Source organism: Nostoc sp. DedSLP03 (assembly GCF_034530815.1).
GTDB lineage: Bacteria > Cyanobacteriota > Cyanobacteriia > Cyanobacteriales > Nostocaceae > Nostoc.
The window spans coordinates 1-170797 of sequence record NZ_JAVRCK010000005.1; the positions used below are offsets into that span (position 1 = coordinate 1).

115 protein-coding genes, 1 tRNA gene, 1 other RNA gene and 7 pseudogenes are annotated in these 170797 nt (G+C 40.8%); 58 read left to right on the forward strand and 66 right to left on the reverse strand.

Annotated features, from left to right (window positions below; genetic code table 11):
• Positions 1-188: 188 nt before the first annotated feature.
• Both RM368_RS03635 and RM368_RS03640 read left to right on the forward strand, forming a co-directional pair.
• Positions 189-992, forward strand: a complete 804-nt coding sequence (locus RM368_RS03635) for a prohibitin family protein (RefSeq protein ID WP_322692788.1) — start codon at positions 189-191, stop codon at positions 990-992.
• A 251-nt stretch (positions 993-1243) separates the two neighbouring features.
• Positions 1244-2034: pseudogene (locus RM368_RS03640) on the forward strand (IS5 family transposase).
• A 32-nt stretch (positions 2035-2066) separates the two neighbouring features.
• Here the strand turns inward: RM368_RS03640 and RM368_RS38685 are convergent.
• The 4 genes from RM368_RS38685 to RM368_RS03655 all read right to left on the reverse strand — a co-directional run bounded on the left by RM368_RS38685 (position 2067) and on the right by RM368_RS03655 (position 3362).
• Positions 2067-2246, reverse strand: coding sequence for a hypothetical protein (locus tag RM368_RS38685; RefSeq protein ID WP_416212209.1), 180 nt, complete (start codon positions 2244-2246; stop codon positions 2067-2069).
• Positions 2247-2260: 14 nt separating this feature from the next.
• On the reverse strand, positions 2261-2566 hold the full coding sequence (locus tag RM368_RS03645; RefSeq protein WP_322692789.1) for a helix-turn-helix domain-containing protein: 306 nt from the start codon (positions 2564-2566) through the stop codon (positions 2261-2263).
• Positions 2563-2709: a hypothetical protein gene (locus tag RM368_RS03650; RefSeq protein WP_322692790.1), complete on the reverse strand. Its 147-nt coding sequence runs from the start codon at positions 2707-2709 to the stop codon at positions 2563-2565. Before RM368_RS03650 ends, RM368_RS03645 begins: the two co-directional genes overlap by 4 nt.
• Positions 2710-2900: 191 nt before the next feature.
• Positions 2901-3362: a hypothetical protein gene (locus tag RM368_RS03655; protein ID WP_322692791.1), complete on the reverse strand. Its 462-nt coding sequence runs from the start codon at positions 3360-3362 to the stop codon at positions 2901-2903.
• A gap of 498 nt (positions 3363-3860) precedes the next feature.
• Here RM368_RS03655 and RM368_RS03660 point away from each other — a divergent pair, with 498 nt between their 5' ends.
• A complete protein-coding gene (locus RM368_RS03660) occupies positions 3861-4100 on the forward strand; it encodes a hypothetical protein (RefSeq protein WP_322692792.1) in 240 nt (79 codons plus the stop codon).
• A 75-nt stretch (positions 4101-4175) separates the two neighbouring features.
• Here RM368_RS03660 and RM368_RS03665 read toward each other — a convergent pair.
• Together RM368_RS03665 and RM368_RS03670 are read right to left on the reverse strand one after the other, a co-directional pair.
• Positions 4176-4580: pseudogene (locus tag RM368_RS03665) on the reverse strand (ISL3 family transposase); the annotation flags it as partial.
• A 370-nt stretch (positions 4581-4950) separates the two neighbouring features.
• On the reverse strand, positions 4951-5172 hold the full coding sequence (locus RM368_RS03670) for a DUF4327 family protein (protein WP_322692794.1): 222 nt from the start codon (positions 5170-5172) through the stop codon (positions 4951-4953).
• Between the two features lie 655 nt (positions 5173-5827).
• Here RM368_RS03670 and RM368_RS03675 point away from each other — a divergent pair.
• Positions 5828-7060, forward strand: coding sequence for a cysteine desulfurase-like protein (locus RM368_RS03675; protein WP_322692795.1), 1233 nt, complete (start codon positions 5828-5830; stop codon positions 7058-7060).
• A 234-nt stretch (positions 7061-7294) separates the two neighbouring features.
• Here RM368_RS03675 and glp read toward each other — a convergent pair whose 3' ends face one another.
• Positions 7295-8578 carry a gephyrin-like molybdotransferase Glp gene (glp, locus tag RM368_RS03680; protein ID WP_322692796.1) on the reverse strand — a complete coding sequence of 428 codons (1284 nt, stop codon included), beginning with the start codon at positions 8576-8578 and terminating at the stop codon, positions 7295-7297.
• Between the two features lie 21 nt (positions 8579-8599).
• Positions 8600-9223 (reverse strand): PEP-CTERM sorting domain-containing protein, encoded by a 624-nt coding sequence (locus RM368_RS03685; RefSeq protein ID WP_322692797.1) that lies wholly within the window; start codon positions 9221-9223, stop codon positions 8600-8602.
• A gap of 293 nt (positions 9224-9516) precedes the next feature.
• Between RM368_RS03685 and RM368_RS03690 the strand changes: the two genes are divergently transcribed.
• The 5 genes from RM368_RS03690 to RM368_RS03710 all read left to right on the forward strand — a co-directional run bounded on the left by RM368_RS03690 (position 9517) and on the right by RM368_RS03710 (position 13910).
• Positions 9517-10074, forward strand: a complete 558-nt coding sequence (locus RM368_RS03690) for an RDD family protein (RefSeq protein ID WP_322692798.1) — start codon at positions 9517-9519, stop codon at positions 10072-10074.
• A gap of 43 nt (positions 10075-10117) precedes the next feature.
• Positions 10118-10312, forward strand: a complete 195-nt coding sequence (gene rpmG, locus RM368_RS03695; protein WP_229453431.1) for a 50S ribosomal protein L33 — start codon at positions 10118-10120, stop codon at positions 10310-10312.
• A gap of 5 nt (positions 10313-10317) precedes the next feature.
• The gene (gene rpsR, locus RM368_RS03700) at positions 10318-10533 is read left to right on the forward strand and encodes a 30S ribosomal protein S18 (RefSeq protein WP_012411240.1); all 216 of its coding nucleotides are present in this window, start codon (positions 10318-10320) and stop codon (positions 10531-10533) included.
• Between the two features lie 152 nt (positions 10534-10685).
• On the forward strand, positions 10686-12746 hold the full coding sequence (locus RM368_RS03705; RefSeq protein ID WP_322692799.1) for a ribonuclease R family protein: 2061 nt from the start codon (positions 10686-10688) through the stop codon (positions 12744-12746).
• Between the two features lie 321 nt (positions 12747-13067).
• On the forward strand, positions 13068-13910 hold the full coding sequence (locus tag RM368_RS03710) for a 2-isopropylmalate synthase (RefSeq protein WP_322692800.1): 843 nt from the start codon (positions 13068-13070) through the stop codon (positions 13908-13910).
• 214 nt (positions 13911-14124) lie between these two features.
• Here the strand turns inward: RM368_RS03710 and RM368_RS03715 are convergent, their stop codons facing one another.
• Positions 14125-15723 carry a B12-binding domain-containing radical SAM protein gene (locus tag RM368_RS03715; protein WP_322692801.1) on the reverse strand — a complete coding sequence of 533 codons (1599 nt, stop codon included), beginning with the start codon at positions 15721-15723 and terminating at the stop codon, positions 14125-14127.
• 328 nt (positions 15724-16051) lie between these two features.
• Here RM368_RS03715 and RM368_RS03720 point away from each other — a divergent pair, with 328 nt between their 5' ends.
• The gene (locus tag RM368_RS03720) at positions 16052-16768 is read left to right on the forward strand and encodes a hypothetical protein (protein ID WP_322692802.1); all 717 of its coding nucleotides are present in this window, start codon (positions 16052-16054) and stop codon (positions 16766-16768) included.
• Positions 16769-16776: 8 nt separating this feature from the next.
• On the opposite strand, the gene RM368_RS03725 is transcribed toward RM368_RS03720, so the two are convergent.
• The 3 genes from RM368_RS03725 to RM368_RS03735 all read right to left on the reverse strand — a co-directional run bounded on the left by RM368_RS03725 (position 16777) and on the right by RM368_RS03735 (position 20040).
• Positions 16777-17730 carry an NAD(P)-dependent oxidoreductase gene (locus tag RM368_RS03725; RefSeq protein ID WP_322692803.1) on the reverse strand — a complete coding sequence of 318 codons (954 nt, stop codon included), beginning with the start codon at positions 17728-17730 and terminating at the stop codon, positions 16777-16779.
• Between the two features lie 193 nt (positions 17731-17923).
• A complete protein-coding gene (gene hemE / locus RM368_RS03730; RefSeq protein ID WP_322692804.1) occupies positions 17924-18985 on the reverse strand; it encodes a uroporphyrinogen decarboxylase in 1062 nt (353 codons plus the stop codon).
• A gap of 371 nt (positions 18986-19356) precedes the next feature.
• Positions 19357-20040: a PEP-CTERM sorting domain-containing protein gene (locus RM368_RS03735; RefSeq protein WP_322692805.1), complete on the reverse strand. Its 684-nt coding sequence runs from the start codon at positions 20038-20040 to the stop codon at positions 19357-19359.
• A gap of 655 nt (positions 20041-20695) precedes the next feature.
• Here RM368_RS03735 and RM368_RS03740 point away from each other — a divergent pair.
• Together RM368_RS03740 and RM368_RS03745 are read left to right on the forward strand one after the other, a co-directional pair.
• The gene (locus tag RM368_RS03740; protein WP_322692806.1) at positions 20696-21433 is read left to right on the forward strand and encodes a hypothetical protein; all 738 of its coding nucleotides are present in this window, start codon (positions 20696-20698) and stop codon (positions 21431-21433) included.
• A 33-nt stretch (positions 21434-21466) separates the two neighbouring features.
• Entirely contained in the window at positions 21467-22090 is a 624-nt protein-coding gene (locus RM368_RS03745; RefSeq protein ID WP_322692807.1) for a hypothetical protein, read from the forward strand.
• 28 nt (positions 22091-22118) lie between these two features.
• On the opposite strand, the gene RM368_RS03750 is transcribed toward RM368_RS03745, so the two are convergent.
• From RM368_RS03750 to dacB, 5 genes are all read right to left on the reverse strand, one after another.
• Positions 22119-23438, reverse strand: a complete 1320-nt coding sequence (locus tag RM368_RS03750; protein ID WP_322692808.1) for an ABC transporter substrate-binding protein — start codon at positions 23436-23438, stop codon at positions 22119-22121.
• Positions 23439-23491: 53 nt separating this feature from the next.
• Positions 23492-24655: a glycosyltransferase gene (locus RM368_RS03755; RefSeq protein ID WP_322692809.1), complete on the reverse strand. Its 1164-nt coding sequence runs from the start codon at positions 24653-24655 to the stop codon at positions 23492-23494.
• 122 nt (positions 24656-24777) lie between these two features.
• On the reverse strand, positions 24778-25431 hold the full coding sequence (locus RM368_RS03760; RefSeq protein WP_322692810.1) for a glycosyltransferase family A protein: 654 nt from the start codon (positions 25429-25431) through the stop codon (positions 24778-24780).
• Between the two features lie 107 nt (positions 25432-25538).
• Positions 25539-26441, reverse strand: a complete 903-nt coding sequence (locus RM368_RS03765; protein ID WP_322692811.1) for an LD-carboxypeptidase — start codon at positions 26439-26441, stop codon at positions 25539-25541.
• Between the two features lie 29 nt (positions 26442-26470).
• Complete coding sequence (gene dacB, locus RM368_RS03770) at positions 26471-27943, reverse strand: D-alanyl-D-alanine carboxypeptidase/D-alanyl-D-alanine-endopeptidase (RefSeq protein WP_322692812.1); 1473 nt, start codon at positions 27941-27943, stop codon at positions 26471-26473.
• Positions 27944-28156: 213 nt separating this feature from the next.
• Between dacB and RM368_RS03775 the strand changes: the two genes are divergently transcribed.
• Both RM368_RS03775 and RM368_RS03780 read left to right on the forward strand, forming a co-directional pair.
• The gene (locus RM368_RS03775; protein ID WP_322692891.1) at positions 28157-28768 is read left to right on the forward strand and encodes a hypothetical protein; all 612 of its coding nucleotides are present in this window, start codon (positions 28157-28159) and stop codon (positions 28766-28768) included.
• A gap of 1031 nt (positions 28769-29799) precedes the next feature.
• Positions 29800-31149 (forward strand): ATP-binding protein, encoded by a 1350-nt coding sequence (locus RM368_RS03780; RefSeq protein ID WP_322692813.1) that lies wholly within the window; start codon positions 29800-29802, stop codon positions 31147-31149.
• A 54-nt stretch (positions 31150-31203) separates the two neighbouring features.
• Here RM368_RS03780 and RM368_RS03785 read toward each other — a convergent pair whose 3' ends face one another.
• From RM368_RS03785 to RM368_RS03800, 4 genes are all read right to left on the reverse strand, one after another.
• Positions 31204-31728: a hypothetical protein gene (locus RM368_RS03785; RefSeq protein WP_322692814.1), complete on the reverse strand. Its 525-nt coding sequence runs from the start codon at positions 31726-31728 to the stop codon at positions 31204-31206.
• An 8-nt stretch (positions 31729-31736) separates the two neighbouring features.
• A complete protein-coding gene (locus RM368_RS03790; RefSeq protein WP_322692815.1) occupies positions 31737-33116 on the reverse strand; it encodes an ATP-binding protein in 1380 nt (459 codons plus the stop codon).
• 84 nt (positions 33117-33200) lie between these two features.
• Positions 33201-33446, reverse strand: coding sequence for a type II toxin-antitoxin system HicB family antitoxin (locus tag RM368_RS03795; protein WP_322692816.1), 246 nt, complete (start codon positions 33444-33446; stop codon positions 33201-33203).
• A 190-nt stretch (positions 33447-33636) separates the two neighbouring features.
• Positions 33637-35238 carry an alkaline phosphatase gene (locus RM368_RS03800; RefSeq protein ID WP_322692817.1) on the reverse strand — a complete coding sequence of 534 codons (1602 nt, stop codon included), beginning with the start codon at positions 35236-35238 and terminating at the stop codon, positions 33637-33639.
• 266 nt (positions 35239-35504) lie between these two features.
• Between RM368_RS03800 and RM368_RS03805 the strand changes: the two genes are divergently transcribed.
• Positions 35505-36404, forward strand: coding sequence for an ABC transporter ATP-binding protein (locus RM368_RS03805; RefSeq protein ID WP_322692818.1), 900 nt, complete (start codon positions 35505-35507; stop codon positions 36402-36404).
• 2 nt (positions 36405-36406) lie between these two features.
• Here RM368_RS03805 and RM368_RS03810 read toward each other — a convergent pair whose 3' ends face one another.
• Entirely contained in the window at positions 36407-37087 is a 681-nt protein-coding gene (locus RM368_RS03810; protein WP_322692819.1) for a tetratricopeptide repeat protein, read from the reverse strand.
• Positions 37088-37736: 649 nt separating this feature from the next.
• On the opposite strand from RM368_RS03810, the gene RM368_RS03815 reads away from it, so the two are divergent.
• The gene (locus tag RM368_RS03815; protein ID WP_196528493.1) at positions 37737-38063 is read left to right on the forward strand and encodes a YbjQ family protein; all 327 of its coding nucleotides are present in this window, start codon (positions 37737-37739) and stop codon (positions 38061-38063) included.
• Between the two features lie 336 nt (positions 38064-38399).
• Positions 38400-39032 (forward strand): hypothetical protein, encoded by a 633-nt coding sequence (locus tag RM368_RS03820; RefSeq protein ID WP_322692820.1) that lies wholly within the window; start codon positions 38400-38402, stop codon positions 39030-39032.
• Positions 39033-39379: 347 nt separating this feature from the next.
• On the opposite strand, the gene RM368_RS03825 is transcribed toward RM368_RS03820, so the two are convergent.
• Together RM368_RS03825 and sufR are read right to left on the reverse strand one after the other, a co-directional pair.
• Entirely contained in the window at positions 39380-39640 is a 261-nt protein-coding gene (locus tag RM368_RS03825) for a hypothetical protein (protein ID WP_322672636.1), read from the reverse strand.
• A 118-nt stretch (positions 39641-39758) separates the two neighbouring features.
• Positions 39759-40442: an iron-sulfur cluster biosynthesis transcriptional regulator SufR gene (sufR, locus tag RM368_RS03830; protein ID WP_322692821.1), complete on the reverse strand. Its 684-nt coding sequence runs from the start codon at positions 40440-40442 to the stop codon at positions 39759-39761.
• A 437-nt stretch (positions 40443-40879) separates the two neighbouring features.
• Here sufR and sufB point away from each other — a divergent pair, with 437 nt between their 5' ends.
• The 7 genes from sufB (at position 40880) to RM368_RS03865 (ending at position 47688) form a co-directional block, all read left to right on the forward strand.
• A complete protein-coding gene (gene sufB / locus RM368_RS03835; RefSeq protein ID WP_322652385.1) occupies positions 40880-42319 on the forward strand; it encodes a Fe-S cluster assembly protein SufB in 1440 nt (479 codons plus the stop codon).
• Between the two features lie 114 nt (positions 42320-42433).
• On the forward strand, positions 42434-43225 hold the full coding sequence (gene sufC, locus RM368_RS03840; RefSeq protein WP_322692822.1) for a Fe-S cluster assembly ATPase SufC: 792 nt from the start codon (positions 42434-42436) through the stop codon (positions 43223-43225).
• The gene (gene sufD, locus RM368_RS03845) at positions 43225-44595 is read left to right on the forward strand and encodes a Fe-S cluster assembly protein SufD (protein ID WP_322692823.1); all 1371 of its coding nucleotides are present in this window, start codon (positions 43225-43227) and stop codon (positions 44593-44595) included. Before sufC ends, sufD begins: the two co-directional genes overlap by 1 nt.
• 35 nt (positions 44596-44630) lie before the next feature.
• The gene (locus tag RM368_RS03850; protein WP_322692824.1) at positions 44631-45893 is read left to right on the forward strand and encodes a cysteine desulfurase; all 1263 of its coding nucleotides are present in this window, start codon (positions 44631-44633) and stop codon (positions 45891-45893) included.
• Between the two features lie 103 nt (positions 45894-45996).
• Positions 45997-46605: a hypothetical protein gene (locus RM368_RS03855; RefSeq protein WP_322692825.1), complete on the forward strand. Its 609-nt coding sequence runs from the start codon at positions 45997-45999 to the stop codon at positions 46603-46605.
• Position 46606: 1 nt separating this feature from the next.
• Positions 46607-47239 (forward strand): Uma2 family endonuclease, encoded by a 633-nt coding sequence (locus tag RM368_RS03860; protein WP_322692826.1) that lies wholly within the window; start codon positions 46607-46609, stop codon positions 47237-47239.
• A 155-nt stretch (positions 47240-47394) separates the two neighbouring features.
• Positions 47395-47688, forward strand: a complete 294-nt coding sequence (locus tag RM368_RS03865; protein ID WP_322692827.1) for a hypothetical protein — start codon at positions 47395-47397, stop codon at positions 47686-47688.
• A 70-nt stretch (positions 47689-47758) separates the two neighbouring features.
• Here the strand turns inward: RM368_RS03865 and RM368_RS03870 are convergent.
• A pseudogene (locus RM368_RS03870) lies at positions 47759-48044 on the reverse strand (hypothetical protein); the annotation flags it as partial.
• A gap of 619 nt (positions 48045-48663) precedes the next feature.
• The gene (locus RM368_RS03875) at positions 48664-49146 is read right to left on the reverse strand and encodes a tetratricopeptide repeat protein (RefSeq protein ID WP_322692828.1); all 483 of its coding nucleotides are present in this window, start codon (positions 49144-49146) and stop codon (positions 48664-48666) included.
• A gap of 241 nt (positions 49147-49387) precedes the next feature.
• Here RM368_RS03875 and RM368_RS03880 point away from each other — a divergent pair, with 241 nt between their 5' ends.
• Entirely contained in the window at positions 49388-49543 is a 156-nt protein-coding gene (locus RM368_RS03880; protein ID WP_416212210.1) for a hypothetical protein, read from the forward strand.
• Positions 49544-50076: 533 nt separating this feature from the next.
• Positions 50077-50481, forward strand: coding sequence for a DUF2294 domain-containing protein (locus RM368_RS03885; RefSeq protein ID WP_322692829.1), 405 nt, complete (start codon positions 50077-50079; stop codon positions 50479-50481).
• Here RM368_RS03885 and RM368_RS03890 read toward each other — a convergent pair.
• Complete coding sequence (locus tag RM368_RS03890; protein WP_322692830.1) at positions 50462-50845, reverse strand: response regulator; 384 nt, start codon at positions 50843-50845, stop codon at positions 50462-50464. The genes RM368_RS03885 and RM368_RS03890 overlap by 20 nt on opposite strands.
• A gap of 500 nt (positions 50846-51345) precedes the next feature.
• Entirely contained in the window at positions 51346-52650 is a 1305-nt protein-coding gene (locus RM368_RS03895) for a CCA tRNA nucleotidyltransferase (RefSeq protein ID WP_322692831.1), read from the reverse strand.
• 86 nt (positions 52651-52736) lie between these two features.
• Between RM368_RS03895 and RM368_RS03900 the strand changes: the two genes are divergently transcribed.
• From RM368_RS03900 to tsaB, 3 genes are all read left to right on the forward strand, one after another.
• Complete coding sequence (locus tag RM368_RS03900; RefSeq protein WP_118167283.1) at positions 52737-52985, forward strand: Ycf34 family protein; 249 nt, start codon at positions 52737-52739, stop codon at positions 52983-52985.
• A 213-nt stretch (positions 52986-53198) separates the two neighbouring features.
• Complete coding sequence (locus RM368_RS03905) at positions 53199-53816, forward strand: 6-aminohexanoate hydrolase (RefSeq protein ID WP_322692832.1); 618 nt, start codon at positions 53199-53201, stop codon at positions 53814-53816.
• Between the two features lie 160 nt (positions 53817-53976).
• Positions 53977-54633 (forward strand): tRNA (adenosine(37)-N6)-threonylcarbamoyltransferase complex dimerization subunit type 1 TsaB, encoded by a 657-nt coding sequence (tsaB, locus tag RM368_RS03910; protein ID WP_322692833.1) that lies wholly within the window; start codon positions 53977-53979, stop codon positions 54631-54633.
• A gap of 174 nt (positions 54634-54807) precedes the next feature.
• Here tsaB and RM368_RS03915 read toward each other — a convergent pair whose 3' ends face one another.
• Positions 54808-55725 carry an AEC family transporter gene (locus tag RM368_RS03915; protein ID WP_322692892.1) on the reverse strand — a complete coding sequence of 306 codons (918 nt, stop codon included), beginning with the start codon at positions 55723-55725 and terminating at the stop codon, positions 54808-54810.
• Positions 55726-55827: 102 nt separating this feature from the next.
• Here RM368_RS03915 and RM368_RS03920 point away from each other — a divergent pair, with 102 nt between their 5' ends.
• The gene (locus RM368_RS03920) at positions 55828-56631 is read left to right on the forward strand and encodes a M15 family metallopeptidase (protein WP_322692834.1); all 804 of its coding nucleotides are present in this window, start codon (positions 55828-55830) and stop codon (positions 56629-56631) included.
• 73 nt (positions 56632-56704) lie between these two features.
• On the opposite strand, the gene RM368_RS03925 is transcribed toward RM368_RS03920, so the two are convergent.
• From RM368_RS03925 to mrdA (RM368_RS03935), 3 genes are all read right to left on the reverse strand, one after another.
• Positions 56705-57760 carry a serine hydrolase domain-containing protein gene (locus RM368_RS03925; protein ID WP_322692835.1) on the reverse strand — a complete coding sequence of 352 codons (1056 nt, stop codon included), beginning with the start codon at positions 57758-57760 and terminating at the stop codon, positions 56705-56707.
• Positions 57761-57920: 160 nt separating this feature from the next.
• Positions 57921-59759 carry a penicillin-binding protein 2 gene (mrdA, locus tag RM368_RS03930; protein ID WP_322692836.1) on the reverse strand — a complete coding sequence of 613 codons (1839 nt, stop codon included), beginning with the start codon at positions 59757-59759 and terminating at the stop codon, positions 57921-57923.
• Positions 59760-60093: 334 nt separating this feature from the next.
• Positions 60094-61941 carry a penicillin-binding protein 2 gene (mrdA, locus tag RM368_RS03935; RefSeq protein WP_322692837.1) on the reverse strand — a complete coding sequence of 616 codons (1848 nt, stop codon included), beginning with the start codon at positions 61939-61941 and terminating at the stop codon, positions 60094-60096.
• A gap of 356 nt (positions 61942-62297) precedes the next feature.
• On the opposite strand from mrdA (RM368_RS03935), the gene RM368_RS03940 reads away from it, so the two are divergent.
• Positions 62298-63425, forward strand: coding sequence for an ABC transporter ATP-binding protein (locus RM368_RS03940; RefSeq protein ID WP_322692838.1), 1128 nt, complete (start codon positions 62298-62300; stop codon positions 63423-63425).
• 100 nt (positions 63426-63525) lie between these two features.
• On the opposite strand, the gene RM368_RS03945 is transcribed toward RM368_RS03940, so the two are convergent.
• The 7 genes and pseudogenes from RM368_RS03945 to RM368_RS38690 form a co-directional block, all read right to left on the reverse strand.
• The gene (locus RM368_RS03945; protein ID WP_322692839.1) at positions 63526-65424 is read right to left on the reverse strand and encodes a PAS domain S-box protein; all 1899 of its coding nucleotides are present in this window, start codon (positions 65422-65424) and stop codon (positions 63526-63528) included.
• 365 nt (positions 65425-65789) lie between these two features.
• Positions 65790-66695 (reverse strand): annotated as a pseudogene (locus tag RM368_RS03950) (serine/threonine protein kinase); the annotation flags it as partial.
• A gap of 73 nt (positions 66696-66768) precedes the next feature.
• Positions 66769-72783, reverse strand: coding sequence for an AAA family ATPase (locus tag RM368_RS03955; RefSeq protein WP_322692840.1), 6015 nt, complete (start codon positions 72781-72783; stop codon positions 66769-66771).
• Between the two features lie 158 nt (positions 72784-72941).
• Positions 72942-78890, reverse strand: coding sequence for an AAA family ATPase (locus RM368_RS03960; RefSeq protein WP_322692841.1), 5949 nt, complete (start codon positions 78888-78890; stop codon positions 72942-72944).
• A gap of 73 nt (positions 78891-78963) precedes the next feature.
• On the reverse strand, positions 78964-84795 hold the full coding sequence (locus tag RM368_RS03965; protein WP_322692842.1) for an AAA family ATPase: 5832 nt from the start codon (positions 84793-84795) through the stop codon (positions 78964-78966).
• Positions 84796-84870: 75 nt separating this feature from the next.
• A complete protein-coding gene (locus tag RM368_RS03970; protein WP_322692843.1) occupies positions 84871-90741 on the reverse strand; it encodes an AAA family ATPase in 5871 nt (1956 codons plus the stop codon).
• Between the two features lie 78 nt (positions 90742-90819).
• Positions 90820-91008: pseudogene (locus RM368_RS38690) on the reverse strand (ATP-binding protein); the annotation flags it as partial.
• A gap of 496 nt (positions 91009-91504) precedes the next feature.
• Here RM368_RS38690 and RM368_RS03980 point away from each other — a divergent pair.
• The 3 genes from RM368_RS03980 to RM368_RS03990 are packed head-to-tail and all read left to right on the forward strand — an operon-like array spanning position 91505 to position 94306.
• The gene (locus tag RM368_RS03980) at positions 91505-92590 is read left to right on the forward strand and encodes a spermidine/putrescine ABC transporter substrate-binding protein (RefSeq protein ID WP_322692844.1); all 1086 of its coding nucleotides are present in this window, start codon (positions 91505-91507) and stop codon (positions 92588-92590) included.
• A gap of 60 nt (positions 92591-92650) precedes the next feature.
• Positions 92651-93544 carry an ABC transporter permease gene (locus RM368_RS03985; RefSeq protein WP_322692893.1) on the forward strand — a complete coding sequence of 298 codons (894 nt, stop codon included), beginning with the start codon at positions 92651-92653 and terminating at the stop codon, positions 93542-93544.
• Between the two features lie 54 nt (positions 93545-93598).
• The gene (locus RM368_RS03990; RefSeq protein WP_322692845.1) at positions 93599-94306 is read left to right on the forward strand and encodes a Uma2 family endonuclease; all 708 of its coding nucleotides are present in this window, start codon (positions 93599-93601) and stop codon (positions 94304-94306) included.
• A 56-nt stretch (positions 94307-94362) separates the two neighbouring features.
• Here the strand turns inward: RM368_RS03990 and RM368_RS03995 are convergent, their stop codons facing one another.
• The 8 genes and pseudogenes from RM368_RS03995 to RM368_RS04030 all read right to left on the reverse strand — a co-directional run bounded on the left by RM368_RS03995 (position 94363) and on the right by RM368_RS04030 (position 106699).
• On the reverse strand, positions 94363-97983 hold the full coding sequence (locus RM368_RS03995) for a response regulator (protein ID WP_322692846.1): 3621 nt from the start codon (positions 97981-97983) through the stop codon (positions 94363-94365).
• Between the two features lie 101 nt (positions 97984-98084).
• Positions 98085-98450 (reverse strand): annotated as a pseudogene (locus tag RM368_RS04000) (four helix bundle protein).
• A gap of 136 nt (positions 98451-98586) precedes the next feature.
• Positions 98587-101895: a GAF domain-containing protein gene (locus tag RM368_RS04005; protein WP_322692847.1), complete on the reverse strand. Its 3309-nt coding sequence runs from the start codon at positions 101893-101895 to the stop codon at positions 98587-98589.
• Positions 101896-102010: 115 nt separating this feature from the next.
• Positions 102011-102484: a chemotaxis protein CheW gene (locus RM368_RS04010; RefSeq protein ID WP_322692848.1), complete on the reverse strand. Its 474-nt coding sequence runs from the start codon at positions 102482-102484 to the stop codon at positions 102011-102013.
• A 124-nt stretch (positions 102485-102608) separates the two neighbouring features.
• Positions 102609-102971 carry a response regulator transcription factor gene (locus RM368_RS04015; protein ID WP_322692849.1) on the reverse strand — a complete coding sequence of 121 codons (363 nt, stop codon included), beginning with the start codon at positions 102969-102971 and terminating at the stop codon, positions 102609-102611.
• Between the two features lie 457 nt (positions 102972-103428).
• Positions 103429-104628: a response regulator gene (locus RM368_RS04020; protein ID WP_322692850.1), complete on the reverse strand. Its 1200-nt coding sequence runs from the start codon at positions 104626-104628 to the stop codon at positions 103429-103431.
• Between the two features lie 599 nt (positions 104629-105227).
• Entirely contained in the window at positions 105228-106154 is a 927-nt protein-coding gene (murQ, locus tag RM368_RS04025; protein WP_322692851.1) for an N-acetylmuramic acid 6-phosphate etherase, read from the reverse strand.
• Between the two features lie 116 nt (positions 106155-106270).
• Positions 106271-106699, reverse strand: coding sequence for a DUF3110 domain-containing protein (locus RM368_RS04030; protein ID WP_322692852.1), 429 nt, complete (start codon positions 106697-106699; stop codon positions 106271-106273).
• A gap of 260 nt (positions 106700-106959) precedes the next feature.
• Between RM368_RS04030 and RM368_RS04035 the strand changes: the two genes are divergently transcribed.
• Positions 106960-113013, forward strand: a complete 6054-nt coding sequence (locus RM368_RS04035; RefSeq protein ID WP_322692853.1) for a translocation/assembly module TamB domain-containing protein — start codon at positions 106960-106962, stop codon at positions 113011-113013.
• Positions 113014-113027: 14 nt separating this feature from the next.
• Here the strand turns inward: RM368_RS04035 and RM368_RS04040 are convergent, their stop codons facing one another.
• A complete protein-coding gene (locus RM368_RS04040) occupies positions 113028-113855 on the reverse strand; it encodes an Rpn family recombination-promoting nuclease/putative transposase (protein ID WP_322692854.1) in 828 nt (275 codons plus the stop codon).
• Between the two features lie 66 nt (positions 113856-113921).
• Positions 113922-114848, reverse strand: coding sequence for a sugar ABC transporter permease (locus RM368_RS04045; protein ID WP_322692855.1), 927 nt, complete (start codon positions 114846-114848; stop codon positions 113922-113924).
• Between the two features lie 171 nt (positions 114849-115019).
• Between RM368_RS04045 and RM368_RS04050 the strand changes: the two genes are divergently transcribed.
• From RM368_RS04050 to RM368_RS04095, 10 genes are all read left to right on the forward strand, one after another.
• On the forward strand, positions 115020-115682 hold the full coding sequence (locus RM368_RS04050; RefSeq protein WP_322692856.1) for a GIY-YIG nuclease family protein: 663 nt from the start codon (positions 115020-115022) through the stop codon (positions 115680-115682).
• A gap of 113 nt (positions 115683-115795) precedes the next feature.
• The gene (locus RM368_RS04055) at positions 115796-117142 is read left to right on the forward strand and encodes an FAD-binding oxidoreductase (RefSeq protein ID WP_322692857.1); all 1347 of its coding nucleotides are present in this window, start codon (positions 115796-115798) and stop codon (positions 117140-117142) included.
• 430 nt (positions 117143-117572) lie between these two features.
• Positions 117573-118619 carry an RNA 3'-terminal phosphate cyclase gene (rtcA, locus tag RM368_RS04060; RefSeq protein ID WP_322692858.1) on the forward strand — a complete coding sequence of 349 codons (1047 nt, stop codon included), beginning with the start codon at positions 117573-117575 and terminating at the stop codon, positions 118617-118619.
• Positions 118620-118786: 167 nt separating this feature from the next.
• On the forward strand, positions 118787-119176 hold the full coding sequence (locus tag RM368_RS04065; protein WP_322692859.1) for a toll/interleukin-1 receptor domain-containing protein: 390 nt from the start codon (positions 118787-118789) through the stop codon (positions 119174-119176).
• Positions 119177-119238: 62 nt separating this feature from the next.
• On the forward strand, positions 119239-119697 hold the full coding sequence (locus tag RM368_RS04070) for a hypothetical protein (protein ID WP_322692860.1): 459 nt from the start codon (positions 119239-119241) through the stop codon (positions 119695-119697).
• Positions 119698-120342: 645 nt separating this feature from the next.
• The gene (locus RM368_RS04075) at positions 120343-120588 is read left to right on the forward strand and encodes a hypothetical protein (RefSeq protein WP_322692861.1); all 246 of its coding nucleotides are present in this window, start codon (positions 120343-120345) and stop codon (positions 120586-120588) included.
• Positions 120589-120670: 82 nt separating this feature from the next.
• Positions 120671-123007, forward strand: a complete 2337-nt coding sequence (locus tag RM368_RS04080) for an EF-hand domain-containing protein (protein WP_322692862.1) — start codon at positions 120671-120673, stop codon at positions 123005-123007.
• 545 nt (positions 123008-123552) lie between these two features.
• Positions 123553-127845, forward strand: coding sequence for an ATP-binding protein (locus RM368_RS04085; protein WP_322692863.1), 4293 nt, complete (start codon positions 123553-123555; stop codon positions 127843-127845).
• A 476-nt stretch (positions 127846-128321) separates the two neighbouring features.
• On the forward strand, positions 128322-130544 hold the full coding sequence (locus RM368_RS04090; RefSeq protein ID WP_322692864.1) for an EAL domain-containing protein: 2223 nt from the start codon (positions 128322-128324) through the stop codon (positions 130542-130544).
• Positions 130545-131103: 559 nt separating this feature from the next.
• Positions 131104-132687: a mechanosensitive ion channel family protein gene (locus RM368_RS04095; RefSeq protein WP_322692865.1), complete on the forward strand. Its 1584-nt coding sequence runs from the start codon at positions 131104-131106 to the stop codon at positions 132685-132687.
• A gap of 788 nt (positions 132688-133475) precedes the next feature.
• On the opposite strand, the gene RM368_RS04100 is transcribed toward RM368_RS04095, so the two are convergent.
• On the reverse strand, positions 133476-134417 hold the full coding sequence (locus tag RM368_RS04100; RefSeq protein ID WP_322692866.1) for an N-acetylmuramoyl-L-alanine amidase: 942 nt from the start codon (positions 134415-134417) through the stop codon (positions 133476-133478).
• 583 nt (positions 134418-135000) lie between these two features.
• On the opposite strand from RM368_RS04100, the gene RM368_RS04105 reads away from it, so the two are divergent.
• From RM368_RS04105 to RM368_RS04120, 4 genes are all read left to right on the forward strand, one after another.
• Positions 135001-136155 (forward strand): L-histidine N(alpha)-methyltransferase, encoded by a 1155-nt coding sequence (locus RM368_RS04105; protein ID WP_322692867.1) that lies wholly within the window; start codon positions 135001-135003, stop codon positions 136153-136155.
• A 14-nt stretch (positions 136156-136169) separates the two neighbouring features.
• Positions 136170-136775, forward strand: coding sequence for a hypothetical protein (locus tag RM368_RS04110; protein ID WP_322692868.1), 606 nt, complete (start codon positions 136170-136172; stop codon positions 136773-136775).
• An 84-nt stretch (positions 136776-136859) separates the two neighbouring features.
• Complete coding sequence (gene bchH / locus RM368_RS04115) at positions 136860-140531, forward strand: magnesium chelatase subunit H (protein WP_322692869.1); 3672 nt, start codon at positions 136860-136862, stop codon at positions 140529-140531.
• A 536-nt stretch (positions 140532-141067) separates the two neighbouring features.
• The gene (locus tag RM368_RS04120) at positions 141068-141490 is read left to right on the forward strand and encodes a hypothetical protein (RefSeq protein WP_322692870.1); all 423 of its coding nucleotides are present in this window, start codon (positions 141068-141070) and stop codon (positions 141488-141490) included.
• 164 nt (positions 141491-141654) lie between these two features.
• On the opposite strand, the gene RM368_RS04125 is transcribed toward RM368_RS04120, so the two are convergent.
• The gene (locus RM368_RS04125) at positions 141655-142338 is read right to left on the reverse strand and encodes a Uma2 family endonuclease (RefSeq protein WP_322692871.1); all 684 of its coding nucleotides are present in this window, start codon (positions 142336-142338) and stop codon (positions 141655-141657) included.
• A 422-nt stretch (positions 142339-142760) separates the two neighbouring features.
• Between RM368_RS04125 and RM368_RS04130 the strand changes: the two genes are divergently transcribed.
• From RM368_RS04130 to pstS, 4 genes are all read left to right on the forward strand, one after another.
• Positions 142761-149426, forward strand: coding sequence for a HAMP domain-containing protein (locus RM368_RS04130; RefSeq protein WP_322692872.1), 6666 nt, complete (start codon positions 142761-142763; stop codon positions 149424-149426).
• Positions 149427-149483: 57 nt separating this feature from the next.
• Entirely contained in the window at positions 149484-150224 is a 741-nt protein-coding gene (locus RM368_RS04135) for a cytochrome c biogenesis protein CcdA (protein ID WP_322692873.1), read from the forward strand.
• 31 nt (positions 150225-150255) lie between these two features.
• Entirely contained in the window at positions 150256-151656 is a 1401-nt protein-coding gene (locus RM368_RS04140) for a cytochrome c biogenesis protein (RefSeq protein ID WP_322692874.1), read from the forward strand.
• A 159-nt stretch (positions 151657-151815) separates the two neighbouring features.
• Positions 151816-152913 (forward strand): phosphate ABC transporter substrate-binding protein PstS, encoded by a 1098-nt coding sequence (gene pstS, locus RM368_RS04145; RefSeq protein ID WP_322692875.1) that lies wholly within the window; start codon positions 151816-151818, stop codon positions 152911-152913.
• 37 nt (positions 152914-152950) lie between these two features.
• Here the strand turns inward: pstS and queF are convergent, their stop codons facing one another.
• The 5 genes from queF to RM368_RS04170 all read right to left on the reverse strand — a co-directional run bounded on the left by queF (position 152951) and on the right by RM368_RS04170 (position 154820).
• Positions 152951-153331: a preQ(1) synthase gene (queF, locus tag RM368_RS04150; RefSeq protein WP_322692876.1), complete on the reverse strand. Its 381-nt coding sequence runs from the start codon at positions 153329-153331 to the stop codon at positions 152951-152953.
• Positions 153332-153445: 114 nt separating this feature from the next.
• A complete protein-coding gene (locus RM368_RS04155; protein WP_322692877.1) occupies positions 153446-153847 on the reverse strand; it encodes a hypothetical protein in 402 nt (133 codons plus the stop codon).
• A gap of 160 nt (positions 153848-154007) precedes the next feature.
• Positions 154008-154394, reverse strand: a complete 387-nt coding sequence (locus RM368_RS04160; protein ID WP_322692878.1) for a phasin family protein — start codon at positions 154392-154394, stop codon at positions 154008-154010.
• A gap of 25 nt (positions 154395-154419) precedes the next feature.
• Positions 154420-154516: signal recognition particle sRNA small type (gene ffs / locus RM368_RS04165), an RNA gene on the reverse strand.
• Between the two features lie 37 nt (positions 154517-154553).
• Positions 154554-154820 (reverse strand): YciI family protein, encoded by a 267-nt coding sequence (locus RM368_RS04170; protein WP_322692879.1) that lies wholly within the window; start codon positions 154818-154820, stop codon positions 154554-154556.
• A gap of 210 nt (positions 154821-155030) precedes the next feature.
• Between RM368_RS04170 and RM368_RS04175 the strand changes: the two genes are divergently transcribed.
• Entirely contained in the window at positions 155031-155582 is a 552-nt protein-coding gene (locus tag RM368_RS04175) for a 2'-5' RNA ligase family protein (protein WP_322692880.1), read from the forward strand.
• An 18-nt stretch (positions 155583-155600) separates the two neighbouring features.
• On the opposite strand, the gene RM368_RS04180 is transcribed toward RM368_RS04175, so the two are convergent.
• Together RM368_RS04180 and RM368_RS04185 are read right to left on the reverse strand one after the other, a co-directional pair.
• Positions 155601-156902, reverse strand: a complete 1302-nt coding sequence (locus RM368_RS04180; protein WP_322692881.1) for a response regulator — start codon at positions 156900-156902, stop codon at positions 155601-155603.
• 110 nt (positions 156903-157012) lie between these two features.
• Positions 157013-159397 (reverse strand): ATP-binding protein, encoded by a 2385-nt coding sequence (locus RM368_RS04185; RefSeq protein WP_322692882.1) that lies wholly within the window; start codon positions 159395-159397, stop codon positions 157013-157015.
• Between the two features lie 677 nt (positions 159398-160074).
• On the opposite strand from RM368_RS04185, the gene RM368_RS04190 reads away from it, so the two are divergent.
• A complete protein-coding gene (locus RM368_RS04190) occupies positions 160075-161388 on the forward strand; it encodes a lipid-A-disaccharide synthase (protein WP_322692883.1) in 1314 nt (437 codons plus the stop codon).
• Between the two features lie 150 nt (positions 161389-161538).
• Here the strand turns inward: RM368_RS04190 and RM368_RS04195 are convergent, their stop codons facing one another.
• The 6 genes and pseudogenes from RM368_RS04195 to RM368_RS04220 all read right to left on the reverse strand — a co-directional run bounded on the left by RM368_RS04195 (position 161539) and on the right by RM368_RS04220 (position 165846).
• Complete coding sequence (locus tag RM368_RS04195; RefSeq protein WP_322692884.1) at positions 161539-161925, reverse strand: hypothetical protein; 387 nt, start codon at positions 161923-161925, stop codon at positions 161539-161541.
• A gap of 141 nt (positions 161926-162066) precedes the next feature.
• A pseudogene (locus tag RM368_RS04200) lies at positions 162067-162756 on the reverse strand (Uma2 family endonuclease).
• Positions 162757-162924: 168 nt separating this feature from the next.
• Positions 162925-162997: transfer RNA gene (locus tag RM368_RS04205), tRNA-Phe, on the reverse strand.
• 74 nt (positions 162998-163071) lie between these two features.
• A complete protein-coding gene (locus RM368_RS04210; protein WP_322692885.1) occupies positions 163072-163953 on the reverse strand; it encodes a metal ABC transporter permease in 882 nt (293 codons plus the stop codon).
• A 26-nt stretch (positions 163954-163979) separates the two neighbouring features.
• Entirely contained in the window at positions 163980-164756 is a 777-nt protein-coding gene (locus RM368_RS04215; RefSeq protein ID WP_322692886.1) for a metal ABC transporter ATP-binding protein, read from the reverse strand.
• 148 nt (positions 164757-164904) lie between these two features.
• Entirely contained in the window at positions 164905-165846 is a 942-nt protein-coding gene (locus tag RM368_RS04220; RefSeq protein ID WP_322692894.1) for a metal ABC transporter substrate-binding protein, read from the reverse strand.
• Between the two features lie 388 nt (positions 165847-166234).
• Here RM368_RS04220 and RM368_RS04225 point away from each other — a divergent pair, with 388 nt between their 5' ends.
• Entirely contained in the window at positions 166235-167839 is a 1605-nt protein-coding gene (locus RM368_RS04225; RefSeq protein WP_322692887.1) for an iron uptake porin, read from the forward strand.
• A 159-nt stretch (positions 167840-167998) separates the two neighbouring features.
• On the opposite strand, the gene RM368_RS04230 is transcribed toward RM368_RS04225, so the two are convergent.
• Together RM368_RS04230 and RM368_RS04235 are read right to left on the reverse strand one after the other, a co-directional pair.
• Positions 167999-168622: a TenA family protein gene (locus tag RM368_RS04230; RefSeq protein WP_322692888.1), complete on the reverse strand. Its 624-nt coding sequence runs from the start codon at positions 168620-168622 to the stop codon at positions 167999-168001.
• Between the two features lie 115 nt (positions 168623-168737).
• Entirely contained in the window at positions 168738-169508 is a 771-nt protein-coding gene (locus tag RM368_RS04235; protein WP_322692889.1) for a pentapeptide repeat-containing protein, read from the reverse strand.
• A gap of 524 nt (positions 169509-170032) precedes the next feature.
• On the opposite strand from RM368_RS04235, the gene RM368_RS04240 reads away from it, so the two are divergent.
• Entirely contained in the window at positions 170033-170299 is a 267-nt protein-coding gene (locus tag RM368_RS04240; protein ID WP_322692890.1) for a type II toxin-antitoxin system HicA family toxin, read from the forward strand.
• Positions 170283-170495, forward strand: a complete 213-nt coding sequence (locus tag RM368_RS04245; RefSeq protein WP_099103575.1) for a type II toxin-antitoxin system HicB family antitoxin — start codon at positions 170283-170285, stop codon at positions 170493-170495. The genes RM368_RS04240 and RM368_RS04245 overlap by 17 nt, the downstream gene beginning before the upstream one ends.
• Positions 170496-170797: the final 302 nt, after the last annotated feature.

Genomic DNA, 170797 nt, shown 5'->3' on the forward strand with positions numbered 1-170797 from the left:
GCCAGGTTTTATAATTCTAACTTTAAGCCCCAAGCTCATCCCGCCTGGGGCTTTTATGATAGATACACTCATATTGTCTGGAATATGTTAATTTTTTTGCATAAAGTCGAGCTAAAATCATGACGGAAAGAAGCCTATAGCTCCTAAAATATGTGTCTCTATACAAGATGCATACATGGTTCACACAGATGATAAAATTTACAAATTTCAACAGTGCAGGTAAACTGACCGCTCTTTTGTTCCTGATAACTCTGTTCCTGACACCTTGTGTGATTGTAAATGCAGGAGAACGTGGTGTATTAATGAAATTTGGTGAAGTACAAAACCAGATATTAGGAGAAGGACTTCACTTAATTATTCCTATAGTCAATACTGTGACAAAGTTGAGTATTAGAGTCCAAAAACAGGAAATTTCCACTGAGGCTTCTTCCAAAGATTTACAAAATGTTTTCGCTGATATAGCTCTCAATTGGCATATTATTCCCCAGGAAGCAAATGCCATTTTTCAAGAAATTGGAGATGAGCAAAATGTAGTTATTCGGATTATTAACCCAGCTGTTGAAGAAGTGCTAAAAGCAGTAATAGCAAAATATACTGCCGAAGAAATTATTACTAAACGAGGAGAAATAAAAAGTGGAGTAGATAATGCATTGGCTACACGACTGGGTAGCTATCACGTTGCAGTTGATGATATTTCTCTAGTTCATGTCCATTTTTCTGAACGGTTTGGTGAGGCAGTAGAGGCAAAGCAGATTGCTGAACAAGAAGCAAAACGAGCAGAGTTCATAGCACTGAAAGCAACAAAAGAGGCTGAAGCAAAAGTTAATTTAGCCAAAGGAGAAGCTGAGATGCACAGATTATTACGTAATGGTTTAACTCCAGAAATTCTGCAAAGGCAAGCAATAGAAAAATGGAATGGGAAGCTGCCATTAATTGTAAGTAAGGAGGCTCCAAAATTGTTGAATTTAAGTGATTTTTTAAAATTTGATTGAAAATTGCTCTTTTTGTTTGCTGATTTCTCTCCATCCTGAGACTCAAAAACATCAAATGCCTGACTTACCTTTTTGATTCAATCAGTATTAATCTTCGTAAATCAAAAATATTAAATTTGGAGATAGGGAAATTATCTAATAGTAAGATCTAATACCAATTCTCTAAGAGGATGTTTTAAAAGTAGGGGGTATTGTAAGAAAGCTCACAAGGCGTATGCTGAAATTTGTAGAAAACAGCACCTTATGAGCGAATGACTAAAGCATACCGTAGCAATCTGACATGGGAACAATGGGAATTAATTGCGAATCTCTTCCCAGAAGCAAAACCAGGGGGTCGTCCCCGAAAATTAGCATTATTTGCGATAGTAAATGCAATTCTCTATGTTTTGTGTGAAGGGTGTACATGGCGAGGGTTGCCGGGGATTTTCCCGTATGGTCAACGGTTTATGGTTATTTTTGGAGATGGAGCAAAGATGGCACATGGTTGAAGGTTCACGACCAACTCTATCAATGGGTGAGAGTAGATGCAGGGCGTGACAAAAGTCCATCAGAAGCAGCAGTTGATAGTCAATCAGTAGAAACAGCAACGATGATTTCCATAGATGTAGGTTATGACGCAGGTAAAAAGATACATAGGCGCAAACGACATCTAAGTGTGGATTTGCTAGGGCTAGTTTTGCGGGTCTTGGTAACGTCTGCAAGTGTTCCAGAACGTGAAGGTGCGAAAAAAGTCCTCAAGCGAGTCCATGATACAGGCACTCACGTCAAACGGTTAAATATCATTTGGATGGACGGAGGATACCGAGGCGAAGAATTTATGCGGTGGGTGATGGATATGTTTCGGTGGATTGTAGAAATTGTTCTTCGACCATTGGAGAAAAAAGGTTTTGTACATTTACCAAAGCGCTGGGTTGTTGAGCGCACTTAAGGCTTGCTTAATTGGTGTCGCCGTTTAAGTAAGGATTATGAAAGATTAACCGAAACTTCAGAGACATTCATCTATATTGCCATGATTCGTATTATGGTCAGACGACTGGCATGATTTTTAACTGATTTTGACTTTTAAAACATCCTCTAAGAAGCTGCATAGAATAAAGCTTCATGAAATAGAGCTTCGAGGATGAAATCATAACTAGTCAAAGACGAGATCAATTCAGAAGACATTTGAGCCAATTCCAATTGAACCCAGTAACGCAGCTGCTGCAAACAAGAGAAATTTTCACCCTTCCATTGACGTTTAATATGCTGCCACAATCGTTCAATAGGATTCAGTTGAGGGCTATGAGCAGGCTGAAATATTGGGATAAGAGTTTATAGCGTACCCAACGGTAAACCGTTTTATATTTGACTTGCATATTAAATTCCTTCTCTAGCCATTCAACGATCTGCCTATAGCTGCTAAATCCCTGCGGACATTGCAGTTTCTCCTTGAGCTGAGACAAGACCTCTGCTTGAATCTTTGGCATTGCTCCAGGTGCGACGTTGACCTCCAGTAACTTTGCCAATCCCCCTTGTCGATACTTTTGCAACCATCGTGTGACGGTTGAGCCATCTCTACCCAATATGCGGCTCAAAACATATGCTGTGTAACTTGTCCTGTTTTTAGCCACCAAATCATTTGTAAGCGTTCTTTCTCGATCGCAGTGCCAGCATTTTTCAGGCTTTTGGACAAATACTCTGTACTCTCGCTTATTTCTAGATTTAAGGGGCGTGCCATCGTTTACCTCTAGTCTTGATTCTTTCCTGCTCTCTATTTTACGGTTCTATGCAGCTTCACATAGAATTGGTATAAGAGACCAACAACAAGTTGTCAAATAAATTCAGAAAGTAAATCGAATTGCTATAGATATAGTATGGACGTATAGAAGTGCGCCCATACTATCAATTGTATAAAGGTGATAAACTAAATTAACTGTTGGAGAATAAAATTGGAAAATCAAGAATTTTCAACTGGAGCAATAGTATAATCAACAGGGTATAAAGTGTTGAAGAAATTAAACCTGTGAGCAATTCTTTTTTGAGGTTATGTTCTTGAGGTTCTTTTTGAAAAATGTCCTTAGCACCGAATTGCATCAAGAGAATTCCCACAATGTTAGAGAGCCAGTATCCGATAATTGAACAAGGTAGAAGCAATTTTGAAGAAAGAAAACTACATACATACCCAAAAGCATAAGCTATTGGCAGATTGAATAGTAGGTCATTCCACCAACATAATGGTGATAGTAAATATCCTACTACTATAAAAAATCCACCTCTAAGTTTTTTGAAAATGTCTTTTTTGAACTCTGCTGGAGTAGACTTTTGTAATTGCTCTAGTGCTGTGTCTCTTGTTCCATCCATCTTTTGACTAACGCTTTGAACGCTTTCCATAAAAAACCACTATTCCTATCGTCTTAAAGTAGTTTAATATATAAACTAAATCAACGTCTAGTACAGGAGTTATGATATTTTGGTTTTTTGATGCTGAAAGTTTTACACTGCATAGTTTCAGCAAAATCGTCAAGAGCAAAATTGAGTTTAAATAAACTGCCACTTCACGATATCTGAATTTCTGCTAGAGACACATCAGTTAGTTCGCTTCTTGCAGAATCTAGGTTTTTCCTTGAATATCTGAGTAAGATAGAAAAATTGATACACAATTGAGACAATCAACTCTATTTATTGCTCAATAAGTTTTTAAATCAAAATATATATCTTTATGGATTATAGCACACTATAAGTTACAATACTAATACTGCAATAGCCAGAGGCTTATTAAGTTGGTGTGAATGTTAAGTTGCAAAATTTTTATGTTTTTGCATATAGCAGAAGCAGAACTTTTGACTAATAATAGCTACAATAAAAGTGTTGAGATATTTTAATCTAAAAATGACAGATTTCACTCCAAACAGCACTTTTTTAATAGTAGGAATTGTTTTTATAACGATTGCTGTAATAGGTGAATCTAAATTAGCTTTTATTGAAATAAATCCTGGTTGTTTTGGGAGAATATTAGCTTTATTTATTGGTATTTCAAGCCTATTATATTCTTGTGGGCTACTCAATTTTTCAGCAGTAAATTTGGATTTATTAAGAACTTATATGACAGACTTAATAAACAGAGTATAAGTTCAATTAATGACATTTTACAACAAGGTTCGTAATAGTTCAGAAAAATGGTTCTTCAGTAATAAATATGCTAAGTTAATAGTTAAAATGCCAGTTAAGCAAACTTCTAATTTTGAAATTATCAAAATTACTAAAGCCAAAAGCAGACCTTTTAATCAACTTCAATTTATTATTAATACCTTCTACCATCCCATTGGTCGTCCTGTGGTCAAAATAGGCAATTATCTCATCAAACCACCGCAACATCGTGTTCTGACTTTCGGGATAATATTGCCTAGCTGAAACCAACCAATTGGCCAGTTCAAATAAAGCTGCTAGCCAATCAATGGATGATTGAAAAATCATTCTTAACTCTTCTTTTAGCTGATGCATCTTTCCAAGAGTGGGAGAGACTTGTTTAACTTGCTCTAATTTATCTTTTTGTTCTTCAGTCAAGTTATCTTCATTGTTGAGTAATGCATATTTACTCTTCTTTAAGCCCGATAACATCTGCTGTTTATCTGATTGACAATTAGTTTTTTCTGCCTACTCTCAAAAACTTGCGTGTACACCTTAGCTCGATGTAAATAATTATTGTTGAGATAAAGAAGGTAGAAAAAAGGTTTTAACCTTGTTTATTTTTCTTCACACAGCTTGTTTTTATTGTGCCAACATATTTAACAGAGAATTATTACGCTAGCAATGGTTCTCTTATCTTTTCAAACCAAAGCTATTTATCAAGATTTATTGCTTACTTTAATAATCTCTTGCTTATAGCCCCCGATTAATTCGAGAGTTTTTAATGTTGAAAAATGAATTTGTAATTTTGATTTTATGGGATGCAGCTAATAGGGTTTAGCCTTATGCAGCCTCAATCATCTTCCCAAGATTCGTGATTCAGTAAATCGATAATTCTATCTCTGAGTAGAAATTCATTTTTTTCTAACTCTAGTTCAAAATTAATCCAGTCACGAACAGGAATATATTTACAAAGGGTATAAATTGGCTGTTGACGGTTAATAAGTCTCTTTTTAACAAGTTGAAGTGCTTCTCCTTTGATAACTTGAATGTCATATTTTACCATAGTATTCATACGTCGTTCCTTTATTTTCAATCAAGGAATTAAGTAAGTCAGTAAGAATAAATCAAACTAGATTAAGTAATGTAAAAAATCTGGAAATTAGTTTTTAGTGAGGACTTTAGTCCTTTTTTGAGGGCTGAAGCCCTCTCTGCGAGACACTTTGCGAACACTACAAACCTTGAATTATTCACGCCGCTCTACTTAAGACTCAAAACAATAGTTGCTTTGACTCTCCCTTAAACTTATCAAATAAAATTGGCGAGAATTGTGAAGAATCAAGACATTAATAGTTGCTGGAAGTTAAATACAGAAGATTTCAACTTCTCGCGCGATCGCGAACAGTGTGTTGGAGGCAGAGGCTACGCTAACATGAGATACACAAAGACCCAACCACTCTCCCATTTATTAAGGGTTGTTACTACGTTGGTCGTCCCGACTGACTTGTTCGCTCTTAACCTTCCTGTTATGAAAGCAAGTGGAGTCTCTTGCAAAAATCTCTAACACCTCACCCCCAACTTCTTCTCAAAGCATAGGGGAGCGTTTGCTTTACTCAAATGCGGGGTGGGGTTCTTTATTTTTGATTTATGCAAGAAGTCTGTAGGTGTTCTCTGGGCGACTTGTCAGAAGGTAGGCTAGGGTAAAGAACATTCTCTAGAAAACTTATATTATGCTCCTGAATCTTGATAAAGTTCGTCAATATTTTCCGGCTCTAGCTGGTGAATGGACTTTTTTTGATAATGCTGGTGGGTCACAAACCTTGAAAAAAGTAGTAGATAGAATTAGCGAATTTCTCCTAAGTTCTGATGTCCAGTTGGGAGCTTCTTATGGAATCTCTCAACTGGCTGGAGAACGATTGGCTTTAGCAACTAGGGAAATGGCTACTTTCATTAATGCCAATTCTTATAAAGAAGTAGTCATGGGGCCATCGACTACAATGATGTTGAAAATTCTTTCAATTTGTCTGGGTAAAACCTTCACGCCTGGTGATGAAGTTATTGTTACTAATTGTGACCATGAGGCTAATATTGGTGCTTGGGTCGCTCTTGAAAAACAAGGAATAAAGGTTAAAGTGTGGAAAGTTCGCCCAGATACTTTAGAACTTCATTTAGCAGATTTAGAACCATTGATGAGTCATAGCACCAAACTGGTGGCCTTGACTCATGCTTCTAATGTTTTGGGAACCATCAACCCGATCAAAGAAATTGCTGCATTCGTACACGATCGCAACGCTATGATTTGTGTAGATGGTGTAGCTTATGCACCTCACAGATTAGTTGATGTCCAAGATTTAGATGTTGATTTTTATACTTTGAGTTTTTATAAAGTCTATGGACCGCACCATGCCTTACTTTATGGTAAAGAAGAACATTTATTAAGATTGCCTGGTCTGAACCATTATTTTATTGACCAGACAGATATACCTTATAAATTTCAATTAGGGAATGTCAATTTTGAATTAAGTTATGGAATGTTAGGTTTATGTGATTATTTAAGTGAATTAGCACAACTGCACTATGGGAATGAAACTGCACCTGATTTGAGAAATCAAATGGTGCAAGCATTTGATTTAATTACCATACATGAAGAACATATTAGCGATCGCCTCTTAAATTACCTCAACAGTAAGCCGAATGTGCGAGTGATTGGTCAATCAAAGGCTGACCGAAAATTCCGTGTACCAACTATATCTTTTGTCGTCGATGGAATAAATAGCTCAACCATTCCCGCAAAAGTTGACCAACATTATATTGGGATTCGCTATGGCGACTTTTATGCTAAACGGCTGATTGAATACTTGGGGTTAGCGTCTCAAGGTGGAATAGTCCGGGTAAGTATGGTGCATTACAACACCCTTGAGGAAGTTAACAGCTTGATTGAGGCTTTTGAGCAGATATTTTAACTAATTCGTAATTCGTAATTCGTAATTCGTAATTATTGGGTTTAATTCAAGATGCTTGGGTTAAACCTTTTTTTCATCTCCTGCTCTCCCTACTTGTCTTAAAGCCAAGCAATTGAAGTTGAATTCTGCCTCTCTTACAAAGATGCTACGCACTTGTCTATACGTGGTTTTCTTTCACATAGTGTTTAAATCCCTTTATGCAACTGTTTTTAATTACGAATTACGAATTACGAATTACGAATTACTAAGCTGCAAAACTTGCACTTCTTCTTGTGGCGAAATTAATGTTTGACCTACTGGGAGAACAGCTAAGGCATTGGTTTGAGCTAAATTAATTAAATTGCCGGAACTGTGACTACCACCAGCTTTGTGAAATTCATAAACTCCATCAATTAAATGCAATTTACCCCAAAGGTAAGTTTCACGTTTGCCATTCGATCGCAATTCATCATGCGATCGCACTTTCAAAAATGCTGGTTCCCAACCTTCAGTAATTCCCGAAAGTTTCTTGATTGCTGGTAGCACAAATCGCCAAAATGTCACCAACACAGCAGCAGGGTTTCCTGGTAAACCAAAGTATAGTGCTGAGTTTGTAGAGACGCGATTAATCGCGTCTGTAGGATTAATCGCGTCTCTACTGGGGAAAGTTGCGACAGTCAGGGGTTTTCCTGGACTTATCTGTACAGCCCGAATGTGGATTTTTGCTTTTAGTGACTCTAGAATTTTGTCGATATAGTCATAATCTCCCACAGATACGCCACCAGAAGAGAGAACTATATCAGCGATCGCAATGGCATGGGTAATAACTTTCTCCAGAGCAACTGGATCGTCCTTAACAATGCCTAATATTAACGGTTCTGCGCCACTTTGTCTCACCAAAGCTGCCAGTGCATACTGATTAGAATCCACAATTTGCCCCGATTGCAACGGTTTATCAGCTGTCACCAACTCATCACCAGTGGAAAAAATTGCCACACGGGGACGGCGGTAAACACTTAATTGCGGACACTGTGCTGCTGCCAATACGGCAATTTCTGAGGCATTTAACTTAATTCCTGCTGGTAATAGTTGTGTTCCAGCTTGATAAAAAGATGCTTTGTGTCTGACAAATTCTTGCGGTTTTGATGCAGCTAGAATAAATACGCGGTTTTCCTCGCGGCGTGTTTTCTCTTGCATAACTACAGTATCCGCACCTGTTGGGATTACCGCACCTGTAAAAATTCGTGCGGCTTGCCCTGGTTGAATCGTAGATTTGGGCTGATACCCAGCCGGAATTTCCTCAACAATTTCTAAAACGGTTGGTTGTTCGGTGCTGGAGTGCTGTACATCTTCGTAGCGAACTGCGTAGCCATCCATTGCCGAATTATCCCAATGGGGAAAATCTAACGGACTGGTGACAGGAGTTGCCAAAATGCGACTATCTGCTGTCAATAAATCTACAACTTCTGTATCCCGTTGACGATCCAACGGCTGCACCAAATTTAAAATAATTGCTTGTGCATCGCTGACTGATAACATAGCGATCGCCTCCGACTTTTTTTATTCTTGGGTAGCTTTGTCTAGATTTCTATAAGCGGTAAATCCCAAGCTACACACTGCTAGTAAACCGATAATTATGCTTCCTTCGGGAACTTTGGATACCTGAACCGAATTGTTGCTTAAATCTAGGATTTGCTTTGTGCCTGCTGCATCTCTATTGTTAAAACCAAATTGTTTCACTAGAACCTCATCACTAAAACCTTCATCTATGAGTGCGAGATTATTATTAAGCCATGTGTCGCCAGGAAACTCATCATCCTTGCCAACATCAAAGGGGCCAAATATTTGCTCGGTAGTGCTATCAAAGTTGAATCTCAAATAGCCGTAGTAAGATATCCCACTAAGTACTGGAGTGAAACTATTTATCAGATTACTCAAGGGATCGAAGAAGGAAATTGAGAGAGATTGCAAGTTCTTCGTAGCTCCCAAACCAGCTTCAGAAATGACGCTGGGAGCAGTTGATGTATCGTAGTTAAATGAACCTTTCGCTGAATAACCTGTGTCTCCTTTCCAATTAAAGTTGAACTCAGCAGCATGAGCCTGGTTGTTGGTGGTTATAGCGATCGCTAACGCTAAAGTAGTCGTCATCAGACTAATAGCTGTTTTAGTAAACAGATATGTCATAGATATAACTTCCAAATTAATTAAAATGAAGTTTCTACAACAATACAATATAGATGTACAACCCTACTGTATGTTGCATCCATGACGTGTAGCGGCTACTCTATGAGATGTTAACCAAGTAGACATAAGTATCAAAAATTACCTAAGTATTCGCTCTTATTTTTGAGTCGTGCAGTTGGTAGTGTGCAAATTTTTGTTCCTTTACAGCGCAGCAACTAGCCAAGTCATCATCTTAATATTAAAAGCAGGAGCGATCGCTATTTCCCAACCCCTAAATAAAATACTTATTTTGTATGACTATCGAACGACTTCCCCAAAAACACTATCCCAAAGCTGAGATTGGGCGGCGAGGTATGGCATTGGGACTTGATTTTCTTGGTGTCTGGTTAGTCAGTTCCCTACTGGGAGGCAGCGATATCGGGATTCAATTTCTTGAAATCTTAGTTTTTGTAATACTTTGGCTGGTTTTGCGGGTAGTGGTGGTATACAACAATCAAGGGCAAAGTTTAGGGCGTTGGGCGTTCGATTTAAAAGTGTTGGAAGTCGAAGATGGGGAAGTAGTGGGCAGAATTCCCGATTTGCTCTCACTAGTAAAGCGAGAGGCGATTATCGGTTTGGGTGCTTTGTTAGTGTCAATTGCCCTGAGCAATATTAGAGCCAATCCCACTGCTATACTGCTAGTAATTCCCCTAGCAATTGATTGTGGGACTGCTTTCTCTGATACCCAGATGCGGCAGGCTTTACACGATCGCTATTGTGGAACTTTCATCGTTTCGTCGCGTCGTGGCTACTCGCTCGATATAAAAATTAAAAGATTAGTTGAAAATATACGGCGGAATGTGAGAAGATAGTCATTTGTGTTAATTCTCTTCAGGCTTCACTGTTTGTAAGATTATGGCTAAGAGTAAAGGTGTCCGGATTATTATCACACTAGAGTGTACTGAGTGTCGGACAAATCTAGATAAGCGTTCTGCTGGTGTTTCACGTTATACCAGTACCAAGAATCGCCGCAATACCACTAACAGGCTAGAACTGAAAAAGTTCTGCACACACTGCAACAAACATACCGTTCACAAGGAAATTAAGTAAAAAAGATGAGTTATTTCCGTCGTCGCCTTTCTCCGATCAAGCCAGGAGAACCAATCGATTATAAAGATGTTGATTTATTGCGTAAGTTTGTCACCGAGCGGGGAAAGATACTGCCACGTCGGATTACTGGGCTGACATCTCAGCAACAGCGAGAGTTGACATTAGCAATTAAACGTTCGCGGATTGTGGCTTTGTTGCCATTTATCAATGCGGAAGGCTAAAAAGAGTGATGAGTCAGAAGTTATGAGTTATGAGTTATGAGTTATGAGTTATGAGTTATCAATTAACTTTTCACTCCTTACTCCTCACTGCTCACTCTTAACTGCTCACTCCTAACTATTTAAACTGTTCACCAAATTAGAGTGCGAGAGTTGTGGAGAAGGGGACGCTAGTTGAATTTAGGGTTCAAGGCGATCGCCGTCTGGGCATCGTAGAACGTCCAGACGGTAAAACCCGCTGGTTTGTGGTAGACGAACGCGGTCAATCCCACAGCCTCGCGCCTAGACAAATAACCTATACAGTTACCAAAGAGACTTACAAGGCTTCTGAAATTGCCAGCTTTTTGGAGCAGATCGAGCCTTATTTAGACCCATCTAGTTTAGAAGTGGCTTGGGAATTACTGGTTGAAGATGGCGAAACAGTTACCCCTGACCAAATGGCGAATCTGCTATTTTCAGAATCAGCCGCGCCTGCTTGTTACGCCGCCTATTGCTTGTTATCAGATGACAAACTTTATTTCAAGCAAAAAGGAGACGCTTACGAGCCAAGAACTGCTGCTCAAGTGGCAGAACGCAAGCACCAACTGGAAGTAGAGGCACTAAAAGCTAAAGGACAGCAGGAATTTTTAGCTCGTGTTGAGCAGGCACTCAAAGGTGAAGCAGTAGAGTGGCAGCGCCACGATCGCCAGCGCTTAGAAGGACTAGAAAAATACGCGGCGCTAATAGCTGACACGGTGCGGACGGGGGTTAACTATGACTCCTTGGCTCGCGCTTATCCGCCCAGCGCTCCAGTATTAGAAACTATGACCATGCTGGGACGACCCACAACACCCCAAGGAGCCTTTCAACTATTGGTAGATTTGGGTTGCTGGAGTCCTAATGAAAACTTGTTCCTGCGGCGTTCTTCAATTCCGATCCAATTTCCTCATAAGGTATTAGAAGTGGCGCAACAGCGTTTGGATTTCCCGCCGATTGACTCAGATACAAACCGCCTTGATCTGACTCACCTGAAGGTTTACACCATTGATGATGAAACTACCACAGAGATCGACGATGGTCTAAGTTGGGAAGTACTACCCGATGGACAAGAACGCTTGTGGGTGCATATTGCCGATCCTACTAGATGGTTAGTGCCGGAAGATGAATTAGATTTGGAAGCCAGAAAGCGCGGTAGTACAGTCTATTTACCTACGGGAATGATTCCCATGTTCCCGGAAGTTTTGGCAACTGGGCCAATGAGTCTGATCCAGGGAAAGGTTTGTTGCGCCCTCAGTTTCGGGATTATTTTAGGGACAAGTGGAGTAGTAGAAGATTACAGCATTCATACCAGCTTGATTAAGCCGACTTATCGCCTCACCTACGAAGATGTAGATGAAATGTTGCAATTGCGGGTGCAAGCAGAACCGGAAATTGCTGCGATCGCCACTTGGGCACAGCGGCGCAAAGCTTGGCGTTACGCTCAAGGGGCAATTAGCATCACCATGCCCGAAGCGGCGATCAAAGTCAAAGGCGAGGAAATCCACATTGATATTTTGGACGATTCCCCATCGCGGCAACTGGTAGCAGAAATGATGATTGTTGCCGGTGAAGTTGCGGCTCGTTATGGTAAAACTCATAACATACCTTTGCCCTTTCGCGGTCAACCGCAACCAGAATTACCTCCAGATGAGGAATTACTGCTACTTCCAGCCGGATTCGTTCGCGCTTGCGCCATGCGTCGCTGTATGCCCAAGAGTGAAATGAGCATTACGCCTTTGCGCCATGCTGGTTTGGGCTTGGATACTTACACCCAAGCAACCTCTCCCATCCGCCGCTACAGTGACTTACTTACCCACTTTCAAATTAAAGCTCATTTGCGGGGTGAAGTTCTGCCATTTTCCGCAGATCAACTTAAAGAAGTGATGATGACTGTCACCAGCATCACCCAAGAGGTGACGATGGTGGAACGACAAACTAATAGATATTATGCTCTAGAGTATTTACGCCGTCATCCAGAGGAAACTTGGGATGTGACAGTGTTGATGTGGTTGCGAGAAGACAGCAACTTAGCCTTAATTTTGTTAGAAGATTTGGGCTTGCAATTGCCAATGGCTTTCAAACGTTCTGTGAAGTTGGGCGAACAAATAGTAGTGAAAGTTAGCCATGCCGATCCCCAAAAAGATATGATCCAGTTTCAAGAAATAATTTATCAGGAAGCCCAAACAGCGGCGAATTAACTAATTTGTCATTTGTCATTGGTCATTTGTCATTAGTAATAATCGCCTAGTATTATCAATTACGAATTCTTTTAGCCTTGCTCCAATTGTTTTCGGTTACTATATAGAGTAAATGGAATGAGGTAATAATTGTGAATGTATCTTTGACCCCAGAACTGGAGCAGTTGGTTAAGGATAAATTTAATATTTTATCGCCCTATTGATGGCGGTGTGGAAGTTGTACGTATTGTCAGTGGTTATCGCGATTTAGAGACAGTTTTCTTAAGTGAGGATATTCCTTAAGATTGTATTTGATGTAGGCGATCGCTATCTCTAGCCAATATGTCAGAAAATAATCACAAAGTAATTATTTTTGATACCACCATGCGTGATGGAGAATTGACGCCTGGTGTAAAGATGAATTTACAACAAAAAATTACTATCTCCCAATTGCTCGAAGAAATGGGAGTCGATATTATTGAAGTTGGTTATCCAGGAAGTTATCAAAAAGATTTTGATGAAGTCTTTCATATTTCTCAAATAATTAAAAATTCTACTATTTGTGGGCTAGCTAGTTCCAATTCAAATGAAATAATCACTCTTGCTGAAGCAATTAAACCAGCAATCAGAGGTAGAATTCACACTTATACTCCGGTCAATCTGAAAAATCAATCTAAATTAAGTCAAGAAGAAGTATTAGCAATAATTAAAGAGAGTGTTTCTCTAGCACGCAATTACTGTGATGATGTAGAATGGAGCGCTTTTGATGCTCCTAGAAGTGAGCCAGATTTTTTGTGTAAATCTATTGAAACTGCAATCGAGAGTGGTGCTACTACTATTAGCATTCCTGATAGTTTAGGTTTGGCATCGCCAGAAGAGTTTTCACAACTTCTGCAAATGATTTTTAATCGAGTACCCAATATTAACGAAGTTGTAGTTTCAGTACACTGTCATGATGATTTAGGCATGGCGGTAGATAATTCACTGATTGCTTTAAGTTGCGGCGTGAGGCAAATTGAATGTGCAATTAATGGTTTGGGTGCGAGGAAAGGTAACGCAGATTTCAGTCAAGTTGTGATAGAGGTTTTAAAAGAAGGGAATTATCAACTTGATATTGACACTTCGCTAATGAGTAAAGCGACAGAGTTGATTTTTCAAATAACTGGGATTGGAAAAGCAAAATAGTTTTTATACGGTATGTTACGCCAAAGGCTAATGCACCACTTGACTGAATTAAGAATTATTGATGTTTGTCTTTACTACGATCGCGGCTTTTCTGGCATAGCATGAGATGATGGTTGGACAACTTCATTACCTGGGTCTACTGCCTCTGCTCTACTGGTTTTGGTAACGGCTAATAAGTAATTTTTTCACTTTTACCTATTAACCGTTACTACATTTAACTAACTGCGGCTTCAGTTTTTTCCTCTGCTTTTTCCTTAACTAGCACATAGGGTTTTTCTACACCCTGCGCCAGATATTCTGCTAGCTGGCTTTCAATTTGATCGCGGACAATTTGGCGATACTCTAGAAAATGTTCGTTATGGGCGCAAGCAGCGAGGTAATGCTCAAAAACTCCAGGGTTACGCTTGAGAATGCTGAACAAATGATGCCAGAATTTCCAGCGGGTTTCCCGTTTGATTCCTTGTCGCCAAATCACAAGTAACAAGGCTTTCACAACTACCCACTCTGGCATTTTCGCGGGTGCTTTCCAACTCGGCAAACCCATCATCAAGAAACAGCGATAGGTGCGATCTAAGTACTGTATCGGGTCGTACAAACTACAGAATGCCTCAATATATTCTCTGGCGAGTTCTTCTAGAGGACGGGTGGGGAGGAAGTTCATCAATGTTGTTTGATTGATGTTTCCATCTTGATTTTCCCGTAATCTTCCTTCCTTTTTCAGGCGATGCCAAAGCGCGGTGTTAGGTAACGCTTGTAACATGGCAAAAGTAGTTGAGGGAATTGCTGCTTGTTCTGCAAAGCGGACAATGCGATCGCCTGCACCTGCTTTTTCGCCATCAAACCCGATAATAAACCCAGCCATTGGGCGCAATCCTGCTTTAATAATGGTTTGCACCGCCTCAGTTAGAGAACTGCGAGTATTTTGAAACTTCTTAGTCAGTTGCAAACTATCCTCATCCGGCGTTTCGATTCCCAAAAACACCGCCGAGAAACCACACTCAACCATCAACTCCAACATTTCTTGGTCTTGTGCCAAGTCAACTGAAGCTTCCGTGTCAAATCGGAAGGGATACTTATGTTCTGCCATCCAGACTTTTAACTCTTTCAGCAACAATTTGACATTTCGTTTGTTGCCAATAAAGTTGTCATCCACCATGAACACACCCCGCCGCCAACCCAATTCATAGAGGTAATCTAACTCTGCTAACAATTGCGCTGGGGTTTTGGTACGCGGTTTGCGCCCGTAGAGAACAATAATGTCGCAAAATTCGCATTGGAAAGGACACCCGCGCGAAAACTGCACCGACATCATGTCATAAGCGTTAAATTCTAATAAATCAAAGCGGGGTATTGGTGTGCTGGTGACATCAGGTTTTTCTGTGGCGCGGAAAGTGCCAGATGTGTCTCCCCGTTGAATTGCCTCAATAAACATAGGGAGAGTGATTTCCCCTTCATCCAAAATCAGAAAATCCGCGCCAACATTTTCAACTTCGTGAGGTACAGAAGTGGGGTAAGGGCCGCCAACTGCGACTAACTTGCCACGTTTTTTTGCTTCCTGAATTTGCTCAAGTAAATCTTGTTTCTGGACAATCATCGCAGAGAAAATTACTACATCTGCCCATGCCCATTCTGCTTCTGTTGCAGGGCGGATGTTGCGATCGACCAGCTTGAATTCCCATTCTTGGGGGAGAATCGCCGCCACTGTTACTAAACCTAGAGGTGGTAATAAAACCTTGCGATCGACTAACTCCAAGATTTTTTCATAAGACCAAAAGGTTTTGGGAAATATTGGATACACTAACAAGATTCGCATGTAGTATCAATCCTCACACTTTGATTGTTATCCCACTCTAACGAAAATAAAGAGTTATTGACTTTTTATTAAAGTTGTTTTATTTTACCATTCATATTTTTAACTCAAATGGGCGACTAGTACAGCACGGCATAAATCCAACTACCATCTCAATTAACCAGACAAGTTGCTGTGAGCAACTGGTTAAAGGTAGGTAAACTTTCGCCACAGTTTACTAGGATTTCCTTAAAAAGACTCCCACATATATAAGAATTATTGTCATTTAGCTGTATCGTGAAAACAGAAGCAAATTAGAAAACAAGTGTAGGCTTCCGAATAAATCAATCAGATGATCGCACAATGGCTCTCAAAAGCTTTTGCACAAAGTTTCAGGATTCTCCTTGCCGTTACATTTGTCAGTACTACATTTCCTGTGGTTGCATCCGAAGATAAGTCTAGTTCTAGTAATCAACGTAACCTCCTTCAAACTGAGATTACACAGCAGGATCTCAAAATTATCGATCGATTAGTAGCTATTGCTGAACGTAACTCAGCCCAAGTGCTGGAAACAAAAGCTGCAATGGGATTGAATGCTTTTAGAGATGTCTTAGCTATCGAATTATCTCCGGCTCTAAGTACGATCTCAACATCACCGGATTCCCCATCTGAGCGCTCAAACAGTTTTTCCTTAACCGTCACAGTTGACCCGATTAAATTCATTAGTACTTTTGGGCAGCTTCCTGTTTTGCAAGCTCGTTGGAAGGAAGCTAGACAGCAAAAAAGATTAGCTATCGTGCAATATTATGTTGCCTATCTCCAAGCCCGTCAAGCAGCTTTAATTGCGACTTATCAAATACAAAAATTTACTGGAAGCTCCGACATTGCCAGCCTTTATTCCCAAGCAAATTTCCCTAAAAATGTCAATCATCTTGCTAATCCTGATTACGTTGCAGCTGCAACATCTTTGTTAGAAGCAAACACACGCGAACGATTGACACTGGAAGAACTGGCAGCTTGTGTCGGCTTATCTTCGCAAGAAATGACCGCTATCATTAGCAAACAATAGATATTTTTTCATACACGTTTAACACCGCTAATTTTCAAAACATCACTCATGGTTGCACAATAATTTGGCAAGTCGAAACTATCAGGATTGATGAATTTTTCATAAGTAAAATGCCGATAGTTCATGCAAAACCGATCCCAAGCGGCCATGCGAATGCGGAATAGAACAATAATCAAATTAGCCAATGCTATAGATATAGGAATACGAAAGTAAATCTTTTTGCCCAGATAAGCACAAACTTGTTTCACTGCTTGATTAGCAGTTAACGGTGCTTGACCTAAAATCAGCCAACGTGACTGATTATCTTTAGCAGGACGATCGATCAAATATTGCACGACAGTGGCAATATCTTGTGCGTGGATAAAGTGAAAACTGCCATCTGCTTCTAAAAAGCGAATCAAATTAATATATTTCGTCACTTCTGTAATACCAGATGTGACAGCAGAATAGGGTTTATTCGCATCACCGCCCAATACTACAGTCGGAAATACTGTGGTAATTTTGGGTGCGATCGCTAATTTTTCTTTTTTCTCTAAGCACTCATATTTAGAACGGATATAATCTGTCCCAATTTCCCCGGCTTCTTTTAATGGTTGATTGTAGCGATCCAAAACGCTAGCTGTCGAAAAATAAATTACCTGCTGGCAACGTTGTGGATCTAGCAGTTCGAGTAACTCTATTGTCTTGACGACATTAATATCAAATGTTTGCTTGCCACCCCAAGCTGTGGCTGTGAGTACGGCTGTATCAATTGTGGATAGCAAATCGGCAAATTGGCGAATATTTTGCATATCACCTTGCAAAACGTTGATGCCTGAACGAGCATTAGTATCAACTTGCAGTTTGCTAGGGTTCCTAACTAATAGATACAGTTCGTGATTTGTTTCTTTAATTAAGGTTTCTGTTAAATAATGACCTACACAACCACTTGCACCAGTCACTAAAATCCGTTTCTGGCTCATAGAGAATTTATAAAACGTTAGGAGTTAAAACTAAAGAATTAAGAATAAAGTTAAAAGTTCCGAATCGCAACTGAATAACTCTGAAAATTTTAGATTTTGAATTTTGGATTTTAGATTGCAGGAAAAAGCGTTCGACTGAGCGTTCGCGCCGAAGTCTAAAATCTAAAATCTAAAATCTAAAATTGTATGACTCCTAACCCTTAACTCCTGCAAGATTCAATTCCTTCGCAGTTTCAAAAAAGAAAGCGACATTTTCTTCGGGAGTTTCTGGTAAGACACCGTGACCGAGATTGAGAATATGACCCCAATTGCCGGCTTTGCGAACGGTATCGAGAATGCGATCGCGGATAAACTGTTTAGAGCCGAATAGCACGCCTGGGTCAAGATTTCCTTGAACTTTCATTTGTTTACCCAATCTGGCTCTTGCGTCTGCCATATCTACTGCCCAGTCTACAGTAACAATATCAGCACCAGATTGTCCCATTCTTTCCAACACACCCGCACTACCGCTAACTAGCAAAATCAAAGGTGTATCGGGATGGGTTTGCTTAACTTGCTGGAAAACTCGCTGCTGATAGGGGAGAGCAAAGGTATCATAATCTTGAGGACTCAATTGACCCGCCCAAGAATCGAACATTTGCACAACTTGAGCGCCAGAGTCAATTTGGTAGCGAGCATAGATGGCGATCGCATCAGCTAATTTAGCTAATAATTGATGCAATATCGCCGGATCTGAAAATGCCATATTTTTGATGATGGAGTAGGTTTTAGAACCTTTTCCTTCAACTGCATAAGCTGCTAACGTCCACGGCGCACCCACAAAGCCTAACACCGTTGATTTATCGCCTACTTCCGAACGTAGCGCTTGCAATATTGTTTTGATAAATGGGAGAGCTGCTTCTGGTTCTAAAGGATGCAAATTATCAATTTGTTCTGGAGTGCGCAGAGGTGAGTGAATGATTGGCCCTTTACCTTCGGCAATATCCATGTCAATCCCCAAACCAGGTAATGGGGTGACAATATCAGAAAATAAAATTACTCCGTCTGGTTGGAAAGCTCTCCAGGGTTGCAAAGAAACTTCAATTGCTACTTCTGGAATTTCGGAGCGATCGCGAAACGAAGGATACTTCTCTCTTAAGTCTCGATATGCTTTCATATACCGTCCCGCTTGTCGCATCATCCATACAGGGGGACGATCTACTACTTCACCACGAGCAGCCCGTAAGAGATGAGGAGTCGTTGAATAAACACCCATTTATTACTTCATCCTATTTATGCCACTGTTTAGCTTATCATTCTGGGATTACGCTTTTCCAGCAGGTTTTCAGGAAAAGGTGAATAGCAGGGCATAATAGTAATATTTTATAATATTTTGATTATTTGGATATAAGGGCTCGGTTTGCTTGACTACAGTATTAATGCCAGCAAGCGCTACAATTTATTGTTTTTTTTGGCTTATCCCATGAAATTATTGCTTTGAGTCCTAAATAGAAATACATTTTTCACTTCTGGATCGAGGCAACGGATGAGGAAAACTGCATAACAAATAAAAATGTGTCTTTATGCTATATATAGATATAGATAGAGACACATCCTTAAGGTTTTTCAACAGGAATCTGGATAAATTTATCCTTTCAGTGCCACTTTCTTTTGTGAGCGTTTGAAGACCGACATCATACCACAAGCACCTATTGCTAACACACCTAATATTGCATTAGGTTCAGGAACGCTAGCTAGTCTATAGGCGTGGTTATCTGTTTCAAAGGCAATACCATTTGAGCGCATCACAACTCGGTCAAATGTTTCTCCTGTGTCAGCTACAAGATTGACAAACATATTAGCTTGAGTGCTAGTCCAACTACCATTAGCTATAGCAGTTGGCACATCTGCACCACTAAAAGTCTTTAACAACTGATTACCTTTGTAAATGTCAACAAAGTTATAATCATCTAATGAACCTGCATAAAAACCGAAGTAGTTAACAGCTTCTTTGAAGTTAATATTGACAAAACCACTGTCGCCTGCAACATTACTACCTACTGGAGCAATTGTTAGAAATTTGGTGTTATCTCCATAAGGTGAGGCGTATTGACTAGATACGCTACCTTGAACAATGTTACTAGTAATATTAGAGTAAGTAACAAATCCATTAGGATCGTTTGCTGTGCCATCGTCAAAGGTGACAGTTTTGGCATCAGCGTAGCTAGAGAACGGGCCACTATTGACTTGCAGAGTTACCGCACTAGCTGGATTCGCACTCATGACTACAGCAGTTATTCCGAGTAAACCCAAAAAGATTTTTTGCAGCATTTTACTAATAAACCTTGAAGAACACAAAGATAATTAAGACTGAACTTTTCTTGAAACCTAGCTATGAAAAACTGGTTTCATTACTCCAACAAATTAGAAGAAAACCACAAAGATTATTAGGTCTTTATATATGATTATTGTTGGGTAAAACAAGCTCAAAGATGTAATTTTTTCTTGATGCTTTGTAATCCTATTTTGATTTTTATAACTCGCAAAAGATACGGTGTATATACTAAAATATCTTTAAAGATTAAATGAAGGCTCTTGTGCAATTGTAGTGGGCAGGACAAGCCCATCTAAATTACTTTTGATCGCAACCAAGGTTAAGAACCAACAAAAAATCATCATTTATTGTTTGGTTTAGTTTCCCAGACTCAAAGAGATGCCTACGATGGGCTACTCCTAAATCTTTAGCAAGAAGAATAGGTTAATGAAATTCTATTGAGAATAGACTGTTATTATTGACATAATATTTTTGCCTTGAGGAAGTGGCGAGTGGCGAGTGGGGAATGGAAAATAGGGACTGGTGATTGAGAAATAGAGTAAAACAAGAATCAATATTTAATTGAGAATTGGGCAAACAGGGCATTAGTTAATTCTCACCCTGCTCCTCTATCTCCGCGATCTCCCTATTCCCTCACTCCCTTAACTTCTTATGCAAACTGACTCTAACAGTCCCGACCATGTTGCATCTGCTAATAACGAGCCTAATCCAGGAAAGTATTTGATTCCGCGATCGCAGCGACAGAGGTTCTTTATTCAGTTTACCTTAATGACCCTCATCGGATGGGTTGTTGGTGGCGTTGCCAGTATCGCTTTAGAGAAAATTATTCTCCAAAGTCTTTCATCTAACGTTGCTAATCAACCACAAACATGGAGCATTTTGGTTAGAAGCCTTAGTAACGTTGTATTTGCCGTGATTTTCGCTGCCGATCAAGCTCTTGTGCTTTACCGATATTTACCGGGTTGGCAGTGGCTATTTGCTACTAGTGTCGGTTGGCTGATTGCCAACGGCGTTTCTACAGCCTGGATTAACTACATTTCAACCATTGCCTCATCAGCTTCCGAAGATACTTTGATTTTTGGATTTTTGTCTGCGATCGCATATATAATTTCTGGAATTTGGCTGGGGATTTGCCAATGGCTGGTGTTGAGGCGATATACAGCAGGTATTTGGTGGTGGAATTTTGTACCCTCAATCTCTTTTTTCTGGATCGCTGTTTTGGTTTGGTTGCTTTTTATTGTGCAAAATTTGATTCCAGAAACTTACCGTACTCCCATACTATATTGGAGTGGACAAGGACTGACAGCAGCGATTTTAGGAGCTATACCAGCAATTGGTTTGTGTAGGTTAAAAAGAAATTTACATCCCAAAACTGGAGTTTCTTCCTAACTTTTATCGATATATTTCATCACCTTAATATTTATGACTCGCCCGCCCATTCTCCAACCCGGTCAAAGTTATACATTTAGTAAGTATTTTGAATTACCATATACCCCAGCAGATATCTTGGCGGAACTGGGATGTAGTTACGAACGCGCATCGTTACAACTACCACAATATTCAGGCGTAATTGACTATTTAGAATTTTTACAGCGTTACTTACGGCGCAATATCATGCGCGTAAATCCTATCAGTGAAGCTGCAAAACGTGAAGTTTTAATTGCTCCTATTTTGTTAGAAATTTGCGACCAAACGCAAACTCAACTAAACATTGAGTACCCGATTAATGTTAGCGAACAACTCAAAGGGAGTTTTGATTACTATATTTCATCCTTCAATTCATTGTTAGTAGTTGAAGCCAAGCAATCTGATTTAAGCCGGGGATTTACTCAACTTGCAATTGAATTGATAGCACTCGACCAATGGACAGATTCACAAACACCAACTTTGTACGGTGCTGTAACAAATGGAGAAGATTGGCGATTTGGAATATTTTATCGGCAAGATAAACGGGTCATGCAAGATATCAAACTTTATCGCGTTCCAGAAGGTTTGGAAGAATTAGTGCGAGTGCTTGTAGGAATTCTTACCAATGCTGGTAGTTAATTACAATAGTTTTCTTTACTAGTTCTATTTATTTGTCATCCCAAATCAAATCTAAACGCTCTTGTGCTGTCTTGAGGGCTTTTTCAGCAGACTCTCCTAGTACTGTCGCTTCTATAGCTCGACCAAGACTCTCAGAAAGACGACTATATCCAGCAATTATTGGTTGAGAACGTGCCACAGGTAACTGGTCAAAAAACACTTTTAATACTGGTTTTTCATTAATAAATTGCTGATAAGCTTTGCTTTGAGCCGATGTCAGGGTAACTGGCAAAAAACCCGTCCCTATACTCCATTCGGTTTGGAATTCCTCACTCAAAACATACTCTAAAAATTTGAATGCTGCTTGCTCTCTTACTGGTGTGGTCTTCATCACAAAAAAATCTCCAGTACCTGTGACTGTAGCAGCTTTGACACTTGCTGGTATGGGTAATACCTGATGATCGACCTCAGATTTCATAATTAAAGTCCAAGGGCCTGTTATCTGCATCGCAACACGACCTGTAAGAAAAGCTTCTTCTTCATAACCTCGCTCTGGGGCAGAAAGCATTACTGAACCATCTTTTATCAGGTCTTGCCAGAATTGTAAGGCCGCGATCGCACCCGGATTCGTTAAATTTGGGCGATTATTGATTACAATTTCGCCATCAGCACTATATAAAAACGGCAACCAACTAACCACAGTCCATCCACCTTTTCCTAAAGGCAGTAACATCCCATACTGTTCGGGGCGACCATCCCCATTGCGGTCTACGGTTAATTTTTTGGCAACTTGTCTCAACTCCTCCCAAGTTTTGGGTATTTCTGTTATTCCCGCAGCTTCAAAAAGTTTAGGACGATAAAAAATCCCAATATTACTGGTGTGCATTGGCACTGACCAAATGTGACCATCTAACTGCATTTCTGACAATAAGTTAGGTCTAATGTCTGACTTGAGGGGCGATTTATCCAACCAATCTTCTAAAGGTCGAAGTGCTCCTAATTCCACAAATTGACCTGTATATTCGGGGTGAAATGACAGGATATCTGGGGGCACATTAGCAACAACTGATGTTAAGATTTTCGGTAAATTAGGTTCTGGCTCGAATATAGAATCCACTTGAATATCAGGATGAGTTTGATTAAATTTATCTACTAATTTTTCAAAAATCTCTCGATGTGAAGGTGGATTAATAGCTTGCCAAAGTGTCAGATGAATTACCCCGTCCTCCTTTTGTCTAATTCCCTGACAACTAGCTAAAAATAGCAGAGATAAACTTAGAATAATTCCTAAAATTGAAAGCCGAGCGGCGATTTTTATCAATAAATACCAAAAATATCTAATTTTGGAAGTTATAAAATTAATATTCATACAAAGTTTTTAGATATATAGGTCATTTAGCAGATTATTCCTGGTTACACTTATCAATAAACAACTTGCTGAATTAAACTTTCTAACTGGTTAGCACAGCTAGTTTCACTAAAAAATTGTGCAATTTGCTCAGAGCGATCGATCTTCTGCTGAGGATTTTTTACATGGTCTATTATAGCTTCTGCTAATGCATCAATATCACTTTCTGGTACTATAGTTCCACAATTGAGTACTTCAGAAATCTCACGCGGTCCAACTGGACAATCACTAGCAATAAACGTTACCCCATTAGCTACAGCTTCGACAAGAACCATGCCAAAGCCTTCAGAATGGGAAGCAAGTATAACTGCTCGACACAGTGAAAAGTAAGCTTTAGGATTGGGGACAGATCCTGCAAAAAGTACGATGTCACGAATACCTAAAGAATTTGCCAAACCTTGCATCTCTACTTCTAAATCACCGTCACCTAGCAAAACTAGTCGGATATTTGAGTAAGTTTCGCTAGCTTTAGCGAATGCTTTAATTAAAGTTTGATGGTCTTTTGGATAATGAAATCTAGCAGCAGATACAAAGGTAATTAACTTAGAGTCGTTTAACCAAGACTCGGCTGTAGAATTGAGAGGTGGATTTTTTAAATCAGGTGTTACTGGATTATAGGATATTGCTATTCGATGATGATTTAAGCCAAGGTTTAAAAATTTCTCATGAAGAGTCTTGCAAACAAAAACTATTCCACTAGCTTGTTTAATAGCACGTAGATGTATCCAATTATCAATCCTGACATTTAAATCTTGGATAAATGCAGTGATGGGATTGATTTTGCGTTCAATCTTTGATTCTGAAAGATAATCGCTATGAATATAACTAATATATGGAATAGATAAACTTCCAGGGATAAACTTAGATAAATAAAAAAGCTTAGTGAGAAATGCACTATGACAAATAATAATATCTGGTTTCTGTTCAGTAACAATCTTATTTAATTGTATCGCTACCCATATTTGATGTATTGCCCCGCCAATGTAATATAAAGTTCCAGCAATTTTCATCACAATGATTATATAAGCTGATTTAAAAGATAATATCCAGTGTGGATCTAAATCAGTCAGGATTACAGTAGAGACTTTATAGCCAGCTTTTACCTGAGAAGAAATTAGCGAATCAGCAACTTTTGGCGCTCCACCAATGTTATTCAAAACTATATGACAAATATGCATACTTGTAGTTAAATTTTACTCCCTTTAGCAAAATAAACAAACTCAAATTTATTCGTGAATGCAGCACTAATTATACAGTCAGCAGGGGAGCAAAGCAACAATTTCTGACTTATTGTCTGGTTTTATGAATGTTGTTCTAAAACACTTTTAGTAACACTGGTTTCTGCTCTTGTATAAAGATATGTTTCTGGGACAGTGATTTTTTGCGTTTTAAAAGTTTTTTCTGCCCGATGCCAAAAGTCTGTATCCTCTCCATAGTGGATGTTTTCAAAGCCTCCTAACTCAAAAAATACTTTTCTCTTGCCGAAAAATGTCGGGCCTAAAACACATTCTCGCAAATTAATTGTTTTACCTGGCTGAAAATAATCTGCCACAAAAATCTCTTCATCACTGGCAAATCCCCCTTCAATTAAATCAATTTCTGGATGATTTTTCATGTATTCTAATCGTGATTCCAGATGATTGGGTTTGTAAGCATCATCACTATCGAGAAGTGTAATATATTTGCCAAAGGATGCCTGAATGCCAGCATTTTTAGCGTAAGCTTGTTTTTTATTTTGATGTTTGAGATATCGGATATTAGAGAATTTTTGAACATAATAATTGACAATTTCAAAGGTATTGTCTTGGCTACCATCATCAACTACAATCAGTTCCCAATCTTTAAATGTTTGAGAGATCACACTATTAATGCCATTATCTAAATATTTGGCGCGATTGTAAGTACAGATGACAACCGATATTTCTGGAACTGAATCAAATTTTATTGGACTCATAATAGATTGACACTAAAATTAAGTATTAGTACATTTACCACAGTATTTAGCAGATTATTCTGTGACTGGATTATGACTGTTTAACCTTAAGCGGATCTGATTTTAACTTAATGTGGATGCGCGATCGCTAATATTCCCGCATCCCCATCTAAAGTTACCTCTACACCCACTGGTAAGGCTGCATTGGGATTATCATGTCCAAAAGGCAAATCGGAGACAATGGGAATCCCCAAATCGCCCAAGCGATCGCGCAATACTTCTTCTACACTAAAACTAGATATAGTTGGTGGCGCTTCACAACGAGTAAAACCGCCCAACGCAATACCGCAGACTTGAGACAAAGCACCGCTCAAACGCCACTGCGTCAGCATCCTATCGATGCGATAAGGTGCTTCGGTAACATCCTCCAACGCCAGAATTACACCATCCAGATGTGGCAAGATTGGTGTACCTAAAAGGTGAGTAGCCACCGTCAGATTACCTGGTAACAAAGTACCATTCACTACACCACCACCCCAACCGCAACCTTTGAGAGGGGTAAAAGAACCACCTTCTACCCAATCAAATAATCGCTTAACTGACCAATCTGACTCATCTGCCAAAGTTGTCATTACAGGGCCGTGAACGCCGGAAATTCCTGCTGTATAAAGGCTCCATAATAAAGCTGTGATATCAGAAAAGCCTATGAGCCACTTGGGAAGCGTTGAGGTTGGCCAATTCCAATTTTCTAAGATGCGGGTGCTGCCAAAACCACCTCTGGCACAGAGAATACCACGACAATCAGGATCTTGCCATGCTGCTGCTAGCTGTTGACGACGGGTTTCATCTGTCCCTGCTAGATAACCCCATTTGTCATCTATCTTTGGGCTGATTTCTAGTTTGTAGCCACGCGATCGCCAAATTTCTAGACTCTGTTTAAATTCCTCAAATTCTCGCAAAGCACCACTAGGGGCAATTACTCGTAATAAGTCTCCAGGTTTTAAGGGCGGTGGTAAGATTTTGGCTGGCATGAAACAAGTTAGGAGTGAAAAGTATAATATTAACAATGCTGCAACTGTGTTAACAACACAACAACTTCATCAATTGCCTGCCGTACAACTGTTGCAGACTGATTTGACTGATTGACGATAATACTAAAAACTAGCGGCTCATATTTCGGCGCATTTATATATCCAGATAGAGAAACTACACCCGTTAACGTACCTGTTTTGGCTTGCACAATGCCCTCAGCAGGTGTACCTTGAAAGCGGCCTTTCAGAGTTCCACTTTTACCAGCCACGGGTAAAGATGCGCGATATATATATGCAGTTGGGGTTTTTGCCATTCCCCGCAGAGTTTGGACAAAAGCTTCTGGTGTCACTAAGTCACGACGTGATAAACCTGAACCATCGACCAAAATGTAATTAGTTGGATCGACCCCCAATTTAGTTAAACTTGCTTTGACAACTTCTAAACCAACATCAGCACTAGTCTGATTTTTCAGTCTGGTCTTTTTCACAGCTAATCCTCTCAGCAATGCTTCAGCATAAAGATTATCACTATTTAAATTAGTTTCTGCTAATAATTCAGCTAAAGGTGGCGACTCTACAAATGCTATTTCCTGTTGATTCACACCACCATTTACTACTAATGTCTGTCCCAAGTTAATTTTTTCTGTTGCTAAGGCACTACGAAAACGTCGTAAGAAGTAATAATTAGGGTCAACTACAGGCAAATCTATTAAAGATTCTTCAGAATTCGTTGCCAGTTGTCCTTGAATTCGTAATACTGTTCCTGATAATTCGCGGGTAACATTGACATAGCTCGGTTGATTTTGAGGGACGGTTATTGACTGATTAATTATCCGCCACTGTTTTGCTTCGCCAGGATCGAGCCACAGCACTTGCAAAGATTTACCTACAGCCTGTGGTACAAGTTTAAAGCTAAAAATATTTTTATTCAGAATAAAGCTGCTGACAGGTACGCCATCACTTGACTGCACATCTTCCCATTGCCAGGTGGGGTTAACAATATCACCTTGAATATAACTATCATCAGCACTCAACTGCTGAATTTGGGTAATCCTTTTCTGTTTTAACTGCTGTGCCAATTTTTGCAGTTCAGTATCACTCAAACTAGGATCTCCCCTACCGACAACACGTAAAATACCATTGCCATTCTGATAAATAGAGGTGCGAATCCGAAAATTAGCGCCCAATTCCTGCAACGCGGCTGCTGTCGTCAGCAATTTGAGGTTAGACGCAGGAGTAAAATATTTTTGAGCATCTCGACTGTAAAGAGTTAACCCTGTTGACAGAGGTTGTATCAAAATTCCCCAGCGCCCCCGACTAAATAAGGGACGATTGATTACAGCATCTATCGCTGTTCCCAGTTGGCTAGAGCAAATTGATTTTGTACTAGTTGTTGGTGCAACTGGGGTTTGTGCTTTCGCAACCCTAGAACTAAATCCTATCTGGCTAGTCAAAAATATTAATAAAATACCCAGTGGTTGATTTAAAGTCTTAAGTTTCACCAATTTTCCTTATCCCAAAGACAGATATTTTTACCTTGCGAACAATTTCCTTCCGGAGAGAGAAGAATTAGCTCAGTAAAGTTACTTAATTAGTATAGGGAAGATGTTCACATGTTTCATACATAGGCGATTGCACAAACATAATTTATGGGACTACAAAATCGAAACCCAAGTCAACCTGCATATACAGAAATACGAAATCGAGGCAATGGTGTGAGTACATTTTTATCTGGTGTAGCTGTATTACTCTCTACTTTGGCTTTGGGATGTAGTGGCTATGTAGCTTATGAAGTTTTTACGTTACGGCAAACACTAAATACTACTAGTACAGCCAGTAACACCATTCCCACTCAAGTCCCAAGTCCTACAACTACAACTTCTCCACAAGCAACACCACAAGCAACAGTATCACCATCTCCAGCTAGTGCTACAACTTCAGCAATTAGCCCTGGCCAATTTGTGCAGCCTGCTTTTGGCAAAAAGGCAGAAGTTGAGTTACTTTCAGCAAAACGAATTAAAGACCCAGAAACTGGAAATCGTGATGTGGTAAATCTGCAAATGCGGATTCGTCGCCTTGCCACAGACGGAGTTGTTGGTAGCGATATTATCTCGGTGGCTAGTACAACAGCCCGCAATCCTGAGACTAGCGTAACCTACAAAGGAGTTGCTCTTAATCGCTCAACAGGAAGCGTTTCTTTGTTCCAAGTACGTCCACAAGCCTCCGCAGATGCTTATATCTGGCTAAGAGTTCCCGATGGTATCAATAATTTGGACATTTTTGTGCCAGATACAGCCGCATTTAAAAACGTACCAATTTCATCTTAGCTAGCTAACTGATATCAAATCACTCCCCATCAAGGGGAGTCATTAATTGTTGATTATACAAGAAAATACTTTGCTTCTCTAAACAGTAGCCTGCAACCGTGAGTAGCAGTCTAAGAGTATGTTTGAAAAGTTTTTCGCTGTGATTTTAGGCACTTTTAGATCCCCCCTAACCCCCCTTAAAAAGCTATGCGTTACCCACATCTTTCTTTACAATATTAAAACCCTTACTATATAAGCATCTTAAGGACTGAAGCTTTAAGCCTACTTGATAAATCATCATTTATTCTTCTCGCTAAAATAGTGTTTTTATTGAGAATTAAAAACGAACGAATCAGGGTTCTAGAGACGTGAGTTAATACTCTCGAAATGTTAAGAAAGATGTTTATAATGGATAGCTTAAAAAGGGGGGAACCGGAATCAAAGTCCCCCTTTTTAAGGGGGATTTAGGGGGATCTAAAACGTTTTGCTACCGACCAAAGAACTTTTAAAACAACCTTTAAGACATAATCAAATTTCCAAAACTTTTTTTAATTACTTTCTCTTTCACTCTACGAGCAATTTCGCTGACTGCCATTGATGCAGTTTTAATGTTGCTTCTAATTGCGGTTGAAGTTTTTTATTAACCATTAGACTTCTTGCAGAAGTCGGGAAAAGGGGAAGGGGAAAGGTTTGTTATTTAACCTTTAACCTTTTCCCTTTTCCCACTCATTGTGCAAAAAGAACTTTTGCAAGAGGTCTATTGGTAAGAGCATATCCCAAAATAATTTGAAATATTTTAAATAAATAAATAATTATAACATTACAAGGTTAGCGAATAGGTAAGAAGGGATTCTAATTAGTATCAATTTTCCAGCATAGAAAAGAACCGGATGCACTAACATTAGCAGTTTTGCAGCATAACTGTAATTTTCAGCAGTAATCAGGGAAATATAAGTTTAATTAACTTTGCAATTATCGCAATGCTGATTCGGGGTGTTATCAGAAATGTTAACTCAAGGTTAAGGATTTAAACTATGTTGGCAATACATAGCATGACAAATGCTAATAATTTGAACTTGCAATTAGAATCCACTTTGCAAGAATTACCACTTTGGTCTGTTTACGTAGAAGCAGATAGTCCAGCAAATGATTTGAATACACTCTTTAAGCAAGAGCCTTTACTACCAGGAATTATCCTGGTGAAAAATCATGACTATCTGGGGATGATTTCTCGACAAAGATTTTTTGAACACATGAGTCGTCCTTATAGTTTTCCACTATTTTCTAAACGACCTGCGATCAATCTGATTAACTTTATTCAGCCAGATGTGTGTATAATTTCTGAGAATACGCTCATTGTAGAAGCAAATAAGCTAGCTTTGCAGCGAGAACCTCAATTTGTATATGAGCCGATTTTAATAGAAACTCAGTTGGGTAGTTATAAGCTACTCGATTTCCATCATTTACTTTTAGCTTATTCCCAAATTCATATTTTAACATTAGCTCAACTAGAGAAAGTAGAAGAACAATCTAGAATTGCTAAAGTAGGTTTTCGTACCCTTAAGAATAACTATGCGCGATTAATTCAAAATGAAAAAATGGCTGCTTTAGGACAACTTGTTGCTGGCATTGCACACGAAATCAATAACCCTGTGAACTTTATTGCTGGCAACCTTGTTTATGCACTCAACTATACTCAAGATTTACTACAATTAATTAGCCTATACCAACACCATTATCCTGCACCAGTAGCAGAAATTGAAGCTGCGATCGCAGAAATGGAACTAGAATTTTTAACTGCTGATTTTCTCAAGCTTCTCGATTCTATGAAGTTTGGTACTGAGCGTATCCAAGAGATAGTTCTTTCATTACGCAATTTCTCTCGACTCGATGAATCTGATAAAAAAATAGTTGATATTCATGAAGGTATTGATAGCACTCTAATAATATTACAAAACCGTCTTGTAAATCAACAAACAGGTCAGATAATTACTATTGATAAAAAATATGGAAATCTCCCTCTGGTAGAATGCTATGCTGGGTTAATCAATCAAGTATTTATGAATATTTTAGCAAATGCGATCGATGCGATCTTCGCGAGTGTTGAGTCAGCTTATTCAAATCTAAAATCACCTGTAATTCGTATTCGTACTGAAGTCACAGACAATCAGCAAGTAGTTATTCGCATTGCCGATAATGGTAGTGGAATTCCCAAGGATATACAAAAGCGATTATTCGACCCCTTTTTCACCACAAAACCCGTCGGTAAAGGCACTGGATTGGGGCTATCTATCAGCTATCAAATTATTGTAGAAAAACATTGTGGTCAACTGCAATGTATATCTACCATAAAAGAAGGAACAGAGTTTATTATTACAATTCCTGTCGAACTTAATTCCTGAAAAGTTAGTTAAAAAATCTCTATTTTGGGTAAATACCAATCGCTCAAGGATATTTTACCCTTTTGTTCGGCTGCTTCGGCGTGTAGGTGGCTGTGGTGGAGGTGGTTCCTGAGATTTTAGCTTGTCATCATCAGTCAAAAACTCTACATGAAAACCTTTTTGGTGATAGTACCAACCCAAAATGACAATACTAGCATCACCCATAGAAGTCTTTTCTACAGCTTGATTGGGGAATTTAGCGGCTAAGTTTTTTAATTCTTCCTCTTCCCAAAGAACAATTTGCTCACGGAACTTAGCCCAAGGTGTAGTTTCATCAGCTGCATAAGTCATAATTTCGGCAAATTTTTGAGCTGCAATACGTTTACTTTCTGAATTTGCTGTTTTAGCCTGTGCAATGTGATTACCTGTTTCTATAACAGCAGCTAAGGGAAGTACCAGCGTTGTTGATTTAGCAATTTCTGCCTCAATTTTATGATTTACACGCTGATAATTCCAATCATTATTACCAGCAGTTTCTCTACCTGGAACTTGTAACCAAACGCATAAAAGCGATGTATCGATTAGTAGCACCTTTCTCATATTAGTAACTATTCATTATGAGAAAGGCTTCTTTCAATTGCACCCTTAGTTGTCATATCACCCAAAGAATATGATGCAAATAACTTAGAAAAATTCTCAATATCTTCTAAAAGTGTAAGCTTGCTTTCTCCAGTTTCAGAATCGCGGTGTGCGACAACCACAAAAGGAACTATCTCTGGGCCTAAAGCATCAAGTAAAGCTGGGTTATGGGTAGTAAGTAAAATATCAATTTTTCTTTTACTGCCAATTTCTCGCAGTATTCTTACAAGTAATTCTGCACGTGATGGATGAAGCCCATTATCTATTTCTTCAATTACCAATTGACTACCTTCGGGTCGAGTAAGCAATGCTGTAAGAATTGCGATAAAACGGAGAGTTCCATCTGACATAGTTTTAGCATCTATTAGTGTCATCTCTCCAGGTTTCCATTCTTCTTCACAGTAGAGCATTGCATCAGTTTTTAGTCTACCGACTGGTTCTGCAAATACTGTTTTAATATCCCCTTCAGGGAAATCTTTGATGTAGGCTGATAGAGTTGATTCGACTTCGGATTTTTGTTCCCTATTCAATGCTGCTATTACACCGGCAATATTAGAAGCATCGCTTTCTAAAACGTCAGATAAGCGTGAATAATCGCGCATCATAGAAGGAACAGGATTTAAGATAAAAATACTAATAACTTTATTAATTATAATATTTATTACCTTAAGATAATTACTAAGCAAATCAAACTTATTATCATTTTCATAGATTATTTCAATCATTTTATTCGTTTGATTATTAATAATTTCTATGTTTTCAAGAATTACTTCAGCTTTTATCTCATTGTTTGTTAGATTCTCTTTTAATGCATTAAATTTTTGCAATAACTCTTGATTGCCATTATTTAACTTATTAATTGCCTGCTTCAATTTATCATGTTTACTTTGCTCTTGTGCAAATAATTGGTTAACTTCTGACAAATATGATTTATTAGTTAATAAATTATTATTGATTAATATTTCATTATTACTCTGGAAGTCTAATGATATTTTTTGTATCTCAAGAGATTCTTGGACAATATGAACATCTGGTTTAGTCTGTACTGTAATACTATAAAAATAATCTGTTTTATCATCTTCCCCTTGAACTAGTAGTTTTAATATAAATTGAGTTTCTGGTTTAAAAGCAGCCCATTCAACACCGCCTCGAATGGAGGAAAGAGTTTTATTTCCTTCTAAAGCTGCTTCAATATCCTCACCTCTGACGATTCTTTTGAGTAACTCTAACGCTTCAGCTACATTAGATTTACCACTTGCATTTGTACCAATTAGAACGGTCAATGGGTCAAGTGGAAGCTCGGCATAACGAAAACTTTTCCAGTTTTCCAGAATGAGTTGCTTAAGCATGATCATCTCCAAAAATGCTAAAACTAAAATTTGGTTTTTACTATTTTGACAAACTTAATAGCAAAATTCTGCGTTCCTTTGCATTTAAATTTCAACCTTCGATTCGCTAAGGTTGATACCACCGATTACAGGAATCGTTAACCTCAAATGTAACCGTAGCGCCAGCCAGTCACTTAAAGCTTCTCTTAACTCCCGCCTACATCCTTCTAGAGTTTGATGATTTGCCCAGACTCCTTGTAAGCTTGGAATTTCACCCCAATAAGTTTGATCGTCTTCAATGATCTCATAAAGCGCTAGTTCCATTGCTTGGTCAATGTAGCTTGCAAGCATAATAATTAGACAATCCAGTACCTATCTAAATTTAGCTCCTAACAGTAGCGTAGGCAAAGTCCGCCGCAGGCATCGCACAATTTTTTATCCTTCAACATCCCACCCAAAAAACAGCAAAGCCAGCAGACAAAGTAAAAAATTGCGTAATTACTCTATCTCACTGGCTACATCTCATTGTGGTTTTGGCGATTTATTTTTCTGGCGGTAAATCTACACTGTAAATAGTCTTCCCTACCAAGTTACGCAATGTTACCGTCATCACTTTTGTATTTCCATCAATTTTAACTCCTCCAAAGAATTGCAAACCTTCACTTGGTGGTCGATTTGCTTTTGTACCTGGAGGAAGGCTTTGAAATACTAGTTGTGGCCCAAAAGTATTTTCTAATTCGTTTGGCCCAAATGTGCCAGAGTTAAGCGGCCCAGCAACGAACTCCCAAAAAGGCTTAAAGTCGGTAAACTGTGCTTTAGCGGGGTTGTAATAGTGGGCTGCTGCATAATGTACATCAGCAGTTAACCAAACAACATTCTGGATATTCTTGTTTTTGATAAATCGTAGTAAATCGGCAAGTTCTAATTCTCTTCCTAAAGCTGGGCCATTTCCATTAGCCCAAGCTTCAAAATCAGTGCTACCGTCTTTAACTATCAGTCCTAAAGGCATATCACTAGCAATCACTTTCCATGTTGCTTTTGATGACAGCAATTGCCTTTTCAACCATTGCACTTGGGTTTTGCTCAAAAAGTCTGTTTTTTTACTTGGTAATGGCTGATTATTGGGGGAATTTGGCCCCCGGTAGGTGCGCTCATCCAGCATGAAAATGTCTAATAATGGCCCATAGTTGAAAGAGCGATAAATTTTCGCTTTCTCTGGATTATTGCTTTCATATCCAATAGGCAGATATTCTAAAAATGCTTGTCTTGCCCTTTCGGCTAGTAAGTTAACATCCTTAACTGTATAACGGTCATCGTTGAGGATAATTTGCCCAGGATACCAATTGTTTCTGGTTTCGTGGTCGTCCCACTGTGCCAATATTGGAACTTCAGCATTGAAACGCTTGATATTTTTATCCAGCAAATTGTAGATATAGTTACCACGATATTCTGTGAGAGTTTCTGCTACTTTGGATTTTTCTGGTGTAGTGATGTTTTTCCAAATAGTGCCGTCGTCTAGAGTTACTTCTGATTGGATGGGGCCATCAGCATAAATATTATCGCCCGAATGGATGAAAAAATCGGGATGAAGTTGGCGCATAGTTTCGTAAATTTTCATCCCACCAAAATCAGGATTAATACCCCATCCCTGACCAGCAGTATCGCCACCCCAAACAAAGAATATATCTCGCCCAGATTTGGGGGGAGTTCGGAAAGTACCATAAAAAGGAGCGCTGCAAGTCCTTTGATAATCTAAATCTTGGAAAATCACCCGATAAAATAATTTTTGGTCTGCTGGTAGATTCTTCAGATAAAGTCGGGCTGTAAAGTCGCTATCTTTTAAGGCATTAGGCCCCACAACTCGCTGCACATTGCGAAAAGACTCACTCGTAGAATATTCTACGATCATTTTGGCAGGGCGATCGCTCCGACTCCAAATCACGATGCTATCGTTAGATATATCTCCGCTAGCTACACCATAAGGTATGCCAGGACGCATTTTATCAGAGGTGATAATTGCAGGTGCTTCGCCAAAAACTGGTGATTTAGCGACAAAATTTGTCGAAATAATCCCGCCAGCAGTGATAGCTGAACGTAGCAAAAACTGACGCCGATTTAGCTTCAATGGGTGATGAGATTCCATATTAAATAACAGCAACCTTAAACTAAAGGATTACAGGATAAGTGTTTACCACACGTTGTTATGTCAACAAGTAAAGATTGAGTTATCTAAGGGTTAATAAAATATATTTAGTTTGATGCAACCAGAATGGTAGTGTTGATTTAAGAATTTCTGTGAGCAAATTTATCCATGACCGAACAGAAAAGGATACAGAGCAACTAAATTTATTTATGAGTTTGTTAATTTTTAATTTTTAATTTTTAATTTTGAATTCGGAGCGAAGCGACGTGACTGCTGTCTTTCTAGAAAATGTCTACAAGTTTTACAACAATGTACCTGTAGTCAATGACCTGTCATTCCAAATTGAAGCGGGAGAGATATTTGCTCTACTTGGCCCGAACGGTGCGGGTAAATCAACCACAATTCGGATGCTGACTACACTCACGAAACCGTCCCAAGGACGTATAGAAGTAGGTGGATATGATGTGATGCGCCAAGCAACGTTGGCAAAACAGAGTATTGGCGTTGTCTTGCAACAAGTCAGTGTAGATAACGATTTAACCGTCTGGGAAAATATGGAATTGCACGGGAGACTACATCACATTAGTAACCCGCAGCGACAAAAATTGATTAATCAATGGCTAGAGTATGTTGAGCTAGCAGAAAAACGTGATGATTTGGTAAAAACCCTGTCTGGGGGTATGAAACGACGGTTGCAAATTGCGAGAGCTTTATTGCATCAACCGCAAATTTTGTTTTTAGATGAACCAACGGTAGGACTAGACCCCCAGACTAGGCGACGCCTCTGGGAAATTATTCGAGATTTAAATAAACAAGGGATGACGATGCTACTGACGACCCATTATATGGATGAGGTCGAATTTTTATGCGATGCGTTTGGTTCTACCAAGCCAGGACGCATCGGTATTATGGATAGCGGTAAGCTGATTTCTTTGGGAACTTTACAACAGCTGCGTTCTGCTCACGGTGAAGGTTTGGTGATGAAACAATTAGGTGTGTCTAATGTGGGAAATGATAGCGCTCGTAATTGGGAATATCTGTTTTTCCCATCCTTGGAAGCAGCAAATATCTATTTGAATGAACAGCCCGATAAAACCGGAATGATGGTGCGTCCCTCTAATCTGGAAGATATTTTTGTGGAATTAACGGGACGCCAGTTAGATTAACCTCATCCTCCTAACTGCCGCAGCATGGCTTCTACCCTTTCTACGCCATCTGAGTCATTGCGTCGTTTGTACAAGTCACGGGCTTTTTGAAGCAAGCTGTTTGCTTGTTTGGCTTGGCGTCGCTGTTTATACATCGAACCCATCAACTCATAAGTCTGGGCGTTGTTTTTATCCAAGTCGATTGCTTGTTGGTATGCCCAGGTAGCAGCATTATAGTCTCCCATACGCGATTGGGTTACAGCCAATCCTAAATAGGCGTTGACGTTGTTACGGTTTAGCTGTATTGCACGACGATAACCTTCCTTTGCCCCACGCGTGTCGCCCAAATTGGCTTTGATGTAACCCACAGCGTAGTAAAAATCACTATTATTAGGGTTGATTCCGATCGCTTTACGATAAGCTGCTAATGCTGCCTGGTAATTTCCCTGTTGAGCGTATAAATACCCAATACCTGAATGGATTTTAGCATTCTTCGGATCTAAACTAGCTGCTTGCTGATAAACAGCGATCGCACCACCATAATCTCCAGCATTCACTAACCTCCGTCCTTCCTCCAGTAATTGCTTTAACTCTGGGTTTTTAGCTTGCGCCACTAATACCTGAGCCTGAGCTACTGAAGGTACGGTGAAAGTAAAACATCCTAGTAACACCACACTAAACACGAATGATGTTGGCTTGTACACAGTAAATTTCCTGAAATTTTAGAGGACTTTTTTCTTGTACATTAAAACAAAAATATGGACTTTTGAAAACTGTATTTCTTCGTATTGATTCAGATGTTAATAGTTCATTTTCTTTTATTTTACATTTAGCACTACATAACAGAGTTTTTACTGAAGGATGAAGTGTCAACGAGCCAAGGCAGGTGAAGATACCCTACATATAAACCAGTAATATAGCAAAACTACACATTTTTTAATCAGTAGTTCTACGTGTTACCTAAAAAAACTCAACAGGAATCTGACTTAATCCTAGATTCTGATACAGCAAGCTTATAGGTTTTGACATTTATTCCTATTTTTATTTCATCTCAGAGTTTGCTGACTCTGTATCCAATTTTCTGACATTTTTAATTTTTGATACTACCCTTTGAGAAGTTATCATCCAGGCATTTACATCCTTTTTTGGTCATTCAAAGATAAGATAAATTTAAACTGTAAAATGTTGCATTAATCTGTTTAAGACAAGACTAACCCCAAAGTGCAATCTAATATTGTATGAGAGGATGTTTGTCAAACCTGTATTCTGTAATAATAGTTACAATTATTCAAGTGTTTACCAAAATACTTTAATAATAAATATTAAGATATATCCTATATAGGAGGTTAATTTATGATTATAACTACTACTGATGTCATTCAAGGAGCCGTGATTGAATCATATTTAGGCATTGTGACAGCAGAAGTCGTCTACGGCAGCAATTTCTTACGAGATTTTTTGGCTGGGATTCGAGATATTATCGGTGGACGCACTGGTAGCTATGAGCGTCTGTTTGAGCAGGGTCAACGCAAGGCACTAGAAGAATTAGAACAACGCGCACAACGTTTGGGAGCAAATGCTGTAATTGGGATTGAAATTGATACTGGCACAATAAATATTGACCAGTCAGGAGTGCTTTTGCTGATTACTGCCACAGGCACTGCTGTGAGGATGCGTTAGTTTTTGATGATTTTTACTTTTGACATTCATTACACAGCTTTAATTAGATTAAGGCTAATGGTATACATCTTTAAAGCTGGTTTCTGATAGCTAGCTAATAGTTATATCTTAAGTTAAGAGTTTTTAGATGGAAATTTTAGGAAAACTACATAAATAAACACTAAATTATATTAAAAATTGTTAAACAAAGTTTGTTTTTTTCTGGCTAAAGATAGACGTATTAAATCTTTCTATCGATAGAGATTAAAACAGAACATTTAGTTATTTAATTTGAAGCATAAAGATGAATATACCCGAGCAGAAACTTTGCTGAAACAGCACTGGAGAAAATAAGCGATGTCATACGTAAATCGGACAGGAAATGACGTTATATCTACTGATCCTGTGGTAGCAGGTCGAGTAGCTGAATATCACGACCGTGTTCGCTGGGGGCCAATTATTGCTGGTTTGTTGGTTTCTTTGGCTACACAATTAATTTTAAGTGCGATAATTGGTGCGTTTGCGGCAGGTGCAGTTGAAAGTTCAGGTGCGCCTAGAACAATTGCTCCTAACGCTGCGGGTAATGCCGGGCTTTGGTCAACTATCGCTCTACTAATTTCCCTGTTTACTGGTGGTTGGGTTACAACCCGTGCTTGTGGGCCGATGAACCGCAATACAGCTCTTCTCAACGGCGCAATTCTTTGGGCAACGACTTTGGCAGTTAGCTCATGGCTATTAGCAAGTGGAGTATCTGGTGCTTTTGGTGTTGCTGCTTCTAACGCTGGGGAAGTCATAAACCAGGTACAACAGCAAGGTGGTGTTAATGTACCACAAGCAAACGTAACTGCCCAACAAGCTCGTGATGCAGCAGCTAATTTACGTTCGGGATTGTGGTGGTTTGTGTTTGGTTCTTTGTTGGGTTTAATAGCCTCAATGATTGGAGCTGTAACTGGCGCTCGTAGTCCTCGGACTAACACTTACAATGCTTAAATAATTATTTGAAAATTCAAATGTTATTTATTTTTCAACAAAAGCACCTTTTTCAAGGTGTTTTTTGTTTATTATTTCAAGTTGGCTTTTCTAGTGCCCGATTAATTCTTATATTGTCAAATTACTTTTTATTGATACCTTTAGTTCTATATTCGAAGTTAAGTATCAGTATCGAATGTTTCTTTCCAAAGAGTCATGAATATCGAATATTTGATAGCTAATTTAATCAGGTCAATAAATCGTGAATATCGCGCTTTTAAAAAACAGAAATAAATGTTTTTTAGAAGCGCGATATTTTTATGGTTATTTTTTCTAAGTAAATGCAACAAAAATTTTACTATGGCAGATTACCATTTCAGATATGAACCTTCAATTCCCTGCTCGCGACGAATTTTACCATCTTTTTCAAACCAGGCAATTACTTGCTGCGCTGTCAAATCTTCAATAGCAACACCGTACTCTTGGGCAATATGCTTCAAAAGCTTCAGTGATGAAATTGTCAATCTTGTTAAAAACTTTTCTGGGGAAGACAACAACGCCGCATCTACTTTTGCTGATTCTTCCAGGGTTAAAAATTGTGTTGATGGTTGCTGTGGTGATACATCCATAAATGAAAAAATGAAATGCTATCTCAAAATTAGTTGGGTATTAGTTATTAAAAAAATGACAAATACTTCGACTTCGCTCAGTACAAGTGACAAATGACAAAGGACTAATGACTAATGACTAATGACGAATTTGTACTAAATAGCCACAACGATGTTGACCATCAATAATCCAGTGGGTGCGTTCTACGATACAATCTGGTAATACGGCAGCAAACATTTCTAATTCGTGGCCGCAGATACTAGGAAAAGATTCGGCAACGTTAGAAATAGCGCAGTTATGCTCCATTAAGATAAAGCGATCGCACTCAAAGGAGTCACTCACATCAACAGGGTGATACTCCGCCATGAAGCCTTCCGCTTTTCTCAACTCGACTAAGTTGGCTACCCGTTCTCGCAGCGAACCATTACCGACGCGATCGCGGTATTCTTTGGCTTTACGCTGCCACTGTTTCTCTAAAATCGATTTAAATTGGTCGTGTCCTACCGTTTCGGCTAAGGTGTCTAGCAGCGAAACCGCAAAATTTCCGTGGCCATCACCAAAGCGATCGCTCATTGTGCGGTGCAAGCGATCGCGTCCCTGACGACTCAGTTGATAAAGATGCTGCGGACGCCCCATCCCCGCCGCCTGCACTGATGTTGAATACAAAACTAGCTCCTCCGTCTCCAAATCTTTGAGATGGCGACGAATAGCTTGAGGGGTAACGTCTAAAACTTCAGCTAGCTCCAAAGCCGTTGCTTTTTCGTGTTTGTGCAGATACTCTAGGATATCTTGCTTGGTTGAGGACTGGTGGGTAGTCGCCATCTTCATGTGGTGCGAGACGTTCAGCGAACGCCCCAAAAATTAATTTCTTTGAAAATTTGACCGTGCCGATTTTGGATTTTGAGTCGCACCTTTGGTGCGCTTACAGCGCAACTTGGATTTTGGATTAAAAAAGTTTTCTGGTATATAGCCCGCTACGCGATCGTCAATCTAAAATCCTTGAGCCAAGCACCTTTGTGGTCTCTTTCAATCCCAAATTGCAAATCTAAAATCCAAAATTGTTTGACTTTGACAACATTGTTGTTGTTAATTTAGCGTAAAATGAAGATAGATTAAACAACATAGCTGTTGTTTTACTCTCCACCACTATTCTAGCAGCCGTGTAACCATTCCGTAACGGTAGATGGGAATCGGCTAAAGAAACCCGTCTCCCATCCTTATAGAGAGATTCAAGTTCCGAACACGAGAGATTATTACTGATGAGTGCCACTGTCAAAACCTTAGTCAACCAACCCTACAAGTACGGCTTTGTCACCGATATTGAGGCCGACACTATTCCGCGTGGACTAGACGAGGACGTTATCCGCTTGATCTCCTCTAAGAAGAACGAGCCGCAGTTCATGCTGGACTTTCGCCTCAGAGCTTATCGCCAGTGGCAAAAAATGACGGAACCAACTTGGCCGAATGTCAAGTATCCGCCAATAAATTATCAGGATATTATTTATTACTCAGCGCCGAAACGCAAGAAAGAAAAGCTCAACAGTTTGGATGAAGTCGATCCAACTCTTTTAGAAACTTTCGAGAAGTTAGGCATTTCCCTATCTGAACAGAAACGGCTGGCAAATGTCGCCGTTGATGCAATTTTCGATAGCGTTTCTGTTGCCACTACATTTAAAGAAAAGCTAGCGGAAGATGGCGTTATTTTTTGCTCGATTTCGGAAGCGTTGCAAGAACACCCAGAATTGATCCAAAAATACTTGGGTAGCGTTGTTCCTGTAGCTGACAACTACTTTGCCGCTTTGAATGCCGCCGTATTTAGCGATGGTTCTTTTGTCTATATTCCTAAAGGCGTAAAATGTCCGATGGAACTGTCTACCTACTTCCGCATCAACTCTGGTGACACGGGACAATTTGAGCGGACTTTGATTGTCGCCGAAGAAGGTAGTTATGTTTCTTACCTTGAAGGTTGCACCGCACCAATGTATGACAGCAACCAGTTACACGCCGCCGTTGTGGAACTCGTTGCTCTGGATAACGCGGAAATTAAATATTCCACCGTGCAAAATTGGTACGCTGGCGATGCTAACGGTAAAGGCGGTATTTACAACTTTGTCACCAAACGCGGTTTGTGTCAGGGCGTTAATTCCAAGATTTCCTGGACTCAAGTAGAAACAGGTTCGGCAATTACTTGGAAATATCCTAGCTGTGTTTTGGTGGGTGATAACTCTGTGGGTGAGTTTTACTCGGTGGCGCTGACAAATAATATGCAGCAAGCTGATACGGGTACAAAGATGATTCACGTAGGTAAAAATACCCGCAGTACAATTATTTCTAAAGGAATCTCCGCAGGTAATTCTAGTAATAGCTATCGGGGTTTAGTGAAAGTTAATCCGACGGCTAAAGGCGCGAGAAATTATTCCCAGTGCGACTCGATGCTGATTGGGGATAATGCTCATGCCAATACTTTCCCTTATATCCAGGTGCAAAATAATACTGGTAAGGTGGAGCATGAAGCTTCTACTTCTAAGATTGGGGAAGATCAATTATTTTACTTTGCTCAACGGGGCATTTCAGCAGAAGATGCGATTTCGATGATGGTTAGCGGCTTCTGTAAGGATGTTTTTAATCAGCTACCGATGGAGTTTGCTGTGGAAGCTGATAAGTTGTTGAGTTTGAAGTTGGAAGGCAGTGTTGGATAAATGGAAGCAAGGATAAACACAGAACGCCGATGTCTCTGTGTTTATCTTTTGGAAGAATGACGTAGACGCAAAGCGGCTTGCCGCAGGCTACCACGAAGAGAGAAGGGAGAGAAAATGATTATTGAAAATAGTGAAGTTGTGCTGTCAGTACGGAATCTGACGGCTAATGTTGATGGGACACCGATTCTTAAGGGTGTGAATCTGGAGGTGCGATCGGGTGAAATTCATGCGATCATGGGGCCGAATGGTTCTGGTAAGAGTACCTTTTCTAAGGTGTTGGCTGGGCATCCGGCGTATGAGGTGACTGGCGGTGAAGTGATTTTCCAGGGGCAAAATTTGTTGGAGTTGGAGCCGGAGGAACGCGCCAGAAGTGGTGTATTTTTGGCGTTTCAGTATCCGTTAGAAATTCCGGGTGTGAGCAATTTGGATTTCTTGCGGGTGGCGTACAATTCCCGTCGGAAGGCGCAAGGTTTAGAGGAAATAGACGCTTTTGATTTTGACGATTTGATTGAGGAAAAGCTGGATGTGGTGAAGATGAATGCCAGTTTTCTCAGTCGGAGTTTGAATGAAGGGTTTTCTGGTGGTGAGAAGAAGCGGAACGAAATTCTGCAAATGGCGCTGCTGGAACCAAAGTTAGGAATTTTGGATGAAACTGATTCGGGTTTGGATATTGACGCGCTCAGAATTGTGGCGAATGGGGTAAATCAACTGGCAAGTCCAGACAATTCGACAATTTTAATTACTCACTATCAGCGATTACTTGATTATATTGTGCCTGATTTTGTCCATGTGATGTCGCAGGGGCAGATTATTACGAGTGGTGGTAAGGAACTGGCGTTGGAATTAGAGTCTCGCGGTTATGACTGGGTGCTGGAAGAATTTGCAGCTGCTGAGGTGGGTGTGTAATGAGTATTCAAGTATCTCCTAGTCCTATTCCTAATTCCAATGTAGTTAGTTTGACATCGATGTTAGATAGAGATGATTATCTGACTGGGTTGTTAAATCAAGTAACGGCAACTAAAACAGAAGGTTGGTTGCAGGAATTACGCCAAAGTGCTGCAAATTGGGTACGTCACTCGACTATCCCGACTACCCGCGAGGAAGAATGGCGGTTTACTGATTTGTCGTCTTTGCGAAAGGTGCAATTTAATCTAGAGGCGGGAAATTTTGCGTCTTTGCAATTTGATATTTTGCCAGAGGCGGCTAATAGTCGTTTGGTATTTGTGAATGGCGTTTTTGCGCCGGAGTTATCCGCAGTTTCAGATTTACCATCTGGGATTGTAGTGAGTAATTTGGCTGGTTTGTCTGCGGTTGAGCAGGAGGGTGTACAGCAGTATTTAGCTCAAGCTGAGGGAGCGCAAGAAATTTTTACTGCTCTCAATACGGCTGGAATAACTGATGCAGCTGTGGTGTGGGTGAAGAAGAATGTGGTAGTTGAAACGCCAATTCATTTGGTGTTTATTTCAGTTGCGGGGGAGACGGCGACGATTTCGCAGCCACATTGTCTAGTGGTGGCGGAAAGTGGTTCGCAGGTGACGTTGGTTGAAGAGTATGGGGTAGGCAAGATGCCTACCCCACAAGAGGGGGGAGTATATTTCACCAATGCGGTTACGGAAGTTTGGGTGGGTGACAATGCCCAAGTGAGTCATACAAGGGTTGAGCAAGAAGGTGCAGAGGCTTTTCATATTGGGAAAACTGCGATCGCACAAGCTCGTCATAGCCGATATACTTGTCATGCCATAACTTTAGGTGCGAAGTTGTCACGGCACAATTTAGAAATTTTGCAAACTGGTGAGCAGACACAAACTACTCTCAATGGTTTGACGATAATTTCTGGTAAGCAGTTAGCGGATACTCACAGTGCGATCGCACTCAACTATCCCCACGGTACAAGTGACCAATTGCATAAATGTATTGTAGGCGATCGCGCTCATGCGGTGTTCAATGGTAAAGTTTTTGTACCCAAACCAGCGCAGTTAACAAATGCAGCCCAGTTGAATCGCAATTTACTACTATCATCGAAAGCCAGAGTTGATACCAAACCCCAATTAGAAATTACTGCCGATAATGTCAAATGCGCTCACGGTGCTACCGTTAGCCAATTGGAAGATGACGAAATATTCTATCTGCAAAGTCGGGGAATCGATGAAAACGATGCTCGGAAGTTGTTAATTAACGCCTTCGCCGCCGAAATCATCAACCAAATACCCGTTCCCTCTCTCAGGGAAATATTACTAAACACAGTCAATAGTCTCAAGTCTCTAACTAATGACTAATGACTAATGACTAATGACTAATAACTAATCTACCAATGACTTTTACTCCTACCAAAACCCTTGCTGATAAAGTTCGCGCTGATTTCCCGATATTGCATCAGGAAGTCAACGAGAAACCCCTGGTTTACCTCGATAATGCTGCGACATCACAAAAGCCTTTGTTGGTATTAAATACCCTACGTGATTATTACGAGCAATATAATGCTAACGTGCATCGAGGTGCCCATTCCCTGAGCGCTAAAGCTACTGATGCTTATGAAGGTGCGCGAGATAAAGTTGCCAAATTCATCAATGCTGCATCCCGTCAGGAAATCGTCTACACCCGCAACGCAAGTGAGGCGATTAACCTAGTCGCTTATAGCTGGGGAATGAATAATTTGCAGCCTGGGGATGAAATTATTCTGTCGGTGATGGAACACCACAGTAATATTGTGCCTTGGCAATTGGTGGCACAAAAAACGGGTGCAGTACTGAAATTTGTAGAATTAACACCAGAAGAGACTTTTGATTTGTCACAGTTTAAAAAACTGATTTCTGAAAAAACTAAGTTGGTGTCGGTGGTGCATATTTCTAATACTTTGGGTTGCATTAATCCAGTGGAAGAAATTGCTGCGATCGCTCACCAATACGGTGCTAAATTCTTAGTTGATGCTTGCCAAAGTGTTCCCCACTACCCTATTGATGTGCAACAAATAGATTGTGATTGGTTGGTAGCTTCTGGTCATAAAATGTGCGCTCCAACTGGGATAGGATTTCTGTATGGCAAGTTGGAATTGTTAGAATCAATGCCACCATTTTTTGGCGGTGGCGAGATGATTGCAGAGGTGTATTTAGACCATTCTACTTATGCAGAATTACCGCATAAATTTGAAGCTGGTACGCCTGCAATTGGAGAAGCGATCGCACTTGGGGCTGCAATCGATTATCTTAGCAGTATCGGTATGGATAAAATCCACGCCTACGAAGCAGAATTAACAGCTTATTTGTTTCAACAATTAGAACAAATTCCCCAAATTAAAATTTACGGCCCCAAACCAAATGCTAAAGGGGAAGGGAGAGCCGCTCTTGCGTCGTTCACAGCCGGAGAAGTTCACGCCAACGACTTATCTACATTATTAGATCAAGAAGGCGTTGCTATCCGTTCTGGACACCACTGTACTCAACCATTACACCGTTATTTAGGTCTTGCTGCAACCGCACGAGCAAGTCTATCTTTCTACAACACCCGTGAGGAAATTGATATTTTCATCAAAGCCCTGAAAGAAACTCTCGATTTTTTTACAGGTTTACTTGCTTAAAGTTACAAAATATTCCGATAGTGATTGTGCCAAATATCAGCAACATATCTTGCTAATAGTTGGCACAATTTAATTATCTGGATTATTTACAGGAGCAACTAAAGTGTCATACAGTGACTTTACTTTAGACAGAGTTAGAAAAACCTTTGGCTTAACTATTTCTGATAAGATTGATATATTTCCATCTGTACCTGAAGTAGAGTGTCCACCATTACTTGCAGAACTATTGCGGGAAAATGTACCTTTAGCTCTTGCTAGTAATACCGAAAAATCCCGTTCAGAGATGATTATTGCACCTATTTTAATAGCTGTAAGGAAATATTTAAATAATCAAATAAGTTTATTTTCTGGTATTGACTTTACTGTTGATTCAGCACAAGGTTTAAATGGAAATTGCGATTTTATTATTAGCCGTTCACCAGAGTTACTAATTCTGAATGCACCAGTTGTCACAATTGTAGAAGCTAAAAAAGAAAATATCAATGCAGGATTAGGTCAGTGTGTAGCAGAGATGTTAGCAGCTAAATTGTTTAATGAACGTGAGGATAATAACATTCAGGCAATTTATGGAACTGTCACCACTGGAACTAACTGGAAGTTTTTGAAGCTCATCGGGCAAGTGATTGAAATTGACTTGAGCGAGTATTATATTAATGACATAGGTAAAATTATCGGGATTTTATCTCATATTCTGACAGAAGAAGTATTGTAATATGCTTATCAAGTCAACGCCTGCGGAACAAAGAACAGTCTTACACAACGTTAGCTGGGAAACCTTTGAAGCCTTGCTGAGAGATACAGGTGAAGATAGAGGTTCTCGCTTTGCTTACGACTGTGGCACTTTAGAAATCATGACTCCACTTTTTGAACACGAAAATCCTAAAATTCAGTTTGACCGATTTATTTTAGTCTTAGCTGAAGAATTAGGAATTGAAATTATCAGTGCTGGTTCTACAACATTGAAACGAAGAATTGCAAAGCGGGGAATAGAACCAGATACTTGTTACTATATCCAGAACGAACCTGCTATTAGAGGTAAGGTAAAGCTAAATTTAGAAAATGATCCGCCGCCTGACTTAACAATTGAGATTGACATTACCAGCAGTTCAGTTAACAAATTGGGGATTTATTCAGCATTGGGTGTAACTGAACTTTGGAGATATGATGGGCAAAATTTAAAGTTTTATCAGTTGGTAGAGGGGCAATATGTTGAGTGTAAGTTTAGTATTGCTTTTCCTATAGTTTCAGTGAGTGAGATAAGCATATTTATTGAGCAGAGTAAAAGTATGGGGGAAATTGCTTTGCTTAAATTATTTCGTGCTTGGGTCAGGAAAAAGATAAACTAATTTTAATTGCTTAGTTGATATCTAATATTTTGGTAAGTGTTCGTTAGGGGTGATTTTACAATAGTATCTCTAAAGCGAATTATTTTTAGGTATGGCTAATTTGATTGTATTTGAACCTTTGTTATATTAACTTATAGTTTAAATAAAATAGCTTTATGGCTCCAAACTGGATTTTTGATAGCAATCTAAAACCATTAATTGAAATTTTAGCTATGTTTTGTGGCTGCAAAATAGAGCAAGATGATTTAGATACAATCTATTCTGAAGTCAAAAAAACCGATTACGAGAAAGATGTTTGGTTCAAGTATGAATATAGTGAAGGACTAGAGTTGAAAGTTGCACAGGATCTAGGCTCATCTGTAATTTTTGTGGATGTGTTGGCTAATGAGGGCTTGGAGGCGAAGGTCGCTGTAGCAATAGAAATTTTACAGATATACCGTTTAATATAGATAATAAATTTGGATAACATTTGCTGAAAGACAAGCTATTAGTTCATCAAAGCGATCGCACCCGACAAAATCAACTCAAAGAATCTGGATCTATCCCCAACCTCCGCAACTCTTGTGCCAGTCTTCGAGTGCGTTGTTCAGCACTGATTCCTTGTTTGTCATACCAATACAACCAATCCTGCGTAATTCCCTGATAGGTTCCCCGTTCATAAACAATTGCTAAACCTATCTCTGATCAACCAAATAAAATTTCCTGGTTGCAATACATATTCACCATTTACAAAGCGATAACCTTCTAAAGGTAGTTTTCTCCGACGTTGGGGATTGTAAACAACATAATATAAAACCTCTATATCCTCTTAGTCTCTCGATTTTCACAACTCATTTAGGATTGCTATAGTTAGAAAAACTTTTAGCTTAACAGAGTAAAAGATAATATCGGCAAAAATGTTAATTGCTGAGTTGGGATGTGCAATAAGACACCAGGGGTCTTTCTTGAAAATTGCTGTAACTGTGGCTATGGCATTCACGGCATTTATACCATAACTCATAAAAAAATCTACCGTACCCTCATCAACAATTGAGTACCACTGAGAACCCAGAGACCACTCGTTTCGATAGTTACATCTAAACTGTAGTCTTTGTAAATACCAGTGGCGTAGGCGCAGCCCGCACAACTTTTAAAGATGCTCTTGCTAGCTTGCTTCCACCAAGTGGTACGGCAAGCTCAGTGACCATCTTAGACATCGTTTGGTAAAATTTACCATGTTCTGCTTGTGCTATCTAGTTTGTACTAAAGTTAACTTTATTCAACCGAGAATTGTTAGTTGACAGTTGGTTGCTGTTAGTACAAACAGCAATAACACTGCTATTAATTCAGCTAGAAGCGTATTGCATAAAACTATGGCGAGTAAGGCGATGAATTGTTGTTGATGAGGACGATAACAGATTCATAAAACAGTATGATGCTCTCTCCTATTTGCCGTTGTAGCTGAATCTAAATGTACATTCTAGAATCAACTTTTGATTCACCAAGGAATAGGGCTGAATTTCTAATGCACGTTGAAAAGCTCGGATAGCTTGACTATACTCTCCTATTGCTGCATAGCATAAGCCCATACCATGAAGCGCCCCAAAATGTATTGGATTTATCTGTACAACCATCTGACAATCAGCCAGAGATTTTTGATAATCGCCAATACTGTAATAGAGGAAAGCTCGACGATTCCAAGCTTCGGCAAAATCTGGCTGGTCTTTAATTAATGCCGTCAGCGCTGTTTCAGCTTCAGCAATTTCACCTGCATCCAGTAACTTTTGACTGCGGTCAATTATTTCCAGCCCATAGATTCCCTTTTGCTGAAACCAGATCCGCCAGATTTTTCTGGTTGCCTTATCGCGCACTGTGGCATCCGGGTTTTTCAACTCTTCAAGTAAGGAATTGATAAATAAAGAATCCATGAATTTGAGATCAGTGAATATACCTTTGTATTAACTTTCTCACAAAATACATCGATTAAATCATTTTTCAACTCATCTTTAAATTAACTTTGATTAATCGTCAATTATGAAATTTATGTGTGATTTATTGTCTTCAACAATATGACTAATACCATACTAGATATTTAGAATCATAAAAATAAAAACTGACTAAGGTAGCTAGCAGCTCTCTTTGGCGACATCAATATACTAGAACTGCAATATGCAGTTAGACAAAGGTTGTTTGCAGGTAGATGGCAAGATTATGAAACCAGGCGGTAATTTGGTTATTACCAAAGCCGCAGTTGAGCCAGTTTGGTATTTACCAGGAATTACTAAGCGCTATGACATTACACAATCACAGTTGCTTTGCCCGTAAAGAATGTGATGAGCTTCTAAAAATTAATGCCGAATATGTTGTATTAGTTTTTCACAAATTATCTTAGTAGCTAATATACTCTTTAATAGAACCTAAATTTATCTGCTTACTAGCTGCACCGGAAGGTATAGAGAGTCTTGTGATATACATTACATTCCGATGTAATATTATATGCCTCTATCAGTGATGACCATTTGGATAAACATGGCTAATTAAGTACTGGGTTATGAGATACAGGCATGGTGGGCTACACCTAAGCTTATGTAACACAAAATAAGCTGATTAGCTCAATCGAATGACGCTCAAATCCAGTTATTAACCTAACACTGCACAAATCGTAAGTTAACAAATTTTACTTCATTAAATATGGCAATATTTTTAAATAAATACATACTAAATACATCACATTGATACAGTAACTTTATATAAAATGGTGATTATTTTTCTTATTTATTCCATAATCATCTATTATAATGTTGGATAATTTAATTAATTTCTCGATTAAAACAATAAATATTACATAGTAGGTACTAATGATACAACCGACTATCGCACAATTAGAAACAGAAATATCAAAGCAAATCATCAAATTATATAATGAAAAATTAGGAAAGTCTCCTAGCCAAATCATTTGTCATTTTTTTGATACTGAAATCGTAATTTCTATAGAAAACTCGGTTACTCAAGCTGAACAAACTTTACTGAAAGGAGGTTATGATACTTTAGCTGAACAAGTACGATTATATTTAGAAAAAATAATTAAACCAGATTTAAAAAATTTGATTGAAGAAATTATTGGTCAACCTGTCATTTACCTGATGACAAACACAAATTTAAGAACAGGTCGTACTGGGATTGTTGTAATTCTCAAAGAATTACCCGAACTTGGTAATCCCGAACCTATTCCCAAGATAAATATTAGGAATTTAGCTGACTGATGTGGCGACTGATTACCACTTCTAATTGATTAAAATCATAGGGTTTAGTAATGCAATCATCAAATGCTGTGAGCATTGTGAAGCGCTCGTCTTGTACCGTTGTTATCGGTGTGACTGCAATGATTGGAATGGTAGCAGTTTTTGAGTCATCTTTAAGATTGTCAATGACTCGGTTCGCACTCAAATTAGATAGCTTCATATCTAGCAGAATTAAATCTGGTTGATGAGTTTGTGCCAACATCACAGCTCTCACCCCTTGTTTGGTACAAATACATGAAAAATTTAATATTCCTAAATGAGAATTAAGTAGCTCTAAATCATGTAAACTCTGTTCTACAACCAAAATTAAAGGTTGTTCATTCATAAGCACTTAATCCTGTCCAATAAAAGCTATTCATCAAAACTCCACCCATCAGGAAAATCTGAAAGTCTTTGTTTATAGCAAGTGTTTAATTGAATGTACCAATAACCAACTAAAGCATAAAAATCAATAGCTTAATATATGGTTCATTCGGTTGTCCATCAGTGCTAATTAGGAAATAACATCCTAAAGCAGTCATAACATCAAGCACATATTAGCATAACTGATGTATGTGATTACAAGGATTGACCATAAGAGCTGATTCGGAAAGAAAATCTGAAGGGTACTCAACTCATTGCTAGGTCTGAGTTTCAGCGAATAAGTGCTGTATTGACTGAAATTACTGAAACCCTTATTAAACAAGTACTTTACTTGAGTTTACAAATTAGCTCTAAAGATCGGTATTTTAACTCTGTTTTGTCACTCTTGGAAAACAATAATCGAAGCAAGATTTTGAAACTTTGATTGAGTCAACCTTTGAGCCTCAAATTAATTAAGTATATTTAACCATCAAGTAACTGACGTGCATAAGTGATCGCCTCTGTTGGAGTTGAAAGTTTCCCCTCAGCTTGTGCTACGCCAATTTCAGTTAGCAGTTGACCGATAATTGGCGAAGCTGGAATATCTAATGTTGTAATCAACTCCTTCCCACTTACTAAGGGAGTGGGATGAGCGATCGCATCATCAGGGTTAAGGTAGCGGTCGATCAAAGGTGCTAAGATTTGGTAGCTCATTGCTTTAGTTTCCACTGCTGTCTGTAGTGGCTTGTCACCAGATATTGCCTCTAGCAAATTATTAATTGCTACAGTTAGCACTGCCGTAGTCGGGAACACAATATCTGCATCATGAAACAAAAAGTATTGTTCTCGCAACGACATATTAACGACTTGAAATTGCGGTAACAGTTTCAAAGCAGTAGTTACACCTCGGATTTCGGCACGACTATAAGTTAGTTCCTGTAGTTCTATTTCTGCTAATTCTGGATCTGGGTTGACGAGACAAGCAAGTTTGGCAATACCTAGCCAAGTAGTTTTAATACTATCGCGGACATATTCTTGCAGTTGTACGCCTAGTTGTTGCCAATTTTCTGTGAGTAAGGCGGCAGCTGTGTCAACTGCTGCTAGTTTGAGCAAGCTTTCACGGGTGGCATTTTTGAAGAAAAGGGCAAGTAAACCATCTTCCCAAGCCATCGCAATCCAAGGAGTACCTTGAGAATTTGCCAATAGATAGCCAATTTCTACCCTAACTCTTTCGGCTGCAACTTTGCTAAGATGTGATGCCAAAGAACGAATTGTGGCTTGGGTAGCTGGCTCAATAGTAAAACCTAGTTGGGCAGCTTGGCGATAACCTCGCATTAACCGCAAAGGATCATCTTCTAGGTTTGCAGGTGATACCATTCGCAAAATGCCCTGTTGTAAGTCTAGATAACCTTGCAGAGGATCGATAATTTCTTGCGTATGAGGATTATAAGCGATCGCATTTACCGTAAAGTCTCGTCTGTGCAAATCAACTTCTAAACTATTTCCTTCCTGTTGGGCAAAGTCAGCTGTAGCGTGGGGAAAAACCACACGCGCAATTTGTCGTTCGGCATCGAGTAACACAAAACCAGCTTTGTAATGATGAGCGATCGCTCTCGCTACCTTTACCGCTTGAGATGGTATAACAAAATCTAGATCCAGATATTCGCGAGTTCTACCCAGGATCGCATCTCGGACAGCACCACCTACCATGTAAGCGGGTTGTGGCAAGAATTCCAAGCTAAAAGGCCAATTTTCGGGAGCGAGGGTAGAAGGAATTGATTCGTGCATTGTAATAAAAATCAACCCAGCAACTCATGAATAACAGTTGGGCTTAAGTTAGATTAACAATAAAGGCCCCTGGAGTTGGTTCTATTATGTGTATTTGCGTGAACTGCCACTATGTAGACAGCTGTGTTACCTATCATGCCGTAGAAGGGCAGCACCAACAGCCTCACTTGACTGAAACACCAAATTTTGATCCGAATGAACCTTCTATCAATGTCAACATTCGGACTAAAGATGATGTGATTGAAATGGAATGGGATGTTGTTGGTTGTCTGAGCTTTAAACGAGAAACAGGTAAGTGGTCGAAATTGCGTCCTGGTGAATTAGTGCCGACTTGATAGAAAATGATTGGTGTATGTTACAGCTATTTTCAGCTAAATGACCACGCGGTAGGGGCGCAAGACTTTGCGCCCCTACAACATATATGGTTAAATACATGATTTCTGCTGTAATGAGATTTTGTTCATCAGCGATCGCGAATTCATGATACAGAAACGAGATGTCAGGAAAGCGATCGTAGAAGATAAAAAAGTCAGCCAAGAGAAAACAGCATGACCAACGCACAGCGACTAGACCATGTAGAAGATGAACTCGAAACTGTTAAGCGATTGCTAATATCTACTGCTAGCTACGCAGAATCAGCAAACAGGCGGCTTGATGAATTGACCATAAAACAAGACCGTACCCAATCTCACCTTGATGAATTGACCATAAAACAAGACCGTACCCAATCTCACCTTGATGAATTGACCATAAAACAAGACCGTACTCAATCTTACCTTGATGAATTGACCATAAAACAAGACCGTACTCAATCTCACCTTGATGAATTGACCATAAAACAAGACCGTACTCAATCTCACCTCGATCAACTAGAGGTAAGTATTGACCGGGTAGGGGCAAAGGTTGACCAACTTTCCGATCGGGTTGATAGTTTTATCACTCACACGCAACGCCTATTTACAAAGGCAGGCAGTGAAATAGAGGAAACAAAGGCACGAACTGAGCGATTAGAAGCACTCATGCTAAAGCTTGACCGCAATTTTGAGGAACAAAAATCTCAGTTTCAGGAGTTTCAACTGACTACGGGTGCTGCCTTGGAGCGAATTGACCGAGTTTTGGACTATCTATTGAGACAGCAAGGCGGTAATCCAAATACCCCATCCTAGCCGCGATCGCTATTAGAAAGTCTACAGCATTGGCTCTCACAAACCTTGTAACAAGACTGTTTGACTGATTATTACTCAGTAGTTTTTCAATTAAGAACCGCTATGTTATATGCTTAAATAAATCACGTTAACTCTATAAAAATAGATATTTTAAGTAACTTTGACAACGGAACTAGAAGACCTCACAACAACAAAATACGCTCTATCACTACACACCACCACTCCCGAATTAGGACTAGCAATTAGTAATTTTGCAGGTGAAACTCGCTCTCAAGTTTGGAATTTGGGGCGCGATTTATCTAGCTTAGTGCATCAATATTTAATTGAATTTATCAAACCGCAAACTTGGGCGGATTTGTCTTTTATCGCAGTTGCCAAAGGCCCCGGCGGCTTTACAGGAACTCGCATTGGTGTTGTCACCGCTCGGACTTTAGGGCAACAGTTAGATATTCCTGTATTTGCGATTTCAACTTTGGCTGCGGTAGCTTGGTCAGAAGTAGGTAAAAGTCAAAATCTAAAAACTATTGCTGTGGAAATGCCAGCACAACGAGGTCAAATTTTTGCTGCTATTTATCAGTTTCAGCCAGATACTTCTAAACTAAAAGTGTGTTTGTCAGATAGAGTATTGACACCAGAAGCATGGCAAGAAACTTTAGGGAATTGGAACACTAATTATCAGCTGATTCAAGCCCAATCTGGGCTAGCAGCAACGGTGACAAGTATTTTGGAATTAGCTAATCTCGATTGGCGAGAGGGCAAATTTCCTAATTGGTCAGAGGCTTTGCCATATTATGGGCAGCATCCTGTAGAACTTTAACTGATATGTATCGCAGTTCATAAATCCCAAATCAAAACGTAAGAATTCAGTCCTTCTGAATTCAGAATTCAGAATAGTTAAAGAATCAGGAGAACATTTGATGAATAGATATACCAATCATTCTAGATTACTGATAAATTCTGGCTCCTGACTCCTGAGTGCTGAATTCTTACATCAAAACAGCCACAGCCAAACTGGGAGAGTAACCAGTAATACTATAGCCCCAGCAGCTAAGGCAGTAACTGCCAGATCGCGATCGAGATTGAATGTCTCAGCAATTACCAGTGTGGCAAAAGCTGGAGGCATAGCCATTTGTAGCACGATTATCTTTGCGATCGCCCCAGTTAATCCAAATAGGGGTAAGATGCTACCCAATATCAAAGGAACTAGCAGCATTTTGATTCCTAAGCTTATCCCTACTTGTGGTAAGCTACGCCAAGATTTGAGCAACGCCAGACGCATTCCAATTAATACCAGGGATAAAGCTACACTAATCCAAGCAAATTTTTCTAACCAGAATTCTGCAACTGTGGGAATTGTCACCTGCCGAAACAGCAAGCCAAATCCGAAACCCCATAGGGCAGGATTAATTAAAATCGCCCTAGTAATCTGCCAATGATTCTGGACACTACCACCAAAACTAGCTGCTAGCAACACACCCAGAGCATAAGTTCCTGGGAATGTACCTAGTAAATCGTAAAATAACGCCCAAGCAAAATATTCTTTGCCTAGCATTGCCAAGGTAATGGGAAAACCAAGATAACCAGTATTACCCAACATGGCGGCTAATATCAAACTAGCCTGAGTTGATGGTTGGGAAACAGTCTTTCTAAAATAGGCTTGTCCTTTTATCCCTAACCAAGCAAAAAATGCTCCTAGTAAAATAGCTAGGTAAGCGATCGCAGGTGCAATCCAAATTTGCCCTGATAAGCTAGATTGACGCAAAAACGATACTATGCTTATGGGTACTCCCACCCAAAAAAGAAACAGTCCTAAACGTGTAGGAACTGTTACAGGTAGTTTGCGTCCCAGGATAAAACCTACCAGGACTAATCCTCCCAGCTTGACGTATAGTTCTAAAAGGTTTGTCAAGATTGCGCCTAAGAACCACAGATGTAAAATGCTACCTGTTACGTCTACTTTTGTCCAGTGCAAAATCTGTTATGGCTATTCCACAAAAACAGGAGTTTACCCTTGAATAAGGCAGGGTTTTCTGGAAAACCGCAAAACTCATCGAATGACTTTGGTGATGATATTCCAGTGGCTGTACGCGATACCCCTGTTGCAGCACCTAAAATTTGGTTGCAACCCCGAATTATTTTGATTGGGGGAGTAACGGGATTTGTCTTGCTATCTTTAATTAGCGGTTTGTGGTTTTTTGTGACTACACCCAAAAAAACCGCTGATTCTCAACCTTTACCAGCTACTTCTACTCCGGCGACGACCGCAGCATCTAATAATTCCAGCGATACTGTGTTAGGGCATTTTCCATACCCAGAAGCCCCTGAGTCAGAACTAGTAACCATCTCCGCAAATAGGGGCATTAGAATGCGAAAAACTGCTGCCCAAAAATTTGAGGAGATGGTAGCAGCAGCCCGGAGTTCAGGTGTAATATTAGTGCCAATTTCTGGCTTTCGCTCAGTCAAAGACCAAGAGCAGTTGTTTTTTGCTGTCGGTGCCCAGCGAAATCAAACGCCAGCAGAACGAGCCGCCCTCAGCGCTCCTCCTGGTCATAGCGAACATCACACGGGTTATGCAGTGGATGTTGGAGACGGATCGGTACCAGCAACTAATCTTCAAACTAACTTTGACAATACCAAGGCTTATCGGTGGCTACAAGCAAATGCAGCGCGTTTTGGCTTTGAAATGTCATTTCCCAAAGATAATGCTCAAGGTGTAAGTTATGAGCCTTGGCACTGGCGTTTTGTAGGCGATCGCAATAGTTTAGAAATGTTTTACAAAGCCAGAAACTTGAAACCCGCAAAGATATCACAATAGGAGCCAAAATAATTCGTAATACTTCGGCTACGCTCAGTACAAGTTCGTAATTCGTAATTATTACCTCTGCTTCTCATAATGGAGGCTGAAGTACTACTTTCTTAAGGGCTGGACAATAATATCCAGCGATTTCTTTAGCGATCGCATCTGGTCGGGAAATTTTATCTAGATTGCAAAGTAAAATTACGGTAATTTTGTCATCAATAAAGCGGGTAATGTTACTTGCAAATCCTAAAATTGACCCATTATGACCAACTACTCGGCGATCGCCATAATTAAATACCCACCAACCTAAACCTGCAACATATCTCAATTTTTCCCAATCATCACCCTGATTGGGAAAATGAGGAGTCCACATCAAATTCAGGGTTGATTGTTTTAGCAAAGTTTCACCACAAAGCGCCTGTTCCCACTTCACCATATCTTCCACACTGGAAAGTTGACCTCCAGCAGAATAGGTAACTGAGGGACTGTAATAAGGTTTGTTAACAAGCTTGCTGTTTACCAACCGATAACCAGCAGCCCGGTGCGGCACTATGTTACTGGGATTATTCATTACGGTTGCATTCATTCCCAAAAAAGCAAAAATACGCTCTTGTAACAAATCTCCATAAGATTGTCCAGTTACTTTTTCTAGGAGCAAACCTAGTAGATAGTAGCCTGTGTTGTCGTAGGCGCTAAACTCACCCGGTTGGAACTTGAGGGGTAAGTGAGTAACTAGAGCCAAAATTTCAGACTTAGATAAATCAAGATGAGTAATTTCCCAGTAGTTTGGAGCATCGGTATAGCTAGGAATTCCAGACTGATGAGACAGAATATGTCCAACTGTGACATTTTGCCACGTTATGGGTAGACAATCGAGATATTCTGCGTAGTTTACCGCCGCAGGCATCGCATCATCTAGCGAAATTACCTCTTGTTCCACCAGCATCATTACGGCTGTAGCGGTGAAAGTTTTACCAACAGACGCAATTTCATAAACTGTCTGTTCAGTAGCTAGAACAGAGTGTTCAATATTCGCCAGTCCATAGCCCTTAACTAAAACAGGTTCACCTTCCTGCACTACTGCAACAGAAAGCCCCGGAATCTGATTTTGAGTCATTACAGCTCGAATATAGTCGTCAATCATAATTGACCTGATTTTTGTTTGGCGATGTGGAGATGAGGGAGCAGGGAAGAAATCAATTCAAAATTCAAAACTTGTACTGAGCGTAGCCGAAGTATTCAAAATTCAAACATTTTAGAACTTCTACCCCTGTGCCCCTCTGCTTCTTCCCCATGCCCTACGTTTAATTTCGTCTGCTATTTCCTGGGTTCTCAGGCTGAGGTTTTTGATACTTACCTGGATACTTGCGCTGAAAGTATTCCTCCATAATTTGTAAGATCATGGGCGCAGCAATGCTACCACCACCACCACCGGAATGTTCAGCAAATGCTACAATCGCAACTTCTGGCTGTTCAGCAGGTGCATACGCTCCAAACCAAGCGTGATTTTGCTTAACACGGCCTTTCCACGCTTCAGCAGTGCCACTTTTACCAGCCACTGCGGGAACTGTTGGCTGCTTCAAAGCTTTACCCGTACCTTCAGCTACTACTTTCCGTAGTCCCTGACGGAGAACACTTATAGTTGTTGGCTTCATGTTTAAAGATGCTCGCCAGCTTTTTGCTTGTTCATTGTCTTTAAGCAAATGCGGCTGGACTCGATAGCCACCATTAGCGGGCACGGCAAACATGATGGCGACTTGTAAAGGTGTCGTTTGTAAAGCACCTTGACCAATTGACATATTAATGCTGTCGCCTACAGTCCAAGGTATCTTCCAAGTTTTCTGCTTCCATGCCTCATCTGGCACTAAACCCTTTGCTTCTTCGTTGGCAAACTCAAAACCAGTTTTTTTACCAAATCCATACTTGCGAGTCCACTCAATTAAAGTTGGGCCGCCGACTCCGCGACCAATTTGATAGAAGAAGGTATCACTACTCCACTGTAATGCTCCGACAAAACCCAATGGGCCGAATCCGGCGTGATTCCATTCACCAAATCGGGTGCCGCCAAAACTCAAAGAACCGTAGGTTTGCAGGACTGTGCTAGGAGAAAATTTACCTGATTCTAGACCGGCTGTGGTGGTAACAATTTTGAAGGTGCTAGCGGGTGGAAAAGCGCTGAGGGCGCGATTGACCAAGGGATGATCGGCACCTTGGACAAATTCCCAATCTTTTTGGGTGAGTTTCTGCTTTGAGAAAATATTTGGGTCAAAGGTAGGGTGAGATACCATTGCTAAAACGGCACCGTTCTTGGGGTCAAGGGCAACGATCGCACCGTCGCGATCGCCTAAAGCTTTTTCTGCTGTCTTTTGCATATTTAAATCTATGGTCAAGTGCAAATCGTTACCTGGTTTTGCCTGTTTCTCTCCCAAAACCCGGAGCGGGCGACCTGCACCATCCACTTCTACTTGCTGACCGCCCCATTCGCCCCGCAGAGTTTTTTCATAAGCTTTTTCAACTCCCATTTGACCAATTACATCACCTAATCTGTAGCCTTCCTGCTTCTTTTCTTTTAACTGATTGCCGGTCAGTTCTCGTGTATAACCTAATACATGGGCTAATTCCTTGGCGTGGGGGTAGTAACGAACGGCTTCTGTATGAATTTCTACGTCTTTAAGTTCAGTTTGATACTCTTTCAATGCTGTGATTTGCGCTTCGTTCAAATCACGAGCAATTCGGATCAGTGAAGAAGAGTTAGCACCTGCCTCTTCTAGTTTCTTTTCCATCTCTTCTTGGGGAACGTCGAGAATTTGAGATAGACGCGCTCCCACTAATGACCACGCTGGCTTGGTATGTGCCATCGGCCACAAATATACAGAGCGAGGATAGCGAGTACTGGCTAAAAGTTTGCCGTTGCGGTCAAAGATATTGCCTCGTTCTGGTTGCTTGGGGATCATCCGAATTCGATTTGACTCGGCTCGTTTTCGGTGGCTTGCTCCTTCAGTAATTTGCAAATATGCCAAGCGAATGCTGATTCCTGTCAGCATCAAAAGAGTAAATATAATTAAAAATATCGGCTGGAAACTTTGGCCAACAGTACGTGTATTTTTTTGTCCGCCAAGTGGAGATGGTTTAAGGTAAGTCATAAGGAAAAGAGGATTGTAAAATTAAGATTATCTGTAAATAACTCTGCTAAATTCTTAGCAGGTATTTAAGGGCAAACTAATTGGCAGTAATTAATTGTTTTGAATTGATACCATAAGCGCATCTCTTCTATTGTCTCGACCAAAAGCTTCTTAAATTTTTAATTTTGCACATTAGTGGTCTATCGCATTAATTTTGATGAGTTTGTAGTAAGCACTTCAGTGCTTAAAAATCTAGGACTAAAGTCCTTACTACGAACTTTTTCACCTTTCAAAACTAATGGGATAGACTAGAAAATCTGACGCTGTATACCTGTTTGACTTTTGCTTTGCAGAACTAATCTCCAGTGCCATGTCCCGAACTTTGAGTTTTAGCTTCTGATGGGTCAGGCTGAGGTTTTTTATACTTACCTGGATATTTGTGTTGAAAATAAGCTTCTAGTACTTGTAAAACCATCGGCCCGCAAATAGTACCGCCATGTTCGCCAGTATTTTCACCAAAGGCCACAACCACAATTTCCGGCTTATTACTGGGGGCGTAGCCACCAAACCATGTATGATTTGGGCGACCAACACCAGCTTCAGCTGTGCCACTCTTCCCAGACGCTGGAGCAATTGTTGGCACGTCTAAGCGCTTACCAGTACCTTCACTCACCACCTTCCGCAGTCCGTCGCGGAGAACTTTGATAGTTGTCGGCTTCATATTTAAAGATTCTCGCCAACTTTTTGCTTCTTCGTTGTCTTTAAGCAAATGTGGCTGAACTCGATAGCCACCATTAGCAGGGACAGAAAACATAATCGCCGATTGCAGAGGTGTCACTTGTAAAGCACCTTGACCAATTGACATATTAATGGTATCGCCGACAGTCCACGGTATCTTCCAAGTTTTCTGCTTCCATGTTTCATCTGGAACCAAGCCTACTGATTCTTCATCACGAAATTCAATGCCAGTTCTTTGACCAAAGCCGTATTTGCGACTCCATTTGATTAGAGTTGGGCCACCGACTTTTCTACCAACTTGATAGAAGAAAGTATCACTACTCATAGCGATCGCTCTGGGAAATCCTAATGGCCCGAATCCGGCGTGGTTCCACTCACCAAATGTCACCCCACCCACGGTAAGAGAACCAAAGGTTTGTAGTATTGAGTCAGGAGAAAATTCACCTGATTCCAGTCCAGCTGTCGTAGTGACAATTTTGAAAGTACTGGCGGGTGGAAAGGCACTCAGAGCGCGATTCACCAAGGGATGATCTTTACCTTGGACACTTTCCCAATCTTTTTGAGAGAGTTTTTGTTTGGAAAAGATATTTGGGTCAAAGGTGGGGTAAGATACCAACGCTAAAACAGCACCATTATTTGGATCGAGTGCTGCGATCGCACCTCGGTGATTTCCCAAAGCTTTTTCGGCTGCCTTTTGCACATCCAAATCTATGGTCAGGTGCAAATCATTACCAGCTTTTGCCTGTTTCTCGCCGATAACCCGGATTGGTCTACCCGCACCATCCACTTCCACTTGCTGACCGCCCCATTCGCCCCGTAGAGCTTTCTCATAAGCCTTTTCCACACCCATCTGACCGATGACATCTCCCAGTCGATAGCCTAACTCCTTCTTGCCTTTTAACTGGTCGGCGGTCAACTCCCGTGTATAACCTAGTACGTGCGCTAATTCTTTGCCATGGGGATAATAACGTACAGAATCTGTATTAATTTCTACTTCTGGGAGTTCATTTTTATACTCCTTTAATGCCGTAATTTCTGCTTCATTTAAATCGCGAGCAACCCGGATGAGTGAAGAAGAATTAGCACCAGCTTGTTCTAATTTCTTTTCCATCTCATCTTGGGAAATGTTAAGAATTTGCGCTAGACGCGGGCCGACTACAGACCAGGAAGGCTTAGTATGCGCCATCGGCCACAAATATACAGAGCTAGGATAGCGAGTGCTAGCTAAAAGTTTGCCATTCCGGTCAAAAATATTACCCCGTTCTGGTTGTTTGGGAATCATCCGAATTCGGTTTGCTTCGGCTCGTTCCCGGAGTTTTGGCCCATCAACTATTTGCAAGTAAGCCAAACGAGCCTCAATCCCACTGGTCATTAATAGGGTAAATACGATTAAAAATATTGATTGGACACCACGTCCAACTGTACGTATATCTTTTTTGCTGCCAATTGATGGAAATAAGGACATAAGTATTAATTCAAAATTCAAAACTTGTACTGAGCGACTTGTGCCGAGCGAAGCCGAGGTAAGTCGAAGTATTCAAAATTCAAAATGAATAAATGCAATTCTAGCCAGCCTTTTAGCAATTGCTAAGATGCAATTTTAAGACTTGTTAACTTAATTACAGATTATCTAAATCAGAAGTTTAGTATATAAGTTTACCATTAGCTTTTTTTATTACTGAGCGCGAAATAATCGAGCGAGTATATTCTTGAACAATTGTTTTTGGCGGATACAATAAACCAAAGTGTCAAATATAGTCTGCCCAAAAGACTAGAGCAATTGACAAAATCACGTAATATCACGGCATTCTACTGAGGATTATGGCTCAAATTGTCATGCAGAATCAAAGGGGGATAACAACTTTTCAGCCACTTGATGTTGAACTGCGTAACGTCTTCAAGTTTTTTAACCAAGAACCAGCAGTAAATGGCATTGATTTGGATGTTAGACAAGGAGAATTTTTTAGTATTTTAGGCCCCTCCGGTTGTGGTAAAACAACAACACTGCGCTTAATTGCTGGGTTTGAAATTGCTGACGCTGGTAAGGTGTTTATTCAGGGTCAGTCCATGACTAATGTGCCTCCTTACCGCCGACCCGTCAATACTGTATTTCAAAGTTACGCTCTATTTAACCACCTGAATGTCTGGAATAACATCGCCTTTGGACTGCGGTTAAAAAAAATACCCAAATCGAAAATTGAAGCTAGAGTCCAAGAAGCTTTAAAACTGGTGAAAATGGAAAGTTTGCGATCGCGCTTTCCCAATCAACTTTCTGGTGGTCAACAGCAGCGAGTAGCTTTAGCAAGGGCCCTAGTCAACCGTCCCACCGTGGTACTACTAGATGAACCTTTAGGGGCGTTAGATTTCAAACTACGTAAAGAAATGCAGGTTGAGTTATCAAATTTACACAAAGACTTGGGGTTAACCTTTGTGATGGTGACACACGACCAAGAAGAAGCATTGTCTTTGAGCGATCGCATTGCCGTAATGAATCAAGGCAAAATTGAACAAGTTGGCACTCCCAGCCAAATTTACGAACGTCCCTGTACATCCTTTGTTGCTGATTTTATTGGTGATACTAATTTATTCAGTGGTGAAATCGTCGCGGTAGACTCCTCTAATATTAAAATTTCCACAAAAATGGGACTCTCAATTGTTATTAGCCGCGCTGAAGATACACCAACTGAATTATCACAAGCTGTAGTAGTGAGTGTGCGTCCAGAAAAAATACAGCTTTCCCTGTATCCACCTAATTTGCCAGTTAACTGCTTTGAAGGACGGCTGGTTAACGTTATGTATTTGGGCACACACGTTAATTATGTTATGGAATTAACAAATGGCATTAGCATTAATGTGTTGCAACCTAATACTTTGGGTACTTTACCAGACCGCGACACACTTATTTACGCCTGGTGGGCAGAAACTGATTGTTTAGCTATTAGTCAATAGTTAATGGTCATAGAAAGCGGTGGCAAGTCAGTCAACCTTATGGAAAAGGAGGACAACCGCCCCACAAGGGATTATAACCTTACAGTTGCAAAAAAAAACCTTAATGCTGAATTGGAATTGTAATTACAAACTCTGTTCCTGCTGCTGGTGATGAATGACATTCCAGTTTGCCACCATGTGTTTCTGTAATGATTTGATAACTGATAAACATTCCCATCCCTGTTCCCTTACCTACAGGCTTGTTGGTGAAAAACGGATTAAAAACTTGTTGTTGAATCTGTTCTGACATACCTATTCCATTATCAGCGATCGCAATTTTTACCCAACTGGAATCTATCACTGATGTACGAATGGCGATCGTGGGAGTAAGCAACCCAGATGTTAAATTGTTTATTCTTAATTGTGTATTCTCAATTGTCCATTCTTCTAAAGCATCAATGGCATTCGCCAATATATTCATAAATACCTGATTGAGTTGTCGGCCATAGCATTCCACTAAAGGTAATGTGCCGTAGTCTTTGATGACTTGAATCGCTGGAAGCTTTGTTGTTTCTTGGAGGCGATGTTGCAATACCATTAGAGTACTGTCAATGCTTTCGTGAATGTCTACTGCTTTAAACTCGGCTTCATCTATGCGTGAGAAAGTTCGTAACGACAGCACAATCTGACGGATGCGCTGAGTACCAACTTTCATCGAACTCAATATTCTTGGTACATCTTTTTGGATGTACTCTAGGTCAATTTCCTCACACAAAGCCTGAAATTCCGACTTATTACCAGATTGCTGCTGATGGTAAATTACTCGCAACAGGTCTTGAGTATATTCCTCAATATAAGTGAGATTACCGTGAATAAAATTAACGGGGTTGTTGATTTCGTGGGCAACTCCAGCCACAAGTTGACCCAGACTAGACATTTTTTCTGCTTGAATCATTTGTGCTTGAGTTTGTCTGAGTTCTTGAAGAGTTTGTGCTAAATTTTCTGTTTGTTGTCGCAATTGGTCTTCCATCTGTTTGCGTTCACTGATATCCCTGGCGACACAAACAACCGTGTTTTCAGTCATTCTGGCAATATTCGCCTCAAACCAAACCTCTTGCTCGCCTATAGGCAAGCTATATTCTACCTTCACAGTTTTTTTAGTTAAGAGTGCTTGTTGAATAGAGTTGAGAAAATAGCCGGCACAAGCAGAGGGTAAAACCTCATATATTTTTGTGCCCAGCAGTTCCGCAGGAGGTTGGTAGAGTAAGGGTGCACCACTAGGAGCGATTTTTAAGTATCTTCCTTCGGCATCCAAGACAAGAATCACATCCTGCATAGCGTTGAACAAAGCGAGTAATTCTGCTTGCGAGGCTTTGATTAATTCTTCAGCTTGTTTGCGACTGCTGATATCGCTAATAACGCCATGAAGACCAATAATTTCACCATCTGAATCGAAAATTGGCGAAGCCACTGACCTCATCCAGCACCAATTTCCATCCTTTTTTTGGTGGCGAAATTCTATTGCGATTCGCTGCCCCTTGGTTTCCACCATTTCTTGAATTTTTCTCTGGGCTAGGGGGAAATCATCAGGATGAAGCAGGGGGGCAAAGGGTTGACCAAGTAGGTCTGAAGGTTCCCATCCTAAAACATTTTTATATTGTGGTGAGACATAAGTAAAAAGACCTTCCACTGACATAGAAAAAATCAGATCGCTGATATTTTCCACGAGTTGGCGATACTTAGCCTCACTCTCAGCCGAAGCAGTCGCCGCCGTTTGATGATGCCGTCCGCGAATTTTATTTGCTGATTCTACAAAGGTAGAATTATCTGCGAATTTCGACTGTAATTCTATCAGTTGTAAATCCTGTAGGACTTCATCAGTAACTAACTCCCAAATTTGATGTTGTTCGGCTAACAGTGTAGTTGAATAAAGGTCTTGCAATGCTTCTAGCTGTTGCAGCAATTGGGCATTTTGCTGACGTAAAAGCAATATCTCTTCATTGATTTTTTCAGAACACATGTTAAACTCCGATTTAGTTTACTTAGAGCCAGTCCTGAGTTAGGCAGGACTTACGCAAAAATTGCTAAAAGCTTAATTTAATTTATCCAACCGCCTTCTCTTCCAGAGGCTTCCGCTAAGGTAAAGCGTCTCAGAAGATGCCTTTTCTACATAAACGCTACGCGATCGCGTGTAAGTAGGGTGACAGAATAGACCTCTTGCAAAAGTGACTTTTGCTTTCCGGTTGGGGAAAGGGACTCATGTTAAAGGGTAAGAGGAAATTCCATCCCTTTCCCCTACAAATGCCAAGAGGTCTAATCTTCTTAGCTAAAGTTGGTCTACTCAGTACTGTTTATTGCTGCATTGGAATTGCGATCGCAAACTCTGTACCTTTTCCTGGGAAGGAGTTGCAGTGTATTGAGTGCAATTTCAAAACTTTCAATCTTACCCGAAACTTGTAACTGATGCAGACAATTTTCTAAATCAAATTTTAGTCCCAAGGCATTCTGATATCTCTCTTCAGCATTCTTCGCCATCAATTTACTGACAATTTTTGATAGTACAGATGAAATGTCTGAATTAATTTCGTGTACTAATGGTGCGATTTTTGCAATATGAGAATGTACCAACTCCATTGGGTCGTTGGAGGCAAAAGGTAACTCTCCCGTGAGTAACTCGTAGAAAGTTACGCCGAGTGAATAGAAGTCTGTGCGATAGTCAATCCCCCGATTCATTCTGCCTGTTTGTTCGGGAGAAACATAAGCAAGTGTCCCTTCTAACACATTAGGATTTACGAGGGTTTGGGTTTCTCTTGGTAATAAAGATGCAATACTAAAGTCAATTAATTTAACTTGTTTGGTTTCGGGATTAATTAATATATTGCTGGGTTTAATATCTTTATGAAGAATGCGCTCTTGGTAGAGTAAATTTAAGGTGCTGCACAGGGCGATCCCTATTTCTAAAAATTCTTGTAGAGATTGGAGATTTCCTCTTATTTTCCACTCACTGAGAGAAATTCCGCCAAAATCTTCCATGACCAAAGCATAGCCATTTTGGTACGGTTCTAGGCTATAAGTTTGGACAATTAGAGGTGAGTTGAGATTTTTCGCAATGACATACTGATTGCGAAACGACAAGAGTTCGCTGAAATTTGGATAAGGATTTTTCAGCAGTTTGATTGCTACTCTTAAGGAGTCAGTTTCTCGAACTGCTCGATAAACCAGGGTTCTCGAACCGTTGTAGATTTCTGAGGTAACGTTATATCCGGGAATCCTCACAAAAGTGGCTACCATACTGCTGAAGAAGTGATGATTTACAGATATAGTGTTCCCAGATATATCAAGTGATTTATATAAAAGTAAATATTTACACCTTAATTTCGATGATAAATTCACTACCCTGACCAACAACAGAGTTACAACTCAATTTGCCGCTGTGGGTTGATTCCACAATTTGTCGGGCGATCGCTAATCCTAAACCCGTTCCTTTTCCCACAGATTTGGTTGTAAACAAATGGTCAAATATCTTTTGTTTCACTGTTTCATTCATGCCATTAGCATTATCAGCAATCGTTATTGTAACCCGATCGTCTTGCAATGAGGTTTTAATTGTAATCTTGTTAGGTTTTTTTTGGATTTCTGCAAAACTTTTCCCAGTATTCGACTCATCTAAGGCATCAATGGCATTAGCTATGATATTCATAAACACCTGGTTTAATTGTCCAGGAAAACATTCAACTTCAGGCAAACTGCCATAATCGGTTATTACTTCAATTGCTGGACGTTGCTCATTGGCTTTAAGGCGATGTTTGAGAATTAAAATTGTACTTTCAATCCCTTCATGAATTTTAAATGGCACTTTGTAATCTTTATCAGCGCGGGAGAAAGTTCTTAAACTAGTGCTGATATTTTTCAGGCGATCGCACGCCATCACCATTGAATCTATTGCCTTTGGTAAATCTTCTAAACTATAATCTAAGTCAATTTCTTCTGCATGGTCAATAATTTCAGCACCCGGATTAGGTAAACTTTCTTGATAAAGTTTCAAGTGTCGCACAACATCAGCAATAGTGGGTTTAGTTTGTTTGAGACTTGCAGCAATAAAGCCCAAAGGATTATTCATTTCATGGGCTACACCAGCAACTAAATTACCCAGTGCAGACATTTTCTCATTTTGAACAATTTGTAATTGCGCTTGTTGTAAATCTGCTAAGGCTGTTCCGAGTGCTTGAGATTTTTCTGTCACCACTGATTCAACTTGTTTGCGATCGCTAATATTAATCGTTGTCCCAACTACGCGATAAACTTTGCCCGTCTCATCTTTTAAAGGGCTGAGTGTGGTTAAAAACCAAATTTTCTGGTCATTAAATGTTAGACATTCTTCATAGGTGATCGGTGTTCCAATTTGGAAACAATGCAGATATTTTTGCTCGATTGCTGCAACTTCATCAGGAGCCATTAATTCTTGCGGACTTTTACCCAGTACTTGAGAAGCAGGTATACCAATCACTATTTCGCATGATTTACTCCATCCTGTGTACTCATACCTACCATCATCACGGATATCAGTCACAAAAATAAGACAGCCAACACCTTCGTAAATACTATTGAGGAACTTTTCTCGCTCCTGGAGATGATTATATAATTGGGCATTTTCCAAAGAAATTGCGGCTTGAGTGCAGAGGAAATTTACAATAGAAAGGCGATCGCTAGTAAATACGCCTTGAGTCAGTTGATTTTCTAGGTAAAGAATCCCTACTAAACGCCCTTGATTAAGAATCGGGGTACATAATACACTCTGGGGTTGTGTTCGCTGCATATATTCCCCAATCAACCCAATGGTATCTGTTTTGCAATTGTCTATAACAACTGTTTGTTGGGTATTTTTGACGTAATTGATAATTTTTGCAGGAATCTCTTGACAATTAGCGAGTGATTGTGGCTCCAGAATGGTTTGTGTTTGGTCATGATTGATAAAGGTAATTGCCCTAACTTGCCAATTATCACCATACACTTTCTTCAATAAGGGTTTCCCCCGCACGGCAGTGTCCTCATCTTGGGGAAGAATTAATACAACTTTCTTCGCGCCAGAGTTTTCTAGGATAATGTGGGTCAAGCTGGCAATGAGTCGATCTAATTCCAGAGAACCGGAGATAGCTTGAGCGGCTTTGAGGACAGAGGTAAAATCTAATGTCTGGGAAATACCAGTACTGCCAGTGGTAGAAGTGCGAGTAGATGAGGAAGTGCCGCGAAAGCTAATAGTTTCTAAGGTATTGAAGTTGATTCGTTGCTGTTGCAGAATCGATTGGAGTAGTTGGGGATAGCGTTTTTCTAAGTCTTCTATTTTGGCTTTTGCACCCCAACGAGCGTAGCAGTAGTATGCTTCTTGCATATATGCTTGGGCAACTCTTTCTTTACCCCAGTCGAGGTAAAATTTGGCTGCTAGTTCGTTGCCAAGTGCTTCTTCGTTAACGTATTCGTTTTCTTTGGCGAGGGAGATGGCGCGATCGTAATGTTCAAGTGCTTCTGCTTTATTGCCCAACACTCGTTGTTTTTCAGCCTCAACTAAATGCCATTTATGTAGATGATTCATGGGAGCATTTTGCGCCCATTGCTGCAAAGTGGTTTGATGGGTTTCTACCAAAGCGAGAAATTCGGCTTGCTTTGGTTCTGGGTGTGCCAGCAAGAGCGCCAAATGCGTCAAGGCTGCATAGAAATGAAAAATGGGAATAAAAATCATGCCTGATACTGCCATCAAATACTGTTTGGCTTGGGCGTTATAGTCTAGGGCAGCCGTGTAGTTACCAAAAAAGTAGGCAAGCATCAGTTTGTAAGTATAAGCAATAGCGATCGCCGAGAGATCCTTGTCTTGATGGTGCTTAGGAAGCATCGCTGTTTCATTGTAGGCAGTGCCAATTAAGCAATCCGACAGAATACGGGCTTCCCTCAAGTTCTCCACAGTCTGCTGCACCATATCCAAATAAGTCAGGGCAGAATGTTGTTTTACCTGCACTAAGACAGCCCTGTAACCTGCGATTTCGGGTTCCCAAATGTCCAGTTCTACCCCAGCAAAAAGTTTGGCAATGAAGTAATTGAGCGAGTTGTAGCCAGCGTTGAGAAAATCACCAGTTTCCATACCAGTCGCATAGCCATCTTTCATCGTCAGCATCGTTGCCCTGAGAGATTCCTGATGATGTTGAATCCAGGCCGCAAACAGAAGTAGAATCTTACACTTGAATTCCCCGACATTAAATCGGTCAAGCAAATTCATTGCTAATCGCCCAAAGCTATAGCCTGTTTTCACTTCTGACAAAAAGGCACACAACACCATACCGTGAATCATATACCCCACCGTTGATGCAGGTGCATTCCCAAACTGGAGTGATAAACTCACCATCGTTGCGCTCAGTATGGGCAGTAATCCGGGCATTGCCTGTAGAATCGGTGAAAATAATATTCCTAAGAGTTGCATCGCTGCCTGAGTTTGGCGTTGGCTTCGCCCGCCGCAGGCATCGCTCATGATAGGTAGATCGACTAATTCTTCAATCCCTCTGCCGTTTTGAAGGCTGGCTACAGTCTGTAGTACTTTGCCAATTTTGGCTTCGTCAGGTGCAGTGGGGAGTTCAACCCCCAATTGAAAGAGTGCATCTCTGCCAACTGCGATCGCTTCTAATATTCTGGTCTGGGCTGTCTGGGCAGCAATTTGAATTTCGTAAATTTTAACTTTGTCTAAAATCGTCTGGGCTGATTTTAACACCTGTACTGCGATCTGTTCCATGCCATCAAAGTCAGCATTCAAGTAGGCGGCTTCGGTGGCGGCAACATAGAGACTCAGGGTCAATTCATATCGATCTTGCCAGCAATTGGCTGTAAGTAGCTCAATCCCGGTCTGTAAATAGACTCTTGCCGCAGCGTAAGCGGTAGAATTTTTGGCTTTATTTCCTGCTGCTAAGTTAAGCCGAGCCAAGGCTTCTCGTTCACTTAATTGAGTGATTAACTCTTGCCCTAAATTCAAATGTCCAACAATATCAAACAGTTTTTCTTCTTGTTCTATTTGAGAGGAATTTTGTAGAAGTAATTGACCAATTTTGAGATGAGTTGCTTGTTTTTGATGAGCGGGAATTAGAGAATAGGCAGCTTGTTGTATTCTGTCATGTAAAAATCTATAATAAGCTGTCCTTTGTCCTACCCTGCGGGTTCGCCCTTGGCGTTCTCGTTCGCGCAGCGTCTCCGTCAGGAGAAGAGTAGCCGCTAGCGCGTCTATGTCCTTTGTCATTCGTTCGCTCTTTTCTAATGACCACTGACCACTCGCCCTGAGCGGAGCCGTTCGCGTAGCGTCTCGTAGAGAAGGGATGACCAATGACGAATCTTGATAAAACTTATAAACATCACTAATCGGTAAAATCAACCCTTCTTGTAAAGCTTTCCATAAACTAGCAGCCGTTTCAATCTCTGATTCTTGCGAAACAATCGCCAAAGTTGCTAAATCAAATTGATTGCCAATACAAGCTGCTAACTGCAATACATTTTGAGTTGATTGAGGTAGTTTCTGTAACTGAAATACCAAGAATTTAACAACATCATCTGTCACTGCTTGCTGATTTATTTGGGTGATATCACATTGCCAATATCCTGATTCAAAGTTAAATTCAATTAACCCATCTTGGTGTAGTGCCTTGAGAAACTGGATGGCAAAAAACGGATTACCTTGAGTTTTCTGAAATACCAATTGAGAAACAGGTAACGCCGAATCTTTTGTACATTTCAGTGTATCAGCAACGAATTGATTTACTTGCGATTGACTCAGAGGCGCTAAAGTAATCGTATTAATTGTGGCTGCTGTTTTTTGGAGATCGTTCAAAGTCAAGATTAATGGATGTGCTGGGTTGACTTCGTTATCACGATAAGCACCAATTAAGAAAAGATGTTTGGTATCAGCCATTAATAACTGTATTAACATCAACGATGCTGAATCTGCCCATTGTAAATCATCTAAAAACATCACCAATGGATGTTCAACACTGGTAAAGACTTGGGTAAATTTCTGAAATAATAAATTAAACCGATTTTGAGCAGCAGTTCCTGATAATTCTGTAACAGGTGGTTGCTGACCAACAATTCTTTCTAATTCGGGGATGACTTCAATAATTACCTGGCTATTATCACCTACAGCCGCTAAAATATTGGTTTTAAATTTTTGGATTTGAGCATGATTTTCGGTTAATAATTGCCCGATTAAATCGCGGAAGGCTTGCACAAAAGCGCTAAAGGGAATATTTCGTTGAAATTGGTCATATTTCCCTTTGATAAAATAACCGCGCTTTTTGACGATAGGTTTATAAACTTCGTTAACTACAACGGTTTTACCAATACCCGAAAAACCAGCCACCAGCATCATTTCTGTCGCACCTGTACTAACGCGCTCAAATGCTTGCAGGAGAGTTTCTACTTCTGTTTCTCGTCCATAAAGTTTATCGGGAATAATAAAGCGATCGCACAGATCCCGTTGAGCAATTGGGAAATGCTTAATTTCACCAGTTTCTTGGAGTTGAGATAAACAAGTTTCTAAATCAAATTTCAATCCCAATGCACTTTGATAGCGGTCTTCAGCATTTTTTGCCATCAATTTTATGACAATATCTGACAACACTTGCGGAATCTCTTGATTTTTAACTTCCTGAAGAGATGGTGGAAGTTTTGCTAGATGACAATGTACCAACTCCATCGGATCGTTTGAATGGAACGGTAACTCACCCGTAAGTAGTTCATAAAAAGTGACACCTAAAGAATAGAAATCAGTCCGGTAGTCAATCCCCCGATTCATTCTTCCTGTTTGTTCGGGAGAAATATAACCAAGTGTCCCTTCCAAGACATTGGGATTCATCAGTGTTTGAGTTTCCCGTGGTAGTAGGGATGCAATACTAAAGTCAATTAATTTAACTTGTTTGGTGTCTGGATTAATTAGAATATTGGCGGGTTTAATATCTTTATGAATAATCCGGTCGCGATACAATATATCTAAGGTGTTGCACAGTGCGATCGCTATTTCTAAAAACTCCATCAAAGATTCTAAGTTTCTCCCCACTCCCCAATCCTTGAGAGAAATCCCCCCAAAATCTTCCATTACCAACGCATAACCATTTTGATACGGTTCTAGGCTATAAGTTTGGACGATCAGAGGTGAGTTGAGATTTTTCGCTATGGTGTACTGATTGCGAAACGACAAAAGTTCGCCAAAACTCGGATAAGGATTTTTCAGCAGTTTGATCGTTACGGGTAATGAGTCAGTCTCTCGATACCCTCGATAAACGATGGTTCTAGAACCATTGTAGAGTTCTTCGCTAACCTGATAGCCAGGAATATTGACTCTCGTACTAACCATACTGCTAAATCTTTAAGACTCCAGATATAGTGTTCCCAGATATCAAGCGAACCCGTCGCTCCACGACTTGAAATTTTGAGAATTTAGACTCAAAGAAAATCGGCGCTCATCCCATCCCTTTTCTACGAGACGCAGCGCGAACAAGGAGTGTCTGAGATTCATACCGGAATTTCAATTGTAAATTCTGTACCTTGACCCAGAACCGAGTTAAAATTTAATTTTCCACCGTGAGTTTCTTCAACGATTTGACGAGCGATCGCTAACCCCAAACCCGTCCCTTTACCAACAGCTTTCGTCGTAAATAAATGGTCAAATATTTTTTGTTTAACTGATTCGCTCATCCCTTTGCCATTATCAGTAATGGAAACTTTAATTAGATTATTTTCGACTGAGGTTGTAATTGTAATGCAGTTAGGATTGGCTTTAATTTCTTCAAAGCTGAGTCCATGATTAGATTCATCTAATGCATCAATAGCATTAGCAAAAATATTCATAAATACCTGATTTAATTGGCCGGGGAAACATTCTACTTGAGGTAAATTACCGTAGTTTGCAACAACTTGAATCGCCGGACGTTGTTCATTGGCCTTGAGACGATGTTTGAGAATGAGAATAGTGCTATCAATGCCTTCGTGGATATTGAAAGGTACTTTGTAGTCTCGATCGGCACGAGAGAAAGTTCTCAAACTGGTGCTGATGTTCTTTAGCCTGTCACACGCCATAGACATAGAATCAATCATCTTGGGCAAGTCTTCTAAGCTATAATCCAAGTCGATTTCTTCGGCATGGTCTTCGATTTCATCGCTTTTGTTGGGTAAACTTTCTTGATATAGTCTGAGATGTTCAACAATATCAGCGATAGTAGGTTTTGCTTGTTTTAGACTAGCAGCAATAAAACCAAGGGGATTATTCATTTCGTGAGCTACACCAGCAACTAAGTTGCCGAGTGCAGACATTTTCTCAGTTTGCACCATTTGTAATTGTGCTTGTTGCAGGTTTTGTAAAGCAGTTTCTAGCTCTTGGGCTTTTTGTTGAAGTTGGACTTCGGCAACTTTGCGATCGCGTAGCGCAGTTTGCTGTTCTGTAATATCATCTACTAAAGAAGCAACTCCGATTGACTCGCCATCTGCATTTACAAGTGGATTGTTATACCAAGTACAAATGATAATTTTACCATCTTTTGTCACATTTTCATTGATACTGTAATTGCCGCCCTGCTGGGATATAATTTCGACGCTGACTCGCTCCATTTCTGCTTGAATTATTTCAGGAATGATGAATTTGAATCCACAACCTAAAGCCTCTTGTTTGCTGTAGCCAAAGATTCGTTCTGCGGCTGGGTTCCAGTCAGTAACTTGATAATTGGTATCCCACTCGATAAATGCTAATGGAGTTTGCTGAACCAATAACTGGAGTCGTTGCTGGGATGCTTGAAAGACGGACTCGGCGGCGCTTAACTCCTCAAGCGATCGCTCTAGCTGTTGGGAATACTCTCGCGATCGCTCATAAAGTCGGGCATTTTCCAAAGAAATTGCAGCTTGAGCGCAGAGTAAATTCAGCAGTTCGACGCGATCGCTAGTGAACGCCCCCGTTGCTAAATTATTTTCTAGATATAAAATGCCCATCAATTTACCTTGATGCAAAATCGGGCTACATAAGATACTTTTCGGCTGCTGACGGATGATATAGGGGTCGTTGGCTAAAGTCGGATCGGCGATCGCATCAAGTATTACAGCAGTCTGTCTATCGTGCTTCACTTTGTAAATCAGCTTCAGGGGAATGTCTTGACTGTCCTCAACGGGAAGGCGTTGCAACACTACTGGCTGCATTCCTACGGTAATTGACCCTTTAATTAGTAGATGTTCGCCTTTGGTTTCGCCTAGCGAATCGTTTCGCAACAGCATAAACACGCATTTATCAGCCCCAGCATTTTCAATGACGATTTCAAGCAACGATGAAAGCAGTTTTTCAAATTCGATTTCGCCGGAAATCGTTTGAGAGGCTTTGAGAATAGCAGCTAAATCTAAAGCAACAGAAACACTACTACTGTGGGAAGTGCCGGAATTCGTGGGTGTAACACTTGCTAACGAGAAGATTGTTTCGTTAGTAGAGAAAGGAGAATGGGTTTGCTGGAGGATAGGGGCTAGCAGTTGCGGATAGCGTCTTTCTAGATCGGCAACTTTGGCTTTTGCCCCCCAACGTGCGTAAGAGTAATATGCTTCTTGCATATATGCTTGGGCGAGTTTTTCTTTCCCCCAATTGAGGTAAAATTTGCCAGCAAGTTCATTCGCTAGTGCTTCTTCTTGGATGTATGTGTTTTCTTTTGCAGAGGCGATCGCGCGATCGTAGTAATCCATTGCTTCATACGTCCGCCCCAATACCCGATACTGCTCTGCTTCAACCAAATAAAATTTGTGTAAATGGTTTGTGGGTGCATGGTTTGCCCATTGTTTGAGCTTCTTCTGGTTGTCAACAACTTGCTGGGGGAGGCATTCTTTACCTTGAGTGTTGGGCAACATCGCCAGATGAATCAATGAATCGTAAAAGTGAAACACCGGCACCATAAAACAGCCGGATACTCCACTTAAATATTGTTTGGCATCAGCCGCCACTTTGATAGCTTGTTCCCACTCATTAAACAAGTAACAAAGAATTAATTTATTGATATACAGTGTTCCCATTGCGTAAAGATCGTTTGCCTGCTGATGCAAGGGCAACATGATTTGTTCGTCATAGATTACACCTTGAACTTCCCAAGGACACTTGCTCTCGGCGAGTAAATTTAAGACGGATTGGTAAAAGACTCTCAGATAATTATGAGCAACTTCCTGTTTGAGTTGAGCCAATGCCTGATTGTAAACCTTCATCTCTGGTTCTAAGATTGACAAATCTTTTCCGAGAAAATAGGAAAGCGAACAGTAATTGTAGGCACAGTAGGCAGCATATTCTAAAGTCCCCATCTCCAGACCGCTGTGGTATCCGTCGAGTAAAGGAGCGAGTGAATTTTGAATATGATGTTTCCAAGGCTTCACGAAGGGATAAACCATGTTAATCGTGCTGGCTTTAAATTCTTTGCTTTGGAAGCGTGATAATAGTCCCATTGCCAGTTCGCCAATGCGATCGCCTAAATCTATTTCTCCAATACCACACAAAATCACTCCATACCAAGCATAAGCCTGTGCTGATACCGCAGCATTACCGTATTCTACTGATAACCTAATCTGCTTACACACGATTAATGGCAGTAATTCTGGAACCGCTTGATAGACTGCTGCTGTCACCGCGGCTAAAATTCGGATTGTTGCCAGAGCTTGGAAGTCTGTCATTTCCGGCAGTTCCAAGAAATCTTCTAAATGTTTTCCTTTTAATACATCTTGAGTCTGTTGCAAACTTTCAGTAATATCTGCGTCAGTCGGCTGCTCTGGAAACAATACTCCAAATAATTCCAAAGTCGAAAGAGCGGTTTTAATCGCTTTGGGCTGTTGACTCTGGGCTACCTCGGCCAAAATTCTCACTTCATAGACCTTAACTTTGTCTAGTAATTGACGGGCATTTTGCACTACTTCGTCAACTATCTGCTCCATTTGCTTAAAGTCACCGCTCAGACAGGCTACTTCTGCGGCTAAATCATGCAGAGCTAACGTTAGTTCATAGCATTGCTGCCAACAACTTGTTGGGAGAAGTTGTATCCCTTTAGTGGCGTATTCAATTGCTGCGACGTAAGCGGTTGCAGATTTAGCTCTTTGGACAGCAACTAGATTTAGTTTTGCTAATTCCTCACGTTCAGTTTCTATAACAATTAAATCGGCTCCTTTATTTAATTGATTGACAATCTCAAAGATTTTTTCCTCTTTTTCCGTCTCGCTCATTACACTTAAAAGCAATTGCCCAATTTTTAAGTGCGTCAGTTGTTTTTGATCGTCAGGGATGAGTGAGTAAGCAGCTTGTTGGACGCGATCGTGTAAAAATCTATAATAAGCTGTCCTTTGTCCTATGTCCTTTGTCATTCGTTCGCTCTTTTCTAATGACCACTGACCACTCGCCCTGAGCGGAGCCGTTCGCGTAGCGTCTCGTAGAGAAGGGATGACCAATGACGAATCTTGATAAAATTTATAAACATCACCGTTAGGTAAAATCAACCCTTCTTGTAATGCTTTCCACAAAGCCGCAGCCGTTTCGATTTGAGATTGTTTAGAAACAATTGCCAAACTTGCTAAATCAAACTGATTCCCAATACAAGCAGCTAGCTGTAACATCTGTTGAGTTGATAGCGGTAGTTTTCGCAATTGAAAACCCATAAAGGCAACAACATCATCTGTAACGGCTTGAGTCATCACTTGGGTAATGTCACATTGCCAACAGCCTAACTCAATATCGAATTGAATAAGATTTTCTTGATGCAATGCTTTGATAAACTGGATTGCAAAAAACGGATTTCCTTGAGTTTTCTGATAGATTAATTGAGAAAGAGTCCATGCCGAAGTTTCTGCACATTTAAGTGTGTCACCAACTAACTGATTCACTTTGAGTTGACTCAGTGGTGCTAAAGTAATTGTATTAATCGTCGCTTTGCTTTTTTTGATTTCACTTAAAGCCAACATTAATGAATGTCCTGGGTTGACTTCGTTATCACGGTATGCACCAATTAACAAAAGATGACCTGTATCAGCCATTAATAGCTGCATTAACTTCAATGATGCCGAATCTGCCCATTGCAAGTCATCTAAAAACATCACTAATGGATGTTCAACACTAGTAAAAACTTGGGTAAATTGTTGAAATAATAAATTAAATCTATTTTGTGCCGCTGTTCCTGATAATTCTATGGCGGGTAGTTGTTCGCCAATAATTCTTGATAATTCGGGAATAACTTCAATAATTACCTGTCCATTCTCCCCAACAACATCTAAAATCTTGCTTTTCCATTCCTGAATTTTTGCATCACTTTCGGTTAATAATTGTCCCATTAAATCCCGGAATGCTTGTACAAATGCACTGAAGGGAATATTCCGTTGAAATTGGTCGTATTTGCCTTTGATAAAATAACCGCGTTGGCGAACAATCGGTTTATGAACTTCGTTGACAACTGCGGTTTTGCCAATTCCCGAAAAACCTGCTACCAGCATCATTTCTGTTCCACCAAGGCTGACTCTCTCAAAGGCTTGAAGTAAAGTTAATATTTCGGTTTCTCGTCCATAAAGTTTATCAGGAATAATGAAGCGATCGCACACATCCCTTGTTGCAATTTCAAACTTGTGAATTTCGCCATCAACTTGTAGCTGATGTAAGCAATTTTCTAAATCAAACTTCAGTCCTAAAGCACTTTGATATCGATCTTCGGCATTTTTTGCCATCAATTTCATCACAATATCGCAAATAACTTGGGGAATATCTTCTCTATTTTTTAAAATTTGTGGAAGTTTAGCAATATGACAATGCACCAATTCCATTGGATCGTTTGATGCAAAAGGTAAATTTCCCGTAAGTAACTCGTAAAATGTCACACCCAAAGAATAAAAATCAGTTCGGTAATCAATCCCCCGATTCATTCTTCCTGTTTGTTCTGGGGAAATATAAGCGAGTGTTCCTTCTAAGATATTGGGATTGACTAGCGTTTGGGTTTCCCGTGGTAATAAAGATGCAATACTAAAATCGATTAATTTAACTTGTTTAGTTTCGGGATTAATGACAATATTGCTAGGTTTTATGTCTTTGTGAATAATCCGTTCGTGGTAGAGTATATCTAAGGTATTGCATAGTGCGATTGCAATTTCTAAAAACTCCTGTAGAGATTTTCCCCTTCCCTTGATTCTCCATTCCTTGAGAGAAATCCCGCCAAAGTCTTCCATTACCAACGCATAGCCATTTTGATAGGGTTCTAGGCTATAAGTTTGGACGATTAGCGGTGAGTTGAGATTTTTAGCTATGGTGTACTGATTCCGAAAGGACAAGAGTTCGCCAAAACTCGGATGAGGATTTTTCAGCAGTTTAATAACTATAGGTAATGAGTCAGTCTCTCGATACCCTCGATAAACAATGGTTCTAGAACCATTGTAGAGTTCTTCACTAACCTTGTATCCAGGAATATTGACAAGAGTGCTAACCATACTGCTAAATCTTTAAGACTTCCGGATTTAGTATTCCCAGATGTCTGAAGTTGTTTACTAAACGAGCCAAAAATTACACTGGAAATTCAATCACAAATTCTGTACCTTCACCAATAACAGAGTTGCAACTCAATTTACCGCCGTGGGTTGATTCAATGATTTGTCGAGCGATCGCCAACCCCAAACCTGTACCTTTACCAACAGCTTTTGTAGTAAATAAATGGTCAAAAATCTTTTGTTTAACTGATTCGCTTATTCCTTTGCCATTATCAGCAATGGTAATTTTTACAACCCTATCTGCCAGTGAAGTATTAATTGTAATGCAATTAGGATTTGTTTGAATTTCCTGAAAACTGCGTCCAATATTCGACTCTTCTAAAGCATCAATAGCATTAGCGATAATATTCATAAATACCTGATTTAATTGACCAGGAAAACATTTAACTTGCGGTAAATTCCCGTAGTTAGTGATAACTTCAATGGCTGGACGTTCTTGGTTAGCTTTGAGGCGATGTTTGAGAATAAGAAGGGTGCTATCAATACCTTCGTGAATATTAAATAGCACTTTATAATCTCGATCGGCACGAGAAAAAGTACAGAGTGAAGTGCTGATTTTTTTCAGCCTGTTGCACGCCATTGTCATAGATTCAATTACCTTAGATACGTCTTCTAAGCTATATTCCAAATCAATTTGCTCGGCATGGTCAATAATTTCCTCACTGCTATTTGGGAAAGTTTTTTGATAGAGTTTCAGGTGTTCGGTAAGATCGGCAATGATGGGTTGAGTTTGTTGCAGACTAGCAGCAATAAAGCCCAAAGGATTATTCATTTCGTGAGCAACACCAGCAACTAAGTTACCCAAAGCAGACATTTTCTCACTTTGGATCGTTTGTAATTGGGCGTTTTGCAAATCGGTTAGCGCCTGTTGTAATAAGAGCGATTTTTCCTCTAAAGCAAATTCTGCTTTTCGGCGTTCGCTAATATCCAACAAGAATCCATCCCAAACTATAGTTCCATCGGCTTTTTGTTCTATTCGGGCTTCGGAGTGAATCCATTTAATCATCCCAGATAGTGTAATAATTCGCCCTGACCACTCAAAAGCAGTTAAGGTTTGCATTGAGTCAATAACAGACTGCTGGTAACTTGCGACATCATCTGGATGCATTCTTTCCAAGAGCAGCTGCACATTAGCGATCGCTTGTTCGGCTGTAATTTCGTATAGTTCATAACATTCTCTACTCATATAGGTGAGAGACATTGCACCATTAGCAGATATCTGGTACTGATAAACAACCCCAGGCACGTTGTCTACAAGTTTCTCAAAGCGAGAGTTACTCGCACTCAATTCGTCAAGCGATCGCTCTAACTGTTGGGCATATTCTAAGGAACGTTCGTAGAGTCGGGCATTTTCTAGGGAAATGGCAGCTTGAGCGCAGATTAAATTCAGCAGTTCGACGCGATCGCTGGTGAACGCTCCCATTGCTAAATTATTTTCTAGATATAAAATGCCCTTCAACTGACCTTGATGCAAAATTGGACTGCACAAGATACTCTTGGGTTGCTGACGAACTATATACGGATCGTTAGCTAAGGTGGGATCTGCTGTCGCATCTACCAGGACAACAGTCTGCCTGTTGTGCAAGACTTTGTAAATCAGCTTCAGGGGAATATCCTGGCTTTCTTCAATGGGAATGCGCTGCAATACAATTGGTTGTGACCCCTCAACAATTAACCCTTTAACCAACAAGCGATCGTCTCGCAACAACATCAACACGCATTTATCGGCCCCTGCATCTTCGATGACGATTCTAAGCAACGATGAAAGCAGTTTTTCAAGTTCGATTTGCTCTGAGAGAGTTTGGGAAGCTTTGAGAATAGCAGCTAAATCTAGGGAATCAGAACTGCTGCTAGAAGTGGCCGAACTGGTGTATGTAACGCTCCCCAAAGCGAAAATGGTTTCGTTAATGGAAAGGGGAGAACGGGTTTGCTGTAATATTGCAGCAAGTAGTTGAGGATAGCGTTTTTCTAAATCAGCGACCTTGGCTTTGGCTCCCCAACGAACATAGCCATAGTAGGCTGGAATCATATACTCCTGAGCAATCCGCTCCTTATCCCATTCCAGATAAAACTTTGCTGCTAGTTCGTTAGCGAGTGCTTCAATTTGGCTAAAGTGATTTTCTTTGGCTGCGGTAATGGCGCGATCGTAACAGGCGATCGCATCTGCGTAATTACCAGAAACTCTTGCCATTTCAGCCCCAAGCAACAGCGATTGATGCAAAAAGTTCTCTGGACAAGTCTCGGCCCAGGTTTCTAGCAGCTGGCGGTGCTGCTGCATCACATCCCAGTAATGCTGTTGATTCTCTGGGGTTGCTTGGGGATAAAGCGCGGCTAAATTCAGCGGGTAATAGAAGTGGAATAAAATGATCGGAAACAGACCAAGATTAGAAGCCAGGGTTTTTTCAGCAATTGCAGCAACTTCCAAGGCATCGGCATAGCGACCGTACAAGTACAATAGCTGGAGTTTCAAGAAGCAATACCAATTGATCCCAGCTTCAAAATTATTCTTTTGCCAAGCATCAAGACAGACAATCTGGCGATCGCCGCGATCGACCAGTAGATCGGGTTCTTCTAATAAACCTTGCAGGTGCAAAAGAAATTGTTGCTGGAGGTTAAATGTCAGCGTCATGTTTGCGTTATTTACTTGTTGCACATAGCTCAAGTATTTCTCGGTTTCGCCATACACCTCTGATAAGCAATCGCCCTTCAGCAGCATTGTCCAAATCAGACATATTACTGCCCAAATGCCAAACCCAATGTCACCTGTTTCATAACTAATCTGAACAGATTGTTGATAAACTGCGATGTTTTCCACCAGTGGTCTGTTGTAGGGATTGATTGTATGACCAAAAACGTTATTGGTTTTGGGAATGAACTTAGCGCTATTGAATTGGCGATCGAGCTTTCGCCCCAAGGTAGCGAACTCATAAGCACTTCGATAGTCTCCTTGAATTGTGAGCATCATCCCATACAAACAGTAAGCGCAGCCCGAACTTTCGGCATTGCCATAGGTGAATGAAGTCTGAACCATTAACAGGATGCTGAGAATTGTCAGCGCTTGATTGCCACCAACATAAGCAGCCCCCCAGAGATCGGGGAGGATTGACATACATACTTTCTTCGCTGGATCGGTCATCGCAGGCAGATCGAATAAATCTGCGGGTTGCACAGTTGCCAGTTTGGAATGGATTTCCTGGAGTGTAGTTGCAATTAGCGCTTGCTGACTTGCATCAGTTGCCGGAATGCTCATGCCCATAACACTCAAGCCACTCAGTGCAGCCTCATAAGCGGCGAGTAAATTCTCTCCCTGATTGGATCTCAGGGCTAATTGAAGCCCATAAATATCTGCTAGCTCGAATTTATTCTCAACGTACTGTAATGCCTGATGGAAGAGTCGTTCTGCTTCGCCAAAGCGTCCTGTGATGTATTCGCATTCTGCACATTCCCGATAAAGCTGAAACGTGAGGTCGTAGGCAGTTTGCCAACTATCTTCGGGAAGCATTTCCATGCCGATCGCACAGTATTTAATGGCTGCTTTATAAGCTGTGGAAACTTTTGCTTTTTTGCCAGCAATCAGATTCAACTGCGCTAACTGATAGCGATCGCCAATTTGTTCTATCAGAGCAATTCCATTGTTCAACTGATTAACAATATCAAAAACATTCAGTTCTACAGCTTCAGGTGCGGTATTTTGCAACAGCAATTGCCCAATTTTGAGATGAGTCGCTTGCTTTCGATGGTCAGGAATCAGAGAATAAGCAGCTTGTTGGACGCGATCGTGCAGGAACCGATAGGTCGGATTAACTGTCTCCCCTTGGGACTTTTGGGCATCCTGAAAAAACTTATAAATCTGACTTGTGGGTAAAATCAAGCCTTCCTGCAAAGCTTTCCACAATGCTGTGGCTGCATCGGTTGGCGATCGTTCTGAAACGATCGCCAATGTTTCCAGATCGAACTGTGCCCCCACACAAGCAGCCAACTTCAGTATTTCTTGAGTGGTTTGTGGCAACTTTTGTAATTGCTGCGCCATGAATTCAACCACATCATCAGTAAGCGAGAGCAATTTCACCGACACCATATCGCATTGCCAGTGTCCAATTTGCAGGTTATATGTAATGTAGTTTTCCTGATGCAAAGCTCTGAGAAATTGGGTAGCAAAGAAGGGATTGCCTTTGGTTTTTTGATAAACTAACTCTGCTAGGGGTTGTGCTAGAACTGTGGAACAACTGAGGGTGTCGGCAACCAAACAATCGATCTGAGATTGACTTAACGGGGTGAGGGTAAGGGTACTGATAGTTGCCTCAGCTTTCTTCATCTCCTCCAGTATCAGCATTAGCGGATGGCTGGGAAAGACTTCGTTATCTCGGTATGCCCCGATTGTTAGCAGGGAATCCACCTCGCTTTGACTCATCAACACTTGCATTAAGCTTAATGAGGCTGAATCTGCCCACTGCAAGTCATCGAAGAATATCACTAATGGATGTTCTAGTGTAGCGAACGCGGCAATGAATTTTACAAATACCAAGTTGAAACGGTTCTGGGCGGCACTACCATTGAGTTCTGGGGCTGATGGTTGTTTGCCGATAATCTGCTCTAGTTCGGGAATGACTTCAATTAGGACTTGCCCATTTTCACCTAAAGCACAGAGGATTTTGTCTTTCCACTGCGCCAGTTGCCGATCGGTTTCGCTTAACAATTGTTCCATTAAATCTCGGAATGCCTGTACAAAAGCACTCAACGGGATATTGCGGTTAAACTGGTCAAATTTGCCTTTGATAAAGTAGCCGCGTTGTCTGACAATTGGCTTATGCACTTCGTTGACGATAGCAGTTTTGCCAATCCCCGAAAACCCAGCAACCAGCATCATTTCTGTTGCGCCAAGGCTGACTCGCTCAAATGCTTGCAGGAGAGTTTGAACCTCCATGTCTCTGCCATAAAGTTTATCGGGGATGATGAAGCGATCGCACACATCCCGACTCGCTATTTCAAAGCTCTCAATCTTACCCGAAAATTGTAACTGAGTTAAACAATTTTCTAAATCAAACTTTAATCCCAACGCACTCTGATATCGATTTTCGGCGTTTTTCGCCATTAATTTATTGACAATCTCCGAGAGTACAAATGGGATTTGTCGGTTAATGTCATATACTAGCAGTGGAAGTTTTGCAATATGACAATGCACTAACTCCATCGGATCGTTTGATGCAAAAGGTAATTCTCCCGTGAGTAATTCGTAGAAAGTTACGCCGAGTGAATATAAGTCTGTGCGATAGTCAATCCCCCGATTCATTCTGCCTGTTTGTTCGGGGGAAATATAAGCAAGTGTCCCTTCTAATACATTAGGATTGATTACTGTCTGCGTTTCTTGTGGTAGCAAAGATGCAATACTAAAGTCAATTAATTTAACTTGTTTGGTTGCGGGATTAATTAATATATTGCTGGGTTTAATGTCTTTGTGGATGATGCGCTCGTGGTAGAGTAAATCTAAGGTATTGCAGAGGGCGATCGCAATAACTAAAAATTCTTGTAGAGATTGTCGGCTTTGGCTGAGTTGCCATTCTTTGAGAGAAATTCCCCCAAAATCTTCCATTACCAGCGCATAGCCATTTTGATAGGCTTGGAGGCTGTAGCTTTGGACGATTAGCGGTGAGTTGAGATTTTTCGCAATAGCGTACTGATTGCGAAACGACAAAAGTTCGCCAAAACTGGGATAGGGATTTTTCAGCAGTTTGATCGTTACTGGTAAGGAATCAGCTTCCCGATACCCTCGATAAACTAGGGTTCTCGAACCATTGTAGAGTTCTTCTGTTATGTGATATCCGGGAATCATAACAAGAGTGCTGACCATACTGCTGAAGGAGTGACGATTTACAGATATAGTGTTCCCAGATAGATTAAGTGTTTGATAAACAACAGCAAAGATTTACATTGCAATTTCAATGAGAAATTCTGTACCATGACCCAGAACAGAATTGCAACTCAATTTGCCACCGTGAGTTGATTCAACGATTTGCTTTGCGATCGCCAACCCTAACCCCGTTCCTTTACCTACACATTTCGTAGTAAATAAATGGTCAAAAATCTTTTGTTTTACCGATTCACTCATTCCCTGACCATTATCTGCAATAGCAATTTTTACAAAATTATTTTCCCCTGAAGTGCTAATAGTAATTCGGTTGGGATTGGCTTGAATATCTTCAAAATCTCGCCCAATATTCGACTCATCTAAAGCATCAATAGCATTTGCTAGAAGATTCATAAATACCTGATTTAATTGTCCGGGAAAACATTCAAGTGGCGGTAAATTGCTGTAGTTAGTGATAACTTCAATTGCCGGACGTTCAGGGTTAGCTTTGAGACGATGTTTCAAAATTAAAATCGTGCTATCAATACCTTCGTGGATATTAAAAGGCACTTTGTAATCGCGATCGGCACGAGAAAAAGTTCTCAAACTGGTGCTGATGTTTTTCAGCCTGTCGCACGCCATCGTCATCGAATCAAGCATTTTGGGCAAGTCTTCTAAGCTATATTCCAAGTCAATTTCTGACTCGTGGTCGAGGATTTCTTCACTCTTATCGGATAAAGTTTCTTGATAAAGTTTCAAGTGTTCGACAATATCGGCGATTGTGGGTTTAGCTTGTTTAATACTGGCAGAAATAAAACCCAAAGGATTATTCATTTCGTGGGCTACCCCAGCAACTAAGTTACCCAAAGCAGACATCTTTTCACTTTGGATCGTTTGTAATTGGGCGTTTTGCAAATCAGTTAGTGCTTGTTCTAAGTCGAGTGATTTTTGCTCTAAAGCAAGTTCAGCAATTTTGCGTTTGTGAAGTGCTGCTTGCTGTTCGCTAATATCCAAAAACAAGCCATCCCAAACCATAGACCCATCAGCAAATTTTTGGACTCTTGATTCACCATGAATCCACTTGATAATTCCAGAGGGTGTAACAATTCGTCCAGACCAATGCCAAGGAGATGAGGCTTGAATCGAATCAATCTGGGACTGCTGATAACTCACGACATCATCTGCATACACCAGATTGTTGAAAAACTGCCAATTAGATATGGCTTGCTCTGGGGTAATTTCCAGCAAGCTGTAACAGTCGGCACTAATGTAACTCAACGATATAACCCCATTGGCACTCATGCTGTATTGATAAACTACTCCAGGTACATTGTTTACTAAGTTATGAAAGCGAGACTGTGCAGCACTCAATTCGGCAAACGATCGCTCTAATTGTTGGGCATATTCTAAGGAACGTTCGTAAAGTCGAGCATTTTCCAAGGAAATTGCAGCTTGAGCGCAGATAAAATTTAGGAGTTCGATGCGATCGCTTGTAAATACTCCCGTTGCTAAGTTATTTTCTAAATATAAAATGCCTCTCAACTTGCCTTGATGCAAAATCGGGCTACACAAAATACTCTTGGGCTGCTGGCGGATGAGATAGGGGTCGTTGGCTAAGGTGGAATCTGCTGTTGCATCCACCAGGACGATAGTCTGACTGTTGTGCAAGACTTTGTAAATGAGCTTTTGGGGAATATCCTGACTCTCTTCCACAGGAATTTTCTGCAACACCACTGGTTCTGTTCCCAAAGTCATTGACCCTTTAATCAACAGGCGACTGTCTCGCAACAGCATTAACACGCATTTATCAGCCCCGGCATTTTCGATGACGATTCTCAGTAACGATGCAAGCAGTTTCTCCAGTTCGATTTCACTGGAGATAGTGTGAGAAGCTTTGAGAATGGCAGCTAAATCTAGGATATCTGAGATACTACTGCTAGAACTCGTAGAAGTGGAGGTGACAGTTCCCAAAGCGAAGATGGTTTCGTTAATTGAAAAGGCCGAACGAGCTTGCTGTAATATGGGGGCAAGTAGTTGTGGATAGCGTTTTTCTAAATCGGCAACTTTGGCTTTTGCACCCCATTTGGCGTAACAATAGTAAGCTTCTTGCATATAGCCGGCGGCAACTTTGACTTTACCCCAACCCAGGTAAAATTTAGCTGCCAGTTCGTTAGCTAAGGCTTCTTCTTGGATGTAGCCATTGGCTTTAGCAAAAGAAATAGCGCGATCGTAATAATCCCCTGCTGCGTAATTGTTGCCTAATACCCGATATTTTTCTGCCTCTACTAAATCCACTTTATGCTGATAATTCATGGGTGCATGATGCGCCCATTGCTGTAACCGGGTTTGGTTTTCTGTTACACTCTGCAATGCTGCTGATGTTTCTTCTAACTGTGGATTCAATTGTGCCAAAGTCAGCAGCGAATCATAAAGATAAAATACTGGTTCGCTGACTAATCCCGCACCAGCCATAAAATAGCGCCTGACTTCAATAGCATGATTTTTCGCTGGCTCAATTTCTCCAAACAAGAAACAAAGCATTAATTTATACAAATGGAAAATATATAATCCATATCCATCATTGGTAGATTGTAGCTGCTGGAGAAATTCTGTTTCTTCAAGGGCTTTTCCAGACAAAAGGGTTGTATGTTCTGCAAAACCCAGCAGATTTAAAATCGGTTGCCAATAAATCCGACAATAATTTGCGGTTGTCAATTGATTTATTTGCATCAAACTATGGCAGTAAGCGCAAATATCCTGCTCTAAGATAGCCAGAGGTTGGCTGCACCAAAAAGAATTGAGACAAAAACTGTGACCATTGTAACCAGCAAGTACCAGGTTGCCAAATTCTAGGGCAGAGGTGTAACCTTCTTGCAACATGGGTAGTGTTTCTTGAATGTGAGAGTTGCGGTGTACAACAAACAACCCCAAGAGCATCAAAACCTCTGTTTTACTGGCTTTGGCATCGAGTTTTGAGATAATCTGGAGTGCCAGAGAACCAAACTGCGTTCCTGTATCTACGATTTGGAAGAAATTGCAGAGAATATTGCCATGATTCGCATAGCCGTAAGTAGAAGTCGAAGTGTTACCGTACTGAATCGAGAGTTTAACGGACAAAGTATTCAGCAATGGGAACAACGCTGAACCAGTGAGGTAAGCTGCTGGGCTGATGATACTGGCAATCTTGAGAATAGCGAGTTTTTCTGGATCTCGCATCTGTGGCAAGTTAACCAAATCGGCAATTTGCCTATCTCCAATTAGTTCCTCAATCTCTTGGATTTCCTGTTGCAAATCTGATGCTGTGGGTGTATCAGGAAAAGTAGCACCAAGCTGTTGTAAGACTGGTTGGGCGATCGCGATCGCTGAGGTCAATTTACTTTGGAAAATATGAGATTGAATTCTAATGCCGTAAACATTCACCTTTTCTAATAAAGAATGTGCCTGTTCAATGACAGTATCAATGAACTGTTCCATCGCTTCAAAGTTACCATTTAGCAGTGCTACTTCAGCCGCTAATTCATGCAAGGCGAGGGTCATTTCATACTGCTGCTGCCAAGTATTTTCTGCCAACAAAGACAATCCCACTGTGACATATTCACTCGCTGCTTGATAGGCGGTGGAATTTTTGGCTTTGCGAGATGCAATCAAATTAAGTTGTGCTAGTTCATTTCGTTGAGTTTGTTCGCTAATTAAAGCCGTGCCGTAATTTAATTGATTGACGATTTCAAAAATCCGGTCTTCTCTTGCTTGTGCAGAAATCTGTTGCAGCAGCAGTTGTCCGATTTGGTAATGAGTCGTCTGTTTTTGGTCATCATGAATCAGGGAATAAGCTGCTTGCTGTACTCGGTCATGTAAGAATTTGTATCTAACAATCAGTTGATTTTCTGATGTACCAGCAAGGGTTTCTTGCCCGACGTAAAACTTATAAACATCACCAATTGGTAAAACCAACCCTTCTTGCAAAGCTTTCCACAAAGCCGCAGCCGTGTCAATTTCCGATTGTTGCGAAACAATCGCCAAAGTTGCTAAATCAAATTGAGCGCCAATACAGGCAGCTAGTTTGAGTACATTTTGAGTTTCATCGGGCAACTTTTGCAATTGCATTGCCATGAACTGCACAACATCATCGGTGAGTGCCAGTGTCTTCACTACTGCAATATCGCACTGCCAATGTCCGCCATTGAAGTCAAAACTAATGTATCCTTCCTCGTGCAAAGCTTTGAGAAATTGGGTGGCAAAGAAGGGGTTGCCTTTGGTTTTTTGATAGACTAACTCTGTCAGTGGCAGGGCTGTTATTGGCGAACAACTCAGTGTATCGGTTATCAAATCATTAAGATGGGTCTGACTCAAAGGATTGAGAGTCAGGGTATTGACGATCGCTGAGGCTTTTTCAATCTCCTCTAGCATCAGCATCAGGGGATGTGCTTTTGAAACTTCGTTATCTCGATAAGCTCCGATGATGAACAGATAGCCGACCTCGCTTTGACTCATCAACACCTGTATTAAGTTGAGTGAGGCTGAATCTGCCCACTGCAAGTCATCTACGAACATTACTAACGGATGTTCGGCTGTAGCGAACACGGTGATGAATTTCACAAATAACAAGTTGAAGCGGTTCTGGGCTGCACTACCAGAGAGTTCAGCAGCAGGTGATTGTTTGCCGATAATCTGTTCGAGTTCGGGAATGACATCTATTAAAACTTGTCCATTTTCACCTAAAGCAGATAAGATTTTCTCTTTCCACTGCATTAGCTGAATATCAGTTTCACTCAATAGTTGTGACATCAAGTCGCGGAAAGCTTGTACAAAAGCACTCAAAGGAATGTTGCGCTTGAATTGATCGAATTTGCCTTTGATGAAGTAGCCGCGTTGCCTGACAATCGGTTTATGCACTTCGTTGACAACTGCGGTTTTGCCAATTCCAGAAAACCCTGCAACGAGCATCATTTCTACCCCCCTATGTCCCGATTCAGGGGGGTTAGCAACTCTATCAAAGGCTTGCAGTAAAGTTGCTGCTTCGCTTTCTCGTCCGTAGAGTTTATCGGGGATAATGAAGCGATCGCACACATCCCGACTCGCTATTTCAAAACTTTTAATCTTACCCGAAACTTGTAACTGATGTAGACAATTTTCTAAATCAAACTTCAGTCCTAATGCACTCTGATATCTATCTTCGACGTTTTTAGCCATCAACTTCATGACGATATCATCTAGTATTTGGGGAATTTCTCTTTCTGATTTACTCGTCAATTTTTCGGGAAGTTTTGCAATATGAGAATGTACCAACTCCATTGGATCGTTTGATTGAAAGGGTAACGATCCTGTAAGTAATTCGTAGAAAGTTACGCCGAGTGAGTAGAAGTCTGTGCGATAGTCAATCCCCCGATTCATTCTGCCTGTTTGTTCGGGGGAAATGTAAGCAAGTGTTCCTTCTAACACGTTGGGATTGACGAGGGTTTGGGTTTCTCTTGGTAATAAAGATGCAATACTAAAGTCAATTAATTTAATTTGTTTGGTTTGGGGATTAATTAATATATTGCTGGGTTTAATATCTTTGTGGATGATGCGCTCGCGGTAGAGTAAATTTAAGGTGTCGCAGAGGGCGATCGCAAGAACTACAAATTCTTGTAGAGATTGTCGGCTTTGGCTGAGTTGCCATTCTTTGAGAGAAATTCCCCCAAAATCTTCCATTACCAGCGCATAGCCATTTTGATAGGCTTGGAGGCTGTAGCTTTGGACGATTAGCGGTGAGTTGAGATTTTTAGCAATGGTGTACTGATTGCGAAACGACAAAAGTTCGCTGAAACTGGGATATGGATTTTTCAGTAGTTTAATCGTTACTGGTAATGAGTCACTCTCTCGATACCCTCGATAAACCAGCGTTCTCGAACCATTGTAGAGTTCTTCACTAACCTTGTATCCAGGAATATTTACAAAAGTGCTAACCATGCTGCTAAATCTTTAAGACTCCAAATTTAGTATTCCCAGATGTCTGAAGTTGTTTACTAAACGAGCCAAAAATTATACTTAAATTTCAACGATAAATTCTGTCCCCTTACCCAGAACTGAGTTAAAATGCAATTTTCCGTTGTGAGTCTCTTCGACGATTTGTCGAGCGATCGCAAGTCCCAATCCTGTACCTTTACCAACCGCTTTTGTAGTAAATCAATGGTCAAATATTTTCGATTTTATTTGTTTATTCATTCCCTTGTCATTGAAAGCGAAAATTTTGCCAATTAGACATTTGGATGATTCTTTCTTACTGTTATGAATCCAAAACTCCTATCACAGTTTTAACTGGTAAGGCAAGGACAAACCCTGTGATTTTTGCTAATACACAAGTGCAGTTCAGCTTGCCACACTGAGTTTCCTTGATAATTTGGCAATCGCTAGCTTTGTTAATTTTTATAACTCAAGCTTGATTAAAAACCGTGCCTAATACTAGCTAACAGAAGTGATTTATTAACAGTTGCACAGGTAAATACACTTAAGTTAATCTTTAAACTATCTATGGCAATACTTGTCGGGTTTTGGGGAAAAGGAGAAAGGGGAAAGAAAAAACCTTTAACCTTTACCCTTTAACCTTTTCCCCAAACCCAATGCCGAGTTAAAAATGGTTAACCGAGCAGTATTGCTACCTATGGGCACTCCAATTAAAGGCAGATTTAGAATCAATCGACAACAATACAAAAGATGATTAACTATTAACTTAATGATTAACAGACGCCAATTTTTAAAAGGGGTGACAGCACTTTCTAGCTTATCTTTAGGTGGTTGTGGCTGGAGGCTGGCTGAAGTACGTGCTAATTCTAATACCAATAGTCAGCGCGACCAACTTTATATCTTTACCTGGACGCAATATACTGACAATCAATTATTGAAAACTTTTAGCGCTCAAACTGGCATAAAAGTGCTGGCAGATGTCTATGATTCCAATGATGTCATGCTGGCTAAATTGCAAGCTGGAGGCGGTGGCACTTACAGCATCATCAATCCATCTGATTATATGGTGCAGAAGATGGCAGACAAAGGTTTGCTAACAGAAATAAATCACGATCGCTTAATCGGTCTAGAAAATTTATTTCCCCGGTTTCAAAATCCTAGTTACGATCCCAATAACCGCTACAGTATCCCTTTTAACTGGGGGACAACAGGTTTACTTTACAATTCCGACAAAATAAAAGATGTACCCCAAGACTGGGATTACCTTTGGCAAAATCAAGAGCAACTTAATCAGCGAATGACTTTGCTCAATGATGTTCGAGAAGTGATGGGTGCAACTTTACGAATGCTCGGTTATTCTTACAACTCAAAAAATGAACAAGAAATCAAACAAGCTTATGAAAAATTGAAAGCTCTAAAACCTGCGATCGCGCGTTTTGACACCGACGCTTGGCAAAATCAAATTCTAGCAGGAGATTTATTATTGGCAATGTGTTATTCAGCAGATGCAGTGAAAATCTCTCAAGAAAACCCTAAACTCAAATATGTGATTCCTCGTAGTGGTTCTTCATTATGGACAGACACTATTGTAATTCCCAACACAGCCCCCAACCAAGCTGGAGCCTATGCTTGGATTAACATGATTTTGCAACCAGAAATCGCAGCCCAAATCACTCAACGCCTGAATATTTCTACGCCGAATAGCGCTGGATTTGAGCAATTACCAAAAACAATTCAAAACAACACTAATTTGTTTCCGCCAGAGTCACTGTTAAAAAATTGCGAACGTGTTACACCTGTAGGAGAATTTGAAGAGGTTTACGATCGTTATTGGACTCAATTAACTAGCAGTTAAAAGAGTTAGGAGTTAAGAGTATAGACGCGATTAATCGCGTCTATACAGGAGTTAGGAGTGATTAATTTGGAAAAAAATGAAATTTCTAAAATAGAAAAGTTGCAGTATCCCGTTAGAAATTGGTTGCAACCTTTGGTATTGCTTGCACCATCTGGGATTTGGTTATTACTTTTGTTGGTGCTGCCAGCTTTGATCATTTTCGAGTTAAGTTTAGTTGCAGATATCCGACCGGGAGATTTGGTCAATCCCAACGGATTCAAAAACTACATCCGAATATTTGACTCTCTTTACGTGCAAGTAATTTGGCGATCGCTATTTTTTGCGTTTGGCACTACCATTATTTGTTTAATTTTGGGGTTTCCCGTCGCCTATTGGATTGCTCAGATAGCGCCGCAACGTTGGCGAAATTTACTGCTATTAGGCTTTGTTCTACCTTTGTGGACTTCTTCGTTACTCCGTTCTTATGCTTGGATTACAATTCTTCGTCCTACTGGTTTATTAAACAGTTTACTTAGCAATTTAGGCTTGCCTACTTGGGAATTACTTAACAATAGTCAAGCTGTATTGATTGGCATGAGTTACAGCTTATTACCTTATATGGTTTTGATTTTATATGCTTCTCTCGAAAAGCTAGACAAGCGCTTGCTAGAAGCTGCGGCTGATTTAGGTGCAAATCCGGTGGAAACTTTTTTCCAAGTAACTGTACCGCAAATTTTTCCGGGAATTGCGGCTGCTTCCATGCTTGTATTCATCACAGGCCTAGGGGATTTTGTCGATCCAGAATTACTCGGTGGTGCTTCTAGTATGACGGCAGCGCGGTTAGTTTATAATCAGTTTCTTGGAGCAACGCAAAATTGGGGATTTGGTTCAGCTTTAAGTATGACGTTAATTTTGCTTGTTAGTATTGCGATCGCACTTTTAATTAAGTTTGGCGAAGCTACACCCAAACGCTAAACTTTTCGTCACTCACTTATAATAAAGGCATCAAACGCCAGCGAGACAACGGTTATGCTCTCACCCGATCTCAAAAATGCGTTACCAACTACCGATGAACTTCCCTGTTCAGACGATACCCCAGTGGACAACGAAGACCAAAACTTTTTGCCCAATATTTTACTCTTCTTACTTAACTCCATTTGGGCAAATCGCATGGATTGGTACTTCGGAGTAGATATGGGATTATATCACACCACAGGAGTAAATCCCAGAGTACCTGTAGTCCCGGATGCTTTTTTAAGTCTGGGAGTAGAACGGAAAAAGGGTGGTAAATCACGCAAAAGTTACGCAGTTTGGGAAGAAAATGGGGTAGTTCCAATATTCACATTAGAAATGGTATCCCATACTCCAGGAGGTGAATACGACGAAAAGCTAGACATATATAAAAAACTCGGCGTATTGTACTACGTAATTTATAACCCTGAGTTTTGGCGACGCGACCAACATCAACCCTTTGAAGTGTATAAGTTGCTTGATGGAAACTACCAATTACAAATAGGTGAACCTTATTTGATGCCAGAGGTGGGTTTAGGTATTGGGCGACACCAAGCTGTAATTGGCGGCATACAACAGGAGTTTTTATGTTGGTATGACGAGCAAGGAAAGCGCTATTTGATAGATGCAGAACAGGCACAACAAGAACGGCAAAGGGCTGAACAATTAGCCGAGTATTTACGTTCTCTAGGTGTAGATCCAAATAATTTACCTGATAATTCGTAATTCGTAATACTCGCCAAAGGCGAGAAGCAAGCTACGTAATTCGTAATTAAAAATTGTTAATTATTTTTCACTATGAGTAAACGGTCTAAATCATCTGTATTATTGTTCATTAACTCTTTAATTTTAGAGATAAACTCATGCTCTAAAAAAGGCTTGGTTAAGTAAGCTTTTGCACCTAATTCTTTAGCAAGCTGGCGATGTTTTTCAGCGCTGCGAGAAGTAAGAATCACAACCGGAATTTTTGCTAAATTTGTGTATTGGCGGAAATTGCTCAACAACTCAAAACCATTCATTCTTGGCATCTCTAAATCGGAGACGACAACTTTAATTTCAGGATGTAATTGCAATTTTTCTAGAGCTTCTACACCATTTTGAGCTTGTATTACTTGATAGCCAGATTTTTGGAGAGTTAGAGAGAGAGTTTGCCGGAGACTAATTGCATCATCTACTACTAAAACGACTTTTGGTGATTTATAATCTGGCTCTTGAGAATCACTGGGTTGGGTTTCTATAGTTTTTGTGGAAGTCGATGCCGCAAGTAATGGTGTAGATGAAAAAGTATGCCCTGATATTGGCAAGGCTTTTATATTTGACACAGAAGCGACTGGTAGGGGCCTGATATCAAGTGTTGTTTGTTGGATTTCGCTAGATTTTATTAACAACAAAGCATCAATTACTAAGATGAGATTACCACTAGCTAAACTACTACAACCATAAATGTATTTTGGCGGTGCGATCGCATTTCCTAAAGGTCTGATTACCAGTTCTTGTTCGCCGATTATCTGGTCAACTTCTAAAGCAATCTTTCCCTTATTTCCCTGTAGCAAAAGCACTGGATTCTTTGCTATGCTTGGGTTTTGAGTATTTGAAGTATTGTTTGGATTTTCATTATTAATGAATGAACCATTATAATTAATCAACTTTGAAAGTTGACGAAGGCTGACCATAGTCTCATCATTGTCTATATTCAAATGTAAGACTTTTTTCCCTTCAATTTCTTTAATCTGGTGTTCAGAGGGAATCAAGATTTTTTCGATACTGTCCAACATCAGACCATAAACAACACCTTTGGCTTGAACTAACATTAACTTCTCTGTAGTCATAGAAAAAGGAATTTTGAGGATGAATATTGTTCCTTGGTTGGGTAAGGATTGAACTGAAATTGAACCGTTGAGCGCGTGCATTTGAGTACGCACAATATCTAAACCCATACCGCGCCCAGAAATTTCACTTACTTTATTTGCAGTAGTAAATCCAGGCGAAAATATCAAATCTAAAAGTTCAGGTTCAGCCAGACTAGAAGCATAGTTTCTAGTTTTTTCTTCAGTTTGTATGGGATAAAGTTCGGCAGCTTTTCTGCGAATTCTGTCTAAATTCAATCCCTGACCATCATCACGAACTTCGATAACAGTTTGGCTACCCTGATGATAAGCGCAGATTTCGATTAAACCTTCTTCTGGTTTACCAAGCTCTCGGCGAACTTGCGGAGCTTCAATACCGTGGTCAAAAGCATTACGCACTAAGTGTAACAAAGGATCGTAGAGCTTTTCGGCGATCGCTTTATCTACCAGTACTTCACTACCAGTAAGTTTCAATTCAACAAGTTTGTCATGGACATTCCCCAATTTATTTACCATCTGGGGGAAACGATTCAGAATATTGCCCAAAGGCGACATTCGTGCTTCGACTAAGCTATCTATAATATTAAGAGTTAAATTCTCTTTTTGATCGCTAATTTGACTAGCTTGTGTCAGAAGCAAGTCAAGAGATTCTGTGGTTTCTTGTAGTTGCAGTGTCTCTTCTATTGCTTCATGCAATGTCATGTGAAATTCTGTATATACATCCATTTCTAGAGAGTCAAAATCCACTGCAAAACTTGGCGTTTGTTCTGATGTAATGTTTTGTATTTGTAAAGGTAAATCGCGTAACTCATTTAAAGTTGTTTGGTGTCTAGTGAGTTGCTGTACTAGCTGCTCAATTATTTCTTTGACTTGTTCATCTTGTAAACTACGCCGTTTTTGGGAAATCAGCAATTCTCCTGCCAGATAATTGAGGTGTTGCAGTCTCTCTGTATCTACCCGAATAAATGAAGGTTGGCGAAAGTTTTTAGTTTGAACATACTGTGATTTATCTTCTATTTCTTTGTTGATTTGTGTAGCTATCTCAGGCATGACTTCAATAGCTGTTTCTGGAACGTCTATAACTATCTGCTCGCTGACAGTTAATGAATCAAGCTTTCCTGAATAATTATCTGTCTGGGTTGTTACGACTTCAATAGCAAGATTTTGCCTAGCTTCTTCTCCCCATATTGCTTCTAGCAAGTTATCAGTTGATTGAGAAGATACAATCTCTTTGATCGCTAACAGATTTTGTAACTTTGGACTATCAAGCCAATTTTTCTCTTCGCTAGTAACAGGAGGATAATTTTTATATTCTTTTGCTAATTTGTGAATTTGGTTTTGTAATAATTTAATTGCTGAAAGGTGGCTATCAGATACTTTCAGAGAATATTGAAATTTTGCAACTGCAAATAGGATAATTAAGATTATGCCACGTCGATAAATACAAAGACTTTGACTATCTTCTTCATCCTGAACAAAATAAAGAAAGTTTTTTAGCCAGTTTTCGATATAATTAAGCAGATTTTTTCTTTCTAATCTGGGAACTAGTAAAGTCAAACTGAGTTCAACTTCTGGTATTTGCATCTGGTGATTAAACCAGCCATAAATGTAGCGAATTACTTTTAAATAAAACTTGGCGGTTTTTGGTTTTACCGATTCGCTCTTATTGTTATCAGATGTAGTGAGAAACTGATAAAATTGTTCTTCATCAATGATAAATCTGTCAGCAAATGAATTATTTGGTAATTTTTCAGGTAACTCATTATTTTCCACTACCGCGAGTTTTTGCAAACCTGATGAAGATTCTCCACCAGATGTGCGATCGCCTGCTAATACTAATTTTTTTGCTTGTTGTAAATCTACTAGGGCAATTTCTGCAATTTGCTGTACCTGACTGGGATTTGCTTGCAACGCTGAGAGAATAGTTTGGGAAATCTCTCCCAATCCAGGTAAATTTAAAGATTCTGCCAAGCCCAGAAATACTTCAGCTTGAGAGTGTAAAAAATCGATAAATTCGTCATTATTTGGTGGATTGTTAATAACGTCAGTAATACTGTTTAGACGTTGTTCTACTCCTACTTCAAAAACAGATTGTACAATATCAAACCCCAATTCTTCAGAAGTAGGAATATGAGATTCAGCACCAAATGCATCACCCAGCTTTTCTTGCAACTGCGCGAACACTGAAGTCGCTCGCTGAAGCAGTTCTTCGTCATTAACAGTACTACCGATTAATTCAGTATTTAATGCTATACTCAAACACTCATAAGCTTGTAACAAAAGTGTTTGTAATTCTGCATCAACTACCACTTTTGGATTGTATAAAGCCTTAAATACATCTTCTAAAAAATGAGCGATCGTCTTAATTAATTCTAGCCCGACGTTAGCTGCACCACCTTTAAGTGTATGAGTGGCCCGCATTAGATTGTGAATTTTAGCAATGCTATAATCTTCCGACAAGCTAAATAGTTCTTGTTCAATAATTGTCACTAATTCTGGGGCTTCAGCTAGAAAGTAGATGTAACCTTGTTGGCGAATTTCGTTATCTGTAATCATAATTATAGAGTGGGGTGTGGGAAGTTAAAAGTTAGGAGTTGGGAGTTAAAAGTTAGGAGTTGGAAGTTAGGAGTTAGGAGTTGGGATTTAAGAATTGGGAGTTATGAGTTGGGAGTTGATCGACCAATTGATTTTTCAGTTGTCTTAACTATTGAACTCAAAATCCGAATGATTTCGTCTGCATAGATTAGTTCATTAGTATCAATCTTTACTAGTTTGGACTGTTGTAGTAGACGTAGCCAGTATTTAGTTTCCCTAGCTTCTTTGTATGCAATATACATTTTTGCCAAGAAATCCTTTCTACTCTAACCACCGCTAGCCTCTTCAACATTCGCGCCAATACTTGTCCCACTTCGTAGTAATTGCTTAGAAAGCACATATTCCCGTTGCTCTTGCAGTTTAATATATAGGTGAATAATTTCTAAAGCAAATTTAAAACTTTTCTGTTGAATAATACTCTCTGCCAATTACTCTTCTCCTCTGTTTAATTAAAAAATTAAAAGTAATTAAGATCAAAGCATTTTATATTTACCAATAAAATAGTGTTTTATATAATTAATGCTTTGACCTAATAACTTCTAACTCTTAACTCCTAACTATTTTTCATTTGACTTTAAATTTACTAGCAGTTGTTAATAACTCTTGCGCCATTTTTGATAACTCTTGGAACACGGTAGCAATTTCTTGAGATTCAGCAAAAGTTTTATCGGCAATTTCTGCGACATCTTGCATTGATTTGGTTACTGTTACAGATTGCGCCATTTGGTTTTGAGTCGCTGCGGTAATTCGCTCGATTAGCTGACTTATTTCGGCAGTCGCAGAAACGATCGCATTTAAGTTTTGGCGAGTGTCACTAACAAGATTTGTGCCTTCTACTACCTGCTGAATACCAGTTTCCATTGCTACTGCAACTTCTCCGGTTTCTGCTTGAATCTCCTGAACTAACTTTTCAATTTCGATGGTTGCTGCTGCTGATTGGCGAGATAAAGAACGGACTTCATCAGCCACAACTGCAAAGCCTTTGCCATATTCACCAGCACGAGTAGCTTCAATGGCTGCATTCAAAGCGAGTACGTTTGTCTGTGTGGCAAAATTACCAATCAAATTCACCACTTTGGAGATTTTTTGTGAGGATTCGCTGAGGCGTTTAATCTTTTTGCTGGTTTGAGCAACGGTTTCACGAATTCCTTGGATTGCTTTTACAGTCAGGTTCATGGCAGTATCGCCAGACTCTACAGTTTGATTGGCTTTTTGCACTGCTAGTTGTACTAACTCAGCATTAGCTACTACAGCTTGAGTAGAGTCCACCATTTGTTGAATGTCACCTAAAGCTGTGGTAATGTCCTCAGACTGTTGTTGTGCCAGATTGGTTAGTCCCGCTAGTGAAGACTCGCTATTGCTAGAAGTTTGGGCAACTTGTTGAGCTGCCCCTTGTACTTGAACAACAATTTGCCGCAGTGCTTGCAGAGTATTATTGTAAGCATCTGCGATTGTGCCTAGTTCGTCTTCTGTAATCGGCGCGCGTACTGTTAAGTCGCCGTTGAGAGCGGGTCTAAGGGCTTTTAAGAGTTGAATAGATCGTTGTTGTAGTAACTCCTTGGCTGCCTTTTCTCGTGTTGCTGCTTCTGCTAATTTTGCTGACTGCGCTTGTACTTGTTGCAAATATTCGGTATGTTGTAATGCCAGTCCTAACTGGCTGCCAATACGTGCTAACAAAGTAACTTCTGATTCTTCCCAATCACGAGTTCCGGAATTTTGATAAGCTGCCAGCAATCCCCACAATTGTTCGCCAGCAAATACAGGAACAATTACATAAGCTTTAGCTTCAAATTGCTCTAAAACTTCAATATGGCAAGGAGAATGACCTACCTGATAGATATCATTTACAACAAAGTTTTCCCCTTGGGCATATCGACCTCCTTGAGTTTCTTGTAAGTGGGTATCTTCCCAGACGGTTTTGATATCGGGGCCTACCAGTTTTACCCAAAGATGACCTGCTGACTCGGCGACAAATTCACCACTCCAGTTGGGATTGAAGCGATACACGGCAACGCGATCGCATCGCAGTAATTGCCTGACTTCTTGAGTAGTAGTTTTGAAGATTTCTTCTACATCTAAAGATTGCCGGATGCGGTTACTGATCTTGGTGAGAGCTTTCTCTTGTTCTGCTATTTGAGCTAGTTTCTCAGATTTAACTCGCACTAATTCCAAATAGTCTATCTGTGATTTAGCTAAACTAAATTGCAAGCTAGTCTGAACCAAAAAGTTCACTTCCCAGCTTTGCCATTCACGGGAGCTAGAGTTTTGATAAGCTGCCAGCAATCCCCACAATTTATCTCCGAAAAATATCGGAACAATGATATAAGCTTTGGCTTCAAACTGCTCTAAAATCTCAATATGGCAGGGAGCTAACCCTACTTCATAAATGTCATTAACGACAAAGTTTTCACCTCTGACATACCGACCTCCCTTGGTTTCTTGCAAGTAGGTATCATCCAAAACGGTTTTAATATCAGGGCCTACCAGTTTTGTCCAACCAGTACTCACAGACTCAGCCACAAATTCACCACCCCAGTCAGGGTTAAAACGATAGACAGCAACGCGATCGCATTGTAGTGATTGACGCACTTCTTGAGTGGTTGTTTTGAAAACACTTTCTACATCTAAAGATTGTCTGATGCGGTTGACTATCTTAGTGAAAACTTTCTCTTGTTCAACTATTTGAGCTAGTTGGTTAGATTTTGTCTGCACTTGTTCGAGATATTCTGCTTGTGAGATAGCTACACCAAATTGCAATCCAATTTGAGTTACAAAGGTTTCTTCCCAAGGTTGCCAATCACGAGGCCCAGAATTTTGATAAGCTGCTAACAAACCCCATAATTTTTCTCCAGCAAATATGGGTGCAATGATGTAAGCTTTCATTTCATACTGCTCTAAAATGTCAATGTGACATTGAGAATGGCCCATTTGATAAATGTCATTAACTACAAAGCTTTCACCCTTGGCATAACGTCCTCCTTGAGTGTCTTGTAAGTGGGTATCTTCCCAGACCATGTAAAAATCAGGGCCGACCATTTTTATCCAGCCGTTACCCACTGACTCAGCAACAAACTCACCACTCCAGTCAGGTTTGAAGCGATAGACACCGACGCGATCGCATTTTAGTAATTGGCGTACTTCTTGAGTAGTTGTTTGAAAAAGCTTATCGACATTTGATACCCGCAGAATTTTGTCGATGACTTTGGCTACCGATTTTTTTGCTAGTAGCCGCTGTTGCTGTTCTTTTTGGAATTCAAAGCTTTGTAATTTGTAAATTAGTTCTGTTGTCAGTTGAGATAGTAGGCTAATTTCTACTTCTTGCCACTGCCGCGTTGAGTAGCAATTATTGACTGCTAGTAAGCCCCACACTTTACCTTCTACTACAATCGGTAAACTCAAACTAGCTTTAATTTGAAATTTATCTAGCAGTTGCTTTTGATAAGGGGTAAGTTGAATCTGATTGATATCGTCAATAACTACAGCTTCTACATAGTCTTGATTGGTATATAGACCAAAAATAATTCCGGGAATATTTTCGCCTAAAGTTGGAGTCCAACCTAATGTTCTTGATTCGGCTAAAACATTACCTGATTCTCGCGAAGTAAACTGATAAATTAAGGCGCGATCGCAGCCAATCTTTTCTCTAATTTGTGCTACAGTAATTTTAAGTAATGTATCAATGTTTGGGGCTTGGCGCATGTGAGTTGCGATATCTTTCATCTGTCGCCGCCAAGTTTTGAATTCTTGAGCGATCGCACTTAACAAAGACATTTCACTACTAGCAATATTTGCTATATTAGCGTTACCATTCTGATTTTCTAATTCAGAAATTAAATGCTCGTTATCATGGCTGTTGTTATACAAAAATGTCATTTGATTAAACCTCAAAATTGTGATGGGTAATAAATGGATATGTGGCAAGCGATATTTATCTGGTATTTGCTGATTAAGAATTAGGAGTTTTCCAAACTCACATTTTACTAAATATTCAATTATGAATACACCATGCTGGAGCTTGAATAATACTTATTGCATCCAAATTAAAAATTATATTCTCTGAATTATTAATAAAATATCCTTGTAAAAAAGGTGATAATTGAGGATAAAATAATTCAGCATTTGCAGGTTTCATTTCTTGAGTATCTAGCCATTCAATATCTATTAGTTGTCGCACCAAAAGTCCCAAATACTTACCCTTATTTTCCAGAACAATTGCCATCATTCTTGAAAGTAAATTTGGCCCTTGCGAAATAGGAGGATAACCTAACATTGCCTCTAAATCAACTAACCAAAGCATCTCACCACGCCAGTTATAAATACCTAAAATGCTACTTGGCATCTGAGGAACGCCACATACTTCTGGTAATGATACTTGTAAAACTTCTGTGATGTGTTGTAGAGAAATGACGGCTGTATCACTTACTCCCAAATTAAAACTTAAAAACTTTTGTTGGGTTTCCAAAGCTATCGATCCTTAGTCCTTGATGATTTATCTCTAGCCATTATTTGCAGTTATTGTTGATTCTTGGAGAAATTCTATCTAAAAAATAGTGACTTCTAGAATTTGTTAACTTATGAAATTTTTACTAATTAAGTAATCGCTTTAAAATTACCACTAGTTCGTCTCGATCGATCGGTTTTGATAAATAACCATCAGCGCCTAACATATTACCCCAAATTTTATCTACCTCACTATTTTTTGTAGAGCAAAAAACCACAGGTATATTGCTAGTGTCAGGATTATTTTTCAATTCTCGGCAAATTTCAAAGCCACTTTTCCCTGGTAAAATTACGTCGAGAAATATTAAGTCTGGCTTAATTTTATCTATTTTGTCTTGAGCCTCTTCACTACTAGTGGCGCTAATCACAGAATAACCTGCCTGCTGCAAGTAACGGCTGATTATTTCCATATCTGTTAAGCCATCTTCAACAACTAAAACAGTATTCATGGCAATTACTCATTAACTTTTTCTCAAAAAGACATGGAAGGGACTAGAGACTAGCCCTAACCCCTTTGCCCTAACCAATATTTTACAAATCAAATAGGACTACTATAAATACAAAAAATTGTATTTGTCTAATTTTGATTCAATCTTTATTTATCAACCTCAGAAAAAGTACGTAATAAACATAAATAATATTAAATAATATTTTTAATAAAAAATAGTTTGAAAACCTAATTTAAATTTTCAAGTTTGGATTGATTTTTAAACTTGAAACATAATTAATAACAAAAAAATAAAATTGATAATATATCTAAAACTTCAAAATAGTTTAAAAATAAATAATTTGAGCAATAAAGTTAATTTAAAGTTTTTTTGCCTCAATAATAATTAAATTATTGAGGTACAAAAATCTCTACATTTGGAGAAATAATTAAAAACCAAAAATTGCTGCTAAATCTCTCTAATTACAAACCTCTAAACTAGATTTCCTCTTCTCGCTGGATACGCTTTGTGTAGGTAAATATTTACGTATTATACTTATTACTTTATCAGCCACTACAGGTTTAGTGAGAAAGTCTGTAGAACCAACTACTTTGGCACGAACTCTATCTAAAAGCCCATCACTACCTGTTAATATAATTATTGGTGTGTTGGAAAAAGTAGATATTCGTCGTAACTGAGTACAAATTTCGTAACCACTAGCAATCGGCATAATCAAATCCAAGAAAATCAGATCTGGTTTATCTTGAATCAGGGTTGGTAGAGCTTGTACAGCATCTTGAATTTTGATAAATCTCAATCCATTGGAAGTGACAATATTTTCTACCATTTTGCATACTTGAGGGCTATCATCGACGCAAGCTATTAGTGGAGCAATTCGCTTTTTTGCTTGAGTGGTGGTAGAGTTATTATTAACTTCAGTAATTCTTAAAGGCAAATCAGGTACTTCTATCAATTCGATGATTCCTTTAAGAATATAAGGAAGCAATGAACGGGTCAGTGGCAATACACTTTGCTTCATTTTCATGGCTAAATCTCGTAAAGTGAATTTGCCATTGATTAAATTCACAAAGTTTTTGTAGACAGATGGACTTACCATCTGCTCAAGTTGTTCTGGTCGCCGTAGAATTGGTGCTAAGTCAGGAGAAAAATTTGCTAAACCTGCTTCTGACCAAATTTTCCATGAGTCTTGCATGTGCTTTACAGACATTTCTGAACTCGTGAAGCTCATTGGAGTTTCTAAAATAACTTCTTGGCTGCGATTGCAAGTTAAAGAAGCAAAGTTTCCTTGCAAAGCTAGGTCAAATAATAGTTCTGTTATCGTGTTTTCCGCAATAGATTGAATCTGCTCTCTCTGAATTTTCTGTTTCTTATAAAATACTTCTATCAGTTTATAGTCCCAGTAATCAATTGATAGGTCTTGCATCGGTAACTGCAACTTATCAATATCAATCTGGGGACAATTTTGAGCTAAATGTCTGCGCCAACGTCGGAAGGGATGAGTTCCGCCTGTTGCCCAAACTATCCGTCCCAATCGATAGTAAAAAGTCCATTGGCTGCCCTTGGAACTCTTAATATTTAACTTGCCATTATATTGCAACTGAGTACAAGTTTTAAATTCATTTACTAGGTTATTTGAAATAAGTTCTTGATGGGGCATAGTTTCTTCCTTTTATTAAAAAGCTAGCTATAAAAAACCGATACTAGTAGAACACAGCGTAAATCTACCTACCTTCTCAATTAACCAGACAAGTTTCTTAAGTCACTTGTCAAAGGTAGGCAACACTTCTGTCACTGTGTTCTAGTTATATAGCGATTGGCAGATATGTGAATCAGTGCAAATGGATTTGGGATATAGCAGTCTAAATCAAGATTATTAAAAGCAAAACAGATATTAACATGACAAAACTATTGCTAGTAAGTAATTTATCTAGCATAGAGTTTTTATTGGCGGAGTTTACTTTTCTGCTAATATTTATGACTAAAGTAGGTTGCCATAGTCGACATCATAGTGTAATAACATATCATTTTAATAATTTTCATATAGAATCATATCCGTATAAGTTCTGATTTTTGTTTAAAAAAGTAGAGAGTTGTGCTTTATTTATTGAAATTGACAATAGAGTTTAAATATTTATTTAAGTTTACTATTCTTAATTATTCTAAGTAATGCCAACTTTTCTAGGAATATTAAAAAAAAAGGCGTGCTACTAAAACAAGTAGCAGCCAGATTATAAAGTATTTATTTAGACAATTTATTCAAGGTTGCTTGTGGTTTTGATAACTGACAACAGCTGCCCTGAGATTACTTTGGTGTTCTGAAAGAAGGCGATCGCCTTCGTCTTTTTCCAAACCAGTCCAGTGCATTAATAGCGCCAGCTTAACCCATTTACCACTCCGTTCTAGTAAAAAACCAGCAGTTTCGCGACTTAAACCTGTGAGGTCTTGCAAAATACGCAAAGCGCGATCGCGTAATTTTTGATTTGTGACTGCTACATCCACCATGCGATTGCCATAAACTTTGCCGAGCTTAACCATCACGCCGCTAGAAAGAATATTTAAAGCTAATTTAGTGGCTGTACCAGCTTTCAGGCGAGTTGAACCGGCGATTATTTCTGGGCCTGTTAATAGGCGAATGTCAATATCAGCATCAAAGCTAACTTGTTCAGCAGGAACACAGGCGATAAAAATAGTTGTAGCTCCTCGCTGACGAGCAGCATGAAGCGCACCGTGGACATAAGGCGTTGTCCCACCAGCGGTAATGCCAACTACGACATCTAATTGGGTAACGTGCCGCCCAGCGATCGCCGCTTCACCATCTTCAATGCTGTCTTCTAAATCTTCAGAACTGCGTACTAGTGCGCCAGCACCACCAGCAATAATCCCCTGTACCAACTCTGGGGGTGTACAAAAAGTAGGTGGACACTCAGCAGCATCTAACACCCCTAACCTGCCACTTGTACCCGCACCGATATAAAATAGGCGCCCTCCGTGGCGCAAACGCTCTGCGGTGCGCTCAATTGCTTCTGCTAACTGAATTTTTGCCGCTGCAACAGCTGCGACGGCCTTTTGGTCTTCGTCATTAAACAACTCCACCAATTCCAGAGAACTGAGCTGGTCTAAGTTCAGACTGTTAGGATTTACCAGCTCAGTTAAAAGATGCCCGCGTTCTTGCAAATTTGTCATTTGTCATTTGTCCTTTGTCATTTGTCCTTTGTCATTTGTCCGTTGTCATTTGTCAGTTAGCGACCAGTAAACAATGACCAATGACTAATGACTAATGACTAATGACCAATGACTACTTACAACAATCCTTCCAATTTGCGACGCATCTTCTCTAATTCAGAATCAGACAATTCTGGTTCTTCTAGCGGCTGTTGATTGAGAGGGAAAGTGTCTTCAACAGTATCCTCCTTCTGGGCATCTTCTTGCCAGTCAGTTTTTTCGACGTTAAGTTCTGGGGGAGTTACAACTAAATTGCTGTTTTCTGGGATGATTTCCCATTCATACCCAGCACTTTCGCAAAATTCCTTGATTTCTTCAGCATCGATCGGCTCCGGTGTAGGTGCGGGGAAATCCTGAGCTTCTAACATCAGGGCAAAGCGCGTGGCATCATCTTCTGACTCGAACATCAGAATTTTATTGCGCTCGCCTTCCCGAATCGTGTGAATCCCCTCATTTTCCGTTCGAGCATTAAAAATTAACACAAAAACACGCATTGGTGTAATCATCTGTCCTTTTTAAGGTTTATTCATATTAAAGTTCGAGATTGTGCCTCAAGGAAAGTCACAAGAATAATTTTCACTCTATTCAGATTTTCCTGAAAACGCCAATATTATTCAGCATAAGTATTGGATCGAGAAAATACCGTAACTCAACCAATGGGGTCTTGAGTTTAGTTGGCGTATCCTGGAAATGGCATACTGAACCAATGTGCCAGTTAATGCTTGTGTGTGCCAACGACATCCGGCAATTAATACAGTGAAAGCAAATGACTAAATCTACCAATCAAGATATTCATTCCCCCTCCCCTATCCGCAAACGTTTGTGGTTGCTGGTGTTGAGCCGGGGTAGTATTGCCTTGAGTGGACTTTTGCTGTTAGGAGTTATCGTTGGTATTTGGCGGTTGTGGACTTTTGTCCAAACAGAGTTAACACCCTTGGCACAACAAAGTTTAACTACTACACTCAACCGTCCGGTAAAACTGGGAAGAGTCACACAATTTTCGTTGACAGGAGTACAGTTTGGGGCTTCAGCTATCCCAGCCACACCTACAGATGCAGATCGGGCCACAGTCGAATCTGTAGAGGTGGGTTTCGATCTGTTACAACTAATTTTTAATCGCCATCTAAAGCTAGATGTAACTTTAGTCAATCCAGATATTTACATTGACCAGGACGAGCGAGGGCGTTGGATTTCCACTACCATCGCGCCGTCGGGTGAAAGCAGTGCAATTAAAACCGATTTGGACTACCTGCGGTTTCGGAATGCCAAACTGGCCTTGATGCCGGATGAGAGAGTAGAGGGAGATGAGGGGGTAGAGGGGCAGGGGGGCAGCACTTCGGCTACGCTCAGTGACCGGGGAGCAGCAGGGCAGGGGGGCAGCACTTCGGCTACGCTCAGTGACCGGGGAGCAGGGGGGCAGGGGGGCAAGGGAGAAGACCCAAATTCTAATTCAGTACTGGATAAACGCCCTGCTACCCCTAACAACACTCAGCAATTGCCGGTGCTATTTTCTCAACTTAATGGATCTGCTCAACTTTTAGCAAATAACCAGTTGATACGGTTTGAAGTTGGGGGTCAAGCAGACAGTGGTGGCAATATTTCCATTCAGGGAGAGACACGTTCTAAGGTGCTAGCAGGAACTTTCCAGGTGCAAGCACAAGATTTTCTGGCTGAGAATATTACTCGATTGATTAAGTTACCAGTGAACTTACAAGCGGGTCGAGCCAATGGCGATTTGTTAGTTCGGTTGACACCAGGACAGCAAACTCTATTGTTTGGCAACGCTACTGTGCAAGGGGTAACGCTGCAAATACCCAAAGTCCCGCAATTGTTGAGCAATAGCCAAGGAAACCTGCACTTCCAAGGAACGGAGTTGCAGTTAAATAATGTGACTAGCAATTACGGCAAAATTCCTTTAGTGGCTACGGGAATCATCGACACTCAAGCAGGCTTGAAGTTGGCAGCGCGTGTAAATACGGTGAGTTTGGCGAATGCCCAAGAGACTCTTAAGGTAAAATTACCTGTAGCGATCGCTGGACAAGTAAAAGCTTCTTTGCAGATTACCGGATCGACAAAAGAGCCAATACTCTCCGGCTCAGTTGCCACAATCCAAACTGCCAGAATTGATAAAGTTGATTTTAATAGCATCAGTAGTAAGTTTGAGCTTGCTACTAGTTCCTCTTTAATTACCTTAAAAGATATTCAAGGTAAAGCCAAAGTTGGTGGTGAAATCACGGGCGCTGGTACAATTAGACTTGGTAAGAGTCCGCAACTAAATTTAAATTTCGCTGCCAAGAATGTTCCAGGGGATGCGATCGCCAAAGTTTATGAAACAACACCGACCTTTCAAATCGGCAATGTCTCTGGTACAGCTCAACTAACTGGCGCTCCTACCAATGTCCAAACTGTGGTACAGTTTCAAGCTCCCAATGGAACTTACCCCGGAACAGGCGAAGTTGCGATCGCTCCAAATCGCACCGTCTCTTTCCGCAATGTAGCTCTGAATATCAGTGGTGGTACAGTTCGGGCAACTGGTAGTTATGCCAATGAGCGTTGGCAAGCTGTCGCTGTTTCCTCTGGGGTAAAATTAGAACCCTTTGTAGACAAAAGTCAACTGCAAAATGTCTCTTTGGCTGGGGCACAATTCAATGGTCGTCTCATTCTCTCAGGCAGCACAGCACCATTTGAAATTGCTACAATTCGCAGTGATGGTGCAGGAGTTCAAATTGGTGGCGGTACAGTTGCAGTTTCTAATATCCAACTGCAAGACCAAAGTTTCTCGGCTCAACTGGTAGCTAATAATGTACGGTTGGGGCAAATATTGAAACAGTCTCCCCCAGCTTTAGATAATCCTTTGACGGGAACGTTCCAAATCGCAGGTAGCAGAGATGATTTCAGCCTGAAAACCTTCCGTGGCAGTGGTGAGGGTCGCCTTGCTATTGGTGGCGGTACGGTTACAGCCTCTAATATTCAAGTAGCGAATGGTTCATATCAGGCACAAGTTCAGGCTAAGAATGTTCCTGTGCAAAAGTTGGCAAAAGTACCAAAGCAGTTTCAAGGGGCGTTAACTGGTAAGTTCGATGTAGCGGGTTCTGTTGATTCTTTTAAACCGCAAACTATTCAAGCCAATGGTCAGGCGCGGATAAATGTTGCAGGTGGAACTATTACAGCCTCTAATATCCAAGTGGGTAATGGTGTATACCAGGCGCAAGTTCAGGCAACTAATGTACCTGTGCGGCAGTTGGCAGCAGTACCACCGCAGTTTGGAGGGAAGTTAACTGGTCAAGTAAACGTGGCGGGTTCTGTTGAATCCTTCCAGCCGCAAACGATCCAAGCCAACGGTCAGGGACGGATAAATGTTGCGGGTGGAACTATTACAGCCTCTAATATCCAAGTGGGTAATGGTGTATACCAGGCGCAAGTTCAGGCAACTAATGTACCGTTACAACAGTTAGCAGCAGTACCACCACAGTTTCGAGGGACGTTAACTGGTCAAGCAAACGTGGCGGGTTCTGTTGATTCTTTCCAACCACAAACTATCCAAGCTAACGGTCAGGGACGGCTGGATGTTGCAGGTGGAACGATCGCAGCTTCTAATATCCAAGTAGCTAATGGTCGCTATCAAGCTGTAGTTGATGCTGCTGGTGTGCAATTAAATCGGTTCAATCAGCAATTGCGGGGCCAGTTTGGCGGTCAGTTGCAATTAGCGGGTACGCTAGGATCGCCCAAATTAGCTGATGTGCGTGCTGCTGGACAGGTGCAATTATCCCAAGGTATTCCTGGTTTAGAGCGACCTCTGACGGCTGCGATCGCTTGGAGTGGTGAAAGACTTACCATTGAGCGAGCAACGGCTCCCGGTTTAAGTGTGACTGGTAACATATTAGCCAATGCAAAACAAGCAGGGATACCGGAAATTACTGCCCTAAATCTCAACGTCCAAGCGCAGAATTACAACTTAAAACAGTTACCAATCAATCTTCCCAATCAAGTTGCTGTAGCAGGGAGAGTAGATTTTAATGGTCAAATCACTGGTAAGCTGCCCTTACCAAATGTAGTAGGACAAATTAATTTACGAGACTTAGTTGTTCAAGATATTGCTTTTGAGCCGTTGTTAACTGGGAACATTGATTCAGCACAGGGACGCGGTTTAAATTTGAACTTGGCAGGAAATAGCGATCGCTTGAACTTCAATTTAGATGCCAATAATCGCCCGAAATCTTTCTTAGTCAAATGGCAGCAAGCATCAGCCACAGGTAACGTTCAAGGCAATGATTGGGCGCTGAAAGTTGCCAATTTCCCCTTACAAATATTGAATTTGACTCCACCACCAATTACTCGATTGGGTGCTGGTAAGATAGCTGGATTGTTAACTGGGGATTTGCTGTTTAATCAGCAGACATTGGCAACAACGGGAAATTTAGCGATCGCAAATCCGCAAATTGGCCGGGTTAAAGGCGATCGAATAGCTGCTCAATTCCGCTACGATGACGGTAAAGCTACACTCACTAGTAGCGAATTTGTCAAAGGAAAAAGTAGCTACGCCCTTGTTGGTACTGTGGCTCAAAGCCCTAAAGGGCTTAAATTACAAGGTAAATTGAACGTCAAGCAAGGTGAGATCCAAGATGTTCTAGCTGTAGCAAAGGTATTTGATTTACAAAATTTGCCAGGTGGTTCGGCAGAAATTTACGGCACCGCAGCGGATCTGACTACCAACCCCCAAGGAACGCCAAATGAACCCTTATTAACCCAAATTCAACGGTTTTCTGAAATTGAAGCTTTGCTGGCAGAACAGGAAGAACAGCGACTTAATTCCACTCCAATACCGGATTTGGCAGACTTAAAAGGAACTTTCAATGGGGAAGTGGCTGTAAATACAGCTACAGCCAATGGATTATCAGTAGATTTTAATTTGAATGGACAAGACTTTGCTTGGGGTAAAAAGGAAGAACGGAATCGTTTTTATACTGCCGATCGAGTGATTGCCGAAGGTAACTTTGAAAATGGTGTTTTGAGTTTGCGACCATTACGAATCCAGTCTCAAAACAGACTGATTGCGTTCACAGGTAACATTGGCGGTGATGAACAATCTGGTCAGTTGCGGGTGAATAATTTTCCAGTAAAACTATTGAATAATGTTGTCAAACTACCAGTTGGCATCACAGGTAATCTTAACGGTACAGCAGCTTTAGCAGGTAGTATTGCTAATCCCCAAGCGAGAGGGGAATTGCAAATCACAGAAGGAATATTAAATCAGAGCAAAATAGAGTCAGCAACAGCAAGTTTCAGCTATGCCAATGGACGCTTAAACTTTGGTAGTACTGTAGCAGTTGCTGGGCCAAAACCTGTTGATATTACTGGCAGCATCCCTTATAAATTACCTTTTGCTTCCGTCGCACCAGACAGCGATCAAATCAGTTTGGATATGAAATTAGAAAACGAGGGATTGGGGCTGTTAAACGCATTGACCAATCAAGTATTATTTGAGAAAGGTGAAGGAGAAGTAGACCTCAAAGTGCGAGGAACACTGCAAAAACCCGAAGTAAATGGAATTGCTACTGTCAATAATGCTACTTTTTCAGCCCAGGCTTTGCCAGGTAAGCTGAGACGCGTCACAGGTAGAGTGCTGTTTAATTTTGACAGCATCTTAGTAGAAAATCTTCAAGGTAGATTTAGCCGTGGAAAGGTAGAAGCTGCTGGAGAAATTCCCATTTTCAAAAATGAGAACGTAACTATCAAAAATCCCCTGACTGTTAATCTCGAGCAGTTAGCGTTGAATCTTAAAGGACTTTACCAAGGAGGCGCTAGTGGCAATTTGCAAATTACTGGTTCTGCCCTTAACCCCATAATTGGCGGTAGAGTAAATTTATTTGATGGTAAGGTATTGCTGGCAGAATCTACCGACGCCACGACATCTGAAAATGGTAGTATTGGCGTATCGCCCACAAAAGACAATAAGCAAAGCAAATCTGGAATTGGAAATGGGACGGGAAATACAAACGCCAGATTTAATAATTTAGATTTGGAACTAGGTAAAAACGTCCAAATTACCCGTGACCCTATTCTCAACTTCCGTGCCAGCGGTAATCTCATAGTTAACGGCTTAATTAATCAGCCGATACCCGATGGCACTATTCAGTTAGAAAAAGGAGGAGTAAATTTATTTACTACCCAATTTAACCTTGCTCGTGGTTATAAACACACCGCAACTTTTAGTCCTTCTCAACCCCGCGACCCCAACTTAGATATTCGGCTATTTGCCAAAGTACTGGATGTAACTCAAAGTAATGACTTCAGCCGAGTAAATTCTACAGGTTTATCAGCGTTAGAGAGTGTTCGAGTCGAAGCCACTATCAACGGTTTAGCTAGCAAACTGAATGAAAATCTAGAATTAACAAGTAGTCCGTCACGTAGTCAAACCGAAATTGTTGCTCTTTTAGGAGGTGGATTTGTAGACACCCAAGGACGTGCAGACAGTACTTTAGGTCTAATTAACATTGCAGGTTCGGCTGTGTTTAACAATTTTCAGTCAGCTTTTAACCAGATTGGGAGTACCTTTGGCTTAAGCGAACTGCGGATATTTCCTACCGTTATTTCTGAGAATCCCGAAGCTGGAAGAAGCAATTCAACTTTAGAATTAGCAGCAGAGGCTGGGGTTGACATTTCTTCCAAAATATCCGTTTCCAGTATCAAAATTTTGACAACAAACGACCCCTTCCAATGGGGTATTAATTACCGGATAAACAATGAATTTCGTGTGCGTGCCTCCACTAACTTAACCGATGACAGTCGTGCTGTAGTGGAATATCAAAAGCGATTTTAAATAAGTCTCTTCAATTACGAATTACTTCCTGTTCCCTCTTCTCCTTGCTTCTCAATAGCTTGTTGTACCTGTTTAACATCCAATTCTAATGCTTCAGCAATTTGCTCTATACTTAAACCCAACTTAAGTAGACGGGGTATTGTATCGAGTTTTGTTTCATTGCGAACCTCTTCTTTTACTTCCTGCTTGGTTTCTTCCTTTACTTCCTGGTAAAATTTAGTTTGTCTCCAGTCGGTTAATCCAAACATTGCTTCTAACTCCTGCTGACTTTTGTTTACAAATTTGTAGATAAGCATTCTCTCTACTAATTCTAAAAGATTGCTACGGTTAGCTTCATCCGTTTGTTGTATTTGTTTTATCAAGTTTTTCGCTTGCTGTACAGCTCGATCTTCGGCTGCAACTACTAACTTAATTATGCCTAACCCAATCGAAGATGATGGTACATTATCTAATTCGTCTAAATAAATTATACAAATTTGCTGTGGAGCTAATGATGTTTGATAAATGAATGGTATACCTGGATCGAGACTACGTTGAGCAAAAAGTAATACTGCTTGCCAGCGACGTTGAGGTTTATACTGATTGATATAGAGGAAAGCTTCTGTGATTATTCGCCAGTAAATATCATCATCGCGCTGAAACTGTACCTCAACAAAATAGATTGTATCTTCTGGGTAGTCAGGTTTTGGTAAGAATAAGCCATCGATACGACGTGCTAATTCTTTAATTTCTACTGAAGTAAATTGGTAGTGTAATGCTAAAGCTTGCGATTGTTCCAAAAGTTCAAATAAGACACCTGGAAGAGTTTGGAATAAGGTGTAAAAAATCGTGTCTGTTTTCATGCACTCTCGATATTTGAATATATTCAGATTATCGGGGCTGAGGGAAGATGATTTGTTCTAAATTTATTAAATTGTGATATCATCACCTTGCTGATTAATAGCTAATCGCAAAATTGACAATCCTAAAATTATCAAAAATAGCACTAAACCAATCGTGCAAGCATAGCTAATTTCCAAGTTATTGAAAGCTTGCTCATATAAGTAATAAACAATCGTTTTTGAGCTACTGAGTGGCCCTCCTTGAGTCATAATGTAGACTTCTTCAAAGACTTTGGTTGCAGAAATAGCCGAAATTACTGCCACTAAGGCTAGATAGGGCTTCATTAAAGGTATGGTAATATCCCAATGTTTGCTGATACCATCAGAGCCATCAATGGCTGCGGCTTCGTACACATCAGCGGGAATTGATTGCAACCCCGCTAAATAAATCACCATGTAGTAGCCTAATCCTTTCCATATGGTGACAGCCATGACGCTGGCAAGAGAAATTGGTACAATGCCAAAAATTTTTGCTGGGCTAGTTAGCCAAGGAATACCTTCTGGAAAAAGACCTAAAGTTTTAAATAACTGATTCAGTAATCCATTTTCTGCATACAGCCATTTCCAAGCTATTCCCGCAACCACCATTGAAATTACCACTGGAGTGTAGTACGCTGCTCTAAACCAATTCATTCCCCGCAGTTTCTGATTTACCAAAATTGCCAGTACTAAGGGAGCAATTACTAAAATTGGTACTACACCTACAAGATATAAAAAAGTGTTTTCCAAAGTTTTCCAAAAAACTGCATCCTTCCAAAGCTTAAGAAAGTTGGCGAAACCTATCCATTGTGGCGGCTGGGCAATGTCTTCATAGCTGGTAAAGCTGAGGTAAAATGCTTGCAGTGCAGGCCAAAAAACAGTTAACCCTAAAAGAACTAAGGCGGGTAATAAGAATAAATAAGGGGTAAGCCGTTGTTTGATGAACATCCAATTTTTAGGTATCAATTGATTCATAAGAAGTTTAATAGTTGTTTTTGCTTTGTCAAAACAAGAATTTGGAGATGTGAGTAGATTTAAGCTTCAATATTTTAAGGGCATATATTTGCTTGCGTAAGTATTGGCGTAGCCTCTCGTAGAGAAGTTTGTCGTAGACATCACTAATTAATAACTTGGAGATCGACTGCAATGGAAACTCAGCACAATCCGCCAATTGAACATCAAAATGTCCCCATAAACCACCGTGGACTGCATGATTTTTTGTATAGTTCTGACAACGAACACACCGCCATTGAGGTGAGTATAACTCCTGAACTGGCAAACAATGGTACTGAAATCATTGAATTTGAGGCTTGGAGTGTAGCTGCTCAGAACGCTAAAATTGCCGGAGTTTACGCAGTATTAGATGCAGAACGTCACACGCAGTACATTGGCTATTCTCGGAATGTGTTGCTTTCCCTAAACAGCCATCTTCGCCAAAATGGTGAGCAAAAGTGTGCTTTTGTCCGCGTGCAAGCATTCAAGTTCCCCAAACGTCAAGAAATGGAAGATTTGCGAGATGCGTGGATAGCAGAACTCGAAAGTACGCCACCTGGTAATGCAACTGAAAGCGAAATGTGGGCTAGTACGGTAGGTGAAGCGACTAAGGCGGTAATGTCAGAAGCCCAACTTCAAGCCTACGAGGAGAAAAAGCTAAAACTGCGGAAAGCAATGGCTGATACAACCCTTTCTAAAGAGTTAGAAACAATAGATGCGAGTGAAGCTGAACGTCAGCGTCAACTTGAAGCTGCTGTGAAAAACGATGACTGGAGTGTAATTATTGACGCACAGACACAGGAAACTAAGTATTGATTTTTGCCTGTTAGAATTAAGATTTTAAAACGCAAAGGGGCGCTGAGGGAAGCGCAAAGGTTCGCAGAGGAGTGAATTCTTTGCGTTCCTCTGCGTTAAAAAAAAGGATATATATGACGAGAAAATTAGATGCTTTGATTAATTCTCTAGAAGGTATAGAAATTATTACCGATTCTAGCCAAGTCGCCAAATTATCCCAGGATTATTACACTTTTAGCCCCGTGTTAGTGTCGAAACTAGAGGGAAAAGTTGGGGATATCGTAGTGCGTCCCGCTAATGAAGCAGAGGTTTTAAAAGTTGCAGCCGCCTGTGCAAAACATCGTATACCTGTAACTGTGCGAGGTGCGGGAACTGGGAATTATGGGCAATGTGTACCGTTGCACGGTGGCGTAATTTTGGATATGACGCGGTTGCAAGAGATTCTTTGGGTAAAACCGGGAGTGGCGCGGGTAGAAGCTGGGGTGAAGTTGGCAGCTTTGGATAAAAAAACACGAGAAATCGGCTGGGAAATTCGTCTGGCTCCCTCTACGTACCGCACTGCCACAATTGGCGGCTTTATTGCTGGGGGAAGTGGCGGTATTGGCTCGATCCAATATGGTATGTTAGCCGATCGCGGTAATATCTTAGCATTGCGAGTGATAACTGTAGAAGATGAACCCCGTGCGATCGCATTACGCGGCGATGATGTCCAAAAGGTAAATCATGCTTGGGGAATCAATGGCATCATCACTGAAGTCGAAATTCCTTTAGGGCCAGCTTATCCTTGGGCAGAAGTGATTGTCACCTTTGACGACTTTATGGCAGCAGCAAAGTTTGGTCAGGCAATTGGCAATGCTGATGGCATGATTAAGAAGTTGATTTCTGTCTTTGCATCTTCAATTTCCCAATATTTTCACGCAGTACAAGAGTATATTCCTGAAGGAAGTCACTCAGTATTCTTGATAATTTCTGAACCGAGTTTGGAATTTTTACCGGCTTTTGTGGAGCAATACGGCGGACAAATTACCTATAAAAAACCAGCTGAGGAAGCAGCTAAAGGTACACATTTAGCAGAGTTTTCCTGGAACCACACTACCTTACTTGCCCGGAGTGTAGATACTGGGATTACATACTTACAAAGTCTCTTTCCTAATGATGGCAGTTTGCAACTAGTAGAGCAGATGTATAATTACTTCGGCGATGAGGTAATGATGCATCTAGAATTTTTTCGGGTGAATGGTGTCGTAGTTCCTGGTGCATTGCAACTTGTGCGCTACACCACAGAAGAACGCCTCAATGAAATTATCCGCTATCACGAACAACATGGTGTGAGTATTGCCAATCCTCATACGTATATTATTGAAGACAGCGGCAGAAAAGTGATCGATCCTGAGCAGTTAAAATTTAAAGAAATAGTCGATCCTTATGGGTTGATGAACCCCGGTAAAAGCAAGGTTATTCAATTCCATACTCAAAATTAGCAAACTACAGAAACACATACAGCAGAATTCAGAATTCAGAATTCAGAATTCAGGAGAAAAATACCCTTTATACCTGGGTAACAGACGAATCGTGTGTGTACCTCACTTTCCTTGAAATCTGCTGTATCAGAATTTTTTCTGTATATTTGTGTAACTTCGCTTCAAAAAGCTAGCTGTCAGGCGTTTATAATTTGTGGTTTGATTTCAAAAGCCGTGGGGTTGAAGAAGAATTCAGAATTCAAGAATCAGAATAAGAAAGTGGGGGATAAGCGCGGAAAGTCAAAGGGGCCGCTTGCGCAGGAAAGATCGGCTGGTGATGTTTTACCATTTATTCATTCCTCAGTCGGACTCCAATTCAATTCTGAATTCTGACGACTGACTCCTGAATTCTTTTCGGATAACCCAAAATCCAACTTTCCAATAATCGCCCATGATTGAAATTGACGGTTCCTACGGAGAGGGAGGCGGACAAGTTCTTCGCACTTCCTTAAGTCTAGCCGCCATTACCGGCGAACCCATACGAATTACAGGCATTCGCGCTGGACGCAAAAAGCCAGGATTAGCAGCGCAACACTTAACAGCAGTTCGGGCGGCGGCGAGAATTTGTAATGCCCAACTACGAGGTGATGCTTTGGGTTCAATGCTGCTAGAATTCATCCCAGGTAGTGCTGTGCAAGCGGGAATTTATACCTTTGATGTTAGTAAAGCACAACAAGGTGGTTCTGCGGGTGCGATCGCTTTAGTTTTACAAACAATTCTCTTACCTTTGGCACTAGCATCTGGCAATTCTCTGGTGACACTAAAGGGTGGAACTCATGTGAATTTTAGCCCGACAGCGACGTATATTGAGCAAGTTTATCTGCCCATACTGCAACGCATGGGTGTAGAAGCCCAAGTCAAATTAGGCGCTTGGGGGTGGTATCCCCAAGGTGGCGGAGAGGTAGAGTTACAGGTGGATGGCGGTGGTAAACTCGGTGGGATCGACTTGCTGGAACGGGGCGATTTACAACAGGTGCGAGGACTAGCAGTGGTGACAGAATTGCCTTCCCATATTCCGCAACGGATGGCGAATCGTGCGGAAAATTTGCTACGGGAAGCTCATTTAAAGGTTACTGTACAGACTTTACGAGAAAGAGGTGTGGCACCTGGGGCCGGTATTTTTTTAACTGCTGAGTATCAGAATAGCTTAACTGGCTTTGGTGGGTTTGGGCGTTTGCGGTTGTCGGCGGAAACAGTTGCAGAGATTGCTTGTCAGCAACTGCTTGAGTTTCATTACACCGGCGCACCGGTGGATGAACATTTAGCAGATCAGTTATTATTGCCGGCTGCTTTAGCTTCACAAGAAAGTCAGTATCGAGTGGCTGAGGTGAGTAGGCATTTGACAACAAATGCAGCAGTTATTGAACAGTTTGGGCTGGCGCAAATAACAGTAAATGAAGCTGATAAAATAGTGTTGGTAAAGAGTTTGAATAGATGAACAAGTGCTATTACTTTAGTAGTGCTATGTGGTAGAGTCTTATAAAGCACTATTCTGTAAATTCAAATCAATCTTGTGATGCCTTCAAATAAAAGCTGTGAGTTTTAGTAGACAACTTTGATAAAGATTTAAACCTACTTTTAGAGATTAGAGTCATAAAGCAACTTATGTCATTGCAACCTGATCAAGCTATTGAAGTGTTTTATTCTTATGCTCATGAAGATGAAAAACTGCGCGATAAACTAGAAAATCACCTCACTCTTTTAAGGCGGCAAGGAGTGATTACAGAATGGCATGATCGCAAAATTGGAGCAGGAAAAGAATGGCACAATGAGATAGACACTCACTTAGATTCATCTCAAATAATTTTGCTGCTTATAAGTGCAAATTTTATCGCTTCAGATTATTGCTGGGATGTTGAAGTAAAACGGGCAATGGAAAGGCATGAAGCCAAAGAAGCTAGAGTTATTCCCATAATTCTTGACTCTGTTGATTGGGAGAGTGCACCGTTTGGAAGAATTCAAGCGCTGCCCAAATTATCTATGTGGGAACAGTAACCTTTTCTTACTTATTTAAACCATCCAGGTATCGTCGCCGGAATAGAGTCAGCAACATCCCTGTGAGACTAGTTATTTTCTTTGTAGTAAGTGGTACATTTATAAGCTTCATTTATCAAAAGCTTAATATATTAGAGATTCCTTTATTAACACCCAAACCAACTGTAAACTCAACAAAATCAGTAAATCCTACTGGCTGGATATGGATAGGTATGGTTAATAAGACCTCAGGTAGTATATCTGTTGGACAAAAACTAGTTCTTCAACCATCAAATCCTAAACAATTTCCTAGTATTGAGCCTCCTGTTATTCCATCACCAGGAACAATCGTAACTGTTAAACATGAAGTCAATTTAATAAAGGAAAAATCTTTATCTGGAAAAACAATCGTTAAATTTAAAAAAGGAGAAAAGCTAGTTATCTTGCAAGTAGAGCCTTTCTCAAAAATTGCAAAAAATTCGCCTTACATTAGATTGAAAGCGCAAGTTCGCAAATGTAACTCAATTTGTAATAAATATTAATAAGATAGGCTAAATATATTTCACTACTAACACTTTGCCTATATTCCCGTTGACAAAATTATGCGTGGGTATATGGCAACATAGGAAATGCCTCATTTCTAATAGCTGAAATAAGGCAAAGGAGCTTATATAAGTAAAAACAGAGAACTTTTGATACTCACTCTAGGGGCATTTGCAATCAATCCTGTAAAGCCAGATTTGTTGTAAGAATAAGCAAATGACAAATTTACAAGGCGATCGCAAGTAGAGTTAAAACTGAGTTTAGTTGTTCTTGATATTTACTATTTAATTAAATATCGAACATAGCCTTTGAATTTACCTCTACTAAAGGTATATATTTAAGTAAAGTCAGTTTGCGATCGCAAATACAAGGGACTGGGAATTGGGTACTTGTACTGAGCGACTTGCCTTGACTTGTGCCGAGCGAAGTCGAGGTAGCGAAGTCGAAAGGAATCGAAGTATTGGGTATGGGGCACTAAATACAGAGATATTTTTTGTTGACTGTGGTTATGCCCAATCGGGTATAGGACTAAGGAATCCAAGTATTGGGTATGGGGCACTAAATACAGAGATATTTTTTGTTGCTGTGGTTATGCCCAATCGGGTATAGGACTGTTGCATCTAGTAAATTATGCTCTTGGACGAATGTTTGAACTTTCTGGACAAATGTTTGAACTTTTTGGACGAATGTTTGAACTTTTTGGACGAATGTTTGAACTTTTTGGACGAATGCTTGAACTTTTTGGACGAATGTTTGAACTTTTTGGACGAATATTTGAACTTTCTGGACGAATGTTTGAACTTTCTGGACGAATGTTTGAACTTTCTGGACGATATGTGGCATCATCTTCACGACTAACAATCTGCCAAGCGCCGAACCTACTTACTTAATATAATTAAACAGCACTGAAGTAGCTGTTATAAAACATGGTAATAAATTTATTAGTGACAGATATAGAATTGGAACAAAACCATGATTGATGAACAAGAAATAGAAAAATTGTGGCAAGCTTTCAAAGTATTAGACGTAGACGGCAACGGCGCGATCTCAACCGAGGAACTAGGGGAGGTAATGCGATCGCTAGGGCAAAATCCCACAGAAGCGGGGCTGCGTGACTTGATTAAGGAGATTGACGTTGACTTATCAGGCACTATCGATTTTGAAGAATTTAAAACGCTGATGATTGCAAAAGTAGGCGATCGCCAAAGTCGCCTGAAGTTAGCTTTCAGTGCCTTTGATGAGGACGGTAGCGGTGAAATTACTGCCGTTGAACTGCGGACAGTCATGAGTCAGTTTGGGCTGACAGACGCTGAATTGAAAGAGATGTTGCAGGAAGTAGATCATGATGGCGATGGCTCAATTGACTTTGAGGAATTCTGTCAGCTAGTACCGGAGGAGTCAGAAAGCAAAACTGGTTATCAAGATTCACCGATTTCCCTTAACAGTTCGCTCAAGACAGTTGCTACTTCCAATGAAGCCGCAGCAGCCAGTACTCAGCCGACGCAAGAAGCAACGACTCCAGAGTTGGCACAGCTAAAAGAACAGTTAGCGCAACACCCAAACTCACCGAATCAGAAAAAAAGTGGTACATCTCCCTTACAAATGCAGATAGGTTTGTTTCGTTTGATTCAAGGAGCAGCCTACCGCAGCTTCCGTGAGAGTTTCTCTGCAAATCACGAAACTCACTTGCGGGTGAAAAACTTGCCATACAGAATTACTGATTTTGTGGAGTTTGTTAAACAGGCGATCGCACTGTACAAAGCATTAGGTATAGTATCCGAGGATTGCTACCCCGTTCTAGATGCAGTGGTGAAATCAATTACCGATGAATATGCCCAATTGCAGGAGCGGATCGAGAACTGGCAAACAGTGGCAAAGACACCAGAAATGTTGGCAGAACAGCAAGCGATTTTAGAAGCGCGGAGTAAATTTGCCAATGTCAAAGAAAAGTTTGCTGCCGGAGTTGAGTTTGCAATTACGATCAAAAAGAAAAGTCTCAGCTTGGGTGATATCGTTGAAGGTGTGCTGGCGATTAACGAACTCAATCGTCTCAGGGGAATAGAACTGAACGAAGAAATGGCTCCACCACCAGCTAAATCTCAGGCAAATCCAAAAGACTATTTGCACAAGTGGAACCGCGTCATTCTCTCCCAAGCAACTGAAGAAATAGATGGTGCAATCATGCCAGTAGCATACTGGTATGAGGACTTTATGCCGAAGTTATTGGCAGCCTTTAGTGTTTCTAGCACAGCAGATATCCAAAGCAACACCGTACCCGACGAAGCGGCTTTGGATGAATGGTATCAGTGTACAAAAAACTCAGGAGAATTTAATCGCTACGGGGCGGATGTTGCCGAAAATTTTCCCCGTTGCACTCCCAAACAGAAATTGATCCTCAAACAAGCATGGCGGTTAACGCATCACTACCTGAATGGAGTGCAGAAACGCCGCGAACGCCTAGAATTTGGGCGAGAATCAGGGGCGCTATCGCAGTATGTTGCATTCATTGATGTCTATTTAGATCGGACTGAGGTGAAGGATTCCCAAATGCGAGTCAGCTTCCCCTACTACATTGGCCCCGCAGTGTGGCGCTTCTTCCATACTACAGCTGAGATTGTCTGTACCAAGACACCAGAACAGCAAAAAGCCGCAGTCGCAATCTTCAAAGATTTCTTCCAACTGTTTGCCACAATGTACCCCTGTCCTTACTGCCGACACCACCTGAATATGTACGTTGTCCAAAATAAGGAAGTGGATATGTATCCTGTAGAATACCTCGTGCTTGGACGCGATCCTAACCTGACTGACTTTGAGGTGTCATTGGAGGCAAAATTATCTACCGTCGTAGATGGTTCCTCTCTGCGCTTATTCTTCTGGAAACTGCATAACACCGTTTCTTCTTCCATTGCGCGATCGGAAGAATGGTATCACAAGGATGAGAAAGCGTTCTACACCACCCGTTTTTGGCCCAGCCTTGACTCTGAGTTAGCAAGAGCCAATGCACTCAAATACACCAGCATAGAAACTGCTCGCATCTACAACATCTACGGAATTCTCAAGCCATTGGCACGGCTGACAGGGGTAAAAACAGAATTTCCAAAGCTGCTAGAGAAGGGCGATGCGAATAATCTCAAGGAAGCGTGTATAGTTGCACACAATCACATCAAGGATTTAGAGGAAGCTGTCATTAGCGGGCAGTTTCTCCAAGAAACATACTACTTTGAACCGAGCCTTGTGGATAAACCTCCACTCTTCACCCCTGAAGAAGAAGAGTTTGCCCGAACCGGTATGTTTACAGAAACAATTTAAATATTTAGGAATGCTTTAATTCCCCTCCTTCAAAGTTTTTTCGGCAGGGGAATTTTAGCGCAACCCATTATTAAAACCCGTTTGCTTAACCTACAGCGTGCCAAACACTTGTGGCTAGCGATCGCCGTTACAACATGATTAGACTAAACATCTTGCAAAAGTAGCTTTTGCTTTCCGGTTGGAGAATGGTTAAAGGTTACTGGGTTTGGGAAAATTCCATACCTTTACCCTTTAACCCTTCCCCTTTTCCCCACAAATGTCAAGAAGTCTATTGTCTAATGAGAATTGCCCTTGGTAGCTAGCTTGAAATATCGATGATATAAAGGAGACAATAAAAATAGCCAAAGTAGAAGCTTGCCTCAAAAAGGCAATTTTAATGCTTTGAAAAGTCACAGCATTGGTATCTCACCCTGTATCTGCCTTTGAATATCCTCTAAAATAAGTGTTTAGAAGCGTAAAGGTCTAGTCTAATTTATAGAGGATTTTTTCTAAAAGACAACCACCGATGTAGCCTGTAACCGCACATGACCAATCGAGAGGAATTGATGAAGAACGAATCAACGTTAGCAAGCAATGCCAACGTAAATTTCCTTATCGGTGGAGGCGAAATGGGTGCTAGGATGCGAGAACAGGATTGGTCAAAAACGTCCCTTGGCCCAACACAGCAGTGGCCGCAGAGTTTGAAGACTGCCGTGCGAATTATGCTAACTTCCCGTCAACCCATGTTTGTTTGGTGGGGTGAGGAACTGATTAACCTTTACAATGACGCTTATAAGACTATTATCGGCGGCAAACATCCAGAAGCACTTGGGCAGCCGGCTTCTTACGTGTGGCGAGAAATATGGGATCAGGTTAGGCCTCGCGCCGAATCAGCAATGCTGAAGAATGAGGGTACTTACGACGAAGCGCTACTGCTAATTATGGAGCGCAACGGCTACCCAGAAGAAACCTATTATACTTTTTCATATAGTCCGGTTCCTAATGACCAGGGCGATACAGGTGGGATCATCTGCGCCAACACAGAAGACACGCAGCGAATTATCAGCGAGCGTCAGTTGGCACTTTTGCGCGAACTAGCGGCGAGGACAGCAGACGCGCGGACATTCGATGAAGCCTGTACGCTAAGTGCGAGTTGTCTGGAGAGCAACCCTTACGATCTCCCCTTCGCAATGATTTATCTGGTCGATCCCGATAAGCAGGAAGTTTTTCTGGCTGGAACGTGCCGCATCGAGCAAAACCACGTAGCAGTTCCAGAAACAGTTGCTCTCGATGCTGATGGGGTTTGGCCCTTTGCGGAAACGATCGAAACACATCGGCCAAAATTAATTTCCGATTTGGAAGTGTCTTTTAGTAGTCTACCTTGTGGTGTTTGGCAGCGATCGCCCCATCAAGCGATCGCAGTACCCATTGCCCCATCCGGTCAAAGCGGAAAAGCTGGTATATTAATCGCTGGTTTGAACCCTTTCAGGCTATTCGACGACAATTATCAAGGATTCATTGATTTAGTTGCGGCTCAAATTGCAGCCAGTATCGCTAACGCCCAAGCTTACGAGGAAGAACGCAAACGTGCTGAAGCCTTGGCAGAAATCGATCGCGCCAAAACCGTCTTTTTCAGCAACGTCAGCCACGAGTTCCGTACCCCACTGACTCTGATGTTGGGGCCATTAGAGGACACTTTAACCACTTGTGCTACTCTGCTTCCAGCCAAAGAACGAGAGCAGCTAGAAATGGTGCAACGCAACGGACTTCGGCTGCTGAAACTGGTCAACAGCTTGCTAGATTTTTCACGCATTGAAGCCGGAAGGGTTCAAGCCTCTTATGAACCCACCAACCTTGCCACCTTCACCGCAGAACTAGCTAGTGTATTTCGTTCCGCAGTCGAACGGGCAGGGATGCAGTTATCAGTTAATTGTCCTGCTCTGCCAGCACCAGTGTATGTAGATCGGGAGATGTGGGAAAAAATTGTTCTTAACCTGCTCTCGAATGCCTTCAAGTTTACGATGGCTGGAGAAATTGCAGTCAGTTTGCAGTGGTCAAATGACCATATCGAGTTTGCAGTCAAAGACACAGGAATCGGTATCCCAGCCGCAGAAATCCCCCACCTTTTTGAACGATTCCACCGCGTCAAAGGAGCGCAAGGACGAACTTTTGAAGGGTCAGGAATTGGATTATCACTGGTGCAAGAATTGGTGCAAATGCATGGTGGAACAGTTGATGTTACCAGTCTTCTCGGAGTAGGCAGTTGCTTTACTGTGTCAATTCCAACAGGATATGCTCATTTGCCTCCAGACCGGATTAGTGCCCCGCGAACTTTAGCTTCAACTGCATTAGGTGCAACACCTTATTTAGAAGAAGCCCTGCGGTGGCTACCAAAAGAAGCAGGGGAGCAGGGGAGCAGGGGAGCAGGGGAGCAGGGAGCAGGGAACAGGGAACAGGGAATAGAGGGAATAGGGAATAGGGAAGAATCTTACCTATCACCTCTCACCTATCATCTGTCACCCTCTCCTGCTCGGATTCTTTTGGCTGACGACAACGCAGATATGCGCGATTATGTTAAGCGCCTATTAAGTCAGCAATATGAAGTGGAATCAGTGTCGGATGGTTTAGCTGCTTTGGAGTCTGCTCGTGGACGTGTCCCCGATTTGGTACTGACAGATGTGATGATGCCTGGATTAGATGGCTTTGGACTGCTGCAAGCATTACGAGCCGATCCGCTGACGCAAAAAGTTCCAATCATTCTGTTGTCGGCACGGGCGGGGGAAGAGGCACGGGTGGAAGGGTTAGAAGCGGGAGCCGATGATTATCTAATTAAACCTTTCTCTGCCCGGGAATTGTTGGCGCGGGTAGAGGCAGCCCTAAAAATGGCTCGTCTCCGCCAAGAGGCAATGGAACGCGAGCAAGGATTGCGAATTGAAGCTGAGGTCGCCAAAGCACACCTAGAGACTGTTATCGCTGGTATTCAAGACCAGTTCTTTGTGTTGGATCGAGAGTGGCGTTATAGCTTTGTCAACGATCGCGTAGCAGATGTTGTTGGCATCCCCAAGGAAGAGTTGCTAGGTAAGAGCGTTTGGGAAGTATTTCCCGATATGGTTAAAAGCGAGTTTCATACTGAAGTTCATCGGGCGATCGCCCAAAACACTGTTGTTCAGTTTGAATACTTTTATCCAGCTTGGCAGCGCTGGTTTGAGAACCGCGTCTACCCGTTTGCAGAAGGGGTAAGCATTTTCGTTACAGAAATTAGCGATCGCAAACAAGCAGAAAAAGCCCTTCGGGAAAACGAAGAAAAGTTCCGCAATATGGCTGATAATGCCCCCTTCATGGTTTGGGTGACAGATACCAATAGCTACTGCACCTACCTCAGTCAAAGCTGGTACAATTTTACAGGTCAAAGCGAGGAAATGGGTCTGGGATTTGGCTGGTTAAATGCTGTGCATCCAGAAGACAGCAATGACACCAGGAATGTTTTTCTGGAAGCTAGTAGCAGTTATTCGGCTTTCCGTTTGGAGTATCGCTTGCGGCGCAAAGACGGCGAATATCGCTCTTGCATCGATGCCGCGAATCCGTGGTTTGGAGTGGATGGCGAGTTTAAAGGTTACATCGGCTCAGTCATCGACATTACCGAACGCAAAGTTGCAGAAGCCGAACGCGATCGCCTCCTAGAACTTGAGCAAGCAGCTAGAACTGAAGCCGAAAGAGCCAACCGGATTAAAGATGAGTTTCTGGCGGTACTTTCCCATGAATTGCGATCGCCTCTGAATCCGATTCTTGGTTGGGCGAGACTCTTGCAGACTCGTGAGTTTGACCCCGTAGCGCTGAAGAACGCGATCGCAACTATCGAACGGAATGCTAAATTACAAGCTCAACTAATTGAAGATTTGCTTGATGTCTCTCGGATCTTACAAGGCAAGCTCAACTTGAAGATGTTACCTGTCAACCTAGTACTGGTGATTGAGGCAGGATTGGAAACAGTCCGTTTGGCAGCAGAAGCCAAAAATATTCAAATTCAGACGATGCTGGATGCTTCTTTCGAGCAAGTTTTGGGTGATTCTGGTCGTTTACAACAAATTATTTGGAATCTCTTATCGAATGCCGTTAAATTCACTCCGGAAGGAGAAAAAATTGATATTCAACTAGAGTACGTTGACGCTGAAGCTCAGATTACTGTCAGCGACACAGGTAAGGGAATCAGCCCTGAGTTTCTGCCTTACGTGTTTGAATATTTTCGTCAGGCTGATGGCACGACAACCCGAAAATTTGGTGGATTGGGGTTAGGGTTAGCAATTGTGCGTCATTTGACCGAATTACATGGCGGCACGATTCAAGCAGAAAGTTTAGGTGAGGGGCAAGGAGCTATTTTCCGAGTCAGGCTACCACTAATTAAAAAAGATTTAACTGTAAAACCAAATATAGATGTTGCTGCATTAAATCCTTCTCTTGGGACTGAAATCCTGGCAGGCAGCCAAATCTTAGTTGTAGATGATGACGATGATACCCGTGACTTCCACACATTTGTACTAGAACAGGCTGGAGCAATGGTGACAGCAGTGACATCAGCAAAAGAAGCATTACAAATTTTGGCAGAGTCAGAACCAGATATGCTGCTCAGTGATATTGGAATGCCAGAGATGGATGGCTATATGCTAATGCGCCAAGTTAAAGCATTGCAGGCAAATCAAGCCAAACAAATTCCGGCGATCGCTTTAACTGCTTATGCTGGAGAAATCAATCAGCAACAAGCACTTGAATCAGGGTTTCAAAAGCATCTGTCTAAACCCATCGAACCAGAGGAATTAATCAAGGAAATTGCAACTCTAATTGGTAGAAGTGGGCATATCTAATATCAATTCACAATTCAAAATTCACGCATTAACAAAACCAGACATAACATACAGCAGATTGCAAGTAAGTGAGGTACAACCAGGAGTGATTCATCAAACATAAAGAGTTTCTTTCTAACTCCTTCCTTCTGCCTCCTGCCTCAAAACCCGCAACTTTGTACCTCATGTAAATGAAAACTGCTGTAGGTTTGGGAGTATGTATCTGTTGCATTCTTTTTTTAATTAGTATTACCTTTATTTTGTAACTTAAACTGTTAATATAACTCCTCGTTATGTTGCTTGATTGTACAAAACATATCGGCAATTACTTGGCTTTTTAGTATAAAATTTTGTATGTGTTGCCAAGTCACTTACTCAGCTAAATTATGCAGTTTACTTAACTCATCAAATCTTCATATATTTGAAGTGTAGTTTATCTTTTACAGTAAAAATAATGGGAATAATAGAATAAATCGGATTGAGTAAATTATTTAGCTATGAGCCAAATATGTCCTATCTCCAAAACCTGTGCTTGTCGCAATGTTGCACGCTGCCGGAATAAGGAAGCAGGTAGGCTCTTTCTCTGGTTCCCAGTTTCACATACCCTGATAAAAGTCACCTCTTATCTACAGCAGTTTTCTCTTAAGTATGAACTGATGCACGAGCGACCAGGTTTGAGTTTGGAGTGTAGACCTGGACAGTCTCTAGAAATTGCCCGTAACCTGGCCAAACTACTTGCACCAAGAGAATTAAAAGAGACGCAAGTCCTTTTCATACAAGGCACTTTCCAACCTCAACTCCATGATTTTAGTGACATAGCCTCATTACAACGCTTCATTAAGTTAAACCAATCCGATTGGTTGATTGATATGCTGGCAACAGAACGATTCACCAGTTACTTTCAACCAATTGTTTCAATTAACGATACATCGCAAATTTTTGGATATGAATCGCTCTTACGCGGCCTGGATGAACAAGGCAATTTAGTACTACCGACATCCATTCTGGAGTTAGCAACTGAAGCCGGACTTCTACCACAACTCGACCAAGTTGCTCGCCTCAGCACAATCACTCAATTCAGCCGCCATCAAGTAAATAGGCATATTTTCATCAATTTTGCACCAACGTCACTTTATGACCCAGCTTTTTGCCTACGTAGTACGGTAGAAGCTATTGATACTGCTGGAATTCCCCACGATCGCGTTGTTTTTGAAGTCGTGGAGTCAGACAATCCTCAAGATTTAGCTCACCTCAAAGCAGTGCTTCAATACTACCGCAATGCTGGGTTTTTAATCGCTCTTGACGATCTTGGTTCTGGTTATTCCAGCCTAAACTTGCTGCATCAGTTACGTCCAGATTTTATCAAGCTGGACATGGAGTTAATTCGAGATGTGCATCAAGACCTTTACAAAGCTTCGATTACCGAGAAGCTTCTAGAGATTACTCAAAAGTTAAATATTCAAACCGTTGCTGAAGGAATTGAGTGCATTGAGGAACTGAACTGGCTGCGAGAACGAGGTGCAAATTTTGCTCAAGGCTATTTGATTGCTAAACCCAGTGCAGCGCCTGTCACTACAACCCCTTACTTTGAGCAAATCGCATCATTAACTGTAGCATCAGCACACTCTCAGCAAGTTGAACAGCGTGTCCAACACCAAAGCGAGTCTGAGCGAATTGTTGCGGCTGTAACGCAGCGCATTCGCCAATCGTTGGAGTTAGACGAGATTTTACAAACCACGGTAGCCGAAGTGCGACAACTGTTTGAGGTAGATCGAGTGGTGATTTATCAGTTTAAGCCAGACTGGAGTGGATTAGTCGCTGTAGAATCCTTAGCAGAAGGGTGTATGTCGATTTTGAGATTTCATGTCATGGATACCTGCTTTCAATCCACGCGTGCGGCTTACTATCAACAAGGTAACACCAGAGCGATCGCAGACATTGAAACTGCGAGTTTATCACCGTGTCATGTTGACCTCCTTAGAAGTCTGCAAATCCGAGCAAACCTTGTCGTACCAATTTTGCAGCAAGGGTGTTTGTGGGGACTATTGATTGCTCACCAATGCCGTCATTCCAGACAATGGCAGCAATCAGAGATTAACTTGTTTAACCAGTTAGCGGGTCAAACTGCGATCGCTATTCAGCAATCAGAACTTTATCACCAATTACAACAAGCAAACCAAGAATTACAGCGCCTTGCCTGTTCTGATGGTCTAACCCAAGTGGCAAATCGCCGCTGCTTTGATGACACATTAAACACCCAGTGGCAATGGTTGGCACGAGAGCAAAGTTCGCTATCTTTGATTTTGTGTGATGTCGATTACTTTAAGCTTTACAACGATACGCATGGACATCTGGCAGGAGATGATGCACTTAGACAGGTTGCTAAGGCAATCTCTCAGACAGTTAAACACCCCGCTGATTTAGTGGCTCGTTATGGCGGAGAAGAGTTTGCAGTTATTTTGCCGAATACTGATATTGAAGGGGCCATTGCAGTTGCAAAAGATATTCAAATCAATGTTAGTGCATTACAAATGCCTCATCCCCGTTCTCAGGTAAGTGAATTCATTACCCTAAGTCTTGGTGTGGCAACCATCACTCCTCATAGCCAATTATCTCCTGCAACCTTAATTGCTGCTGCTGACCAAGGACTCTACCAGGCAAAAGCACAAGGGAGAAATTGCGTTGTGCAGATGGATTGTGAGAATGCTGATATTAAATAAGCTGATACCTTTGTAAGTTGTTCAGACAAAAATAATCATTTTAGCCATACTGTTAGAAAATAAAGCTCCAAACTTACTTTTTGTCTATTGTTTAAAAGTTGGTTGAGATTTTTCTTGATCGGAGTGATGGCAATACTGCTCGGTTTTTGGATTTTTAACTCGGAATTGGATTTGGGGAAAAGGTTACTGGGTTTAGGTTAAAGGTTTTTTCTTTCCCTTTTTCCCCAAAACCCGACAAGTATTGAGAGTGATGGAAGAGTGTTAAGTAAAGCAGCATAAATAATTAAAGGTTTGTAGTCAAAACTTTAACCGTTACTTGAGTGGTAAAGTTTTTACTACAAACTAATCTCAAAATTTTTTACATTATTTAATTTACTTCGATTTATTCTCATTTACTTAAAGTAGGTGAAGATAAAACGAAAAGTGAACATGTGAATAAAATATTAATGGCTTGACAAGTTGTGATTATATGAAATAATCATCTATGTATAGAAAAACTTGATGCTTTCAATAGATTTTAATATACAAATGTTAAATTCATTCAGTTTTATATTTATATATGAATGTATTAATTATTTTGGCTGAAGTCAGCCTGATAATCTTTGTTTTTTTATTACTGAACTGGGTTTTTAGCAAATTATTCAAGCTATTTACTAAAACCTTTATACCTAATAGCGACAATAGAAGTATCAAAACCCTCCGCCGAAATATCACAGGGTTATTGTTACTTGCTTGCGTGGTGTCGTGCATTTTGATTGTGGGTGCTAATGGTTATCTAGTTTATCGGGGCGAAAACCTTCAGCAATACACACTCTTGTTGATTGAGCGTATCCCATCAGGATTTTGGGTGACACTAGGAATTGGCATAGCTCAGAGTATTGGCACTTTGATTTTAGCGGCGATCGCTCTGAAATTTCTCAAATATTGGCTGAAGGTAGCCAGCACTCGCGCCAAGAATTTAGAAAAAAATACTGCTGACGATGAAAGTATTGATGCTTTCTTTAAGGCCTTCTATGACAGAATCAGCGGTGGAATCTGGCTTTGGGCTACCATCTTGTGTGCCCAGTTTCTCAAATTACCAACTACGGTTTCGGAATATTTGTATATCGCCCTGCGAATTTATCTAATCATTGCCGTTGGCTTGCTTATACTCAAAGCAGTCGCTGCGATCGTTGATAGTCTAGATGCTCTCAGCATCAGATACTCCAATCCTGATAACCTGCTCAGATTCTACGATCGCCTCCGACACCTAATACCCTTTTTAAAGCGCTGCTTGGAATTTGTGATTTATGTCTGCATGGCAACATTAGTGATTCAACAGGTGCAGTTTATTGCCAATGTCGCAACTTTTGGCCCGCGAATTATCAAGATAATCGGTATCATCTTCATTAGTCGCGTGTTATTTGAGGTAGTTTACTTACTTATTGAAGAGGTGCTGTTCAAAGAGCAGAATCTAACTGATATTCAAAGAAGTAGACGCCTAACGCTCGTTCCTCTGTTTCGTAGTTTCTTACAATACTTAATTTACTTTGGTGCTACAGTTTTCATTCTCTATGCCCTGAATATCGATCCAACTCCCATACTTGCGGGTGCTGGTATTGTCGGCATCGCTGTAGGTTTAGGGGCACAAACACTAATTAACGATATTGTCTGCGGCTTTTTTATTCTATTTGAAAACTACTACTTAGTAGGTGACTATATTGAAGCTGGAAAAGTCGAAGAGAAAGTTGTCGAAGGTATTGTCGAGGCGATTGAACTCAGAACCACTCGTGTCAGACATCCTAATGGTCAATTGCAGATTATTCGCAATGGCGATATTGGCTCAATTACTAATTACTCCAAACAGTATATCTTTGCAGTAGTAGAAGTTGGCGTGCCTTATGATTCCAACTTAGCGCACGTATACAAAGTAATTGAGGAGGTGGGACAGCAGTTAAAAGCAGACAATCCAGATATACTTGAAGGCACACAGATAGATGGAGTCGAAAGTCTGGGAGAGTCTAATTTGTTGCTGCGGACTTTAACGAAAGTAAAACCAGGAAAACATCTTCAGATTCAGCGCGTTCTTCGGAAGATTTTTACGAATGCACTGCTGCGGGAAGGAATTACAATTCCCGTGCGCGCTGAAAGTGCCGAAGGTTAATTTGGCACTTTCTTTTAACAAGAAATGAAGGAAGGTGTAATTTAATTTAGGATTTTTCCTTCAATTGAACTATATATTACAATAAGTGTTATCTCAGTCTTGAGATAACACAATAAATTTGAAGCTTATCCCTCTTTTGTCACTCTGGGGAAATAAAAATTGGAGCTAAATGATGAAACCTAAATTTATTGGGAAGATTAGCGATCGCAAGCTAATAGAAACTTTCAAACAAGCTCTAATATTAAAATCCTATCTGGGCAAGGGTTACAAATTATTCTCTGCCGAAAGTGACAAAAGAGGGATTATTAAAAACGTGTTGATTTATACAAAAAACCAGTAGCGATTGTTATAGGCTTGAAAAGCCCTTTACTTTTATACTTTGGCGAAACTTCACTGCCAAAAAAGCACCAGAGCGATAGGAAATTATCTGTTACCAAATGCGATTGATACTTATCAAATGCAAATCCAGTTAAGTTGAACAGATTCTTGTCAGCAGAATAGGTGATTTCCTACGCTCTGTTTATTTCTTTTAATTATTTTAGCTCAATGCCTTTAAGCGATATCAATCCTATCTTAAATGCTTTGGCAGTTTGTGAACTTGCTAAAGATGTTATGAACAAAATATGGTTGTAAGTTGCTAAATTAGCTTCTTCATTTATTGATTAGGCAAAAAAGTTTTGTTAGCTGTAACGCGACGTTTAACCCGTTCCCAGTTCTGAGTAAAAATGTTAGATTCCTAACATCTTTACTCAGCATTACTACCCCAGTCTCTAGTCTCTAGTCCCCATCTAACCAATTAATTTCTGCCAACTAGCAGGGCCGATAATTCCATCAGCATCTAAACCATTTTGCTTTTGAAAGTTTTTGACTACAACCTCTGTTTGCGGCCCGTACACACCATCATTATCTACACCTAAACGGTATTGCAAGTATTTAACAACTGCATTACCAGCATGGTTTGGTCTAAGTATTCGTTTTGCCAAAATTTGATTTATGGCACTCCATGTATTTGTGTCAGCAATTCCAGTCGACTGAACCCCAACAATAGTCTGAAACTTTTCTACAGCAGATTTGGTGTTAGCCCCTGTGAAGCCATCTTCCACTAATGTTTTACCATTTTTATCAGTTATTTTTAGTCGATTTAAAGCTTTTTGCAATCTGAGAATCGTGGTATCTACATTATCTTCTTCATCTGGTACAGGGTTAACAGGAACACTTGGCACTTTACCAGTTAAGCCTTTGACAATTGCATTAGCCATTGCTTCAGGATTAAAAAGATTCATATCTTTTTGCGAATCGAGGAAGCAACATTCTATCAAGATAGCAGGCATATCTGTATTTTTCAGAACAAACAAGTGGGAACCACTCTTAACGCCACGATTAAAAAATCCTAACTTGATGATTTCATCTAATACAGGTTTAGCGATTTTTCTACCTGTATCGCTAGTTGCAAATACTTCTGTGCCATTAGCTTGCCCGTTAAAAGAGTTAAAATGAATCGAGACGTAAATATCTACTCTGCTTGCATTAGCTGTAGAACATCTTTTTGAGAGTGATTCACGTACTGTACTAGCACTACTTGGTTTACATACTACGACTTCATTTCCTAAAGCTCTTAATTTGGTTATAACTCTATTACCGACATCTAAAGTTAAATTATCCTCGATTTTAATTCCTCTAGCTCCTGTATCTGGTGGACAATTGTGCCCGCTATCGATTCCGAATTTCATTATTTCATCCTCAATTTAATTGTTTTTACACTAATTCAAAACTTTTCTAATTATATAGACAAAGTTTTGTTAATAACTTTGTAACAATACTTGTTAGCAATGGCTGCATTATTTTCAGCAGTCCTATGCTATTAAACCAAATAAGTTTTTGTGCGAACCTGAGCAGTAACTTTGATTTGGCAAAATCAATTAATTCCAAGCTATATTGTAACCAAAAACACAACTATTATAAGTTATCAATATCGAGAATAACCAGTAATATTTTGCAATAAATTGAAATCTAGTAATTACCTCCATTATTTAGATAATAACGCTTTGTAAAACTGGAAAGCCATGACAAAAGTACTTAGTTAAGATGCCCAAATCCTGAAACCGAACGCATTCCTTGATGTGATCTGGGTTTATAAGGCCGTAAACCCTTGACAGACTCTACCCTTGGCTTCTTGTTAACCCTGAGCAGCTTAACACATAATGCTTTACAGTATTAATGAATACGCGTTCGCCCTTGGCGTTGGCGTAGCCATCGCTTCTAGACATCTGTGCGAGATTTATCAAATAAACTGCTCAAGAAACGAGGCTCAACATGGGATCTTTAAATTTTGTGAAGCTACTGGAGAATTCCATCAATGAACCCGGCTTAGGGTGGACTCTTTGTTTTATAGGGGAAGATCAATCTAGCAAACTTGCAGAACTCACGCAAGAATTGAGAGGAGAATTTTCTGCAACAGGCGATGGAAAAGAGATTTTATCTGGTTTTTCCTATTGGGGAATCGGCCCAACCATCGCCTGGGATCGTGCTTGCAACGATCGCTTCTATCTTGTAATGAAAGAGAGTATAGAATCTTTTAGATATCGATGGCATCAAATTCATTCTAATAATATCAAAGATCGGCAATATCATTATGTAAGTTTAGGTGTCGGCACAGGTGAGAAAGACCAACACATTTTAAGTTTATTGTTCAACGTAAATCCCGATTTACTCTACTTTCCAGTTGATATGAGTTCGGAGATGTTAAGGCTAGGTGTGCAACAGGCAACGAGAGGCTCGCAATTACAAGGTAATCATGTATTGCCAATTCAAGTTGACTTCTCAATTGAGAGAAATGTTGACGAGTTACGAAAACTACTAGATAGAGTTATCAATAACAGTCCGGTGCTATTTTCGCTATTGGGGAACACATTAGCTAACTTTCAGCAAGACACAGAACTTTTGCGAACTCTTTCTAAACTAATGCGACCTGAAGATAGGCTACTCCTAGAAGTAGCGACTACCGAAGAATTAAGCGAAGACGCGGCACAAAATGCGGCGAAAGAATACGCAAAAACTAGATCGTTTAAAGAGTTTGTCACCAGTGCATTGCTGCAAAATACTGACTTACATATCGACTTAAATAGTGTGTTTTTTGATGGTGCCGTAGAAACTGATAGAGGAATTTTGATAAAAATCCTGTATCGTAACATAACTGGAAATAAGATTGAGGTCATGTTACCTGACCGATCGCTAATCAATTTTGAAGATCAAGATACGATTCGTTTATATCTGACTCGGAAATATACTTCTAATGGCATAGATCGAATTATATCAGACAGTAATCTGGTGCTTGTCGATAAGCTAAACAAAGTATTGGAACCGCGTTTAAAGAATGGATTTGGCATGGATTTAATCTTACTTGCCTCTGAGTCTTCAGGAATTAATAAGAATCCTTTTGTAGCAAATGATATATGGTCTAAAAGGTAAGATGTGATATGAGTATGAAAAACCTAGTGAGTTTTATCACGTTTTTCCCTCTACTTCTGGGATTTATTTTAGCCGCCGTCTGGTGGACTAGAGATGAAAAAAATTTGGAACCAATACTAACAGGTCTGGGATTATTAGCCACAGTTACCGGGATTTTTGGCGAACGATGGGCATCAGCTAACGAAAAGAAGATCGAATTTCTGCGTGCCTTACTGAATGAGTGCAGATCGAATGACGTAATTTTATCTGACGAACGATTTAATCCAAACTCACATAGACCAGGACGACCGATAGTTTTTCCGCGATTAATTATATCAGTTACCGAAACCGCGATCGCATCTAATGTCTTTGCAGAACGTCAAGATAGAGAGTTATTTTCGCTTATACATCAATGGCGACACACTGCCAATGAGTTTAACCGGAGATTAGATATTACCGAGTTGCGTACATTCACAAACTTGTCAGCACAAGAAATTCGTTTGCTATACGAAGCGCTACAGCAGTCAAAAGAGTTCAATGATGCACTGAATTTGACTCAACATATTACAAATTTTTTGCAATCAAAATATCCTAAAGGTAGTAGTGATAGTGAAGTCCTCATCCCTTCAAGGAACTACTGACCGGAATCTGTGGATAGATATTTAATAATCAGCCTGAAAGCACGTTTAAAATTTAAGTAAAGAAATATTTCGTAGCTTACAGGCATGAAACGCATCGTCTTGGTTGCTGGGTTTGAATCATTCAACGCTGACTTGTACAGAAAAGCAGCCTTTTTGGCTAACTCTCGCTGTCCTGAGTTGGATATTCGGGTATTTAGCGATCGCGATCTTACAACCAAACGCGCCGAGGTAGAAACAGCACTCGATGGCGCTGATGTGTTTTTCGGTAGCCTACTATTTGATTATGACCAAGTTGTGTGGTTGCGCGATCGCATTGCCCAAATTCCCATCCGCCTAGTTTTCGAGTCAGCCTTGGAATTGATAAGTTTAACCAAGGTGGGTGACTTTGCCATTGGCGACAAACCCAAAGGAATGCCCAAACCAGTTAAATTCATCCTCGACAAATTTAGCAACGGACGAGAAGAAGACAAACTCGCTGGTTACATCAGCTTCTTAAAAATTGGCCCCAAACTACTGAAATACGTGCCAGTGCAAAAAGTCCAAGACTTACGCAACTGGTTAATTATCTACGGTTACTGGAATGCTGGCGGCCCAGAAAACGTCGCTTCATTATTTTGGACACTGGCAGAAAAATACTTAGATTTAAAAGTCGGCGACATTCCCCCGCTAGTCGAAACCCCCAACATCGGATTACTCCACCCCGACTATCAAGGGTTTTTTGAATCACCCCGCGAGTATTTGGAATGGTATAAAACCCATTGTAGAGACGCGATTCATCGCGTCTCCCCTAACCACGTCTCCCCAGTTATCGGAATTCTCCTCTACCGCAAACACGTCATCACCAAACAACCATACATTCCCCAACTAATTCGCAGTTTTGAAAAAGCCGGTTTAACTCCTTTACCCATCTTCATCAACGGCGTAGAAGGACATGTGGCGGTACGAGATTTAATGACAACCGACTATGAAATTCAGCAACGGCAACTAGGTAATATAGAAACTCCCTCATTATCAAGTGAAGCAGTAAAAGTAGATGCGATCGTTTCCACAATTGGCTTTCCTCTGGTGGGTGGTCCGGCTGGTTCAATGGAAGCTGGCCGTCAAATAGAAGTAGCAAAACGCATCCTCACTGCCAAGAATGTACCTTATATTGTTGCTGCACCACTATTAATTCAAGATATTTCCTCGTGGACGCGCCAAGGTATCGGCGGATTGCAAAGTGTCGTATTGTACGCATTACCAGAATTAGATGGCGCTATTGATACCGTTCCCCTTGGTGGTTTGGTGGGTGAAAATATTTATTTGGTTCCCGAACGGGTGGAGCGATTAATTGGTAGGGTAAAAACTTGGGTGGCTTTGCGGCAAAAACCTGCATCGGAACGCAAAATTGCCGTTATATTATATGGATTTCCACCAGGTTATGGTGCTGTGGGCACAGCTGCATTATTAAATGTGCCGCGTAGTTTGCTGAAGTTTCTCCACGCACTCAAAGAACAAGGTTACACCGTCGGAGATTTACCAGAAGATGGCGAAGAATTGATTCGCTCTTTGAAAGAAGCGGATGAATCTTTTAACGATACAAAAATTCCTGCGTCTGTCAATGTTCGCACTCTAGAAAAATGGTTGGGATATCTGCAAACTTCCCGCATCGAAAAACAGTGGAAATCTCTGACGGAAACTGGTATTAAAACTTATGGCGATGAATTTCAAATTGGCGGCGTGCAATTAGGCAATGTGTGGATAGGTGTACAACCACCATTAGGGATACAAGGCGACCCGATGCGCTTAATGTTTGAACGAGATTTAACGCCTCATCCCCAATATGCTGCTTATTATAAATGGTTGCAAAATGAGTTTCAAGCTGATGTTATAGTTCACTTTGGAATGCATGGGACGGTGGAATGGTTGCCTGGTTCTCCGTTGGGTAATACTGGTTATTCTTGGTCGGATATTCTGTTAGGAAATTTGCCTAATCTATATATATATGCGGCGAATAATCCGTCGGAATCGATGTTAGCAAAACGTCGCGGTTATGGTGTGTTGATTTCTCATAATGTACCACCTTATGGACGTGCAGGTTTGTATAAGGAATTGGTGGCGTTGCGGGATTTGATTGCAGAGTATCGGGAAGATCCGCAAAAGAATTATGTTTTGAAGGAAGGGATTTGTAAAAAAATTGTGGATTCTGGTTTAGATGCTGATTGTCCGTTTGAGGATGCGAAACGCTTGGGAATCGCGTTTACTCCTGAAAATGTTCGGATGTTTAGCAATCATGCTTTTGATGATTATTTGGTGGAGTTGTATGAATATTTGCAGGTTTTAGAAAATCGATTGTTTTCTTCGGGGTTGCATACTTTGGGGGAAGCTCCGAATGAAGAGGAATTGGCTTCTTATTTGGAGGCATATTTTGGGGAAGAGGAAGGAAAAAACAAAGAAAGAGAAGACCAGGAAAAATTAATAAAAGATTTGTTGATGCAATCTACGGATGAGTTGACGAATTTGTTAAGGGGGTTGAATGGGGAGTATATTCCGCCTGCGCCTGGTGGGGATTTGTTGCGGGATGGGGCTGGTGTGTTACCGACGGGGAGAAATATTCATGCTTTAGATCCTTATCGGATGCCTTCACCTGCGGCGTATGAACGGGGACGGGAAATTGCTCAAAAAATTATCGCCCAGCATTTGGATGAACATGGGAAATATCCAGAAACGGTGGCGGTGATGCTTTGGGGATTGGATGCAATTAAAACTAAGGGTGAATCTTTGGGGATTTTGTTGGAATTGGTGGGGGCTGAACCTGTTAAGGAAGGAACTGGTAGAGTTGTTCGTTATGAATTGAAGCCGTTGGCGGAGGTTGGACATCCCCGCATTGATGTGTTGGGTAATTTGTCTGGGATTTTCCGGGATAGTTTTGTCAATATCATCGAATTGCTGGATGATTTATTTCAACGGGCGGCTGATGCTGATGAACTTGACGATCGCAATTTTATCAGGAAACACGCTTTAGCTTTAAAAGCCCAAGGTGTGGAAAATGCCTCGGCGAGATTGTTTTCTAACCCGGCGGGTGATTTTGGTTCTTTGGTAAACGATAGAGTGGTTGATGGTAACTGGGAATCTGGCGAGGAGTTAGGCAATACTTGGCAAAGTCGCAATGTATTCAGCTACGGCAGAGAAGATAAAGGTCAAGCTAGACCAGAAGTTTTGAATACTTTGTTAAAAACTAGCGATCGCATTGTTCAAGAAATCGATTCGGTAGAATATGGTTTAACTGATATTCAAGAATATTACGCTAATACTGGCGGTTTGAAAAAGGCAGCAGAAAAACAAGGCGGTAAGAAGGTGACAACCAGCTTTGTAGAAAGTTTCTCGAAGGATACTACACCCCGCAAGTTAGATGATTTGCTTAGAATGGAGTATCGCACCAAGTTAGTAAATCCCAAATGGGCACAAGCGATGGCGAATCAAGGTTCTGGTGGTGCGTTTGAAATTTCCCAACGGATGACGGCGTTGATTGGTTGGGGTGGTACTGCCGATTTTAGCGATGATTGGGTTTACGATCAAGCGGCTGATACTTATGCGTTAGACGCAGAGATGGCGGATAAATTACGTAAGGCAAATCCTGAAGCTTTTCGCAATATTTTAGGGAGAATGTTAGAGGCGCATGGGCGCGGTTTCTGGGAAGCTGATGATGATAAGTTAGATAAATTGCGGCAATTGTATGAGTTAACGGATGAAGAGTTGGAAGGTGTGACAGTTTAGAAGGTAGATGCGTTAAAAGTTCAAATAAAAATTATTGTAGAGACGGCGATTTATTGCGTCTTCACTTAACCGAACCGTATTGAAAGCGATGTCTACGACGGGCTACGCCTACGCTATTACGCTTGAAGCTGTAACAATTTAAACCTTTGCAGCTAAGATTACTTCATGTATAAGAAAGGCTTAAGTTTTTCTGGCAAATGTATAAGCCCTTGCTGGAAAGGCTTAATACTTTGCAACAAATGCTTTTCCATGTATAAGAAAGGCTTAAGTTTTTCTGGCAAATGTATAAGCCCTTGCTGCAATTGTTTAATGCTGTGCAACAAATGTTCTTCCATGTATAAGAAAGGCTTAAATCATTGCAGCAATTGTTGTAACGAAATTATGACTCTATTTAATACCGAAAATAGAATATAGTCTAAGTGAAATTAACTAAACTTTGAGAAATGTAATTGCAACTAATTTGCGATATTTTCCCATGACAATTAGAAACATTTTGGTATAAAACAGTACTAATAGCCTAGTAGCAGAGATGCATTATGGCACGTCGTAAAAGAAATTCCACCGCTTTAGAACGAGCCGATCGCCGGATTGAAAGTTTGCAATCTATTAATGTAAAACTTGACTTTGGTGAAGGATTGACTATACAAGCTTATACCACGACAATTAACGATCTCCGGTCTAAGCTTGCTGCCTACAACACTGCATTATCTACCATTGACAAACTTACAGATGAGGTGAATAACGCCGAAAAGGTTGTAATAGCGATGTCAGAAAAAATGTTATTAGGAGTTGGCAGCCGTTACGGTAAAACCAGCCGAGAATACGAGATGGCGGGTGGTGCTAGACGAGGTAATACCAAGAAGAAGCGAAGCGTACTAGACAATTCCAAACCCACCAATTCTTTAGCAGCCGATTCTGTGAAGCTTGCTTCTGCAAATGGATCTATGAATCGGGTGTAGGGTGCGATCGTCAGTTGAGTAAAATCCAATAGTCAAATTACCCCCCTTAATCCCCCCTTGTAAAGGGGGGAAACCGGAATTTAGTTCCCTCCCCTTTGCAAGGGGAGGGTTAGGGTGGGGTAAAATGACACGAAAACTCAGTGAGTAAACTATTTCAGACTTGTCTATTTCTGCAACTGCTGCACAAACGCATCATGTTCCGGTGACTTCAACCCCGCTTGCACCACCTCCAACACCCGCACCATCTGATTGTTTAACAGCGCCTCCACCGCCAACCACAAACCCGGAAACACCCCAGAGCGAATAATTCCATCTGCACCGGGAGATAGCAATCGATAGTCGCCGTCAATTAGGCAAAACCATTCAATTTTATTCTCGTAAGATTGCCAGATTACGTACTCTAACACTCCATTACGGCGATAAACCTGCTTTTTGCTGCCAGTATCAATTGCAACGCTACTCGCGGCAATTTCAACAATTAATTCGGGAGATCCCTCAATGTAACCGTCGCTGCTTAAACGGGTTTGTCCGCCTGCGTCTGGTTCAATAAACAACGCTGCATCTGGCTGGGGTTCATTGTCTAAATCTAGTCTGACCGTTGGTTCAATGCTTAAATCAACACCGGGAGTCAGTGATTGGTAGACTCCTAACCAAGTTATCACCCGACTGTGGGGTTTGCCATGTTGCTCATGTCTTAAGGGAGATGCCACGTAAACGATTCCTTCAATCAGTTCTGCTTTCTTGATATGGGGTGCAGCCGCATAACGCCGTTCAAATTCAGGGCGAGTTAGGCGATCGCCACTTTCAAGCGGAGGCAGATGTCTCTGGGGTGAGTACTCTCTAACCATTTGCCAATCCTTGGAGTTGCCGGATATTTTTGACTTTAGCAAACCTCAGTTATCAGTTAGAATTTATTGATTTGCTGTTTTCCTCAAATTCCAAAAATCATAAAATGTAATGTTAATTATCATCGTCTGTTCTACGTGCGATCGCTTACTCGCTCAAGTTAGGCATCGCCGACAATTAATGCTGCACAACAGATTCCAACTAGCTATCATTAGCTAAGTGGTATGCCAGATATTTCGACGGCAATACCATTTAATTAGCAGTCTTTCTTAACTGCTTACACTCGCACCCATAAAAATTAGTTCGATCCGCTTTCTATTCCCTGCTCTCTATTGTGATACGCATTGGCTAAAAGTACTCTAAATAAGTACGGGGTGCAAAAAATATAAAAAATTCCTCAAGATTCAAGATTAAGGATAAGGCTATGGCAACCGAACAGTTAACTAGAGACAGCGATAATCTAGATTTAAATCAGCTATTAAGAACGCTGAATGCTGTTAAACAGGGTGACTTCTCTGCTCGGATGCCCATAGACCATACTGGTGTGGCGGGGAAAATAGCTGATACGCTCAATGATATTATTAACCAGAATGAGCGGATGGCGGCAGAGTTACAGCGAATTGGTAACGTTGTTGGCAAAGAAGGAAAAATTGCTGAACGTGCCTCTCTCGGAGATGTTCGTGGTTCTTGGTCAAATTGCGTTACTTCTGTCAATACTCTAATTACAGATTTAGTTCAACCAACAGCTGAAACTACGCGGGTAATTCGCTCAGTTGCTAATGGTGACTTATCGCAAACGATCGCTACAGAAATTGAAGGCAGACCTCTGCAAGGTGAGTTTCTCCAAACTGCGAATATCGTCAACACGATGGTAGAACGTCTCGGTTCTTTTGCCTCGGAAGTAACGCGGGTGGCGCGGGAAGTAGGAACCGAAGGAAAATTGGGCGTTCAAGCCGAAGTGCAAGGTGTGGCTGGCACTTGGAAAGATTTGACTGATAACGTTAACTTGATGGCGGGTAATCTCACCGGACAAGTTCGCAACATTGCCGAAGTTGCCACTGCGATCGCCAATGGTGACTTATCGAAAAAAATCACTGTCAATGTGAAAGGCGAAATTCTGGAACTCAAAAACACCGTCAACACGATGGTGGATCAGCTTAATTCTTTTGCATCGGAAGTAACGCGGGTGGCGCGTGAGGTGGGAACTGAAGGGAAGTTGGGCGTACAAGCCGAAGTTAAAGGTGTTGCAGGGACTTGGAAAGATTTAACCGATAACGTTAACTTGATGGCAGGAAATTTAACTGCTCAAGTCCGTAATATTGCCGAAGTCACAACGGCGGTAGCGAATGGCGACTTATCCAAGAAAATTACTGTTGATGTTAAAGGCGAAATTTTAGAGTTGAAAAACACCGTCAACATCATGGTGGATCAACTGAATTCTTTTGCCAGTGAAGTTACCAGAGTTGCGCGTGAGGTGGGTGCAGAAGGTAAATTAGGCGGTCAAGCAGAAGTACGCGGCGTAGCGGGTACGTGGAAAGACTTAACTGATAGTGTGAATTTTATGGCGGGAAGCTTGACGGCACAGGTGCGGAATATTGCCGAAGTGACCACGGCGGTAGCAAATGGCGACTTATCCAAGAAAATCACCGTCGATGTGAAAGGCGAAATTCTGGAACTCAAAAATACCATCAATACAATGGTGGATCAACTGAATTCCTTTGCATCAGAAGTAACAAGAGTTGCCCGTGAGGTGGGAACTGAAGGAAAGTTAGGCGTACAAGCAGAAGTCCGGGGAGTGGCGGGTACTTGGAAAGATTTAACTGATAACGTTAACCTAATGGCGGGTAATCTCACCGGACAGGTGCGAAATATTGCCGAAGTTGCCACTGCGATCGCAAATGGCGATTTATCCAAAAAAATCACCGTTGATGTTAAAGGTGAAATTCTGGAACTGAAAAACACCATCAATATAATGGTAGATCAACTCAGTTCTTTTGCATCGGAAGTAACGCGGGTTGCTCGTGAGGTGGGAAGTGAAGGTAAACTGGGCGTGCAAGCCGATGTGCGCGGTGTGGCTGGAACTTGGAAAGATTTAACCGACAGCGTAAACTTCATGGCGGGAAGTTTAACGGCACAGGTGCGAAATATTGCCGAAGTGACTACGGCGGTTGCAACAGGCGATTTATCTAAGAAAATCACTGTTGATGTCAAAGGTGAAATTCTGGAACTCAAAAACACCATCAACACAATGGTGGATCAACTGAATTCCTTTGCAAGTGAAGTGACGCGGGTTGCGCGTGAAGTGGGAAGCGAGGGTAAACTGGGCGTGCAAGCAGAAGTGCGCGGTGTCGCGGGTACTTGGAAAGATTTAACCGACAGCGTGAATTTCATGGCGGGAAGCTTAACAGCGCAGGTGCGAAACATCGCCGAAGTGACTACGGCGGTTGCAACAGGCGACTTATCCAAGAAAATTACTGTTGATGTCAAAGGTGAAATTCTGGAGTTGAAAAACACCATTAACACAATGGTGGATCAACTCAGTTCCTTTGCATCAGAAGTGACGCGGGTTGCCCGTGAGGTGGGAACTGAAGGGAAATTGGGCGTACAAGCGGAAGTAAAAGACGTTGCCGGAACTTGGAAAGATTTAACCGATAGCGTAAACTTCATGGCGGGAAGCTTGACGGCACAAGTGCGGAACATTGCCGAAGTGACAACTGCGATCGCCAATGGTGATTTATCGAAGAAAATTACTGTTGCCGTCAAAGGCGAAATTCTCGAACTCAAGAATACCATCAATATAATGGTGGATCAACTCAACTCCTTTGCCAGTGAAGTAACGCGGGTGGCGCGGGAAGTGGGAAGCGAAGGTAAACTAGGCGTACAAGCAGATGTGCGCGGCGTCGCTGGAACTTGGAAGGATTTAACTGACAGCGTGAACTTCATGGCGGGAAGTTTAACGGCACAGGTGCGAAATATTGCTACAGTTACCACGGCAGTGGCAAATGGCGACTTATCTAAAAAAATCTCTGTTGATGTCAAAGGTGAAATTTTGGAACTCAAAAACACCATTAATACGATGGTGGATCAACTCAATTCCTTTGCCAGTGAAGTGACGCGGGTGGCGCGGGAGGTAGGAACTGAGGGTAAATTGGGCGTACAAGCAGAAGTTAAGGGAGTGGCAGGTACTTGGAAGGACTTGACCGAAAGTGTAAACTTCATGGCGGGAAGCTTGACGGCACAGGTGCGGAACATTGCCGAAGTTACCACGGCGGTAGCAAACGGCGACTTATCCAAGAAAATCACCGTTGATGTCAAAGGTGAAATTCAAGAGCTTAAAAACACCATCAACACAATGGTGGATCAACTCAATTCTTTTGCATCAGAAGTTACCAGAGTTGCCCGTGAGGTGGGAACCGAAGGTAAATTGGGCGTGCAAGCTTACGTCAGAGGAGTTGCAGGTACTTGGAAAGATTTAACAGACAATGTGAACTCGATGGCGGGGAACCTCACCGGACAAGTTCGCAACATCGCGGAAGTTACCAAAGCGGTAGCGAATGGCGACTTATCCAAGAAAATTACCGTCGATGCCAAAGGCGAAATTTTGGACTTGAAGAACACCACCAATACAATGGTGGATCAACTTAGTTCCTTTGCAAGTGAAGTAACGCGGGTGGCGCGGGAAGTGGGAACTGAAGGGAAGTTAGGCGGACAAGCGCAAGTCCAAGGTGTTGCAGGAACTTGGAAGGATTTAACTGATAACGTTAACTCGATGGCGGGTAACTTAACGGCACAAGTGCGCGGTATTGCTAGAGTTGTAACCGCAGTTGCGAACGGTGACTTGAAACGGAAACTGATGTTAGATGCCAAAGGAGAAATCGAAACCTTGGCAGAGACAATCAACGAGATGATTGATACCCTAGCAACATTTGCCAATCAGGTAACTACAGTAGCGCGGGAAGTGGGAATCGAAGGAAAGTTAGGCGGACAAGCGAGAGTCCCTGGGGCGGCTGGAACTTGGAAAGATTTGACGGATAATGTAAACGAACTCGCTGCTACACTGACAACTCAGTTGCGAGCGATCGCCGAAGTTGCTACAGCTGTAACTAAAGGCGATTTAACTCGTTCAATTGCCGTCGAAGCATTAGGGGAAGTCGCGATCCTCAAAGACAACATCAACCAGATGATTGCTAATCTGCGCGAGACAACGCAGAAAAACACCGAACAAGATTGGTTGAAAACTAACCTCGCCAAGTTTACCCGAATGCTGCAAGGGCAGCGAGATTTGGAAACCGTATCGAAACTAATTCTCTCAGAACTAGCGCCCTTGGTAGGAGCGCAACACGGCGTATTCTTTTTGATGGAGTCTGCTGAACATACACCCTATTTGAAATTAATTAGTAGCTACGCTTACCGCGAACGCAGACATCTAGCTAACCGCTTCCACTTGGGTGAAGGTTTGGTGGGACAATGCGCTTTAGAAAAAGAGCGAATACTGTTGACGGAAGTACCCAGCGATTATGTCAGAATTGCCTCTGGGTTAGGAGAAGCCACGCCTTTGAATGCCGTGGTGTTACCTGTACTTTTTGAAGGACAAGTGACAGCAGTCATCGAATTAGCATCCTTCCGCCGCTTTAGCGAAATTCATCTGACATTCTTCGACCAGCTTACCGAAAGTATCGCGATCGTCCTCAACACGATCGCTGCATCGATGCGAACTGAAGAATTACTCAAGCAGTCGCAATCTTTGGCTGAAGAACTCCAAACCCAGCAAAGCGAACTCAGGGAAACTAACAAGCGCTTAGAACAACAAGCCCAATCACTCAAAGCCTCTGAAGATTTACTCAAAGGACAGCAAGAAGAACTGCAACAAACCAACGCTGAGTTAGAAGAAAAGGCAGAGTTGTTGGCGATGCAAAAGAAAGAAGTCGAGCGCAAAAATCGGGAAATTGAACAAGCAAGACTTTCTTTGGAAGACAAAGCCGAACAACTCGCTCTTTCTTCAAAATACAAATCAGAATTTCTCGCCAATATGTCCCATGAACTGCGGACACCGTTGAACAGCTTGTTGATTTTGGCGAAATTGTTGTCAGATAACATCGATCGCAACCTTACCGCCAAACAAGTCGAATACAGCCAAACAATTTACTCAGCCGGAACTGATTTGTTGGCGTTAATCAATGACATTCTCGATCTCGCCAAAATTGAATCTGGAACTATGTCGATTGACATAACTCAAATGCCATTGACAGAATTGGGCGATCAGATTGAGCGCACCTTCCGACAAATCGCTCAGAGCAAAGGACTTGGTTTCACAATTGAATTGGCTCCCGAATTGCCCACAACCATCTATACAGATGTCAAACGCTTACAACAGGTCTTAAAAAATCTCCTCTCCAATGCTTTTAAATTTACAGAAAAAGGAGAAGTACGCTTACAGATTGCGGTGGCGAAGCAGGGATGGAGCAAAGACCAAGAAAGTTTGAATCGCGCCCAAAATGTCATCGCCTTCTCAGTCAGCGATACAGGCATTGGCATTGCCCCCGACAAGCAAAAAGTTATTTTCGAGGCATTTCAGCAAGCCGATGGCTCTACCAGTCGGAGATACGGCGGCACCGGATTGGGCTTATCAATTAGCCGTGAAATCGCCCGTCTCTTTGGCGGCGAAATTAAACTAATCAGTAACCCCGGTCAAGGCAGCACCTTTACATTCTACTTCCCGCAATTGAGTCCAGAGTTCCGAGTTTTGAGTCCTGAGCCAACATCAACTCAATCCAGCACAGACGCGATTAATCGCGTCTCTACCCACTCCTCACTCCTCACTACTTCGGCTCCTTTCGACTTCGCTCAAGGCAAGTCGCTCAGTACAAGTCCTCACTTACCACTGATTAATGACGATCGCACTACTATCGGCGTCGGCGATCGCGTGTTACTAATTGTTGAGGATGACGTTAATTTTGCGCGTATCCTGCTAGATATGGCACAACAGCAAGGATTCAAGGCGATCGCTGCCCAAACAGGCACTACAGGTTTGATGCTAGCGCAGCAATTCTTACCTTCAGCGATTTTGCTAGATATCAGGTTGCCAGAAATGGATGGTTGGACTGTATTAGATCGTCTCAAACATGACCCAAATACCCGCCACATTCCTGTACATATCATGACCGTTGAGGAAGGAAGACAACGCGGTTTGCAATTAGGTGCGATCGCATATCTGCAAAAACCTTTAACCAGCGAGACCATATCCGAGGCGTTGACCAAAATTAAAGGTTTTGTGGAGCGCCAAGTGAAAAATTTGTTAGTAGTCGAAGACGACGACGCTCAACGGCTGAGTATTGTTGAGTTGATTGGTAACAGCGATGTTTCGACCACTGCTGTGGCTGACGGTGCAGCAGCTCTAGAAGCTATTCGCTCACAGCATTTTGATTGCCTCGTTCTCGATTTAGGGCTACCCGACATGACTGGGTTTGAACTGATCGAGCAGATAAAGCTTCTACCTCACGGTAAAACTTTACCAATTATTGTCTACACAGGTAGAGAAATTAGCAAAGCTCAAGAAACGGAACTCAGACGAATTGCCGAAACAATCATCATTAAAGATGTGCGATCGCCTGAACGTCTCCTCGATGAAACAGCATTATTTTTACACCGAGTCCAAGCAAATTTACCAGCACCCAAACGAGAAATACTCGAACAACTGCATTCCATAGATTACTTACTCGCTGGCAAAAAAGCGCTAATCGTAGACGACGATATGCGTAATATCTTTGCGCTGACAAGTATGCTAGAGCGTTATCAAATCCAGGTTTTATACGCTGAAAACGGCAGGGAGGGGATTACCCTGTTGGAAACTACACCAGATATTGATGTTGTTTTGATGGACGTAATGATGCCAGAAATGGACGGTTACGAAACAACACGCTTAATCCGCCAAAACGAGCAATTTAAATCTTTGCCGATTATTGCACTGACCGCTAAAGCCATGCAAGGCGATCGCGAGAAGTGTATTGAAGCGGGCGCATCAGATTACATCACCAAACCCGTAGATACAGAACAATTGCTGTCGCTATTGCGTGTTTGGCTATATCGTTAACGGAATAACTAAGCTACAATTCAAGCAGAGTAAGCATTTCCCGCTCAGAGACTCCCCATGTTTGATAACCTGCAAACCCAAATTTACCAACTAGAACAATTTGCCAACAGCCTTGTTGCTAACCAACTGACACACCTTAGCGGGGTAAGCGTTGGCATCATCTTTGTCGCTGGCTTGCTTACCAGTCTTACACCCTGTATGCTTTCGATGCTGCCAATTACCATTGGTTACATTGGTGGTTATGAAGCCAAAAGCCGCTTGCAAGCAGCTGCCCAATCAACTTGGTTTGCTTTAGGTTTAGCAACTACACTAGCAGGGCTAGGTATCATAGCAGGTTTAGTTGGAAAAGTCTACGGTCAAGTGGGAATTGGTTTGCCGATTATCGTCAGCATTATCGCCATTCTCATGGGGCTGAACTTATTAGAAGCACTGCCTCTACAATTTCCATCCTTGAATGAAACCAATTGGATTTCGCCAGATTTGCCAGCAGGATTGCGTTCTTATTTGCTGGGGCTGACTTTCGGTTTAGTCGCATCCCCTTGTAGCACTCCTGTTTTAGCGAGCTTGTTAAGTTGGATTGCTAGTACACAAGACTTAATTTTAGGCGCTGTTTTGCTACTTTCTTATACAGCCGGTTATGTAGCACCGTTGATTTTGGCAGGTACTTTTACAGCTTCAATTAAAAAATTACTAGAATTGCGTCGCTGGTCTGGCTGGATTAACCCAGTTAGCGGGGCACTATTGGTAGGATTCGGTGTATTTTCCTTAATTTCTCGGATTCCCCTTGGCAGTTTTTAATATCAATACCTTGTATTAGATTTTACACCTAATGACTTTAGAAGATTCAGCGTCCAAAGAAATAAAATGGTGGGCATTACCTGGGCAGTTCTTACGCCAAGAGCTTTTGCCCGTACTGACTAACTTAAAATTAGCGATCGCACTACTGCTATTGATTGCCATCTTTAGCTCTACCGGTACAGTTATTGAGCAAGGTCAGTCACCCGCATTTTACCAAGCCAACTACCCAGAACATCCAGCTTTATTTGGTTTCTTAACTTGGAAGGTAATTCAAGTAGTTGGGTTAGACCACGTATATCGAACTTGGTGGTTTCTGGCATTACTGATCTTATTTGGCACTAGCTTAACTGCTTGTTCATTTACCCGTCAGTTACCAGCCTTAAAAGCTGCCCAGCGCTGGAAATATTACGAAGAACCACGACAATTTCAAAAATTAGCTTTAAGTGCAGAACTAGATACTGCTTCTCTAAATTCCCTCAGCGAAATCTTACAAAAACACCGCTATAAAATTTTTCCAAATCAAGAAAAAGCAAATCTTCTTTACGCCCGCAAAGGAATAGTCGGACGCATCGGCCCAATTATTGTTCACATTGGGATCGTTGCTATTTTGCTAGGGGGAATTTGGGGGGCAATGACTGGGTTTTTGGCTCAGGAAATGGTTGCTAGTGGCGATACATTTCAAGTGACAAATATTGTCGATGCTGGGCCTTTAGCCGCAGCGCAAGTCCCGAAAGATTGGTCTGTGCGCGTCAATCGTTTTTGGATTGACTACACACCATCTGGCGGCATCGATCAATTTTATTCGGATATGTCTGTCTTGAATAATCAGGGAGAGGAAGTTGACCATAAGAAGATTTTTGTCAACGAGCCTCTGCGCTATCATGGCATAACTTTTTATCAAACTGATTGGGGAATTGCAGGTGTTCGCGTCCAATTTAACAACAGCCCGATTTTTCAGTTGCCGATGGCGCAATTGAACACCAACGGTAACGGGCGGATTTGGGGAACCTGGGTTCCGACTAAACCAGATTTGAGCGAGGGTGTCTCTTTGTTAGCGAAAGACTTGCAAGGGATGGTATTAATTTATGATGCCACTGGCAAACTTGTTGATACAGTCCGCGCGGGGATGTTCACCGAAGTTAATGGCGTGAAGCTGAAAATTCTAGACATCATTGGTAGCACTGGCTTACAAATTAAAGCCGATCCAGGCATCCCAATTGTTTATACAGGGTTTGCTTTGCTCATGCTGGGTGTAGTGATGAGTTACTTCTCACACTCGCAAATATGGGCATTACAAAAAGGCGATCGCTTGTATATTGGTGGCAAAACTAATCGTGCCCAAGTTGCTTTTGAACAAGAAGTTTTAGAGATTTTAGATCGGCTGAGTTCACAGCCAAAAGGTGAAGAGAAAGAAGCAGCAATTGAAGTTTAAACACAAAAAGGTACAAAGAAAATCGCTCCAAGAACGCAGAGGATTACTTTGCGTACCTTTGCGTTAACCTCCGCGTCCCTTTGCGTTTCAAAATTATTTACAACTAATTACACCCACACACCTACAAACATTGAAATTACTAGAGGTATTTATTAAACATTGAAACAAAAAATTTCTATATCTGCTAAACTTCAGTTTCAAGGACAGGTTTGCCTTCTACCTTTAATAGCTATCTTATTGAGTATTGCTTCTTGCACTGCCGAGCCAAAAAACATCAAGCGTGTTTCCCTTGTTGGTACTGGGGCAAGTTTTCCCGCACCTTTGTATGAGCGTTGGCTTTCAGATTACAACCAGCAAAATCCCAATATAGAAATTAACTATCAAGCTATCGGAAGCAGTGCTGGAGTGCAACAGCTCATCGACGGCACTGTAGATTTTGCAGCTAGTGATGTGGGAATTACAAGGGAACAAGCAGCCAAGATAAAACGGGGAGTCATTGCTTTGCCAATAACTGCCGGTTCTATTGTGTTAGCTTATAACCTGACACCATCTATACAGCAGTCGCCTCAAGTGAATGTGCTACCCACTCTCAGGCTACCACGCCAAGTTTACGTAGATATCTTTCTCGGAAAAATTAAGAATTGGAATCATCCTAGAATAGGTGCAGCTAATCCAGGTGTAAGTTTGCCCGATTTACCAATTCAAGTTGTAAACCGAACTGATGGTAGTGGAACTACAAGCGTATTCACGCAACACCTAAGCGCCATCAGTGCAGAATGGAAAAGCAAAATTGGGGCTGGTAAATCTGTAGCATGGCGAGTAGGAATTGGTGGAAAGGGTAACGAAGGTGTTACCGCCCTGATTCAACAGATACCAGGAGCTATTGGCTATGTAGAATACATTTACGCCAAACAAAATAAACTTTCTGTGGCTGCTTTAGAAAATAAATCTGGTAATTATATTACGCCGACACCAGAATCTGTAGCACAAACTTTAGAAGCAGTAAAATTACCAGGTGATAATTTGATTGCTTTTATCACCGATCCTACAAGTCCCCAGTCTTATCCCATCGTCACTTACAGCTGGCTTTTAACTTATCACCAATATCCAAACCGAGTCAAAGCTCAAGCACTGAAAAACTTTATAAATTGGGCTGTGATTGACGGGCAAAAATCCAGTTTGGAACTTGGATATATTCCTTTATCAAAAAAAGTTGTGCTGCAAGTGCAATCTGCCGTCAAGAAAATTGCTGAATGAAGCCGATTAATGCCATCTGCGCTCATCAGCAATGATGTTACTTTTGGTGACGCACTTCAATCACAGTATGTACATTACCGCGAGGCGTGAAATCTGCTTTTACCGTCACTTCCAACGGATCGCAAGCAGCCACAAAATCATCCAAAATTTGATTGGCAGATTCTTCGTGGGAAATGTAGCGATCGCGGTAACTATTAATATAAAGTTTGAGTGCCTTTAATTCCACTACCCGTTGATCGGGCACATAGCTAACATAAATTGTCGCAAAGTCAGGATAACCGGAAAATGGACATTTACAAGTAAATTCCGGCAAAGTAATGTTAATGTCATATCGCCTACCCACACGCGGATTCGGAAAAGTAATTAGTTTACCTTCCGCAATATCGCGTTCGCCATACTTCATTTCTTGGTTTGTCATTTGTCATTTGTCATTTGTCATTAGTTATTCTACTTATCTTTACGTCCTTTTAGTAATTTTGTAGCTTGTTAACTCCTAACTCCTAACTCCTAACTCCTAACTCCCAACTCCCCCTCAATACTCTTCCTTCTCCCAGTCTGGACAATTCTCATCTTCGCACCCGTGGGGATGCATAGCACAAACTAATAAATTACCACCATAAACTTGACCGTGGTAATGAGTACAACCAATACAGGCAGGATTTTTTTCAGATGTAGGTTCAACTGAATAAGGAAAACCCGGATCTACATCTGCTACCATGTCTTCCAGTTCCCAGTAAGCTTCTAACATCGGTTCAGCCAAATCCTGTAGATACTGATCGACTTCAGTAACAATATTATTATGTACTTGCTCGGTGACTTCTTCCGTTAGCTCAAAAAGTGCGTCTACTACTTCACTCATTCCCAGGAAGAAGCGCTCTACTTCATCAGCCACTGTTTCGACGATTTCTACTAAATCTTTTTGCCACTGTTCCATAAACTTGACACCTTTGCAGGCTATAAACAGGACGCTTTGTGCTATCTGGCTTGAAGCACTAAAATACACACTAAGCAATGTATCTTATCAAGTTTTTATCCGAAGTGTCATGTCAAAATGCCACTTATTATTACTTAATATTGCGCTCAAATAATGCTTTTTAGCGATCGCGTTGCAATCGTTTTAACTCATCTTGCAGTTTTAGCACTTCATCGCGCAATTTATCTACATTCTCATCATTTGAGGCCTCTTTGACCGTTGGCTCTTCATCTTCCTCTAAAATTTCAATACGGCGAGGTTGAGAAGGGGGCGTTTCTGGTGAGGTTTCACCAGATGGTTGGGCTTGTTGGGCTTGCTTCATCATGTCCTCAACGAAGCGGCGGGCTTCTTCTGTGTTCATTTCGCCCTTTGCCACCATTTCATCTGCCAGTTTTTGGACTTGCGATCGCACTTCGGCTAGTTTTCCCCCTGCTTTCTCACCCGCGTAAGAAGCTAATCCAACACCGAGGTAAAAAGCTTTTTGAACAATATCTCCAAAACCAGGCATTGTTACTGACCGCTCCTAAAAATAGGGCGACCCGGAGACTACGCCTACCACAAGCCTCCCGTGTTGCTGCTACCTTCCGGTTCTGACAAGATTTGGGTGTTGCGATCGCATAGATCCAGGTCTTATATAAACATAACATGAAAATTCAGTAAGTATATGTCATTCCATAACAATTCGCCATTCATAAAGCTGATAGTTGACGCAGCCATATTTTACCAAGGGGTCATCAGCTACAATCGCTTCTGCTTCCTCCTTTGAGGCAGCCTCAAACAGTAACATTCCGCCTCTTTGCTCTACCCAATAGCCTGTTCGCGCTTTGTGTCCTTTAGTAATTAATTCCCGAATGTAGGCTTTGTGAGCAGGTACATATTGGTCAAAGGTAGGTTTATCGACTTTCCCTTCTTCAATTTTTACAAACCACGGCATTGGCTTCTTAACTCCAGTTACAACAAACAGCCTACGTAAAGTACCCAGTGCTGATTCAGAGTATCAAATACAATAAATTTTAAGTGAAGTGCGTTATTGCTTTAGCCTAACGCACCGCTATATCTGTAATATCCTTTGAGCGTTTGCCGTTCAATACTCAACAGCAATGATTTCATAATCCAAAATCTCAAATCCAAAATCTCAAATTGAATGAGCCGTTTTTTTATCGCCCTCCTACCACCACAAGATATTCAAGACTACGCCAACGAGATTAAGCAGTACTTTGCCTCACGCTATGCTAGTAGCGGGGCGCTAAAGTCTCCGCCTCATATTACCCTGCAACCGCCCTTTGAATGGGCAGATGCTAACTTGCCACTATTAGAAGCATCTTTGAAGGAGTTTGCCAGTGGACAACAGCCAGTAGCAATTACACTTAAAGGGTTTGATGCCTTTGTACCTCGTGTTATGTACATTAATGTCGTCAAAAGTCAAGAGCTTTTAACTTTGCAAGCTGATTTAATCGCTTATACAGAAAGCAACTTGAGAATTGTTGATAAGGTTTCTAAAACCCGCTCTTTTGCACCTCATTTAACGGTTGCATTTCGGGATTTAACAAAGCAGAATTTTAAAGCTGCTTGGCCAGAATTTGAAAATCGTCAGTTGCATTTTGAGTTTACTGCTGACAAATTAACCTTGCTGCTTCACGACGGGAAGCGTTGGAATATTAAACGAGAGTTTGCTTTTTTCTCTGGTAGTAATTGAGCTTGTTGGGATTCTAATTTATCGAATAGGTAATTCAATCACAAACTCGGTACCCTCACCTGGTGTTGAATGGCAATCTACCTTACCGTGGTGATTGTTAACTACAATTTGGTAAGCAATAGACAAACCTAGTCCTGTTCCTTTACCGATGACTTTTGTAGTATAAAAAGCCTCGAATATCTTTGTCCGATTTGCTTCACTGATTCCTGAGCCATTGTCTGCAATTCTAAGAATAACTCGCTCTCCAATTGCTTCAGTTTTAATCCAAATCATCCCAATATGTCGAAAATTTTCATCAAAATGTTGAGTTTTTTGGATTTCTTCAATTGCATCAATACTATTACTAATCAAATTCATAAAAACCTGATTTAGTTCGCCTAGATAGCACTCAACAAGTGGTAATTCTCCATATTCTTTGATTAATTTAATTGCTGGACGATGACCATTTGCTTTAAGTCGATGTCCAAGAATGAGTAGCGTAGTTTCTAAACCTTCATGCAGGTTAGCTAATTTTTTACCTGCTTCTCCATGTCGAGAGAACTTATTCAAGGATGACACAATTTCTGTAACGCGAGCTGTACCTATCTGCATAGATTGAATAATTTTGGATAAATCATTTAATACATAATTGATATCTTTTGTTTTAATAGCATTTTGAATTTCATCTGGAGGATCGGGTAGATACTTCTGATATAACTCGAGCAAATTAATAACTTCTTGGAAATACTCTTCAATAAAATTCAAGTTACCAGCAATAAAGTTTATGGGATTATTTACTTCATGAGCAATTCCTGCTGTCATTTGACCCAAGGTTGCGACCTTTTCTGCTTGAATCAGTTGGGTTTGAATCTGTTGTAATTCGGCGTTTTTGTCAATCAAGATTTTCGTCAACTTTTTCAGCTTCAGTTGATGCTCTATTCGCACCAAGACCTCTTCATACTGAAAAGGTTTAGTAATATAATCTACGGCGCCTAATTGCAATCCTTTAACTTTGTCAGCAGTATCTGAAAGAGCAGTCATAAAAATGATCGGAATATCCCGGACACGAGGATTGCTTTCACTTTTGAGGTATTTACAAGTTTCAAACCCATCAATACCCGGCATCATGATATCAAGCAAGATTAAATCAGGTAAATTATCATTATCTAATCTCTGAATGGCTTTTTCACCACTGCGTGCTGCCCAAACTTCAAAACTAGACTGATCCAAAAAGCTCGATAAAACTTGTAAGTTAGCAGGGTTATCGTCCACGACTAAAATAATTCCTCTGCTCGGATCGCTATTTAGGGAATTTTTTTGATTGCCTATAGTTACTGTCATAAAATTTCTATCCTATATTGATTCACGTTGCTTCTTTGCAAAACGCTAACAAAGAATACTCCCAATTCAAAATTCACGGCATAAAATTCCCATAAATAAATTTTAGAAAATTAATCCTTTGAGTTTTCGCTCAAAAAAGTAAGGATTAAATCTTCATCAAACTGCCTCGCTAGCTGCCGCAATTGGTTAGCAAAAGGAGTGAATTTTGCGTCTGTTTCCTCTAGTTTATCTGCCCATTTTAAAATGTCATTGAAGTTACCTTTACTAGCTAAATTCATCAATTCTTGCAAGACATCGGGGGAAGGAGGAGTCAATTTATCTGGTGAACTATCAAGTGTTGTAGGCGAAGAATTAATTTTTTGTTCCTCAGATTGCTGGTAAATCCATGTCAAACCTAAATTGCACTCTAATTGATGCAGTAATTCATTTGCCTGTACAGGTTTGCTCAAAAAGGTGTCACCTCCTGCTTGCAGACTGCGATGTTGGTCGGCTTCAAAGACACTAGCAGAAGAGACAATAATCTTGACATCGTGGATATCTGGGGTATGACGCAGGTGTTTAATCAATTCAAACCCATCCATTTCTGGCATCAGCAAATCTGTAATCACTAGGTCTGGTTTCAGGGCGATCGCTTTTTCTAAACCTTCTTTACCGTTGCTGGCTTCAACCACTTTGAAACCCAATGGTTGCAGTAAATTTGTAATTACTGTGCGATTCTCCCAGCGATCGTCCACCATCAAGATGGTGCGGGGACTACCTGCAAAGCCAATGATTTGTCCCTTGGATACAGCCATCGCAGACTGTACCCATTCGCTGGCTTGGGCGATCGCAATTTCAAACCAGAAAGTACTACCCTGACCGATCTCACTTTTAACGTGGATATCGCTACCCATCATCTGCACCAACTGCCGAGTAATAGCTAAACCCAGCCCCGTCCCTTCTATCTGATGCTTTTTTTCACCTACTTGTTCAAATGGCAAAAAAATGCTGCCCAATTGAGTTGGAGTTATGCCAATTCCTGTATCTTTTACACTAAAGTGAATGCGATATTTCTCTGTCTGTTCATCAGCAGTCAGTCGATCGATTACCTCAACCTCGAAGCTAACTTTACCTTCATCGGTAAATTTAATGGCATTTCCCAGCAGATTCAAAAGAACCTGACGTAACCTTTTGACATCGACATGAACCCCTGTAGGTAAGTTGCTTGTAGGTTCATAGACAAACAAAATGCCTTTTTGTTCTGCCCGAATCTGACAAATTTCGACAATACCCTGTAAAAAAGACGGAAAATGCACATCTTGAGGATTCAGTTCTAGTTTTCGTGCTTCAATTTTGGAAAGATCCAAAATGTCATTAATTAAAGTCAGTAGATGAGAGCCACACTGTTCAATAATGTTTACATGATATTGTTCTGACTCTGGCAAAGCTTTGGAACGCAGCAAAATTTGAGCGCAACCCAAAATACCATTCAAGGGCGTTCGCAGTTCATGGCTCATGTTGGCTAAAAATTCGCTCTTAGCCCGGTTTGCAGTATCAGCCGCTACTTTAGATTTTTTCAGTTGAGCTTGTTCAAAAGCTTGTACCTGCCACAAGACAGTGACGATAATCGCTGTCAATCCGCCCACAATTAGGGCAATCAGATCGAGGAATCGTAGCCGAGATTCAATGTTTTGGCGCGGAATTACCAAAGCCACAGACCAATTAGCTTCTTGTAACGGCACATAAGCAACATACTTTTTAGTGCCGTCAATTTCCATCAACTGAATTCCCTGTTGTTTTATTACCATTCGCTGCGCGATCGCATTTAAATTGCGATCTGAAATTTTCAGCAGGCTGGGTGCAGGTTTTTCTAACGTTGACATTAACGTTGAGTTGGGATAGACGATCGCTTCTCCTTGGGAATTGAGGGCGAATGCATAGCTGTTCTTGCCGTAGTGCAAAGAGTTGACCACCTTTGCAATGCGATCGACTTTAACATTGCCGTGGAAAACCCCAATCGGTGAACGATTGGTAGGAGAATCAGACCAGATTGGAGTGGCGATCGCAATTAAAGGAATACCTGTGGAACGGCTGATAAAGGGATCGGAAATGTTGCTTTTTCCCGCTAATGCTTTTTGAAAGTAGTCTCGATCCTTAATATTCTTATTTGATCGACCAACCTTAGTATTAGAATACGAACCATCCGGGGTAACTATTTGGAAAAAGAAAAATTCATCGATCCGCTCAACTTCTGACTTTAAATAAGGTTCTGCTAAAGACCAGTTTAAGGAGCGTACAGTTGAAGTATGAGCAAGGGTTTGTACCTCGACTTTGCGAATATGTAACCACTCCTCAATTTCATCAACTCCTCTCTGTACTTCTAAAAAAGCTTTTCCTCTCAAGTCTTGTAGCGTTATTTTCCGAGCAGCCTGATAGCTAAAATAAGCAGAAATACTCACAATAAGAGTAGTGCCGCCAATAATAAATCGGATTGGTAAATTCCGTGAAGAATACATTTTGGTGTCAGATGGGCTGGAGTTGCCTTCGATCGCAGGGTTAACCCTTTAAACTAATGGGTTTTATAAGCAAAAAAAGGGCTATATTTAGATTGCCCAAAAAATTATTAATAATTGCAGCTATGATTGTTACCCATAGCTAAGATTGTCAATACCCTAAACTTTGCTAACCATCCTTTAAAGACCTGTATTGTGAAGTATGTATAGGCCGATCGTCGGGTAAGTTCAAAAAATACATTTTATCGAAAATATAATAATTAAATTTATCGCTATATTTTTCTTGATAAATTAGATAATATTACTGATGTTTCAGTATCCGTAAATAGTCAGCTTTATTTAGTTAAATAGGTATTTAAAATCAAAAATCTGGCTTATTTTGTAACAGGCGAAAGCCAAGAGTCGCCATCTAGGTAACAGTGGTAGCAATATTTGTCGAGTTTTGGGGGGAAGGGGAAAGAGGGAAAGAAAAAACCTTTAACCTTTACCCTTTAACCTTTTCCCCAAACCCAATGCCGAGTTAAAAATGCACAAAGCGAACAGTATTGACAGTGGTAGCGATTAAATGACTGCCGACTCTATGCAAATTGAATGTGAAAGAGATTATCAAATCTCATTAACAAGCTAGAGTAGATACCTGTAACATAACAACGAATTAGGTAATACTTACCTTTTGACTAATGACTCAAGTAGATATTCTGATCCTTTCAAATGGCCCAGGTGAAGTAACAACCTGGGTGCGTCCAGTAGTAAAGGCGTTGCGGCAAGAACTAGGGGATGACCGTTCTGTAGTGAGAATTTCTGTGGTATTATCGCCTTGCTCAAATGCCAGTGGTAAAGAAGCAGCGATCGCTCTTTCTTACCCCGAAGTAGATAGAGTTCAGGGAGCAGAACATTTTTGGCAATTTTTGCTTTGGGGTAAAACATTTGAAAATTGGGATTGGAGAAGTCGCGGTGTTATCGTTTTTTTGGGCGGCGATCAAATTTTTCCAGTGATTATAGGCAAAAAGCTCGGATATCGCACAGTTGTTTACGCCGAATGGGAAGCCAGATGGCATAACTGGATCGATCGCTTTGGCGTGATGAAACCCGAAGTAGCAGCCAAAGTCCCAGCAAAATATGCTCAGAAATTCACTGTTGTCGGCGATTTGATGCTAGAAGCTAGTAGTCATTTGTCCTTAGCAAACGACAAAGGACAAATGACTAATGACACAGACGCGTCAACAGTTTCTCAGAAGGTAGAACAAAAGACTGAATTGATTGGTTTACTCCCTGGTTCAAAAGCAGCAAAATTAGCCCAAGGAGTACCATTATGTTTAGCTATTGCCGAATACATTCATGCAAAAAGACCGCAAATCAGATTTGTGATTCCTGTAGCTCCAACTTTGGATTTACCAACTTTAGCTAGTTTTGCCAATCTCCAAAAGAACTCTATTGCTGAAATCTTTGGCTTTGGCGGTGCTTCCTTAATTATCCCAGAAGATGCTCAAGGCAAGGCATTGCTCAAAACTGCAACGGGCTTAACTGTGGAACTGTGGCAAGAAAACCCTGCATATCACTTATTATCCCAGTGCTGTATCTGCTTGACTACGGTGGGAGCAAACACTGCTGAACTTGGTGCTTTAGGAGTGCCAATGATTGTTTTACTACCAACGCAGCAACTTGACGCTATGCGTTCTTGGGATGGTTTACCTGGATTGTTGGCAAATCTGCCAGTAGTCGGTACGCTATGCGCTAAGGTAATTAATTGGTCATTTCTGAGATTTGTGAGACGCAAAGGTTTATTAGCATGGCCAAATATCTGGGCACAAGAAGAGATAGTCCCAGAACTTATGGGTAAACTTCAACCACAAGAAGTTGGGGATATGGTTTTAGATTTTTTGGCGAATTCAGAAAAATTGGATGATATGCGCGCTAAACTCCGTAATATTCGCGGTGAAAGCGGTGCAGCGCAGAAGATAGCACAGATTGTTGGTGAGGAAATTGGCAAGTAGGAACAGTTCGGCAGAATTTAATTGGAATTTTTAATAGTGGGACTTAGGACAAAAATTAAGCCCAAATGTAGCCCAAACTGGCTTTATAAGTAACAAACACGTCACGATAAACGGTCAACCAATCAAAAAATCGAAAAGGTATAGCCACAATTAATCTGAAGATTCGCCATTGCGTCGTCCCAGTTCAAAAATGCCACAACTAATACACGCAAGTATACCTAAGCTGATTCCCCAACTAGGCCCTAAACTGAGTTCTACACCCCAGTTAAATAAAGCGCCAACTACCAAAAAAGGCACAATGCTAAACAGTGAAGCGTAGAAAGCGTTTTGGGATTCTCTGGCTTTACGAGTCTTTTCAAATTCTGACTGGCTGGTGTAGAGCGATCGCTCGGCAAAGTTAAACCAGCGATTGAGTTGCTCGATTACCCATTCATTGACTTTGGAAAAACCTAGATATAGCGCCAATGACCACAAACTCGCTCCAGCGATCGCGATCGTGTCTAACTCAAAACGGAAAGGTAAAATTTCAGTCAGCATTGCTTAGGTGAGTCCTGCAAAGGGTTAACTTTAGCTGTGAGTAGATGCTAAATAAACCTCTTGTGCAATTTTAAGCATAAAAGCTGACAAGATTTCAACTACTTAACAAATTCCCGCTTTTTAGCTTGAAGCAAACCTAATTTACGGATTGCTGGGTAAATTATCGGGGTCGATACCAAGAGAACGTAAATGCTGTGCAAACTTTTCTGCTTTTTCTTCTGCCGTTAAATACCGATTTCCTTGTTCGTCATACCAAAATAGAAATTCCTGACCAATTCCACCAATAACACCTTGATGTCGTCCAATTCCTAAACCTACCTCTGGCATCCAATAAGGTTCGCCAATTTGTAATTGATAATTTTTATCTACCAATTTGTAAATTTCAAATGGTTAGTGTCGATCGCGTTGCCAATATTCGGGGTTGTAAATAATGTAGTAAAGTACGCCAAGTTTCCGATAAATTTCTAACTTTTCGTCGTATTCACTTCCTGGGGAATGGAATACCATCTCCAATGTTAGTATCGGTACTACCTCATTTTCTTCCCAGACAGCGTAACTTCTACGCGATTTACCACCTTTTTTGCGATCGACTCCCAAACTCAGAAACCCGTCTGGTACTATGGGGACTCTCGCATTAGCCCCTGTAGTGTGGTAGATTGCCATGTCTACGCCGAAAAACCAATCGGTGCGCGTTGCCCAAATCGAGGTTAATAGGAACAGTAGAATGTTGGGCAGAAAATTTTGATCCTCATTATCCACAGGTATATCGTCCGAGCAGGCTAGTTCGTCAGTGCTTGGAAGCCCAACGACTTTAAGATTTTCTGACAGCATGACTATTACCGCGGTGGCTTCGGTTTCTTTGATTATAGATAAATTCAACTTGCCAAGAATGTAGGGAAGGAACGCATTCTAATAGCGTTCTCGACCCCAGCTAAAAATAACTTGCAGGCAACTCTTTTGCTTATACCTTATGCCAGAAGTCTTTTTATCTGTATTCTATGCCAGGAACCGGACTTGAACCGGTGACACGAGGATTTTCAGTCCTCTGCTCTACCAACTGAGCTATCCCGGCTGGGGCTTTTGTGAGCCACGATTAATCAATGTAGCAAAGATAAAATAATATAGCAAGTCTTTGGAGAAAAATAGTTATGTAGCTTTCAAACTGAACTTAAACCAGATGAAAACGGCTACAAATAGGAGAAACTGGACAAGAACAATACTTGGCCCAGAAGCAAGGTTGAAAATACCTGAGACAACGATCCCAGCAATGCTGCTAATGGAACCAACTATTACCGACATGACTAGAAAGCGGCTAAAGTGGTGACTCATCAGTTTGGCGGTGGAGGCGGGAATGACCAAAAAGGCGTTCACCAGTAAAACACCGACAGCTTTAATCGCCACAGCAACGGCGAGTGAAAGCAAGACCACAAAAGCGTAACGGTACAATTGGACGGGAACGCCTTGAACTTGGGCGACATCGGGGTTAAGGGTCAATAAAATTTGCTGTCGCAGAGTTGATAGTAAAAATATGCTTCCTCCCACAAGGACTAGCAGCGTCAAAATCAAATCTGTGGTGTCGATCGCTAGAATATCCCCGAACAGTACAGCCATCAAGTTGCCACGATATCCTTTAATTAGGCTCGTGAGAATTAAACCGATCGCTAATGCCCCAGATAGCACTATACTAAGCACGCTATCGCTTGCTAAGTCGGTTTTGTCGATGAAGTAGAGGACAATAACCCCAAAAACTAAGGTAAAAGGTAACAACATCCAAGTAGGATTTATTTGTAGTAGCACACCTAACGCCACACCTACTAATGCCGCATGGCCAACTGCGTGGCTGAAAAAGGATAACTGGCGCAAAGTGACAAAACTACCCAACATCCCGCCAAGTATTCCCATCAAGGCAGCACCGACGATCGCACGCTGTATCGAAGCAAGTTGTAACAACTCTAGCAAGTCATTACTACTAGCGATCGCAAGCCAATTTATCTGACAATCATTGAAGAAATTTATAATTACTGGCATAATTCATTCTTTAATTACGAATTATTTTAATGTTGGTGCTGGTAGCGACTGAAACCTGGGCCGTAGGTTGCTAACAGGTTTTGCGGTGAAAGGGCAATTTCTGGCTTACCAGTACAGACAATGCTTTGGTTCAGGCAAAGCACGCGATCGCAATGCCGATTTACCATATCAATATCATGAGAAACTTGTAATACTGTCCAACCTTCCTCTCGCTTTAATTCATTTAGCAAAGCGTAAAAATCTGCTGCACCTTGCACATCAACACCAGCAAAAGCTTCATCTAATATCAAGAGTTTCCGAGACATTACCAAACAATAAGCCAATAAAACCCGCTTCAGTTGACCGCCACTAAGAGTACCAATAGCTTGATGCTGTAAATGATAAGCATCAGTTCGTCGTAAAGCTTCTGTTACTGCTGTCGATTTTTCTCGATCTTGTTTCCACAGCTTGGAGAAAAATGAATTTTTTCTTTTGCCTTCCTTAGTCCATCCTAGTCCGACTAATTCGCTGACAGAAATGGGAAAGCTGCGGTCAAAAATGAAGTTTTGCGGCATATAGCCCAATGCGTGGCGTAAATGCCCCAATCTGGAAATTGGACGACCCAAGATTTCAATCGTCCCAGCACTTCGAGGTATCAAATCTAAAACCGCTTTTACCAGGGTACTTTTACCAGCACCATTAGGGCCAACAATGGCTGTATCTGTTCCTGGTAATAATTCAAAGGAAACATCTCGAACAGCTAGATAGCTGCCTTGATAAACAGTTAATCCTTCTACTTTCAAAATAGGAATGTCATTAGTCATTGATCATTGGTCATTGGTCATTGGGCATTGGGCATTGGTCATTGGTCATTGGTCATTGGTCATTAGTCATTGGTTTATGCTTAGTAACTTTAAATAAAAGACAAAGGACAAATGACAAAGGACAAAGGACAAATAACAAATGACTAATCTATTTACACGATGTTTCTAGAGTTTGCAAATTCGCTTTCATTGCCTTGAAATAATGCTGTGGATCTGTTTCGCCAGTTTCTAGAGAATCCAGAGTACGCAAATTTAATTTCAAGTCTTTAGAAAGGCTGGTCAGCAGTTTATTATCTACTCCTGGTTCGCTAAATAAAGCTTTAACTTTGTATTTTTTCACAGCGCTGACGGCATTTTGAACATCTGTTGGTGAAAGTTGATCTTCGGGAATTTGCACCACAGCAACTTGTTTGAGGTTATAGCGTTTAGCTAAATATGGAAATGCATCATGAAAAGTAATAAAGGTGCAAGTGGGATTTTTCTGTAAAGTCTGCTGAAATTCACTGTTTAAACTTTCTAATTCTTTAATATAAGCTGTAGCATTTGCTTCGTAAGTAGCTTTGTTCCTCGGATCGGCAGTAATTAATCCATCTCGAATATTTGTTACCTGCTGTTTTGCTAAAACTGGATCTAACCAAACGTGAGGATTACCTTGACTATGTTCGTGGTCTTTTTCATCTGACGTAGTTTTGACGATAGGTGAAATTTCATTTAAGGGTTTAATACCAATACTTGCATCAATTTCAGTTAATTTGGGATTTTGGGCATTTTTGACAGTACCTTCCAGAAATTCCTCCAAGCCTAAACCATTTTTCACTAACACCTTAGCAGTAGCGATCGCTTTGACATTTCCTGGTGTCGCTTGGTATTCATGTACCTCCGTACCAGGTGGTACTAGAATTTCTACATCTGCAACATCCCCAGCTACTGCCTTAGTAAACAAATATATCGGCAAAAATGTCGCTACTACTTTAGTTTTTCCCGGCTGCGCCTGTGGGATAGAAGCAGCTTCTTGTGCTTGCGGTAACTGTTCGGAAGTTGTTCCCTGATTTGGATTCGATTGGCTACACCCATTAGCCATCGACAACATTAGCAGAGCAATTATGGGCAAGATGCCGCTTCTTTGCCTACCTGTTCTAACTTCTGTGCAATTCACAATCACGTATTTTGCCCCCAAAACGGATGCTGACTCTGCCTCTGTCAAAATTCCTATTGACAACTTTATACTATAATAATTCTCATTCTCATTCTCAGTACATAATATCATTCTGGGTTTGCTGTGTAATGAGTAATAACAAAACTTTTTCAGACGGTACAGCCCTGTGCAATTTAGTTTTCCCTAAATAATTAGGATTTCTTGACTTTTTTTGTTAAAAAGTTTCCTTACTTCTGATAAGATTGCTGACAAATATTCTCATAAAATACACGTTTAAAAAACGTGGTTTGGGTGTGAGTTGGAGATCGGTGTGAGGAGAGAAATGCAAAAATTTTGGAAATATCTGCTAGTTAGTCCAGCAGTCTGCGGTGTCATGCTATTTGTGAATACTGCTACATTTGCAGGTGAAACTTCTAGTATGTCTGAAATCAATCAAGTGCAAGTTTTAGCTAATCCAGACACAAAAGTTCAGACAAAAGCGCAAGTTACCTCCGTGTCTCAATTTTCTGATGTACAACCAACTGACTGGGCATTTCAAGCATTGCAATCCTTGGTTGAGCGCTATGGCTGTATTGCAGGATACCCAAATAGCACTTATCGCGGTAATCGGGCATTAACGCGATATGAGTTTGCTGCTGGTTTGAATGCTTGTCTGGATCGCGTTAACGAACTTATTGCGACAGCCACTGGCGATTTAGTTAACAAACAAGATCTAGCCACATTACAAAAGTTGCAAGAAGATTTTTCCGCCGAACTGGCGACACTGCGAGGTCGTGTGGATACAGTAGAAGCGCGAACTGCTGAATTGGAGGCGAATCAGTTTTCAACCACAACTAAATTGCAAGGAGAAGTTGTTGCAGTCGCTAGCGATGTTTTGTCAGGAAATACAGTTAACGGTGCGGAAATTACAGATAAGAATACAACTTTAGGGTTACGGGCGCGGATAGAATTCGTGACCAGCTTTACAGGAAAAGATACGCTGTTCACCAGAATCCAGGCTGATAATATTCTCAGCCCTAATATTGGTACGCCAGAAGGTAACTTATTTTTTGCTGGCGAGGATGGTACCACTAATGCTTTTATAGATGCCTTGTATTACAAATTCCCTCTGGGTGAAAAAACAGAGGTTACTGCTCTTGTCAACGCAGCCGCAGCAGATGATATTACCAGTACTGTCAATCTCTTTGACGGTGATGGCTCCTTTGGTGCTTTGTCCACCTTTGGTACACGCAACCCAATTTATAATCAGATAAATGGCGCGGGGTTGGCAGTAACGCACGAGTTCAGCGATAAATTGGCACTGAGTCTAGGGTATTTGAGTGGTACAGCTAATGACCCTACACCCAATAATGGTTTGTTTAATGGTTCTTATGGTGCGTTGGCACAGCTGACAGTTAAACCAAGCGATCGCATTTCTATCGGTTTAACTTACATCAATTCCTACAATCAACCACTACTCACAGGTAGTAATGCTGCCACTTTCCAGAATATAGCAGCTATCCAGGGTTTACCAGAAGATCAAGTAGGATTTTCCAGTAATTCTTACGGTGTCGAAGCATCCATTGGCATCACTGATAACATTGTCTTGGGTGGTTGGGCTGGATACACCAACAGCCAAAGCTTGAGAGGAACCCGCGGAGACGTTGATATTTGGAACTATGCTGTCACTCTTGGCTTCCCTGACCTCGGTAAAAAAGGTAACTTAGCAGGTATCATTGCTGGTATGGAGCCGAAAGTGACAAATTCTAACATTGCAGGGTTGGATAGCGATCCTGATACATCCTATCATGTTGAGGCTTTTTACCAATATAAGGTGAGTGACAATATCACCATTACTCCTGGAGTCATCTGGTTAACATCTCCAGATCACAACGACAATAATGATGATGTTGTTATTGGTGCATTGAGAACCACATTCAGTTTCTAATTTTTAAAATCTTAAAAGAAGACGCAAAAGATAAATTTGCGTCTTTTTTGTGTATAGGTTTAAAAATAGAACTTAGCATTTTTACCCAGCTTGATATCTTAAAACAGTGCGAGTTCGACAGTTAGGAAAAGTCAAAAAAGTTGCTCGATATGAATTTGCTCAACTGAACATCCATGCAGCTTGAAAAAAGTCGCGTTCACAAAACATCGCATAACGATAAGTTGAATGCACAACAGAGTTGGTAGTGGCATAATTGTCAACCAAATTTTCTAATTGTTGTGCAAGTGGTTGAAAATCTGCGCTGCTATAAGTACGAATCCAGTCTGCATATTGATGATTAGGAATACCGTCACCAGCCAATTTTTCTCCTAAAAAGGCATACAAACGCATACAAGGAGACATCGCCGCAGCAGTTAAACCTACATCTTTGCTCCAAGCAGTTGCTAACAAAAAATCAGTATAGCGGCGGGTAGCAGATGCAGGTTCTACAGCATACAAATTGACTCCCCATTCAGAAGCATAGCTACTATGCAGACGAAGTTCTTCTAAAACTCCACTCGCTAAATTATGAAATATGGTGAAACCTAACCAGTCTGGTGCTTTAGCTGCGGCGATACTGTAGGCACGGGCAAAAGCTTCTAAGAAAAAAGCATCTTGCCCTACGTAGTAAGCAAATTTAGCTTGTTCAAGAGTACCATCGCCAATGCCTTGAACGAAAGGATGCTCTAAGCAAGCTTGGGCTAAGTCTTGATTTGCTGCCCATAATTCGTTAGATAAAGTCATTTGTCATTTGTCATTTGTCATTTGTCATTTATCATTTGTACTGCCCTTCGACTACGCTCAGGAACCACGGAACAGCCTCTCCAAGAGTTGTATTTGTTAACTGTTATTATCTCCTTTAAAAAGGGAAGAAATTGAGCAAGACTGAGCCAATACTTCCCAAAAAGTCAACGAAGCTGGGTTTACCAGTACTTACCTTCTCATTGACGGGTGTTTGCAGTTCTTTTATAAAAGTTTGGGCTGTTAAAGTTCCAGTGCTGTTGTTTTGGGATGTAAACAATTTTTCTGCAACTTGAGCATCCTGGAATGCACCTTGTCTATCTAGTATTTGGTAACGAGCGACACCACGAGCAAGATAAGCATCTGCATATTCTGGTTTAATTGCGATCGCTTGATTAAAATAACTGATTGCTTGCTGTTGGTTGCCTTTTTGCCCTTCTGCTACACCCAAAGCATAAAAATCTGCTGGTGAAGCAATTTGTGATGGTATCGCAACTGCACCTTGAAAGTTAGTCCCATTCAAGTAAGCGCCAGTTAGTTCTGCATTTGCTAAATAAGTATTTCTCAAATCAGCACCCGTCAAATTTGCCCCATTAAATTTAGCTTCGCTCAGGTTAACGCCAAATAAACTCGCGCCACTTAAGTTTGCACCCCGCAAATCTGCACCGCTCAAGTTTGCACGGCTGAGGTTAGCACCTGTGAGATTAGCACCGCTCAAATTGGCTCCAGATAAGTCAGCCATCACTAAACCTGCACTCGTCAAATCACAGTTTTGACATTGTTTGGTTGCTAATAACTGTTTAACATGTTCAGAATTAGCTGCTTGTACGGTCGTTGTCAAACTAATCGTGGTTAAAAATGCAACTGCACTTAGAAGTTGATTTTTCATATTTGTGTAATATTTTTACTCAGTGCCAGTGTTGACTGAGATAGATTTATACCTCAGCATTATGATATGAGCAATCTCAATAATTTGTCCTCTGTAGTTGCCTACATCACTTATAAATTGGTGATACCTTTCCTGTGGAACCTTACGCTAAAGGATTATAGAAAAGTCGGAAAAGTATAAATTGAGCCGATATTAAGATTGATAACCCCAGTAACAAGGGTAAATGAGCATCATTCGTCAAGATAAATGATACACTTTACTAAAGACAAAACTGATGTTACAAAATTAAACTCACTGCAAAATATCGCTTCCAAAAAATCATCTGTAACATCCAAATAATTAGTATTTTTTAAAATCAAGTCAATTAGTAGAACAGTATCCAAGCCTCAAGTTTGCCCTATAACTGGACTAGTCATTATCATCAGGGATGCTTTAACTCAAGAGCAAAATGATAGATTTGCTTTTGGATACCCTGATTTTAAATAAATATGAGACTATAGAAACATTAAGGCAGTCAGAAAAACGTGAGTCAGCAAGACAAACTCTTAGACAAAATTATCTCTGGGACTTCTGATACAGATATCCCCTTCGCCCAACTGTGGCAACTTTTATATACACTAGGCTTTGAAGAACGGATTCGTGGCGATCATCGTATTTTTGTCAAAGCCGATGTTGAGGAGATATTGAACCTGCAACATAAAAAAGGAAAAGCCAAAAATTATCAAATTAAACAAGTTCGGGCAGTGATTCTCAAATATAAGCTAGGAAGTAAAAATGATGTTTCGGTATGAAATTATTCTCTACTGGAGTGAATTAGATCGAGCTTTTATTGCTGAAGTTCCAGAGTTATCAGGCTGTGCTGCTGACGGTGATACTTATCAAGAAGCCCTGCATAATGTAGAATTAGTTGTGCAGGAATGGATAGAAACTGCTAAAGATTTGGGGCGTCCAGTTCCTGAGCCTAGACCACGTTTGATGTACATTTAATTGATACACAAACTAAGTTAAACCGATTTTTTAGCATCATCATAAATATTTAATCCCACATTAAATACGGGTCGGAAAAATTTTCGCTAAAAGACCTAAAAAATTCTATCTGCTGCCATTATCGTATCTAAGTTATAGCGATTCTCATTTGAATGGGTACACAGTATTGCCCATATTGTCAATTGCAGCTCAAATGCTTGTACCACAAGTCGAATTACCTCCCTTAGTCCCCCCTTATAAATCTACCGTGTATACACAAGTCTTAAAAACCTAGCCTTAAGTTAGGGTCGGGGTGTGCATTA

Coding starts and splice junctions, on each gene's coding strand:
- RM368_RS03635 (WP_322692788.1), top strand. CDS start 189: ATGATAAAATTTACAAATTTCAACAGTGCAGGTAAACTGACCGCTCTT.
- RM368_RS03650 (WP_322692790.1), bottom strand. CDS start 2,709: ATGGCACGCCCCTTAAATCTAGAAATAAGCGAGAGTACAGAGTATTTG.
- RM368_RS03655 (WP_322692791.1), bottom strand. CDS start 3,362: ATGGAAAGCGTTCAAAGCGTTAGTCAAAAGATGGATGGAACAAGAGAC.
- RM368_RS03660 (WP_322692792.1), top strand. CDS start 3,861: ATGACAGATTTCACTCCAAACAGCACTTTTTTAATAGTAGGAATTGTT.
- RM368_RS03670 (WP_322692794.1), bottom strand. CDS start 5,172: ATGAATACTATGGTAAAATATGACATTCAAGTTATCAAAGGAGAAGCA.
- RM368_RS03675 (WP_322692795.1), top strand. CDS start 5,828: ATGCTCCTGAATCTTGATAAAGTTCGTCAATATTTTCCGGCTCTAGCT.
- glp (WP_322692796.1), bottom strand. CDS start 8,578: ATGTTATCAGTCAGCGATGCACAAGCAATTATTTTAAATTTGGTGCAG.
- RM368_RS03685 (WP_322692797.1), bottom strand. CDS start 9,223: ATGACATATCTGTTTACTAAAACAGCTATTAGTCTGATGACGACTACT.
- RM368_RS03690 (WP_322692798.1), top strand. CDS start 9,517: ATGACTATCGAACGACTTCCCCAAAAACACTATCCCAAAGCTGAGATT.
- rpmG (WP_229453431.1), top strand. CDS start 10,118: ATGGCTAAGAGTAAAGGTGTCCGGATTATTATCACACTAGAGTGTACT.
- rpsR (WP_012411240.1), top strand. CDS start 10,318: ATGAGTTATTTCCGTCGTCGCCTTTCTCCGATCAAGCCAGGAGAACCA.
- RM368_RS03710 (WP_322692800.1), top strand. CDS start 13,068: ATGTCAGAAAATAATCACAAAGTAATTATTTTTGATACCACCATGCGT.
- RM368_RS03715 (WP_322692801.1), bottom strand. CDS start 15,723: ATGCGAATCTTGTTAGTGTATCCAATATTTCCCAAAACCTTTTGGTCT.
- RM368_RS03720 (WP_322692802.1), top strand. CDS start 16,052: ATGATCGCACAATGGCTCTCAAAAGCTTTTGCACAAAGTTTCAGGATT.
- RM368_RS03725 (WP_322692803.1), bottom strand. CDS start 17,730: ATGAGCCAGAAACGGATTTTAGTGACTGGTGCAAGTGGTTGTGTAGGT.
- hemE (WP_322692804.1), bottom strand. CDS start 18,985: ATGGGTGTTTATTCAACGACTCCTCATCTCTTACGGGCTGCTCGTGGT.
- RM368_RS03735 (WP_322692805.1), bottom strand. CDS start 20,040: ATGCTGCAAAAAATCTTTTTGGGTTTACTCGGAATAACTGCTGTAGTC.
- RM368_RS03740 (WP_322692806.1), top strand. CDS start 20,696: ATGCAAACTGACTCTAACAGTCCCGACCATGTTGCATCTGCTAATAAC.
- RM368_RS03745 (WP_322692807.1), top strand. CDS start 21,467: ATGACTCGCCCGCCCATTCTCCAACCCGGTCAAAGTTATACATTTAGT.
- RM368_RS03750 (WP_322692808.1), bottom strand. CDS start 23,438: ATGAATATTAATTTTATAACTTCCAAAATTAGATATTTTTGGTATTTA.
- RM368_RS03755 (WP_322692809.1), bottom strand. CDS start 24,655: ATGCATATTTGTCATATAGTTTTGAATAACATTGGTGGAGCGCCAAAA.
- RM368_RS03760 (WP_322692810.1), bottom strand. CDS start 25,431: ATGAGTCCAATAAAATTTGATTCAGTTCCAGAAATATCGGTTGTCATC.
- RM368_RS03765 (WP_322692811.1), bottom strand. CDS start 26,441: ATGCCAGCCAAAATCTTACCACCGCCCTTAAAACCTGGAGACTTATTA.
- RM368_RS03780 (WP_322692813.1), top strand. CDS start 29,800: ATGACAAATGCTAATAATTTGAACTTGCAATTAGAATCCACTTTGCAA.
- RM368_RS03785 (WP_322692814.1), bottom strand. CDS start 31,728: ATGAGAAAGGTGCTACTAATCGATACATCGCTTTTATGCGTTTGGTTA.
- RM368_RS03790 (WP_322692815.1), bottom strand. CDS start 33,116: ATGCTTAAGCAACTCATTCTGGAAAACTGGAAAAGTTTTCGTTATGCC.
- RM368_RS03795 (WP_322692816.1), bottom strand. CDS start 33,446: ATGCTTGCAAGCTACATTGACCAAGCAATGGAACTAGCGCTTTATGAG.
- RM368_RS03800 (WP_322692817.1), bottom strand. CDS start 35,238: ATGGAATCTCATCACCCATTGAAGCTAAATCGGCGTCAGTTTTTGCTA.
- RM368_RS03815 (WP_196528493.1), top strand. CDS start 37,737: ATGATTATAACTACTACTGATGTCATTCAAGGAGCCGTGATTGAATCA.
- RM368_RS03820 (WP_322692820.1), top strand. CDS start 38,400: ATGTCATACGTAAATCGGACAGGAAATGACGTTATATCTACTGATCCT.
- RM368_RS03825 (WP_322672636.1), bottom strand. CDS start 39,640: ATGGATGTATCACCACAGCAACCATCAACACAATTTTTAACCCTGGAA.
- sufR (WP_322692821.1), bottom strand. CDS start 40,442: ATGGCGACTACCCACCAGTCCTCAACCAAGCAAGATATCCTAGAGTAT.
- sufB (WP_322652385.1), top strand. CDS start 40,880: ATGAGTGCCACTGTCAAAACCTTAGTCAACCAACCCTACAAGTACGGC.
- sufC (WP_322692822.1), top strand. CDS start 42,434: ATGATTATTGAAAATAGTGAAGTTGTGCTGTCAGTACGGAATCTGACG.
- sufD (WP_322692823.1), top strand. CDS start 43,225: ATGAGTATTCAAGTATCTCCTAGTCCTATTCCTAATTCCAATGTAGTT.
- RM368_RS03850 (WP_322692824.1), top strand. CDS start 44,631: ATGACTTTTACTCCTACCAAAACCCTTGCTGATAAAGTTCGCGCTGAT.
- RM368_RS03860 (WP_322692826.1), top strand. CDS start 46,607: ATGCTTATCAAGTCAACGCCTGCGGAACAAAGAACAGTCTTACACAAC.
- RM368_RS03865 (WP_322692827.1), top strand. CDS start 47,395: ATGGCTCCAAACTGGATTTTTGATAGCAATCTAAAACCATTAATTGAA.
- RM368_RS03875 (WP_322692828.1), bottom strand. CDS start 49,146: ATGGATTCTTTATTTATCAATTCCTTACTTGAAGAGTTGAAAAACCCG.
- RM368_RS03880 (WP_416212210.1), top strand. CDS start 49,388: ATGCAGTTAGACAAAGGTTGTTTGCAGGTAGATGGCAAGATTATGAAA.
- RM368_RS03885 (WP_322692829.1), top strand. CDS start 50,077: ATGATACAACCGACTATCGCACAATTAGAAACAGAAATATCAAAGCAA.
- RM368_RS03890 (WP_322692830.1), bottom strand. CDS start 50,845: ATGAATGAACAACCTTTAATTTTGGTTGTAGAACAGAGTTTACATGAT.
- RM368_RS03895 (WP_322692831.1), bottom strand. CDS start 52,650: ATGCACGAATCAATTCCTTCTACCCTCGCTCCCGAAAATTGGCCTTTT.
- RM368_RS03900 (WP_118167283.1), top strand. CDS start 52,737: ATGTGTATTTGCGTGAACTGCCACTATGTAGACAGCTGTGTTACCTAT.
- RM368_RS03905 (WP_322692832.1), top strand. CDS start 53,199: ATGACCAACGCACAGCGACTAGACCATGTAGAAGATGAACTCGAAACT.
- RM368_RS03925 (WP_322692835.1), bottom strand. CDS start 57,760: ATGATTGACGACTATATTCGAGCTGTAATGACTCAAAATCAGATTCCG.
- mrdA (WP_322692836.1), bottom strand. CDS start 59,759: ATGACTTACCTTAAACCATCTCCACTTGGCGGACAAAAAAATACACGT.
- mrdA (WP_322692837.1), bottom strand. CDS start 61,941: ATGTCCTTATTTCCATCAATTGGCAGCAAAAAAGATATACGTACAGTT.
- RM368_RS03940 (WP_322692838.1), top strand. CDS start 62,298: ATGGCTCAAATTGTCATGCAGAATCAAAGGGGGATAACAACTTTTCAG.
- RM368_RS03945 (WP_322692839.1), bottom strand. CDS start 65,424: ATGTGTTCTGAAAAAATCAATGAAGAGATATTGCTTTTACGTCAGCAA.
- RM368_RS03955 (WP_322692840.1), bottom strand. CDS start 72,783: ATGGTTAGTACGAGAGTCAATATTCCTGGCTATCAGGTTAGCGAAGAA.
- RM368_RS03960 (WP_322692841.1), bottom strand. CDS start 78,890: ATGGTTAGCACTCTTGTCAATATTCCTGGATACAAGGTTAGTGAAGAA.
- RM368_RS03965 (WP_322692842.1), bottom strand. CDS start 84,795: ATGGTCAGCACTCTTGTTATGATTCCCGGATATCACATAACAGAAGAA.
- RM368_RS03970 (WP_322692843.1), bottom strand. CDS start 90,741: ATGGTTAGCACTTTTGTAAATATTCCTGGATACAAGGTTAGTGAAGAA.
- RM368_RS03980 (WP_322692844.1), top strand. CDS start 91,505: ATGATTAACAGACGCCAATTTTTAAAAGGGGTGACAGCACTTTCTAGC.
- RM368_RS03990 (WP_322692845.1), top strand. CDS start 93,599: ATGCTCTCACCCGATCTCAAAAATGCGTTACCAACTACCGATGAACTT.
- RM368_RS03995 (WP_322692846.1), bottom strand. CDS start 97,983: ATGATTACAGATAACGAAATTCGCCAACAAGGTTACATCTACTTTCTA.
- RM368_RS04005 (WP_322692847.1), bottom strand. CDS start 101,895: ATGACATTTTTGTATAACAACAGCCATGATAACGAGCATTTAATTTCT.
- RM368_RS04015 (WP_322692849.1), bottom strand. CDS start 102,971: ATGAATACTGTTTTAGTTGTTGAAGATGGCTTAACAGATATGGAAATA.
- RM368_RS04020 (WP_322692850.1), bottom strand. CDS start 104,628: ATGCCCCATCAAGAACTTATTTCAAATAACCTAGTAAATGAATTTAAA.
- murQ (WP_322692851.1), bottom strand. CDS start 106,154: ATGACAAATTTGCAAGAACGCGGGCATCTTTTAACTGAGCTGGTAAAT.
- RM368_RS04030 (WP_322692852.1), bottom strand. CDS start 106,699: ATGATTACACCAATGCGTGTTTTTGTGTTAATTTTTAATGCTCGAACG.
- RM368_RS04035 (WP_322692853.1), top strand. CDS start 106,960: ATGACTAAATCTACCAATCAAGATATTCATTCCCCCTCCCCTATCCGC.
- RM368_RS04040 (WP_322692854.1), bottom strand. CDS start 113,855: ATGAAAACAGACACGATTTTTTACACCTTATTCCAAACTCTTCCAGGT.
- RM368_RS04045 (WP_322692855.1), bottom strand. CDS start 114,848: ATGAATCAATTGATACCTAAAAATTGGATGTTCATCAAACAACGGCTT.
- RM368_RS04050 (WP_322692856.1), top strand. CDS start 115,020: ATGGAAACTCAGCACAATCCGCCAATTGAACATCAAAATGTCCCCATA.
- RM368_RS04055 (WP_322692857.1), top strand. CDS start 115,796: ATGACGAGAAAATTAGATGCTTTGATTAATTCTCTAGAAGGTATAGAA.
- rtcA (WP_322692858.1), top strand. CDS start 117,573: ATGATTGAAATTGACGGTTCCTACGGAGAGGGAGGCGGACAAGTTCTT.
- RM368_RS04065 (WP_322692859.1), top strand. CDS start 118,787: ATGTCATTGCAACCTGATCAAGCTATTGAAGTGTTTTATTCTTATGCT.
- RM368_RS04075 (WP_322692861.1), top strand. CDS start 120,343: ATGTTTGAACTTTCTGGACAAATGTTTGAACTTTTTGGACGAATGTTT.
- RM368_RS04080 (WP_322692862.1), top strand. CDS start 120,671: ATGATTGATGAACAAGAAATAGAAAAATTGTGGCAAGCTTTCAAAGTA.
- RM368_RS04085 (WP_322692863.1), top strand. CDS start 123,553: ATGAAGAACGAATCAACGTTAGCAAGCAATGCCAACGTAAATTTCCTT.
- RM368_RS04090 (WP_322692864.1), top strand. CDS start 128,322: ATGAGCCAAATATGTCCTATCTCCAAAACCTGTGCTTGTCGCAATGTT.
- RM368_RS04095 (WP_322692865.1), top strand. CDS start 131,104: ATGAATGTATTAATTATTTTGGCTGAAGTCAGCCTGATAATCTTTGTT.
- RM368_RS04100 (WP_322692866.1), bottom strand. CDS start 134,417: ATGAAATTCGGAATCGATAGCGGGCACAATTGTCCACCAGATACAGGA.
- RM368_RS04105 (WP_322692867.1), top strand. CDS start 135,001: ATGGGATCTTTAAATTTTGTGAAGCTACTGGAGAATTCCATCAATGAA.
- RM368_RS04110 (WP_322692868.1), top strand. CDS start 136,170: ATGAAAAACCTAGTGAGTTTTATCACGTTTTTCCCTCTACTTCTGGGA.
- bchH (WP_322692869.1), top strand. CDS start 136,860: ATGAAACGCATCGTCTTGGTTGCTGGGTTTGAATCATTCAACGCTGAC.
- RM368_RS04120 (WP_322692870.1), top strand. CDS start 141,068: ATGGCACGTCGTAAAAGAAATTCCACCGCTTTAGAACGAGCCGATCGC.
- RM368_RS04125 (WP_322692871.1), bottom strand. CDS start 142,338: ATGGTTAGAGAGTACTCACCCCAGAGACATCTGCCTCCGCTTGAAAGT.
- RM368_RS04130 (WP_322692872.1), top strand. CDS start 142,761: ATGGCAACCGAACAGTTAACTAGAGACAGCGATAATCTAGATTTAAAT.
- RM368_RS04135 (WP_322692873.1), top strand. CDS start 149,484: ATGTTTGATAACCTGCAAACCCAAATTTACCAACTAGAACAATTTGCC.
- RM368_RS04140 (WP_322692874.1), top strand. CDS start 150,256: ATGACTTTAGAAGATTCAGCGTCCAAAGAAATAAAATGGTGGGCATTA.
- queF (WP_322692876.1), bottom strand. CDS start 153,331: ATGACAAACCAAGAAATGAAGTATGGCGAACGCGATATTGCGGAAGGT.
- RM368_RS04155 (WP_322692877.1), bottom strand. CDS start 153,847: ATGGAACAGTGGCAAAAAGATTTAGTAGAAATCGTCGAAACAGTGGCT.
- RM368_RS04160 (WP_322692878.1), bottom strand. CDS start 154,394: ATGCCTGGTTTTGGAGATATTGTTCAAAAAGCTTTTTACCTCGGTGTT.
- RM368_RS04170 (WP_322692879.1), bottom strand. CDS start 154,820: ATGCCGTGGTTTGTAAAAATTGAAGAAGGGAAAGTCGATAAACCTACC.
- RM368_RS04175 (WP_322692880.1), top strand. CDS start 155,031: ATGAGCCGTTTTTTTATCGCCCTCCTACCACCACAAGATATTCAAGAC.
- RM368_RS04180 (WP_322692881.1), bottom strand. CDS start 156,902: ATGACAGTAACTATAGGCAATCAAAAAAATTCCCTAAATAGCGATCCG.
- RM368_RS04185 (WP_322692882.1), bottom strand. CDS start 159,397: ATGTATTCTTCACGGAATTTACCAATCCGATTTATTATTGGCGGCACT.
- RM368_RS04190 (WP_322692883.1), top strand. CDS start 160,075: ATGACTCAAGTAGATATTCTGATCCTTTCAAATGGCCCAGGTGAAGTA.
- RM368_RS04195 (WP_322692884.1), bottom strand. CDS start 161,925: ATGCTGACTGAAATTTTACCTTTCCGTTTTGAGTTAGACACGATCGCG.
- RM368_RS04210 (WP_322692885.1), bottom strand. CDS start 163,953: ATGCCAGTAATTATAAATTTCTTCAATGATTGTCAGATAAATTGGCTT.
- RM368_RS04215 (WP_322692886.1), bottom strand. CDS start 164,756: ATGACTAATGACATTCCTATTTTGAAAGTAGAAGGATTAACTGTTTAT.
- RM368_RS04220 (WP_322692894.1), bottom strand. CDS start 165,846: ATGTTGTCGATGGCTAATGGGTGTAGCCAATCGAATCCAAATCAGGGA.
- RM368_RS04225 (WP_322692887.1), top strand. CDS start 166,235: ATGCAAAAATTTTGGAAATATCTGCTAGTTAGTCCAGCAGTCTGCGGT.
- RM368_RS04230 (WP_322692888.1), bottom strand. CDS start 168,622: ATGACTTTATCTAACGAATTATGGGCAGCAAATCAAGACTTAGCCCAA.
- RM368_RS04235 (WP_322692889.1), bottom strand. CDS start 169,508: ATGAAAAATCAACTTCTAAGTGCAGTTGCATTTTTAACCACGATTAGT.
- RM368_RS04245 (WP_099103575.1), top strand. CDS start 170,283: ATGATGTTTCGGTATGAAATTATTCTCTACTGGAGTGAATTAGATCGA.